Source organism: Halobellus inordinatus (assembly GCF_024498335.1).
Classification (GTDB): domain Archaea; phylum Halobacteriota; class Halobacteria; order Halobacteriales; family Haloferacaceae; genus Haloquadratum; species Haloquadratum inordinatus.
Genome location: NZ_CP101825.1, coordinates 2,073,774 through 2,298,965, shown reverse-complemented (window position 1 = coordinate 2,298,965; position 225,192 = coordinate 2,073,774). Strand labels below are relative to the sequence as shown.

Here is a 225,192-nt window from a genome sequence, read left to right as displayed (position 1 = left end):
CTTCGGTGCCGTCCGAGCGGAACTTGATCAGCGCGTCGCACTCCCACTCCGTGCAGCTCCCGAACGACGGCGAGAACTTCTCGGGGTCCGGCGTCGCGATCGTGCAGAGGAACTCGTCGCCGCAGGCCGGGCACTCGACTTCGACCTGCTCGTTGAACAGCATCTCGATCACGCCCTCGCAGCGCTCCTCGCGTCGCCGCCGCGTCTTCACGCCGTTGTCTGTCGCCAGTTCCGCGCTCATCGCGCGTCACCTCCGAACGCGTCCAGGCCCTGCTGAGGCGTCTCGATCGCTTCGACGCCACGCATTCGCTCGAAGACGACCGTCTCGCTTTTCGGGAGGAATTCGTCGGTAGAGACGTCGTCGTGGCGTTGCTCGAAGCGCCACGCTTTCTCTGAGTAGTTTTCGATCCGACCGACTGCCAGGTGGTCGGCGGATTCGACAGTCGCGATGTCCTTCTCAGAGAGGAGCCACTCTGGAATCCAGACGATGTTGTTCCAAGACTGCTCGGAGACGAGTGTCGCGACGCGCTGTTTCTCGACCTCCGAGAGCTTATTGACAGCGTCGATTGCCTCATAGCTACCGACCGGGATCCTGGCTTTACTCATCGTGCGTCACCTCCGGCGTCGACGCCTGCGAGACGCGTTTTGATGAACCCGACTGTCTCCGGTGCTCGCTCTCTCGCGCAGTCTTCACAGAGATTCCCGTGGCCGGCCAGCAGGTACGCTGACTCGGTCGTACACCCGTCGGCGTCGCACTCGGGCGCTTCCCCGCCGTCGGTCGCGAACCGCTCCAGCGACTCGTTCTCGGACGCTTTCTGGTTCGCGTCGAGCTCCTGCCAGCACTCCTCGCAGAAGAACGGTCTGTCCATCGGGTCGGTATCGAAGATCGTTCCGTACTTCCGACCCGCCTGGTCGAAGACCGGCGCGTGCCGTCCCGTCTGGGGTGCCAGTTCCACGCCACAGTGCGGACACGTGTCGACGCCCCGTGACGAGTCGAAGCCGTCCTCGGCGTCGTAGTCGCTCGGGAGCGGCTGGCCGCCGTCGGTCTCGACGTCCTTGTAGCGCGCTTTCGCTGCCGCGTAGTCGGCGTCGAGGAGGTCGTTCTCTTTGGCGTAGACGCGGTTGTAGTCCGAGCAGCGCTGACAGCAGACGAACTCGATGCCGTCGTCACAGATCACCCGGTACTCTGCCTGGTTGTCGCAGTCATAGTCACAGACTTCGTCGGTGTCGTCGGCGAGCCGTTTGGCCGCCATCGCTTCCGGCGCTCCAGCTTCGATCCACTCGCGGTACTCGTCGCTTTTCCCTTCCAGCCAGCCGCCGTCGGACTCGATCCCCTCGCCGCGGTCGACGTCGTCCCCGACGTTCTCCAAGTGTGGGTCGATGTCGATCCGGGGATAGTCCGTCTGTCCCGGTTCCCCGTCGACGTTGCTTCGCTCGGGGTATAGCATCCACCACGATCCATCTGGGTCGTAGTCGACCTCGGTATCCATCTCGACTGTCTCGCCGGCGCTCGACCGTTCGTGCGTCCACTCCGTGACGTGAACCCTCAGTCGGAGCTTTTCGCCACCCGGGAAATCCAGCACCAGATCACCGTCCTCAGTCCCCAGCGTCGCCGCTTTGAGCGCCGCCGCGACCGTCGTCACCGAATTCATCGCTCTTCACCCCCGTCCGTCACCGGTTCTGCCGAATCCAGTCGTGCGAACTCCTCGTCGACGTCTTCGGCATCCGGCCCGGTCTCGCGATCTCCCGTGTCGCGGCCGCCGTCGGACGCCACCCGGTCTGGGATGATGATCGCGACGTGGTCTCGTCCCGTGTGGACACCCAGGTAGCCGCGCTGTCGCAGCGGCTCGATGACCGTCCGGATCGTGTCTTCTTTCGGCGTCTTCGTCGCCTCCGCGATCGCCGACTTCGCCGAAGCCAGCCCGATCCGGCTGTCTCTCCCGTAGCGCTTGCAGAGTGCGCGGTACCCGTCTCGAAGGTCCGTCGGGAGGTCCGTCCCCGTTCCCGTCGTTGCGTCTGTGTCGGTGTCGGCGGCGTAGGTTGCCCGGATCGCGTGCCGGACCGCCTCCGCCATCGACCCGTGTTCGTCTTCGGCCGCTTCGAGCGCTTCCAGCAGACTGTCGTCTTCGATCGAGGCTTTCGCGACGCGTCCGCTCATCGTGCCACCTCCGTCTCGCCGCCCTTCGCGTGCGTGGGCGTGCCCGCCCCCATCGCGCGCCGACTCCGATGGGCGCGCAGACATGCCGTGCGCATACAGGAAGCGCTCCGTCCGGCAGGGAGGGGGGTGTCGTACGGTTTTGCTGATTTGGGCTCTGATGGCTCAGAAGCCACGGTTTCGTTAGAATCGGTGTCGTACGACGGCGTTTGATTCCGTACGGAACAGTTGAAACACTTGAACCGTGGTGTCCTCATCGGCGAACACCTCCGTCGGCCATCGCGTCTTCGACGTGGGCGTCGGCCGCCGCGACCTCGACGTCGTCGCGATCGAAGACCTCGATCGTGGTTCCGTCGTCAGCTTTGTCGTTGAGAACGAGTGCTTTGCGGATCGTGCAGAGATGGGCGCACGGCTCGTCGGCGTCGCGGTACTTCCGTGCCGGGCACTGCTCGCCCGTCTCACGAACCTTGCACTCGCCGCTGAGTGCGCCGTGATCGCGGTGCAGTGAGACTTCGTGAACGTCGTCGCTGTCTGGGAGTGTGACGAGCCACGTGTCCCACGAGAGCCGCTCGATCAGTGCGGCTTCAGGATCGGCGCGTTTCCAGCTGGCCGAGCCACTGTCGCGTTTTGCTGCGAAGTCGAGCGGCGTCACGCTGACGCACCCCCGAGACTAACGGCTAATTCAACTGTTACCCGAACTTCTTGGAGAAATCGGCCATGGGACCGCTGAGAGTCGAACTCAGGTCCTACCGACCCCATCGGCAGAGGATACCACTACCCCACGGTCCCAGGGTGCATTCGTTCAGAGACTGCTGTCACCGTTAAGTCCTTCGTTTCCTCGCGCCGGAAGACAGTCGCTCACACGTGACGGTCGCGCGCTATCGAAGACCCGACAGCTGCTCCGAGTGCTTAAACGAGTACCCGTTCGAGCGAGACGACCTCGCCCATATCTGCGTCGGGATCGCCGACGAGTCGTCCGAGACACACCGCTGCGTCGTCGGGGGTGAAGCACGCCACGAGCGTCCCGTCGTCGGAAGCCGCTGTGGCGTCGTCGACGTCGACGATTCCGGGGGCATAGACCGGTGCGCCCTCGGCAATCTGTTCGGCGGCCGAGAACGCGACGGTGAGTCGTGGGAGGTGCGTCAGTGCTCGTTCGGCCGGGCTGACGACGTCGCGGAGCGGTTCCTCGTCGCCCTCCTCGGCAAAGACGAGCGCGTCCGTCAGGTCGGCCGTCGAAACGAGACCTCTGTCGTCGAAGGGATCGGTTCCGGTCCGCCGGAGATGACCCATATGTGCGCCGGTCCCCGCCGCCAGCCCGAGGTCGTGACAGAGCTTTCGAATGTACGTCCCGCTCTCACAACGGATGCGGGTCAGGGCTTGCCTGTCTTTCACTTCGAGCAGTTCGAGGTCGTAGATCTCCCGAGAGCGGAGGCGACGCGCGACGGCGCTCTTGCGCGGGGGCTTCTGATAGATCTCGCCCTCGAACTCCGCGAGTACGGCGTCGAGGTCCGCGGGTGCCGGACCGTGGAGTTCCAAGACTGCGACGTACTCTTTGGCGCCTTCGAGAAACACCTGTGCCAGCCGCGTCGCGTCGCCGAGCAGGATGGGGAGACAGCCCGTCACCTTTGGGTCGAGCGTTCCGGCGTGTGCGGCGCGGTCGACGCCCGTCAGGTCGCGGGCCCACGCGGACACCTGATGCGCCGACGGGCCGGGTGGCTTGTCGAGATTTACGACGCCAAACGACAGCAGTTCGTCGACGGAGCGTTCGTCAGGGGGTCCGCGGAGTGATGTCATTGTCGAAGGGTCGGATTAGAAGTCGTAGCTGACGCCCTCGACGGGGTACTTTCCTTCGTCTGCAGTTGGATCGTACGCCTCGACTGCCGCCGTCAGGATGTCGGGGACGTCCTCCTCGCTCCAGCGGGCCGTGTTCAGCGCGACGTCGTAGATGGAGAGATCGGAGATGTCGATGCTGTAGTACTCCCGGTACCGGAGCGCCTCGCTTTCCTCGCGTTCGCGGGTCTCTGCGAGTGCAGTCTCTGCGGACTTGTCTTCGCGTTCGGCGATCCGTGCGGCTCGGACTTCGATCGGCGCGTCGAGCCACAGCCGGAGGTCGGCGGCGTCGCCCGCGAGCCAGCCGGCGAGCCGCGATTCCAGCAGGACGTCGTCGCGTTCGAGTGCGACGGTTCGCAGCCGACGGTCGAGGTCGCGGTCGATCTGATCGTCGTCTTCGGCGAGCCGATTGAACTCCACGGCGGTCATCCCGCGCTCGGCTGCGAGTTCGCGGAAGATATCGCCGCCGCTCACGTGCTCGAGGTCGAACGCCTCCGCGAGAGCCGTGACGGTAGTACTCTTGCCGGCCCCCGGGGGGCCAGAGACGGTCAACAACATACTCTTGCTGGGGGAAGGCGGGTAAAAGAGGTTGTCTTTACGGCCGACGCCGTGTGAGGGCAGACGTGTCGTGTCCGCTCAGGAGGTCGTCGGCGAGATGTCGATGTTCAGGCTCTTGCGGATGATCTGCGTGAAGCCCATCGAGCAGAGGAAGTACCAGACAATCCACGCCTGGATCGGACCGATCACGGATTCGGTCCACGCGACCTGTCCGCGGAGCGGGAGCACCAGCGGGTCGAGTGGAACGTGTGCGGTCGCGTTCTGGCCGACGCCGATCGCCCAGTACATCCAGAGGAACACCGGGATCGTGAGGAACATAATCCACACCATCGGCCGGAACTGCTCTTTGAACATCCCGAGCTGATCGCCCATCGCGTCCATCTGCTCTTCCTGGATCGCGTCGAGGGCGGCGTCGTCGCCGGCTTCCTTCGCTTCCTTCCGGCGTTCCTGGATGTCTTTCATCCGCTCTTGGTAGGCGGACATCTTGTCCATATCCATCAGGTTCGCCTGCAGCAGCGTCGAGTACAGCCCCGTCGCCAGCGCGAGGATCATCACGACGGCGTAGAAGGGAAGCATCTCTCCGAGCGGTCCGAGCGCGACGTCCATCGTCGTGCCGATGACGTCCCGGAGGGGCTTCCAGGAGTAGCCGACGAAGAGCCCGAGCGTGACGACGGCCGCGCCCTTGTCGTAGGTCGACCACGACGACTCGTCGTCGGAGTCCGACGTCGACGCGCTACTGGCGGACCCGCTGGTGGTCGTGCTCGAAGCGGGTTCCAGACCCTCCCGGGTAGCTTCGGCGTCGGCCAGTCGGAACCCCTCCTCGCCTTCGACGAGGATCTCTTTCTCGATGAGGCGGCCCCACTGGCCGGACGTGAGGTCGCCCTTCACGTCGAGCCACCGGACCTCGCCGTCGTCGGCCTGATCGAGGACCGTCTCGACGGCCTCGCGCATCCCGTCGTCCTTGGAGACGAGGGTGCGAACCTTCGATTCGATTCGTGGCATCTACCCGCAGATAACCCCCCATCGGTTATGAAGCTTTTACTCTCTGCGTGTCAGCACGCGTCACTCGGCAGGTCAGCCCACGCCTCGTAGATCGCCAAGAAATAACTGGAACCGTCGCGGCGGCCGCTCACTTCTGGCGGTCGTTACTCGTCGACGACGTCGACGATCGACTCGAAGACCTCGTCCGGCGTGCCCTCGCCGTCCACCTCGACGAGGACGCCCTCGTCACGGTAGTGCTCGACGACGGGGGCCGTGTTCTCCTCGTAGACGCGGAGGCGCTCGCGGACCGTCTCCTCGGTGTCGTCGTCGCGCTGTTCGAGTTCGGCGCCGCACTCGTCGCAGACGCCCGATTCCTCCGGCGGTTCGAACTCGACGTGGTAGCTCGCGCCACACTCCGGGCAGACGCGGCGGCCGGTCAGCCGGTCGACCAGTTCCTCGGTATCGACCGAGAGGTAGACGACGGCGTCGAGGTCGGTCATCTCCGAGAGGACCTCGGCCTGTTCGAGGTTCCGCGGGTAGCCGTCGAGGACGTAGCCGTCGGCGCTCGTGAGCGCTTCCTCGACGATGGCGTTGACGACCTCGTCGGGGACGAGTTCGCCGGCGTCCATATACTCGCCCGGCGTGTCGTACTCCGTGTCCATATCGCTGATGTCCATCTGCTTGTTGGAACGGAGCGCGTCGCCGGTCGTCACGTGTTCGAGGTCGAACTCGGCGGCGAGACGTTTCGACTGTGTTCCCTTTCCGGCGCCCGGCGGGCCCAGAAGCAGGATGTGCTTGCCCATATCGCACCAGTCTGCGTCCGCCCGTATAACGTTGAAGAAACGCGTCTGTCGACCGTGTACAATATTGTGTCGTGTGTTAATATACATCACGTCTCTCGGTTCGAGCAACCTTTTCAGGACCGCCCGAGAGGAGCCCGTATGAGCAGATTCGACGCCGACGACCCGACGGAGCGACGTAAACTGTTCGCCGACGCCATCGCGGCCCACCGCGAGCGGGCGAGCGCCTTCCTGACCCTCGAAGCCGACCACGACGCCGACGTCGACGGGGAGGACTCCCCGGCTCCGTGGGTCCAGTTCGCCGAGAGCACGTTCAACCTCGACGTCGACGACGCGGAGTTAGAGCGGCTGAACGACTTGGTCGACGACTTCCCCGAGTTCCGAGTCGAGCAGTTGGAGTCCCCAGAAGAAGCCGAGGGGACGAACGTTCGCATCACTGCGCGCTCGGACGCCAATCGGCTGGCGGCGTTCGCCGATCAGGTGTTCGTGGACGTGTACGACCGTGCTGAGGATTACCGCGCGTGGGTGACTGCGATTTGAACAGTTGTGCGACCCGAAGTGGGAACCACTATACCCGATGGCGCCATACGAATCCCGTATGATTGCACTCCGGAACGACACCTCCTCTCGGTCGGCGACGCGTCTCGTTCAGCCATCAGTTCGCACCCCGCTGGCCGTCGACGGACGCAACGAACGCGGCGGACGACGAGCGGTCGACACACCCAGCCGATGAGTGAGGTCGATCCGCTGTTCGCCCGGCCCCTTGTCCCCGTCTCGAACGATGCCGACGCGGCGCGAACGGCCGCGGCGGTCTTTCCGTACCTCGCAGCCGTCGACGGGCGGGCTACGGTCGTTCACGTGATCGAGAAAGCCGGCGGTGCTCCGGATAAAGCTCCACTCGAACAGCGCGAGGAGTTGGCCGAGGAACTCTTCGCGGACGTTCGCGAGGCGGCGGCCGACGCCGGGGTCGACGTCGAGACCGAACTCCTCTACGGCACCGACGTCGCGGAGACGATCCTCGACGCCGCACGTGAGACCGACGCGACCGCGATCGTCTTCGCCCACCGCGGCGGGCGAGCGTGGTGGAACCTCTTCAGCGGCGACGTCCGTGAGACGCTCACCACCGAAAGCGACGTCCCGGTTGTCGTCTTCCCGGAAGGCGTCGAGGACGCGGAGACGCCCGGCGATGACGACGACGCAGAGACGTCCGACGAATCGTCCGATCCCGACGGGGGTGACGCAGCGTGAGCCACTCGTACTCCTCTCGTCTCACGGTTCCCTCACACGGAGGTGATGCAGCGTGAGCCACTCGTACTCCTCTCGTCTCACTATCCCATCACACGGAGGTGATGGTGCGTGAGCCAAGAGGAGGAACTCGCCAAAGACCTCGGCCCCCTCGCCGCGCTGACGATCGGCGTCGGGACGATGATCGGGGCCGGTATCTTCGTGCTGCCGGGCGACGCTATCCTGCGGGCAGGCTCGTTCGCCTCGGTCGCCTTCATTCTCGGCGGCGTGATCGCGATGTTCACGGCACTCTCCGCCAGCGAACTCGGCACAGCGATGCCCCGCTCTGGTGGCGCGTACTACTACGTCAACCACGCTCTCGGGCCGTTACTCGGGTCGGTCGCCGGCTGGGCGAACTGGCTCGGACTCGCCTTCGCCAGCGCGTTCTATATGGTCGGGTTCGGGCGCTACATCTCCCGGATCTTCGGCGTCAGCGGGACGATCGGGATCGGTCCGATCGGGCTCAACATCGTGACGATCGCCGCGCTCGTCGGCGGCGCGTTCTTCGTCTTTATCAACTACGTGGGCGCGAAAGAGACGGGGCGGTTACAGAACGTCATCGTCGTCCTCCTGGTCGCCATTCTCGCCGTGTTCACGTTACTGGGGACGTTCCGGGCCGATCCCGCAAATCTCCCCGCGCCCAGTACCGTCGGTGAGACGCTCGGCACGACGGGGTTCATCTTCGTGTCGTACCTCGGGTTCGTCCAGATCACGAGCGTCGCCGAGGAGATCAAAGATCCCGGGCGGAACCTCCCGCGGGCGGTCATCGGAAGCGTCGTGCTCGTCACGGTGGTCTACGCGCTGGTCCTCGTCGTGATGAGCGCCGCCGTCCCCCAGGGGTTCATCGCGGATCTCGTCACTGATCTCGCGCCGGGGGAGACACAGCCGATCGCCGTCGTCGAGGTCGGCCGACAGATCCAGGGCGCCCTGATGGGTGGGGCGCTCCTCTTCGGCGGCCTCCTCGCGACGGCCTCCAGCGCGAACGCCTCGATCCTCGCGTCCTCGCGGATCAACTTCGCGATGGGTCGCGACCGCATCGTCACGCCCGCGCTGAACGAGATCCACCCCCGCTTCGGGACGCCGTACCGATCGATCGGGATCACGGGCGGGCTCATCCTCGTGTTCATCCTCCTGGGCGACATCAATCTGCTCTCCGGGGCCGCGTCCGGACTGCACCTCATCATTTATGGGCTGTTGAACGTCGCGCTGGTCGCGATGCGCTACGTGGATCCCGAAGACTACCAGCCCGACTTCACGGTCCCGCTGTTCCCCATCTTGCCGATTCTGGGGACAGTGTTCTCCTTCGCGCTACTGGCGTACGTCGAATCCGACGCCAGATTGCTGTCCTTCGTCATCGCCGCCGCGGCCATCGTCTGGTACCTCGTGTACGCTCGCGGCAGGACCACGAAGCAGGGTATCCTCGGCGAGTACGTCCTCCAGCGCTCGGAGTCGATGCCGGATGCAGCCGTCTCGGCCGCCACGTCAGTCCAACCCGACGGCGGCAACTACCGCGTTCTGGTCCCGCTCGCGAACCCCGAGCACGAGACGGACCTCATCACCCTCGCGAGCGCGCTCGCGAAGCAGCGGGACGGCACGGTCGTCGCCGTCCACATCGAACAGGTGCCGGATCAGACCGCACTCGAATCCGCGCGAGAGAAGTGGGACTTCTCGGCGTCACACCAACTCCTCGATCAAGCACGCGAGGACGCAGAGACGTTCGACGTCCCTGTCGAGACCCACACCGTGCTCTCCCACCAGAGCTTCGAGGGAATCTTCGACGCCGCGAAGACCTACGACGCGGATCTGACCGTGATGGGCTGGGGTCCGGACTCCCACGGCGCGCCGGGTCGCGCCGAGAGCGCCATCGACGAACTCGCGTCGTCGCTCCCGTGTGACTTCCTCGTGATGAAGGATCGCGGCTTCGACCCCTCGGAGATCCTGCTCCCGACCGCTGGCGGCCCGGACTCGGAGCTCTCGGCGGGCATCGCGAACGCGCTACAGCAAGAGTACGGATCCGAGGTGTCGCTCCTCCACGTCGCGGACGACAAAGCCGAGGGCGAGGCCTTCCTCGAAGCGTGGGCCGACGAAAACAACCTCGCCGACGCGACGCTGATCGTCGAGACCGGCGACGTCGAGGAAGCGATCGAACGCCACGCCGCCAACGCGTCGATGCTCGTCGTCGGCGCGACGGAGCGCGGTCTCCTCTCGCGACTCGTCCGTGGCACGCTCGTCCTCGACGTCATCGAAGAGGTCGAGTGCTCGGTGCTGCTCGCCGAGCGTGCACGCGACCGGTCGCTGTGGCAGCGGCTCTTCGGCGACGGATCCTGATACTGTCGGACAGCCGTTCACGAATCATCTGGCACCCACGGGGTGCCGATACTTCTCACATATAGTAGCATTTGCAACTGATTGCGCATCCGATCACACGACGGCGTACGATCGGATGAGTGATGACTTGCAAATGCTACTATAGTTCTGTCCGGCAGTGTGAAAAACGATCGACAGCTGTCAGCGATCAGGCTTCGTTCGAGCCGACGAACGTCTCTGCGCCCTCGTAGAACCAGTAGCCGTTCTCGCGCATCGCGCGACCGACGGCCTTGTGGAACGAGACGAAGTCGTCGAACTCCGCTTGGTCGACGTGCTCGAAGATGTCAGCGACGGAGACGACGCGCTCGTAGTCGAGTCGAACGGGGTCGTCGCCGTACTCCGCGACGAACTCCTCGCGGGACAGCGGGAAGTCCTCGTCCTCGTCGACCTTCTTTGCGATCACCGCGTGGCCGTACTTGCGTCGTCCCTCAGATCCCTGCTCGCCGTCGGGGTCGTGTGGCCAGTCCATACCCGCGTGTTGGGAGGCCACGGCAAAGCCGTTACGCATCTGTCGGCGCGCGGGCGATGGCGACGAGGCCACGAGAGACGCACCGCTCGCGGTGGTCGGTGGTGTCGTGTGCGGGAGGATATGCGGTGGGACTGGGATTCGAACCCAGGAGGCATAACGCCACCTGCTTTCAAGGCAGGCGCAATAGGCCGCTCTGCCATCCCACCGCAGGTGGTCGTTTCTGACGGCGCGTCTAAGAGTTGTCGGTCGCGGCCGACGGCCCGCGGACGCGAGAGACCGAGGCGCGGGCGCGGCCTACTCCCGCACGAGCGTTAGGTCGCCGTCTGCCGCGTCGTCCGCGACAACCGAGAGTCCCGCGTCGACGACGAACTCCGCAGTGTGCTCGGGGACGACGCGCTCGGCCTGCCAGCGTGCGCGGATCGACGAGACCAGCGTGGCGAGATCCGACCCGGTCCGGACCGTCGGCTGCATCTGCATAAAGCCGACGCCGCGGTCGGCGTCGTTCGCGCTGGCGACGAGCGTCTCCAGTTCCGGCGCGGTGAACGCGCCCTCGAAGTCGATCGGGGCTTTGAACCCCGCGAAGTAGACGCGCCCGTCGGTCGACGGTCCGAGGACGACCTCGTTAGTGCGGAGCTTCATCGCCGCCGAATCCACCGTCGAGCGGAGTAAGAACGGCGCGTCACCGCGGACGACGGCGGCCGACTGGACGCCCTCCTCGCGGAGGAGGTGTGTGATCGTATTCCCCGCACGCGCGGAGAAATTCGAGCCGACCTGCACCTCGAAGCGCGCCTCCTCGGGGTCGTCGAGAACGTCCGTCGCGATCGCACGCAGCGCGTCCTCGGCCGACTCGTCGGGATCGACGGAGGCGTCCGGGAGGTCGTCGTCCGGACGGTAGTTCACGAGGAGTTCGCCTCCGGAGCGCTCGACAGCACGGAGCGTATCGCGGAGCATCGCCTCCGAGAGCTCTGCGGCCTCCGACTCCGAGAGTGGGCTCGTCTCTGCGAGCCTCGGTAGTGCGAGTCCCGGGCGCGGCGGATCGGCCAAGACGGCGACGACGGTCATACCTTCCTCTCGGCGGTCGGCGCTCTTCAACCCGACGTTCCCGCATCCGACTCGGCACGGCCGCTCACTCTGCGCTTGCGTCAGCGACTTAGCGTCCGCGGAAGGGGCTTATCGCCCGCCTCAGCAACTCAGCGGCCGCGACGGCCCTTCGTCTGCCGATAGTCCCGCGAGAAGACGTTGTCGAGGAGATGCTCGACGAACGCCTCGGTCTGGGCGTCGGTCTGGGCCTGGAGCGGGAGCATCGGAACGAGTTCGAAGCCGCGCCCGCGGATCGTTGTCGCGTGCGCGTCCTCGACGTCGACGTCGCCGGGACTGTTCGTCGTGTAGTCGGTCGCCAGCGCGTCGAGCGTCCGCTGGCCGATCGGGACGATGATCTCGGGGTTGATCATCCGGATTTCGGCGTTGAGGTACGGCTCACACGTCCGGACCTCCTCGTCGGTCGGCGGGCGCTCGGGGTGCCGACAGCGCGTGAGATACGTCACGAAGGCGTTCTGGAGATCCGGCTCGTCGGCGTCGGGGGCCGAGCGCGCGAAGCCCAGTTCGCCCAGAATCGACTGGAGGCGCTCGCCGGGGGCATCGCCCGTGAAGGGCACGCCGGTCCGATCGGCGCCGGCGTGCGGCCGTTCGGCGACGAAGAGGAACTCCCCGCCGACGTCGCCGTAGCCGTGCACGACGTTGGTCCGGGCGTCACAGAGGCCGGCGCAGTTCCGGCAGTCGGCGTCCATACTGAAAGGATTCTCGAGCGAGTCCTGTTCGGCGTCCACACCGGGTGTCGGTCCCCCGCAGTCAAAAGATGTCGCATCCGGGGAGGGAAAGAGCCACGAGTGAGCGCTTCGGCGCGGGCTTACTGCCGCGTCGCGGCGTCGCGCCGGCGAACCACGCCGACCATATCCGCCACGTTCTCGGTCATCAGCCGGAAGGCGTCGGCTGTCTCCCCGTCTTCTAAGACGACCGGGTCGCCGCCATCGCCGCCGGTTCGGACCGACGGGTCCAGTGGGAGCGCACCCAGGAAGGGCAGATCGTTCTCGGCGGCGAAGGCCTCGCCGCCGCCCGCGCCGAAGATGTCGTGACTCGATCCGCAGTCCGGACACCGGAACGACGACATGTTCTCGACGATCCCCAGGACGTTCGTGTCGTGTTTGCCGAACATCTCCAGTCCCTTGCGTGCGTCGTCGACCGCGACGTCTTGCGGCGTCGTGACGATCACCGCGCCCGTGAGCGGCAGCGTCTGGAGGACGGTCAGTTGCGTGTCGCCGGTGCCCGGCGGGAGGTCGAGCACCAGATAGTCAAGTTCGCCCCACTGGACGTCCTCGACGAGTTGGGTGAGGAGCTGATGCACCATCGGGCCGCGCCAGATGACGGGGTCGTCCTCGCCGACGAGGAAGGCCATCGACATCAGTTTCATCCCGTACTTCTCGGGTGGGACGATCGTCTGGTCGTCTGCGGCCTGCGGGGCCTCGTCGGCGGCGACCATCCGGGGCACGTTCGGGCCGTAGACGTCGGCGTCGAACAGGCCGACGCGCGCGCCGAGTTTCGAGAGCCCGGCCGCGAGATTGACCGCGACGGTCGACTTCCCGACGCCGCCCTTCCCCGAGGCGACCGCGATCACGTTCGTCACGTCGGGGAGTACGTCCTCTTCGGGATCGACTTCCGAGGGGACGCTCGCTGTGAGGTCCACGTCGTACTCGGTGTCCGAAAGTTCGTCCCGGACGTCGTTCGCGATCTGCGTCTCGGTCGGCGAGAAGGGCGCGCCGAGCGCGAGCGAGATTCGAACGGAGTTGGCGTCGTCGTCGACGTCGACGGCGTTGACGAGACCGAGCGAGACGATGTCGTCGCCGAGATCTGGATCCGAGACCGCGCGGAGGCGTTCGCGGACGGCTTCGACGTTCATACAGCGCAGTCGGGGGGAACGGCCGATAAGGGTTTTGACCAGGGAGGTAACGGATCTGGGTAATATCGGCCCAAAATGTAAATATAAATGATTACGTAGCGGTCCAGAGCGGCGGCGAATTTATCAGCATCCCCACGAAGACACTGACGATGCTCGAAGACGACTTCGGGCGCGAGGTGTCCGGCGTTCGCGTCTCCCTGACCGACCGATGCAACTTCGATTGCGTCTACTGTCACAACGAGGGGCTCGGCGACACTCGTGGCCCAATGGACCCACAGGACGACGAGATGAGCGCCGACGACGTCGTGCGTTTTCTGGAAGTCGTCTCGGAGTTCGGCGTCCGGAAGGTAAAGTTCACCGGCGGAGAGCCGATGCTCAGAGGGGACCTCGAAGAGATCATCGAACGCACGCCCGACTCGATGGAAGTCTCGTTGACGACGAACGGAACCTTCCTCCCGGGTCGTGCCGAGGACCTCCGGGACGCCGGCCTCGAACGGGTCAACGTCTCACAGGACGCGCTCGACCCCGAGGCGTTCGCCGAGATCACGCAGTCCGGCGCGTACGAGAGAGTCATCGAAGGTGTCGAAGCCGCGCTCGAAGCCGGACTCGACCCGGTGAAACTGAATATGGTCGTCTTCGAACACACGGCCGGCTACGTCGAAGGGATGGTCGACCACGTCGCGGAGAACCCCGGACTCCAACTCCAACTCATCGAGTATATGCCGGAGTTGACCGGCCACCCCGAGTGGAACATCGACATCCAGCGCGTCCACAATTGGCTCGCAGAGACGGCCGATCGGGTCGAGACCCGCGAGATGCACAATCGCCGGCGGTACTACGTCGGGGAGGGAATGGTCGAGATCGTCGATCCCGTCGAGAACCCGAACTTCTGTGCGAACTGTCACCGCGTACGCGTCACGCACGAAGGGTATCTGAAGGGCTGTCTGAACCGCAACGACGATCTGCGCTCGATGGGCGAGATGACACGCGAGGAGATCCGCGAGACCTTCCGCGAGACCGTCGCCAACCGCGTCCCCTACTACGGCGAGTACATGATCAAAGAAGACGGCGAGTGGGTCGTCAACGACGAGTACATCGACGCGCCGGTCTCCCACTCCTGACCTGTCGGACATACCTGCAGAAGAATCGTCCCAGTAGTAGTGACTGCTCAGTGCCGACGCATACCGACCGGCCCGGCTTTCGTGGCGGTTGTGCGCGTCGGTGAACATTCTAAACAATATTAATGGGTCGCCGCCACGTATCGGGAGATATGACCACGCCCGAGATCGCCCTCTTCGACGCATCCGTGGGCGACACTGCGGCCGAGCGGAACTTCCGGCGCGCGCTCGACGCAGACGTGACGGTCTTCAAAGTGAGCGAGAGCGAGTTCCCCGAGTGGCCCGGTGCCGACGGCTCGTGGCCCTACGACGCCGTCGTCGTGTCGGGGTCGCAGACGGCCGTCTACGACCGCGAATCGTGGATGGACACCCTCGTCGAACTGGTCCGTGACCTGCACGAACTCGGCGTCCCGATGCTCGGCGTCTGTTGGGGCCACCAGTTGCTCGCCGACGCGCTCGGCGGGTGCGTCGCCGAGATGGACGAGTACGAACTCGGCTATCGCCGCATCGAGCGCTACGACGACTCGCCGCTTTTCACGGGGCTGCCCGGCGAGTTTCTCGCCTTCGAGTCGCACTCCGACGAGGTGCTGCAGCTCCCCCCCGGCGCGATCGAACTCGCCGGCAACGAGCAGTCCTGCCAGGCGTTCTCGCTGGGACCGACGTTCGGCGTTCAGTTCCACCCCGAGTACGACCTCGAAACGGCGCGTGAGGTCGCAGAAAACAAGCGCGGTGACGTCTCCGACGCGACGGTCGAGGCGGTCCTCGCGGATATCACGCCCAATCGACACGCCGAGACGGAAGCCGTGACACAGCTCTTTGACAACTTCCTGGCTGTGGTCGAACGGGTGACCGGACAGCAAATCCCTGCCGTCGACGATTAGGTCGTCGACCGACTCGGGATGCCGCATTTCTCTCCGAATAGGAAGCAGCGACCGTCAGTTGGAGATACGACGGGTCAAAGAGCAGACAGCGTCAGCGACGAACGGGTCAGAGAACAGATAGCGGCAGCAATCGAGCAGCGGGTGATTCGCTCAGCGGTCGATTACACCGATTCTGGGTCTTCGAGGAACGCGTCGATAGCGTCGCCGCCCTGGAAGCCGCTGGCCAGCCTCCCGACGATTTCGCCGTCCTCGAAGAGGACGAGCGTCGGCGCGCTCTGGATCTGGAAGCGCTCGATGAGCACTGGATCGTCACGCGGGTTCACCACGCCGACGGCGAGGTCGTCGTGCGCGCGGGCGACGTTGCCGATCACGGGCTCGATGCTCGCACACAGCGCACAGCCCTCGGTGTAGAACTCGACGAGCACACGGTCGTGCTCGGCGACGAGGGCGTCGAGGTCGGCTTCGCCGTCGAGGCGTACGGGTCGTCCAGGTGTCGAATCGGCTGCGGGGGCGTCGGTGCTCACAGGTGTGAAATGGTCGTCCACGGATATATAATGCCGGCAGCCTGACCGACCCCGCGCACACCCGGTACGGAATCTCGTACCACACCGGCGTGACAGAGCGGGAGCCGCACTTGAGAACGACCTCGGCGTGTGGGTCCGTCGCCGGTGGCACCAGTCCCGACGCGCCGCTCGAAGCGGGCTGCGATCCGTGGCCGTCGGGCGGTCGCCGTCGGCCACTTTTCGACTGCGACGAGGCCGTGTGGAGCGGTCTCACTCCAGTGCCCTATCGTGATGTTTAAGTAGTGACCACGACTTGTTCCGACTGCGATACGCTGTAGGGAGGTCCGCTCCCGAGTCCGAGAGGGCGACAGTACCAGACCGAGTGTGTTGCGGTAGCCAAGCCTGGCCCAAGGCGCAGGGTTGCTAACTCTGTGGCGTAATGCCTCCGGGGTTCGAATCCCCGCCGCAACGCTCACCAGACTTTCCAAAAAGTCATGAGTGCAGAAGAACCACAGGACGACGCTCCCGAGGAGGAGGAAGACCTCCGATACTTCGTCCGGATCGGACAAACCGATCTCGACGGGACGAAGACGGTAGAGCGGAGTCTCACCGACATGAAAGGTATCGGCAAGCGCACGGCGCGCATCGTTGCCGAGGCCGCAGACGTAGACCGACACGCGACGTTCGGTCTGCTCGAGGACGACGAGATCGACGCAGTCGTCGACGCCGTCGAGAACTTCGACGAGCACATCCCCGAGTGGATGGCCAACCGCCGAAGCGACTTCTTCAGCGGGGAGACCACCCACGTCACCGGCTCGGACCTCGAAGAAAAGCGCCGCCACGACATCAACCGGATGAAGATGATCAACTCCTACAAGGGCGTCCGACACCAGCGCGGACAGAAGGTCCGCGGACAGCGGACGAAGTCCACTGGACGTACCGAGGGGACGATCGGCGTCAACGTCGAGGCGATCAAAGAGGAGGCGGCCGAGGAGGCCGCCGAAGGCGGCGAGGAAGAGTAAACGATGGCGACCGGAAACAACACCAAGCGTTACGAGACGCCGAATCACCCCTACCAGGGCGAGCGCATCGCTCAGGAGGGCGATCTTCTCGGACGCTACGGCCTGAAGAACAAAGAGGAGCTCTGGCGAGCCCAATCGGAGCTCCGTAACTACCGACGAGAGGCACGACGCCTCATCGGCGAGGCCCAGGGCGACCTGGAGGAAGCCGAGGCGGCCGGCGCGGAGTTCCTCACTCGGCTCCGCCGCTACGGTATCCTCTCGGAGGACGACGACATCAGTCGCGTCCTCGGACTCGACGTCACCGACATTCTCGAACGCCGACTCCAGACTGTCGCGTACCGCAAGGGCCTCGCGAGCACGCCCAAGCAGGCGCGTCAGTTCATCGTCCACGGCCACGTTGTCGTCGGCGACGCCCGCGTCTCCCGTCCCTCGAAGAAGGTCGAGGTCGCGGAAGAGGACGGCATCGAGTTCGACGAGACGAGTCCGCTCGCGGACGATCTACACCCCGAGCGCGCAGAGGGGCAGGAGTAATCCATGAGCGAATCCGAGACAACCCGAGACAAGTGGGGTATCGCCCACGTCCACGCGTCGTTCAACAACACGCTCATCACGGTGACGGATCTGACCGGCGCCGAGACGATCGTGAAGTCGTCCGGCGGTGCCGTGGTGAAGCAGAACCGCGACGAGGCGTCGCCGTACGCCGCGATGCAGATGGCGGAGTCCGTCGCAGAAGAGATCAAAGCAGCCGGCATCGAGGGCCTGCACGTTCGCGTCCGTGGCCCGGGCGGGAACGGCAACAAGAGCCCCGGCCCCGGCGCGCAGGCGACGATCCGCGCGCTGGCCCGTGCTGGTCTCGAAATCGGCCGCATCGAGGACGTCACACCGATCCCGCACGACGGGACTCGAGCGCCGAAAAACAGCCGTCTCTAAGGATTAACAGATGACGAACGATTTCGAGGTCGAGTTCATCGAACGCGGCGACCGGAAGGCCCGGTTCCTCGTCCGCGGCGTGTCGCCAGCCGTCGCTAACGGCATCCGCCGAGCGATGGTCGCCGACGTGCCGACGTTCAGCATCGACACCGTCCGGTTCGTCGAGAACTCGTCGGTGATGTTCGACGAGATGATCGGCCTCCGACTGGGGCTCGTGCCGCTGACGACGCCCCTCGACGACTTCGAGGAGGGTGACGTCGTCACCCTCTCGCTGGACGTTCAGGGACCGGCGACGGCGTACTCGGGCGACCTCGTGTCGGCCGACGACCTCGTGCAGCCGGCCGACCAGAACGTCCCCATCGTCGAGCTGAAAGAGGACCAACACCTCGAATTCGAGGCCGACGCGGTCCTCGACAGCGGGAAGGCGCACGCCAAACACCAAGGCGGCGTCTCCGTCGGCTACCGACACCTCCAGCGCGTGGAGGCCGTCGGCGACGCCGGCGAGTTCGAGTCGCAGGAGCCCAACATCCTGCGGGGCGTGATCGAGGAGGCGGCCGCGGAACACGCCGCAGACGAGAGCGCCGAAGACGGCGATCTCGTCGCCACCGACACGTTCGACAACGACCTCACGAACCGGTATCCGGGGAAGGAGATCGAAGTCCACGACGTGCCCGAGGCGTTCGTCTTCCACGTGGAGACGGACGGGTCGTTCACCGTCGAGGAACTGGTCCTGCGGGCCGCCGAATCGCTCGGCGACCGCGCAGCCGAACTCGAAGAGAAGGTAGCGATATAGTACGATGTCTGTCCCTTCACTCATCACCCGACGCTCGCCCGCCGCGTCGCCGAATCCGGCGACGCGTACCCTGAGCGCCGCGAACGGCGCGGTCGCACGCGGTCGCGGACGGCGTCGCCAGATCGAAAGGAGTTTGAAGGGGCATGCAGTAGAACGGAGTGCGAGCAGGGATAGCCAAGTCTGGCCAACGGCGCAGCGTTCAGGGCGCTGTCCCATAGGGGTCCGCAGGTTCAAATCCTGCTCCCTGCACTCCGTTTTCTCTCACTCTCAGGAGGTAGACAATGAGTAAGACGAATCCGAGACTCAACAGTCTCATCGCCGAGCTGAAGGCGGTCTCTCGCGAGTCCGGTGCCAATGTCTGGCAGGACGTCGCGGACCGTCTGGAGAAGCCGCGGCGCACCCACGCGGAGGTCAACCTCGGGCGTATCGAACGATACGCGCGAGAAGACGAGACCGTCGTCGTCCCCGGCAAAGTGCTGGGGAGTGGTGCGCTGCAGAAGAACGTTACAGTTGCGGCGGTCGACTTCTCGTCGTCCGCTCGAAAGAAGATCGAACAGGTCGGGGACACGGTGGCGCTCGAACGCATCATCGAAGAGAACCCCGACGGCAGCAACGTACGGGTGATTCGATGAGCCTCGCCGAATTCGACGCCGACGTCGTCGTCGACGCGCGAAACTGCATCGTCGGCCGTGTCGCCAGCGAGGTCGCTCAGAAGGCCCTCTCCGGCGAGTCGGTCGCCATCGTCAACGCCGAGGACGCCGTCATCACGGGGTCCGAGGACGACGTGATGAGCACCTACCGCAAGCGCGCCAACGTCGGTTCCGACCGCGGCCCGCACTACCCGACGCGCCCGGACGGTATGTTCAAGCGCTCGGTTCGCGGGATGCTCCCGTACAAAGAACAGCGAGGCCGAGAAGCGCTCTCGAACGTCCGCGTCTACGTGGGCAACCCGTTCGACGAGGACGGCGAGGCGCTCGACGGCACCACGCTGGATCGACTCTCGAACATCAAGTTCCTCTCGCTCGGAGAGATTTCCGAGAACCTGGGTGCGAAAGTCACATGGTAACGAATACCTCTGGCAAGAAGAAGACGGCCATCGCCCGCGCAACCGTGCGCGACGGCGAGGGTCGCGTCCGAATCGACTCCCAGCCGGTCGAGCTCGTCGAGCCGGAGATGGCCCGCCTGAAGATGCTGGAGCCGTTCCGCATCGCCGGCGAGGATCTCCGATCGCAGGTCGACATCGACGTCAGCGTCTCCGGCGGCGGCTTCGCCGGGCAGGCTGACGCCGCGCGGACGGCCATCGCCCGCGGGCTAGTGCAGCATCTCAACGACGCGGAGCTTCGCGACGCGTACATGGACTTCGACCGCTCGCTCCTCGTCAACGACGTGCGCCAGTCCGAGCCCAAGAAGTGGGGCGGACCGGGTGCACGAGCGCGCTATCAGAAGTCCTACCGCTGAGGTGATCCAACTATGATGATACCCGTCCGGTGTTTCACCTGCGGCAACGTCGTCGGCGAACACTGGGACGAGTTCAAGGAGCGTGCCCGCGAGGGCGACGAGGATCCGGCGAAGGTCCTCGACGACCTCGGGGTAGAACGACACTGCTGTCGGCGGATGATGGTCTCGCACAAAGACCTCGTCGACGTCGTCGCACCCTACCAATGAGCGGACGCACCCAGTACAACCGATACGAGAAGGCCCGCATCCTCGGCGCGCGAGCGCTGCAGGTGTCCTACGGCGCACCGGTACTCGTCGACACCGACCAGTCCGAACCGATCCTGGTCGCCGCCGAAGAGTACGACGCCGGCGTGCTGCCGTTCACGGTAAACCGCGAGGGCAACTGAAATGACGCTCATCACGAGTATTGCGCTCCGGCGCGTTCTCGACTCCCGCGGCAACCCGACGGTCGAGGCGGACGTGCTGACCGAATCCGGCGGGTTCGGCCGTGCAGCGGCCCCAAGCGGGGCGAGCACGGGCGAGTACGAGGCGATCGAACTGGAGCCCGCAGAGGCCATCGCGGCGGCGCGAGAACACGCGATCCCGCGTCTCGTCGGGACGGTCCACGCCGGCAACCAGCGCGACGTCGACGCCGCACTCCACGCCGCAGACGGCACGGAGAACTTCTCGCAGATCGGTGCCAACAGCGCCGTCGCCATCTCGATGGCGGCCGCGAAGGCTGGCGCCGACGTGCTCGGTGCTCCGCTGTACCAGCATCTGGGTGGGACGTTCCGCGGTGCGTCGTTCCCGACGCCGCTCGGCAACGTCGTCGGCGGCGGCGAGCACGCCAAGGAAGCGACGTACATCCAGGAGTTCCTCGCCGCGCCGGTCGGCGCGCCGAGCATCTCCGAGGCCGTCTTCGCGAACGCCGCCGTGCACGCGCGCATCTCCGAGATCCTCGACGACCGCGGGGTTCCCGCGGCGAAGGGCGACGAGGGCGCGTGGGCACCGGCGATCTCGGACGCCGAGGCGTTCGAGGTCGTCGATCAGGCCGTCTCCGAGACGGCAGACGAACTCGGCTTCGAGATCAAGTTCGGCCTGGATATGGCCGCCGCTGAACTCTACGACGCCGACGAGGATAGCTACGTCTACGGTGACGACGTCAAATCGACCGCCGAACAGGTCGACTACGTCGCCGAGATGGTCGAGGAGTACGACCTCGTCTACGTCGAGGACCCCCTCGACGAGGACGACTACGAGGGCTTCGCAGACCTCACCGAACGCGTCGGCGACCAGACGCTCATCTGCGGCGACGACCTCTTCGTGACGAACGTCGAGCGCCTGCAGGCGGGTATCGACGCCGACGCCGCCAACTCGATCCTCATCAAGCCGAACCAGATCGGATCGCTGTCGGACGCCTTCGACGCGATCGAACTGGCGACCGAGAACGGGTACGAGACGGTCGTCTCCCACCGCTCGGGCGAGACCGAGGACACGACGATCGCACACCTCGCCGTCGCCACCGACGCCGGCTTCATCAAGACCGGCACGGTGCAGGGCGAGCGAACTGCCAAACTCAACGAACTCATCCGCATCGCGGACGACGCAGTATGACAGAGAACGACAACGACGCGGTCGAAGTCGTCGACGACGAGACGGACGCGGACGAAGCCGCAGACGACGTCGAGACGACCGAGGCCGACGCCGAGACGGCCGAAACGGTCGCCGAGGCTGCCGAAGACGAGGTCGCCGACGAGAGCGCGGCCGACGAGGCTGCCGAGGCCGAAGCACCCGAAGAAGAGGACGCGGCACCCACGTTCGACGAGGACGTGATGCCCGACGAGGAGGCCGACCTCCTCATCCCCGTCGAGGACTACCTCTCCGCGGGGGTCCACATCGGGACCCAACAGAAGACCGAGGATATGGAGCGGTTCATCCACCGCGTCCGCGACGACGGGCTGTACGTCTTAGACGTCAGCCGGACCGACTCGCGGATTCGGACGGCCGCAGACTTCCTCGCGAACTACGACGCCGAGCAGATCCTGGTCACGAGTTCGCGCCAGTACGGCCGCTTCCCGGCGACGAAGTTCGCCGACGCGGTCGGCGCGCGCGCCCGGACCGGCCGATTCATCCCGGGGACGCTGACGAACCCCGACTACGACGGCTACATCGAACCGGACGTCCTCGTCGTCACCGACCCGATCGGCGACGCCCAGGCCGTCAAGGAGGCCATCACGGTCGGCATCCCGGTCATCGCAATGTGTGACTCGAACAACCAGACGAGCAACGTCGACCTCGTCGTGCCGACGAACAACAAGGGTCGACGCGCGCTGTCGGTCGTCTACTGGCTGCTGGCCAACGAGACGCTCGACCGCCGTGGAAGCGACACCGTCTACGCCCTCGAAGACTTCGAGGCCGAGATCTAACGCGGCTTTCCGACGCTCGATCGCCTTTTCTCGTCGCACGGCTGACGACAGATAGCGGCCGCGCCGCCGAGCTCGCACCGTGGCAATAGTTATTCGTGTGACACGCATACACACACGTATGCCGACGCTACTTCACCAGCTCACCGTCGAAGACCTCGCGGCGGCGATCGACGCCGGTGACGATCTCACCATCGTCGACACGCGCCAACCCGAGAGTTTCGAGGCGTGGCACGTCCCGGACGCGGTGAACGTCCCGTATCATCCGATCGATGGGCTCGGCGACGGTCTCGACTGGGACGACGTCGACGCGATCGCCGGCAGCGGTCCGGTCGCCGTGATCTGCGCGAGGGGGCTCACCTCGACGTCGTTCGGGTTCGAACTGTCGGACCGCGGTCACGACGACGTCTCCGTCGTCAAGGGTGGGATGGAGGACTGGAGCAAACTCTACGACGTCGTCGACGTCGACACGGACAGCGACCTGTTCCTCGCGCAGGTACAACGGCGTGCGAAGGGCTGTCTCGGCTACGTCGTCGGCGACCACGACGCGGGTGAGGCGATCGTCGTCGACGCCACCCGCCAGGATCACGAGTTCGAACTCGTCGCGGCCGACGCGGGGCTGACGATCACGGGCGTCGTGGACACGCACGTCCACGCGGATCACATCTCCGGAGGGCGCGCGCTCGCCGAGCGGCTCTCGGTCCCCTATTACCTGAGCGCGGCGGCGACCGAGCGCGACGTGGCCTACGAGTACGAGCCGATCGCGGACGGCGACACCCTCGCCGTCGGCGACGTCGACGCGGATATCATCGCCGCACCGGGCCACACGACCGAACAGATGAACCTCGTCGTCGACGAGCAGTATCTCCTCTCGGCTGACGCGCTGTTCGTCGAATCCGTGGGGCGGACGGAGTTGGAGTTCGGCGAGGGCGGCGCGGCGCACGGCGCGGAACTCCTCTACGAGACGTTACACGAGACGTACGCACCGCTCTCGGACGACGTCGTCGTCCTCCCCGGCCACGTCTCCGTCGACGCCGAGGGGCGCTTCGGGGTCGGCCGGCCGGGCGAACTCGTCGCGGCGACACTCGGCGAACTCCGCGAGGGACTGGAACTCTTCCGACTCGAGAAGTCGGCGTTCGTCGATCGCGTCACCGACCGAACGACCGAGAAGCCGCCGAACTACGAGACCGTCATCGACGTGAATCGCGGGCGGCGCGACCTCGACGAAGACGAAGCGACCGGGGTCGAACTCGGCCCCAACAACTGCGCCGTGTAGTGGCTCCCACGACCCGGAGACCTGCCCGTCCGTGAACAAGGGTTTTGCGGGCTGGCCCCCACGAGTGTGTATGGACCTCTATCGGAGCGTTCGGGCGATCGCGGGCGCGTCCGGCGGCGGTAGCGATCGAACGATCGACTGGGCGGCGGTCGCGACGGCTGCGAAGGGGGCTGCCGACGCGGGTGATCTCGACTTGACGCCCGCGGACCGCGAAGGCTACGCGGCAGACGTCCGCGACGCCCGCGAGCGACTGCGAGCGGTCGGTGGCCTCACCTTCGACGTGCCCGACTCGATCGAAGTCCAGAATCGCCACCACTGGATCGACGCGAACGTCTCGACGTTCAGCCGAGTGATGCACCCCCTCGAATCGGACGTTCGCGTCGCCTTCCCGAACGCGACGCGCGTGATAAACACCGGGTCGATGTCGTTCGTGCTCGCGTTCCTCGCCTCCCACGTCCTCGGACAGTACGATCCGCTCCTCTTGGCCGACCGCGATGGACACGGGCGTGACGACGCCGGAAACGGCGACCACGGCCTCTACTTCGTCCACCCGAACATCGTCGCGGCCGCCGCGGAACTCGACGTCGACTACCCCCGTTTCCGCCGCTGGATCGCCTTCCACGAAGTCGCTCACGCCGCGGAGTTCGGTGCCGCCCCGTGGCTGTCGGAGTATCTCGAATCTCGGATGGAAGACGGCTTAGAGACGCTCGCCAGCGGCGGTCTCGACAGCGAAGCGTTCCACGACCTCAACGTCGCGATGACCGCCGTCGAGGGCTACGCGGAGATGCTGATGGACCGCGCGTTCGACGCCGAGTACGAGGACTTGCGCGCGAAACTCGACGCGCGGCGTCGCGGTGGCGGTCCGCTGGCACGGCTGGCCCGTCGGCTACTCGGTCTCGGGCTGAAGCGCCGACAGTACGAGCGCGGCGCGCGCTTCTTCGAGACGATCGCCGATCGTCGGAGCGTCGCGGCCGCCGCGGCCGTCTGGGAGCGTCCGCAGAACCTCCCGACTAACGCAGAGCTCGACAACCCGGCCGAGTGGCTGGCTCGCGTCGAGCCGTAGCACGGCGAGACCGCCCGGGAGCAACCGTCATACTCTTTCTGTCGGGGGCTGTACGGTCGCGTATGCGCGTCAGAGACTGGCAGGATATCCTCGCGGACGTGACCGACGCTGACGTCGACCCCGACGGGTGGCGGGCCGTCGCCGGCGATCGGCGCGGCGGACTCGGAGAGGATCTCTTTCTCGGCCACCCGGACGCCGGCGTGTACGCGCTGAAGACGTACACGAAGAATCCGACCGAACTCCGGGGCGTCGGGAGCCGCGTCGCCCGGCGGATCGACGACGACCTCGAACCCCTCCTTCCGAATCGAAAGCGCGACGAGGGCGGTCGCTTCGCCGTCCAGTCGCCGCCCGAGGACGAAGACCACGCCAAGTCGATGGCGAAGCACCTCGAAGAGACGGTCAAAGTCCACGCAGAGGCGCCGACGACGCCAGAGGACTTCTTCACGGATATGATGGACGCACTCGACAGCCCGGCGTTCGGCCCGATGGACTACGAGTTCGACGGCCGACCGGACCGCCTCGACGACCTCACAGACGAGTTCGCCGACGCCGACGAGTTGCTCTCGAACGATCTCGACGACCTCGTCGAGGAGGACGGCGTCGGCCGCGGGTTCCAGTGAGCCGTCTTCCCGCGGACCCACGCGCAGTCTGTGCATCTTCCGGTAGACGCCAGCCGATGGGAACTCAGATGGAGGGATCCTGAGTGGTCGGGCCAAGTATGACAGACGAGGAGCGCGACCTCGCGAGCCAGCGACTCAAGATCGGCTTTATCGCGCTCGTCGCGTTCTCGGGGGCACTCATCGCCATCCAGGCCGGCGGATCGCTCACACTCGTCGCCGCAGGTTTCGTTTCCGGTCTCGTGCTCGGAGCCGTCCTCCTGTGGTTCCTGATCCGCTGGTGGGCGGAGTTCCTCCCGGCGCCGGACCGCGGTCGGCGGTAAGGTCCAGTCGACAGCGAGAGCGGGGGATAGTGAGACCGGGCCGACGATGGAATCCGACCGACCGATAGCGTCTTACCGCCCGACCCGCAGGTAGGCTACGTGAAGCTGCGCGGCCGCATCGTCGACGTTGGCGACGAACGCGAGGTAGATACGACCTACGGAACGCGCTCGCTCGCGGAGGTGACGGTCCGTCCCGACGGCGACGCGCTCGGTGCTGCGCCGGTGCTGGATGAGACCGACGTGGACGCCGACGCGGCGACAGTCCAACTCACCCTCTGGGGCAAGTGGACGCACACCGTCGAGCACGCCGAGGCCGGGATGGAACTTCTCGCGACGGGGGTAGAGGAGTCGGAGTATCAGGGCGAGACGACCTACTCGACCACCGGGGAGTCCTACGTCGTCCTCGAACCGGGCTTCCTCGTCGACGTGACCGACGTGCGCTCGTGGGTGCAGTGCCCGCGGATGTACTATCTGAACAAGCTCTCGGGAATCCCGCTCAACTACCCGGTGGTCAAGGGGACGATCGTCCACGAGGTGTTCGGCGACCTGCTCCGGGACCGCGACCTCGACACGGCGATCGAGGACCGAGTCCACGAAGCCGGCCTGGAACTGGGACTGCTCGGTCACGACGCCGAGGAGGTCCGCGACGAGGTGCGTCGCAACGCGGCCGCGATCGAGGGGTGGCTCGCCCAGGGCACGCTCACCGAGGAGGACAAGTGGCGCTCTGAGTACACTCTCATCTCGCCGACGTTCGGGATCAAGGGCCGCACCGACGCGCTCCGCCGCGGGATGCCCGTCGAACTCAAGACCGGCAAGAACACGAAGCGAGAGCCGCGCTTCCACGACAAGATTCAGGCGGCCGCCTACGCGCTCGTCCTCTCCGAGCGCGGCGTGCCCGCCGATACGGGGACACTGCTCTACACCAAAAACACCGCCTTAGAGCGCAACGAGGAGACGGGTGACCTCTCGCCGGCCAAGGACTTCTCGATCGGCACCGGCCTCCTGCAGTTCGTCGTCCGGACGCGAAACGAGATAGCCGCGATGGAGTACGACGCCGACGTCCCGACCGGCTACGAGGCCGACGCGAAGTGCGAGTACTGCTTCGAGCGCGACACCTGTATGGTCGTCTCGGGACGCCTCGACCAGGAGTCGAAGGCCGGCCAGGTCGGCAACGCGGTCCCCACGGAGGAACGGGAGTACTTCGATCGGTTCTACGAGGCCATCGAGGCCGAGCGCCGGGAGGTCCACGCCGAATACCGGAAGCTCTGGGAGCAGTCCGCCGACGAGCGAGCCGACGACGACCGAGCGCTGATCGACCTCGAACCCGCGGGGCGAACGGAACTCGACGACGGCCGGTGGGAACTCCGCGCGAGAAAGCCCGGCGACGCCGTCTCGAAACTCCGCGCCGGCGACGTCGCGCTCGCGAGCGACGGCGACCCCGTCGACGGACACGCCGAGCTCTGTCGGATCCGCGAGTTGGGCGAGGAGGTCGTGATCACCGCAGACGAACCGCTCGACGTCCGTCGACTCGACGTCTATCCCTCCGAGATCGGCGTCGACCGGATGCTCACCGCGCTCCACGATTTCATTCTGAAGGGCGACCCCGACCGAAAGGACGCCGTGTTCGGCCGTCGCGACCCGGCGTTCGCCGACCGAGCGGCCGAGACGTACGTCGACAACAACGACGCACAGAACCGCGCGGTGCGGCTGGCGGTCAACGCTGAAGACTTCGCGCTCGTCCACGGCCCGCCGGGGACGGGCAAGACCTACACGATCGCACAGATCGTCCGCGCGCTGGTCGACCGCGGCGACAGGGTGTTGCTGTCTGCGTTCACGAACCGCGCGGTCGACAACGCGCTCGAAGCGGTGCGCGACCAGGGCGTCGCGGACGTCGTCCGCGTCGGGACCGAGAACGGCGTCCGCGAGGATATGATGGACGTGCGGCTCGAACGCGGCGGAGAGCCCAACGAGCGCGCCGCGGCGCTCCGCGAGGCGCCGGTCGTCGCCGCCACGACGGCCACCTGCGGTTCGCGCGTGATGCGCGAGCAGTCCTTCGACGTCGCGCTCGTCGACGAGGCCTCGCAGTTGACCGAGCCCGGAACGCTCGCGGCGGTCTCGCTGGCCGACCGGTTCGTCCTCGTCGGCGACCACGAGCAGCTCCCACCGGTCGTCCAGGCCGAAAACGACCTCCAGACGTCGCTGTTCGAGCGGCTGATCGAGTCCCATCCAGACGCCTCGGTTTTGCTCGATCGCCAGTATCGGATGTCCCAGCGCATCCAGGCGTTCTCCTCGACGGAGTTCTACGACGGCGCGCTCCGCCCGGCGAACGGTGCCGTCGCGGCCCAGCGCCTCTCGGATCTCGGCATCGACGAGGCGTCGCTGCCAGCGGCACTCCGAGATCCCGTCGCCTTCGTCGATCCCGACGGCGAGCGCGTCGGCAACACGAACCCCGTGGAGGCGGATCGGGTGGCCGAGATCGTCGACGCGTACGTCGCCGCCGGCGTCGATCCCGACGACATCGGCGTCATTGCCCCGTTCCGCGCGCAGGTCGCCGAGGTCGCCCGCCGCACGGACGTGACTGTCGACACGGTCGACCGCTTTCAGGGCTCCTCGAAGGAAGTCATCGTGGTGTCGTTCGTCGCCACCGGCGCGCTCGACGGGCCCATCTTCGAGGACTTCCGCCGCACCAACGTCGCGCTCACGCGGGCGAAGAAGGCGCTCGCGCTCGTCGGCGACGCCGAGGCCCTCTCCTCGAACGCGTTCTACGAGCGACTCCTCCAGTGGGCCCGGCGCTGAGCGCGACGGGAAGCAGAGCCAGACGTTCGCGACTCACGTTGCGGTGCTGCGTGCTCCCGTGCGCTGGGATCGCCAGTCCACGAGGTCGTCGCACTGTCCAATAGTATAATCCGACTCCTCGCGTAGGCGTGGGCGTGCCACTGCTACAGTTCGATACGACGGTGTCCGCGACCGACGCGGAGAAAGAAGCGTTCACCGACGCGGTGACGGAACTCTACGCCGACGAGATGGCGACGACGACGGGTCACGTCGCCGTGGTGATCCGCGAGCATCCTGATGCGAACCTCTCGCTCGGCCGCGCGGTCGATGGGCCGTGTTGCTTCTTGAGTGCTGACATCCGCGAGGGTCGATCCTTCGAACGCCGTCGTTCGTTCGCGCTCGCGGTGATGGGTCTGATAGCGGACACGTGGTCGGTCCCCGAGGAGAATCTGAAGGTATCCTTCACCGAGCACGAAGGCGAGGATCTGATGGGCGTCGACCGCGTCGGCGGCGAGTGGTCGGCCGACGAAGAATCGAATCAGGCGTAGGACGCGGACGCGGGTTCGACGCTGCTTTTCGCGCTCACCAGAGCACGACTGGCCAGACGAACCGGAACAGAAGCCAGATCAGCCCGGTGAGGACGGCCGTCATCACGAGGTTCAGGATGACGCCCGCTTTCATCATATGCCGCTGTTCGATGTAGCCTGAACCGAAGACGATGGCGTTCGGCGGCGTCGCGACCGGGAGCGCGAACGCGAAACTCGCGGCGACCGCGCCCGACACGGCGAGGAACACCGCGGCCGACACCTCGGCGAGACCGAGCGTAGCGGCGAAGACGCTCCCGATACTGATGAGGATCGGGATGATGATCGTCGCCGTCGCCGTGTTCGAGGTCATCTCCGTGAGGAAGATGACGAGCAGGACGACCACGCCGACCACGACGACGATCGGCGCGCCCGTCAGCGAACTGAAGACGGTGTCTGCGATCCAGTTAGTCGCGCCCGTCGCGGCCAGCGCGTCGGCGAGTGCGATCCCGCCACCGAACAGGAGGATCGTCCCCCAGTCGATGTCGACCAGTTCGTCCCACTCCATCGTGTCTGCAAGCACGAGCGCCGGAATCGCCGCCAGCCCGACCATCACGTAGTAGAGGATGCCCTGGTGGCCTTCGACGCCGAAGACGGTCATCCCGCCGCCGCCGAAGATCGTCGTCGCCCAGACCGAGGGCAGGAACGGGCCGACGAGATCGCCCAGGCCGCCGAGCACCCACAGCCCCGCCGTCGCGGTGAAGATGTACGCGACGCGCTTGCCGCGCGTACTGAGTGCACCCTCCTCTTCGAGGTATTTCGCCGCCTCCTCGCGCGCGGACTCGACGTTCGAGACTTCCGGCGGGTAGATTTGGTACGTCAGAATGTACCACACGAGCGGAAGCGTGACGAAGACGATCGGCAGGCCGATCAGCAGCCACTGTGCGAACCCGATCTCGTATCCCAGAATCTCGTTGAGCTGGGCGGCCAAAATAGCGTTCGGAGGCGTCCCGATGAGCGTGCCGACCCCGCCGACGCTGGCGGCGTAAGCGGTGCCGAGCAGCATCGAGATCTGGAGGTTGGTGAACGAATCTGCCACTCCGACAGTCCCGGTGCTTCCGTCGGTGGCGACGTCGGCGTCGATGTCGGCGCTGGGGTCGGCAGCCGCGGCAGCGACGTCCTCGCGGCCCAGGACCTGCGTGAGAACCCCGAGCGCGATCGGCGTCATCATCGCCGTCGTCGCCGTGTTCGAGACCCACATCGAGAGGAAGGCAGTCGCGAGCATCACGGCCGCGACGAGGCGCCGCGGCGACGAGCCCATCTTCGACATCATCCACAGCGCGATGCGCCGGTCGATGTCGTACTTCTGCAGCGCGTTCGCCAGCATGAATCCCGCGATGAACAGGAAGATGAGGTGATCGGCGAACCCGACGAGCGCGGTGTCGAGGTCGTCGTACACGCCTAGCGCCGTCAGGACGAACGGAATCGACACCGCCGTCACCGCCAGCGGGAGCGTTCCGGTCACCCACAGGAAACCGGCGAAGAACATCGTCGCCACCGCGTACTGCCCCCTTATCGAGAGCCCTTCCGGCGAGGGCGCGGCCGCAATCACGGCCGTGCCGAGGATCGCGACCGCGAACAGTATCAGTCGCTTCTGTGTTTGCGAGTTACCCAGCTGTATCATTGATACGCGGCTCTAGCGAAACTGAATCATTAATATTTTCGAAAGCGACGAGCGAGCGATTACCCCGTCTCGGCCGCGTGTACTGCCCCCGTGTCCGATCAAAAGTGCGTCGCGACCGCCTCGATCTGATCGTCGTCGAGTTCGACCGCATAGAGGTCGAAAAGCTCCTGCTTACGAGGTTGAGAGAGCGCTCGCGTTCCTGATTCGAGCATCGAGACGTGCGCCTGGAGGATGTCGTCGACTTCCTGTTCCACCGTCCGCTGTTCGTAGCCTGCGGCGACGCGGAGGAGTCGCCAGGCCTGCGGCGAGAGGTCGGCTACGTCGACGGACGGCGTAGTGGCCATCGTCGATAGTTGTCGGTCGAACCGCCTAAACAGTCACGAACGACTGCAACGACTCCCGTTCACAGCGGGTCTGCCAGTTCAGTCGGGGCTGGAGGGCTCTCCACCGTCCGATGCGCGCGCCACGTTCCCGTCGATTTCTTCGAGGACTCGCGCGTGGAACTCCTGTAACGCCGCACTCTCGTCTTCGGCGAGGACGACGTCGCTCGCCAGCAGCGTCGCGAGACCGAACGCGCGAGGAGTCGGCGAGTCGACCTGCGTCGTGACCACGTCGACGTCGCCCGCGCGGACCGCGTTCAGCACGTCTTCTATCGCGGCGACGTTCAGTTTGTCCTCGATTAGCTCCCGATACGTCTCGTCTATCACCGCGAAGTCGTCGAGGTCGTCGGCGAAAGAGAGCAGCATCTCAGCGGAGACCTGCTGTTCGGCCGCGGACTTCTCGTAGCCCTTGTAGCGCTTCAGAATCATCAGCGCGCGGGTGGCGTCGATGCGGAAGTAGCGCTTCAGTAAGTCCGTGCCGTCGAGCGACGCGCGGAGTTCCGAACGGACCGCCTCGGGGTCGAGGTCGCGCAGGATCGCGCCGACGTCCACCTTCCGATTCAGCGGCATCGACAGCGAGAAGCCGTTGTCGGCGACGGCGATCTGGACGTTCGCGTTCGAGCGGCGGGCACACTGGGCGGCGACGAGTCGCGAGAGGCCGTCGTTGAACCGCCGGCCGTACGTCGAGTGGACGTAGAAGTGCCGCCGGTAGGTCTCGCGGTCGAGTTCCTCCTCGACGACGAGACGCTCGTCGGTGGCGACGCTCTTTGCCCCGGCGTAGCGGCGCTGCTCGTCGAAGAGGCGCGCGATGGCGCGGACGGCGTTCTCGTCGACCGGGAAGCCCCGGAGCCACTCCCGGGCGGCGGGCCGTCCGCCGGCGGAGAGGCGATCGAGCAGGTCCCGCTGGAAGGCGGCGATCTCCCGACCGAGATCGTACGAGAGCGGGAGGCGTTCGGAGAACCACGAAGGGACCGTCGCGCGTGCGTTCGTCCGATCGACGTACACCTTCGAGCCGCGGCGGTAGCGATAGGCGAACCGATCGCCGCCGAGGACGAACACGTCGCCTTTCTCCAACGTATCGAGGTAGTTCTCGTCGAGCGTGCCGACCCACTCCTCGCTCTGTCTGGTCAAGACTTCGCAGGTGAACGAGTCCGGGATCGTTCCGATGTTGGTCATATAGATGACGCGCGCCATCCGCCCGCGCTTGCCGAGGAGGTGCTCGCCCACGTCGAACTCCTCGTAGTGGTGCTCGCCCGACGGCGGGTCGTTGGTGTCGCGCCAGACCTTCGCGTAGACGTTCTTGTCTTCGAGTCCCTCGTAGTCCGCGGTCAGATAGCGAAGCAACTGCTCCCAGTCCGCCTCGGCGTAGTTTCGATAGGGATACGCTCTGCGGAGGGTCGCTAGGACTTCCTGCTCGGGCCGGACGGCGTTGATCGCCATCCCGTAGACGTGCTGAGCGGCGACGTCCTGGGCCTTCTCGGGGACGAACACCCGATCGACGAATCCGTCTTCGGCCTTCTGCAGCATCACCGCGCACTCGACGAGTTCGTCGCGGTCGAGTGCGATCACGCGCCCCTCGACAGTCTCGCCGAGGCTGTGGCCCGCGCGGCCGACCCGCTGGAGCAGCGAGGCGACGGACTTCGGCGAGCCGACCTGTACGACCAAATCGAGGTGTGGCATATCGATCCCGAGTTCGAGGCTCGTCGAGGTGGTCACGACGTCGAGTGAGCCGTCTTTCAGCCCTTCCTCGACCGCCTGGCGACGCTCTTTCGAGAGACTGCCGTGGTGACAGCCCGAGTTGGCGTCGTCGTAGCCATCGTAACGCTCCCGGAGGTTTTCGAGGACGCGCTCTGCGCCCGAACGGGTGTTCGTGAACACCAGGGTGTTCCGATGCGAGCGGATCAGTTCGTCGAGGCGGTCGTAGAACCCCGATTGAACGTCCGAACGCGGCGTGTGGATCAGGTCGTCGGTCGGACACTCCAACTGGAGGTCGAAGTCGCGGACGAACCGCGTGTCGACGATCTCGTGTTCGCGGGGGTCGCCGTCGGCGTCGCGGCCGACGAGGAACTCCGCCATCGTCGACAACGGTTCGACCGTCGCCGAACAGCCGATGCGAGTCGGCGACGTCTCGACTAGATTTTCGAGGCGCTCTAAGGAGACCGAAAGATGCGTCCCGCGCTTGTTCTCCGCGAGGCTGTGAATCTCGTCGACGACGACGTACTCGACGGATCGGAGCTTCTCGCGGAACTTCGGCGCGTTGAGCAGGATCGCGAGCGTCTCCGGCGTCGTGTTGAGGATGTGTGGGGTCTCATCCAGCATCCGCTGCCGTGCCGCGGAGTCGGTGTCGCCGTGACGGATCGCGTGCCGCACTTCGACGTCAGTCCCGCGCTCGTCCATCCGATCGCGGATTCCCTCCAGCGGAACGGTCAGATTGCGGTGGATGTCGTTCGCGAGTGACTTCAGCGGCGAGATATAGAGGCAGTAGACGGCGTTGTCGAGGCCGTCCTCGCGCTCGCGTCCCCGCCGGAACAGATCGTTCAGGATCGCCGTGAACGACGCGAGCGTCTTGCCCGATCCGGTCGGCGCACAGACGAGCGCGTTCGTCCCCGCGTCGACCAGCGGGATCGCCTCGCGCTGTGGTGGCGTGAAGAACCCGCCGTTCTGTTGGACGTAGCGGCCGAACTGATCGACCCACCACTCCCGTACTGCAGGTTCCAGCCGATCGAGGACGTCGCTGTCGGCGATGTCGACGGAGTCGGGATCGAAATCGTAGGGGTCGGCGCTCCCCAGATCTCCGTCGTCTGCGGCGCCGTTGCCCGCCCCGCTGTCGGCGTTCCCTGCGCCGCCGCTCGCCGCGTCTGCAGCCGCCGATCGGAGCAGTTCACGCCCGCTCTGTACCATCGTCCGTAGGTTGGGGCCCAGGAGTAAGTGGGTTCTGCCCGAACCGGGTGGTAGAACCCCGACCGGGACTCGACGTGGGTTTATAACCGATCACGGGCCCAGCGACCCCGTGACGTAGGAACTGTCCCGCGTCGGGCAGCGGTCGTTCGGCACGTCGACGCGGGAGTTCACCCTCTGTGCCGACTGTTTGCCACCGGAAGTTCGAGACGGACCCGTCCCGAACGACTATCCGGTCGCCCGTCGTAGCCCCGGCGATGCGTCTCACCTTCCTCGGAACCGGAAGCGCGATGCCCGTCCCCGACCGGGTGCAGACGGGGCTCCTCCTCGAATCAGGTGACCGCTCGCTGCTCGTCGACTGCGGGAGCGGCGTCCTCCACCGACTCGCGGGCACGGACGTAGGGTACGAAGGCGTCTCGTCGGTGCTTCTCACCCACCACCACCTCGATCACGTCGCGGACCTCCTCCCGCTGTTGAAGGCGCGCTGGCTGGCGGGAGAGGAGTACCTCGAAGTCGTCGGTCCCGCGGGGACGAAATCGCTCGTCGACGGCCTCCTCGACGTTCACGACTACCTCCAGGATCGGGTCGATCTGAGCGTCCGTGAGGTCGGGCCGACCGAGTTCTCGGTCGCCGGCTTCGACGTCTCGGCGACGGAGATGGTGCACTCGCTGGACTGCCTCGCGTATCGGTTCTCGGCGAGCGACGGCGAGAGCGACAGATCGTCCGGCGTATCGAGAGACGTCGTCTTCTCCGGCGACGGCGAGGCGGCGTCTAGCCTCGCGAACTTCGCCGACGGCGCGGCCGTTCTCGCTCACGACTGTTCGTTCCCGGACGACGTGGACGTCTCGAATCACCCGACGCCGTCGCAACTCGGCGAGGTGCTGGCGGGCCACGACATCGGCCGCGTGTACCTGACCCACCTCTATCCACACACCGAAGGCCGCCACGAGGAGATGCTGGCCTCGATCGAGTCACAGTACGACGGCGACGTGCGCTTCGCTCGCGACGGGCTACGCGTCGAGGTGTGATACTGTCGGACGGAAGTTCGTGAACTATGTTGGCACCCACGGGGTGCCGATACGCTTCACATTGTTCTGTCCGACAGTATGAGCACCGGCCGTCACCGCACCACGCAGAAGACCTTTTGCGTGGCTCCGGCGACGGACTCGTATGCGTCGCCGCCAGGCCCTCGCTGCGCTCGGGACGCTCTCTGTCGGTTCGATCGCCGGCTGTCTCGATCGTTCGTCGTTCCCGTTCGGTTCCGAAGGGAATCCTCACCCGCGTCGCGTTTCTATCGCCCATATCGGTACACTCCCGGACGACGTCGCCTTCGCGATCGACGCCGAACTGCCGACGCCGACCGTCACCGATCGACATCCGGCGACGCTCGTTCTCACCGCCCGAAATCTCGGCGCGAAACGCGCACTCAGCGTCGGCGTCGACGGTTGCCGTCCGTTCAACCGATCTCGCGGCCGAAGCGAGAACGGCGGGCTGTGGCTCTACGGCGCTCGCGACGAACCGGAACCGCGCGTCGATGGTCGCTGGGAGTACGATCCCGACGGTCCGATCGGCTACCCCGCCTACGGCTGTGCGCGGCGCGTCTGGGCGGCCGGCGAGTCGCAGACGTACGTCTACTCGGTCTGGGACGACCCCGTAACCGAGGGCTACTACGAGCCAGGAACGTACCGCTGGACGCACTCGGTGTCGACAGCGCCTCCGGAGTCCGAGATGGACGCGGAGCCGACTGTCCAGGCGACGTGGGGGCTAGAACTCCGCGTCCAAGAGGCGTAGTGCGGTTCCTCAGCCGCCTGTGTTGAGTTGGGAGTCGTCGAGTTCCGAGACGGCGATCAGAAGTCGTCCGTCGTCGAGTGCAGTCACAATCTTCGACTCGGTGAACGTGCTCCCGTCCGAGCGAAGACCGCGACTGCGGCCGCTCCACCCGCCGCCACGGCGGACCACCGGCAGGACGTGGGTGCGGATGTGTTCGACCTCCTCGTCGGGGTGCAGTTCCGTCCAGTGCTTGCCCTCGACGTCGTCGGAATCGTAGCCGTAGAACGACGCGTAGGTGTCGTCGGCCTCCTCGAAGTGTTCGTCCGTCCCGACGACCCCGACGCCGTCGAGTTCGGTCTGGGCCTCCGGGTCGAACTGTCCCCCGCCCTCGACGGCGTGTTCGACGCGCCGGATCAACATCGTGTACTGGTCGGTGCCCATCCCTTTCTGAAGGTAGTCCGTGAGGCCCGCTCGCACGACCTCTGCGGCGACGTCGTTCGTCTCCTCGCCGGAGAACAGGAGTAGCGGGAGTTCGGGACGACTCTCGCGAACGGATTCGAGGAACGTGATCCCGTTCATCTCGGGCATATTGTAGTCGCTGATCACGCAGTCGACGTCCGAATCGGCCGACCGAATCCGATCGAGTGCGGCCGTCGGCGACGTCTCCGTCGAGACACTGCAGTCGACGTCAGTCGAGTCGCCTTCGAGATAGGTCTTCACCAGCGCGACCAGATCTGGGTCGTCGTCGACGTAGAGAATCGAGAGGAGCACGGCTGGAAGTCACGTACGTTAGAGGGGTCAGAGAAAAAAATGGATTTCGGCCGAACGGGTCGCCGGTGGGGTTCGACGTTTCGTCCGCGCGACAACAGTTTACTCGCTCCACGCGGAAGGGGAACGTATGAACGACGTCATCTCCGGACTCGAAGGCGAACTTCGGTCCAACGGAATCAGCGTCGAGTCGGTCGACCCGACCGGCGAGACGGTCGAATTGGTCTATCTCACGGCGTTTCCAGACGTGTCGGTGAACCACCAGGAGATGGGCCGTGCGCTTCGGACGTTCATCGAGGCCGCCGAACACGACGACTGGGAGCCCACGCGCGTCGAGGCGACGGTCCTCCGACACGACGACGACGTCCAGGGGACCTGGTATGCCGAGGCCGAGTGGTTTCGGCAGTACATAGACTACGACATCAGCGGCGAGGCGTTCTCCGAACGCGTCATCGACACCCTCGCGGAGGGCGAACAGTGACCCGTCCCGGCGCGAACAGCGAGTGGAACGACGCAGAGCCCGACCAGCGCGCGCGTCGAAACCGGCCGTCGAGATACGAGTTCTCGACGGTCAGGATGACGTTCCACAGCGGTGACGAGCGCTGCGTCGGGCGGCTGTACCGCCCCGACCGACCCGCGGATCCGGCGCTCGTCGTGATGACCGGCGGCCTCGTCGGCGCGAGCGCGTTCGGGCTCGACCGCTACGCCGAACGGCTCGCCGCGGCCGGCTACGCCGTCTTCCACTTCGACGTTCGACACGCCGGCGACAGCGACGGCGAGCCGCGGAATCTCCTCTCGCCCGCGCGTCAGCGCGCCGACTGGGAAGCAGCGCTCGCCGGACTGCGCGGCCGCGGCGACGTCGCCACCGATCGAATCGTCCTCTGGGGGACGGATCTCTCCGGCGGCGCAGTGCTCGACGTCGCGGCCGACGACCCGCGGATCGAAGCCGTCGTCTCCCAGACGCCGATTCTCTCCGGTCGGGCGTTCCTCCGTGCCCGAGGGATCGGATTCCTCGCCAGAGGGACGCTCGCGGGCGTCCGGGACCGAGTCCAATCACTCCTCGTCGGTCCCCACACCGTTCCGGTCGTCGACGACGGCAGCAGCGACGATGGGAACCTCGCACTCGTCGCCACGCCGAGCGCCTATCGCGGCTACCGCGACCTCGTCGGCGACGGCGAGTGGGAGAACGAGACGCCTGCACGCTCGGTCCTCTCGCTCGCGCGGCACACCGGCGGCGAAGACCGCGATAGACTCGCCTGCCCGGTGCTCTTCCTCGGCGGCGAGCGCGACGACGTCGTCCCGGTCGAGGAGATCGAAGCGGCCGCCGAGGACGTGGCGGACGCGACCCTCCTGCGACTCCCGGTCGGGCACTTCGGTCTCTACGACGGGGACGGCTTCGAGCAGGCTGTCGGCCACGGCCTGGCGTTCCTCGATGCCGTGGTGGATGACTGATCCGCCGGGTCGTTTGCAGCACGTCGCGTCACTGGCCTCGCCGCAACCGTCTTTTAGCTCCCGAACGCAGTTGCCCGAATGAGCGCCACGCGAACGGTCGAACTCGACGGCCACATTATCGACTCGGGGACGCTACAGCGCACGTTCGGCATCGTGATGGATCTCGGCGGCTCCTTCGAGATCGAGACGTTCGACGTCGGACGACACAAAGACGAGACTTCCTACTGTCGGATGAGCGTCAGTGCCGACGACGCCGACACGCTCCAGGAGATCCTCCACGAACTCCACCAGAACGGCGCGAACCTCACCGACCCGGTCGACGCACACGTCACGCCCGCACCGAAAGACCAGGTCGTCCCCAAGGGCTTTTATTCGACGACCAACCACCCGACTGAGATCCGCTACGACGGAGAGTGGGTGCCGGTCGAGAACATCGAGATGGATTGCGCCATCGTCGTCGAGGAGGGCGACGAGGGCGACCCCGTCAGAGCCGAGACGAAGGTACTGAACGCGATCCGCGAGGGCGACCTCGTCGTCACCGACGAGGCGGGGATTCGCGTGAAGCCCCCGGACCGACCGCGCGACGGCTCCGGCCCGTTCGGGTTTATGCAGGGCGGCGTCTCCGCGGAGCGCCCCTCCGAGTCGTTGATCGACGACGTCGCCGAGGCGCTCGTCGCGACGAAAGAGCGGGGCGAATCCGTGCTCGTCGTGGCCGGACCGGCAGTGATCCACGCCGGCGGCGGCGACGAACTCGCGCGCCTCGTGCGGGAGGGATACGTCGATATGCTCTCGGCGGGCAACGGCTTCGCGACGCACGACATCGAGCGCGGCCTCTACGGGACGTCGCTGGGGATGGATATGGAGACGATGGAGCACCCCCGGAAGGGCCACAAACACCACATCTACACGATCAGCGAGGTCATCCGCGCCGGCGGAATCGGACCCGCCGTCGAGGAGGGACTCATCGAGGAGGGTGTGATGTACGAGTGCGTCGAAAACGACGTGCCGTACGTGCTCGCTGGGTCGATTCGCGACGACGGACCCCTCCCGGATACGATCACGGACGCCATCGAGGCGCAGAACGCGATCCGCGAGCAGGCCAGAGAGGCCGATCTGGTGCTGTTGCTCTCGACGCTTCTGCACTCGGTCGCCGTCGGTAACTGCCTCCCCTCGACGACCCGCGTCGTCTGCGTCGACATCAATCCGGCGACGGTGACGCAGTTGCTCGACCGCGGGAGTTCCCAGGCCATCGGGATGGTGACAGACATCGGGACGTTCATCCCGATGCTCGCCGAGGCAGTTCTCGACGCGGAGCGAGACGGCGAGATTGAGGATTCGGAGAGCGAAAGCAACGCCGAAAAGTGAATCGAGAGCGAGACGGGAACTTCCCCGCTGGCGTCGACTGTGCTTATAGGGATTATCGTACGTCTCCATAGATTCCTCGCCGGACCATACGGCGAGAATTTCCGAACAGTTACGATAAGCCCCCTTACTCGACGTCGACGAGCGGGACGACCGCCATCGGTCGGTTCGAGTGCAGCATAATCTGCTGTGCAGTGCTGCCGAAGACCACTTTCGCGGTCGGGTTGCGCCTCCGGATGCCGATGACGATCTCGTCGGCGTCGATCTCTTCGGCGTGTTCGAGGACGTCCTCGTGGGGTTCGTTGCCGCGGACGAACTGGTGGGACTCGACGGTCGTGATCGTGTCGAGTCGCGAGGAGACGACGTTCAGCGCCTCCTCGCCGTCGCGGACGTCGTCGGTGTCGGTCGCGCTGCCACCGGGCAGGGAGTTGACCGCGTGTACTTCGTCGCTCCCCGACACCCGATCGAGAAGGTAATCGCAGAGTTTCGCGCTCGTGTCGACGTGGTTGGTTGCGAGTACGTACGTCGTCATACATTCCAGAGGCGCGGGCAGAGACCAAAAAGCCACCTCCGATCGCGAGAATTTCCACCTGTCGGGGGAGATCGGACGCGCCAGCGCGGCAGGGACGCGTCGCCGTCGCTGCAGCGTGCTGTGCAGTCACACGGCACACAGTATATATGTCGGTGCTGCGACGTTACGGACGAGCGATGGATTGGCACAGCCGCTCCGGCGACGAGGTGTGTGAGGAGTTAGAGACGACGTCTGCCGGACTGGCACCCGGGGAGGCCGCCGAGCGCCTCGCCGACGTCGGACCGAACGAGATCACCGGCGATCACGGTCGGGGCGCGCTCCGAATCTTCCTCGCGCAGTTTTCGAGCGCGCTCATCTGGGTGTTGCTCGTCGCGGCGATCCTCTCGTTCGCGATCGGCCACGTCGTCGACGCCGTTCTCATCGGGATCATTCTCCTCTTGAACGGGATCTTCGGCTTCGTCCAGGAGTACCGCGCCGAGCAGAGTCTGGAGGCCCTCCGGGAGATGGCGGCCCCGGACGTCCGCGTCCGACGTGACGGACGCGAGGAGCGGATCGAAGCGACGGACCTCGTTCCGGGCGACGTCGTGCTCGTCTCCCAGGGTGACGTCGTTCCCGCCGACGCCCGATTACTGGAAGCCCACAACCTCGAAGTCGACGAGGCGGCGCTGACGGGCGAGAGCGTTCCCGTCGGCAAAGACGCCGATCCGGTCGACGCCGAGACGCCGCTCGCCGAGCGCGAAAGTATGCTCTACAAGGGGACGAACGTCACCCGCGGCCGTGCCGTTGCCGTCGTCGTCGAGACGGGAATGGAGACGGAGATGGGCGAGATTGCGACGGCGCTAATCGGAGCCGAAGACCCCCAGACCCCCCTGCAGCGCGACCTCGACCGCCTCGCCAAGCGGTTGGGAATCGGCGTCGTGGGGTTGTCGGCGCTGATTGTTCCGTTGCTCGTCTTCCAGGGGCGTGGGCTCGTCCAGGCGGGGCTAACTGCCGTCTCGCTGGCGGTGGCGGCCATCCCCGAGGGACTGCCGGCCGTCGTGACCCTGACGCTCGCGCTCGGGGTGCGGAAGATGGCCGGCGAGAACGCGCTCGTCCGCACGCTACCGGCCGTCGAGGCGCTCGGGGCCGTCGACGTCGTCTGCACGGACAAGACCGGGACGCTGACCGAGGGCGAGATGCGCGTCCGGGCCGCGTGGGTCCTCGACGAGGAGTTCGAGGTCGGCGCACCGACCGCTGACGACGCCGCGGACGCGACCAACTCCGACGCCACGGTGCACGAGGAGCGTCTCGAACGACTGCTGGAGATCGGCGCACTCTGCAACGACGCGACGATCGACGACGGCGACCCGACAGAGCGCGCCCTCGTCGCCGCCGCGACCGCCCAGGGGTTGGACGTCGACAGCCGACGCAGCGAACGTCCCCGCCGCGACGAAGTGCCGTTCACCTCCGAGCGCAGGCGGATGGCGACCATCCACGACGATGCCGTCTACGTCAAAGGCGCGCCCACGGAGATCCTCGGGCGGTCGACGCGCGTCCTCGGTCCGGACGGCCCCGTCGAGATGGACGAGGAGACGAAAGCGCGGGTCGAAGCGCAGATCGACGCGTTCGCCGAGCAGGCGCTCCGCGTCCTCGGGTTCGCGTACAAAGACCGCGACGACGACGGCGGACCCGAATCGAACCTCGTGTTCGTCGGCCTGCAGGGGCTGATCGACCCGCCGCGCGAGGAAGTCAAATCAGCGATCGCCGACACTCACCGCGCCGGAATCGACGTGAAGATGATCACCGGCGACAACGCGTTGACCGCGCGCGCTATCGCTTCACAGGTCGGTATCGAGTCGGACGTCCTGACTGGTCAGGAGGTCGAGGCCCTCGACGACGACACCCTGCGCGAGCGCGTCGAGGAGGTGGACGTGTTCGCCCGGGCCGAACCGACGCACAAGGTCCGCATACTCGACGCGTTGCAGTCGAACGGCCACGCGGTCGCGATGACGGGCGACGGCGTCAACGACGCCCCCGCGCTCAAGAACGCCGACGTCGGCATCGCGATGGGGGTCCGCGGCACCGACGTCGCCAAACAGGCCAGCGACATCATCCTCCTGGACGACAACTACGCGACGATCCGTAACGCGATCCGGCGCGGGCGGATGATCTTCGACAACATCTGGAAGTTTGTCGCGTATCTGCTGAGTGCGAACGCCGCCGAGGTCGCGGTCGTCTTCATCGGCTCACTGTTTGGCTATCTCGTCCTCCCGGCGGTCCAACTGCTCTGGATCAATCTCCTCACCGATGGGCTGCCGGCGCTCGCACTCGGCACCGACCCCGCTGGCGACGTGATGGAGCGCCAGCCCCGAGAGCGAGTGGTCGGGATCATCGACGCCGATATGCGAGGCTTCATCGCCGGGGCCGGGCTGACGGCGACAGTCCTGCTACTCGGGCTGTTGTTCTACACGCTCGACGGCGCGCCGTCGGTCACGCCCTATGCGATGACGATGGTCTTCACCGGCTTCGTCGGCTTCGAGTTCGTGAAGTTGTACGTGGTCCGGTGGGCGCGCGGGACGCCCGTCCTCACGAACCGCTGGCTCGCCGGTGCGGTCGCCACGTCGCTCGCGCTCCAGTTGGCGGTGCTGTACACGCCGCTGAACGACTACTTCGGGACCGTCCCGCTCAGCCTCGCGGACTGGGGGCTGCTGGGGGTCGTATTCGTCCTCGGCGCGCCGCTTCTCGTCCTGGTCGGGTGGCTGACGCGACGTCACGACATAGAGCACCATATGGCGTCGAAGTCGGACTCAGCGCCGGAGTCGGGGGCGGAGGATACGGAGCCGGACTCGACAGAGTCTGCGTGAGGCAACCCGGCCTCACTCAGCCGGGCAGAAACAGATTGATCACTGCGACCACGAGGCCCGCGAGCGCCATTCGGATCGCCGAAACGTACCAGCGCTGCCCCGAGATCGAACTCATATACGCCCCGAAGACGCCCAGGATCCCGATCCCGAGCGCGACCCCGGCCACGCCGGCTTCTGCCATCGAGAGCATCGTCCCCTCGACGGTGAACGGGACGAGCGGGATCAAGACCCCGATGAGCGGACCGAGACCGCTGGCTGCGGCGTGAACGACGCGTGCACCCCGCTGTTCGCGCTGGACGCGCGTGTCGTCGAGGTCGGTCAGCATCGCCCGCTCGATGCGTTTGATCTTGGCGGTCGTCTCGGCGCGCTCGATCTCCCAGACGCTCCAGATCGCCGAGGTTCCCAACCCCACCGCAGCGCCGAGGCCGATCTTGATGACGGTGAGGCCGTCGGGAATCCCAGAGAGGACCGCGCCGACGATGACGCCGATGCTCGTCAGGGTCCCGTCGAAGCCGTTCGAGACGAAGTACCGTCGCGCGATCGAGAGGACGTCCTCTCGCCCGAGCAGTTCCCGAAGGAGGCGGCGTGTCGATGACACGTCGAGTCAGTCGTCCTGTAACGTCCGCCGCTCTTCGACGACGTACTCGCCGTAGGCGGCCTGGTCGATCGAGTGGACGGTGCCGCCGAAACTCTCGATCGCGTCCTCGATCGCGTCGTACTCGAGGCTCGTCCCCTCCGCGGTTATTTTGACGTTCTGCACCTCCTGATCGAGTTCGATGAGCGACGTGGACACGCCGTCGACGCTCTCGACGGCCGCGATTCGTTCCGTGAACTCCAGCATCGACGGGTCGTGTGGTTTCAGAATGTCGAGGGCGACGCGTCGAAGGTCTACCATCAGGCTACATCTCGGTAGCGACTTTCTTAATACCGCCGGACGACCCGTGACACCACTGCACACACTCAAGTTGATCCCGACCGAAATTTCCTCTATGGACCCAGCGCGATTTCTCTTCGTCTCGGCCGATGCTGCCCTGGTCACGGACCTCGCGTGGCAGACCCACCGAGAGGGCCACGAGGTGAAGTACTACATCGAGGCCGAAGCGGACCGCGAGATCGGCGACGGCTTCGTCCCCAAAACCGACGACTGGCGCGCCGAAGTCGAGTGGGCCGACGTGATCGTCTTCGACGACATCTGGGTCGGCTCCGACGTCGGCACCGGCGAGCTCGCGCAGGAACTTCGCGCGGACGGCCACGCCGTGATTGGCGGGACGCCGAATACGGACCGCCTCGAAGCGGACCGCGGGTACGCGATGGACATCCTGGAAGAACACGGCGTAAACACCGTCGAACACCACGTCTTCTACGATTTCGACGCGGCCATTCAACACGTGCAAAAGAATCCGGCCGCATACGTCATCAAGCCGCTCGGCGAAGTCCAGAACGTGAAGCGGCTCTTGTACGTCGGCAGTGAAGACGACGGCAGCGACGTCGTCGACGTCCTCCGCGCGTACAAGCAGGCGTGGGGCCACCGGATGAAGGGCTTCCAACTCCAGCGGAAGGTCGAGGGCGTCGAGGTCGCCGTCTGCGGCTTCTTCGACGGCGAGCGGTTCGTCGACCGCGTGAACTTCAATTTCGAGCACAAGAAGCTGTTTCCGGGCAACATCGGCCCCTCGACCGGCGAGATGGGGACCTCGATGTTCTGGAGCGAACGGAACGAACTGTTCGAGGAGACGCTCGGGAAGCTGGAAGGCTGGCTCGCAGGCGAGGGTTACGTCGGGAGCATCGACCTCAACTGCATCGTCAACGAGAGTGGGATCTTCCCCCTCGAGTTCACGCCGCGGTTCGGCTATCCGACGATCGCGCTCCAAGAGGAGTCTTTCGAGTCACCCACCGGACAGTTCTTCGCGGCTCTCGCTCGCGGGAACGACCCCGACCTCGTGACGCACCGGGGATTCCAGGTCGGCGTCCGCGTCGTGTTGCCCCCGTTCCCGTTCGATGACCGGAAAACCTACGACGAGAGTTCGCGCAACGCCGCGATCGTCTTCGACACCCCGGATCGACGCGGCATCCATCTCGAAGACACGAAGCGGGTCGACGACCAGTGGCGCGCCGCCGGCGAGAGCGGGATGCCACTCGTCGTGACTGGGAAAGGCGAAACGATGCAGGCCGCCCGCGAGCAGTGCTACGGACGCGTCGACGACATCGTGATCCCGAACTGCTACTACCGCGACGACATCGGCGAGCGGTGGATCGACGGCGACGGCGACCGCCTCCAGGCGTGGGGCTATCTCGGGCCGCAGAACTATAGGGGTTATCGTACGTCTCCATAGATGTCTCGCCGGACGGTACGGCGAGAATCTCCGAACAGTGACGATAATCCCTATAACGCGGGAGTTTAGATCGGCGTCGACGCGCGCCTCACTCCCCGCGCGGGAAGTTCTCGATCGTGTCCGCGCGGAAGGCGTCCTCGTCGAACTCGTAGTCCGCCTCGAAGAAGTCGAGGATCGTCTTCGTGTCGCGCATCGCGTTCTTCAGACTGGTCGACGCGCCAGGCGAGGGCGTGATGTTGAAGACGATGTCGTCGCCGACGATCTTCGCCTCGCCCATGTCCAGCGATTTCGCGCTCGTGTCGACGATCTGCGGGCGGACGCCGCCGTAGCCCTTCGCGCGCTCGATGTCGTCGAGTTCGACGCTCGGGACGACCTTCTGGACCTCGGGGAGGAACGACCGCGCGCCGACCTCCGGCACGTCGTACAGCAGGTTCGTGAGGACGTACGGGAGCAGGATCCGGTCGGCGAGGATGTTGGCGTAGCTGAGGAACGACGCTGCGTTCAGCCCGAACACGTCGAGGAAGTCACTGACGGTCGAGAGCCGTCCGCGTTCGAGCGCGGGCACGAGCTTCGCAGTCGGCCCGAAGCGCGTGATGCTGTCGTCGTGTACGTCCGCGTCGCCGTGAACCGCCGCGAACGGCAGTTTCTTCATCTGCAGCGTGTAGACCTTGCCGTTCAGGAGGCTGTCGTCGGCGAGGAAGAAGCTCCCGGCGACCGGCAGGAGCGCCATATCCTCGCCGTAGCCGAGTTCCTTCGCGATCTGGAGGCTGTGCGAGCCGGCGGCGACGACCGCGACGTCGCAGTCGAACGGTCCCTGCGGCGTCGTGAGCGTGTAGCCCTCGGTGTTCTTCGTGACGTCTTCGACTTTCGTGCCCGTGAACACGTCCACGTTCGACTCCTCGCGGGCGAGTTCGACGAAGGACTTCGCGGTCTCGCCGTAGTCGACGACGTAGCCGTCGGGCGTCTGCAGCGCGAGCATATCCACGCCGGGGTCGCGCCCTTCGACGACCTTCGGTTCGATCTCTGCGATCTCGTCGCGACCGATCGGCTGCAGCTTCGGGTACAGGTCGCCGAAGCCGTCCTCGTGGTAGCGCTGTTCGAGCTTTTCGACTTCCTCGTCGCCGACCCCGAGGACCATCTTGCTGCGCTTTGCGTGCATCTCGCGGTCGGGATCGTGATTCTCCAGGTAGCCCGCGAGCAGTTCTGCGCCCGTCTTGACACCTTCGGCCTTCTCTAAGGTGTAGTTCGTCTCGATGTCGCCGAAGTGCAGCGTCTGGGAGTTGTTCGTGTGATGGGAGTTGATCGCCGCGATCTCCGGTTCCTTCTCGATCAGCGCGATCGAGTCGATGTCGGTGAACTTTGCAGTCGTGTAGAGAAGCGATGCCCCGCTGATGCCGCCGCCGACGATTACGAGGTCGTATTTTCCAGACATAGTACTGTCCTGTGGGTGAGTCTACCTCGGTGACTGCACTCCAGCGGGATAACTCCATATTTTCGAATCGGCTTTTAGACGATTGACGAAGGCGATTTCGACGGAATTGGGCGTCGACGGCGCGCAGTCGTCGTCCCGGTCGCTGGAGACCCTCCGACGTACCGAATCCACGGATCCGCGGTGCGTACAGGTCGGTCCCATCAGCACGCGGCCACCGACTCGGGCTCAGGCGGATGAGCAGCCGGTGGAAAACTCGAATTTCGCGCCGCCGGAGTCGCTTTCGTCGATCGTTACCGTCCATCCGTGCGCGTCGGCGATCTCCTCGACGATTGCGAGCCCAAATCCTGTGCCGTCGTCTTCGGTAGTGTACCCCTCGGTGAGTACCCGGTGACGCTCTGCCTGGGGGATCCCTGGTCCATCGTCTTCGACGGTGAAGCCGCCGTCTATCGACGCAACACGGATGGCGACGTCGTCGCCGCCGTGATCGACGGCGTTCGTGAAGAGGTTCTCGAACAGCTGCTGCAGTCGGCCGGGATCGGCTTCGATCGCGTCTGCGCCGTCGACGTGGAGCGTCGCGTCCGCCGTGGCTGAGTTGGTCCACGCCCGCCGCGCGACCTGGGTCAGGTCGATTTCACGCACCTCGTCGATGGCTTCGCCCTGCCGCGCGAGCGTGAGCAGGTCCTCGGTCAGTTCGTCCATCCGTCGGAGCGCTTCGTCGACGCGGTCGAACGCGGCCTCGTCGCCCTCGCGCGCCAGTTCGAGATAGCCGTCGGCGACGTTCAGCGGATTACGGAGGTCGTGTGAGACGATGCTCGTGAACGTCTCCAGCCGCTCGTTCTGCTCTTCGAGCCGGCATTCCCGCTCTGCACGCTCCATCGCGGCGGCGACGTTCGCCCCGAGGATCTTCGCCAGCGAGTACTCCGACTCCTCGAACGCACCGGGCTGCCGCGCGGCGATCAACAGCACGCCCAGGTCGTCGAGCGGGACGATGAGTTCGCTCCGAAGCGTCGAGTCCTCGTTGTACGCCTCCTCCGACGCCGCGAGATCTCTGACGTATCGCGGTGTGCCGCTCTCGAACACGTTCCAGGCGATCGCATCGCCCGGGCCGAACGTCGGGGGAGTGCCGAGGACCTCGGCCACCTGTTGAGAGTATGCGACCGGACGCAGTTCCCCGTAGTCCTCGTCGTAGAGGTGGATCCCGGTGAAATCGAGGTCCAAAATCTCGGTCGCGGCGTCGACGGCAGCGTCTGCGATCCCCTCGACGGAGCCGGCTGTCACCAGTTCACGCGTCGCCTCGTGGAGCGCGGTCGTACGCCGTTCGTGGCGGTGCTCGGAAGTGATGTCGGTGTACACGGCGTACCCGTCAGTGTCCGCGGAGGCCGCCTCGAACGGAATGGCCTGGAGGCGGAAGACGCGGACTTCACCCGATGCCGTCAGCCGGAACAGCTCCTCGATCTCGAACCGCTCGCCGCGTTGCGCTCGTGAGCTGATCGCGCTGGCTCGCTGCTCGTCTCCCGGCGGGACGACGACGTCGTCGAGCGATTTCCCTTCGACTGACCCGGGAGTGTACCCGAACACCTCCTGGAACGCCGGATTGACCGCGCGGACGACGGGAGTGTCGTCGACGAACTCGACTTCGGCGATGCATTCCGAGCTATTGTCGAAGAGCGCCGAGATCTTGTCGTGTTCGACTTCGAGTTCTTCCTCGCGTCGGCGGCGCTGGCCGTCGTAGACGCCGACACCGAGGCCAGCGACCGCGCCCATCGCGACGACGTGGCTGAATACAATGTGCGGTTTGATCTCGCCTTGGACGACCTGGAAGAGATACACCCACAGCGTGATCGCGAGCATCACGAGCGCGCCCAGGAAACTCCACGTCGTGGTCCGCGCGACGAACGCCGTCTGCACGTCCGTCCGTCTCGCAAGAGTCACCCCCGCGGCGACGAGAATCAGGTCCAGTCCGATCGGCGCGGCGTTCTCCAGAAGGGTGAGATAGAGCGGGTCGGCCTGCAGCGCGTAGTCCTCGTAGACGTCGAAGAGCGTCACGGACGCGAAGACGAGTCCGAGAAACGCGATGCTCGCCCCACTCGCTGTCTGCTTCCACCGACCGATCATCATCTACGTCGACCAACACAAAGCGGTGTCAAAACGTTTTGGTGCGGCGATTGGACGACTGTTCGGTAGTGAGGGGGATCTTGAGTGATCGGCACCGAGTAGTGCCTTGAGTGAGAGCGTCTCACGCGCGCTCTTTGCTTCGTGTGGTTCTTCACCGGCGGGCGGGATGTTAGGATATGGGCTTCGGAAGCTACGACGAATCCGAGCAGCAAGAGCAGACGACCGACGAGGACGACGACAGCGAAGCGGTCAACGTCCACGAGCACGACCACGACGGCGACGTCAACGTCGAGTCCGACGTCGACACGGACGCGCTCGTCGACCGACTCGGCGAGATGCGCGACGACTGATACGGATTGTCGGAAGTCCGAGAGATCCTCGCCGAACGGTACGGCGAGAAACTCTGCACAGTTCCGACCACTATGAGAGGCGCTTCTAGGACTCCTCCGCCGCCTCGGGCGCGCCGTCGAGGATCGTGACCCCCGAGGACGCGCCGATCCGTTCCGCACCGGCGTCGAGCATCGCCATCGCGTCTTCGTAGGAGCCGATGCCGCCGCTGGCTTTGACCGGCAGGTACTCCGCCATCAGTTCGACATCTGCGACAGTGGCCCCGCCGTCGGCGAACCCCGTCGAGGTCTTGACGAAGTCGGCACCGGCCTCGACTGCCGCCTCGCAGGCGCGGCGTTTCTCGTCGTCGGTCAAGAGCGCCGTCTCCAGGATGACCTTCACCGGGATCGGAACGGCGGCGACGACCTCGGCGATGTCCGCCGCGACGCGCTCGTCGTCCCCCGCTTTCAACCGCCCGACGTTGAGAACCATATCCAGTTCGTCCGCGCCGGTCTGCCAGGCGTCGACGGCCTCGCCGTGTTTTGCGGCCGTCGAGTGCTGTCCGTGCGGGAAGCCGACGACGGTCGCGAGCGTGACGTCCGGCGCGTACGCGACCGCTTCAGCGACGTAGCACGGCGGGATACACGCGTTCATTCCGTGTTCGATGGCCTCGTCGAGCACGCGCTCGACGTCGTCGACCGTCGTCGTCGGCCCCAGGACCGTGTGATCGATGCGGGCGGCGAGTTCTGATTCGTCCATATCCGTGCTCTCGACCCCGAGCGAAAAAAGCGAGTGGGTCGGCAGGGTTCACGAGCAGTGAGTGCGACGCGGTCTCGGTATCAGTTGACGGTCCAGCCCGTCCCGTCGTGATAGACGAGTCCGCGCTCGGAGAGCCGATCGAGCGCGGTCTCGACCCGCTCGGGGCTGGCGTTGAGTTCGCGGGCGACCTCGCGGGCGCTCCGCGTCTCGCGGGCGATGGCGGCAAGCACTTCGGCGTAGAATCGGCTGTCGGCCTCCGCGCCGATCTGCTCTGTCAACTGATCGAGGACGTCGGTCACGCGCCCGTGCACCCACCGCTGCGCCAGCGAGAGTTCGCTCTCGACGTCTTCGAGATACGCGTACCGGCGTGCGAGCGAGGCGACGTCGTCGTCGCTGTCGACACCGCCCGCGTCGCTGCCGCGCCGCCGGATTTCGTCGAGGTCCCGCGGCGCGTCTGCGCCGCTCTCGATCGGCCCATTGGCTGCCTGCTCCCGGTCGTCGTCGCCGTCGCGCTCGCGTTCCTCGCTCGGTTCACAGCCCGTCTGCTCGCCCGGGATGTCGAGTGAGATGTGTTGACAGCGGCCACGCATGTCGAGACTCCGGCTGGCCGGATAGGCGCTCTTCGCACCGAAACGATACGGCGAGACGCTCACCTCCAATCGGAGGTTCCGCGCGATGTGGAAGTACTTCCGCCGCTGGTCGTCGGTGCGGCTTTCGACGAGGCCGGCCTCTTCGAGCCGTCGCAGATGATCGATGACGGCCTTCGGGCTGACCCCCAGGTACTCGCTGATCTCGGTGACGTAACAGGGTTTGTGCGAGAGGAGCCGGAGGATGCGCCGCCGGTTCTCGTTCCCGAGGAGATCTAGGAGTACCGCAGAGTCCATAACCGAAGGTAAATCTCGGAGACGTAAGACGCTGACGCATTTTCGGGTACGGTGGACGCTCGCCCGCTTTTTCCCGGTCAGCGCGAGTCGTTGCGGTCGAACGTCCAGGCGGCGTACCCGACGACGAGAAACGAGAGCGCGACGGTGATTCCCGCCAAGAGAGCGCCCGCATCGTATCGCAGCGGCGGGTAGAAGCCGAACCCGTAGTCGAAGGCGTCGTTGACGAGGAGCAAGACGAGCGCCGCCGCCAGCGCCTCCCGAGAGGTCTTACCGTAGTACGGGATCACCGCCGCCTGCAAGAGGAAGAACAGGTGCGTGATGAGGATGCCCCAGTACTCCCACAGCAGGGCGGGGGTGAAGCCGAAGTAGAGATCCGGCCGGAGGTTGAGCGCGACGGCCGTCCAGAGCCCGTACTTCACGAGCCAGACGAACGCGAGCGTGTGCACGACCGTCAACAGTCGGTTCGACGGCGCCTCCGAGAGCCGGCGTCCGAGGTTGGGAAGCAGCGTCGCGACCGAGAGCGTCGCGAGCGCGAGCGCCGTCGGTGAGTCGCCGAACAGCGGGTACAGGAGCGAACTGAGGTCTGCGAGCGAGGGGTCCGAGTGGACGTAGAAACTGACCCCCAGGAGGAACGCGGCCCCGTCGACGACGAGGAGCCACCCGAGGCTCGCGCCGTTGCCGAGATAGTACGCCACCCAGCGCTCGGGGAACGGGCGGCGAAGCCGCGCCCGCCAGCCGCGTTTCGCTCCGGATTCCTCGTGCCGACCAGCCATCGAGTCCACCGACGGGGGGGAACCGAAAGAAGGTGTCGCGTCCGTGCGCACGCTGTGGTGCTCCAGCCATCTCGACGGCGCGGCGAAACGAAGCCTATTCACCGCGGCCTCGCCTCACCCCGCGTATGCAGGCAGCGCTCGTCATCCTCGACGGCTGGGGCCTCGGGGATCACGACCGGCGGGACGCGGTGAAAGCGGCATCGACGCCGAACTTCGACCGGTTCGCCGACGCCGGTGCGTACGGAACGCTCGACGTGTCCGGGCGGCGCGTCGGCCTCCCCGAAGGGCAGATGGGCAACAGCGAGGTCGGACACCTCAACATCGGCGCCGGACGGGTCGTCAAGCAGGCGTACACGCGCATCGAGGACGCCATCGCCGACGGCTCGTTTCGGACGAACGAGGCAATCGTCTCGGCTTTCGACCACGTCGCAGAGACGGGCGGCCGCGTGCACTTTATGGGACTGCTCAGCGACGGCGGCGTCCACTCCGAACAGGGCCACCTCCACGCGCTGATCGAACTCGCCGCCGACCGCGGCGTCGACGCCGTCACCCACGCGTTCACCGACGGGCGCGACACCGACCCCTACGGCGGCGAGGACTACCTCGCGACGCTCGAAGCGGTCGTCGACGACAACGGCACCGGCGACGTCGCCACCGTCTCCGGGCGGTACTACGCGATGGACCGCGACCAGAACTGGGAGCGGACCAAACGCGCCTACGACGCCATCGTCCACCGCGAGGCCGACCACGAGGCGACCACGGGCGTCGAGGCGGTCCGCGGGTCCTACGACCGCGGCGACACCGACGAGTTCGTCGAACCGACGCTCGTCGAGGGCGGCCCCGCGCTCGAAGACGACGACGCCGTCTTGTTCTTCAACTTCCGGCCGGACCGCGCCCGCCAGCTCGTTCGCCTCCTCGCCGACATCGACCCCGAGTGGCCCTTCGAGACCCACCCGCCGAAGACGCGAGTCGTCACGATGACCGAGTACGACGAGACGTTCGACCTCCCGGTCGCGTTCCCACCCGAGGAGCCGACGGACACGCTCGGCCAGACCCTCGCGGCGGCCGGGAAGACGCAACTCCGCCTCGCCGAATCGGAGAAGTACGCCCACGTCACGTACTTCCTGAACGGCGGCCGCGAGGTCGAGTTCGACGGCGAGATCCGCCGCATCGTCGAGAGCCCCGACGTGCCCACGTACGACCTCCAGCCGGAGATGAGCGCCGCCGAAGTGACCGACACCGCGATCGACCTCATCGACTCGGCGGACCCGGACGCGATGGTGCTCAACTACGCGAACCCCGATATGGTCGGCCACACGGGCGACTTCGAGGCGGCCGTCGAGGCCGTCGAAGCCGTCGACGAACAGCTCGGGCGGCTCGTCGCCGCAATCGAGGAAGCGGGTGGGCACGCGCTCATCACCGCCGACCACGGTAACGCCGACGATATGGGGACGCCCGAGGAACCCCACACCGCACACACGACGAACCCGGTGCCGTTCATCTACATCTCGCCCGACGGCGACGACGGCGGGCGGCGGGTCCGGAGCGGCGGGTCGCTCTGCGACATCGCACCCACGATGCTCGAACTGATGGCCATCGCGAAACCGGCGGCGATGACTGGCGAGTCGCTGCTGGAGTGAAGTGCCGTCGTCGCTTCGGTCGCTAGGATTCGATTTCGACCCGATAATCGCGCGCTTCTCGCGAAAGGTCGCGGCTAACTAATACGGATCTCGTCGCACTCTGCGTACCGCCCACGAGGGATTCGGCGGCTAACAGTCACAGCGCCGCCCTCGAACTGAGGTCCCTGGATGCGTCACCTCGCCACTCCCCTCGCTGTCGCGATTGTCGTGGTCGTCCTCTATCAGCGGATTCTGGATTCGGCGTACCTGGAGTTCGGCACGATGCCCCGGTACCCGACCCGCGGCCACCTCCCGTCGCCGCGCGCGATCAGCCGACGGGCGCTCGCAAATGCCGTTCCAGCGGCGACGTCGGTGGCGGCCGTCGTGCTCGTTTTCACCGCTCCGTTCCGGGTGTGGGTCTGGGGCGTCGTGGGCTTGCTCGCGGTGACTGTCGCGCTCTCGCCGGTCCTCGCGGTCTTCCACTACGACGTCCGTCCGCTCACACCGGCGGAGGCCGAGACGGTACAGACGGTCATTCCGGCCCTGGACTGTGAGGTGCTTGCCGTCACGGGAACTCGGAACGGCCCCGTGAACGGCTACGCGATCGGCGGTCCGTTTCGGGACGTCGTCGGCGTCAGCGAGTTCGCGCTGGCGACGCTTCCGCCCGCGCAGTTGGCCGCACTGCTCGCACACGAGGCGTGCCACCACCGCGAGCGTCACGTGCTCGTCCGCGGCGGCGTCAGCGTCGTGGTCCTCGCCGTCGGCGCAGCGGTCACGACGACGCTGTTCGACGCGCTCGTTCCGCTCTCGACGCTCAGTCTCCTCGTCACGATCGCCGTCGAGCGCGTCGCCGCCTACGGCGCGATGCGGTGGCTGGAGTACCGCGCCGATGCGGCCGCCGTACAGCACACGTCGGCACACGCGGTCGCCTCTCTCCTGACGTCGCTCGGCGCGACGACCGACGTCGACCAGCCTGAGGGGTCGTGGCTCCTGCAACTGTTCTCGACACATCCCGCGTACGCCGATCGGATCGCCCGCTTCGGGCAGTGACTCGCCGCCAGAACGCCGAGGTTGCTGGCAACACCGAAAGACTACGGTGTCAGATATTCAACTAACTGTATGGCGAAACGAGTATCGGTCTTTCTCGCTGGCCTCGTCGTGGGCCTGCTGATTGCGGGCAGTGCCGTGTACGTCACGGCACTTCCGCAGTCGTCGGTCGCCGTTCCGTCGATGACGACGACGACGGCGACTGGCTGTGCCGACGCCGACGCGCCGCGGGCGTGGGTCGGTCAGACAGCGACATCCGAGTACCGGAGCGTCGTGTTCCAGAACTACACTTTCACGCACGACGATCCCGACCTCGAAATTCGTGCGAATCTGAGCGAGACCGCAGACGGCCGCTGGGTGCTCGCGTTCACGACGCGCCCGGAGACACCGAGCAAGCCCGCCGACCCCGACTGCGTCCCCCAGACGACGATGAGTTCGTCCGTCGCGCTCCCGCCTGACTACGAGACGCTCGCCGTTCGACTCGATGGCGAGACGATCACGACTGTTCGGAACTCCGAGAGACCGCAGTTCTACTATCTGAACGAGACGGCGTCGTGACCGCCTGCGAAACGCTGTCGCTCCGAATTACTGTCGAAATACGAGGGGAGGGATTTGAACCACGGTCGCAGCGAAGCTGCTCCCTGATTCAAACCCCTCCGTGGTGATCGAACCGTTCGCTGAGGCTCACGGATTCGAGTGCGAGGGGAGGGATTTGAACCCACGGACTCCTACGAGAGCGGATCTTGAGTCCGCCGCCTTTTCCAGACTCGGCCACCCTCGCGCAGTCTCCGATATTGTTTCCCGGAGGTTTAACCCTCCGATTTTTCGCCGACTCACCTCGCGGGCGAACGGCGCGTATCCCGGCCGGCGTTACGCGAACCGTTCGCGGACTCGTGAGGGAACTTCGAGTGCGACCGCAGCGGCGATGGCGGGGGCGAGAACCGCGAGGACGACGAGTGCGACCCCGCCACCGACGACCGCCAGCGCGAGCAGCGCGAGCAGGAGGACCGGCGCGGCGACGACGACGAGTCCGCGTGCGACCACGTCGGCGACGCCCGCCGCGTAGTCCGCGAGCGCGCCCGGAATCTCCCGGACGCCGGGTTCCTTCGACATATCCGACCCGACGCGGGCCGGGATCAAAGAACTGTCCCCATCGCGTCGCGGGGCGACGCCAACTCGTCCGGTCCCTACCAGTCGATGACTTCGCGGTCGCGCCAGAACAGGCCGGCCGGCGACTCCGGCCGGAAGCGAGAGAGCCACGTCGGGGTCTCTGCGCCCTTCTCGATCGAGCGGTCGGCGTCCTCGCCGCCCATCTCGGTCTGCACCCAGCCCGGACAGACCGAGTTCGCGAGCAGTCCTTGGTCGGCGTACTCGCCGTGGAGGTAGGCGGTGAGGCCGTTGAGTCCCGTCTTCGAGACGCGGTAGGCGGGCGAGCCGCCGGACTGTCCCTCGCCGAGCGCGCCCATCCCCGAGGAGAGGTTGACGACGCGACCGCCGTCGGTCTGCAACAGCAGCGGCACCATATGCTTGCAGACGAGCATCGGGCCGCGGAGGTTCGTCGCCAGCGTGCGGTCGATCGTCTTCACCGACTCGGAGACGATGTCGGAATCGAACTCCGCGACGCCGGCGTTGTTGACGACGATGTCCAGCCGACCCGCCGACTGGAAGATCTCGTCGGCCGCGTCGGAGATTTCGCCCTCCTGGGTGACGTCGACGAGGAGGTGCTCCCACTCGTCGGGGACATCGTGGGTGATAGAGCGCGTCGCGGCGAAGACCGTCGCGCCGAGATCGTGGAGGTTCGCGGCGATCTGACGGCCGAGACCGCGGTTGGCCCCGGTGACGAGCGCGACCTGTCCGTCGAGCGAGTCGTACAGTTCCGGCTCCGGTGGGTCCTCGGTCATCGTCGGAGGAACGCGTCGGGCGTAAAAGGGAATTCCGTCTCGGCCGCCGCAGGTGCCGGCTACTCCTCGAAGTCGCGACGCATCGCGATCTCGAACCACGGACACAGGCGCAGTTGCCGGTACCACTGCGGGTGGTCGTGGAGGTGTTCGTAGTCAACCCACAGCAGGCCCGCGATCTCGTCCTCGTCGGGGTCCAGGCTGGTGTCGTCGAGCGTCACCTTCAGGACCGAACAGACCTCCCACTCCAGGCCGGCGTTCTCGTAGTAGCGCTTGTACTCGAATTTGTCCGTCACGCGGAGGTCGCTGTACTGATCCGGCGTGATGCCGAGTTCCTCTTCGAGTCGCTGCGCGGTCGCGTCGACCTGGGACTGTCCCTCGACCGGGTGCGAGGCCACGGTGCCGTCCCAGTGCGTGTCCCAGAGCCGCTTTCCGGGCGCGCGCTGGCCGAGCAGGATGCGGCCGTCGCCGTCGAAGACGAGGCAGGTGAACGCCCGGTGACGGATGCCGTCGCCGGTGTGGGCGTCGAGTCGGTTGACGAGGCCTGTCCGGTTGTCGTCGCTGTCGACGGCGATTACGTCCTGCATAGCGTTCTCGTGGAGGTCGGCCCCGCCGCTCTCGCCGCTCTCGGCGGTCGCGGCGGCGTCGTCGCGCTGATCTGCACTCATACTCGTCTCGTCGGCGAGGGGGAACAAGGAGTCTTCGATGCGTCCCGGTGGCTCGGTGTCGAACGCCACGCCGACGCAGCGTACCGGGGACCTCAGCCCTCCTCACCGTCGAACCGCGGTACGTCCGCGTCTGCGGGGAGTCGCTCGCGCCACCCCGTCGCGTCGTCGAGCGCGGCGAACGCCTCGCGTTCGGGGCGTCCCCCGCAGCGCTCGACCGTCTCGGCGAAGTAGCGGAGCCGTGCGAGCAGTTCGTCGGTGTCGTAGGCGGGGACATCGAGTCGGGACGTCGCGACCGTCGCCTCGATCACGGCCCCGAAGCCGCGATTGATCGTTGGGACCGTCGTCTCGACGACCGCGGACTCGATGGGTGTGAGTTCCCATCGCTCCCAGCGTGTCCCACCCGACTCGCCGGCGTCGACCTGCCTGGCCTCGATGTCGACCCAGGCGTGCGCGTCCGGGAGTACGGGGTCGTCCTCCTCGCGAATCGTCACCGCCGCCTCGACGAACGTCCGCGGGTCAGAGACGAACTGCACCACGCCGCCGCCCTGCCGGTGGAAGTTCCGGCGCGTCCGGGTGTTGCCCCACGTCGTCGCCGTCACTGGGGCCGGAGCCTCGTCGCCGCCGCTCTCGTCGGGCGCGTGCAGTCCGAGCGCGGCGACGTTCCAGCGGTCGTTCGGACCGAGCGTCGTCACCACCGATTCAGTGACGCCGCGGAGGTCGACCGGCCACTCGTCGCCGTCGGCGGCGGTGCCCGCACCGTTCGGGTCGCTGCTCTCGCCGCTCACACCTCGACCCCCCATTCGAGCGCGACGAACGTCGCCGCAGTGAGCAGGTCGGCGGTGGTGCCCGGATTGATCCCGGCCGCGACGAATTCCTCGTCGAGTTCGGCGACGGCGTCGGGATCGCCGCGGGCGTCCGCCGCGCGCCGCATCACGTCCGCGGCGACCTCGGGGCCGTGCTTCGTCCGCACGAGCGTGTCCTCGTCGCGGGCGAGCCGGTCGACGAACGCCCGCGAGATGCGGTCGGTGATCGGCCCGTCGTCGTCGCGGATCGCCGCGGCGGTCGCGAAGGTCCGCTCGAATCCCGTCGTCCACTCTCTCGCGTTGCCGTCGCCCTCGCTCTGCGCCATCACGTCGTAGAGCGTCAGCCCGCGATCGCGCAGCGCCGGGATCGCGTCCGCGCCGCGACGCGCGTCCAGATCGGCCAGGTCCTCCGGCGGATCGCCGACCGCGACGTCGACGTGCTCGAACGCGCGGTAGAAGTCCGCCGCGTCGGCGACAGTCGTCGATTCGACGACGTCCATGGCTCCCTCTGGTGAGAGCGACTGCTCTTCGGCCGCCGCGCGGACGAGCGGGGCGAGCAGGAGGAGACAACCGAACTGCGTGTTGCCGCCGGACTGCTCGCTCATCCCCGCGACCGCGCGCTCGAAGGCGACGCCGACCGGCGCGCCGGCGGCCGCGCGCCGAAGGCCAGCACCCGATCCGACCGCACCCGCGAGGAAGTGTTCGATCCGGAGCTCTGCGAGGTCGTGGTCGCGGTCGACGTTCCCCGGCTTGGGTGCGGACCCGACGTCGAGCAGCAGCGCGAGTTGGGCGTTCTCGGCCGGACCACGCCGGCTGCCGTCCGCCCCAGTGACGCGATGATCGTTCACTGTGCGTCGACCTCCTCGTGCGATCCGGGGGTCGTCCCGCTGCTCTGGGCGGCGTCCGTCTGCTCGCCGCGATCCGTTTCGGCGAACCACCCCTCGACCGCGCGACGGACGCGACGACGGACTCGGGCGTCGGTGCTCGGCCGGCCGATGCTCACCGCGTCGGCGCCGTAGTGGAGATACTCGCGGACGCTCTCGCGGTCCCGAACCTCGTTGTTGGCGACGACGAACAGGTCCGGTGCCGCGTCGACGACGTCGGCGACGACGGATTCGGTGTCCATCGCGTCGACGTGGACCGCATTCGCACCGGCGGCGTCGGTTTCCTGTGCAATCTCGACGAGGTCGACGCCGGAAACCTCTGTTCGGACCTTCACACTCACCGCCGCGCCGGCGTCGCTCGCGACATCGACGTAGTCACACAGGCGACCGGTGTCGCGGAGCAGTGACTCCCCGCAGCCGACCTCGCACATCTCGGTCTGTCGGCAGTGGGCGTTGATTTCGAGGATCGCATCGTGTTCGGCGCAGATTCGCGCCGCGTCCGCGATCGGCTCCAGCGTCGCACTCCTGACGTTTACACCCGGACGGATCGGCACCTCAGAGAGCGCGTCGAGTTGGTCCTCGACGAATACGAGCGGGTCGTCGGGGAGAAACTCCTCGCGGTCGCGCGCGACCAGTTTGCGGGCCGCCTCGCGGGTCGCCTCGTCGAGCGCGACGCCGCCGAGGAACGCCGCGCCGGCGTGGTCGCTCCCCGCGCGTGCCCAGGCGGCGTCGGCCTCCCCGCTGAGGCTCGCGAGCGCGACGCGCGGTTCGAACATCAGGCGACCTCCGCGAGCGCCGTCGCTGCGGCGCGAGCGACGCGCTCGGCATCGTCCGGGCCGTCGATCCGCGTGTCCGTCCGCACGACCGGCCGGTCGAGGTCGGTTCCGTCCGCCTCGTCGAGGACGAACGCGTCGGCGAAGGGATACGCGGCGGCGACGCCCGCCGTCGAGGGCTCGCGGCCGACCCCCGCCATCAACTCCGCGGCGGGCCCCGAGAAGACCTCGTCTTCGACGAACGGCGAGACGGCGACGACGGGCGTCGACGCCAGTGCGTCGGCGAATTCCACCATCGCCAGCATCGGCCCGAGGCTCGTCACGGGGTTCGACGGCCCGACGACGACCGGCTCCGAGAGCGCTTCGCGCACGTCGGACGTTGGCGTCGCAGACGACGCGCCGCGGAACTCGACGTCCGTCACCGCAGGCTCCGCGCGCCGGTGTACCCAGTACTCCTGGAAGTGCATCGGCCCCTCCTCGGTGTGGACGATCGTCGCGACCGGGTCGTCGCTCATCGGCAGCAGTTCGACGTCGAGACCGAAGGCGTCCGCGAGCGTTCCCGTGACCTCGGTGAGCGAGTGCCCCTCGTCGAGCAGCGAAGTCCGGGTGATATGGACCGCGCGGTCGCGGTCGCCGATCTCCATAAACTCGGCGACGCCCGAGAAGCGCCGCCAGCGGGCGATGTCGCGGCCGGCGGTCTGCGCGTCGTCGTCCAGGTAGCGCGGCCCCTCGTCGAATCCGGCCGCGTCGGCCAGCCGATGGAGTTCCTCGTGCGTCGCGGTCGTGTCGTCGGCGATCCCCCACCACGTCTCGGTGTCGAGGACGCCGCCGCCGTGAAAGAGCACGGTGTCGACGTCCGGGCAGACGAGGTGCCCCCCGAGTTCGACGTCGTCGCCGGTGTTCGCGACGACAGTCGTCTCCGCAGGATCGAACACCGGCTCCGCGCCGTCGAGAAGCTTCGGCGTGCCCGTTCCGCCGGCGAGAAACGTGACCATATCGGGCCAAGGTGGTCAGACCGTTTGAACGTTCCTTCACCGGCAGCGGTCCCTGTGCGCCCGGCATTCGAGGAGCGCCGCCGGACTGAGACCGGTCAGTCGAGGGCTGTCCGGGCGGGGGCTATTTGCAGCCGGCTCGCGCAGGTCGGGTATGAACGCGATCAAGGACAGCGTCCACGACTACATCTCGCTCGGTCCCGTCGCGCGCGACCTCCTCGATACGCCACTGCTGCAGCGCCTCCGCCACGTCAAACAGCTCTCGACGGTTCGACTCGTCTATCCCTCCGCGAACCACACCCGCCTCGAACACTCGCTGGGCGTCTATCACCTCGCCGACCGCGCGCTCGACCACCTCAGCATCGACGGTACGCGGGCGCGACACGTCCGCGCGGCCGCGTTGCTACACGACGTCGGGCACGGCCCGTACGGCCACCAGACGGAGGACGTCATCCGGCGACGAACCGGGGCGGACCACGACGAAATCGGGTGGCTGCTGGAGGATACTGACGCGGCGGCGGTCCTCTGCGGGCACGACCTCGATCCCGCGCGTGTCGCCGCTCTCGTCCGCGGCGAGGGCGAACTCGGACAGCTCGTGTCGGGCGAGTTGGACGTCGACCGGATGGACTACCTCGTCCGCGACGCCCACCACACCGGCGTCCCCTACGGCACGATCGACGTGGGGCGACTCGTCCGAGAACTTCGCTACCGCGACGGACAGCTCGTTCTCGCGGCGGGGAACGTCCAAACGGCCGAGTCGCTGCTGCTCGCCCGCGCGCTGATGAACGGGACGGTGTACCGACACCACGTCTCCCGCATCGCGGGCGCGATGCTCGAACGCGCCTCGATCCGACTGCTCGACAGCGAGGGCGACGCGTCAAACTCGACCGGGCCACGGGGCGATGTCGACGTCGAGACCTTCCGCCGGATGGCCGACCACGACCTGCTGGTCGCACTCCGGGGGACGACGCCCGATCTCGCCCGCCGGATCGAGTACCGTGACCTCTACAAGCGGGCCGTTTGGGAGCCGCTCGGGCGCGTTCCCGCGGACGTCGTCGGGATGGGACACGAGGCGTCCCGCGAGGCGGCCGCCGAGATTGCCGACCGCGCCGGCGTCGACCGGGACCACGTCCTGCTGGACGTGCCGCCGCGACCACGGTTCAAGGAGTCCCGCTCGCGCGTCGTCGTCGGCGGGGCCGTGCAACGACTCTCGGAGGCCTCCGAACTCGTCGGCGCGCTTCGGGCCGCCGAACGCGCACAGTGGCGGCTCGGCGTCTACGCGCCCGGCGACGCAGTCGACGACGTCGAGACCGCAGCGACGGCCGTTCTCGGCCTCGCCGAGTGACAGGGAAAACTGTTTCAGGAATCGTCCGCGTTCGACGCGTCGGACGCGGACGCAGAAACGCCGCGCTACTCCGCCTGCTCGCCGACGAGCCCCTCGACTAGTTCGTCGGCGACGACCTCGGCCGACAGGAGCGCGGGATCGATAGCGAGGTCGGTCTGACCGCGCGCGAACTCCGGCAGGGAGTCGGTGGCGTAGGTCACGACCTTGATGTCCGGGTTCGCCTCCTTCGCGACCGGGATGGCCGACGCGTCGTCCATATCCGTCAGGACGAGCGTGTCGGCGTCGTCGAGACCGGCCGCAGAGAGCGACTCGCGGTTCGCGATGCCCTCAACGCGGACGACCTCCGCTCCGAGCGCTTCGAGCGCGTCTCCGAGTCCGTCGACGTCGGGGCCGGCGACCAGGATCATCACTCGTACTCGATGGTCGCGGGCGGTTTGTGCGTCACGTCGTAGACGACGCGGGCGACGTTCTCGTTCTCGCCGGTGATCCGCGATTGGATGCGCTGAAGCGTCTCCCAGGGGAGTTCCTGTGCCCGCGCGGTCATTCCGTCACGGGACTCGACCGAGCGTACCGAGACGATCCAACCGTGGACGCGATTGTCGCCCTTGACGCCGGTCCCCTTGCCGATGACGGCCGCGAAGGCCTGCCAGGGATCGTGCTCTTCGGTCTCTTCTTCGACGATGTGACACGCCTCGCGGGCGACCTCCACCTTCTCGCGGGTGACCTCGCCGACGACGCGGATCGCGAGCCCCGGACCGGGGAACGGCATCCGCTCGGAGATGATCTCCTCTAAGTCGAGCGCGCGAGCGACCTCGCGAACCTCGTCTTTGTACAGTTCGCGGACGGGTTCGACGATGCCCTCGAAGTCGACGACGTCCGGGAGCCCCCCGACGTTGTGGTGGGATTTGATGTTGCCTTCCGACTCGATCCGGTCGGGGTAGATCGTCCCCTGAACGAGGTAGTCGGCGTCGGCGTCTTTCGCCTCGCGCTCGAACTCCCGGATGAACTGCTCGCCGATGGCGTGGCGCTTCTCCTCGGGGTCGGTGATGCCCGCGAGCGCGTCGAGGAATCGGTCCTGCGCCTCGACGACGCGGAGCGAGTCCATATACGAGAACGTCTCGCGGATCTGTTCGGTCTCCTCTTTCCGCATCAGCCCGGTGTCCACGTAGACAGACGTGAGCTGATCGCCGATAGCACGGTACGTCAGCGCCGCGGCGACCGAGGAGTCGACGCCCCCCGAAAGCGCGATGATGGCGTTTTCGTCGCCGACCTGTTCTGAAATCTCTTCGACCGCTTCGTCGATGAATGAATCAACGTCGACCATTAGGCTTGTACCTCAGTTTCGTCAGTCAGTTCGCGCGCGTCCAGTTCGCCGGTGACCGCGTCGAGAAAGCCCACGAACGGCGGGCTGGCTCGGTCCGGTCGCGACCGGAACTCGGGGTGGAACTGCGTCCCGAGGAAGAACGGGTGATCGGTTCGTTCGAGGATCTCCATCCGGTTGTTGGCCCGCCCGGAGAAATCGAGCGCGCCTTCTTCGAGCCGCTCGATGTACTCGGGATTGACTTCGTAGCGGTGCCGATGCCGCTCGGTACAGACCGTGTCGCCGTAGACGTTCGCGGCGAGCGAGCCGGTCTCGATCTGCGTGTCGTGTGCGCCGAGCCGCATCGTGCCGCCCATCTCGTCGACCTCGTACTGCTCGGGCAGGATGTCGATGACGGGGTGTTCGGTGTCGGGGTCGAGCTCCGCGGAGTGGGCGTCTGCGAGGCCCAGGACGTTCCGCGCGTGTTCGACGACCGCCATCTGGAAGCCGAGACAGAGCCCCAGGAAGGGCACGTCGTTCTCGCGGCAGTACTCGATAGCTTTCAGTTTGCCCTCGGTCCCGCGGGAGCCGAAGCCGCCGGGGACGACGACGCCGTCGGCCCCTTTGAGCCGATCCTCGTGGTGATCGAGCATCTCGTCGGAGTCGACCCACAGGACGTTCACTTCTGTCCGGCGCTCGATGCCCGCGTGCTTCAGCGCCTCGTGGACGGACATATAGGCGTCCTCGAGGTCGTACTTGCCGACCAGGGCGATGTCGACCTCGTCGGTCCGTTCGCGGGTGACGAGTTCGCGCCAGCGGTTGTCGCGCTCGGCCGGCGGCAGCGCCTCGGTGTCGAGGTCGAGCCGTTCCATCACGTACTGATCGAGGCCCTCCTCTTCGACCATCAGCGGGACGTGATAGACGTCCTCGACGTCGGAGTTCGAGAAGACGGCCTCCGTCGGAACGTCACAGAACAGCGCGATCTTCTCTTTCGTCTCGGGGTCGAGTTCGTTCTCACAGCGACCGACGAGGATGTCGGGCTGGAGCCCGATCGAGCGGAGTTCCTTGACGGAGTGCTGGGTCGGCTTCGTCTTCTGTTCGCCGTTCTTCGAGTAGGGGACGAGCGTGACGTGGGTAAAGAGGATATCCTCGTCGTCTTCCTCGTGGGCGAACTGCCGCAGCGCTTCGAGATACGGCATCCCCTCGATGTCGCCGACGGTGCCGCCGACCTCGACGATGCAGACGTCGGTGCCCTCGGCGGCCTCGCGGATGCGCCGTTTGATGTCGTCGGTGATATGTGGGATGATCTGGACGGTCTTGCCCAGGTAATCGCCCGCGCGCTCCTTCTCGATGACGTGCTGGTAGGTCTTGCCCGTCGTGATGTTGTGATCCGAGGTCATATCGACCCCGAGGAAGCGCTCGTAGTTCCCCAAGTCGAGGTCGACCTCGCCGCCGTCTTTCAGAACGTACACTTCGCCGTGCTGGTAGGGGTTCATCGTCCCCGCGTCGACGTTGAGATACGGGTCGATCTTGACCGCCGTCACGTCGAAGCCGGCGTTCGAGAGCAGACGGCCGGTGCTGGCCGCGGTGATACCTTTGCCCAGTCCGGACATCACCCCGCCGGTCACGAAAATGAACTTCCGACCCAGCGTGGGGTCGTACCCGGTGTCGGGTTCCTTCGGCATACCGAGTGTGCGCGAGGCCGCATCAAAACCGTTTCGGAGCGACCGATCCCCTGCGAGCGACCCACACGCATAGTTGTCCGAATCTTCCCGTCTCACCCATCCTGCAGCGCGTTACTCCGCCGCGGTCGACTCCTCTCCGACGACCTCGTCACCGTTCAGATCGACCCGCTCGACGCCGGGCACTTCGAGGACGAGATCCGGCCCGAACGCCGAGGCCGGCGTCTGATAGCCCGTCGGTGCCTCGCCGTCGAGCACTTTTTCGGCGACCAACAGTGCCGTCCGGACGGTCATTCGGTACGTGTCGGGCGTGCGGAGGCGCGAGACGACGCGGTCGTCGTCGGACCTGGCTTCGCCCCAGATGTGCGCTTCGCCCGCGGAGCGGGCCGCTTCGTCGGGGCCCTCGACGTACCGGTCGACGAGCCACGAGAGGGCGCGCTGTACCTGGTCGGCGTCGAGCACGCCGCCGGCGTACCGCGAGAGCGAGAATGCCCGGCGTGCGTTCTTCGGGAGCGAGAGGTACACGTCGATGTTCGGAATCTCAGTCGAGTGATACGCCGTCGAGAGATCGCCCCACGGGATCGAGATCGCCCGGCGCAGCCCCTCGCCGAAGTCGACGACGCGGGTCCGCGCGCCGATCTGTTCGAAGCGGAGGTCGCCGTCGCGTCGGACCGCTCCGCCGGACCCGATGTCCGACAGCATCGTCTTCAGCGTCCCCGGCGAGACGCCGCCCTCGGATTCGAGCGCGAGCGAGAGGTGAGTCGCGTCGGGCAGGCGACGGTGGAGATGCGTCGCGAGGCAGTCCGTCGGGACGACGTCGAAGCCGACTCCCGGCAGAAGCGTCACGCCGGCGGCCTCGGCGTCGCCGCCGCGGCGGTGGATCCGCTCGAAGACCTGCAGTTCGCCGGTGATGTCGAGGTAGTCGGTCTCGGTCTCGATACAGGCGTCGACCATCGGATCGGCCGTCTGGTCGAACGGCCCCGCGCAGTTGAGGACGACGTCGACGTTACCGAGGTGGTCGGCGGCGTCTTCGACCGCGAACGGTCGTGCTTGGAGGCTGTGCGCGGTGGCGATGCCGCGCGTCTTCGTGCGGTCGCGGCCGGCGACCAGCGGTTCGTAGCCGTGTTCTACGGCTCGTTCGACGACGAGACGACCGGTGTATCCGTAGGCACCGTAGACGAGGAGTCGGGGAGAGTCGGAGCGGGACATACGGCCACGTTGGTGCGGAACTGACAAAGGAACACCGGCGTCAGTGGATCGACACCTGCTCCGGGCACCGAAACTGTCGAGAGCCTAGTATTCGAAAGTCGAGTATGGACTTCCCGGCGCTCGGACTCGGAACGTACAAGCTGACTGACCCCGAGACGTGCCCGGCCGCCGTCGCGACAGCCCTCGATCTCGGGTACGACCACGTCGACACCGCCCAGGGGTACGGCAACGAGGCGCTCGTCGGAGAGGGTCTCGCGCGCGCCGACCGCGGCGCCGACGAGGTGCTCGTGGCGACGAAGCTCGATACGGACAACCTCGGGTACGGCGACGTAATCGAGACGGCGCGCGCGAGCGCCGCGCGCCTCGGCGTGGACACGATCGATCTCCTGTACGTCCACTGGCCCGCGGCGGGCTACGATCCCGACGAGACGCTGCCGGCGCTCGACGCGCTCGTCGACGAGGGCGTCGTCGACCGCGTGGGAGTGAGCAACTTCGGCCCCGACCAACTGGAGACGGCGATCGAGCGCCTCGACGCCCCGCTCGCGGCGCACCAAGTCGAGATGCATCCGCTGCTCCCCCAGCGGGAACTCCACGAATTCGCGGTCGAACACGAGCACCGGCTCGTCGCGTACTCGCCGATCGTCCGCGGGCGGGTCGCGGACGTGCCGACGATCGTCGACGTCGCCGAGAAACACGACGCGACGCCGGCGCAGGTGTCGCTCGCGTGGCTACTGGCGAAGGAAAACGTCACGCCGATCCCGAAGTCGGCCACGCGGGCGCACATCCGCGAGAACTACGGGGCGCTCGACCTCGGATTGGAGGCGGAAGACGTCGCCGCGATCGACGGTATCGACCGCCGCCACCGCGTCGTCGACGCTCCCGATGCGCCCTGGAATCAGCCGTAGCCGTCTCATCATCCCGGCGGGGAGGGACGACGACTCTCTCGAACGAGCGTTTATATACGAAGCCGGGACCATCCCCGCCGTGACGTAGGACGCACCCCGCGTCGGGCAGCGGTCGTTCGGCACGTCGACGCGGGAGTCAGCCCGAGTCATCGGGTGTCGCTGTGCCGACTGTTCGCCCAGATCCCCTTCGGAGGCGGAGTGTCTCAGCGGATCTGACCCGCAGTCTACCCCGTGTTCTTCATTCCTGCCGCGATGCCCTTCACCGTCAGCCGGAGCGTCTGCTCCTCGTCGTCAGTTCGGTGCGTCTGTGCGAGCAGATGCGTCTGCAGGAGGTTCAGTGGGTCGACGTAGGGGTTCCGGCGTCGCAGGCTCTCGTCGAGCCACTCACGCTTGAGCAGCGCCTCCCGGTCGGTAACGTCGAGTACGGCGGTGCGCGCGCGCTCGTACTCCGCCTGGAGGTGCGGGAAGAACTCCTCGCGGAGGTCCGGGTCCGCGAGCTCGGCGTAGTGCTCTGCGATGTCGAAGTCGGTCCGTGCGAGCGCCAGCGACGCGTTGTCGAGCGTCGTCCGGAAGAACGGCCACTCCTCGTACATCTCTTGGAGAACGCCGAGATCGCCGCCCTCGTCGAGATACGTTCGGATCCCCGCGCCGAGTGCGTACCAGCCGGTGATGATGCAGCGCGACTGCGTCCAGGAGAACACCCACGGGATCGCCCGCAGGTCCTCGACGGTGCGTTCGCCAGATCGCGACGCGGGCCGGGAGCCGAGATTCAGGTCCTCGATGACGCCGATCGGCGTCGCCTGCCCGAAGTACGAGACGAAGCCGTCGGATTCGAGCAGGTCGCGATACTGCTTTCGGGCCGTCGTCGCCATCTCGTCCATCGCGTCGACCCACTCCTCGCTGACGTCCTCTTCGGGCTCGCAGATCGCCTGGTACCGCGAGCGAACCTGCGCGTTCAGCATCTGTTCGAGGTTCCGCTCGGCGATCTGTGGGTTCGCGTACTTCTCGGCGATGGCCTCGCCCTGCTCGGTAAACTTAATCTGTCCGGTGACTGTCTCGTTGGGGAGCGCCAGCATCGCCTCGTTCATCGGCCCGCCGCCGCGCGAGATCGACCCGCCGCGCCCGTGGAACAGTCGCATCTTCACGTCGAAGTCGTCACAGATGTTCGCGAGGCGACGCTGGTTCTTGTAGAGGTCCCAGTTCGCGGCCAGGAACCCGTTCTCCTTGTTGGAGTCGGAGTAGCCGAGCATAATCTCCTGGACGTCGTTACGGGCGTCGAGCGCCTTCGCGTAAGCCGCGTTCTCGAAGAGCGTCCCCATAATCCGGCGCGCGCCGTTGAGCGCCGACTCCGTCTCCAAGAGCGGCACGATGTCGAGTCCGCAGTGGTCCGGGAGTGAAACGACACCTGCCTGGTCGGCGAGGAAGAGCACCTCCAGCACGTGACTCGGTTCCTCGGTCATCGAGATGCAGTACGTGTCGATGGCGCTGACGCCGAACTCGCGTTGCCACTCGCCGAGCATCTCGAAGCGTCGCAGGACGCGTTCGGCCGTCTCGGAGACGTCGCCGGGTTCGTCGAGATCGAGGATCGGTTCGTCCTGGAGAATCGCCTCGGTCAGTACCTCGATCCGCCCGTCTTCGTCGCGGCCGTAGTAGTCGATGCCCTCGTGTTCGAGTGCCTCGTGGACTGCTTCGGTGTGGTTCTCCTGATGATCGCGGAGGTCCAGACTCGCGAGCGTGAATCCGAAGGTATCGACCTGCCGCATCAGCGGTTCGACGTACTCGTCGGCGACGACATCCGCGCCCGTCGATCGGAGACTACGGTCGATGACTTCGAGGTCGTCGAGGAACGCCGCCTCGTCGCCGTAGCCGTCCGGCCGGACGTCCTCGATGCGACGGAGGCGCTCGCGCATCAGCTTCAGTTTCTGACGGTACGGTTCGCCCGGGTAGCGCTCTTTCGCCTCGTCGGCGACGCCCGGCAGCCGCGAGCGATCGGCCTTCAGCGAGCGTTCCAGTTCGGCGCCGATGTCGATGCGGCGACCGTCTTGACTCAACACGCCCGAGAGACGCTTGAGAGACTGGCTGTACTTTTCGAGCACCACCGATCGCTGCCGTTCGAGCGTGTCGGTCGTCACTTCGGGCGTGACGAATGGGTTGCCGTCGCGATCCGAACCCGCCCACGACCGGAACTCGAAGAGTTTGGGAACGTCGACCTCCGGATACTCGTCTGCGAGAAGATCCTCGAACTCGGCGTAGACTTCGCCGACGACGTCGAAGAGGATAGATTCCAGATACCACTGAACGTTCCGCGCTTCGTCCTGTGGTTCGGGGCGGCGCTCGCGGACCTGCGACGTCTGCCAGAGGCTCGTGACCTCGGCGTCGATCTTCCGCCACAGCTGATCGTGTTCGCGGTCCGTCACGCGCCGTTCGTCGAGTTCCTCTAGCCGGCTCGCGATCGATCGAAGTTTCGCCTTCACCGTCTTTCGGCGGGCCTCGGTCGGATGTGCGGTAAACGTCGGCTCGATGAGAACGTCGTCGAGCACCTGCTGGACGGTTTCGGCGTCGGCATCGGCTTCGATGAGCGTCTCGACAGTCGCGACGAGTCCGTCTTCGAGGTTGTCCGCCTGGGACGCCTCACGGACGACGCGTGCGCGTTCGCGCTCCTCTGCGAGATTGATGAGTTCGAAGTACGTCGTAAACGCGCGGGCGACGACGCTTTCGCCCTCCGGCGAGAGGCCGTCGAGGAGTCGATCGAGTTCCGCCCGGGACTCCCGTTCGCCCTTCCGGTACGAGATGGCGGCGGTCCGAATGTCTTCGACGGTCTCGAACGATCCTCGTGACGTCTGCTCGGCCAATACGTCGCCCAAGAGCGCTCCAAGCTCACGGACGTCCTGATTTACGTCCCTACTGTGTAATCCCATACCGTGGGATATTCTGTCGTCCGAGTAAAAAACCACCGAGTTGTCGAGAAATTTCCATTCTGTGTTTCGGGTCGAACGCCCTTTCAGATCTGGATCGAAATCCGTGATATTATCTAAGCGACCGTCGGGAGTTCCAGCGACGAGAGACGGACCGGGGGTTTCGTCATCCTTTTTACCGGCGGGACGAACACTCGGGTATGAGCGAGCGCGACAAGTACCCGGCGGACTCGGGTCGCCGCCGATTCGTCAAAGGTGTCGTGGGGGGCGCGGCACTCGCCGGCGTCGGCGCGACGGGTGCGGCCGCAATCAATTCTGCGACGCAGTCGCCCGGCGCGGGCGGCGGTTCGACGCAGGCGTACGCTATCGAGAACACCGCGGGTCCGGCGCCGCGCGGAATGCCACAGATCCCCGTCGAGATCGACGACGAGGGGTACCTCAAGGGCGTCTGGCCCGAGGTCAAGACCGAACAACAAGGAGGGATCTCGGTCCAGATCGCCGAGACGGAGGACTACAAGGGCTCGGGCGTGGCCTACACGTCGGAGTGGTTCCAGTACTGCGGCGTCGAATCCTACGCCGGAATCGAGCCCGGTTACGACTCGGACAACTACTTCCGCGTCGGCTCGAACCCCGGCTACGACTGGCAGAGCGAGACGTACTCCGAAGGCGACAAACTCCACGTCGACGACTTCTCCGACTACAGAGAATGGTCCAACGACGTCGGTGATCCGGGCCTCGGGAAACCGGCGACCGGTCGGTGGCGCTCGGAGGACGCCGAGGACGTCATTCCGATCCAGGTCATCAAGTCCGAACAGGTCGAACAGATGGCCCAGAACGACCCCTGGATCGAAGCCTCGACGGAGGAGGGCTTCATCGCGTGGCTCAACAAGTGCACGCACTTCTGTTGCGTCCCGAAGTACAAGAGCGAGGGCTCGGCGAAGTTCAACGCGGAAAACGACGTCTACTGCCAGTGCCACCAGTCGGTCTACGACCCGTACAGCCTGGTACAGACGCTCTTTACCGCCCGTCCGCGCCCGACCGAGTAACGTCGCAGTCTCGGCGCCGGACCGGCCTGGATCCACAACCGATCCACTTTCTCACACCGATAGCAGTCGTAGATACGTCATTTTCGGACACATTCATGTAGGTAGCCCTCACAGAGTGAGGTAGTATGAGTGGGGGCGGGAGTGAGCCGGAGGCCGACAGCGCGGAGCTTGCCGCATCTGAGATTCACGACGTGCTCCGAAACGATCGGCGGCGGCTCGTACTCGAACAGTTACGGGCGGGTGATGGTACCGAGACGGTCTCCGATCTCTCCGAGCACATCGGTGGCATCGAGGCCGACGAGTCGCCACCGCCGCGGAACGTCCGACAGAGCGTGTACGTTTCGCTGCATCAAACGCACCTTCCGAAGCTCGACAAACTCGGGATCGTCGAGTACGACCCCGACGCGAAGACCGTCTCGCTGGCCGACAACGCGGCAGACGTCGGCGTCTATATGGAGGTCGTCCCACAGTACGGCATCTCGTGGGCGGAGTACTACCTGGGACTCGGGCTGCTCGGCGCGCTCTCACAGGTCGCGGCGATGATCGGCGTCCCGGTCGTGCGTGCGCTCAGCCCGGCGCTCATTGGGTTGTTGCTTTCCGGCGTCGTCGTCCTCTCCGCACTCTATCAACTCCTCACGCAGCGCAGTTCCCTGTGGCACCGGCTCAGCGGTAACTGACCGGACGCAGCGTACACTGCGGGTGGCTGTGGCCGTCACGCTCAGGTACGTGCCGCTCCCTCTCGACAGTGATGCCCGACACGGCCATCGTGTGGTTCCGCCGGGACCTGCGAACGCACGACAACGAAGCGCTCGCCGCCGCTGCCGCGGCAGACCGAGCCCTCTCAGTCTACTGTGTCGACCCGCGGACGCACGGGATGCAGCCGTACGGTGGCGCCGACTCCTTCCGCTACGAGAAACTGGGGGCGCGGCGAGTGCGCTTCCGGCGCGAATCTCTCGACGCCCTGCGCGACCGACTGCGCGAGCTCGGCTCGGACCTCCTCGTGCGTCGTGGTCGTCCCGAAGTCGTGCTTCCCAATCTCGCTGACGCCGTGGACGCCGACGTCGTGACGTTCCACGACCTCCCAGGACCGGACGAGCGAGCGGTTCGTACAGCGGTGACGGCAGCACTGCGCGAGCGTGGAGTCACGCCGCGTCGGTTCTGGGGGCGGACGCTCCATCATATCGCCGACCTCCCGACGCCGTACACCGCGATCAGCGACACCTACACGAAGTTCCGGAAGTCGGTCGAGGCCGACGCGGCTGTCCGAGAGACGTATCCGCGCCCGTCGCTGCCGCCGGTCCCAGGCGGCGACGACACCGGCGTCGACGCTGACGCGATTCGCCCCGGTTCGATCCCGGGCGTCGGCGTCGCGGGCAATTCGCCTGGATCGCCGGACGCGGAACCCGGGGCCGGCGAGGGCGCCGACGAAATCGACGAGCGCACGGTCCACCCCTTTCTGGGCGGCGAAGACGCGGCACTCGACCGCCTGAGGTCGTACATCTGGGAGGGCGACCACCTCCGCGAGTACCGCGAGACGCGAAACGGACTCGTCGGTCCCGACTACTCCTCGAAGTTCTCGCCGTGGCTCAACGAGGGCTGTCTCTCGCCGCGGCGCGTCTACGAGGAGGTCAAGCGCTACGAGCGCGAGCGAGTCTCGAACGACTCGACGTACTGGCTGCTCTTCGAACTCCGCTGGCGGGACTTCTTTCAGTTCCAACTCGCAAAGTACGGCGCGCAGTTCTTCGCCCCCGGCGGTCTCAGACGCCGCGACGACGTCAACTGGCGATGGGACGAACAGGAGTTCGAACGGTGGCGAACCGGGCAGACGGGTATTCCCTTCGTCGACGCGAACGTGCGCGAACTGAACGCGACCGGATATCTGTCGAACCGCGGACGACAAAACGTCGCGTCCTTCCTCGTGAACGACCTCACAATCGACTGGCGACGCGGCGCGGCGTACTTCGAGACCCAACTCCTCGATTACGATCCGGCCTCGAACTACGGCAACTGGGCGTACATCGCGGGCGTCGGCAACGACTCCCGGCAGCGGGCGTTCGACGTGCTCGCGCAGGCCCACCAGTACGACCCCAAAGCCGAGTACGTCACGCGCTGGATTCCCGAACTCGACGGGCTAGTCCCACAGAAGGCTCACGAACCGTGGACGCTGTCGGAATCAGAACAGGCGAGATACGGGGTCGAACTCGGTGTCGACTACCCGCGCCCGATGATCGATCCTACGACGTCGGGCGAGAATCCCGTTTAGGGCCACGCTCGGTCGCGAAGCCGCCAGGAGGCGGTCACGAGGGCCGTCACGAGGACGAACGCGATCAGCGAGAGCCGGGGGATCGTCAACAGGCCGTCCAGCATCGGATAGAGGATCGACGAACAGCCGCCACCGACCGAACAGGTCCCACCGACGCTGGGTCGGACCTGGAGGACCACGTGGTACGTCGCGACGCCGAGGCCGAGCAGCGAGAGCGGCAGCACGGTGCGAGCGACGCCCGGGCGGTCTTCAAGCGTCGCGACGCCCAGAACGACAACGAGCGGATACAACAGGATGCGCTGGTACCAGCAGAGCTCGCAGGGGACCAGCCCCAGCCCGAGGCTGAAATACAGGCTTCCGGCGGTGCCGATACCCGCGACGAGCGTCGCGAGTCCGAGCAACGGTCGCGTGCGCGACGTCATCGTCCCCGTTGAGACACCCCGGCCGCTTGAACGAATCGATGAGTGATATCTAATGGCAGGGGAACGTACCTGACAACTGACGAAACAGTTCGGATTGCTTCCGACCCTGGACCGAATCACGTCGGCGCGTCACTGCGGGAAGAAAGACTTATCATCGTTTCCCGACCGCAAACATCGTGAGGATAGTTATCAATGGGTATCGCCGAGACATACACACGCGGACGTCAGTTCGCGGTGGCACGGCCCGGTTCCGTTCTCTTGGCGCTCGTCGGGATCATCCTGTTGTACGACCTGTTCTCCGGTCTCGCGACCGGACAGACGTCGTTCAGCAGCGTCGGCTCGCTCGTCTGGGACGGGCTGATGCGCGGGCTGGTGATCGGTCTCGCGGGCATCGGGCTCTCTATGACGTACAGTATTCTGAACTTCGCGAACTTCGCGCACGGTGACTTCATCACCGCGGGCGCGTTCTCCGGGTGGGCGACGACGTACCTCGTCGCCGGCCTCGGTCGGGCCGACGTGGGGGCGCTGTTGCTCGTCGGCGCGGGCGGGTCCGTCTTCGGCGGGACGCTCGGCATCGGCGTCACCGGGACGCCGCTGGCCGTCGTCGCCGGCGCGCTCGTCGCCGGCGTCGCCACCGTCGTCCTCGCGCTGGGCATCGATCGGCTCGTCTTCAAGCCCATCCGCGACGAGGACGGCATCACGCTTCTCATCACGAGCGTCGGCGTCGCGTTCGCGCTGCGGTATCTGATGCAGTTCGTCTTCGGATCGAGCGTCCGCGGCACGACGTCACAGCCGCCGTCGATCTCGCTGTACTTCGTCGACGGGGCCGTCCGCATCAACGCCCACGACATCGCGCTCGTCGTCGTCGCCGGGGGGCTGATGCTCGCCGTGCACCTGCTCTTACAGATGACGAAACTCGGGAAGGCGATGCGGGCGATGGCGGACAACGAGGATCTCGCCCAGATCACGGGCATCCCGACCGAGCGCGTCGTGCGCTCGGTGTGGGTCATCGGCGGCGGCCTCACCGGCGTCGCCGGCTATATGTTCATCCTCTGGAAGGGCACACTCGGCTTCAACGACGGGTGGCTCCTCTTGCTCCTCATCTTCGCCGCGGTCATCCTCGGCGGCATCGGCTCGATCTACGGCGCCATCGTCGGCGGCCTCGCGATCGGGCTGACAGCGTCGGTGTCGGTCATCTGGATCCCGTCGGCGTTCGCCCGCGCGGCGGCGTTCGCCGTGATGATCGTCCTGCTGCTCGTGAAACCTGAGGGCATCTTCTCCGGGAGGTCGACAGCATGAGCGTCCGCGACGACGTCTCCGCGCGGTTACCGGGTGGCGACGCCGGGCTAATCGTGGCTGTTCTCCTGGTTATCTACGCCGCGTACGTCCTGATCGGCGTCGGCCTCGGCTACTCGCTGCGCGGCCAACTCAACACCATCGCGGTCCTCACGTTCTACATCGGCGTCTTCGCGATGCTCGCGCTCGCGCTCAACCTCCACTGGGGGTACACCGGGCTGTTCAACATCGGTATCGTCGGCTTCATGGCCGTCGGTATCTACGTGATGGCGCTGGTCTCGAAACCGCTGTATGAATCTGGCGGCGCGGCGCAGGTCGGTGGGCTCGGACTGCCGCTCATCGTCGGCATCATCGCCGGGATGGTCGCGGCGGCGCTTCTCGGGCTGGTGATCGCGCTCCCGGCACTCCGGTTGCGGGCGGACTATCTCGCCATCGTGACGATCGCGATGTCCGAAATCGTCCGTTTCTCGTTCCTCTCGGGCGAACTCCAGCAGTTCCAACTGTTCGGCGAGCGCGTCGGCTTCGGCGGCGGATCGGGGCTCATCCTCGATTTCACCGACCCGCTGGAGGCGTTCTTCGGCTTCTTCGGCCTCTGGGACGCGTATCTGGGCTTCGTCGACTCGTTCGAGGTGCTCGTTCCCAACAACCCGAAGCCCGTCGTCGACGGCCTCGTCTACGGCGTGGTGCTGCTCTTCTTCGTCGCGGCGTTCTACTGGCTGCTCAAGCGCACGGGCGAATCGCCGTTCGGCCGCGTCCTCAAGGCAATCCGTGAAGACGAGGACGTTGCGAACTCGCTCGGGAAGAACACGAACCGGTTCAAAATTAAGGCGTTTATGCTGGGCTGTGCGCTGATGGGCCTGGCGGGCATCCTCTGGCTGATGACGAGCGGTGCCGTCACGCCGAACTTCTTCCGGCCGCGGATCACGTTCTTCGTATGGATCGCGCTGATCATCGGCGGCGCGGGGTCGAACACGGGAAGCGTTCTCGGCGGCGCGGTCTTCGCCGCGCTGCTCTATCAGGGGCCGCGGTACCTGAAGAACCTCGTCGACACCGTCCTGCCGAACGCGGACGCGCCGTCGGGATTCGGCCCGGCGATCGCGCCGCTCATCTCGAATTTCGATCCGGCACCGCTGTTCTTCTACACGATCGACAGCATCCGACAACTCCAACTCGTGTTCATGGGACTCGTGCTCATCTGGCTGATGCACAACCGACCGGAGGGAATGCTCGGCTACCGCAAGGAGACGGCCGCCGGCATCCCGCTGACCGCGGCGCGTGCGCGCGGAACAGCGGAGACCGACGGCGGCGAATCCGGAGGTGGTTCCGATGAGTGAGGCGGCCGACGCGGGCGACGGCGACGAACCGGGTGTCGAATCCGGAGCCACGTCAGGCGCCGGCGCTGTCGGCGACGCGCCGACGGAACTGGATCTCGGCTCCGGCGGCCCGAGCGTCAGCGAGGAGTACCCGCTGCAGGTGGACAGTCTGCGGAAGTCCTTCGGCGGGATCACCGCCGTCGACGACGCGTCCTTCCAGGTCGAGCGCGGGAGCCTCACCGGACTGATCGGCCCGAACGGCGCCGGGAAATCGACGACGTTCAACCTCATCACGGGGATGCTCCAGCCGGACTCCGGAACCGTGACGTTCGACGGCGAGGACATCACCGGGGAGAAGCCCCACGCCATCGCGAACAGGGGGCTCGTCCGGACGTTCCAGATCGCCCGCGAACTGCAGGAGATGACGGTGCTCGAGAATATGATGCTGGCACCGAAGTACCAGCGCGGCGAGGCGCTGTGGCGGTCGGTGACGCCGGGGTTCCGCGGCGACGTCATCGAGCAGGAGTCCGAGTTGCTCGACCGCGTCTGGAACGTACTCGAGTTCTTCGAGATCGACCACATCGCCGAGGAGTACGCCGGGAACCTCTCGGGCGGCCAACGGAAACTCCTGGAGATGGCGCGGGCGCTGCTCACCGACCCGGATATGCTGCTGCTCGATGAGCCGTTCGCCGGCGTCAATCCGTCGCTGGAGCGGCGACTCCTCGATCACATTCACGAACTCCGCGAGCAGGGGTACACGTTCCTGCTCGTCGAACACGATATGGACCTGATTATGGAGAACTGCGAACGCGTCATCGTCCTCCACCAGGGCCGGGTCCTGACGGAGGGCACGCCCGCAGAGATACAGGCGAACGAAGAGGTCATCGAGGCCTACCTCGGAGGGAACGTATGAGCGCAGACACTACTGGGGGAGCCGACGGCGACGGCGCCGCGGTCTCCCGTGAGACGATTCCGGAGCGCGGAGACCAGTCCTTACTCGAAGTTCGGGATCTCGACGCCGGCTACGGCGATCTCCAGATCCTGACCGACGTCGATATGGACGTCGCCGACGGCGAGTACGTCACCATCGTCGGTCCGAACGGGGCCGGCAAGTCGACGGTGATGAAGTCCGTCTTCGGGCTCACGACCCATATGGGCGGGACCGTGACCTTCGAGGACGAGGACATCACGGGCCTCCGTCCGGAGGAGATCATCCACGAGGGAATCGGCTACGTCCCGCAGAACCACAACGTCTTCGCGTCGCTGACGGTTCGCGAGAACCTGGAGATGGGCGCGTACATCCTCGACGAGGTGCCACAGGACGCCCTCGACGCCGTTTTCGATCGGTTCCCGATCCTCGAGGAGCGGCAGACCCAGAAGGCGGGCACGATGTCCGGCGGCCAACAGCAGATGCTCGCGATGGGCCGCGCGCTGATGCTCGATCCCTCGCTGCTCTTACTCGACGAACCTTCTGCGGGCCTCGCGCCCGACCTCGTCGACGATATGTTCGACCGCATCGACGCGATCAACGACGACGGGACGGCGATCCTGATGGTCGAGCAGAACGCCAAGGAGGCGCTGCGGCGCTGTGACCGCGGCTACGTCCTCGCGAACGGCCAGAATCGGTATATGGACGACGGCGACGTGCTGCTGAACGACGAGCAGGTCCGTCAGGACTTCCTCGGCGGATAATACGGCCGTCGCACCTTCTTTTCGATCCCACGGACTGCGGTAGACAGTGCCAGGTACCGACCTCAGACGACAGCAGATGGTGCCGGGTAGCGATCGCTCGCGGCGCTACTCGATTGTCGCCGTCGAAAAAATTCGGAATCGATCGAACGGGCCGCTCTAGCTGTCCGGTCCCGACAGCGCCGTCTCGATGACGGAGGAGTACGAGGACTCGCCTTTGTTGAAGGCGACCTTGTGGTAGACCTCGCCGCCGAACTGCTCGGTGAAGACGTTGCTGAAGCGGTCCGAGAGCTGCTGACCGTAGTCGTTGTTGACGTACAGCGTCGAGACGGAACTGACGCCGAGCCGTTCGGACATCACCTGCGCCATCACGCGGCCCTGCAGGAAGTCCGAGGGCGCCGTCCGGAAGATGTAGTCGTCGTCGTCGAGGTTCGACACCGACAGCGCGGTGGACGACGGCGAACAGCCGACGATCTCGTTCGGGATGAACACCTGCTGTGAGACGGGGACGTTGACGCCCGAGGACGCCGACCCGCAGACGCTCGGCACGCCGGCGCTCGCGAGCGTCTCGGCGGCCGAGGTACCGGCGCTCGGTGACGTCTGGGTGTCCTCGATCTGCGCGTTGACCGACAGACCGGCGGGGTTGGCCTCGTTGATCTGCTTCACGGGGATCTGTGCCGCCTGGATCATCGGCTGTCCGACGGAGGCGAGGTCACCGGTCTCGGGGAGCAAGATTCCGACGGACATCTCGCGGTCGCTGCCGCCCGGTCCGCTGTCGGCGGAAGGACCGGCGCCGTCTGGGTTCTCGCCCTCGAAGTTCTGGACTTCGACCTGGCTCGTCCCGCCGTCGGCGAACTCCCAGATGGAGTAGGCTGCGGACGCCGGGTCGCCGTCTTCGTTGAAGTTCGTCGCCGACGACGCGCCCTGATAGTTTACGTCTTCGCCGTTTGCGGCCGCCTCGACGCCCTCGACGAGGTTCTCGGGCGTGACGGTCATCCCGTCCGGGTTCGCGATCCGGCGCATCTGATCGCGGATCGCGGTTCCGTCGTTCGCGCCGGCAGCGGCGTTCGCGAGGAGCTGAATCGCGACGGAGTCGTACGTCTGCGAGGTGAACACGCCGGGCGAGGAGCCGTACTCGTCCTGGAACAGCGTGTTGAACGCCTCCTGGTTCGGCCCGCCAGCGGCCGGGGCCGTCCCGGTGACGTTCGCCATCTCGTTCCCGACCTGGCCCGGCATCGCACCGTCGCGGAGGCCGTCGGGAACGAGAATCTCCTCGCTGCCGTCAGATTGGCTGTAGTAGTCACGGAACAGCTGAATCCCACTTTCGGGGTACCCGATGACGACGAGGCCTTCCGGGCCGCCGCTGCCGCCGCCACCGCCGCCGGTCGTTGTGGTTTCGCCGCCACCGTCTCCGCTTTCGGTACCCCCACCGTCGCCGCCGCCATCTCCGGGGCTTCCAATACAGCCTGCGAGTCCAGTTGCACCGATTGCACCAGCCGCACCGACGCGCTTCATAAAGTCGCGCCGTACGATATCACGTGCCATATCCCTCGGAAGGGGACTCCTCCGTATAAATGTATCCGTTACAATACTGTGCGTTCGGGTATATGCACTATACAATGACAATAATTCACGTGGTGAGATCCGCCCGTACCCGGTGTCTGCTATTCCCGGCCAGGACGAGCGTGGGGTCGTACTGATCGACTCCTGATGTTTTAGGGAGGCGTGTCAGTGATTGTCCAATCTCGTCCGGTCGGATTTGTTCACTTGTCCCAAAGACGCACCAGCAGACCTCCAAATCGCCACGCTCAAGCGCTCGGGGACCCGCCCATCAAGAGATGACCATCCCCTCGTTCGTCATCGGGATCGCGGGCGGCACCGGCGCGGGGAAGACGACCGTCGCGCGCCTCATCACCGAGAACGTCGGCGACGACGTCACGCGGATCCCGCTGGACAACTACTACGAGGATCTGAGCCACCTCGACTTCGAGGAGCGTGAGGACGTCAACTACGACCACCCGTCGGCGTTCGAGTGGGAACTGATCCGCGAGCAGGTATCGACGCTCCTGGAAGGACAGCCCATCGAGATGCCGACCTACGACTTCGAGACCCACAACCGGACCGACGATCCCGAGACGGTCGAACCGACGGACGTCATCATCGTCGAGGGGATCTTCGCGCTCTACGACGAGGAGATCAACGAGATGCTCGATCTCCGCTTGTACGTCGAGACCGACGCCGACGTCCGAATCCTTCGCCGTATCCAACGCGACGTGATCGACCGCGGGCGCGATCTGGAGGGCGTCATCGATCAGTACCTCTCGACGGTCAAGCCGATGCACGAACAGTTCGTCGAGCCCACGAAGCGGCACGCCGACCTCATCGTCCCGGAGGGAGCGAACACGGTTGCAGTGAACCTCCTCGAAGAGAAGATCCGCGCCGAAGCCGGCGGCAGTACACCGCGGGAGTGGGAGCGTGACTCCGTCGAAGAGGCGCTCGTCGACCAGATCTCGGTCGACCCCGACCAGTGACCGCGCTCGAAACGCGGCTCCGGCGAGCGAGTGACGCAACGCACTGGCTGCACCACGAAGAGCCGGATCGGGTGCTGGCCGAACTCACGCGGCAGTTTCGCACGGCCCCCTAACTCCGATCTCCGGTTCCACCCGGCGATCACTTCGGTGTCGCAGTTGGCTCCATCGCCGCCCCTCGGACTATATATATCTTAAGAGTACACTTAGCGAGATACTTATACGGACCCGGGAAAAGGTCAGGTGACGCGAGGTCGTCGCGCCGGCGGGATGAGCTCCGTTGGATTCGCGCTCGCGTCCCTTCGTGAGCCGGTCGGTCGGGGGGACGACCCCCTGCGGCCGACTGTCGAAACAACGTCGTGAGCGACTGGTCCCCGCTGACGATCGGGCGACAGCGCCACGTTCAAATCGCCCCGGAGAGACCGTCGAATATGGCGGATCTCGGCAAAGTCGATCGCTCGTTCTTCGACGAGTACGTCTTCCCGCGTCTCGGCGCCGACCGCGACGACGTGGCGCTCGGCCCGACGCACGGCGTCGACTTCGGCGTGCTAGATCTCGACGGTACGGCCGTCGCTATCGCGACCGATCCCGTCTCCGTCCTTCCGGGCCTCGGATTCGAGCGCGCCGGGCGGTTCGCGCTCGATTTCGTCCTCGCTGACGTCGCCGTCTCCGGACTCGCTCCCTCTCATCTCGCCATCTCGTTCACGCTCCCGCCCGATTTCGACGACGAGTCGTTCGCGACGCTGTGGGAGTCGATGCACCGAGAGGCCGCGGACCTCGGCGTCTCGATCGTCACCGGCCACACCGCCCGCTACAGCGGCTGTTCGTTTCCGTGGGTCGGCGGCGCGACGGCGCTCGGCGTCGGCGATCACGACGACCTGATCCGCCCGGACGGCGCACGCGTCGGCGACGACGTGCTCGTGACGAAGGGTCCCGGCGTGGAGGCCACGGGGCTCCTCACGTCGCTGTTCCCCGAGCAGTTCGACCTCGACGCGGCGACGCTGGCGGCCGCGCAGTCCCGCCTCGACGACGCGTCCTGCGTCCGCGACGCGATGACGGCGGCCGCGGTAGGCGGCGTCAACGCGATGCACGACGCGACCGAGTGCGGACTCTTCGGCGCGTTCGTCGAGGTCGCAGACGGTGCTGGCGTCCGATTCGATCTCTCCACGGACGAGATCCCCCTTTTGCCGGGCGTCCGCGAGACCGCCGACGCGCTCGGGATCGATCCGTGGAAGGCGACCACCGGCGGGACGCTCGTGCTGACGGTCCATCCCGATCGCACTGCGGACGTCGTCGGCGCGCTGGAGTCAGAGGGAACGCCGGTCGGCGTCGCTGGAACGGTCGAATCGGGGACGGGCGTCGCGGTCGACGGTGCGGAGATTTCACATCCCGACGTCGATCCCTCGTGGGCGGCCTTCGAGGAGTTGGCGCGGGCGAGCGACGTGGAAGACAGCACGTGACTGCCGTCGTCCGCTCACTCTAGCCGCTCGGCGTACTCGCGGTCCAGTCTATCTGCCGCCGGACGCTCACCGTCGAGTTCGATCCGCCACCCCTCCAGGACTGTCGGGTCGTCGAGTGCGTCGCCCAGCGTCCCTCGGACGTCGTGGACGTTGACGCCGTAGTAGTCGTCGGGGACACCTCGGAGGTACTGCAGCGCGGTGCGGAACAGCGAGCGCATTCCGTCGTCGTCCTCGAAATCAAAGTGCTTGTACGCGCCGGCGGCGACCTGGACCATTCCGTGGAGAAACGCGCTTTCGGTCGTCCCCGAACCGTAGTTGTACCACTCCACCTCGAAGCAGTCGTGCGACTCGTGGAAGGCCCCCGAGTTGTAGAGTCGGACCCCGTGGATCGTCGCCCGGCGAAGCGTCCCGTGCTCCCACCCGTTCGACGCGGCCCGCGTCGGATCCCAACCGGTCGGCGTACCGGTCGTCGGCGGCCCCACTGTGTCGTCGCGGGTGTGGTCTGTCACGTTCGCTGCTTCGGTCCCCACAAACAAAGAGATTTGACTCTCCGTCACTTGACGAGAATCAATGCGAATCTACGAACTCGGGGAGGGGACACCCGAGGTCGCCGTCGTCGGATCGGTCCACGGGGACGAACCCTGCGGGGAGCGGGCGATCGAACGCTTCGTCGCGTCCGATCCGGACGTCGAGCGGCCGGTAAAGCTCATCGTCGCCAACGAGGAGGCGCTTGCGGCCGACGTCCGCTACCTCGACGAGGACCTCAACCGGGCGTTCCCGGGCGATCCGAACGCGACGACGCACGAAGGCCGACTCGCGCACGATCTCGTGCGCGAACTCCGGGGAAAGACTGTCCTCTCGCTGCACTCGACGCAGTCGTACGCCGAGCCGTTCGCACTCGTCGACGAGGTCGGCGCGGTGTCGCGGGCGATCTGTCCGCACCTCCCGATAGAGTACCTCGTCGAGACGGGCTCGTTCGCGGGCGGTCGGCTCATCGATCACGCACACACGATCGAGGTCGAGACCGGGCTACAGGGAACCGAGGAGGCTGCGACGAACGCCTACTGGCTCGTTCGCGCGTTCCTGTCGGCGACGGGTGTGCTGCCCGCACCGATCGAAGGCGACGTCGAACCGCCGCTGTCGCTACACCGGCGGGAGGAAGACGAGGTGACGGTCTTCCGCCTGCTCGATCAGATTCCGAAGGACCCCGCCGAAGACTACCGAGTCTTCGTCGACAACTTCCAGCGCGTCGCGCCGGGTGACCCCGTCGCCGCCGCCGATGGAGAGTCCTACAGCGCAGACAGCGAGTTCTACCCGGTGCTCCTCTCGGCGTACGGCTACGAGGACGTGTTCGGTTACGCGGCCGATCGGCTAGGCACGCTCGCGTGAGGAGAATATCCGGAGCAACCGGGTGTCGAACGGTGGTGCGAGACGAGTGCTCCGACTACGATTCCGGCGGGGCGAGTTCGACGAGCGTCAGCTCTCGGTCGAGATAACAGAACTCGTGGGGCGGGTCACCACGGACCTCGTCGATCCGGTACTCCGTCTCGAAGTCCGCACCGTCCGGTACGCAGTACTCGTGGCTCGGACACTCCGTGTGGGGGCACGGGCCGGGGAGCGTCACCTTGCTGCCGGCGTAGGCTCCCTTCGAGGCGACGTTGGCCGTAATCGAGGCTGGCTCGACTTCGACGGCGCGAACGCCGGTATCGTGGACGGCGCAATCGAGGAGTTGTCCGTTCTCGCGAACGTCCGTCACCTCGTAGCGGACGCCTTCGGTGAGGTTCAGACACTGCTGTCGGTAGGGACAGCCCTCGCACGCCGACGACTCGCCCTCGTAGACGAACTCCGTCCCCGGAGACGCGAGCCGGTCGCCGATGAGCGTGACCTGGGACATCTACGTCCGACTATTCGTCGCGCGCGGTTAAGCGTGTGTGTCCGGCGGAACGGAAGCGGCCGAGAGTCGCGACTGTGGTGGGTCGAGTCCAGCGATCAGCCTGACACGACCGCGACGCGTCGCTGTGGGCTTGCGAACAGTCGGCACCGACAACCGGTCCCACGCCGACGTGCCGAACGACCGCGGCCCGACGCGGGACGAACGTCATCTCACACGCCCGCTGGCGTCGGATTGGTATAAGAACCTGCGGAGGCGTCGGCTCGCTCGGCGGGAGTCGGCTCACTCAGTCCGTCGTGCGCCCGTCCCTGTGAGCCCGCGATCCGCGAGCGCGTCGAGACGGATTTCGCTGCCGTCGATCGGCACGCCCGCGTACTCGTCGTCGTCGAGGAGGAGCGCCCCGTCGAGGTCCGCGTAGTCGAGCAGCGGCGCGAGGTGACAGGCGGCCGCGATGGCGGCGTTCGTCTCGATCATACAGCCGAGCATCACCTCCAGCCCGTGCGCGCGAGCGGCGGCGATCATCCGCCGCGCTTCCGGGAGTCCGCCGCACTTCATCAGTTTCAGATTCACGATGTCCGTTCGGTCGGCGACCGCCGGGACGTCCGGGAGCGTCACGCAGGACTCGTCGGCCGCGATCGGGAGCGCGGAACGCTCGTAGACGAACCGCAGACCCTCGGGATCGCTCGCCGGAACCGGCTGCTCGACGAACTCGACGCCGTAGGCGGCGAGTCGGTCGGTCATCCGGACCGCCTCACGCGGTGTCCACGCCTCGTTCGCGTCGACGCGGATCCGCGCTTCGGGCGCTTCCTCGCGGACGGCGGCGACGATCTCCTCGTCGCGGTCGGTACCGAGTTTTATTTTCAGCACGTCGTAGCCGTCGTCCACGGCGGCCCGCGTCTTCTCGCGCATTCGGTCGGTCTCGTCGAGTCCGATCGTGAACGACGTTTTCGGTGCCTGATCGGGGTCGAGACCCCACTGCCGGTACAGCGGCACGCCGAGGCGCTTCGCGGCGAGGTCGTGCAGCGCGACGTCGACCGCCGTACGCGCCGCCGGGTTGTCCTCGACGACGCCGCGGAGTTCCCGTTCGATCGCCGCGACCGCGTGCGGGTCGTCGACGGACTCGACGACCGCGAGCAGGTCGGGCAGGACCGCCTCGACGGTTGCGGCCGTCTCCCCGTAGTGGGCTGAGGGTGCGGCGGCACCGACTCCCGTGGTCCCGTCGTCGTCGGTGATCCGGACGACGACGTTCTCCGCGGTGGTCTGGGTGCCGCGCGAGATCGTGAACGCGTCCGCGAGCGGGAGCGTAACGCGCTCGAACACCGTCGAGAGCATCGCTCACTCCGCTCCGAGGATCGCATCGAGGACCGCGTCGGCGTCGAACCGGACGACGTCGGTCGCCGGCTGACCGAGCTCCTCGGCGTAGGCGTCGACGGCGGCCTGTGCCTCCGCGTCGTCTTCGATGTCCGAGGTGTTCAGCGCGCCGGCGACGACCTCGCCCTCGTGGACGGGTGCGGCGAGGTTCTCGTAGAGGTCGACGTATTCGTCGAGCGAGGGCAGCGAGAACGACTCGTACCCGTGGATCGCCTCGCGACCCGCCGAGTGGCAGAGGACCATCGAGTCGGGCATCGAGCCGTGCAGGATGCCGCAGGTGACCGCGGAGTACGCCGGGTGGACGATGCTTCCTTGGCCTTCGACGAACAGCACGTCGTAGTCGTCGCCGACTTCCAGCAGCATCTCCTCGACGGCGCCCGCGGTGAAGTCCGAGACGACGCGGTCGATGGGGTTGCCCCAGCCGGCGATCATAATGCCCGTCTGGCCCGTCGGGATGAATCCGGCGTCGACGCCGCGCTCGCGGGCGGCCTCGACGAGTTCGAGCGCGACCGTCATCTTCCCGACCGAGCAGTCCGTCCCGACCGTCAGCACGACCTCGGCGTCGATGTCGGCGCTCCGGCCGCCGGCGACGGTCAGGTCCTCTTTCGGCTTGCGCACGTCGCGGAGGGCGACGTCGTGCTCGGCGGCGAGGTCGGCGAACTCCTCGTCTTCGGAGAGGAAGTAGTGGAGGCCGGCGACGATGTCACAGCCTCGTTCGATCGCGGTACGCACGTCGGGCCGCCAGGAGTCGTCGAAGTCGCCACCGATCGGGGAGATGCCGATCAGGAGCGTGTCCGCCTCGGGCGCGTCAGCCATCGAGGAGACGATCGGCACCTCGGGCAGGTCGCGCCGGTGGTCTGTCGTGACCGTTCCGGCGCGGTCACGGTCGAGGACGGCGACGACGTCGTAATCGGCGTATTTGAGGACGCCCGTGGCCGTCTTCGCCCGCTCGGGGAACTTCTCGTGTGCGAGGACGACGACCCGTTCGGGGTCGTCGCTGTCTGAGCCTGCGGTCATACCTGAATCGAGGCCGACTGCGGTTTTAATCCTCGTGGTTTGGCCACTCTTCATAGATTATCGTAACTGTTCGGAGATTCTCGCCGTACCGTCCGGCGAGAAATCCATAGTAGCGTTTGCAAGTCTTCACGCACCGAATCGCACGCAGTCGTGCGATTGGCTGTGTAATCAGTTGCAAACGCTACTATATGAGGACTTGCGACAACCTCTATCAGAGCAGCGACAGCCGGACCGTCCAGAACTCTCGAACCGCTCGCTGGAGCGCCTCGCCGGGGGCGCCACTGGCGTCGACGGCAGCCGTCCGGTCGGCGAGGTCGGTGAACTGTCCCAGCACCGTCTGTTCGCCGAGTACGACCAGATCGGCATCGTCTGGAAGCCCGATCGAACCGTCGCGCACGTCCGAATCAAGATGCGTCTCGATAGCTTCGCGCGCCCGATCGAGATGGTCGTCGACCTGCTGGTCGCGCCGTCGCTCGAAGCGTGCTTGCGAGAACCCGCCCTTCGAGTGCGATCCCATCACGTCGGACTCAATGTCGTCGACGAGCGTCACGGCGTCGCCGTCGTAGATCCCGAGCGCGAACAGATCCGAGCGCACGAGGGCGACCCACGTCGGTGCGGCGGGAGCGAACCACGACCGATCGAGCCTGAACTCGGAATCCCACGCGGCGAACGGCGCGGGCGGCGTCGGCGGTTCGAGCGCGGCAGCGACGAGGCCGGCGTCGTCGACGCAGACGAGACAGGGCGCGGCGCGACGAACCAGGGCCGCACGCTCGCCGAGCGCGTCCGAAACGGCCTCGGGGACCTCCTCGTCGACCATCGCGGTCAGTGCGCCTTCGGGGGCTGTCTCGAAAGACGCGAGTCGCGAGAGGATCTCGTCCCGGCGCTCGCCGCGGAGGGCCTCGCTACCGCGGAAGTCGACGTCGACCGTCTCGTCGCCCGAGAGCCGTTCGACCCGCTCTTCGAGCCCTTCGATCCGGTCTTCGAGTCGGTTGACTTCCGCCTCGGCCTCCTGTCGCTTCCGGGCGGCCTCCGATCGGCGCTCCTCTTCGGCCTCGGCGCGGCGTTCGAGGTGGCGTTTTTCCTCCTCTAGTTCCTCGATCCGGGCTTTGAGCTCTGCGCGGCCGAGCAACTCGTCGAGCATACCACGACGCGCGACCCCGGGCCACTTATACTGTCGGTTCTCGGAGACGACCCTCGATCGCTCAGGTCGGCAGGCGCTCCAGTTCTCGTTCAGACTGCGGGACACACCGGAGCAACGACCAAAAATCAGCGCTGTCGGGGGGTCGCTACCGGCCCGACCTCACGCCACGGCTTCGTCGTCGCCGAAACGATAGCCCGAGTACCGGAGGAGTTCGGCCGCGCGGTCGGGTCGCGCCAGCAACACGTCGCGTTCGGCCGGGAGGTCGGCGTCAGTGACCGATTCGGGGACGGCGAGCGTTCCCGAGGGGACCTCGTCGTCGCCGAGGACTGGGATGTGGCCACGATCGAGTTTCATCACGAGCGGCGCGTCGGTGCGGAAGAGCCCCTCGTCGCCGTAGAGGTGCTCGTTTACCCGCTCGTGATCCGCCCGCTGGATCGCGGGGACGTCCCGATCTGACGGCTCGACGTACAGTCGCCCCAGGTAGTAGCTCGTGGAGAACGTTTCGAACATCTGTGCGAGATGTTCTCACACACACATACTGATAAGTCTTTCTGGAAACCTACAAGTCGAAGCGCATTCAGTGGATATCGTCGAAAAACCGCGTCACTCGCCGGACGTTCACTCGTTTTTCGTCGCGGCCGTCATCGCCCAGACTGCCGTGAGACCCAGCGCGGCCGCGGGAACGAGCGGGAGCACGAGCAACGAAGCGATGTAGGGAATGCCGATCGCAGAGAGGATTCCCGGGCGGATGTAGATGATACCGGGGACGACGAGCGTGCAGACGACGAGGACGCCGACGAGCACCCAACCGCGCATCCCGAAGCCATCGGGCTCCGCCTCGGTGTCGGCCGAGGCTCCGCTGGCTGCCGTCTCCTCGCCACCCGGCCGATGGACGTATCCCTCGTCGTCAGAGCTCACTGTCCGGAATTACGACCACTTTGCCAAAGCCCTCACGGTTCTCGATCATTTCGTGAGCGCGCGCGGACTCGCTCATCGGCAGGGTCGCGCGGATCCGCGGTTCGAGGACACCCTCCCAGACGAGTTCGAGCGCTTCCTCGGCCTGTTCGGGCGTCGCCATCGTCGAGCCGATCACCTCCAGTTGGTTCCAGAAGATCCGGTTCAGCGCGGCGTCCGGATTCGGCCCCGTCGTCGCCCCACAGGTGACGAATCGGCCCCCTTTCCGGAGGCTCTTCAGCGAGTCGTCGTAGGTGGCCTCACCGATATGATCGACCACGACGTCGACGCCGCGGCCGTCCGTCAGGTCGTGGACGTCGCGGGCGAAGTCCGACTCCTCGTAGTTGATGCCGTGGTCCGCCCCGCAGTCGGCCGCATACTCGAGTTTCTCCTCGGAGGAGGCGGTCGCGAACACCTCACAGCCGGCATAGTCGGCGATCTGGACCGCGGCGTGGCCGACGCCGCCGGACGCACCGTGGACCAGCACGCGTTCGCCCGCCCGGAGCTCGGCTCGGTGGATCAGCATCCGCCAGGCGGTCTGGAAAACGAGGGACGCCGACCCGGCAACCTCCCAGTCGACGTGGTCGGGAACCGGAACCAGATTCGCAGCCGGCACCGCGGCGTACTCGGCGTGGACACCGCGGCTGTGTTCACCGATGATGTGGAAGTCGGGCGCGAGCGTCGGATCGTCCCGCCGCGGGAACTCGGAGCCGCTGCCTTCGGCGTCGTCGCCGGCGACGCCCGCGATGAGAGCGACGTGATCTCCCGGCTCGAAGCGCGTCACGTCCGTGCCGACTTCCGCGACGACGCCGGCCATATCGCTCCCGGGAATGTGCGGGAAGGAGAGATCGATCCCGGGGAGTCCGCGTCGCGTCCAGATGTCGAGGTGGTTCAGCGCGGCGGCTTTCACGTCGACGAGCACCTCGTCGCGGCCGACTTCTGGGTCGGGCAACTCGTCGTATTCGATGACGTCGCGGTCGCCGTGCCCGGTCAGTTGGACGGCTTTCATACCTGCCCTCTCACCCGCGGTGTACAAAAGCCCAGCCACGAGGACCTGCTGTGGTGGTCCGACCAGGATGGCTCGGCCACGGCGTCCTCTCTGCGACCCGTTCCGTTGAAGTAGTTCAACCAACTACGGATTCGACAACGAATGAGCGAGGACTTCTACGACGTACTCGGTGTCTCCCGGGACGCCACCGAGGACGAGATCACGCAGGCCTACCGGAAGAAGGCCGCAGAGTATCACCCCGACGTCTCCGAGGAGCCGGACGCCGAGGAGAAGTTCAAGAAGGTCAAGAAGGCCAAAGAGGTCCTCACCGACGACGAGAAGCGCCAGATGTACGACCAACTGGGTCACGAGCGCTTCGAACAGGCTGAAAAGCGCGGGGGCGTCGGCGGCGGCGCGGGCGGGGCCGGCGGTCGCGGCCAAGGCAATCCGTTCGGCGGGATGGGCGGCGGCGGCCAAGGCAACCCCTTCGAGGACATCTTCAGCCAGTTCTTCGGGGGCGGCCGCGGTCAGGGGCAGGGCCGACAGCGCAACCGCCCGCGACAGGGCCAGAACCTCCGCACGCAGGTCACGCTCGACCTCGAGGAGGTCTACGAGGGCGTCGAAAAGCAGTTCACGATCACCCGCCCCGAGACCTGTTCGGAATGTAACGGGCGCGGTCACCCGGAGGATGCCGAGGTGAACACCTGTCCGGAGTGTAACGGCCGCGGCCAGACCACGACCGTCCGCGACACGCCGCTGGGCCGCGTGCAGCAGACGCAGACGTGCCCGCGCTGTGAGGGCTCGGGCGAAACCTACAGCGAGACCTGTTCGACCTGTGGTGGCGACGGCGTCACGCGCGAGGAGGCGACGCTCTCGGTCGACATCCCGGCTGGCATCCGCGACGGCCAGACGCTCCGGATGGAAGGCGAGGGCGCGCCCGGCGAGAACGGCGGTCCGAACGGCGACCTGCTCATCGACGTCGCCGTCCGCGAACACGACGACTTCGAGCGCGAAGGCGACGACCTCTATCACCGCCTTCCGATCTCGTTCCCGAAGGCCGTCTTCGGCGGGACGGTCGAGGTCCCGACCGTGGGCGGCACGACCGACCTCGACGTTCCGGACGGCACCCAGAGCGGCGAGGAGTTCCGGATCCGCGGCGAGGGGATGCCGCATCTCCGAGGTCGGGGCCACGGCGACCTCTACGTGCAGGTGCAGGTCGTGACGCCCGAGGAACTCAACGAAGAGCAGAAAGAGGCACTCGAAGCCTTCGCCGAGGCCGGCGGCGAGGACATCGACGTCAACGAGGGCTTCTTCGAGAAGATCAAGAATTCGTTCTAATCTACCTTTTTCCACGGTGGGTTTCCTCGCGGCGCTTCGCGCCGCTGCGGGAACCCACCGCGCAAAAACCTAGAGGGAAAAAGCCGCGAGGCGAGCGCCCGCTCGCCTCGCGGTACTGACACGGGAAGACCGCCTCCGCGCCGCGACCGCTACTGCTCGGCTACTGCGACCGCCACCGCACCGCTACCGCTCCGTGACTGCTCTCGCTACTCCTTGTCGTCGTCGACGACGTAGGCCTGAAGTCGTCGACGGTGCCGACCCGCGGCGCGTCGAAGACGAGCCAGACGTGCGTGTTATCGGCCAGAGCGACACCACAATGCCCTAAACGGGTGGGACCCGGCAGTTGTCCATACTGTCGGCTGGGCTCACCACGGCCCTCACTTTCACGTGTCTCTCGGCCGAACACTCTCTGTATGTCATACACGAAAGCGAGCTACGAAGACGGCGAGGAGAAAGCCCCCAGAATGTACTTCCTCCGGGACGAACTCGACTGCGAGAACCTCGGGTTCACGGTCGTCGACGTCGACGCCGACTGGAGCGGTATGGAACACGACCACGCCGACGGCGCCCACGAGGAAGTGTACTACCTCGTCGACGGCGCGGGCAGCATCACCATCGACGGCGACGACGTGTCGCTTTCCCCCGGCGACGCCGTCCGCGTCGCGCCGACGTCGAGTCGCCAACTCCACGCCGACGAATCGAGCACGTTCGTCGTGGCCGGCGCGCCCTGAGTGCCTGCGCGGGGGCGGCCGACGCCGTTTTGCACCCCGGCGACGACCCACAGGTATGAACGCCGACTCGGACGCAGACTCCGACGCCGATGCCGAGTTCCCATCGCCGTGCGTGGATCCCGACACCGTCGGCGACCTCGTCGCTCGCGAGCGCCGGACTTCGGGGCTCGCGCTCCGGGCCGACGAGCCCGGTCGCACGTACAGCTACTACGATTTCATCACGACCTCTTATAAGGCCGGGAACGTCCTCCGCTACCTCGGCGTCCGCGAGGGCGACGAGGTTCTCGTGGTGCCGGAGGCGCTTCCCGAGTCAGTGCTCACGTTCTTCGGCGCGGCCCAGTTGGGTGCAGTGACGCGCTTCGCCGACGACATCGGCGAGACCGTCCCGCGGGCGGTCGTCGCACCCGCAGAGCGCGAGGACGACTTCGACCTGCCGCCGGGGCACCGCCTCGCGGTCTACGGGGATAAGCCGACAGCCCCCTCGACGACTCACTGGGAGACCGAGGTCTGGAGCGAGAACCCCGCGGTCCACCCCGCGACGGTCACGCCGGACGACCCACTGCTCGCGGCTGCCGGCCGGACCTACTCGCACGCGGAGGCGCTCGCCGCTGCGTCGGACACCGTCGCCGACGCCGACCTCCAGCCCGGGACAGAAGTGTTCGTACAGGGGCGGCTCGGGGACCCAGGAGTCGTCGCTGCCGGTCTCCTGGCTCCGATTATGGCGGGAGCGACGATCGTCTTTCCCGACCCATCTGAGACGCCGAAGAGAGCCACCGCTGAGCCGGAAGGCGACGACGCAAGTGTCGTGACCGAGACCGGGCAGCCCGGCGGTTCGGCGCTTTCGTCCGAGTGACCCGACGGAAGACGTATTATCGTTCCGACACGATATGTTCGTATGCTCCTCAGAGCCGCTGCACTCGCGCTCGGTATCGCCGAACTGCTCGCACCCCGTCGAATCACCGATCTCTGGGTGGGTCTCGCTACGAGGGGCGAGGCCGAAGCGAAATCGTGGGTGTACACCGCCGCTCGGATCGAAGGCGCATTGCTCGTCCTGTGGGCGCTGAAGGGCCTCACGTCGGGGGCGTCAGACACAGACACGCCATCGGACTCGTAGCGACGGCGACCGAGCGGGACCACAAAATATTCTTTTGGGATTCTAATTATATCTAATTACAGGATGGTCGACGCCGTTCCGCAGGAGGCTCCGACGCGATTCGACTACGTGCTCGGTGGGATGGGTGTCAGTCTCGCCTGCGGCGGCGTCGTCGGCATCGTCTCGGCGGTCCCGCTCGCCGCCGCGAGCAGTGTGGCGTCCGTGATCGCGACGCTCCTGTTACTGCTCGGCACGGCCGGTCAGTACTGACCGGAAACCGAGGACTCCTTGTGCGGGCGCGTATCCAGACGTGATATGAGCCTCGAAGTAGCGGTCGCCGTCCCGTTCAAACAACAGGGGACGACGCGACTGGGCGAGGGGGAGTTCGTCGTCGCGCTCTCGTTAGATCGGAGTTGGTTCTCGCCGGATCAGGCAAAGCGGCTCATCGACGTGGCGGCAGGTCGCGGGCTGCTCGCGCGCGAAGACGGCGAGGTCGTCGCGCAGTTCGAGCCCGCGGACGTGGTCGTCCCCGAGGACTACGAGCCCGATCAGTCGATCCTCCGCGAGCAGTCGGCCTTCGAGCGCATCCTCGACGCTCTCGTCGCCGCCGGCTACGACAAACAGGACGTCGTCGCGGAGGTGAACGACCGTCAGCGGCGACTCGGCATCTCGGTCGAGGCCGCGGCGGCGCTGTACGCCCGCGAACAGGACGTCGATGCGGGCGACGCGATCGAGACCGCGAAAGCAGATCTCGGTGAGTAAGCAGATCTCCGCGAGTAGTTCGAAAGAACGCTGTCGGCGAACGGAGCCCTCTTTTCGCCGCGCGTCGAACGCGCCAGTATGGTCGAGGAGCGACTGACAGACGGGCGTCGCATCGCGCAGTTTCTTGCCTCCGAGGTCACCGGGCACGAGGACGACCTGCGGTCGCTCTCGGTCACGGACGCCGACCCCGACGTCGAGCCGACGCCGGACGGCGCGTTTGCCTACGCAATCGAACGAGAGGATAGTAGCGACGGCAGCGACGGTGACGGCGACGACGGCAGCGACGGTGACGCCGATAGCACTCGCGTCGCATCGGTGTTCGTCCAGCCCGAACGCGTTCGCGTGGAGTTCGAAACTGCCGTCGACGCCGTCGCCGACACGGCCCGCGAGGAGGGGCTTCGCGTCCGGCCGAAGGCGGTCGAACCACCGCGGACGCTCGTGTTCGTCGAGGACGGCGCGCAGGTCAAGTGGTTGCTCCCGGCGCTCCGGGCGGTCGCGTCGTCGTCGGAGTAGGAGCTTCGCTGCGGACGTCGCGTGTCAGAGTTCGTCGAGAAGATCCGGCAGCCGCGTCACGAGGTCCTCTCTCGGCAGGTGGACGGCCGCGCGCGGCGACGGCTCCGGCCCGCCCTCGTAGAGCACCTGGATCGGCGTGAGTCCGGCGTCGGCCGCGCCCGCGATGTCGGCTTCGACGTCGTCGCCGACGTACGCCGTCTCCGCTGCGTCGGTTCCGAGAGCGTCGAGGAGCGCCGCGAAGGCGGCCGGGTCGGGCTTTCCCGCGTCGAGTTCGCCGGTCACCAGCGCGGCGTCGAAGGTGTCGGTCCAGCCCAGGATCCCCAGTTTGTCGCGCTGGGCCACGCGCGGACCGTTCGTGAGAAGGCCGACCCGGTACTCCTCGCGTAGGCGGCCGAGAAACGCCTCGGTACCCGGCAGTGGAACGAGCGCGTCGGCGATTTCCCGCCGATACGCGCTCGCGACCGCTTCCGGGTCCGTGTCAGTCTCGTGGTCGGCGAGGAGATCCGCGAAGATCGGCGTGCGGGTCTCGCCGGTGAGGTTCCGCGCGTGCGCCTCCAGATACGCCTCGCGAGAGAGCGGCGGTGCACCGGCGATGTCGGCGGCGTCCCCGAGGATCGTCGCCCGGTCCCGTGTCGGGACGGCGAGCGTCTCGTCGAGGTCGAACCCCACCGCGGAGATTGTCACAGACGCCGGTAAGTCCCCGAGACGTATTGCCTTTTCTCACGGCGACGACGGGGGCTTTTTCTCGCTCTGTCGCCACGACACGGACGTGACACTCGACCCCGTCCACGTCGACAGCATCGCGGACCTCGCGGCGTACCTCGCACGCCACGTGGACGACGCAGACCACGTCGACGTCGCGGCGCGGATCTGGGAGGGCTTTCTCGACCCCCTCTACGGCCCCAACGGGCGCGTCGTCGTCGAACCAGTAGACGAAAAGCGACTGCGCGCCGTCGACGCCGAAGACGTCGCGCTCGCGTCTGCTCCGTTCGAGACGGTCCACGGCCTCGATTCGGGGACGATCAACCCCACGACGTTCAAGAACGGACTCGTCGTCGACCTCGCACAGGCCGCGATGGCGTCGGTCCCCTCGGATCTGGAGCTTCACCGCCACCGGAGTATGGTCGCGGCGGCCCACGTCAACGACGATACGGTCCCGCTGGACGAACCCTGGCGGAAAGTCGACGAGGGGTACTGCCGGTGGCGCGTGATGCAGGTCCCGAAGGTCAACCGCTACGCCGAGGGGATCGTCCACGCGCTCGCGCTCTATCTCGCTGAGAGTTCCCACGCGCTGGAACACGCCGAGACCGTCTCCGACCTCCTGATCCTCGACGGCCCGCTGTACCCCGTCGAACTGCTCAACTGGCGCGAGCGCGACGCCGAACTCAGAGCCCTCTCAGAGGAACTGGAACCGCGTTCGGTCGTCGAGAACTACGTCCGGCTGGTCGAGTCGTTCGTCGAGCGCGACGTGCCGATCTGCGGCTTCGTCAAGAATCCGGCCTCGAAGCGGATCGTCGGCACGCTCCGGGAGGGCGACCGAGAGATCGACGTTCCGTGGACCGACGACGCCGCGTTCTTCACCAAACTACTCGAACGGCGCGACGACGACACGTCGGTTCCCGAGCGGGAGGGGACTCACGGTCCCGAGGGCCGCCGGACGGACGAACTGACGTTCACGAACTGGTTCGTCTCTCGCGGCGGCGTCGACGCCACCGTCGCGGCGGACGGCGACGCGTACGGAGTCGAGCGGAAACTCGACCCACAGCTCTACGAGACGTGTTTCTTCGTCGTCTACGAGCCCCAGACCGACGTGCTCTACCGCGTCGAGACGCCCTACGCGTTCGCCCGCGACGATGACATCCGCGAGGCGATCACCCGGCAGATTCTCGGCGACGTCGCGGCCCGTCGAGGCCCGCCGGAGGCGGTCGCGAAAGCCGACGAACTCGCCCGTATCAGCGCCAGAGAGAAGTCCTCGCTCAGACGAAAGTTCTCGGAGACGCTCGACAGCGACGAGGTCAAGCGCTACGACGAGGTTCGGTGGGGCGATCTGGAGTAACAGAAAAAGAAAGCGGAACGTCGGGACCGAACGTAGTGACTCGGGGCCGACTACGGATGTTCAGCGCCCGGTTCTTCTTTGATGACTTCGATCTCGACGTCGGACTCGGCCACGCCGACGCGGGCGAACTGCGTCCGGACGTGGTCTTTGGCCGCCTCGATCGCCCGCTCGCGCGTCTCGAAGCCGCGGGGCATCGGCGACTCGAACGCGACGTTGATCGTCTCGCCGTCGATAGTCGTCTCCGAGCCGCCGCTTTCGACCTCGTAGAACTCGTCGCAGACCCAGACGTACGGCGCGTCCTCGTCGGGCGCTCCCTTGTAGGAAGGGGCGCGCTCGCCGCGCTCGAAGATAGTCCCGGTCAGGTTGGTCCCGCCGGCGTGGCCGCGTATGAGAAGCATACCAGACCTTCGGTCCCGGCGGGGAAAAGGGGCCCGACAGACGAACCAGTGACCGTCGACCGGGGGGACGCGCTTCCGACCGACGTTCGCCCGGCGGGCGAGGTGTTTTAATCGTCGCCGGCGCAGTCACGAGACATATGGTGGATCTCGGCGACTTCGAGCCCGGTTCGGACGAGAGCGCTTCCGGGCAAGCGGATAGCAACCGATCGACCGCGGGGGACGCCGCGCCGTCGACGAGCGAGGAGACGGACGCGGAAGCGACGTCGGCGGATCGCACGCCGTCGAGCGCGGCCGGGTCAGACGATTCAACTGGCGACGTCGCGTTCGAGCGCTACGACGCCGCCCCGGCGGGACAGGACCGCGGAATCGGGGCCATCGCGGTCTCCCAAGGCCTCCGCGTCGCCGAGGACGGCGACGACACGTCGCTGCGAGCGTACGTGACGACCGGGAACCGCGACACTGTCCGTCTCGGGAAGTATCTGCTCGTTCCCTATCCGGACGACGAACTGCTGTTCTCTCGTATTACGGCCCTGGAGTACGCCCAGGAGTTCCAGACCGACGACGCCACCGAGATCCACGCGCGGCGAGCGATGCGCCGCGACGAGTTCGAGGAACGCGACTACAAATTCGTCGCCTCGTTGGACCCGCTCGCGGTCCTGTTCGAAGACGAGAGCGGCGGCGAGAGCGAGGCCGGCGAGAGCGACGGCGACCTCAAACGCCGGATGGTCGACCGCGTGCCGAAGCCGGGCGCCGTCGTCGCCGAGGCGACCGATCCCGACCAGATCAAGACGGGGCTGAAAATCCCCGGCGACGGCATCTTCCTCGGCCATCTCTCGGTGGGGGGCGAGAAGGTGCGGACCGCGGCACAGCCGCCGACGATCGACTACCGGCTCAGAGACGACTACGACCACGGAGACCCCCTCGTCTTCAGACACACGCTGGTCGCCGGCGGCACCGGATCCGGGAAGACGCACGCCACGAAGAACGTTCTGCGCCAACTGCTCGCCGAGGACCGGACCTACGAGATGGACGACGGCCGGTCCGCCCGGCTCGCGGTCGTCCAGTTCGACCCCCAGGACGAGTACGCGCAGATGCACGACGACAACCCCGCGATGGACGACGCGACCGCCCGGCGCTACGAGCGCGAGAGCATCGTCCACGGCGGCCACGACGACACGCTGGCGCTCGTCCCGAAAGAGGACGGCGTCCCCTACGGCGGCGACAACCACCGTGCAGAGCAGTTGGAGTTCACGATCCCGTTCTCGATGGCGCGCGACCGCCCCTGGCTCGTCGCGGGCAGCAGCCTCAACGAGAATCAGTACCCCGCGCTCAAACACCTCCTCGAACGGTTCTTCCGCGAGTACGGAAACAGCGGCACGTACGCGGAGTTCCTGACGTTCCTCGACGACCCCGCCCTGCGCGAGCAGCTCGACGAGTCCGGCCGGGTTCACGAATCGACGTTCGACGCGGTCAAGCGTCGCGTTCACGGCGTGCCGAACGGCGTCTTCGATCAGTCCGCGCGGCCGATCACCGAGTTGGATCACCAGCTCGTCCGCCCCGGCGGACTGACGGTCGTCCCGACGTATCACCTCTCGACCAGCCGCGCGAAGGAACTGTTCGTCCTCGCCGTCTCCAGTATGCTGATCGACGACAAGCTCTCGAACGCGCCGGATTCGAACCGGATCAAAGAGACACCCTTGCTGCTCGGAATGGACGAGGCCCACAACTTCCTCGCCGACGCCGACACCGTCCAGGCGCGGAAGGTGATCTCGAAGTTCACCGAGGCCGCCAAACAGGGTCGCAAAGAGCGGCTCGGCCTGTTCTTGGTCACACAGGACCCACAGGACGTCGCCGAATCCGTATTCAAGCAGATCAACACCCGACTCGTGCTCAACCTCGGCGACGAGGACGCGATCAAGAGCGTCAACATCCCGCCGGAACTCGAAGACAAGGTCCCGTATATGGAGAAGGGACAGGCCGTCGTCTACTCCCCGGACAACTCCGAGCCGGTCGAACTCGTGGGGCTGCCGGTCTGTCTCACCCGCCACGGCGAGTGAGCGCCGGCAAAAGCGGTCGCGAGCCGCCAGAGGCCGTTTTATATACCCTGGGAATCTACCCGCAGTTATGCCGAGGCACGTGCTCGTCCCCCTCGACGGGTCGCCGCAGTCGCGCCACGCACTCCGCTTCGTCGTCGACGAGTGGAGCGACGCCCACGTGACGTTGCTACACGTCATCAATCCCGTGCAGGCTGGCTACAGCGCCGGCGTCCTCCCCAGCGGCTCTGAGGAGTGGTATCAGGAGGCGAAGGCGGACGCTGGAGAGATTCTCGCGGAGGGACGGGAACTCCTCACGGCGGACGGCGTGGAAGCTGAAACGACTGGCGACATCGAGACACAGATCGAGGTCGGCCGTCCGGCGGCGACGATCGTTGAGACGGCGCGCGACCTCGGCGTCGACCACGTCGTCGTCGGGAGTCACGGTCGACGCGGCGTCTCGCGGCTGGTGCTCGGCAGCGTCGCCGAACACGTCGCCCGCCGGTCGCCGGTGCCGGTGACGATCGTCCGCTAGAGAAGAAGACGGAAAGAGAGCAAGCGCGCTACTGGAAGCCGATCCGGCCGTCGCGGCGCTCGCCGAGACCTTCGCGGCCGCCACCCTTGAACTGGTCCTGCATCTGTTCGTAGTACTCCATCAGGTCGTCGGTGATCGTCGGCCGGACGGACTCCATCGCCTTGCGGAAGTGCCGCATCTCGATCTCCTCGGCGTCGCCGTCCTCGCGGAGCGCCTCGATCGCGGCCTCGCGGCCGATCGTTTCGAGGTCGGAGCCGACGTAGCCGTCGGTGATCTCGGCGATCTCGCGCAGGCTCACGTCGGGCGCGAGCGGGGAGTTTCGGGTGTGGATCTTGAGGATCTGCTCACGGCCCTCCTCGTCGGGCTGGCCGATGAGGACCAAGCGGTCGAACCGCCCCGAGCGGATGAGCGCGGGGTCGATCATATCCGGCCGGTTGGTCGCGCCGATGACCATCACGTTGCCGTTCTCTTCGAGGCCGTCGAGTTCGGTCAGGAGCTGATTGACGACCCGTTCGGAGACGTTGTTTCCGGTCTCCCCGCCGCGGCTGGGCGCGAGGCTGTCCAGCTCGTCGAAGAAGATGATCGTCGGGCTGACCTGCCGGGCCTTCCGGAACGTCTGGCGGATGGCCTTCTCGGACTCGCCGACCCACTTCGAGAGCAGTTGCGGGCCGCGGACCGAGATGAAGTTCGCGTTCGTCTCGTTGGCGACCGCCTTCGCGATGAGCGTCTTGCCGGTCCCGGGCGGGCCGTAGAGCAGGACGCCCTTCGGCGGGTCGATGCCCATCCGCTCGAATCTGTCTTCGGACGTCAGGGGCCACTCGACGCTCTCTTTGACCGTCTGCTTCGGATCTTCGAGCCCACCGACGTCGTCCCACGAGACTTTCGGGAGTTCGACGAGGACTTCGCGCATCGCCGAGGGTTCGACGTCCGCGAGCGCGCCCTGGAAATCCTGGCGCTTGACGATCATCCGGTCGATGAGGCTCGGCGGGATGTCCTCCTCGTCGAGGTCGATCTCGGGGAGGTAGCGCCGAAGCGCCTTCATCGCCGCCTCCTTCGTCAGCGACTCGATGTCGGCGCCGACGAAGCCGTGCGTCTCGTCGGCGAGGTGGTCGAGCGAGACGTCGTCCGACAGCGGCATCCCGCGAGTGTGGATCTGGAGGATCTCCTTCCGGCCGACCTCGTCGGGGACGCCGATCTCGATCTCGCGGTCGAACCGGCCCGGACGACGGAGCGCCGGGTCGACGCTGTCGACGCGGTTCGTCGCCGCGATGACGATGACCTGGCCGCGGGTTTCGAGGCCGTCCATCATCGTCAGGAGTTGGGCGACGACGCGGCGCTCGACCTCGCCGGTCACGTCCTCACGCTTGGGCGCGATCGAGTCGAGCTCGTCGATGAAGATGATCGAGGGCGACTCCTCGGTTGCGTCCTCGAAGATCTCGCGTAACTGCTGTTCGGACTCGCCGTAGTACTTCGAGATGATCTCCGGCCCCGCGATAGAGAAGAAACTGGCGGAGGTCTCGTTGGCGACGGCCTTCGCCAGCAGCGTCTTGCCGGTCCCCGGCGGCCCGTGGAGCAGCACCCCCTGCGGCGGCTCGATCCCCAGCTTTTTGAAGATCTGCGGGTGCTTCATCGGGAGTTCGACCATCTCCCGCACGCGCTGGATCTCACTTTGGAGGCCGCCGATGTCCTCGTAGGTGATCCCGCCGCCGGTCTTCTCGAAGCCCGAGATGGGCTCTTCGCGGAGTTCGACTTCCGTGTCTTCGGTCACGAGACAGACGCCGTCAGGCTCGGTTTCGACGGCGATGAGCGGGATCGCCTGCCCCGGCGACCGCATAAACGGATGATTCGTCGACGACATCACGGGCACGATGTCGCGCTCGACGACCGGCCGCTTGAGGATCTGCCGTTTGACCATCCCGGCCGCGTCGGAGCCGAACTGCACGCTCGCCTCCTCGGGCGGCGCGAGGACGAGCTTGTCGGCTTTCGTCTCCTCGGCTTTTCGGATCGTCACGCGCTCGCCGATGCTGACGTCGGCGTTCTGCCGCGTGAAGCCGTCGATACGGACCGTGTCGGTGTTCCAGTCCTGCCGGTCCGCGCGCCACACCTTCGCCGCAGTGGTCTCGGCGCCCTCGATTTCGATGATGTCGCCCGGAGAGAGCTTGAGATGGAGCAGCGTGTCCGGGTCGAGACGGGCGATGCCGCGGCCCGAGTCGTTCGGGTACGCCTTCGCCACTTCGAGTTGAACTTCGTTCATGATTGGGTCGCGGGGATACGTCCCGCCAGTCGGTCACGGCTCCGGTTAAGTCCTTCCCTGATACCTCCAGTACGGGGACCGAACCCGTCCCGTGACACTCTATGACAATGTTGGCTTCGGGGGTACAAATCCTTACCGACCGCGGCATCGATGCGTGGATCTTTGCCGCCGCACAGCGAGGGGTCGAGTATGCGTACACTCGCCTTCGACGGCCGGATGGGAGCCAGCGGCGATATGCTGCTCGCAGCGCTGCTGGCGGCCGGTGCGGACCCCGACGTTCTCGCTCCTGTCGAGGACGCGCTCGGCATTCGGTACGACATCGACACCGTCGACAAAAACGGGATCGCCGCGACGCGGGTCCGGGTGTTACTCGACGAGGACGAGACGGCGTCCGACGATCACGGTCACGATCACGACCAAAGTGAGGACGGTCACGACCACGGCGCTCACAACCACGACCACTCCCATAGCCACACACACGAACATTCTCACGACGAGAGTCACGGCCATTCCCACGACCACTCGACTGAGACCCCTGCCGAGGGCCACGGGCCGCACCGAACCTACGCCGAGGTCGTCGAACTCGTCGAGGCGATGGGGCTCCCCGCGAGCGTCGAGGCGGACGCGACGGCCATCTTCCGCCGACTCGGGGAAGCCGAGGCCACGGTCCACGACACCAATCTCGAAGACACCCACTTCCACGAGGTCGGCGCAGACGACGCCATCGCGGACGTCGTCGGCGTCGCGCTCCTGCTCGACGACCTCGACGTCGAGCGCGTGGTCACGACGCCGCTCTCGACGGGCGATGGGACGCAGGGGATGGCCCACGGCGAATATCCGATCCCCGCGCCCGCCGTCGTCGAGATCGCGGCCGACGCCGACTGGTCGCTCCGCGGCGGCCCAGTCGACGCGGAACTGCTGACGCCCACGGGCGCGGCGATTCTCGCGCATATCGCGGAGGGCGTCGACACGCTGCCGACGCTGGACGTCGACGCCGCGGGCTACGGCGCGGGCGGGTACGACTTCCCTGACCGGCCGAACGTCCTCCGTGCGATCGTCGGCGACGGCGGCGAACGGCTCGTCCACGACGAGATCACCGTCTTAGAGACGAACCTCGACGACGTCGCGCCCGAACTGCTCGGGAGCCTCCAGGAGACGCTGCAGGAAGCCGGCGCACGCGACGTGAGCATCCTGCCGGCGACGATGAAGAAGTCGCGGCCGGGCCATCTGGTAAAAGTGATCGTCAAGCCCGAGGACGCCGAGCGCGTCGCTCACCGCCTCGCAGTCGAGACCGGAACGCTCGGAGTTCGCGAGCACGGGGCCGGACACCGCTGGGTCGCATCCCGCGAGTTCCGCACGGCGACGCTGGACGTCGACGGCGAACGCTACGAGGTCGCCGTCAAGGTCGCGGCCGACGCGGACGGCGAGATCTACGACTACAGCGCGGAGTACGACGACGCGCTCGCGGTCACCGAGGCGACCGACCTCCCCGTCCGCGAGGTGATGCGGCGCGCCGAGGACGCCGTCCGGGACGCGGAGTAACCGGCTCGGCCTCAATTACTGTCGCTGCGTGGCTGCTCTCGCGATTTTTCGTCTTCGATCTCGTTCTCGTCCTCGTCCCCGTCGTCTGCGTCGCGCTCGCGGTGCGTCGCGAGCGCCTCGCTGACTGTAAGTTCGCCGGCGGCGACGCGCCGAGCGAGCCCTTCGTCGATCGTTCGCCCGTCGGCAGACTGCTGGCGCGAGCGGTCCTTGATGCGCTGGAGTTCGCCCGCTGTCGGTTCGATCTCTCTTGACTCCCGCTCCTCGCCCGAGAGCCGCGCGATGTTGACCGCGGCGAGGACGTCGCCCATCCCGCGCGCGCCGGTCCCGAGATACGGCGTCGTACCGGTCTCGTCGACGAGTTCGACGGTCACGTCGTCGAGGTCGTTGATCAACTGCGAGCCCTGGAGCCGCGCGCCGTCGCCGACGCGGACGAGCGGGTCGGGCGCGTCGCCGATCTCCCGCCGAATGGTCTCGACAGCGTCAGCGAGTGGAACTTGGAACGCGGAGACGACCGTGTCGCCGTGGAGCACGGCAATTCCCGGGCGCGTTCCGGGATCGACCCCGACGATCGTTCGGCCGCCGCCCCCACGGAGAATCGAAACCGCCTCTTCGACCGCGCGACGGGCCTCCTCGGGCGTCGCGATCACCGAGTCGACGCCTGCCGGGAGCGTGAGATCGTCGTCGGGTGCCCGGATCACCACCCGAGCGCGCTCGGGAAGCGCTTCGCTCGGCGTCTGGGTGGTGAAGGTCACCCCGCGATCCCGCAGTTCGTCGACGACGTCGTGATAGAGTTCGAAGTCGTCGGTGGCGACGACGATCACTGCGCGGTTTTTCGGCGTCTCGGTATAAAAGGTGTCGTGCCTGCGAGGGCTGGCCGGCGCGGTGCGACGGGTCGTTGGATCGGGCGGCACTGCAGAGCGCGGGACCGGGGAGTTTTTCGCCGAAGCCGCCCGAGACTCCGGCGTGTCCGACGCACTCACCACGGGGTGCCGAGCGCTCGACGATCTGCTGGGGGGCGGCCTCGAGCGCGGCACCGTCACGCAACTCTACGGCCCGCCGGCCGCGGGGAAGACAAACGTCGCGCTCTCTGCAGCCGTCAACGCCGCGGCCGACGGCGGAACGGCCGTCTATATCGACACCGAGGGGCTCTCGGTCGATCGTTTCCGACAGCTCGCGGAGGCCGCGTCCGACGAGGGGCAAACGGTCGAAGACGTCACCTCCCGGCTCATCGTCTCGGAGGCCCACGACTTCGAAGAGCAGGAGGAAGCCGTCCGCGACGCCGAGGGGTTCGCCGAGCGCGCGGAGTTGATCGTCCTCGACAGCGCCACCGGCTTTTACCGGCTCGAGCGGACCGGCGACGGCGACGCCGGCGAATCGCTCCGCCGCGTCGCCCGACAGGTGACGCATCTGCTCTCGCTGGCGCGAAAGCACGACCTCGCGGTGGCCATCACGAATCAGGTGTTCACCGACCCCGACAGCGACCGTACGAGGGCGCTCGGGGGTCACACGCTGGAACACTGGACGGGCGCAGTCGTGCGACTCGAACGGTTCCGCGGCGGGAATCGCCGAGCGACGCTGGAAAAGCATCGCGCGAAGCCCGCCGGCGAGTCTGCGACCTTCGAGATCACCGGCGACGGCCTGTCGGCTGTCGAACTGTAGGCAGTCGAAAAAGGCGGCGAGAGCCGGCTACAGTTCGCCGAGCTTCCGGATGAGCTGTCCGCGGTACTTCTCGTCGGCGTTGAGGCCCTTCATCTCTAAGACGTTGCGTTCGAGCTTGTCGAGTGCGACGTGGAAGGCGTGCTCTGCGCCGTAGCCCTCACCGCTGCCGGCGACCTGTCCGTGGCTGGTCCGCAGGCGGATCTGACACTGGATGAGCGGCGTGCCGCGGAGCTTCTCTTTGTGCTCGTGGAAGCGGACGTGCGCGTGGAAGACCTGCATCTGCTGGTACTTGTCGACCACGGTGGTGATCGACTCGACGATCTCCTGACGGGAGAGCGTCTCCAGCAGGCTGACGTTCGTGATCTGGACGTCCATACTCTCTTCTTCGGTGAAGGTGAGCGCCCGGAGGACGTCCGTCTTCGTGACGATCCCCTGGATCAGCTGGTCGTCCGCGGTCACGACGAGCCCGGAGATGTCGTTTTCGAACATCCGTTCGACCGCCTCGTCGACGCTCTCTGCGGGCGTCGTCGTGACGACCGGCGAGGACATCAGGTCGTACACGGGCAGATCGAGCATCCGGTCGAGATCGCCGCGCCGGTCGCCGCGACCCTGTCGGCTGTCGTCGCGGACGACGAACTCGACGAGGTCGTGGGTGGTCACGATACCGGCGAGTTTGCCGGAGTCCTCGTCGACGACGGGGAGTCGCGAGATTCCGTGCTCCCGGAGTTTGTTGATCGCCTGTCCCACGTGGGACTTCTCGCCGACGCTGACGACGTCCTCGGTGTAGATGTCGTCGACGCTGATCGCATCGAGGCTGTCGATGACGGCTTCGAGGATCGCGTCGCTGGCGACGATGCCGTAGAGCTTCTCGCCCTCGAAGACGGGCGCGACCTTGACGTCGCCTTCGACGAGCATCCGTGCGACTTCCCGGACGTCCTCGTGGCGGTCGATGCGGGGCGCGGACTTCATAACGACGGAGGCCTTCGTATCGTCTTCCATCCGGGAACGTACGAGCTGTTTTTCGCCGATCACGCCGACGTAGTCGCCATCCTCCGTGACGACAATTCCGCGGGGGTTTTCCCGCTCGAAGATGGCACGAATCTTCCCTAAGCGCTTGCCGACGTCGACCTCGACGAAATCAGGAGTGGCAATATCAGTAATATCCATAGTCGGAGTAGCCTCCAGTTGGTCGTACGCCGGCTGCTGTCTTGAAACTTCGTCCCGTTCTCAGCGGACTGGTAGCAGCGACACCCGAAATAGCTCGACTGCCCGCGGTTTCGAGTCCCGACGACATCGCCGTGACCGATTCGACCGTCTCGCTCGATCCGATCAGCCTCAGTCGTCCGCCCGCGCGTTGTCGAACTGCTCTGCGGGCAGTCGGAGCTCGGCGAGGCCGGGTAGCCGCTCGATGTTGAAGACGACTTTCAGATCGTCGGTGACCGGTTCGCCGATACACGAGAGGCGGATCCCCTGTTCTTTCATCTCGTCAGTCAGGACGGTGCTCACCGGCATCTCGAGTTCGCCCTCGACGACGGCGACAGCGCAGTTCGCGCACGCGCCGCCCCGGCAGGCGTAGGGCCACGAGAAGCCGTACCGTTCGGCGGCTTCCAGTAGGGTCTCTTGGGGTTCGACGACGAGCAGGCCGTGGCTGTCGATACCGAGGTCGGCCGCTTCGGCCTTCTCGAAGAGGTCCTCGTCGGTCAGCTCCCAGCCCTGCGATTCGACGACCTCGTAATCCAGGTACTCGACGGTCGGACCGAGTTCCTCGTCTTCGTCGTCTTCTTCCTCCTCCGCACCGGAGGCTCCGGGCTGCGTCCCCGACGCGCCGGATTCCCGTTCGCGGTCGGCCGCACCTGCCCCACCCGACTGGGCAGTATCGGCGTGTCCGTTTTCCAGGTGCGCATCGAACATGGACGGGTCTCGACCGGCAGTAATGTGTTCGTACGCGCGCCGGACGCGTTTGAACTCCGCGAGCGACCCCCCGTGGTCGGGATGGGCGTCTTTGACTCGCCGGCGATACGCCCTGACGACCTCGTCCTCGTCGGCGTCGGCGTCGATTCCAAGTACGTCGTACGGCGACTCCACGCGCACGCCTTAGGAGATGACGGGGTTAAGTCCTCTCCTCGATGCCACGCGCTGAAAACGATGCTCGGTGACCCGGGTCACCCGCGAGACGGTCTGCCCGGGGTCACCGATGTCGGCGCGCGAGGAGCGCGGCAGCCACCACGGCAACGACGCCGGCGGCGGGCCCGAACCCGGGCGCGGACTGCTCCGTCGATGCCGGTGCCGTCGTCGCTGTCGACGTCGGCTGAGATTGAGTGGTCTCTGCCGGTCCGACCGCCGACGACGCAGCGGGGGTGACTGTCGGCGTGTTTGCCGACTCTTCGGCGGCCGAGACGCCGCTCCCATCACGGGGCTCGGTTCCGATCGCGAACACCGAGAACCCGGGTGTCTCTGCCTCGTACGTGCCGTTCCCGATGTGCGTGGTGTTCAGTCGCTGCCACGCGCCGTCGCGGTGCCGGTAGAGCCGTACCTGCTCGGGAGCGGTTCCGGCCGGCAGCGACGCGTTGGACACGGAGACGCGCAGCGTCGCGTTGCTGATCTGGTCGTCCGACACGCCGGTCGCGTCCGCGTGGAAGTAGCCGACGGGATCCCCGTCGGTCAGTTCGGGTGCCTCCGCCGTCGTCCGCGTCGGGGGCGTCACCGATATTCGCAGGCTCTCCGTGTCGCTGGCCGGGGTGATACGTACCTCCGTCACCGTGCCGACGTCCGACCGCGTTCGATTGCCGAACGCCGCGCCGACGGTCTCACCGGACTTGGCGTTCCGGACGCTGAGTTCGGCACCGCCATCGGTTTCAGTGAGGTTCGAGGTCGTCTTCGGCGTCGGAGTCGGGGTCGGTGCAGGCGCCGGAGCGGGCGCGCCACCGCCACCACCACCACTGCCGCCGCTACTACCACCGCTGCTTCCGCTGTCCCCGCTGCCAGGCACCGACAGGGCGTTGGTCGACGCGGTCTTCGCGTTTCCAACTGCGTCGGTCGCGGTCACCGCGACCGCGTACGAATCGCCCGATCCGATCGCAGCGCCGTCGACGGTGAAGTTGCCGGTGTAGGTATCGTCGGCGTCCGCATCGCGCAGGTCGATCGTCCCGCCACCAAAGGCCGAGGCGTCGACCTCGACCGAAGCGACGCTGCCGCCGTCTGTGACGGTCGCCGCGACCCGGACGCGGTCGCCGTCGGCCACCGTCCCGTCGCCGTCCGTCTGGTCACTGATCGTCGGGTTTCGCACCGCCGGCGGCGTCGCGTCCGGCGCGACTTCGACGTCACCCGCCGAGTAGTGGATCGGGACTTCGAGTCGGATGCCCTCGGCCGTCACTGTGCTCGACGCTGGCTCCGCCGTCGTCCCGATCGCTGAGACCTCGATGTTCGCCGGATCGGAGACGCCCCAGTCGTCGAGCACGGCCGTCGGGAGGAATGCGGTGAAGAATCCCTGGTTCTGCCCGCCGTCGACGTTGTAGTGCGGAGCGGCGACGTAGAGACGCAGTCCGCCGGTAGTTTCGTCGTACTCCGGCGCTCCGAACGATTGCGCGTCGGTCGTCAGCATCGCGCCCGCGAATCTGTCGCGCCGCCCGGGATCGAAGGATCCCAGATCGGAGACTGCCATATCGACCGACGCGTTCGCGCTGACGTCTGCGCGGTCGGTCTCCGACCAGGGGTCGTTCGTCCCGTCGAGCTGTGATTGGTTGTACTGCACGTCGGCGGGGGCAGTCGTGACGTTGATCGCTGTCGTGTTCGCGTCCAGGGCGGTAGTGTCCCACGTCGCGTTTCGGCCCGCACCGAGGAGGAGACGCGGGGTCCAGTCGGTCACGGTGACGTTGATCGCGAGCCGCGTGTCCGAGGCGACGCCGATGTCCGAGAGGTCCGTGCGGTTGACGAGGTCTGAACCCGATTTATCCCGGAGTTGCATCTGGAGCAGTCCGTCGGGTCCCTGCGTGAGGTATACTCGCGACGTGAGGTTGTCGCTGTCCGGTTCGGGGCCGCTCAGATGCTCGACCGTAACGTCTTCTACGACGAGTTGGACGCTCGCGCTCTGTCCGCTCGCGCCGTTGTTCCCTGCCGAGTCGTTGGCCGCGACGAGCGTGGCGCGGTAGCGACCCGCCTCTTTGAGACCGGTTACGTTGGAGTAGAATCCGTCTTCACTGCCGAAATCGGCCTCGGTCAACGTCTGGACTGTCGTTCCAGTCGCGACGTCGGTGATCCGAACTTCGACATCGGAGAGCGTCTCGCTCGCGCTGAACGTCGTGTACAGGGTCCGCGTATCGATGACTCGGACCGAGAATCCGGAGATGCTCGGCGTCGTGCGATCGCTGACGTTGAGTTGGAGTTCGTTCGTGTCCGTCGCGTTGCTGTTGCCGGCGTAGTCGACTGCGGTTATCGGAATCGCGTAGCTTCCGTTTGACGACGTCTCGTCGGCGTCGACCGCGAAGGTCGCGTTGTAGACCGCATCGCCGTCAGCGTCGGTGAGCGTGACCGTTCCAGCCCCGAAGGCAGAGGCGTCGGCGGTCACGCGGTCCACCCCGCTTTCGGCGTCGGTCGCTGTCGCGTTGATCGTCACCGACTCGAGTGCGGTCACCGCTCCGTCGCCGTCCGACAGGTCGACCGCTGTCGCGTCAGTGATCGACGGCGGTTCCGCGTCGGTCAACTGGAGCGTGTTAGTCTGGACCGTGTCGTTGTTCTCGGCAACGTCGTACGCCATGATCGGAACGGTGTACTCCGCGCCATAGGCGTCCGGCGGCGCGTCGACAGTGAACGTCGCGTTGTACTCTGCATCCCCGTCGGAGTCGGTGAGTGCGATCGTCCCCGCGCCGAACGCCGAGACGTTCGCCGTGACGTTCTTCACGCCGCTGTCGTCGTCCGTCACGGTGGCGTTGACGGTCACCGTATCGCCTTCGACGACGACCCCGTCGCTGTCTGTCGCGTCGACGGCAGCGGTGTTCGTGAGCGACGGCGGCGTGGTCTCTGAATAGCTGACCGATCCGACTGCTGCAGCGGCATCGACCAGGCCCGACCCGGCGCCGTTATCGGGTTCAGTTCCGGGAACGGCGCTCTCGTTCGCGGTCGTTTCGAGCACCGAGATCGTCTCGCTCGGGCTCAGCGAATCGTTTTTATCCGCCAACAGCGCGATGACGCCGCCGGCGTGGGGCGCCGACGCGGACGTTCCGAAGAAGCGATCGGGTTCGTAAGCGTCCGTCGAGACCCCATCAGGTGCGACGATATCGGGCTTGATTCGGCCGTCGAGCGTCGGTCCGCGTGAGGAGAAGGCTTCGACCTCGTCGGTGTCGTACCGCGTTGCGCCGACGGTCAGCACTGCGTCCGTCGTCGGATTGGTCACGCTCCGGGCAGCCGTGGACGGCGTGAGCGACTGTCTGTCGCCGCTGAACAGCGTGAAATTGACTGGTTCCGTCGCCGCGTTTTCGCGCTTGATGGCGAGGTAATAGGTCCCGGTTGCGCCGGTTCCTAAACCGATCGCCTCTGTCGGCTCACCAGTGTATGTCGTGTTCTGAACGTTATTAGACACTACGGCCGGGTTGTCGGGATAATCGCTCTTACTATCGTACAGGTAGAGGTCGTAGTTCTGATCGCTCTGCTTCCAATCGTCCCACTGCAGCCACACGCTCCCGCTGCCACTGCTTTCGACGGTCAGCAGCTCCCGGTCGCTCGTGAAGTTCAGCCAGTCGTCGCCGTCACCGTCCTGCCAACTCCCGTGCCAGTGGTTTCCGTTTGCCGCGTTGCCGGAGGAGACGCTCCAGACGGTTCCGTTTGCCGCGGACTGCTCGAACTCCTCGTTGAACGCCCCGCTGCCGTCCAGCGGCCCCACGTTGTACCACGACAGCGACATCACAGCCACGTCGACGGACGTGTCCTCGCGGATGTAGTCCATCGCGTCGGAGAGGCCCACGCCAGATTCGACGTCGATCAACACCAGCGAGACGTTCGGTGCGGTGTCGACGACGACCTCCGAGACCGCAGTCCCGTGTGCGTCCGAGGTATTCGTGAAGTCCCCTCCAGGATTGTACACGTCGGCGACGTTGTCGCTGATCTCCGGATTCGTCGCGTTGAACTCCATATCGACCACGGCGACAGTGACGTTGTCGCCGTAGTGGCCTGCAGTGTACGCGCCGGAGGTGTTCATCGTTGCGAGCCCTTCGCTCACGACGCTCCCGCGGTCGACGGTGGCCGTCGTCGGACGGTTGGGTCGGCGGATGCGTTCGACGGCAGGCGTGTTCGCGACGGCTGTCAGCGCCGACCGTGGGAGGCGCGCTTGTACGAGATTTCCGTGTCTGAGTGCGACGGCCCCGGCGTTGCCGCGAACGCGATCGGCGACGGCGTCCCCGTTCCCCGCCGCTGCTTCGACGACGACGTCGACCATCTCCCCGCTCTGTGCCGTTCCGCTCTGTGCGTCAGTCGTGAGCGATGGTCCGGACGACGACGTGGCGGTCTGATCGTCGAGGAGTCCGGATTCGATTTTGACCTCCGGTGGGGTCGCGTTCGCGTCGTCGTTCGAGGCAGTCGCACTCTGATCTGTGGGCGTTCCAATGCCGGGGGCAGACAGCGAGCTACTGTCGCTAGCTGCCGTATTCCTCGCACCACCGGCCCCGACCGCAGGGACCGCACCCGCCACAATCAGGACGGTGACCGTCGCGAGGACGAGAAGGGTTTTTCGGTCCATCTTACGTCGGCTGTGGCTCCTTCGGCGGTCGGACCGCAGAGACGTTCTCGTGTCGCGAGAGGCCGACGAGTTGGTCGACTGCGACGTAGCCTTGGACGAGTTGGCCTTGCCGCAGTTCGACGCGCACGTCGTACCCCTCCGGAAGCGATGCACTCGGAGTCAACTCGACCACGACCTGGACCGATCCATTGTCGTAGGCCAGACCGGCTTTTGACGCGTATTCGGATCGGTTATCCGCAGTCACAACCCCGTACAACCGCTGATCGAGGTTCGGCGGGTGCGACGGTTGGGTGGTCGTCGCTGTCCCGGTCCGCGTGTGCTCCAGCGCCGGCGTCTCAGCCGTCTGTGAAGATCCGGCACAGCCGGCGAATACTATCAGGAAAACGATAATTACGCTATATGGCTTGAACATCGGTGCGACGGTAGATGTATCCTACTTTGAGGTTCCCGGTATGAGCGTTGTGACTCGGCGCCGTCGCTCCGAACTGATTTATGAGTACGGTGGGATTACCCTCGGTATGCCTCTTTCAGCGTCAGCATATCACTCCCTCTTCGAGGCCGACCCGGACGGCCTCGTGCTTCTCGACTCGCCGGCGGGCGTCATTCGCGAGTGCAACCAACAGTTCTGCGATGTCGTGGGCCGGCAACGAGACGACCTCGTCGGTCGGGCGTTTTCGACGCTCACGTCGTCCGACCGAGACGTCGCCTCGGCTCTCGCAGGCGACAACACTGGCGCTGATACCCTCGTCGTTCGACTGACGACCGGCGTCGGCGACGTGGCCCCCGTCGAACTGCGTACGTCGACTGTAGAGATGGACGACGGCGACGACGCGGGTGAGTTCGTACTCGCTCGGGTGAGAAGAGTTTCATCCGTCACCCACGAACCCGAACTCGAACGAAAATCGAAGGTCGTCGACGAAGCTCCGATCGGGATCACGATCAGCGATCCCGACCAGGAAGACAACCCGCTGATCTACGCGAACGAGACATTTCAGGACCTCACCGGCTACGCCACCGAAGAAATTGTCGGCCGCAACTGCCGATTCCTGCAGGGCGAGAAGACCGATCCGGACGCTGTCGCGGCGATGCGCGAGGCGATCGACGCCGAGGAGCCCGTCACAGTCGAACTCTGCAACTACCGCAAAGACGGCTCCGAGTTCTACAACCGGATCACGGTCGCCCCGCTGTACGACGACGCGGGCGCGCTCGCCAACTACGTCGGCTTCCAGTACGACGTCACCGAACGCGAACAGTACAGACAGAAGCTCGAACTCTCCCACAATATGCTGAAGACCGTCCCCAGCGGCGTCTTCCGAACCGATCCGACGCCGGACGGCACGTTCGAGTACGTCAACCCCGCGCTCGTGTCGCTCTTAGAGGCCACCTCGGCCGACCAACTCCGCGGGCGGCGCGTGGCGGAGTTCTACGTGGACCCTACAGCGCGCAGTGACTTGATGGAGGCGCTACGGAACACCGACGGTGACCAGGTCAGACGCGAGGTGCAACTCGAAACGCTCGACGGCGCGACGAAGGACGTGATCGTCACGGCGTCGCTGTCGGAAGACGCGGCGGGCAACGAACACGTCCACAAGGTGGTTCAAGACATTGCCGAGCGCAAGGAACGCGAGCAGGCGCTCGAACGCTACGAACGACTCGTCACGAACCTCCCGGTCGGCGTCTATCAGCACACACCCGGCCCCGACGACGAGTTCACGCTCCTGAACGACGCGATGGTCGACATTTTCGACGCCGACTCGAAAGCTCACCTGCGCGAGCAACACGTGCGCGATCTCTACGTCGACCCGAGCGAGTACAGCGAGTTCGCCGATCGCCTGCTCGATCAGGGATTCGTCCAGGACGAGGAGTTCGAACTGGAAACCCTCGCGGGCGAGACGATCTGGGGGGCGGTCACCGCGATCGCCAGAGAGGTCGGCGGTGAGACAGTCATCGACGGCGTCGTGCAGGACATCACCGAGCGCAAACGGTTCCAACAGCGGCTCAAAGAACAGCGGGACAACCTCGACGTGCTGAACCAGATGCTCCGCCACGACATCCGAAACGACCTGCAGTTAGTCACGGCGTACGCCGACTTCCTCACCGACCACGTCGACGACGAGGGCCGAGAGCACATCGAGACGATTCAGGAGGGAGCGATGCACGCGGTAGAACTGACACGAACCGCGCGGAGCATCGCAGACGTGATGCTCACGACCGACGAGGAGCGCCAGCAGGTCGACCTCGCAAACGCGCTCGAAACCGAACTCGACGACGTTCGTTCGACGTACTCGGAGGCGGTGATCACCGTCTCGGGGACGGTTCCCTCGGTGGCGGTGTGGGCAAACGAGATGCTGGGCTCGGTCTTCCGGAACCTGTTGACGAACGCCGTCCAGCACAACGACACGGAGATCCCCAAAGTGGACGTGTCGACGTCAGAGCGCGAGGAGACCGTCGCCGTCCGAATCGCCGACAACGGGCCGGGCGTGCCCGACAGTCAGAAAGACACGATCTTCGGACGTGGCGAGAAAGGACTCGAAAGCGAAGGGACCGGAATGGGACTGTATCTCGTCAAGACGCTGGTCGAAATGTACGGCGGCGATGTCGCCATCGAAGACAAGACAGCAGGAGACGCCGGCGACGACGCGGACGGAGCCGTCTTTGTGGTCGAACTTCCGAAAGTGGGCTAATCGCGCAGTCGCGCGGCGTCACTCTTTGGCGATCATCACTTCGCTCGCTTTGATCACGGCCGACACCTCGTCGCCTTCCGCGAGGTCCAACCGGTCTGCGGACCCGCGCGTGATCGTCGAGGTGACTGTCTGACCGTCGCCGAGTTCGACCACCACCTCCGCCGTGATCTCGTCTTTCTTGATCGCGGTCACGGTTCCAGCCAGATCGTTGCGGGCACTGAGTCCCATACACAAGTGTTGGTGTTCTGAAATTAAATAGCTGCTGGCGGCGCTTGCGACTCCGACGTGTCGCATCGCGGCGGCCGTTACAGTTTTTCTCTCCGCCCGCGCTCGCCCTCGAGCGAGACTCACCGCTGATATTTGGAGCGCAAAAGATACAACGCGAATCGGCGAAAACGGGGGTATGGACGGGCTCGGCGAAGAAGCCGACGGTCGATCGGAGTTCGATTTTTCCCGGGAGACCGACGCATCCCACCAGATCGAACTCTACGACCTCATCCTCGACATCTCGACGAGTCTGATGAGCGCCGAGCCCGACGAGTTGGAGACGAAACTGCGATGGGGGCTCGAAAGCGTCGGGAGACACATCGGTGCCGACCGTGGCTACGTCTTCCAGGCTCAGAACGGCGGCTTCGAGAGGACGACCGAGTGGGCCGACGAGGGCGTCGTTCCGTGGAGCGCCCAGCGGCTCGACCTCGAGGAGTTCGAGTGGCTGCACCGTCGGCTCGACCGCTTCGACAACACGGTCGTTCGGACGAGCGAGCTCCCACGGGGCACTCACCTCTGCGAGTTGCTGTCGAGCGAGGGCGTCGCGTCGGCCGTTTTTCTGCCGATGGTCGACAACTGGTCGCTCGAAGGGTTCGTCGGATTCGACGTCGTCGAGCCCCACCGCCAGTGGGACGACACGGAGGTGAACCTTCTGCGGACGGTCGCCGATATGATCACGCACTCGCTGGGTCGCGTGCGGCGCGAGCAGACGCTCGAAGCCCAGAACGAGCGGCTGGAGACGTTCGCGGGCGTCATCTCCCACGATCTCCGGAACCCACTCAACGTCGTGACCGGGTCCCTGCGCCTCGCACAAAGGGACCTGGACTCGCCGCACGTCGACCGAGCGGCCCGCGCGGCCGACCGGATGGAGGACCTCATCGAGCAGGTGCTGATGCTAGCCACACAGGGACAAGACATCAGCGACCCCCGCCCTGTCCGGCTCGAATCGGTCGTCGAGAGCGCGTGGGATACGATCGACACCCGAGCGGCCGAACTACGGATCGAAGACGGACTCGGCACCGTCGACGGCGACCCAGACCGGCTTCGCGAAGCCTTCGGGAACCTCTTTCGCAACGCGGTCGAACACGGCGGCGACGACGTCCGCGTCCGGGTCGGACCGTGCGCGGAGGGGTTCTACGTCGCAGACGACGGCCCCGGGATTCCGGAGGATGCGCGCGAGTCCGTGTTCGACCGGGGATACACGACTGGCGGGACCGGACTCGGACTGGCGATCGTCCGGACCATCGTCGAGGCGCACGGCTGGTCGATCCGGGTCCGCGAAAGTGCCGACGGCGGCGCCCGGTTTGAAATCACCGGCGTCGGTTGCGGAAGGGCCTCGGACTGATACTGTCGGACAGCAGTCCGTGAATCGTGTTGGCCCCGGCGGGGTGCCGATACGCTTCACATCGTTCTGTCCGACAGTATGAGGTGCCGGTCTTCGATTCAGACGCTCGGCCGGGAGCGAGGCCCCGGTAACTGTCGCGGGGTGCGTTGCGAACGCGCTCCGTCTCGCCTGTGTCTGACTGGGAGTGTCTTTTTGTATTGCACCGTTGATAGTTACTCCTACAGTAGCGTTTGCAACGAAGTGCGCGGCCGATCGCACGACTGCGTGCATTCGGGTGCGTGCGGAGGTAAACGCAACGATAGCTACCTCGAGGGAGATCAGATGCGGGTCATCATCGTCGGAGCCGGTGAAGTCGGCTCCAACATCGCGGCCAGCCTCGCCGGGGACCACGACGTCATCGTCATCGACGTCGACCCCGAAAAGGTGGAGGAACTCACGTACACGAGTGACATCCTGGCGATAGAGGGTGACGGGACCTCGTTGGAGACACTCGAAGACGCTGGTCTCCGTGAGTCGGAGATGCTCATTGCCAGCACAGACGTCGACGAGACGAACCTCGTCACCTGCGGGACGGCGAAGACCGCAAGCGACGTCTTCACCATCGCTCGTGTACGAAGTGCGAACTTTCTCGACACGTGGGCGCAGTCGGACGGCGCATTCGGGGTCGACTTTATGGTGTCGACGGACCTGTTGACGGCGAACGACATCGTGCGTGTGGTGGGAGTTCCGGCCGCGGTCGACGTCGAGTTGTTCGCGGGTGGGCTCGTCCAGATGGCCGAATTCGAGGTCGCCGAGGACAGCAACATTGCCGGCCGCACTGTCGAAGAGGCGGACCAATTCGAGGCGCTGACGTTCGCTGCGTTGGTGCAGGGTGGCGAAGTCGTGATCGCTCGGGGGAAAACGCGGATCGAGGCCGGAAACAGAGTCATCGTCATCGGTAGCCTGGCGAGCGTCCACGCGTTTTCCAGAACCGTCGCACCGACGGCAACGCCTGACGACGCCCGTGACATTGTCATCGTCGGCGGAAGCAACATCGGATATCACACAGCCAAACTCCTGGAGGAGCGAGGGATCGAACCGCGCCTGATCGAGCAGGATTCAGAGCGGGGTCGTCAACTCGCGGAGGGCCTGCCGAAGACGATCGTATTGGAACACGACGCGACGAACGTGGAGTTCCTCACTGGCGAGCGCGTCGACCGAGCAGATGCCGTCATTGCGGTGACCGACAGCGACGAGAAGAATCTCCTCGTCTCGCTGCTCGCGAAGAACATCGGCGCTCGACGAACAGTCGCCGTGGTCGAGCAGGGCGATTACGCGAGTCTCTTCGAGGCGGTCGGCATCGACGCCGCGATCAACCCACGCAAGGCCACGGCGGAGGAGATCGTCCGATTCACCCGGGAAGGACAAATAGAGAACCTCTCGCTCATAGAGGACCGTCAGGCTGAGGTGCTAGAGATCGAAGTAGACACCGAAAGCGCCCTCGCTGGACGGCCGATCCGCGAGAGCGTTCGTGCGCTCCCCGAGGGGGTCGTTATCGGGGCAATCGCCCGCGACCACGACCTCGTCGTCCCCCGCGGGGATACGGTGATCGAGACCGGAGATCACGTGGTTCTTTTCGTGTCTGCAGACACGCTCACTGCTGTGATGAACGCGATATGAGGACCCGAGTCAACTGGCGCGTCAGCTGCCGACTGGTCGGGACCATTCTCAAATGGTTGTGGGTCCCGCTCGTCTTCCCGCTCGGACTCGCCCTCTACGACGGCACGGCGCTACTGCCGTTCGCCCTGCCGATGGTCGGCACCGTAGTCGTTGGCGTCGGACTCGAACAACTGACCGAAGACCGGGAGCTCCAGACGCGAGAGGCGTTTCTGATGGTTTCGCTGACGTGGTTGAGCATTGCACTGGTCGGCGCAGTTCCATTCGTCCTCGCCGATTCTGGTGTGATTGCAGCGCCCGTGGACGCGCTCTTCGAGAGTATGAGCGGCATCACGACGACGGGAGCGACGGTCATCGTCGATTTCGACCGCCACACGCGAGCGATACTGCTGTGGCGGGCCGTCCTCCAATGGATCGGCGGACTCGGGATTCTCGTGTTGGCGACGGCAGTGCTTTCTCAGCTCTCTGTCGGTGGGGCACAGCTTATGGAGACCGAAACGCAGACACAGGACGTCAACAAGCTCACGCCCCGGATTTCAGAGACGGCCACCCTGCTTTGGAAAATCTACCTCGGACTGACTAGTCTTCAAGTAGCAGTCCTCTATGGGCTCCATCTGCTGGGATACGCTCCGAATATGACGCTGTATGATGCCGTGGCGCACGCCTTCACGACGATTTCGACGAGCGGTTTTTCACCACGCGGGGAGAGCCTCGCTGCATTCTCGCCCGCCGTCCAGTGGGCGATCATCCCGTTTATGGCGACCGGTGCGACGAGCTTTATGTTGATTTACTTCGTCCTCAGGGGGGACTACGAGCGGCTCAGACGAAGCGACGAATTTCGGTTCTACGTTGGGATCTTGGCGCTGCTCGCGCTCGGTGTCGGGACTGTGCTGTCCATCGACGGCTCGCCGTACACGAGTGTCGAGGCAATCGCTCGGCACTCTCTGTTCCAGGTCGTCTCGATCGTGACGACGACTGGCTATGCGAGTACGGACTTCAATCTCTGGTCGTCGGGAGCAAAGCATCTCCTGTTCGTCGGGATGTTTATCGGCGGGATGGCCGGCAGTACGACCTGCTCGATCAAGACGCTTCGCTGGCTGGTCGTCGTGAAGGCGTTTCGCCGGGATCTGTTCACGGCCTCGAATCCGAACGCGATCCGGCCGGTTCGCCTCAGTGGAAACGTCGTCGACGAGGGGACGATCCGAGACATCTACGCGTACACCCTCGTCAGCCTCGTGTTCTTCATCGTCGCCACGATTATCGTCGTCGTGGACGCCTCGCGAGTACAGTTGAACGTCTCCGAGTTCGAGGCGATGAGCGCGGCCGCGGCCACGTTTTTCAACGTCGGGCCAGCCTTCGGGATCGCTGGGCCGCTCGAAAGTTACGAGCCGTTTCCGGACTCGACGAAACTCCTGATGACGTTCCTGATGTGGATTGGACGAATCGAGATCATCCCGGTACTGGTGCTCCTGACGCCGTCGTACTGGCGATCGTGAGGGTGGCGGCGGCAGGCGGCTCTATAGTAGCATTTGCACGTCTTCACTCATCCAATCAGGCACTGTCGTGTGATCGGGTGCGCAACCAGTTGCAAGCGCTACTCTAGCTCGGACTCTGCTGGAATGGTTGTGTGCCGTACTCACGGCTTAGGAGGATCGTAGAGCACCTCGCGGGGACTATCTTTCACCACTGCGAAACTGAATCACCTGTCAGAACAAGCGTTCGAACTGACCGTCAGATGCCCCTCAAAACAGGAGGAGGTCGGGTTATCGGTTTGCAATAGCCACCGCTATTGCTTCCAGTTCTGGATGGCCGTGATATCGAACGACGTCACTACTCTTGTCGTAGTCAAGATAACCGATTTCTGCCAGTTGGGGAAATAGTGAGTGGTGTAACTGTATGGAAACCTCGTGTCTTCCTCCGTGGGCCTGCTGTGCAATCTCATCTATAACGTTAGAGAGTGCTGCGGTGTCTGACGATGAGTTTCGGAAATACGAGAGGAGAGGGCGACAGTGCTGAGAAGCACAAATAGTGAGTAGCTCGTTTGTCTGGACGGTCTGCCGTGAGTGTTGGTCTTCCATTGTTATGACTCCCTGGTTACAACACACGTATGAATTAAGTATGCGAACCTGTGGCGACCCACAGGAATGGACGGCAGAACGCCGTCAACGGTCCGTCTACTGCGTGGAAGAGCAGACGCACACTGTGTACTATCGGTTGCTGTGCTTGCTAGGAGGGACAGCAGACGGATAAGGGTAGGGGAGAGCCACTTTAGTTGAATTCAGCTCCTTCTTTTCGAAGGGAAGACTCCCTGTACTGATACTGTCGGACAGAACGATGTGAAGCGTATCGGCACCCTGCCGGGGCCAATATGGTTCACGAACTGCTGTCCGACAGTATCAGAGTCCGGACCCACCGTCGACCGGGACGGTCGCCCCGTTGACGAAACTCGCGTGCTGGCTGGACAGGAAGGTGACCACCTTCCCCAGGTCGAGCGGCTGCCCCGGCGACTCGTAGGGACAGTCCGCGAGCACAGCGTCCCACGCCGACGTGAGGTCGGCGAACTCGCCGGCATCGACCCGTCGGGCGAGCAACTCCTCTAAGTCTGCGGTCTCGTGGGGGCCCGGTACGACTGCGTTCACGCGGATGTCGGGCGCGAACGCCGTGGCCTGGCTCTCGACGAGTCCCTGGACTGCGCGCCCGTATGCGGTCGCCACCGACAGTTCCTCGGCGAGTGCCGGAATGGCGGGATTGGCAACGTTGACGACCGTCCCCTGATCGGAGGCTTCGAGGTGCGCGGCAGACTCACGGATGGCCCAGACGACGCTCATAAACAGCCGGTCGAACCCGCGGAACCAGTCCTCGTTGGAGACGTCGAGAAACCGCTCGGGTTCGAGTGGCCGCGGTCCCGTCACGAGGTGGTCGATGCCACCATACTGGTCGACGGTCTCCTCGACGAGTGCCCCCAGATGGTCAGGGTCGCGCACGTCGAGTTCGAGACCGAAAATCTCGCCCTCGCCGAGAGCGTGGAGCCTGTCGCTGGCGTACGCGAGGTCGTCCAGATTCGGCGCGGCGAGGGCGACCTTCGCCCCCTGGCGCGAGAACGCTTCCGCACAGGCGTGCCCGAGGCCGGTCGCACTCCCGGTGACCAGCGCTACGTTGCCTTCTAATCCGAGGTCGATGTCCATATCTGACGCTCGGATACCAGTCCTAAAAGGTTCGTGCCAAGCGATGCACTTCTTTTCAAGCCGGAATGCGGCCAGCTACGTATTCGAAAGGCCGAGTCCGTCTGTGAGTGCTGAACTCGGAACACTTCGGCGTATCCGAAGAAAGAACGGTATAGCTCTATAGTAGCGTTTGCAACTGATTACGCAGCCAATCGCACGACTGCGTACGATTCGGTGAGTGAAGACGTGCAAACGCTCTAAATTGGTTTGGCCTATTTCACATTGCCAGTCCCCGTTACGGTCTCAGATAACATCACCATACCGAAAATAGTGTTTGAATTTCCAGTATTTATGATAATTCGAACACTGTTGGTACACTCAATAACTATACTCTGATGCTACTTTTTTCTGGAAGCTATGCAGGGCTTGATTCACAGAGGCCGCCGAACGACACGTACAGGAGGCCATACTATTACGGGAACGAGAGCCATCCCGCACGCACTGGCCTCGACCACGGAGGCTAACAGTTCCCTCGGACCGGTGGGGCTGGTGCAGGAGTGCTTTCGATGACCAATCCCGGCTCGGACTCCGACGGTGCTGGTGGGGCGTGGCTGACTCGCCGCCAAGCGCTCGCGGCTATCGGGGGGACCGGCCTCCTCGGTGCGTCCGGTGTCCTGGTGACACAGGCTCAGACAGAGACACCTACCGACTCGCCGCCGCCGGACGGACCTGATGGAGGTACCGCAGGTCCGCCGGTAGATCGACCGCGACAGGTCCTCGTGGGGGTTACGGGGGCTATCGACCGCCCGGACGAGGTCGTCGCCGACCTGCTCCCGCCGACGGCGAGAGTCGTCAACTTCAACGAGACAATTCACTATGTGACGGTCGAGTTCGGCGACGACACGCCGCGGCGAGACGAAAATCAGTTCATACGAACGGTCCAGGAGGATTCGCGGGTGAAGTACGTCGAACGGAATGGTGTGATGGAGGCGTATCTCGTACCCGACGATCCCCTGTTCGCCGACCAGTACGGCCCTCAGATGATCAACGCGCCCGAGGCCTGGGACACTACGCTCGGGAGCTCGGATGTCACGGTGGCCATCGTTGACTCCGGCATCCAGCACGATCACGAGGACCTTGCGGCCAACTTCGCGGATGAACCGGGACGAGACTTCGTCGACGACGACGCCGACCCCTCCCCAAACGTGCCGGAGTTTGACGTTCACGGCACCCATGTCGCCGGTATCGCGGCAGCAGGCATCAACAACGCCGTGGGCGTGGCGGGCGCTACGACCGCGACGCTGATCGGTGCCCGCGTGCTCGGAGACGACGGCCGCGGGACGTTTGCGGATATCGCTGACGGCATCGTCTGGGCCGCAGACCAGGACGCGGACGTGATCAATCTCTCGCTGGGCAGTATCGGCCGTTCGCGGACCGTGAAGAACGCCGTCGCCTACGCCTACCGGGCAAGGGACTCCCTCGTCGTCGCCGCCGCCGGGAACGAGGGCCGCGAGGGGGTGGGATACCCGGCGGCTCACCAGGAGACTCTGGCGGTGTCGGCGCTGGACGAGACGGGGCGCCTGGCGTGGTTCTCCAGCCACGGGGACCGGGTATCGATTTCGGCACCTGGGGCCGGCGTCCTCTCGACCGTGCCCACCGAGAGCGGTTTCTACGGGGAACTCTCTGGCACATCGATGGCCTCGCCATTCGTCGCCGGGGTCGCCGCACTGACCAAGGCCCAGTACGACATCTCGGCGGAAACGCTTCGAGAACACCTTCGGGCGACCGCGACGGACACCGGTGCCCCGACGGAGTTCCAAGGCGCCGGGCGTGTCGACGCAGCGCAAGCCGTGGGCCAAGAGCCTGGTGAGGTCGGGTGTACGCTCGCTGGGTCGACTTCCGGGGAAGGGAGTCTTGTCGACCAGCAAGCACAGTGCTGGCGCCACACCTGGCTCACGGACTCACCGTGTCGGGTGGTCGTTGACCTCGATGGGGACCCCGGAACGGACTTCGACCTCTACATAAACCTCGCCCGCGAGTTGTGCCCGTTCCCGGGGAACGCCGATCGGTCCTCGGTCACTCTCGACAGCCAGGAACGCATCGTAGTGGACAATCCAGACAACTCCTTGCCTTTGTTGGCGACCGTCGTGGCCTACCACGGCACCGGGAACTACGAGATATCTTTCGCCGAGTTCACAGGCACCCTGGCGCCCCCACCGGATACGCCCACCCCCTCGACGCCGACGGAATCGCCATCCTCGCCAACTGAAACAACCGTGACGCCGACGGAATCGCCGTCCTCGCCAACTGAAACAACCGTGACGCCGACGGAATCGCCGTCCTCACCGACTGAAACAACCGTGACGCCGACAGAGACGAACACGGAAACAGAGGCGCCAACTTCGTCACCGTCGCCGGCGTTGATCCAGACCTTTACTCCAGAATCGTACCGCTAAATGCCCGTCGACAGTCTTGACCGGTTATAACAGCGAGCGTCTGAAACGAAACACCATTTTTCACTCCACTTCAGGAGGGGTGATCCCACCGACAGTGATGTTGATTGCAATGTGGGCGTCGGCCGCCGCAGCCTCGACGTCGTCGCGATCGAAGACCTCGATCGTCGTGCCGTCGTCGGCTTTGTCGTTGAGGACGAGTGCTTTGCGGATCGTGCAGAGATGTGCGCACAGTTCGTCGGCGTCGCGGTACTTCCGCGCCGGGCACTGTTCGCCCGTCTCGCAGACCTTACACTCGCGCTGAGTACGCCGTGGTCGCGATGCAGTGAGACTTCGTGAACGTCGTCGCTGTCTGGGAGCGTAACGAGCCACGTGTCCCAGAGGGCCGCTCGATCAGTGCCGCTTCAGGGTCGGCTCGCGTCCAGCTGGCCGAGCCACTGTCGCGTTTTGCTGCGAAGTCCAGCGGCGTCACGGCCGACACCTCCCTTTATTACGTGCAGGGCACTCATTGCCCTCTTCGAAGCGGCCGCCACAGAAGCCGCAAGCCGGCCTTAATGACCCTGTATCTGCTGGTTCTGACGAATCAGCGTCGCTGCTCAACGGACTCACCCCCCTTCGAGATGGGTTGTTATAAAGAAGTGGCTCCGTGTGTTGATTCTACTTAAGAACGAGTGGGTTGGGGCAGATTTGAACTGCCGGCCTCCTCCATGTCAAGGAGGTGTCATAACCAGACTAGACCACCAACCCGCCTGGCTTTCGCGTTCTACCGCGCTCGTCTGAACGCATTACGTCGTTTCCCGGGGACATAATTGAAGGTTTCGTTTCGGGGATGCCAGACGCAGTCGTTCGGTTTCAGCGTTGACACGCCACCACGGCTCGGTTACCGTCGGAAGCACGACTGCTGGCGGCCCATAGGCGATAGCCGCGATCGGTGACTGACCGAGTGCTCCGACAGTCTTATACCGATGAACGAAGTTGTTCACTACAACACGATCTCGTACATCGGTGACCACGATGACACTCCAAACCTACATCGAACGCGCGACCGAGGGCGACGACCTGACACAGAACGAGGCTCGTGAGGCGGCACGGGCAGTCTTCGAAGACGCCACGGAGGCCCAGATCGGGGCGTTGCTGGCGGCGCTCAGAGGGAAAGGCGAAACAGAGACCGAGATCGCCGGCTTCGCAGAGGGGATGCGCGATGCGGCCCGGACGATCGACCCGGATCGTGGCCCACTCGTCGACACGTGCGGGACCGGCGGCGACGACTACGACACGATCAACGTCTCGACGACCAGCGCAATCGTCGCTGCGGGTGCTGGCGCGGCCGTCGCAAAGCACGGCAACTACTCCGTCTCCTCCTCGTCGGGGAGCGCAGACGTCTTAGAGGTCGCCGGTGCCGACGTCGAGGCCGAACCGCCGGCCGTCGAGTCGGCAATCGAGCGCGACGGAATCGGCTTTATGCTCGCACCGGTGTTCCACCCGGCGATGAAAGCGGTCATCGGCCCGCGCAAGGAACTCGGGATGCGGACGATATTCAACGTCCTCGGACCGCTGACGAACCCCGCCGGGGCAGACGCCCAGGTCGTCGGCGTCTACGACCCTGACCTCGTCCCCGTGCTCGCGCGGGCGCTCTCACATCTGTCGGTCGACAGGGCGCTCGTCGTCCACGGTTCCGGAATGGACGAGATCGCGCTGCACGACGAGACGGTCGTTGCGGAGGTCGACGGCGACCAGATCGAGGAGTACACGCTCACGCCCGAATCCATCGGCCTCGAATCCGCCCCGATCGAGGCCGTCGCCGGGGGCACACCCGAGGAGAACGCTGCGGACCTTCGCGGCATCGTGACTGGTGACGTCACCGGCCCGAAGCGTGACATCATCCTCGCGAACGCCGGTGCGGCGATCTACGTCGCCGGACTCGCCGACAGCATCGAAGACGGCGTTGAAGCGGCGGCGAACGCGATCGACGAGGGTGACGCGACCTCGACCTTCGAGACGCTCTGTGAGCCGATCGACGCCGCGGTGGAGCGCTGAGTAGATGGTCCGGGTGAAAATCTGCGGGATCACGAGCGAGACCGACCTCCGCTCCGTCGAGCGAGCGGGCGCGGACGCCGTCGGCGCAATCGCCGACGTGCCCGTCGAGACTCCACGAGAGGTGTCGCTCGGCGACGCCGAAGCGCTCTTCGCGGCCGCACCGCCGTTTCTCACGACGACGCTCGTCACGATGCCGGAGACCGTCGACGGCGCGATCGAGACGGCGACGCGCGTCGCTCCCGACGTCCTCCAACTTCACGGCGGGTTCGACGCCGACGATCTGCGGGCGATCCGCGAGGCCATCTCGTCTGACGTGGTCGCCGTCGTCGACGCCGAGGACCCGGATCGGGCGCGGGCGGTCGCGCCGGCCGTCGACGCGGTGCTCGTCGACTCGATCGACGACGACGGCGCCGGCGGGACCGGCGAGACCCACGACTGGGTCGCGACCGCCGACGTCGCCGCGACGCTCGACGCGCCGGTGATCCTCGCGGGCGGCCTGACGCCCGAGAACGTCGCCGAGGCGGTCGAGACCGTTCAGCCGTACGCGGTCGATGTCGCAAGCGGCGTCGAGCGCGTCGGCGGGAGTAAAGACCACGACGCCGTCCGCTCGTTCGTCGCGAGCGCGACCGACGCCGCGACGCACCCCGACGACGGCGAGCGGGTGCAGGCAGAGGGGGTGTCGTCGTGAGCGACACCCGAACGGACGGCCAGTCGCGAAACGACGCGAGCGTAACGCTCTCGCAGTCCCGCGAGTCCTTCGTCGCGGACGTCGCGGCCGCAACGGAATCCGAGACCGACGACGGCGAGACGCGTCCCGTCGTCGCCCACGTGACTGCCGAGATGCCGAACGTGACACCGCTGACCGCGTACGCGACGCTCGCCGACCGAAGCGAGTACGGATTCCTCCTAGAGAGTGCCGAGAAGACGCCGTCGAGCGATCCGGCGGGCGCGTTCGCGCCGGATCACGCCACGACGGATCGCCACGCCCGGTTCTCGTTCGTCGGCTACGACCCCGACGCCGTCATCACCGTCGACCCGGACGGGACCGAGATCGAACGGCTGGGCGGACGCGCGGCGCAGTACGTCGAGGCTGGCGGATTCGACGCCGACGACGCCGAAGCGGGGAGCGAAGAGATGGACGTGCTCGACCGCCTTCGGGCGTCGTTCCCGGATCTGCCGCGCGTCGGCTTCCCCGACGAGGAACGCCAACAACTCCGCGGCGGCCTCGTCGGCTTTCTGGCGTACGAGGCCGTCTACGACCTCTGGCTCTCGGAGGTCGGCGTCGAGCGCCCCGAGACCGACACGCCGGACGCGCAGTTCGTCCTCACCTCGAAGACCCTCTCGTTCGATCACGCAGAGTCGTCCGTCTCGCTCGTCCTCACGCCGATCGTCGCGCCCGACGAGGACCCGGAAGCGGTCTACGACGACATCGTCGCCGAGGCGGAAGACGTCGCGGCGACGCTCGCTGACGCCAGCCAGCCCGAGACCGGCGGCTTCGTCCGGACCGGCGGATCTGCCGGGCCGAAAGCCGAATACGAGGCGGCCGTCCGCGATACCAAAGAACACGTCCTCGACGGCGACATCTACCAGGGAGTCATCTCACGAACCCGCGAACTCCGCGGCGAGGTCGACCCGGTCGGCCTCTACGAGGCACTCCGGGAGATCAACCCCTCGCCGTATATGTATCTGCTCCGTCACGACGACCGCCACATCGTCGGCGCGAGCCCCGAGACGCTGGTCTCCGTCCGGGGGGATCGTGTCGTCTCGAATCCCATCGCGGGCACGTGCCCGCGCGGAACGAGTCCTGTCGAGGACCGACGACTCGCCGGCGAGATGCTCGCCGACGGGAAAGAACGCTCCGAGCACACGATGCTCGTCGACCTCGCGCGGAACGACGTGCGCCGCGTCGCCGAACCCGGCAGCGTCCGCGTCGAGGAGTTTATGAACGTGCTGAAGTACAGCCACGTCCAGCACATCGAATCGACTGTGACGGGGACGCTCGCGGGGACGGACAGTCGAAACAGCGAGTACCCGAGCGGGGCCGATGCCTTCGACGCCACGCGGGCGACATTCCCGGCGGGGACGCTGACCGGCGCGCCGAAGGTCCGCGCGATGGAGATCGTCGACGACCTCGAACTGGAACCCAGAGGCGTCTACGGCGGCGGCGTCGGCTACTACTCGTGGTCCGGCGACGCCGACTTCGCGATCGTCATTCGGACGGCGACCGTCGACCGCGAGGGCGACGAAGACGTCATCTCCGTCCGCGCGGGCGCGGGTATCGTCGCCGACAGCGACCCGGAGGCCGAGTACGAGGAGACAGAACAGAAGATGAGCGGCGTCCTCTCGGCGGTCGAGCGAATCGAGACCGACTCGGCGTCAGGCTCTGCCGCCGGAGCGGCCGCCCCAGGAGAGGAGGTGCAGCGATGACGCTTCGACTGCTCGTCGTCGACAACTTCGATTCGTTCACGTACAATCTCGTGGAGTACTTCTCCGAACAGCGGGTCGACGGCGAACCCGTCGACGTGATCGTCCGCAAGAACACCGCCGATATCGACGACCTCCGCGGGCTCGATCCCGACGCGATCGTCATCAGTCCCGGGCCGGGACACCCGAAGAACGAGCGCGACGTGGGCGTCACCACCGAGGTCCTGACGTCGCTCTCGCAGACGATCCCGACGCTCGGCGTCTGTCTCGGTCTCGAAGCGGCCGTCCACGCCTACGGCGGCGAGATCGGTCACGCGCCCGAGCCGATTCACGGGAAGGCCTACCCGGTCGACCACGACGGTCGCGGCGTCTTCGCGGGGCTCGCACAGGGCTTCCAGGCCGGCCGCTACCACTCGCTGGTGGCGACGACCGTCCCCGAGGAGTTCGAGGTGTCCGCGACGACAGCGCACGAGATCACGGACAGCGGTACAGACGATAATGCGGACGACGATGCTGACGGCGAGACCACCACGACGGACCTCGTGATGGGCGTCCGCCACCGCGAGTACCCCATCGAGGCGGTGCAGTTCCACCCCGAATCGGTCCTCACGGGAGTCGGTCACGACGTCGTGCGGAACTTCTTAGACGAGTGCGTCTTCCCCCGGCAGGCCGACGAGGCCCCGACGGTCTGATCGGGGGCCACAGACAGCGAGCGGGCGTCGCGGCAGAACTACAGGACGTTGATGCCGAAGAAAGAGAGCACCAGCAGCGCTCCCACGACTAGCGCGGCGATCGTGACGAGTCGCCACGCGATCTTCAGCGCGATGCGGCCGACAATGATCACGACTGCGATCGCGACGACGACGGCGAGCGCCTGACCGAGCGGTTGCGCCAGCAGGCCACCGAGTTGGAGGGGAGCGATCGACGCGGGTGTGAACACCATACCCCATCGTATCACCAGACGGGGGAATAAGTCTGTGGGGGAGTGCGACGGTTGAAGCTGACGATACCGTCCGGACTGTGGCGAATTGGTACGGAGTCTGATACACTCGACGCTAAGAAGCATTTATACGAGATTCAGTCGGTTGGGGGCTCGCAGTCGGCCGTCCCCCACGGGGGCGGGCTCAGGGCGTGCGACGCCCCCTCGGTTCCGCTGGATAATCGACTGACAGCGCTCGACTCGCAGATTCGTATTTTCACTTCCACTTCGGTCTGCTAACCTTCATACCCCCTCCGCGCATACGATTCCTCGTCACGTCGAACGCGTGGCGCAGCCGGTCAGGGTGTAGGTATAAAATATGATATTTATCACGGTAGAGTCCGGATACCGAAGCCTTAACCGACCTGCCACACTCACAAGTCATCGTTACAAATGCCCAGAACTGAGTCAGTCACCCGATTCGAGATCGCCCGGTGCAACCGCACAGGGCAGGAGGTACAGTAGATGAGCGACCAGTCCGTGAACGCAGGCGAGCTCGAACTGCCCGTCAAGCGTACCGACGGCGACTCGCTCGAAGAGCGGCTCACTGCCAACGCTTACCACAACATTCTGCCGGCGCGCTACCTCCGCAAGGACGCCAACGGCGACCCTATCGAGTCCCAAGAAGATCTCTTCCCGCGCGTCGCGAAGAACGTCGCGCTCGCGGAGGCCGTCTTCGAGGCCGAGCGCCGCGACGTCGACGTTACGGTCACGCCCGACCAGTTGAAGCCCGACCACCCGCGCCGCGACGAACTCGCCGCGGAAGTGTTCGGCAAGGGCGTCGACGCCGACTCCGACGCCGAGACGTCGCTGTCGGTCTACAACGCCAACAAGTTCGCCTACGACACTGTCGTCCCCGAACTCCCCGAGGAGATCAAGGCGGCCGTCGAGACGAAGCGCGAGGAGTTCGAAGAACTGATGGAAGATCTCTCCTTCATGCCGAACTCGCCGACGCTGATGAACGCCGGCGACGAACTCCAGCAGCTCTCGGCGTGTTTCGTCGACTCTCCCGACGACGACATCGACGACATCCATCAGACAGCCAAAGAGGCCGCGCAGGTCTTCCAGAGCGGCGGCGGGATGGGCTATGCCTTCTGGCGGCTCCGCCCCTACGGCGACCCGGTCGGCTCGACCGGCGGCATCGCCTCCGGCCCGATCACGTTTATGCGGACGTACGACCAGCTCTGTGAGACGATCGCGCAGGGCGGCGCGCGACGCGGCGCGCAGATGGGCGTTATGCGGGTCAGCCACCCCGACGTCATCCAGTTCATTCACGCGAAGAACAAGGACGTCTCGCTGGCGCACACGCTGCGACTGAACGACCCCGACGACTTCACCCACAACTCCTTCGCCGACGCGCTCGACGAAGCGCGCGAACTCATCGACGAGGAGGGACGCGTCCCGAAGCACCTCCGGAACGCAGTCGAGGGCCACCTCTCGAACTTCAACATCTCCGTCGGCATCACCGACGACTTCATGGACGCGCTGTTCGAGGGCGAGGAGTTCACGTTCACCAACCCGCGGACGGGTGAACCGCACATCGCCACGGCCGAGACGAAGGAACTGTACGATATGTTCGGCCTGGGCGAGCACGTAGAGGTCGGCGAGGAGCTCTCCGTGCCCGCAGAGAAACTGTGGGACCACATCGTCGACGGCGCCCACGAGAACGGCGAGCCGGGCGTCATCTACCTCGAACGCGTGAACAAACTCCACTCGTTCGACGTCGAGGAGCACCCGGACCACCGCATCCTGGCGACGAACCCCTGCGGCGAGCAGCCGCTGGAGGAGTACGAGGCCTGTAACCTCGGCCACATCAATCTCTCGACGCTCGTCGACTTCGACGCCCCCGACTGGCGCGCCTGGTACGATGCCCACGGCGACGAGTACGACGAGTTCGAAGACGCCGTCGACGCGTTCCTCGAAACCGCCATCGACTGGGAGGAGTTCGACTACCGCATCGACCGCGGGACGCACTTCCTAGAGAACGTCGTCACGATGTCGGACTTCCCCGTTCCGGAGATCGAAGAGAAGGTCCGGGATATGCGGAAGATCGGGCTCGGCGTGATGGGGCTGGCACAGCTGTACATTCAGCTCGGCATCCAGTACGGCACCGAGGCGGGCAACGAGGTCGCTCGCCAACTGATGACCCACATCAACCACGAGTCCAAGTGGACCAGCCACGAACTCGCGAAGGACCGCGGCACCTTCGCCGACTGGGAGGACTCGAAGTACGCCGACCCGACCGAGTATCGCGACTGGTTCGAGCACTACGTCGGCCTCGACGCCGACGAGTGGGAAGACGGCTTCCCGATCCGGAACCACAACACGACCACGGTGGCCCCGACCGGCACCACCTCGATGGTCGGCAACACGACGGGCGGGATCGAGCCGATCTACAACGTCGCCTACTACAAGAACGTCTCCGACGACGTGCAGGGCGACGAGATGCTCGTCGAGTTCGACGACTACTTCCTCCGGACGCTGGAGGCCAACGACATCGACGTCGACGCCGTCAAGCAGGAGGCCCAGACCCAGATGGCCGAAAACGAGTTCGACGGCGTCTCCTCGCTGTCGACGGTTCCGGACGCGATTTCGGAACTGTTCGTCGTCACCGGCGACCTCTCTGGCAAGCAGCACGCCGCCGTGCAGTGTGCGACCCAGGAAGGCGTCGACTCCGCCATCTCGAAGACCTGTAACTTCCCGAACTCCGCCAGCAAAGAGGATATGGACGAGGTCTACCGCTACATCTACCGCAACGGCGGGAAGGGCGTGACCGTCTACCGCGACGGCACGCGCTCGAAGCAAGTCCTCACCACGCGCGCGCAGAACACTGACTTCGCCGACGAGAGCGAGGCCGCGGAGACGCTCGTCGAGCAGATCGAAGACGTCTTCGGCGGCATCGACGGCTTCCTCGAGAACGACGAGGTCCAGGCGGCGCTCGACCGGGAGGTCGAACGGCTGCTGTCGGCCGCCGACGGCGAGACCGACCTCGGCAAGAAGCGCCCGCGCCCCGACGTCCTCCACGGCGTCACCCAGCGCATCGACACGGGCTACGGAAAGCTCTACGTCAACATCAACGAGGACGACCAGGGCAAGCCCTTCGAGCTCTTCGCGAACATCGGCAACTCCGGCGGCTTCACCGCCTCCTTCACCGAGGCGCTCGCGAAGACCGTCTCGACGGCGCTGCGTTCGGGCGTCGACCCGAGCGAGATCGCGAGCGAACTGCAGGGCATCCGCAGCCCGAAGGTCGCCTGGGACAAAGGCGAACAGATCAACTCCATCCCGGACGCGATCGGCACGGCGATGCGACGCTACCTCGACGGCGAGATCGACAAGGGCTACCCCCAGCAGCAGAACCTGACAGAGGTCTCAGAGCAGACCGAAAACGCGAGCGTCTCGCCGGGTCGTGAGACCGACGGCGGCGCGGCAGTGGACGTCGAGGACGTCGACGTCGGCGACAGCGTGGACCTCGCGGGCGGCTCCGGACCCGCTGGCGACTCTGATGCGACCGACGACCTGCTCGCGGCCGGCGAGAGCCCCGAGTGCCCCGAGTGTGGCAGTATGTCGCTGTACTACTCCGAAGGCTGCAAGACCTGCGAGGCCTGCGGCTGGTCGGAGTGCTGATACGGTCGGACATATAGTAGCGTTTGCAAGTCTTCACGCGCCTGATCGCCCGACAGCGTGTGATCGGGTGCGCAATCAGTTGTAAACGCTACTATAGCTACGAGAAGATGCTCGGCACCCCTGGGGTGCCGCACTGCTTCACAGAAAAAATCAAGGCGGATGCCCCGAGGCTTGACCGCGGGGAGGAAGCCGACAACCGAGGACACAAACCACGCTACAAAGGCAGGCCGACTTCCAACTAATAAATAACCACAGCCAAATATGTGAAACACAGTGGAATACCGTCGCACCGCCGTCATCAAACTCGACATTCCTGAAGGAGCCGACCTGCTCCTCCGCGAGACTGTCGAGCAGTTCAAACACTGCGCCAACACCGCAAGCGAGTGGTGCTGGCACGGGCGTCGCCAGATTCCAGAGGAATCTGGCTGCCAACCAGAAACATCTCGCGTATCTGGTGACGACGACGGATACCACGTCACATCCAAAGCCAAAGCCGAACGCGCTCTGTACGACCAACTCCGCGACGAAACCGACCTCACCGCCAACCTCGTCCAGAAAGGCATTCGTCGGGCTGTTGAAGCAGTCAAAAGTGGAGTCGAACGCCTCAAGCGTGGAGAGACCACGTCACGACCCCACTTCTCAGCGGACAGCGCGGTGTACGACAAGCGCAGTGCGACGTTCCACCGCGACCACGTATCCCTCTCCACCGTAGACGGGCGCGTTGAGTGCGACTACATCCTCCCCGACAACTCGGAGAACCCCCCGAGGAAGTACGTCTCCGACGAGGACTTTGAGTTCAGGATGGCGCACTTGCAGCACCGCGACGGAGACTGGTACTTGCACGCCTCGATGAGAAAGGTCGAAGCAGACGACGAACCTGAATCCGAGTCCAAGCACAGAACAGTCCTTGGTGTGGATTTGGGCGTCAACAACATCGCCGTCGCTTCGACCGGGCGGCTCTGGTCGGCAGACGAGTTTAACCACTGGCGTCGAGAGTACGAGAAACGTCGTGGGTCGCTTCAACAGTGTGGCTCTCGCCACGCTCACGAGAACATCGAATCAGTGGGTCGCAAAGAGACGGGGCGTTTCGAGATATTCCTACACTCGGTGGCAAACGAACTCATCGAGGAGGCCGTCGAACACGACTGCTCACACATCGTGTTCGAGGACTTGACCCATATTCGGGAGAACATCTTGAAGGCGACGTGGCAACACGTCTGGGCCTTTCGACGCCTCTACGAGTACGTTGAGTACAAGGCCGAGGAGTACGGCGTGGAGGTCGTGCAGGTTGACCCTCGGAACACTTCCAAGCGGTGTTCGACGTGTGGGTTTACCCACAGCGACAATCGGTCTGGTGAAGCGTTCTGTTGTCAGAAGTGCGGGTACGAGAACCACGCTGACTACAACGCTTCGAAGAACATCGGTTTGCAGTATCTCCGTCGTCGGCAAAACGCAAACGACGGAGGCGCACCCGTAGATGTGCGCTTGAATCGCGGGACGCTGAACGTGAACGGCGAATATTCACCTACTGCTCTCAGCAGTTAGAACGGGAGTCCACGCGAAAGCCTCGGGGCTTGACCCCGAGGTAATTTACGGACGTATTCGGCAGTATGAACCAGTCGGCTGATTGATTCGGTCGGCTGACCGCAGCCTCTTTCGCGCTCGGGTTCCGCGCCGGCGCGACGTGCGACAACGCGAATCTTCTTGTCGACTGCGACCCCCGACTGTGACGTGAGCGACGCGAACGAACCGACTTCGGCCAGCGGACAGAGCGACGCGCCCGTCGAGGACGCCCCCGCGGACGGCGTCGAAACGCCGCCAGGTCGCCCCTGTCCGATCTGCGAGCGACCGATGGCACATCGCCACTGCAAGTACGTCTGTCCGGAGCACGGAGTCGTCTACGACTGTAGCGATACATTCTGGTAATCTGATACCGTGATTTCGGAACCGTCGAAAACGGGTATATGAGTCTATTGGCCGTTTTTTTTGCTTCGAGTTCGATTTGGTTTCAAATCGGCACGAAGCGTTATATGAAGCCAGTCCGTAATATGAACGACAGATGCGTGGTCGGACGGCACGACGACGGGACGCCCTGAAACGTGGTACCTAACGATGGTCAAACAAGAACAGATCCGACAGAGCAAGGAAATCCAGCGGCGAACCGGGAAGACCTTCCACCTCGCGACTCGGGTCCTCCCCGAGCGCGTCCGACACGAGACGTACGTGTTGTACGCGTTCTTCCGGGTCGCAGACGAAGTCGTCGACGCCGTCGACACCGCTCCGCCGGAGGAGCAGCGACGGCGACTCGAAGAGTTGCGGCGGCAGGCGCTCGGAGAGGAGGACGCAGACGACCCCGTGTTGACCGCGTTCGCAGAACTCCGCGAGACACACAACATCCCCGCGTCCGACGTCGACGTCTTCATCGACGCGATGCTCTCGGACATCGACACCGACCGCTACGAGACGTACGAGGAACTGGAGGCGTACATGGACGGCTCTGCGGCCGCCGTCGGTCGGATGATGACCCAGATTATGGAGACGCCGCAGGCCGAGCAGGCCCTCCCGCACGCCACGGCGCTCGGTGAGGCGTTCCAGTTGTCGAACTTCCTCCGCGACGTCCGCGAGGACGTCGTCGAGCGCGACCGGATCTACCTTCCCCAGGAGACGCTCCGAAAACACGGCGTCACCGAAGAACAGATACTGAACTTCGAGTTCGACGAGAACTTCCAGGCCGCGATGCGCGAAGAACTACAGCGAGCGGAAGCCCTCTACCGCGAGGGCGTCGAGGGGATCAAGTATCTCCCCGAGGACTGCCAGTTCGCCGTCCTCCTGGCCGCGGTCCTCTACGCCGACCACCACCACGAGATTCGCACTCGCGACTGCGACGTCCTCTCGACGACGCCGTCGCTGTCGACGTCCAGAAAGCTGTACTTACTGGCGAAGACGCGCCTGTACTGGGCGCTCGAACGCGACCCGGTCGCGGTGTTCCGCCGCGTCAGCGTCGTGCCGTACCCCGACGAGAGCGAGACGACGCGGGATTCGGGCCATTCGGGGCCGTCGCCGGGCCGGACGACCGGTTCGGGTGCGTCAAGATGGACGGGCGGGCGAGTCTCGGGATGGCTCCGCAGTTTCACGCGGAGCGAATAGGGGCGTTCAGTCCGTCCGATTCGTTCTCATTGGGATTATCGTACGTCCGCATAGATGTCTCGCCGGACGGTACGGTGAGAATCTCCGAACAGTTACGATAATCCCTATCAGCGCTTCGACGTCGACTCCTGTTTTTGCGTCGACTCCTGGCTCCGCGTCGACGTCTGACTCTGGATCCACGGCAGACCGCGGGTCGGCACGTCGAACCGGTCGGCCCGGAGGAGGCCGAGTCCGAACAGCGCCGCCAGCGCGACCGGGATCCAGTTCCCGAACCACGCGTTGATGCCGCCCCAGAGGATGACAAAGGAGACGAGGTCGTCGAGCAGAAATTCGCAGTCTTCCAGTCGCGCGCGCAGCGCGTGACGGTCGTACCCCCAGTCGAGCGCGACGACAGCGACTGTCGCCGAGAGGACCCACCCGGCGTAGTTCGACAGCGGGACGCCGTAGAACGCCCCGCCGTTCGGGTACACCCAGAAACCGAGCGCGACAGCGCCAGGATCGAGGACGAGATCCATCGTGAGGACGGCCGCGATCACGGCGAGGAGACGCGTCGCCGCGTGGGCGGCGCGGTCGCCCAGCAAGAGGAGACAGAGGAGATACGAGTTCATCACAAGCGGGATGAAGAAGATGGGCAGGCCGAGGGGCACGCCCGCGACGACCGGCCCGAGGTCGACGCCGTAGAAGAACTCGCCGTAGGGGAGGCCGGTCTGGACCCCAACGAACTCGATGACGTAGGCGTACAGCGTCAGCGCGCCGACGCCGACGGCCGCCCGACGGTCAGTGATCGAGAGGACGCCGACGACGAGCGGCGAGCGCATCACGGCCGTGCCGATGAAGATCAACAGCCCGTTGAACGCCAGCGGCGCGGGCAGGAGTCCCTCGGCGCTCGCGAGGAGGAGCACGATCCCGTTCAGCGGGAAGAACACCGAGATCGTAAAGCGGTTCTCGCGCACGAGACGCTCCAGCCGCGACTCCCACTCCGCACGCGTCTGCGGCAGTTGCTCCGTGAGCGTCGCGAGCGACGAGCGAGCGTCCGGATCAGGCATTGACGAGCCTCCAGAGCGCCCCGAGCGTCAGCAGCGTCCCGACGGCCGTGTTGAGCATCGGATACCACCAGTACGCGCGGTCGACGTCGACGTCAGACCGGTAGACTGCGAGGATCAAGAGGGGGTACGCCCCGAGCAAGAGGCCGATCCGGACGTCGACGAGGCCGAAGACGACCGCCGCGGCGAGCCAACAGCAGAGGCAGTACGCGAAGGTGCGCCGCTCGCCGAGAAACGTCGCCGTCGTCCGGATCCCGGCCTCCCTGTCGGGGTCGATGTCGGGGATGGCCGAGAAGGTGTGCATCCCCATCGCCCAGAGCCACGCGCCCGCGACCGCGGCGAGCGGCGGATGTGCGCCCGCGACAGCGGCGTACGCGGCCGCACCCGGAAGGACGTACAGACCGTTCGAGACCGAATCGAGAAACGGCGTCGTCTTGAATCGCAGCGGCGGCGCGGAGTACTGAAAGCCGAGGAGGAAGAACCCGGCGAGATACGGCCACGCCCGCGGGGACGTGAGGAGGAACGTCACCGCCCCCAGAAGCGTCGAGAGCGCGATGACAGCTGCGACGGCCGAGTCGCCGCTCCACCGGGCCTCCCGCTCGTCCTTCTTCGGGTTCGCGACGTCGACGTCGACGTCGAAGACGTCGTTGACGCCGTAGAGGAAGACGTTCGCCGGGAGCAGGAAGTACGCGAAGAGGCCGACGCTCACCGCCGTGAACAGGTCGCCAGTCGTGTCGGCTCCGAACGCGACGCCGACGACGACGGGGCCGGCGAGGTAGAACCAAAAGCGCGGACGCGACAGCGTCAGCAGATACCGCAGGCGGCCAGACATCCTCAGCCCGCCCGTTCGGCCATCGCCTCGGCTGTGAGCTCGCCGCTGATTAGACACATCGGCACGCCGATGCCGGGCGTCGTGAACGATCCCGTGAAGAAGAGCCCGTCGACCGCCTCGGAGTGGTGCGGCGGGCGGAACAGCGCGGTCTGCCGAAGCGTGTGAGCGAGGCCGAGGGCGGTTCCTTTCGTGCTGTTGTAGCGGTTCGTGAAGTCGTTCACACAGAAGGACTTCTCGAAGACGATCCGGTCTCGGAGGGCGACGCCGGTGTTTGCCTCGATGTCGTCCAACACGAGATCGCGGAACTCCGCGCGCATCTCGGGGGTGTCTTCGAGTCCCGCGGCGATCGGGACGAGTGCGAACAGGTTCGAGTGTCCCTCGGGCGCGACGGTGTCGTCGGTCTCGGAGGGGACACAGAGGTAATAGGCGGGGTCTTCGGGCCACGCCGGGTCGTCGAAGATGCGCTCGAAGTGCTCGTCCCAGTCGGTCGGGAGCACGAGCGTGTGGTGTTCGAGCGGGTCGACGTCGCCCTCGACGCCGAGATAGAGCAGGAACGCCGAGGGGGCGTACGTCCGCGACTCCCAGTAGTCCTCGTCGTACTGCCGTTTTTCCGGCGGGAGAAGCTCCATCTCGGTGTGCCGGTAGTCGGCGTCGCTGACGACGTAGTCGGCGTAGAACTCCCGGCCGTCCTCGGTCCGGGTGACGAACGCGCCCTCGCGGCCACGGATCTCTGCGACCGGGCTGTCGGTGTGGAAGTCGACGCCGAGTTCCTCGCCGAGCGCGACGATACCGTCGACGACGCCCCCGAGTCCGTTCTCGGGGTAGTAGACGCCCATATTGAAATCGACGTGGCTCATCAGATTGTAGAGCGCCGGCGTGTTGTTCGGCGCGCCGCCGAGGAACACCAGCGTGTACTGCATAATCTGCTGGAGTTTGGGGTGATCGAAGTACTTCTCGACGTGATCCTGCATCGAGCCGATGAGCGAGAGGCCGCGGGCATTCTTGAAGACGTTCCAGTCGATGAAGTCCCGGAGCGAGGAGCGATCCTCGTAGACGAAGTGCTCCATCCCGACCTCGTAGTTCTTCTTCGACTTCTGGAGGTACTCGTCGAAGCGGTCGCCCGCGCCGGGTTCGTAGGACTCGAACGTCTGTCGGTTCTGTTCGAGGTCCGGCACCATATCGACGCGGTCGCCGTCTTTGAAGAAGATCCGGTAGTGCGGGTCGAGCCGCGTGAGATCGTAGTAATCGGCGGGCTCGTGATCGAAGTGCTCGAAGAAGCGCTCGAACACGTCCGGCATCAGATACCACGACGGCCCCATATCGAAGCGAAAGCCGTCGACTTCCAGGCGGCTCGCGCGGCCACCGAGTTGCCCGTTCTTCTCCAGTAGCGTCACGTCGGCACCGGCACCGGCCAGATAGCAAGCGGTCGAGAGGCCGCCAAATCCGCCCCCGACGACGACGACGTCCGCGCCGTCGAGTGAGCGGAGCTCCGAGAGGGAGTCCATAGGGTCGACTTAGAGCGTGGAAAGTATAAATCGAATGACCGTGTGACGCCGTCGTCGCGCGTTTGTCGCGGGTCGCGTGGCGAGACCGTCGCCAAGCGGCGAGTATCTTTACCTGCGATCGGCGCCACATCGATATATGGACCTCACCGACGCGACAGTTCTCGTCACCGGTGCCAGTCGCGGCATCGGACGCGCGTTGCTCGCGGCGTTCGCCGCGGAGGGAGCGGCGGTCGTCGGGTGTGCGCGCGACGCCGACGCGCTCGACGACGCTATCGCCGACGCGAGAGAGGCGGCCAGTACGGCCAGCGAGAACGGGTCGGCCAGTACCGCCACCGTCGAAGGCGTCCGTGCCGACGTTCGCGAGGAGTCCGACATCGCACACCTCGTCGACGTCGCGGACGACACCGGCGGACGAGACGGCATCGACGTGGTCGTCGCCAACGCGGGCGTCAAACACGCCGCGTCCGGCGAGGCACCGATCCACGAGGAGCCGTACGACCGCTTCGACGACACCATCCGAACGAATCTCCGCGGCGTCTTCGCCACGGCGAAGGAAGCGCTCGATCAAATGTCGAGCGAGGGGCGGTTCCTCGTCCCGTCGGGGGCTATCGCCGTCGACTACGACCCCGGAATGGGTGCGTATGCCGTCTCCAAGGGCGCAGTCGAGTCGTTAGTCCGGCAGTTGGCCGTCGACGTCGAGCAGACCGCGACGATCGTCGACCCCGGCCTCGTCGACACCGACCTGAGCGCGCCGGGTGGCCGTGACCCCACCGAGGTCGCCCAGATGTTCGTCTGGGCCGCGACCGAGGCGACGCCGGCGGAGATCGACGGCGAGCGCGTCGATCTGAAGACCTGGATGCGGGCAACTCGCTCGCGATAGCGTTCTGCGCTCGATCGCCAGTCACCGATTCTGCGAGTCGAACCGTACACCCAGTCCCATTTTATTAAATACGTTTTCTATGTTATCAACGTGAGTGTTATTAACCAAAACGGTCGGATTCATATTATGGGACGATTCTCTCGGGTGGGGCTTCTGGCGACGCTCGTGCTCGCCGCGCTGTCTGTACTGGCTGTCGCGGTCGGCACGACGGGGAGCGGAAAGCTCGTCGGCATCTCCTGGGTCGCGTTCTTCGCGATGGCGCTTGCGGCACCGCTGGGCGTGCGGACGAAAGACGGCAGTGCGGGCGTGCTCGTGTGGGGCTACGGGCTCGCCGCGGGCGCGATGGTGACGAGCGCCGCAGTGTTCCTGGTGCCGCAGGCGATCGGACAACACCCACAGTGGGGTGGTTTCGGCGTCGCGTTCGGCCTGCTGGCCGGGTTCGGGTCGCACACGATCGGGCACCGACTGGCGCATATGGATCTCCCGATGGACCGGACCGTCGCAGAACTGACCGCCCACGCCTTCTCGGCCGGCGCGATCATCGGGATCATCTACGGAAATATGCCGGAACTCGGCCCGCTGCTCGGCCTGTCGATCGTCTCGCACAAGGGGCCTGCCGGCTACGCGGCCGCCAGACGGCTCGTGAGCGCCGACCGCGACGCCTCGGTGTTGCTGCTTCCCGCGACGGGCGTCGGTATCGCCGGTATCGCCTCCTCGATGATCGCGCTTCCCGCCGCCGGTGCGATCCGCGGCCTCGTCTTCGGATTCGCCGCCGGCGTCTTCCTCCACGTCGCGATGGACTTCCTCCCGCGGTGTGAGATCGGCAGCGAGATCCACGACCTGCTGTCGGTCACGGGCGACGCACACGCGCTCCTGGACCGCCTCCGAATCCACGCGGTCGCCTCCACGTCGCTCGGCGGTCTCGCCGTGCTTCTCGCGTGGCTCGTGATCGCCTGAGCGTCGCGCTTTCCTGCTGATTCGGCTCGCGCGTCGGGCCGTCCCGCCAGCCATCCGCACCGGTACTTAAAAACCGGACGCTTGCAATTGTTGTGAGCGTATGCGTACCGAGACGACGCGGGTGCCGATCGCCGCCGGGCGTCGGCAGGGCCGTTCGGGCGGCGACCCGCGACGACGTCAGTTGCGCGCAGGATCGAATCGACCCCCGCCGACGCAGCGGTGGCGACCGAACGGACGCAGACGACGAGGCAATGAGTAGTCACAAAGAGCGGTCACCCGAGGCCCAACTCGGTCTGCTCGACGCCACGATGATCGGGATGGGTGCGATGATCGGCGCAGGCATCTTCGTCCTGACCGGGCTGGCAGCCGAAATCGCGGGACCGGCCGCACTCCTCGTCTTCATCCTCAACGGCGTCGTCACGGCATTCACGGGACTCTCGTACGCCGAACTGGCGAGTGCGATCCCGAAGAGCGGCGGCGGCTACGCGTTCGTCAAGGAGACGTTCAAATCGCTCCCGTCGTTCCTGATGGGGTGGATGCTCTGGTTCGCGTATATGATCGCGGGCGCCCTGTACGCGCTCGGGTTCGCGCCCAACTTCCTGGAACTGCTGCACGTGTACGGTATCGTCCCGCCGCCGGGTGAGGTCGGGGCACTCGCCCTCCCAGTCATCGATATGGCTCTCCCGATCGGCTTCGTGCTGGCGTTCACGGCAGTCGTCCTGTTCGTAGTGCTTAACGCCGTCTCGACGGCCGCCAGCGGGAGCGTCGAGACGATCTTCACCGCGACGAAGGTCACGATACTCGTCGTCTTCGTCGCGTTCGGCGCGACCTCGCCGATGTTTTCGGGAGCGGAGTTTCAGCCGCTCTTTCCGGAGGCTGGGGGCGCGTTCGCCATCCTGCCGGCGATGGGGCTGACGTTCATCGCCTTCGAGGGGTACGACCTCATCACGACCGTCACCGAGGAAGTCAAAAACCCCAGAGAGAACATCCCCAAAGCGATCTTCCTCAGCCTGGCCGCGACCGTGCTAGTCTATATGGCCGTGGTCGCGGTCGCGATCGGAACGCTCGGTGCGCAAGGGCTCGCTGAAGCCGGCGAGGCAGGCATCGCCGCAGCGGCGACGGAGTTTATGCCGACCGGCCTGCCGATCATCAAAAACGGCGGCGCGATCATCGTCTTCGGGGCCGTGTTCTCGACGCTGACGGCGCTGAACGCGGTCGTGATCGCCTCCTCGCGAGTCGCGTTCTCGATGGGTCGCGAGGGGCAACTGCTGCCGTCCTTCGGACAGTTGCACCACCGGTACGGGACGCCGTTCGTCGCCATCGTCGCGAGTGCGGTGGTGATGCTCGCGTCCGTCGCGCTGCCGACCAAGAGCGCCGGCAATATGTCTAGTCTGTTCTTCCTGCTCTCGTTCGTCGTCGTCAACGGGGCCGTGATCAAACTACGACGGGAACGCCCCGATATGAATCGCCCCTACGAACTCCCCTACTACCCGATCCCGCCACTGTTGGGGATCGGATTGAATCTGATCCTGACCGGGGTTCTGGTGGTTTATCTCGTCCGGACCGATCCGCTCGCGCTGCTTCTCAGCGTGGGCTGGATCGTGCTCGGCGCTATCGCGTACTACGGACTCAAGTGGTATCGAGCGCGTCAGGAGGCTGACGCCGAGCGATCGCCGATTGCGGAGCCGACTACGGAGGACGACTAACTATGACAAGCAAACGTAACATCGTCATCGCGGGCGGCGGGCGCGTCGGGTTCCAGACCGCAAAGTTGCTCGCTAACCGCGATCACGACGTATCGATCATCGAACCGGACCAGACTGTCGTCGACGCCATCGCCGACGAGTGGGTGGCGACGGTCATTCGAGGCGATGCGACCGATCCCGACATCCTCGCGCAGGCGGACCTTTCGGAGGCCGACGCCATCGCCGCACTCACCGGCGACTCGGGACTCAACCTCGCCATCTGTATGGTGGCCCAAGAGCTCGCACCAGAGGTCCGAACAGTGACGCGCATCGAGGACGCCTCGGGCGAGGCCTACCTGCAGTTCGTCGACGCCGTCGTCTTCCCCGAACACGCCGGCGCGCGGACGGCCGCCAACGAGATCATCGGGAGCGACGTGCAGACGCTCGCCGACGTGACTGGCTCGCTCGACGTGATGCAGATCCGCGTCGAGGAGGGCGCGCCGGCCGCCGGCAAGACGTTGTCCGAAGTCCGCTTCCCCGCGGGGACGCTCGTGGTCTCCGGCGACGAAGGTGAGCGCATCGCCCGCCCGGACACGACGCTTGAACCCGGCAAGCGCTACGTCGTCGCCGTCGAACCCGACGTCGTCGACGAAGTGATGAATCTCCTGCGCGGATAGCGGCGGGAGTCTCTGCGGGCCGCAGTCAGGACTCGCAGATTCGGGCAAAATTGGGTGATCGATCGGATCCCGCGTGGGATCCGACGGACTGTGTCTGTATCTGCCCGGGAACTGACTGTACACTCGGTTGCTAACCAAATTCTGTACTAATCAGATATTCGTATAATTGCCCCCGGAATTTTGAAAACGAATACAGAAGTGTTATCCGTATACCGGCCATTCGTCTATTTGCAATGGCAAACGGTACGGTTGACTTCTTCAACGACACGGGCGGTTACGGTTTCATCGAGACAGAGGACGCTGACGAGGACGTGTTCTTCCACATGGAAGACGTCGGCGGCGAGGATCTCACCGAAGGTACGGAAATCGAATTCGAGATCGAACAGGCCCCCAAGGGCCCCCGCGCGACGAACGTCGTCCGCGTCTAATCCGGTTCTAGCTGTCGCCGTCCAGCGGTAACGAGGGCGACGCACGATCCGCGATTTTCCGAAGAACTACACCCGATAGCTCCAGTGCTGGAGTGACCGACTGAAAGACGTTCGAGCCGCTGGCTCGGCAGTCGAGACCGACGCCTCACAGAAATGACGGCAAGTAGTCACGACAACCGATAGTATATTGGCGTTCTAACCAGTCGGTGCCGACGATGAGCGTAAGTGTCTCAAACACGATTCAGGGGATGGCCAACCGAGCGAACCCGGTCTTCGGGGCGGGGGCCGTCGTCGTCCCGCTCGCGGTCTTCGTCGCGGCGGTACTGTTCGGAACGACACAGCAGTTGACGTACGTTCACGTGATGGCGGGCGTGCTCTGGACGGGCATCGACCTGTTTATGGCGATGATCCTCGGTCCCGTTTTGGGGGGTCTCGACATCGACACCCGGGCGGCGGTCTTCCAGCGATTCACGCCGAAGATGACGTTCCTGATGCCGACGCTCGCGTTCACGACGATCGTCGGCGGGATGGTTCTGGCGGGCGAGATGGGACTGCTCCCCGGTCTCGCCGCGTGGGGCGGCATCTTCTCTATCGCCGCGATGGGGCCGGCGCTGTTGGCCATCGGCTCTCAGTTTGACGCCTTCACCGACTGGCGCTGGCTGGCGCTCTTCGTCGTCATCGTCGGCGGCGGCGCCGCCTCCCTGGTAGCGAACCTCGGGACGTTCGCGATGCCGAGTACGGCGATTCTGGCCGCGCTGGCCATCGTCAGCGTGCTCACGATCCTCGGGTTCGGCGTGATCCTCCCCGGTGAAGCGCGGATGTACTTAGAGATGACCTCCGAAAATCCGAACGCCGACCTCATCGGCGCCATCGGAATGCGGAACGCGAAGCTGGCCGGGATTCAGGGTGTTCTCCAACTCAGCATCGTCGCCGTGATGGTGTACATCCGCTGGGGCGGATTCGGGTTCTGATTCGGGCGGTCATAGGGACTATCGTAAGTCTCCATAGATTTCTCGCCGGACGATACGGCGAGAATCTCCGAACGGTTACGATAATCCCTATCAGTCCGCCGCGGCCGCAGGCGGCGTCGTGTCCGACGTATTTTCCGACGCGTTCGCGCGAACGCGCACGTAGCGCTGTCCGACCATCCCGTCGAGCAGGCTGTCGACCGGGGCTCGGTCGTCTCTGAGCACGGGCACGTCGTCGGTCGGTTCGTCCCGCCGGTAGGAGGCGAGTTCGGGCGCGAGATCGACGCCGATGTCACGGCGCTCGTTCCGTGCCTGGAGCTCCTCGCGCGTGACGAGTGAGTCCGACTTGGTCGCCACCATCTCGATGTTCTGGACGACCGGACCGCCCGCGGTCGGGAAACTGTAGACGTGCGGGAAGACTTGCTGCATCGTCTTGTACTCAGCGCGGTAGAACTCTGAGGCCGGACCGCTGGGCGCGGAGATGAGGTTCGCGAGGAGGACGCCGTCCTCGTCGAGTCGGTCCGACGCGAGGCGCATAAACTCGACCGTCGTCAGTTGAAACGGCACCGAGTCCTTCCGGTAGGCGTCGAGGACGATCAGGTCGTAGGTGCGGTTCGTTTCTTCGAGGAACTGCCGGCCACCGCCGGTGTGGACGTTCATCCGCGGCGAGTCGGGGATGCCGAAGTACCGATCGGCGGCGTCGACGACGGCAGGATCCAGTTCGACGACATCGACGGTCACGTTCGGATACGTCTCGTGAAAGATCCGCGGGCCCGTGAACCCGCCGCCGCCGACGAACAGCACGCGGTCAACGTCGTCGGTGAGCAAAAGCGGCGCGTGGAAGTACCGGGTGTAATCGAAGACGTGTCGCGTCGGGTCGTCGAGGTCCATCGCGCTGTGGGGTTGGCCGTCGAGATAGAGCGTCCGCGTGTCGCCGCGGTCGACGACGCGGAGTTCCTGATAGGGGGTCTGGGTGCTGTAGACGGCGTCGCCGGCGACGCTCGGACCGACGCCACCGGTCGCGGCCGCCGCGACGAGTGCGAGCGCGACGACCCCGACGCGGAGGCCGGACGTGCCAGTGAGTCCGGGCGCGGCGACGACGACCGCGGCGACGACGGCCGAGAGTCCCAACACGAGGCCGATCTGCGGCACCGAGAGCAGCGGCACGAGGAGATACGTCGTCGCGAACGCGCCGACGATGCTCCCGACGGTACCGACGGCGTAGACGTGGCCCGCGGTCGCGCCGACGTCGCCGCCTGCCAGTTCCGCGGCGTAGGGGCTCACGTATCCCAAGAGATACGTCGGCGGTCCGAAGAGGAGCGTGATCGCCGGGAGCGACGCGAACTCGCTGGGAAGCGGGAGGACGCCGGTGGACCGGACGACGAGGTCGCCGAGCAAGACCACGCCGGCGACGTAGAGTGCCGTCACGAGGAAGACGGCGACCAGCCGCGAGTGAGAGGCGTTCGTCGCCGCGCGCTTCCCGCCGCGGTGGTAGCCCAGACTGAGCGCCGCGAGGAAGACGCCGATGATCCCACCCCAGGTGTAGATGCTGTTGCCGAACTCGGGCGCGAGGATCCGCCCCGCCAGAATCTCCAGCCCCATACTCGTCACGCCGGAGACGAAGACGGCCGTTTCGGGCCGCGTCGGCAGTCGCTCTGGGTATAACCGCGATTCCATCACCTCTATGAATGGACGGGGGCGCCTTCAACGCCGCGGCTGTTCCCGTCTCGGGGCTCACTCGGGCCGCCCCGAGCGCACCGGGGCAACGGCAGCCCGAACCCCACAATAGTTCCGGTTCGTGCGGAACGAGAAAGGAGGATATAGGGTGCCGCAGATGATACCTCCGATAGAGCCATATGTTCGAGCGAATCTTGCTGCCGACGGACGGGACTGAGTCGATGGACGCGGTCGTCGAGACCGCAGCCGACATCGCCGGGCGACGCGACGCCGAGGTGTACATTCTCTACGTCATCGACGACCGCGCGTTCCTGACGCTCCAAGACGATATGAAGACCGACGTGCTCGTGGAGTTAGAAGGCGAAGGCGAGGCGGCGACCGACCGCGCGGCGACCCGGCTCCACGAGGCGGGGATCGAGGTCACGACCGCGATCCGGCAGGGCGACCCCGCCGACGAGATTCTGGCGTACGCCGACGAAGTCGACGCGGATCTCATCACGATGGGCACCCGCCGCGGCGACTACACGAACAATCTGATGGGAAGCGTCTCCCAGAATGTCGTCGCGCGGTCGGCGGTCCCCGTCCTGACGACGAACCTCGCCGCCGACGAGTGATACTGTCGGACAGAACTCTGTGAAGCGTATCGGCATCCCGTAGGTGCCAATATCATTCACGCACTGCTGTCCGACAGTATGGACCCTCGCGCCGCGGGTTACTCCTCGGGGTCGAAATCGAGTGCGGCCGAGTTGATGCAGTAACGCTTGCCGGTCGGCTCCGGGCCGTCCTCGAAGACGTGCCCCAGGTGGCCGCCGCAGTTGCGACACAGCACCTCGACGCGACGCATCCCGTGTCGCGTGTCCGTTCGCGTCTCGATCGCGCCCTCGGCGGCTTCGAAGAACGCCGGCCAGCCAGAGCCGGAGTGATACTTGGTCTCGCTATCGAAGAGGGCGGCGCCACAGCCAGCACAGCGGTACGTCCCGTCGTCGTCGCGGTCGAGATACTCGCCGCTGAATTTCGGTTCGGTCCCGCGCTCGCGCAGAATCTCGTACTCTTCGTCCGTGAGACGGTCGCGCCACTCGGCGTCCGATTCCGGGAGGTCGTCGGTTGCGTCGTTCGCCATACCAACGGTTGGGACCCGAGCGTCAAGAACTTCGCCCCGTGGACGCCCGGCGGCCTTCCCCGCGATCACTCCTCGTCGCGTCGGAGAAGCGAGGGGAATTTGAGCCGTTCGAGATCGCCCGCGTCGAAGCCGTCGAGCAGGGGCGGCCGATCGACCGCGTCGGGAATCTCCGCCGGGCGGTCCTCGACCGTCAGCGACTCCGGCGGCGGCGACGGCGACTCCGCGCTCTCGATGAGCGCCTCCCAGGTGTCCTCGTCGGACTCGTGGTGTGGGCGGACGTCCTGCACCTGGCGTTTTCCTTCCTCGAAGGCCAGATCGAGGACGCTCCGCTCGTAGGCGTTCGACGCGAGCGCCCGGATCCGCTCGCGCTCCTCGGCGTTCCGGTAGCCGAGTTCCGCGGCGATGCCGAGTGCGTACGTTCGACGGATGGCCCCCTCTCCCGAGAGCGTCTCCCAGTCGGTGTCGAAGGCGCGTTCGTACATCTCAAAAGTCCACTCGTTTCGTGGGGTCGACCACGATCCCCTCGTCGGTGAACCGCAGCGATCGGATGTCGCAGTCGATGTCTGTACCGCGCATCTTTACCACCTGGATTCCCCGTGTCATTCCTGTCGCTTCGAGGTAGTTGTGGAAGAAGATGACGCCGTGCGCGAGGTAGTGTTCGTCGGAGTACGCGCTCGGGTCGGTCATCTCGGAGATGAGAAGCGTCGTCGCTTCACAGTCTTTGAGTGCCGTCAGAAAGCGCGTCATCTCCTCGTCGCCGTCGGCGAAGAAGAGCTCTAAGAGCATCGTCGAGTCGATGACGAGTCGGTCGACGTCCCGGGAGTTGACGAAGGCGACGATCTTGTCCGTCAGGCTCTGGACGCTCGAAGGATTCCCGCTCTGAGAGAACTGATTGAGGAGCCGCTTGCCCTGCTTGCTCGCCATATTGACGAACCGGAACTGCTCGGAGGCCGTGAGCGTCTCGAAGCCGAACTCGAAGTTCGACATATCGTCGACGAGTTCCTCGCGGGACTCGTGCATCGTGACGTACAGACTGTTCTCCCCGTTTCTCAGCCCCTCGGCGACGAACTGGGCGGTGAACGTCGTCTTGCCACTTCCCGGTGGTCCGGAGAGGACGTACAACCGGCCCGGGAGAAACCCGCCCTGAATCAGGTGATCGAAGCCGCTGACCCCACTCGGTATCCGCATATGTTGGCCTCTATGGACTCCCGTATAACGGTTCCGGGGCGATTTTCAGAGCGTATAATCCTGGTCGTCGCAATCGCCCGTTTCCGCTGCTGTAACCGCCTCCTACCGCCGGTCGGCCGGGGTCACGCGTCCTCGTCGACTGAGAGTCCTCCTCTCGCCGGTCCGTCCGGCGCGAGCGGCACGCCGCCGACGTCGTGAAGATCCCACAGCGAGTCGAGTTCGTACGTCGGTTCCGTCCCGAGGAGCGTCTCCGCGCGGTGTTCACGGCGAATGAACGCCGAATCGACGCCCGCCCGGTGCGCCGCTTCGAGGTCGCTCTCGCTGTCGCCGATAAACAGCGCTGCCTCGGCGTCGAGGTCGTCGAGCGCGCGCTCCAGATAGTACGGCGCGGGCTTCTTGCGACGGAGGCTCTCGACCGTCGGTTCGCGGCCGTATGCCGTCTCGAACAGCGCTCCGAGGTCGTGATACTCGAGGATCGAGTCGATCGTGGCCTGCTGGTTCGTGCTCACGATCCCGCGCGGGGTGTCGATCGCCGCGAGCGCATCGACGTCGGCGTAGGTGTCTTTCTCGCCGCGCCGCATCGACTGGATCTGCGCCTCGCTCGCCGTCCGGTCGCGCGCCGTCCAGAAGCCGTCGGGATCGAGATCGTAGGCCCGACACACCGTCTCTACGGTTTCCGGGGAGACGCCGTAGGAGATCGCATCTACGTGTTCGGGGTCGGGATCCTCGACGCCGACGGCCGCGAATGCGTCGCGCGCCGCCGCAGTGAGCAGATCGAGAGTGACGGGTTCGACTATCGTAGCGTTTGCAACTGATTACACAGCCAATCGCACGACTGCGTGCGATTCGGTGCGTGAAGACTTGCAAACGCTACTATAGGACGCCGTCGTTGTCGAAGATGATCGCGTCGTACTCCATACGATCATCGGGGGCGGCCGCAGTCAAGTAGTTACGGACCGCTCTCGATCACCAGTGGCTCGGGTCGGCCCGAACGGTAAAGCCCGTTCCCTCCGTGGAGCCACTGTGACTGATCGAGTGGATTCTTCGGCCGATTCGCCCACGCGACTCGGTATCGTCGGTGCGGGCGCAGCGGGCGCTGGCGCGGCGTACGCCCTCCGCGACGCCGATGTCGACGTGACCATCGTCGAGAAGAGCGGCGGCGTCTGCGGGCGGGCGGCGACCCGCCGCAAGAACGGCTGTCGGTACGATCACGGCGCGAACTACGTCACGGAAGCCGACGAACGGACCGCCGCGTTACTCCCGGAACTCGGGACAGAGGGCCTCGTCGAGATCGACGAGCCGGTCTGGACGTTCGATGCCGCGGGCGAGATTACTGCGGGCGACCGGGAGTCGACGAAGTGGACGTGGACCGAGGGGATCACGCAGTTGGCGAAGCGCCTGCTCGCGGCGACCGACGCGACCGTCCACCGGCGGACCCGGACCGCCGAGGTCGCTCGCGAGGAGGGCAAGCGCGTTGACGACGATGCCGCGAGCTGGACGCTCACCGACACCGACGGCGACCGGTACGGCCCGTTCGATGCGCTCCTCCTGACACCACCGGCCCCACAGACCGCCGACCTGCTGCGCGCGACCGACTGGGACGACGACCGGCTCGATTCGCTCGTCGATGCCGTCAGCGCCGTCCCCTACCGGACGGTTCGAACGCTCGTCTTTCACTATCCGTTTCGTGACTCCTACCCGTGGTACGGGCTGGTGAACCCCGACAAGGAACACGCGATCGGCTGGCTGTCGCGCGAGGAGTGCAAGGAAGGCCACGTCCCCGACGGGGAGAGCCTGCTGATCGTCCAGATGGGGCCCGAGTGGTCGACCACCCACTACGACGATCCGCTCTCGGACGTCGAACCGGGGGTCGCAGACCGCGTCGCGACGCTGCTCGACGACGATCGCTACGCCGACCCCGACTGGGTCGACGACCAGGGGTGGCGCTACGCGCTTCCGGACGCGAGTCTCGACGCCGACGCCGTTCGTCTCACCGAAGACGCCGGACTCTACGTCGCTGGAGACTGGGTCGCCGGCGAGGGCCGCGTTCCACGGGCGCTCTGGAACGGCTACGACGTGGGCGAGCGAATCGGGTCAGACACACCGTAAGCGGACCCATCCGAATCACACGCTCGGCTTACTGCTCGCGTGCAGACAGGCTTTACTGCGGGGGGAGCGAACAGGCACCTGTGTCGCTCACCGTCAGAATCGACCCGCACGTCCACTCGGAAGCCTCGTACGACGGGGCAGATCCATCAGAGCTGCTGTTAGAACAGGCAGCCGAGATCGGTCTCGACGCCGTCGTCGTTACCGACCACGACGTCATCCACGAATCCGTACGCGCGGCGGAACTCGCGCCGATGTACGGGCTCGTCGGGATCCCCGGTGTCGAAGTGTCGACCGCGGACGGCCACCTGCTCGCGCTCGGCGTCGAGGAGATGCCGCCGCGCCGCGCGCCGATGGCCGAGACAGTGGCGTGGGTCCGCGAGCGAGACGGGGTCGCGATCGTCCCGCACCCCTTCCAGCGGAGTCGGCACGGCGTCCGGAAGCGGCGGCTCCGCGGCGTCGACCCCGACGCCATCGAGGTGTTCAACTCCTGGGCGTTCACCGGGTGGAAGAACCGGCGTGCACGCCGCTACGCGGACGCGTACGGCTATCCGGGCGTCGCCGGCAGCGACGCGCACAAGGTCGGGTACGTCGGCCGCGCGTACACCGAAATCGAACTCGAAGATGTCGACCGCGCGGAACTGACGACTGACGTCGTACTCGATGCGATCCGCGACGGCGCAACCGGCGTCGAGGGCCGGCGGACGCCGATGCCGACCTCCGCGCGCCACTACGCCGGGGCCGGCGTTCGAAAGAGCAGTTTCTACGCCAAGTATGGTGCCTACCGGAGCGGATCGCTCGCGAAGACGGGCGTGCTCGGGGCCGCGCGGATGCTCTACCGCGTCTCGCCGCTCTCGCGGTAGGCGACTGACAGTGGGCTAGTCGATCCGGGCTGCAACCTAGCCTTCTCGCTGCGCTTTTCCCCGGGCGACAGCCGCTACTCGTCGTCGGCGCTCACGAGTTCGTCGTAGCGCGCGCCGGTCTGTTTCAGCGTCTCCGTCGAGTAGAGACGCTCGTGCTCGAACGGGAGGTGCTCGCTCGCGAGTTCGTCGATCTTCGCGTCGACGACGTCGCCTTCCCGGCCGTGGATCATCGTGAAGAGGTTGTACTCCCAGTCCTGTTCGGGGCGTCGCGGGCGGTGATAACAGAGCGTGACGAACGGGAGTTCGCCGACGGCCTCGCCCCGCTCGTCGAGTTCGTCGTCGGGGACGTTCCAGACGACCATACAGTTCGAATCGAAGCCGGTGACGACGTGGTTGACGACGCAGCCGATCCGTTTGATACACCCGTCCTCCAGCAGCCGCTCGATCGCCTCGACGACCGCGTCGACGTCGGCGTCGATGGCGTCTGCGACGTCGCGGTACGGTGTCGCCGAGAGCGGAAAGCCGTCCTGAATCTCGACTAGGAGGTCCGCCTCCAGTTTCGAGAGTCCGCCGACGGCCTCCTCGGAGATCCGCGTCGCCGACGCGTCCGTCGATGCAACGCTCTCGCGGGCGAAGGCGTCGTCGTTGACGACGGGGAACTCCAGGTCGATGTAGTAGTCCGTGAGCATCGGGAGGTTCAGCACCGCACAGCCCGTCCGCTCTTCGATCTCCTCTAAGATCGCGTCGCGCTTCTCTCGGGAGGCGGCGGTGACGACGAACCACATATTCCACTCGTGCTCGCGGCGGTAGTTGTGATTCACCTGCCGGTAGCCGTTGATCACCTCGGCGACCTCGTCGAACCTGTCCTCGGGTGCGGAGACGGCTGCAAGCGTCGAACTGCCGATGACGGGGGGGTTCAGAACGGCTCCGAACCGCCGAAAGATGCCTCGCTCGCGGAGGTCTCGGACCCGATCGAGGGCCTCGGTCTCGCCGATACCGAGTGCGTCGCCGACGACGCGGAACGGCCGCTCGACGACGGGAAAGCCGCTCTGGTACTCGTCGACGAGCGCGGCGTCCACGTCGTCGAGGTCGGCGCGCCAGTCGTCTTCCAGTGCGCTCATTGGGGACGCTTCGGCCCGCACGAACGTACCAATTTCGGCCTCCGTCGGGTGGGTCGCACTGACCGCTCGCACCCGCTGCGTGAGAACCGAACGGTCCACTTTTGATGCTCGCATTCCAACGGGAACGTATGGCAAAAGCGTCGGAAACCGCCGAATTCGGGGAGTGGCCGTTGAAACGACTGATGACCGAAGTCGTCGGCACGGGCGTCAAATCCGCCGAGGATATGACGCGCGAGCAGGCGACCGAGGCGATGCAGCGGATCCTCGCCGGCGAACCCGACCACACGACGCTCGGCGCGTTCTGGCTCGCGAACCGCTGGAAGCACAACAACGCGGAGGAACTCGCCGCCTACGCGGACGTAATCGCGGCGGACGTCGTCTACGCCGAACCCGACGCCGACCCGGTCGACTGCGGCGCGAACTACGACGGCAAGGGCGACACCGCCATCCTCGGTGCCGCCGCTGGCATCGTCGCCGCCGGCGCGGGCACGCCCGTCGTCGCCCACTCGGGCGACCGGGTGCCGACACAGAAGCAGGACGCCTACAAGCACGTCCTCGACGAACTCGGCGTCCGTACCGAACTCGTTCCCAACGAGAGCGCCGAGATGGTCGACGAGACCGGCTTCGGTTTCTACTACCAGCCCGAGTTCGCCCCGCGCGTCCACGCGCTGTGGGAGCGCCGCGACCAGATGGGCGTCCGCACGTTCGTCAACACCGTCGAGACGATCGCGAACCCCGCGAAGACCGACGTCCACCTCGGCTCGTTCTACCACCTCGCGTTCGCGAAGAAGATCACGGACACCTTCGAGCAGATGGAGTCTCAGAGCCCCCACCGCGTCGTGATGTTCCAGGGGATGGAGGGCTACGACGACATCCGGCCGGGTTACACGAAGGTCGGCGAGTGGACCGACGGCGAGTTCCGCGACTACGAGATCGAGACGCCGAAGTACGGGATGGACTTCGAGTACGAGGACCTCGAAGTCGACCCCGACGACGTCGCCGGCGACTCTGCTCGGTTGACCGAGGAGATCCTCGCGGGCGAGCGCGAGGACCACTTCGCGGACGCCGTCGCGCTCAACGCCGCGTTCCGAATCTACGCCCGCGAAGACGCCGAGACGCTCGATGAGGGCCTGGAGATGGCCCGCGAGAGCATCGACTCGGGCGCGGCGGAAGCCGTCCTCGAAGATCTCCGCGCGTTCTGAGCGCAGTTTGGGCGTCGGTTCCCCTTTCGACAGTCGGCAGTTCACTTCTCGACCGCCGACAGGTGTTTTTCTCGCACGCGCGTTGTTTCCGATATGGCCGCCGAGACGACTGCCGAGGCACGCATCCGCGAGTACTACGAGGCCCTGCGGAACGGAGAGCCGCTGTACCCATTCTTCGCAGACTGCCCCGACGTCGTGAAGTTCGGGATTACCGAGCGGTTGACCGGATACGAGGAAATCGAAGCGGGACTTCGCGAGCAGACGGCGACGACCGCAGACTGGACCGCCGAGAGCCGGAACCTCCGGGTCGTCGAACGCGACGATCACGCGTGGTTCTCCGACGACGTGCGGATGGCGTGGCACGACGTCGCGGCGGACCGCGAGTACGACTTCGACAGTCGGTGGAGCGGGACGCTCGAACGGGAGGGGAACGAGTGGCTGTTCGTCGGGATGCACGTGAGCGCGGTCCCCGGCGGGCCGCTCGCGGAGTGACGTCTTCCCGGATCAGACTGAGAGGACACCGTTTTGTATCAGTCGCTCCTCTCGTGGGTATGGTCGACGACTCCGAACTGGAGAACCCCGAGAACCCGGTCGTGACGCTGCACACAACGACGGGCGACATCACGCTCGAACTGTTCGAGCAGCGCGCGCCCCGTACGGTCGAGAACTTCCTCGGTCTCGCGACCGGCGAGAAGGAGTGGAGCGACCCCGAGACGGGCGAGACTCGCACGGACTCCCTCTACGAGGGAACGATCTTCCATCGGATCATCGACGGCTTCATGATCCAGGGCGGCGACCCCGAAGGAACGGGCCGCGGCGGCCCCGGCTACACCTTCGACGACGAGTTCCACGAGGACCTGAACCACGACGGCGCGGGCGTCCTCTCGATGGCCAACCGCGGCCCGAACACGAACGGCTCGCAGTTCTTCATCACGCTCGACGCCCAGCCGCATCTCGACGGCCGCCACGCGGTCTTCGGCCACGTCGTCGAGGGAATGGACGTCGTCGAGGAGATCGGTAACGTCCCGACCGATAGCAACGACAAGCCCGTCAAAGACATCGAAATCGAATCGATCGACGTCGAGTAATCCGATCTGCTCCGGTCCGCTCCTTACGATACATTTCTTCTTTCGGCCGCGTGCGCGGTGGCCACTCCTGAGCCGGCGGTCCGTCCCAACGGGGTCGTTCCCCGATTTTCCGCGTGTGCGACCGCGCTCGCGGCAGTATCTCGACCGTTTCACTTTCACCCCGCTGCCGAACCCTTCTTAACCGTTCGTTGGGTACGACAGTCCACAGAATGACCTCGTTTCAGTCGACGCTCGGCGAGGAGGAAGGAGGCGGGATCGCCGAGGAGCTGGCGGAAGGCCAGCGCGCGATCTCGATCGCCGAGTTCTTCGAGAAGAACAAACATATGCTCGGCTTCGACTCGGGCGCGAGAGGGCTCGTCACCGCCGTCAAGGAGGCGGTCGACAACGCCCTCGACGCCACCGAGGAAGCCGGCATCAAGCCCGACATCTCGATCGAAATCCGCGAATCCGGCGACTACTACACTCTGATCGTCGAGGACAACGGACCGGGTATCACGCGCGAACAGATCCCGAAAGTCTTCGGGAAACTGCTCTACGGGTCGCGCTTCCACGCCCGCGAACAGTCACGCGGACAGCAGGGAATCGGAATCTCCGCGGCGGTGCTGTACTCGCAGTTGACCTCCGGGAAGCCGGCGAAGATCACCTCTCGCACCCAGCGCTCCGAAACCGCCCAGTACTTCGAGCTCATCATCGACACCGACACCAACGAGCCCGAGATCCAGGTCGACGAGGAACGCGCACCGGGCGAGTCTGACCTCTCACCGACGCACGGCACGCGCATCGAGATGGAGATGGAGGCGAATATGCGGGCGCGCCAGCAGCTCCACGACTACGTGAAGCACACGGCCGTCGTCAACCCCCACGCGCGGCTCGTCCTCAACGAGCCCGGACTGGACGAACCGCGGCACTACGAGCGCGTCGAGGGCGCGGATCTGCCGGCCGAGACGGAGGAGATCCGTCCGCACCCCCACGGCGTCGAACTCGGGACGCTGATCAAGATGCTCGGCGCGACCGAGTCGTACTCGGTGTCGGGCTTCCTACAGGAGGAGTTCACCCGTGTCGGTGCGAAGACGGCCGAAAAAGTGCTGAACAACTTCCGGGATCGGCACTTCGGTCGCGAGATGGGCTGGGCCGCGCCGCGGGACCCCGAGACGTCGCTCGAAGACGCGATCGACGACGCCGTCGCCAACAAGGGCGCGGAGGCGACCGCGACGTTCGCCGCACGCGTCGCCGACACGCTCACCTCGCGCGAGCGGACGACGCACGCAGAGCTCACGGACATCGTCGACACCGTCGCCGACGACGTCGGTGAGGAGTTCGGGGCGACGTTCGGGAGCACAGTCCGAGAGAACGCCGTCGAGGCCGCGTGGGACGTCCTCACCTCGGACCTCGAAGCCGACCTCTATCCGCTCGTCGACGACGCCACGAGCACCCGGAAAGACGACGCGACCGTCTCCGGGCTGGCCGATCGGCTGGCCGACAAATTCGACAGTGGCGGCGACCCCCGCCACCGCGCCACGTACGCAGAACTCCGCGACTACGTCGACCGCTCGGCGGATCGGCTGGTCTCCGAGGACGTCTCGTTCGGCGACACCGCCCGCGAGAACGTCGTCGATGTCGTCTGGACCGCGATGCGTACCGTCCCCGACGAGGTTCCGAAAGTGCGAGCGATCGCCGACGACCGCGACGTCGCCTCCGAGTTGTTGGAGGCGATGCGTGAGACCGACATCCTCGCACCGCCGACGAACTGCCTCTCGCCGATCACGGCCGAACTCGTCGAGGCGGGCCTGAAAAAGGAGTTCGACGCCGACTTCTACGCGGCGGCGACCCGCGATGCAGAGGTCCACGGCGGCGACCCCTTCATCGTCGAAGCCGGCATCGCCTACGGCGGAGAGCTCCAGGACGGAACGGTCGACCTGCTCCGCTTCGCGAACCGCGTCCCGCTGGTCTACCAGCGCGGGGCGTGTGCGACGACCGACGTAGTGAAGACCATCGGCTGGCGCAACTACGGACTCGACCAGCCCGGCGGCTCCGGGATGCCGAACGGCCCGGCGGTGATTATGATCCACGTCGCTTCGACGAACGTGCCGTTCACGAGTGAGTCGAAAGACGCCATCGCGAACATCCCCGAGATCGAAGACGAGATCGAACTCGCCATCAGAGAGGCCGCCCGCGACCTCAAATCCTACCTCAACAAGCGGCGCTCGATGCAGAAACGCCGGAAGAAACAGGACGTTCTCGGACGGATTCTGCCCGAGATGGCCGACAAGCTCTCGGAGGTCACGGGCCGGCCGCGGCCGAACATCGACGGCGCGCTCGCCCGGATTATGAACAACGTGAGCGTCGAGCGCGAGGTCGACGGCGACACCGTCACGCTCGTCGTCGAGAACCACTCCGACCGGACCGAAGAACCGGAGATCACCGACATCCTTTCCGCGGAGCCGTCGGACCTCCCCGAGGACGCCAGCGTCGTCGACCTCGACGGCGAGTGGTTCGTCTCCTGGGAGCCATCGGTGCCGGCGGGCGAGTCGGTCGAACTGACATACACGGTTTCGGGAGACGCGTCGTTCGACGTCGACGTCGACGGCGTCGAGAACGAGAAACTGACGATCAACGCCTAAGCTACTATGAGCACGAAACAGGACGACGAACTCGCACAGGAACGCCTCGTCGACCTCGCCGCGGAGTTCTACGACCAGTTCGCGGCGGGCGAGGTACCGCATATGGACATCCCCACGCGGACGAAATCGAACATCGTCTTCGACGAGGACTCGAACGTGTGGGTCTACGGCGACCGAACGTCGACCCGCACGGCCAACAGCGTCCGCGGCGCCCGGAAATTGCTGAAGGCGTCGTATACGATCGAGTTCCTCGTCAATCAGTTAGAGGAGGATCGCTCCTCGACGCTGCGTGAGCTGTACTACCTCTCTGAGTCGTGGGACAACGAGGAGGCCCAGTTCAAGAGCCAAGACGAGTCGAACCAACTGGTCGAAGACCTCGAAATCGTCTCGGAAGTCACCCGCGAGGACTTCCATATGCGGCCCGAGGAGTCGGGGGCGACCCTTATGGGGCCGCTGGAGCTTCGAGAGCAGACCCGCCGCGGCGAGCGCGAGATCCACTGTCAGAAGGACGTCGGCGAGGGCGGCTATCAGATCCCGAACAACCCCGACACGATCGACTTCCTCGATCACGACATCGACTTCGTTCTCTGTGTGGAGACCGGTGGGATGCGCGACCGCCTCGTGGAGAACGGCTTCGACGATGAGTACAACTGCCTGGTCGTCCACTTGAAGGGCCAGCCCGCGCGAGCGACGCGTCGGATCACGAAGCGACTCCACGACGAACTCGACCTGCCGGTCGTGGTGTTCACAGACGGCGACCCGTGGTCCTACCGGATCTACGGCTCGGTCGCCTACGGCTCGATCAAGTCCGCGCACCTCTCGGAGTACCTCGCGACGCCGGAGGCGCGGTTCGTGGGAATCCAACCGGAGGACATCGTCGAGTACGACCTCCCGACCGATCCGCTGGCAGACTCCGACATCAACGCCCTCGAATCCGAACTGGAGGACCCGCGCTTCCAGAGCGACTACTGGACCGAGCAGATCGAACTGCAGCTCGACCTCGAAAAGAAGGCCGAACAGCAGGCGCTCGCCGCTCGCGGGCTCGATTTCGTCACCGAGACGTACCTTCCCGAGCGCCTCTCGTCGATGGGCGTGCTGTAAGATCGGCCACACTCGCGTTCTCGGTCGATCGAACTCCTGCGTGACCGAGTTCGGGATCTGAGGTGTAAAATATCGAAAGCGATATTCGAGCGGTTGTCTTTTTATGTCCCGACGCGATGGAGCAACGTATGAGTACCACCAAGCGAGGCATCACGATGGCCGAACTCACGGATTCTGCGCCGGTGGTCACGTACGCCCGCGACGGTGACGAAAACTTCGTCGACGCCATCGTCTCGGCATTCGCGACGACGCCGCTCGACGTCGACCTCTCGGGACGCGATCCGCTCTACGAGTGGATCGACCTCGATGCCCTCGACGCGCTGTTCGAATCGGCCCGTGACGACGTGGCGTTGTCGACAATCATCTGGGACCACCCGGTCGTGATCACAGTCGACGATATCGAAGTCTACGAGGCCGACGGAACCGCCGAGTAGCCAGTTTTCATAGGGATTCTCGTAACTGTTCGGAGATTCTCGCCGTATCGTCCGGCGAGAAATCTATGAGGACTTACGATAGATAACCCCTATCACATCCTGCCGGATCCTCCGGAACGAGCTCTGACCTCCGTGAGCGGCGTCTATCCCGGCGCCGTTATGGACGCGCTGTACCCAGCCAGCGAGAAGTCACAGACCTTTTTATTCTATTACTATATGGTACTACCCGATAATGACATTCGATGTAGAACGCACTCAGACCGAACTATCCCTCCAGACGTATCTCGTCACCCAGGGAGACCGGGCCGCTGGCCGGTCTACGGTCGAAGTCGTCGACGCCGCTATCGAAGGGGGCATCGACGTCGTGCAACTCCGCGAAAAGCACGCGAGCGCTCGCCAGCGCTACGAATTGGGTCAGGCGGTCCGCGAGCGAACTCGCGACGCAGGCGTGCCGTTCCTCGTGAACGACCGCGTTGATCTGGCCGCTGCCCTCGACGCCGACGGAGTCCACCTCGGCGACGACGACCTCCCGGTTGCGGCCGCCCGCGACGTTCTCGGTTCGGCGGCCATCGTCGGCCGGTCCGTCTCGACGCCCGCCGCGGCGCGCGACGCCGAGCAGGCCGGTGCGGACTACCTGGGCGTCGGTGCCGTCTACGGGACCGATACGAAAGACGTCGACGACGCCAGCGCAGAGATCGGAACCGAAACCGTCGCGGCGATCGCCGACGCGGTCGACGTTCCGGTCGTCGGGATCGGGGGAATCACGCCCGAAAACGCCGCCCCGGTGGTCGAAGCGGGTGCTGCGGGCGTCGCGGTCGTCTCCGCGATCACGGCCGCCGCCGACCCCGAGGCGGCCACCCGGCAGTTGCGCCAGCGCGTCCGGTCGGTCGCCGAGTCCCCGGAGGTGCAGCAGCGATGAGCGAGGCCGTCGGTCCCAAAGAGGCGCTCGCCGCAGTCGAGGCGGCGACGCCGTTGGTCAACGCGATCACGAACGACGTGACCGTGAACGCGGTCGCGAACGTCATCCTCCACTGGGGCGGCCTGCCGGTGATGTCCGACGACGTCCGGGAAGTCGAGGAGATGGTCGCCGCCTCCCAGGCGTGCCTGCTCAATATGGGCACCGTCAGCGAGGCCGGCGAGGAGGCGATGGTGACTGCTGGACGCGCCGCGGCAGCGCACGGGGCCGCCCTCGTCGTCGACCCCGTCGGTGCCGGCGCGACGCCGACCCGCTCGCGCGTTGCCGAGCGCTTGACGACCGAGCTCGCAGCCGACGTGATCAAGGGGAATCGCGGCGAGATCGCCGCCCTCGCGGGCGAGCACAGCGACGTTCGCGGCGTCGAATCCACCGGCGAACACGCGGACATCGCCGAGACCGCGATAGCGTGTGCGCGCCAGACGGACGCGGTCGTCGTCGCCTCGGGAAAGACGGACGTCGTGGCCTCCGAGGAGGCGGCGTTCGAGGTCGACGTCGGCCACTCGCTGATGGGCGAGGTCGTCGGGACCGGCTGTCTCCTCGGCGGCACGCTCGCCGCGTTCTGCGGCGCGGTCGACGATCCACTGTCGGCGGCGCTGGCTGGCACCGTCGCGTTCGGTCTCGCCGGTGAAGCGGCGGCCGCAGGCGAGTACGGCGACTACGCGGGGCCAGCGAGTTACGAGATCGCATTCCTAGATGCCATAGCTGGACTCGATCCGACGTCACTCTCGAATGCAAAGGACCGCATCGCGCGCGTGCCCACCGCAAAGGCGTATTACGAATGACCCGAGCAGATCCGCAGCGGCCTCCCTACGCACTCACGATCGCGTCGAGCGATTCCAGCGGCGGGGCGGGCCTTCAGGCCGATTTGAAGACGCTGACGCGACTCGGCGTGTACGGCGGTTCCGTCGTCGTCGCCGTCACCGCCCAGCACACGCAGGGCGTCGAATCGACCCACGTCCTCCCTCCCGAGGACGTCCGCGCGCAGTTCGACGCCGTCGCGGGCGACGTCGACGTCGACGCAGTGAAACTCGGGATGCTCGCGATCGCGGACGCCGTCAGAACGGTTGATCAGTGCCTCGCGGACTACGACGGCCCCGTCGTGATCGACCCAGTGATGGTCGCGACCGCCGGCGATCGACTCCTCGCTGCAGACGCCGTGGACGCCTACACCGAGTTGTTCGCTCGCGCGACCCTCGTCACGCCGAACGCCGACGAAACCGAGGCGCTCACCGGAATCTGGCCGGATGCACCCGAGTCGCGGGCGTCCGCCGCCGCGCAGTTCTTCCAGTGGGGGGCCGACGCCGTGCTGTTCAAAGGCGGGCACGTGAGCGAGGCGGCGGACGGACACGCCGACGAGAGCGACGGAGACGGTGCTATCGTCCGCGACGTCCTCTACACCGAGGCAGACTCGGGAGCGGGCGACCGCCTCCCGACGGCGACGTTCGAGCACGAGCGGGTCGAGAACGCACAAACTCACGGATCGGGCTGCACACTCGCGAGTGCGATCACGGCGCGGTTGGCTCACGGCGATGCGCTCGTCGACGCCGTCGAACAGGGTGTCGCGTTCACTCGCGCCGCCATCGAGCGATCGGCAGCCATCGGCGGATCGGGGAGCGTGAACCACCTCGCGCCGAGCGGAGCGCGGAGTAGTATCGAGGGCGACCGCGACGACGCTTCTCAGCGCGACTAGCGACCAGCTGAGGGCCGCCCACCGCGACGGCTGTTCGTCTGCTGTGTGACGACTGTCCGTCGGCCGCGCGACTACTGTTCGTCTACCGCGCGATTACTGCTCGTCGGCCAGTCGCTCCACGCGATCGAGGCTGTCGGCGTCGGCCGGCGACTTGTCCTCGCGGACGCCGACGAACCGCGGGAATCGGAGGGCGTAGCCCGACGAGTAGGTCGGTGACTGCTGTATCTCCTCGTAGCCGACCTCGAAGACGACCGCTGGCTCGACCGAGACTGTCTGGCCGTCCTCGTGTTCGATGTGCGGCGTCAGCCGTTCGGTCAGGGATTCGAGTTCCTCGTCGGTGATCCCGGTCGCGACTTTCCCGAGTGTGACGTAGGCGTCGCCGCCGGCAGTTCCGTCGTCGGCTCGGTCGTCTGCACCGTCCGCCCGCGCCGACAGCAGAAACGTCCCCAGGAGGTTCGCCCGGCGGCCTTCGCCCCACTCCGCGCCGGTGACGACAAGATCCAGCGTCTCCACGTCGGGCTTGCGCTTCAGCCAGTTCCGGCCGCGCTTGCCCGGCGCGTACGTCGACTGGGGATCTTTCAGCATAATCCCCTCGTGGCCCGCGTCGAGGGCCGCTTCCTCGACCGTCGCGACCTCGTCGGGGTCGGCCGCGACGCTGATGTCGGAGACGGCGTCGGTGTCGCCGAGCAGTTCCGCGAGTCGATCGTGGCGCTCGACCAGCGGCGCGTCGAGCAGGTCGCCGCCGTCGGCGTGCAGACAGTCGAACGCGCGCAGTTCGACGCGGACCTCCTCGCGCATCTGCTCGACGTCGTACTTCCGGCGGAAGCGCCGCAGTACCTCCTGAAAGGGGAGCGGTGAGCCGTCGTCGTCGACCGCGACCACTTCGCCGTCGAGGACGACCGGCACGTCGATCGCCGACTCGACGAACTCGACGACCTCCGGGAGCGGGTCGGTCACGTCGTCCATATTCCGCGAGAAGAGCGCGGTCGTCTCTCCGTCGTAGTGGACCTGGACCCGTGCGCCGTCGAACTTGGTCTCGACGACCGCCTCGCCCCACTCGTCGATCGCCTCGGTGGCGCTGCCGGCCTGCGCGAGCATCGCCTGCACCGGGCGACCGACTTCGAGGCCGACGTCGTCGAGGCCCTCGCGGCCCGACTCGCGAGCGACGCGTGCGACCATCCCGTAGTCGTTCGAGACTTGCAGGGCGTGCTCGACGGCGACGACGGGGTCGTCCGTATCGTCGCCGTCGACGCGCGCGCTGTCGGGGGTGCCGCTCTCGGCGGGAGGGCCTGCGCCATCCGGGTCGTCCGGGTCCGCGTCTGTGTCTCCGTCGGCATCCACCTGTTCGTCCGCGTCTATATCGGCGTTTGCGTCCACGTCCCCGTCCGCGTTTGTGTCCTCTACGTCGATATCGAGGAACGCCTCGGCGATGGCGTCCCGGACTGTTCCTTCGCCGACGCCGATCCGCATCTCGCCGAGGACCAACCGGGCAAGGAACTTCGCCTCGGAGGCGGAGGCCCGGTTGAACAGCCCGAACAGCGTATCGAGTCGCCGGCGCTCGCTGCCCTCGCCGATCGTCGCCGCGATCTCGCGGAGTTGCTCGTCGACTTCTGCGACGGTCAACTCGTCCGGCCCGCTACCGGAAAACGCGCTGAGACCGCGCTGGCCGCCGAACTCGTAGGTCGCCGCGACCGCGCCGATCTCACCGACGTCAGCGAGTTTCGCCTCGACGTCGTCGGCGTCGACGTTCTGCCCCGCGGCGCGAGCGATCGCTTCGTGGAGGAGTGCCGGACCGATATCGAGCGTCGTCGCGTCCCAGGCGGGGAACACCCGACCCTGGAGGAAGCGGACGACCACCGGGAGGTCCGTGCCGGCGTCGCCGAGGAGGTCACAAACGTGGTCGACTGTCGCTAGATCCCCCGGCTCGTCTTCGATTTCGGCAGCGCGTGCGGCGAACTCGGCGAACTGCATCGGGCGAGCGTAGCCGCCACGCCGACAAGAGTCCGCCGACTCGGGACGAAAATTTCGGCGCCGGTTCTCGCTGGAAGCCACGGGTTTGAAGCCGTCCGCCCGCCCAGGGTGGGCTATGACTGAGGACTTGGCGGCGTCGGTTCGGGACGCGCTCGCCGTCGACCCCGAGGAGTTCGAGGCGCAGGCGCGGACGGACGCCGAAGTGGTGAAGTCCGAACTCAGGGAGGGCACCTTCGACAACCACCAGTCGATCGTGGGCTTGGAGTACGAGTTCTACGCCGTCGCCGACGGCCGGTGGGCGGCCTCCGACGACGCCGACGTCTACGCGCTGATGCGCGTGCCGCGTCGGCTGCTCGAACTCATCGGCTTCGAGAAGGAACTCGGCCTCCACAACGCCGAGATGACGACCAGTCCGCAGCCCCTGAACCCCGACGGCCTCCGTGCGCAGGAATCGGAAGTCCGTGCGCGACTGGGCGCGGCGCTCGACTGTACCGGGGCAGAGGGAATTCGCCTCGTGAGCGACGGACTGTGGACGATCCCGCCGGCCGGCGAGACGGCCCGGGAGTACCTCACCGACAGCGTCGAGGCCGACGGCATCCGGATCGCGACGAATATGAGCGGCTCGGTCCGGTATCACGCGATGGCGAACGGCCCGGCGTCGCCCGAGCAGCTGACGATCGATGCGCCCAACGTCACGCTCTCGGCCGACACCGTGATGCCGGAGTCACTCATCACCTCGATCCAGCCGCACTACCAGGTCGCACACGCCGCCGACCTCCCGACGTACTTCAACTACGGGCTCCGGATCGCCGGACCGCTCCTCGCGCTCGGCGTCAACTCCCCGTTCTTCCCGCCGGACCTCTACGACGACGTCGGCGCGCAGAAGATCCTCGCCGACGGCTACGCCGAACACCGAATCCTCGTGTTCGAATCCGTCCTCAACACGGAGGACGTGAAGAAAGTGTGCTTCCCGGAGGACCTCGATACCGTCGAGCAGGCGGTCGACCGAGTCGCGAGCGACGCGACGATGGTCCCGATGCCCGTCCCCGAAGGGAATCGCTTCGACGACGAGTTCGCCACGCTCCGTCGCAAGCACGGCACCTACTGGCGCTGGGTCCGCCCAGTCTTCGACGGCGCGTCGCGGTCTTCGGCGAACGCGCGCATCGAGTTCCGACCGATCGCAGCACAGCCGACCGTCCGCGACTCGATCGCGTTCCAGGCGACGTTCGCCGGACTGATGGAGAGTCTCCCGCGACGTCGCCACCCCGCGACGGATCAGCCGTGGTCGACCGCCAGGGAGAACTTCTATGCGGCGATGCGGGACGGGCTCGACAGCGGCCAGCGGTGGATCTGTAACGACGGCGTCGAGACGATGGACCCCGAGACGGTCTACGACGACATCTTCGCACACGCGGTCGACGGGCTCACCGCTGCTGGCTGCTCGGAAGCGGAGGCCGAGAAGTACGTCGACCCCCTCCGTGCGCGCGTCGAACACGAGACGACGCCGGCCGATTGGAAGGTCGACCGGGTCAGAGAGTACCTCGCCGACGGCGACTCATTCGCCGACGCCGTCGCGGAGATGCAGCGCGACTACGTGCGGAAGCAGCGGGAGACACTGCTGGACGGGTCGTTCGCGGACTGGTTGTAGGAGAAGCGAGACGGGTCGAAGATCGATCGGGGCGAGTCCCGAACGCTCGGCCTTACAGGACCTCGTCGAAGTCCTTGTGCTGGGTGATGTCGACGCCGTCCTCGGTGACGACACAGACGTTGATCCCGTTACCGGACGCGAGGTCGCGCTCGACGGCGCTCTGGATTGCGCGCGCGGCGACGGACTTGGCCTCCTCGATCGAGAGGTCCTCGTTGTACTCCTGTTCGAGGACACCGAGGGCGTACTGACTACCCGAGCCCGTGACGGTGTACTCCTCTTCGAGAATCGACCCGGCGGGGTCGATGCTGTAGATGTGGGGTCCTTCCTCGTCGACGCCGCCGAGGATCGGCTGGACGATGAAGAACGCGCCCGAGCGGAGGAAGTTCCCGAGGAGCGTCGAGAGCGCCTGCATACTCATATCCTCGCCGCGTCGGGACTCGTAGAGTCGCACCTCTGCGCGGATCGAACTGATGAGCGACTGTGCGGCCGAGACGGAGCCCGCGATCGTCAGCGCGCCTCTCGGGTGGATCTCCTCGACCTTCTGGACGTTCTTCGAGGAGACCATCCGACCGAGGCTGGCGCGCATATCCGTCGCGAGGACGACGCCCTCGGACGTTTTCAGACCGACGGTCGTCGTCCCCGTCTTGGTCTCTTTGTCGCCCATCTGTTCGGCTCGTTGTTCGGCGTTGGAGAACTCGCCGAGTTCCGGCGAGAAGACGTCGGAGTGCTCACCGTTCAGCGGATCGAGACGCCCCGAAACGTCATCACTCGTAGGAGTACGCATTACCCGGTGTTGTCGCCCACCGCTGATAAATGCCACCCTTCCCACTGCTGTTGCCAGTATCGACCGCGGCGACGACACATCGGCAGGTGTCTCTGAACGCTGTGTCGATCGTCGTTTCCGTCCGCGTGACACCGTCAACCAAGCTATAGTAGCATTTGCGACTGATTGCTCATCTGATCGCACGACAGCGGACGATCCGATGAGTGAAGACTTGCGAATGCTACTATAGTCATTGCGAGAACTGCGTCGCGTTGTCACTCAGAACCGTTCTGGACGCCCAAAATCTCGATTCGTCTAGCGGCTCTGGCCGCGACCTTCGGCGCGCTCGTAGGTCCGCTCGGCGGACTCGATAAGTGGTCGGACGGGTAGGGTGAGCCCCAGCCGCCGCGCGAACAGCGCGATCGGCATCGCCAGGATGCCGAAGAGGAGCGTCGTCTGATACAGCAGGAAGGCCGCGCCCCGGTGCAGGTCTGTCATCATCGCCTTAGCGTGCTGGCGGCGACGGTGGTATATAAATCTTCCTCGTCGCCGGAGAGATAGACGTCCACGCTGTCGTGCGATTCAAGCCGACTTTGCGACACCACAAGAACAGTTGTCCGAAGCCGGGGTCACGTCGTACGAACGCGGTCATCCGCACTGTTCGTCGGCATAAGTTATGCGCAGTATTGTCGTCGCGTACGCGCCCAACGCCGGATCGAATCGGTGACAACCACTCGCACTGGCGCGTGCGAACCACAAGACACGAAACCCCGCAGTGCGTCCTCAGCGTATGAGCAACTATCTCGTCGCGATGGAGGCCGCGTGGCTGGTCCGCGACGTCGATGACATCGACGACGCCATCGGCGTCGCGGTCAGCGAGGCCGGGAAGCGACTCAACGACAAAGACAAAGAGTACGTCGAGGTCGAAGTCGGGGCGACGCCGTGTCCGGCTTGTGGCGAACCATTCGACTCCGCGTTCATTGCAGCGAACACTGCGCTCGTCGGGCTACTACTCGAGATCGACGTGTTCAACGCCGACAGCGAGGAACACGCGTCGCGTATCGCCAAGAGCGAAGTCGGCGGCGCGCTCCGTGACGTCCCGCTCTCGGTCATCGACGTCATCGAGACCGAAGCCGACGAGGACGACCGCGACGACCGCTAACCCGGTCCGGACCGTCCGCTGGCCTACTTGGGGTCCCCGGCGACGACCCCGAAACACTTTCGTATAACCTCGGGTAATTAGTACTATGGAACTTCCGACCCCGCAGGACCTGCGCCAGCGTCGCACGGAGTTGGACCTGACGCAGAGCACCCTCGCCGAGATGGCAAGCGTCTCCCAGCCGCTCATCGCGCGGATCGAGGGCGGCGACGTCGATCCGCGGCTCTCGACGCTCCGTCGGATCGTGAACGCGCTCGAAGAGGCCGAAGGCAGCGTCGTCCGCGCGGACGACCTGATGAACGAGGACGTGACGAGCGTTGCGCCCGACGACTCGGTCCACTTCGCACGCGACGTGATGCTCGACGAGGGCTTCTCACAGTTGCCCGTCATCCGCGATGGCCGCCCCGTCGGCATCATCTCGAACAGCGACATCCGGCACGCACAGGAGAACGACGACGTCGGGACGCTCCCCGTCGCCGACGTGATGCGCGAGTCGGTCACGACAGTCGAGCGTTCGGCGACCCTCGAGGAGATCGACGCCGCGCTCGATCACCACTCGGCTGTTCTCGTCGTCGAGAGCGGCGAAACGATCGGCATCGTGACTGAGGCCGACGTCGCGGCCCGCGTGTAGACTGTCGCCGTTTCGGTTTTCTGCTGCGCCGCCGTCGCTAGCGCCGACGAACTATCATCGGGACCTCACCCGCCGGCTGGGTCGTCATCTGCGGCGAAAGCGACAGTGATCCGTCCCCGACGCGCTCGAATCGGAACCGCCGGAGGAGTTCCGCCAGCGCGACTCGCGCTTCGACGCGCGCGAAGGTCGCACCGAGACACCGCCGCGGCCCCGCACCGAACGGGAGGTACGCGTCCGCCGAGCGGTCCCGGTCGCGCCACCGCGTCGGATCGAACGTCGTCGGGTCGTCCCAGAAACGCTCGTCGTGATGCATCGCGAAGACTGAAACGAGCACTTCGGCGCCTTCGGGGACGACGTCGTCATCAAACCTCACAGGGCGCTTCGTTTCTCGCGGGAGCGCGTGGACCGGCGGATACAGGCGGAGGCTCTCGTCGACGACGCGCGCAAGCGTCGGGAGGTCGTCGAGGTGTTCCCACCGGACCGGCTCCTCACCGAGAACGTCCGCGAGTTCGGTTTCCACGCGCCGATACGTCTCGGGGTTCTCTGCGAGACAGTACAGCGTGAACGTCAGCGCGAGCGCGGTCGTCTCGTGGCCCGCGAAGACGAGGCCGATCAATTGATCGATAGCAGCGTCCGTCTCGCGGGGGTAGCTGTCGGTGTCGTCCCCACTGCCAGCACCAAGCGCCGTCGCGAGCGTCGCCACCAGGTCGACGCCTTCCGCTCGGTCGTCTGTGTCCGTTCTGTCGGCGTTCTCCAGCAGCGAATACACCTCCTCGCGGAGCGTCGCCTTGGCTGCGTCGAAGCGACGCCGAGCAGGTGTCGGCAGCCAGTCGGGGAGCATCCACGTCGCGGGTTCGAAGTAGGCGTTCAGATCGTCTGCGGCCGCCCGCAAACCGTCGCGGTCAGCGCCCGCGTCGATGCCGAGAAGCGTCGTCGCGAGGATGTCGAACGTCAGCCCTTGCATCTCGGACAGAAGCGCGATCTCCTGGCCGTCGGTCCACGAGTCGGCGCGGCGGACGACTTGCTCGCGCATCGTCGGGAGGAACGACTGAATCCGCGATGCGAAGAAGAACGGATCGAGAAAGTCACGCTGCTCGCGCCAGTCGTCGCCCTCGACGGCGATGACGCTGTTACCGAACGCGAGCGGGAAGTCGTCGGTCTTCGCGAACGCGTCGCGGTCGGTCACGAGGACGCGCTCTGCGTAGTCCGGATGCGCGAGGACGTAGCGGTCCCCGACGGGGAGGTCGATGCGGAATGCGTCGCCGACCTCCTCGACGGCGTCGACGGTGAAGTCGAACGGATCCCGCGCGAACCCGACGGCGTTGCCGAGGAGCGGGACGCCCGCCGGTGCGGGCGGGCGGCGTTCGTCACCGACACCGCCCCGCGGCTTCTCTGACGGATCGCCGCTGGAATCACTCATTGTCCGGATAGATAGTGGAATCGAGTCGCGATCAGAGTTCGAGACCGCGGATCGAGACGCCCTCGCCCTCCTCGACGCGGCCGATCACGCGTCCGTCGGTGGCGTCGGCGAGCGCTTCGGCGTCCTCGGGTGCGAGCGCGCAGACGAAGCCCGTGCCCATATTGAACGTCCGGTGCATCTCCTCGTCGGAGACGTTGCCCTCCGACTGGACGAACTCGAATACCGGCTGGGGGTCGAAGGCGTCCTCGACGACGTAGCGGTAGTCGCCCATCCGTTCGAGGTTCGTCCACCCGCCGCCGGTGACGTGTGCGGCGGCGCGGACGTCGTGTTCGCGCATCGGATCGAGGAGGTGCGTGTAGATCCGGGTCGGTTCCAGCAGCGCCTCCCCGAGCGTGTCGTAGTCGCCGAACGGGCAGGCGTCAGTGTACTCGTGGTCGCGCGTGACGGCCGTCCGGGCGAGCGTGAGGCCGTTCGAGTGGATGCCCGAGGACCGGAAGCCGACGAGTGCGTCGCCCGGATCCGCTTCGCCGGGGAAGATGGCGTCCTTCGCGGCGAGGCCGGCGCAGGTCCCCGCGAGGTCGAGGCCACGGATGACTTCTGGCATCACGGCCGTCTCGCCGCCGACGAGTTCGAGGGCTGCCTCGTCGGCACCGGCCCGGAGGCCCTCGCCGACCTGCTCGGCGAACGTCTCGTCGGGGTCGTCGACTGCGAGGTAGTCGACGAACGCTACCGGGCGCACGCCGGCCGCGACGAGGTCGTTTGCGTTCATCGCGATGCAGTCGATACCGACCGTCGAGTAGTCCGAGAGCGCTTCCGCGACGAGCAGTTTCGTCCCGACGCCGTCGGTGGCGAGCGCGAGGTAGCGGTCGCCGATGTCGAGCAGTCCGGCGTAGTCGCCCTCGCTCTCGCCGACCGCGCCGATCAGCGCCGCCGTCGCGGCCTCGCTCGCTTCGATGTCGACGCCCGCCTCGGCGTACGTCAGTTTCTCGTCGTCAGATTCGGGCTCCGCGTTCCCATCCGGGTCCGCCCTCGCGTCGTCGTCAGTCATATCCGAATGCCCGCGTCGGGGCAAGAAAATACGTCCGGTCTCCGGGCGGGCCAGCACTTGACGAGAAGGAGTCCACCCGACGTCCTCGTCACTGCGATACCGACACCCGCGGTCGCGGGAGTAGCTACTTGGAGATACGTTCGCATATCAGAGAATGAACGGTCTAAGCGCTTCTGGATGGCTCATAAAACGTCCCTGAAACGTCCTCGAACCCCGGTAAACGGTCACGAAACGACTGAACGCTCGTCGCGTTATATGTGGGTGCCAGTTCTACGAGGAAGTGAGGAAACACAGATGTCCAGTGTCCCCCACTCTCTCGAAGCGACCCTCGCGCGCGACGCCCTCCGTCGCGGTCTCAGTGTCGTCGGTGCAGCTACTCGCGCTGGCCTCCGCAGCACGGCGGCGGCGAGCTTCTGGGCTGCCATCGTACTGCCGTTCACGTACCTCCCGCTCATCTTCGGCGGCCTGACCGGTGGCGAAGCCCTCCTCTTCGCCGGTCTGGTCGCTCTCAACGTGCTCGCGTTCGTACTCGGGCACGGACACGAGCCAGCGTCGAGCGCCGAGTGACTGTCGGACGCTGCCGCCGGGTCAGAACCCGAATCCGACCACGAACGCGCCGATCGTCAACAACAGCGAGGGCACGAAGAACCCCGCGAAGACGGTGTTACTCCAGCTCAGCACGGTCTTCCCGTCGAGCGGGCCGAACGGGAGCATATTGAACGTCGCCAAGAAGAGATTGATCGTGAGTCCGCGCGACCCCGCGAGTGCGAGGAAGTCGGAGCCGACGAGCACGCCGAGGAAGAACACCGGCAGGAAGACGACGGCGAGAAGGGCGTTCGTTACGGGGCCGGCGATCGCGATGAGGCCGTGCTCGCGGGCGGTCAGTCGACCGCGGTGATAGACCGCGCCGGGAGCCGCGAAGATGAAGCCGGCGAGCGAGCTGACGACGGCGAGAAAGAGCATTCCGTAGTCCGCGCGAAACTCTGCGACCTGGCCGAAACGGACGGCGACGACTTTGTGGGCGATTTCGTGGAGGAGAAAGCCGACGCCAGCAGTCAGGAGGCTGAGCAGGATGGGGGCGACGACGCCGCCCTGTAGAATGCCGGTGACTGCGCGCTGGCCACCACCGGCGAAGAAGATGGCGAAGGCGACGCCGAGGGCAATCCACGCCAGCGCCAGATCTTGCAGCTCTTTGGAGCTGAAGGAAATTCGAGACGTGTTCATTCCGACTGGGCGTACGGGGCGTGGGGTGTTGGCCCTTGTGGGTTGCAGTGAACGGGCTGAAATATGGACGACCCCCAAAGGCGATCCGCGCAAGCGGACCCACAGGACGTCACGTCACCCAATCGCGTTCCAGAGGATCTCCCAGCCGTTCTTCGCGCCCTCGAAGAGCAGTTGGGTCACGCCCGCTGCACCCCCGAGATCGAGCGCGAACAGCGGGAGCAGGTACGCGACGAACAGCGCGGAGGCGACGATGCTGCCGATGTTCGTCGCCGCGACGACGACGATGAGGCGGAACAGCGGCACGGCGAACATCTCGTTCATCAGATCCGGGATCGGTTTCTCCTCGTCGGCGAGCAGTTCGTTGAGCGTGCCGATGTCGGAGATGTTCACGGGGTCGTGCTGGAGTTCGATGTAGCCCGTGAACCACCCCGGCGCGAGGAAGGGGTTGATCGACGTCATCCACGCGACTGCGCCGCCGACGAGCGAGGACGACCACCGCGCGCCCGCCGCCTTCGCGAGCCCTGCTGCGAAGAGACCGTTGACGAGGAACCACGTGCCGAACAGTCGCAAGAGCGTGTCGTTGCCGGCCGACGAGAGCGCCAGTAGCGCGAAGAAGCCGACCACGACGAGCGAGATGCCCGTCCCGACGACTTTCGCCCAGGGGACGCCGCCGCCGTCCGTTCCAGTCAGCGACGACATCGGCGGGAGTTCCTCGGGGTGGTCGAGGTAGCGTTCGATCCCCTCGCGGTGGCCCGCGCCGACGACGGCGACGACGTCCGCGCCGGACTGCCGGAGCGCGACCAGTTTGTGCGCGATGAACGCGTCGCGCTCGTCGATGAGCGCTGCCGCCCCACCGGGAGAGAACTGCCGGAACTCCTCCATCATCGCGCTCACGACGTCGGTGTCGGTCATCTCGGACATATCGAACTCCTCGACGTCTTCGACCTCTCCGTAGCCGAACGTCGAGGCGAACTGCCCGAGCACGCCGCCGACGAGGAGGCCGCCGACGATGCCGACCGCCATACTGCCGACGACGCGCACGACGAACGAACCCAGGAGATCGACAGCGGGTGCGGCGAGACCGAAGCCGACGCCGCCGATGCCGCCGATTGCGACGCCCGCGGCCAGCGCTGCGACGAGACGATCCTCGGCGGAGAGAAGCGACGCGCCGAACGTCCAGATCGCGGCCGCGACGCCGACTGCAAGGATCACGCCGCCGGTGACGCGCGAGAGCAACGGGAGTCCGATGCCGACGCTCCCACCGAAGATCGCCACCAGCGGGCCGAAGATCACACCGAGGGCGACGCCCGCGGCGAGGCCGACGCCGCGGCTGTCGCCGATTCCGAAGGCGAGTCCGCCCACCATACGGAGTTTCTCGACGATCCCCATCTGCGACCAGAAGCGTTGCATCGTCTCGTTGATGTCGCGGTCGACGAGCGCGACGTCGATTCCGTGTTCTTCGGCGGTGTCGACCGCCGAGAGCATATCTGCACCGGGCGTCACGTCGAACTCCTCGCCCAGGCGCGCCTGCACGTACGACAGCATCCAGTAGGCGATGAACTGAAACACCGTGTTGCCGCGGAGCAGGTCCCCGGGCTCGATGTCGTCGGGCTCTCCGCCCTTCATCTGCCGGTATCGTCCCTCGTCGAGTTCGACGGCGACGACGTCGGGGCGTTCCGCCTCGATCGTCTCTTCCACCTCGCGGACGCTCTCCTCGGAGACGTGCGCAGTACCGACGACGCGGACGCGACCCTTCTCGGCCGCTTCCTGACTCATTGGTCTTTCTACCGCACCGTGGTTTTTACCCCTGTCGGAGATTCGACCGCGGTTCGACGGCGCGCGATACGACGCAGTGACCAGCCGTGGTCCCAGTGAGCAGCCGTGATCCCCAGTGAGCCGCCGTGATCCCCAGGAGCAACCGTAACCCCTCCTCAGCACCCGTACGGACTCACTACCTTAGTGTGAACCCGACGAACTAGCGGTGATGTACGACACCATTCTGGTCCCGACCGACGGGAGCGACGGGATGGCGCGCGTGGCCGAACACGCGATCCACCTCGCGCGGTTGAGCGAGGCGACGCTGCACGTCCTCCACGTCGTCGACACCTCGGCTGTTCCACTCGACGCGCACAGCCAGTCCGTCCAAGAAGGGGTAGAGGAAGCCGGGCGAACCTCCGTCGCGGAGATCCACGACCGCGCGGCGGACGTCGGTATCTACGCGATCACCGCGGTCCAGTATGGGACGCCGCATCAGGAGATTCTCGCGTACGCCGACGAGAACGACGTCGACCTCGTCGTCCTCGGCACACACGGGCGTACGGGGCTCCCGCACGTCCTGCTCGGCAGCGTTGCGGAACGAGTCGTTCAGCACTCCGAGGTACCGGTCCTCACGGTTCGGACGTCGCCCGCAGAGAAATGAGCAGTGCGCTCGGCACGACTCAAAATCACCCATAGAAGCCGAACTGCTCGCTTCGCTCGCAGATTCGAATGCGGGGGATGGGATTTGAACCACGGTCACAACGAAGTTGTTCCCTGATTCAACTCCCACCGTAAACGAGCGGTCCTCGCTGACGCTCGGACACGCAGTGCGGGGGATGGGATTTGAACCCACGAACCCCTACGGGAGCGGATCTTAAGTCCGCCGCCTTTGGCCTAGCTCAGCCACCCCCGCGCAAGCGGCCATTCCGCGGACGGCCGGTTAGTGGTTTCGCTTCGCCTGTCGGGCGGAACGCACGTCGTCGCTCGCCTACCAGTCGACGCTGAGCGTCCCGTCGCCGTGCGGATCCGGTGCGATCTCCTCGTCAGTCCGCCGGTCGACGACGTGGATGACGCCTTTGTCTTTCTTCCCGGGGCAGACCTCCGCAGCGCGGATGTTCTCTTCGAGTTCGTCCTCGCCGATGAAGTACGATTTCGGATTTGCGAGACCGGATTTGATGTCCATCTCCCAGTTGTCGGCGACCTCCGCACAGCGGCCGGCCCCGATGCATTTGTTCCCCTCGAAGATGATCTTGTAGGGCTTCTCGGAGATCGGCGGGGCGTTCGACTCGTCGCCGACGTCGCTGGGCTTCAGCGGCTCGTCCTCGGCGTCGCTCATACCCGCTCGTAGCCGCGCGGTCGCCTTTGCGCTGTCGGTTCACCGAGGTCGGCACGTGGTCCCATACTGTCGGACAGCAGTTCGTGAACTATGTTGGCACCCACGGGGTGCCGATACGCTTCACACAGTTCTGTCCGACAGTATCAGCCCCAGTAGGACGCCCTTACTGGCCGCCGTGTTGCGCTTGATCGAACGATCTGTGAAACTGCTCTCCCGAGGCGTGGTATCATACGTAGTTTCGCGCCCGCGCGTGCGAGGGTTTAAGAATGGAGGTAGCTTAACGAAGACACGTTCAATGTCACGCGATACTGAGTACGGGGCCGGGCAGATTCAGGTCCTCGAAGGCTTAGAAGCCGTCAGGAAGCGCCCGGCGATGTACATCGGGTCGACGGACTCGCGAGGGTTACATCACCTCGTCTACGAGGTCGTCGACAACGCGATCGACGAAGCGCTCGCGGGGTACTGCGACCACATCGAAGTCACGCTCCACGACGACGGCTCGGTGTCGGTCTCCGACAACGGCCGGGGCGTCCCGGTCGACACCCACGAGCAGTACGATCGCCCCGCTGTCGAGGTTATTATGACTGTCCTCCACGCCGGCGGGAAGTTCGACAACAAATCCTACCAGGTCTCCGGCGGGCTCCACGGCGTCGGCGTCTCCGTCGTCAACGCGCTGTCGAGCCGCCTCGAAGTCGAGATCAAGCGCGACGGCGCGCTCTGGCGAGACAGCTTCGACCACGGCGAACCCGAGGCGGGCGCCTTCGAGCGCGTCCGCGACCTCGACGAGGACGAAGAGACGGGCACGACCGTTCGTTTCTGGCCCGACGAGGAGATCTTCGAGACGGTCGACTTCGAGTTTTCGACGCTCGAAAACCGACTTCGCGAACTCGCCTTCCTCAACTCCGGCGTCGAGATCCGACTCGTCGAAGAACCCGGTGCCGTCGGCGACGAAGACGACGAGACCGTCCCCGAGGGGCGCTCACGCGAGTTTTGCTACGAGGGCGGCATCCGCGAGTTCGTCCGCTATCTCGACGAGACGAAGACCGTCCTCCACGACGACGTCATCTACTACACCGACACCGAGGACGACATCGAGGTCGAAGTGGCGTTGCAGGCAACAGAGGAACTGCAGGGCTCGATTCACGCCTTCGCAAACAACATCAACACCCGCGAGGGCGGGACCCACCTCACTGGCTTCAAAACGGCGCTGACCCGCGTCGTCAACGACTACGCCAGCGAGCACGACTTGCTGGACGACCTCGACTCCCTGAAGGGCGAGGACGTCCGCGAGGGACTGACCGCAGTCATCTCCGTCAAACACCCCGATCCGCAGTTCGAGGGACAGACGAAGACGAAACTCGGCAACAGCGAAGTGCGCGGGATCACCGAATCCGTCACCCACGAGAAACTGGGGACGTACTTCGAGGAGCATCCCGACACTGCCACAGCGATCGTCAGCAAGGCGGTCGAGGCCGCGAAGGCCCGCAAGGCCGCGAAGCAGGCCGAAGAACTCACCCGCCGGAAATCCGCGCTGGAGTCGACGTCGCTGCCGGGTAAACTCGCGGACTGTCAGAGCCGCGATCCCGCCGAGTCCGAGCTGTTCGTCGTCGAGGGCGACTCCGCGGGCGGTAGCGCAAAGCAGGGTCGCGACCGCCGCTTCCAGGCTATCCTCCCGATCAAAGGGAAGATCCTGAACGTCGAGAAACACCGGCTCGACCGCGTGCTGGAGAACGACGAAGTGCGAGCGCTCATCACCGCGATCGGCGCGGGTGTCGGTGAGGAGTTCGACATCGAGGACGTCCGCTACGAGCGGATCATCCTGATGACGGACGCCGACGTCGACGGCGCACACATCCGGACGCTGCTTCTGACGCTGTTGTATCGCCATATGCGGCCGCTCGTCGAAGCGGGCTACGTCTACGCGGCCAAGCCGCCGTTGTACCGCGTCCGCTACCGCGGGGAGACCTACGACGCGATGACGGAGGCCGAACGCGACCGCATCATCGAAGAGAAGTGCAACGGCAACCCCACGCAGGTCCAGCGGTTCAAGGGCCTCGGTGAAATGAACCCCGATCAGCTCTGGGATACGACGATGAACCCCGAGAACCGGGTTCTCAAGCAGATCACCGTAGAGGACGCCGCTGCGGCGGACAAGATGTTTTCCGTGCTGATGGGCGACGCCGTCGAACCGCGCAAGCAGTTCATCAAAGACCGAGCGACCGAAGCCGAATGGGTGGACATATAGATGAGTTCTGACGCACCAGAGGCCTTCGATCCCGGGGCGGGAATCGCCGCGGAGGTCGAGACCGCACGGATCGAACAGGAGATGGAACAGTCTTACATCGACTACGCGATGTCGGTCATCGCGGGGCGGGCACTCCCGGACGTCCGGGACGGCCTCAAACCCGTCCACCGGCGCATCCTCTATGCGATGCACGAGTCGGGCATCACCGCCCGCTCCTCGCACCGGAAGTCGTCCTCGATCGTCGGCGAGACGATGGGTGATTACCACCCGCACGGCGACTCGGCGATCTACGACACGCTCGCACGGATGGCGCAGGACTTCTCGATGCGCTACCCGCTCGTCGACGGTCAGGGGAACTTCGGCTCCGTCGACGGCGACCCGCCGGCGGCGATGCGGTACACGGAGGCGCGGATGGCTCCCATCGCCGAGGAACTCCTCGACGACATCGAGATGGACACCGTCGACTTCCAGTCGAACTACGACGACCGGCTACAGGAGCCCGAGGTCCTGCCCTCGGCGTTCCCGAACCTCCTGGTCAACGGTTCTTCGGGGATCGCAGTCGGGATGTCGACGAACATCCCACCGCACAACCTGGGTGAGGTGATCGACGCGACGACTCACCTCATCGAGAACCCCGACGCCACCGTCGAGGATCTGATGGAGTACGTCAAGGGACCGGACTTCCCGACCGGCGCGAACATCGTCGGCCGCAACGCGATCCACAAGGCGTACAAGACGGGTCGCGGTCGGGTCCGCGTCCGTGCCGAGTTCGAGGTCCAAGACGACCGGATCGTCATCACCGAACTCCCGTATCAGGAGAACAAAGCGCGGCTCGTCGAACGCATCGCCGACGACGTCAACGAAGGGAAGATCGAGGGCATCCGCGATCTGCGCGACGAGTCCGACCGCGACGGCATCCGCGTCGTCGTCGAGCTCAAGCGCGGTGCCAACGCCGAGATCGTCAAAAACCAACTGCTGGAACACCACCTCGAATCGACGTTCGGCGTCATCAACCTCGCGCTCGTCGACGGCCAACCAAAGGTCCTCACGCTGAAAGAGACGCTCGCAGAGTACGTCGAGCACCGGCGCGACGTCGTCCGTCGCCGTTCGGCGTACGAACTCGACGAGCGGAAAGAGCGCGCCCACATTCTCGAAGGCCGACTGCAAGCTCTAGAGAACGTCGACGACGTCGTTTCCGTCATCCGAAACTCCGAGAGCCGTGACGACGCGAAAGCCGCACTGCGCGGCGAGCACGTCGTCGAGGCGGACGGCGAGCCGCTGCCGTCTTTCGACTTCTCGGAAGCGCAGGCCGATCACATCGTCGCGATGCAGCTCGGGTCGCTCACTGCGATGGAAGCCGACGAGATCGAATCCGAGTACGAGGAGGTCCAAGAACGGATCGAGCGCCTCGAAACGATCCTCGAGGACCCCGACGAACTCGACGCCGTCGTCACAGACGAACTGGCGAAGATCAAAGACGAATACGACGACGACCGGCGGACGTCGATCATCGAAGACACCGGCACGGTCACACACGAGGACCTCATCGCCGAGGAGGACGTCGTGGTCGTCGTCACCGAGGACGACTACATCAAGCGGATGCCGCTGGACAGCTTCCGCGCCCAGCACCGCGGCGGGAAGGGGATCATCGGCACCGAATTGAAGGAAGGCGACCGGGTCTCCTCGGTGTACGTCGCGAGCACTCACGATTATCTGCTGTACTTCACCAACCACGGACAGGTCTATCAGCTGAAGACCTATCAGGTTCCGGAGATGTCACGCACCGCCCGCGGGAAGTCTGCCGTCAATCTGCTCGATCTCGACGACGGCGAGGAGATCACCGCCGTCGTCAACACCGCCGAGATCGAATCCGAGGAGGAGAAGTACCTCACGATGGCGACCCGGAACGGGTACGTCAAGCGGACGAGCGTCGAAAAGTTCCAGAACATCCGTTCGACGGGGATCATCGCGACGAAACTCGACGACGAGGACGCCCTCGCCGACGTCGAAGTCACCGACGGGAGTCGGGACCTGATCCTCGCGAGTCGCGACGGAATGGCGATCCGCTTCGCCGAGGACGAAGTCCGGTCGATGGGCCGCTCGGCCCGCGGCGTCCGCGGGATCGACCTGGAGGGCGGCGACGAGGTCGCCGCGCTGGCGGCCGTCGAACCTGACCGCCACGAGTGGGTCCTCACCGTCACCGAGAACGGCTACGGCAAGCGGACCGACGTCGGACAGTACCGCCGACAGTCCCGGAACGGGAAGGGCCTCATCGACATCAAGACGAACGACCGCAACGGCCGCGTCTGTGAGTTAGAGACGGTCGGCCCCGGCGACCACCTGTTCGTGATGAGCGGTGACGGGCAGATCCTCCGGACGCCCGTCGAAGACGTCTCCATCGTGGGCCGAAACACGATGGGCGTCATCGTGATGGATCTCGCCGCCGGCGACGCCGTCGCGAGCGTCGACGTGCACTTCGCGGCGGGTGCGGAGGACGAACTCGAAGACGAAGCCGAGGCTGAAGTCGACGCCGTCGCTGACGCCGATACCGAAGCGAAATAACGGCGTTCAGGGCGAGCGGTCATCTCGCCGACGGTTCACCGGAAATCCGGTGTGCGGTGACGTCGCATAGAGCGTCAGAGGATCTGTTTTCCGAGCGCGCTCGCCGCCAACTCGACCGCGAGCGACGCCGTTTCGTTGCGTTCGTCGAGGATCGGATTGATCTCGACGAGTTCGATCGAGCGGAGGCAGTCGCGGTCGGCGACCGCTTCGAGCGCCGAGTGGGCTTCGCGGTACGTGACGCCGCCGCGAACGGGGGTCCCGACGCCCGGTGCTTCACGGGGATCGAGCCAGTCGAGATCGAGGCTCACGTGGAGACCGTCTGTTCCAGTGGTGGCCACGTCGAGCGCATCGTCGACGACGTTCGTGATCCCCCGTTCGTCGATGTCGGACATCGTGAAGGTGGTCACGTCGGTCTCTGCGATCGCTTTGCGTTCGCGCTCGTCGACGTCGCGAAGCCCGACGATCGCGACGTTTTCGGGGCGCAGTCCGCTCGCGTTGGCCCACGCGACGTCGGCGAACTCGCCGATGCCGAGGACGGCCGCCAGCGGCATCCCGTGGACGTTCCCCGACGGCGACGTCTCCGGGGTGTTGCAGTCGCCGTGGGCGTCGAACCACACGACACCGATCTCGGCGTCGCGCGCCGACCCGGTCACAGAGCCGATCGCGACCGAGTGGTCGCCGCCGAGTACGAGCGGTACCTCGCCGTCCGCGAGTGACCCCTCGACGCGATCCGCGAGACTCGTCACGACTTCGCGAGTTTCGCGGAGAAACTTCGCTCGTCCGGAGGGGAGCGTCTCGGCGTCCGGGTCGCGTTCTTCGGCGTGCGGCGCGAGGACGTCGCCGTCGTCGACAGCCTCGACTCCCGTGCGTTCCAGTTCTTCGGCGAGTCCGGCGTACCTGATCGCCGAGGGCCCCATATCTACGCCCCGTCGGTTCGCGCCGTAGTCCGTCGGCGCGCCGATGATACGTACGGTCGTCATACGTCGACCGTAGGCGTCGCTGCCACCTTACGCCTGGCGTTGCTATCCTGATCCTCGCTTACTCCAGATACGGTTCACAGACGCGGGAGACGCCCTCCTCGAAGGAGATTTCGGGCTCCCAGCCGGTCGCCTCGCGCATCTTCGTGCTGTCTGCCATCGTGTCGTGGACGTAGACGTCGAGTGGGTTCTCGACGTACTCGGGGTCGACGTCGGTGCCGAGTACGTCGTTTATCATCTCGATCATCGTGTTGAAGGTGTAGCTCTCGCCGGTGCCGAGGTTGTAGACGCCCTGGAGTTCGTGCTCGGCCGCGAGTTCGATCCCGCGGACGATGTCGTCGACGTGGGTGAAATCCCGCGTCTGGGAACCGTCGCCGAACACTTTCGGCCGTTCGCCGTTCGCGATCTTCTCGGCGAACTGCGCGACCGTGTTGGCGTACTCGCCTTTGTGTTCCTCGGCGCCGCCGTAGCCCTGATAGACGGAGAAAAAGCGCAGGCCCGCCAGCGTCATCTCGTAGTGGTGGTGGAAGTACTCGCCGTACTTCTCGCGAGCGAGCTTCGAGGCCTCATAGCAGGTGCGCGCCTCGACCGGGAGGTCTTCGGGAGAGGGCTCGGTCCGCGAGCCGTAGATCGACGACGTAGAGGCGTAGACGACGGTCTCACAGCCGTCTTCGCGGGCCTGCTCGACGGCGTTGACGAAGCCCTCGACGTTCACGCGGGTCGCCTCGCGCTTGTGTTCTTCGGCCATCGTGTACGAGGAGTACGCCGCGAGGTGGAACAACACGTCCACGCCCTCGGTGGGCAGGTCGTCGTCGAGGACGCTCGCGTCGACGAACTCGACCCCGTCGTCGAGATTCTCGGGCGTCCCGAGGTGGAGATCGTCGACGGCGACGACGTCGTTCCGCTCGGCCAGGTGGTTCGCGAGATTCGAGCCGATGAATCCGGCACCCCCAGTCACGAGGATCCGTTGATCTTCCATACCGATCACACGAACGAGGATTCACAAAGCCGTACCGGATCGGTCAGTGGGAGACCCACTGCTGATAGGGTGGCTCCGAGCGAGCAGAAAAACGTGACGAACGCGCCTGAATCGGAAGAAAATCGGGAGACTGTTTCACACTGTATCCATCCATCCACCGGATTTAAGACCGTATGCGGCGAACGATTGGATATGTCATCGATTGAGCTGACGTCCAGTCAGAAAACTATCCTGACCGCACTCATCAACCTTCACCGCGAGAGCGAAGACGCGGTAAAGGGCGAGGACATCGCCGCTGAAGTCGACCGCAACCCCGGGACGATCCGAAACCAGATGCAGAGCCTCAAAGCCCTCCAGCTCGTCGAAGGCGTACCTGGCCCGAAAGGTGGCTACAAGCCGACGGCGAACGCCTACGAAGCGCTCGACGTGAACCAGATGGACGAGCCGGCGTTCGTCCCGCTGTTCCACGACGGCGAGGAAGTCGAGAACGTCAACGTCGACGAGATCGACCTCTCGTCGGTCCACCACCCGGAACTGTGCCGCGCGGAGATCCACGTTCAGGGTTCGGTCCGTGACTTCCACGAAGGCGACGACGTGACTGTCGGTCCGACACCGCTCTCGAAACTCGTGATCGAGGGCGTCGTCGACGGCAAGGACGACACGGGCAACATCCTCATCCTCCGCATCAAGGATATGCGCGCGCCCGTCGGCGAAGCGTCGCACTGAGAGTACGTCACGGCTGCGACTCCGTCGGCTCTCTCCAATTCTGAGCAACCCTCTCGGTTCCTCGTTCTTCGCTGTGTTCCACCGAACAGCGCCGCTGCTCGCGAGCAGCGACGAAGCGAGAGCACGAGGAGAAAAACGGACGGGTGAGGTGGAATCCCGTCCCCGGTCAAGAGAGAGTCTCTGCAGCCGTTCTCACATACTGTCCCACGCGTCGATCGCGTGGCGCGGCGAGGCGACGTCGGCGATCCAGCGTGCGGCGATCGCCTTCTTGAGGTTTCGCGCGGCCGGTCCGCCGAAGACGCTCACCGGGAAACTCCCGAGAACGGGAAGTTTGACGTCGTGAGCGACGGCGTCGTCGCCGACGGAGACGACCGTCCCCTTGTCGTCGTGACGCCACGTCTTGAGCGGCTTGCCGGCGACGGCGCGAGCGACGTTCTCGCCGGCGACGTCGGCGGCCTGCCAGGCGGCCTGCGCCGTCGGCGGCGCGACGGAGTCGGGACCCTGCTCGACGAGTGCGGTGTCGCCGAGCGCGAAGACGCGCTCGTCCGAGGTCTGGAAGTCGGCGTCGGCGAAGACGCGGTGGGAGCGCTCGTCCTGGTCGAGGTCGACGCCGTGGACTTCCTCGTGGCCGGTGATGCCGCCGGTCCAGATCAGCGTGTCGTAGGCGAGTTCTTCGGGCTCTTCGTCCTCGCCGCCGCCGAGGTAGGCGAACTCGTCGTCGACCTTCGAGATGAAGTCGCCGGTGAGGATCTCGATGTCGAGATCCTCCAGTCGCTTGCGGAGCGCACCCTGGAGTTCCGGGTCGTTGCCCGGGAAGACCTCGTCGAGGCCCTCGACGAGCGTGACGTCGATCGGGGCGCGGTGTTCGTCGCGGTACTCGGCGATCTCGCCGGCCGTCTGGATGCCCGAGAGGCCGGCCCCGCCGACGATGATCTCCGCGGGGTCGTCGCGGGAGGCTTCCTCTGCGGCCTGCTTTACGTCCGCGTGGATCGACCGGGCGTCGTCGAGGCTCTTCAGTTCGTGGGCGTGCTCTTTGAGCCCCTCGATGCCGAAGAAGGCGGTGCTCGATCCGATCGCGAGCAGGAGGTAGTCGTATTCGATCTCTTCGTCTTCGAGTTCGACGACGCGCTCGTCGACGTCGACGTCGGTGACGTGGCCCTTGACGAACTCCGTCGAGGGCGATTTGATGTCGTCGATCGGGATCGCGATCTTCGATTCGACGCTTGGATCGCGGATACAGCGGTGGACCTCGTGCAGGACGAGGTGATAATCGTGCTCCGAGATCCACGTGAGGTCTGTCCCCGGATCGAGTTCTTCTTCGAGACGCGCGACGGCACCAGCACCCGCGTAGCCGGAACCGACGACGACGACCTGCGTACTCATAGACGTTTCTGCGGCGGCATCGGATAAAGGAACTGCGGAATGCGGCTCGGGTTCACGTGGGAGGCAGCGTCGCTCACTCGATGGAAAGCCCCGGGTGCCAGTGGTCGACGCCGGCCTCGCGCTTCGCCTCGTCCATCTTCGCGAGCAGGTGTACGGCCAGGCTCGCGGTTTCCGCCGCGCGGGATTCGCCTTCCGCTCGGAACTCGCCCGTGACGCGGTTCGCGTAGACGGAGCAGACAGCCCCCGCACGGAGCCCGTAGACGTTCGCGACGGTGAGAAGCGCAGCGGCCTCCATCTCGATGTTCTTCACGTTCGCCTCCTGGAGTTCCTTCACCAACGTCTCCGAGCCGGCCGCGCGGAACCCCTCGAAGCCGGGGCGACCCTGTCCCGCATAGAAGGAATCGGCGCTCATCGTCAGCCCGACGTGGTAGTCGTGGCCCAACCGCTCGGCGGCGGCGACGAGCGCGGCGACGACTTCGTGGTCCGCGACGGCCGGGTAGTCCTCGCGGACGTACTCCTTCGAGGTGCCTTCCTGACGGACGGCACCGGAGGTGATGACGAGGTCGCCGACCGCCATCTCGGGCTGGATGGCCCCGCAGGACCCGACACGAATGAAGGTGTCTGCCCCGACGCGAGCGAGCTCTTCGATGGCAATCGCGGCGGAGGGACTGCCGATGCCCGTCGACGTGACTGAGATCGGCGTCTCCCCGTAGGTCCCGGTGGCCGTGCGGTACTCGCGGTGACTGGCTCGCTCCTCGTAGTCGTCCCACAGCGCGGTGATCTTGTCGACGCGCTCGGGGTTGCCCGGGAGGAGGACGCTGTCTGCGACGTCGTCGGGGCCGACGGCGACGTGATACTGGACCTCGTCGTTCGGGTCTTCGCTGTCGCTCATAGGTACTCTCCCGGGCGCATCGAAAATATACTGTCGGCTGGGTTCGGGAAAAGCCCGCTACTGATCGGTGTCGCCGCTGCTGTCGTCGGCGTCGTCGTGCTGACTCTCTCCCTCCCGCTGCTCCGCGGCCGCAGAGAGCGTCTCCAGCGAGATCGTGTTCGGCAGGAGTTCCCCGAGCGTGTACGTCGACGTGTCGTCGCCGCCCTCGTCGCAGACGACTTCGAGGTCCGCGTCGGCGAACTCCGCGAGCGTCTGGCGACACATCCCACACGGCGTCACGCCGTCGCGGGCGCCGGAGGAGACCGCGATCCGGTCGAACTCTCGGTGGCCGTCTCGGACCGCCGACGCGATCGCGACTTCCTCGGCGTGGAGGCTGTTCGAGTAGTTCGCGTTCTCGATGTTGCAGCCGACGTACACGGTGCCGTCGGCCGTTCTGAGCGCCGCGCCGACCCGATACTCCGAGTACGGGACGTAGGCGTCTGCGAGCGCGTCGCGAGCGCGTTCGACGAGGTCGTCTGTCATCGCCCGGCGGTTCGTCCGGGGGGCGTTTGTACGTTGTCGTCCCCGGGAGAACGTCCGCGAGGGCCGTCAGCGGTCGACACGTCAAAGGGCAAGTGAAAAGCCACTCCCGGCCGTAGCGAGCGTGTGCACTCGGATACAGACACTGACGCCGAGGGAGGCGGCGACGCGCCCGACTCGGACGTCGAGACGGCGGACGCCGGGACGCCCGGACTCGGCCGACGAATTATGCTGGTGCTGGGCGCGACGATCGTCGCGATTTCGGGCGGCGTCGGTCTGCTCGTTGGCGGTAACGGCGCGGAGTCGGCCTCCGAGGCGGCCGTTCTGGGCACCTCGGTGACGATTCCGCTGACGCCCGGCGCGGTCGCACTCTACGGGATCGTAGTCTCGACGCTCGTCCTCGCAGTCCTGTTCGGCCTGGTCGAACTCGCCTCCCGTGCGGAGGCCGACGCCGGGGATCCAGACGCTCAGCGCTAAGCGCCGCATCGAGGACCATCTCTGACGAGCGGCCTCTACGTGCGAGAGACAGCGCGGCGCTTTTGTCGCTGCAGTCCCGACAGCGCAGTATGGCTTCAACCACGTCGGCCGACGACCGCGCGGACGCCGCGGCGACCGACGAGGAGTTCGATCCGAACGCGCCGCTCCAATCGGAGACCGGGAACAGAAACCGCAAGCGGGCAGCGCTCGCCGTCGCGCCGTTTCTCGCGATCGGACTCGGCAACGTCGTCTTGCTCCTCGGCTGGGGGATCGAGCCGCTGTGGGCGTTCGCGCTCCTCCCGCCGATCCTCTTCTGTACGGTCCTGGCGTACCTCGTTTTCAGTACCGACTTCCTCGACGGTCGGACCTAAAACGAGGCCGATCACCCGCCGCGTCAGCGAGACTGACCTCAGCTGCCGGTATCGTACTTGTAGGTCGCTTCCTCGGGGTCGATCCCGAAGTCCTCGGCTGTCTCCTCGACGGGGACTTCACCGTCTTCGGGTTCGTCTGCCGGAGCGGCGTTCTTGAACCGCTCGCGGTACTCCTCGGGGACCGTGAAGTCATCCGCGTGCACGCGCATCGCGATGACCTCGTCGCCGCGCTCTGCTCTGACCGTTTCGAGCCGGGACGCGACGGGCTCGGGAAGGTCGCCGGATTCTAGCGGCTCGAAGCCGAACGGCGTGAAGTACGACGGCTGGCGTGTGAACGTGTAAACCGCCTCGTAGCCCTCGTCGCCCGCCTCGGCGACGAGTCGCTCGATGACGTGCGCGGCGACGCCCTGCTGTCGCCACGGCGGGAGCGTGTAGACGAACGCGAGTTCACAGAAGTTGCCGGCCTCCGTCTTGTGGACGCGAATGCGTCCGAAGCCGGCCTTACGAGAGGACTCCTCGTCGAGCGCGATCACGTAGTCCCGGGAGCGAAACGCGGGATCGTCGATTTCGGCCTCCTCGATCCTGTCGAGTAGCCAGACCTCGTCGCGATTTTTGGCGTCCCGGACGTACATACTCGGTGATACGACACCGGGATGCAAGTGTATTGCGGAGCCGTCTGTCGAACCACGGCGCACAGGCAACACCTTTGTATCGGTCTGCGTTCTACGAGCGCACGATGGCTCGTCTCTTGCCCTCCCAGTCCGAGCCCGACGTCGACGCCTCGCCGCGCGTCGTCGGACTCGACGACGACGATGCCGACGACCTGCTGTCGGCGCTCTCCTCGGGGACCGCACGGCAGATTCTCTCGGCGCTTCACGAGGAGCCGACCAACCCCGCCGCCCTCGCGGATGCGGTCGATACGTCCCTGCAGAACGTCCAGTATCACATCCAGCGGCTCGAAGACGCTGGCGCCGTAGAAGTCGTCGACACGGCGTACTCGGAGAAAGGCCGCGAGATGAACGTATACGCGCCCGCAGACCGCCCGCTCGTGGTCGTCGCGGCCGACGGCGAGGAAACCGCCGGCCTCTCGGCGGCGCTCAAGCGACTGCTCGGCGGCGTCGCAGTCGTCGGGCTCGTGAGCATCCTCGCGCAGGTCGCGATCGAAGGCCTCCCGTTCGGCGCGCAAACCGGCGGGGCCGACGGCGGCGTGTCCGTCCAGACGACTGAATCGACCCGGATCGCGACCGAGACGGCCGCCAGTTCGGGGTTCCCGCCAGGACTACTCGTGTTTCTCGGCGGTCTCACGGTCCTCCTCGCGTGGTTCGCGGTCTGGTTCGTCCGCCAGCGATAGCGGCACGACGGCGCGGCTCGCACCGTCGGTCCCCTTCCCCGAAGAATCTTCTCCCGTAAGTATTCGTACCCTGACCCACAAGAGGCAGGTATGAATCACCCGGGCGAGGTCGAGGGTATCGCCGTCGGCGTCGACGCGGACGGCGACAACATCCCCGCGGTCGTGGTCGCGGCGCGGTCCGAGCTGTTGCCGATCGTCGTCACGGCCGATCAGGCCCGGGCGATCCAACTCGCGATCGCCGGCGAGTCCTTCGAGCGACCGCTCACACACGACCTTCTGGTGGAGATGCTCACCGAGTTCGGCGGCGCGATCGACAAGGTCCGCATCGACGACATCGCCGACGGCACCTTCTACGCGAAGATCGACGCCGAGCGGTACGACAACGGCGAGCCCCAGCGGTTCGTCTTCGATGCGCGTCCCAGCGACGCGGTCGCGCTCGCGGTCCGCGTCGACTGTCCGATCGAAGTGTCCGACGCCGTCCTCGACGAAGCCGGACAGCCACCGGATCGGTTCGACTTCGGCGAGGGACGCGACGAGGACGTCTCCGACGAGCCCGACGACTTCGACGATTTCGACGATCTTGACGACTTCGGCGGGGGGCGCTGATACGGTCAGCCAACTGTGTAGATCGATTCCTCACTCGGTGTAGCAACATACGCCACAGATTCGTATCCGACAGTGGGAGTGCTACCCGGGCCGTCTACTGGGCATCGGCCTGTCCGCGTACCCTTATCCCGACAGAACTCGAAGGCCCCGCTATGACCCTCTCCGTCGAGACTCCTCCGGTGCCCGAACTCGAAGACACCGTCGATCCAAACGAGTACGAGGACGCAGACGTCGTCGGCGACACCGACTACCGGCGCGCGGACCTCGAAGAACTCCTCCGCGACGGCGCGTGGGTGGACGCCTTCGAGCAGTGGTCTGCCGAGACCGACGTGACCGCCGACGAGTGGGCGATCGTCCTCGACCTCGAGATGCTCTCGCACTTCGACTTCTTCTGGGACGACTTCGCCGACCGCGTGGGGTATCACGCCCCCGGGCTCCCCGAGGACTGGAAAGAACGCGAACTGCACCCCGAGATCACCTCCTGGAAGACGGTCTCAAGCATCAATGCCGGCCTGACCGAACTCGGACAGACCGTCTGTGAGGTGCTGAAAGACGACTACATCACCTGGGAATCGGAGTACGAAGCGCCCGACGATCTGCCTGATTTCTAAAACCCACCTTTTTCCACGGTGGGTTTCCTCGCGGCGCGTCGCGCCGCTGCGGGAACCCACCACGCAAAAACCGGGAGGGAAAAAGGCCGCTCGGCCCGCGTTGCTCGCCTCGCGGTGCAAATCGGTGTGACGACCGCAGAGCGACGCGAGCAGTAGTCCATCGCCCATCGGATCGAGCCAGTTCAGTCACGCTCGGACCCACGGAAATATATTTGTGGCCCCGGGAGGTCCGTCCGTGAACCGCAGAGCCCTCCTCTCGGCGACCGCGTCGGCCGCCGCCCTGTCGATGACCGCTCTCTCGGGATGCACTGGAGCGGTGCGCCGAGAAATGAGTGACCGCGTCGTAATGGACATCGCCACGATGGTCTTTCACCCCGCGTCGGAACCGTGGGCCACCGACGGCCTCTCGGCGTCCGGGGACGCGACCCGCCACGCCGCGCTCTTCACCGGGAAGCTATCAGACGTGTCAGCGATCTTTACAGATCAGTATCCGACGAACGAACGCACGTTCGACAACAAACTGCGAAACACCGACTACTCCTCGAACTTCATCCTGCTCTACGAGGTGCGGATGTCGCGGGCGGAGGCCTACCAAGTCGCCCCGACCATCCTGTACGATGATCTCGGCTGGACCGGCTGGCGGACGGTGACAGCGCCGATGGCGCGAGCGTCACGGGACCCCTCAGAACTCGATCTGTCGCCGGAAACCGAGGACGTGATCGCGACGACAGTCGTCCGGTACAGCGCCGAGGCGACGCCCCGGCGGGTCCGCCTCCCCGTCTACGACGAGGAGACCGGCGCGCTACGTTCCGAGATGACGGTCCGAGCCGAGTCGTAACGCTCGGTCGCCGCCCGCTCGGAGAACGGACCGTACGCCGCGGTTCCACGGATTTCATATACATTCGCTGGTACTCCCTCTGTATGGACGAAGTCGACGACCAGTACACGCCCGCGGAGGTCGAATCCGCGGTCGGGGAGTACTGGGACGACACCGACGCTTACGAGGCGACGAAGGAGGCCCACGCCGACGACCCCGCCTTCTTCTTCGTCGACGGCCCGCCGTACACCTCCGGCCAGATGCACCTCGGCACGGCCTGGAACAAGACGCTGAAGGACGCCATCATCCGTTACAAGCGGATGACCGGCCACCGCGTCACCGACCGCCCGGGCTACGATATGCACGGGCTCCCGATCGAGGTGAAAGTCGAGGAGGAACTCGGCTTCGAGACCAAACGCGACATCGAGGAGTACGGCATCGAGTCGTTCATCGAGGAGTGCAAGGACTTCGCCGAGCGGAACCGCGCGGCGATGGACGAGGACTTCCAGTCGATCGGCGTCTGGATGGACTGGGACGACCCCTACGAGACCATCTCGCCCGAGTATATGGAAGCCGCCTGGTGGGCGTTCCAGCAGGTCGACGAACGCGGCCTCGTCGAGCAGGGCAAGCGCTCGGTCAACTACTGTCCGCGGTGTCAGACCGCCATCGCGGCCAACGAGGTCGAGTACGACGAGATCACCTCCCCGTCGATCTACGTGAAATTCCCGCTGCAGGATCGAGAAGGGAGCCTCGTCATCTGGACGACGACGCCGTGGACCATCCCGGCGAACACCTTCGTCGCCGTCGACGGCGAGATGACCTACCAGGCCGTCCGCGCCGAGAAGGACGGCGAGGAGGAAGTCCTCTACGTCGCGGAACCCTGCGTCGAGGACGTCCTGAAACAGGGTCGCTACGAGGACTACGAGGTCGTCGACGAGTACGAGGGCGAGGATCTGGTCGGCTGGACTTACGACAACCCCCTCGAGTCGCACCTGAACGAGTACGCCGACTTCGAGGGCGCAGGCCAGGTCTACACGGCCGACTACGTCGAAGCCGACCGCACGGGCCTCGTCCACTCCGCGCCCGGACACGGGCAGGAGGACTTCGCTCGCGGGCAGGAACTCGGCCTCGACGTGTACGTCCCCGTCGACGGTCGCGGCGAGTTCACCGAGCAGGCCGGCGACTACGCCGGCACCTTCGTCCGCGACGCCAACGACCAGATCGTCGACGACCTCGAGGCGTCGGGCGCGCTGCTCGCCTCGGGCACGCACGACCACCGGTACGGTCACTGCTGGCGGTGTGACACGGACATCATCTTCCTCGCGACCGACCAGTGGTTCATCACCGTCACCGACATCAAAGACGAACTGCTCGAGAACATCGACGACTCCGAGTGGTACCCGCAGTGGGCGCGCGACAACCGCTTCCGCGACTTCGTCGCCGACGCGCCGGACTGGAACATCTCCCGGCAGCGCTACTGGGGAATTCCACTCCCGATCTGGCAGGCCGACGACGGCGAGTGGATCGTCGTGGGCACGCGCGAGGAGCTCGCCGAGCGCGCGGACCAGGACATCGACCCCGACGAGATCGACCTCCATCGGCCGTCGGTCGATCCGCTGACGATCACCGAGGACGGGAAGACCTACGAGCGCGTGCCGGACGTCTTCGACGTCTGGATCGACTCCTCGGTCGCGACGTGGGGAACCATCGACTACCCGAGCGAGACCGAGGCCTACGAGGAACTGTGGCCCGCCGACTTCATCGTCGAGGCCCACGACCAGACCCGCGGGTGGTTCTGGTCCCAGCTCGGAATGGGCACCGCCGCGGTCGGCGAAGCGCCCTACGAGCAGGTGATGATGCACGGCTTCGTCAACGACGAGGACGGCCGCAAGATGTCGAAGTCGCTGGGCAACATCGTCACGCCCGAGGAGGCGATCGAACGCGCCGGCCGCGACCCGCTGCGGGCGTACCTCCTCAGTCACGACCAGCAGGGCGTCGATCTCTCCTTCGAGTGGAACGGACTGGGCGAGATGCAGTCGACGCTCAACATCTTCTGGAACGTCTTCCGCTTCCCGCTGCCGTATATGGACCTCGACGGCTACGACCCCGCCGAGGCCGACCTCGACGACGGCGACCTCACCGTCGTCGACGAGTGGGTGCTCTCGCGCCTGCAGTCCGTCGAAGCCGAGGCCGCCGAGGCCTGGGAGAACTTCGAGGTCAGCGACGCGCTCAACGCGGTGCTCGACTTCCTGACCGAGGACGTCTCGCGCTTCTACGTGAAGGCGATCCGCGAGCGGATGTGGGAGGAAGAAGACTCCGCCTCCAAGCGCGGCGCGTACGCCACGCTCGCGACCGTCCTCGACGAGACGATCCGCCTCCTCGCGCCCTTCACGCCGTATCTGGCAGAGCAGATGTACCAGCACCTCGACGGCGAGGCGACGAGCGTCCACGCGCTGTCGTACCCGACCGCCGACGGGACGCTGCGCGACCCCGAACTCGAACGGCAGATGGCGGTCCTCCGCGACGTCGAGGAGGCGGCCGCGAACGCGCGCCAGCAGGGCGGCCGAAAGCTCCGCTGGCCCGTCCAGCGGGTCGTCGTCGCCACCGAGGACGACGCCGTCGCCGACGCCGTCGAATCGCTCTCAGACCTCCTCGCCGAACGCGTCAACGCTCGATCGATCGACGTCGTCTCGGAGTTCGACGAACTCGTCGAGCGCGCTGATCCCCAGATGGGCGTCATCGGACCGGCGTTCGGCGCAGACGCCCAGAAGGTGATGGAAGCCGTGCAGGGCAAGACGCGCGCCGAGGTCGAAGCCGGCGTCGACGTCGACGGCGAGACCTACGACCTCACCGACGAGATGGTCGAGTACGAGGCCGAACCGCCGGCGCACATCTCAGGAGCCGCGTTCGACGACGGCACCGTCTACGTCGACACCGAACTCACCGACGAGATCGAGGCCGAGGGCTACGCTCGCGACGTGGTCCGGCGGATTCAGGAGATGCGCAAGCAGCTCGAACTGGACGTCGACGCCGAGATCGACACGTACGTCGACGTCGCCGACGACCGCATCGCCGAGTTCGTCGACCGCCACCGCGACGTGGTCGCCGAGGAGACGCGGACCCGGGAGTTCGTCGACGGCGAGGAACTGGCGGCCGACGGCGACTGGGCGCTCGTCGAGGAGTGGGACGTCGAAGGTGTGACCGTCACGATCGGCGTCGAACCGGTCGGCGCGTAACAGACGAGCGAAACGGGAGCGGCCGCGTAGGGCGAGACGCGTTCGCGCCCCGCACGCGACCCCTCAACAGAGCGCTTCTTCGAGCAGTTGCAGCGGGTGTTTGATGTCGTAGCCCGTGCCGTGCTCCATCTGCATCGAACACGTCGGACACTCGGTCATCCCCACCTCTCCCGTCGCATCGCGCATATGTTCGAACATCTCCTCGCCGATCTTCATCGACGTCTCGTACTTCTCTTCCTTCCAGCCGTAGGTGCCAGAGATCCCAGAGCAGGAGTCGCCGACGTCCTCGATCAGGACGCCGTCGAGATCGCGGAACAGTTCGACCGCCTGGCGGTCGAGGCCCTGATTGCGCGCGTGACACGGCGCGTGGTACGCGAGCGCCTGGTCGTCGACACTCGCGTCGTCGAGTGCGCCCCGTACGTCCTCGTGAATCCGGAGGTATTCGAGCGCCTCGTAGGTGTTTGCCGCGACTTCCTCGATGCCCGATAGCTCGAACAGTTCGGGATACTCCTGCCGCAGCGACATCGAACACGACGTACAGGAGGCGACAACGTCGTAGCCCGCTTCGAGGAGGTCTGAGAATTCGCCGACGTTCACTTTGGCGGCGCGTTCGGCGTCGTCGAGCATCCCGTTGGCGAACATCGGCGTGCCGGAGCAGCGCTGGCGCGGGACGACGACCTCGTAGCCGAACGACTCGAAGACGCGAACGAGCGCCTTCGCCACTTCCGGGGTGTTGTAGTTCGAGTAACAGCCGTGGAAGTACGCGATGCGCTTTTCCTCGCTCTCGACGTTCGCGCCGCCGCGCTCGTGCCACCACTCGCGGAAGGTTTGGGACGCGAACGCCGGGAAGTCGCGTTCGGAGGGGATGCCGAGGACTTTCTCGTTGATCTTCTGGACGAGGGAGTTGCCCATCACGAGGTTGGTGAGCCGCGGGACCTTGCTTCCGAGTCGCGCGAGGGTGCCGTAGTTCGCGAGGATGCGGTTCCGGACGTACTCCCGCGAGAGTTTGTCCATCTGTTCGTCGACGTACTCCCCGCGGGCGGTGTTGTGCATCTGTGAGAGCGGCACGCCCGACGGGCAGGCGTCGTCACAGCGCATACAGTTCGAACAGGATATAATCGAGTCGTCGATCTCGCCGCCCTCCTTGCGCTTGAGCCGCCACTGCTCGGGCCCCTGGAATTTCGGGCCGGGGAAGTCGTCGTCGACTTCGGCGACGGGACAAGCGGTGTCGCAGACCGAGCACTTGTAGCAGTTGTCCGCGCCCGGGCGGAGGTCCATCGTCTCGTCTCCGTCGAAGACCGAGACCGGATCGAAGTCCGTTTCGTGTTCTCGTGTCGGGTCGGTTGGCTCTGTCGTGGCTGGGGGTTCTGCGTCGCTCATACTATCTGCGCTCCGTATCGTTCATCGCGTCGCCTCCTCGCCCGCCCGTCGGCCGGCGTACGCGCCCGTCGCGAGCGAGACGCCGGCCGCGGACTTCTCGCGGGCGACATCCGCGCCACCGAGAACGCCACCGGCGGCTCGGAGGTTCTCGAAATGCGGTTCCGCCGCGTCGTCCGTCGGCCGGAGGTCGTCGTCGGGGACGACGCCGAAGCGCGCGAAGGCGTGGTCGCCGAACGCGTCGTCTTCGGACCAAGCGTAGCGGTCCGACGGGTGCGGGACGTGACAGTCGAAGATCGGTTCCGTGACCGACTCGCGGTCCGAGTCGATACCCTTGCCGACGAGGCCGCCAGTGGCCAAGACGACCTCCGCGGCGTGGTACGGGACGTTTTGGCCGCGGCGGTCGACGGTGACGGATTCGAGTCGGCCGTCGGCCGCTTCGTAGCCGACCGCGGGGTTTCCAGCGGAGATTCGAACGCCCGCGTCGTCGAGCGCGTCGAACAGGAGATCTTCGAGTTGCATCCCGAGGAGGCTCGGCGGCCCCGTCGGGATCTCGAAGACGGCCGCGCCGAGCCGATCCGCCAGTTCGTCGCGGACGGCCGCGGCGTGGTCGTCGCCGAGCATCGCCGGGAACCCGACTCGGTTGTAGTCGAGGTCGGTCTCGGCGTCGGCAATCGAATCGGCGAGACGCTTCCGAGCGTGGTCCTCGTCGGCGTCGAGTGCCTTCGCGAGGCGGGTCGTTCGCGCGTCGTCGCGGAACTCGATCGGGAATCGGACGGTCACGCCGTCGACTTCGAAGGGCACGCCGGTCGCCGCGAGATGGTCCGCGGCCACTGGCGCGTCGAAGTCGGTCAGCCCTGCAAAGCCTACGAGAAGCGTGTCCGCAGCCGCGCTCGCGAGGCCGGGTGCGACCGACTCCGGGTAGCGCGCAGTCGGCTTGATCGTCCCGCCGTGGGTGAGAACGAGGGCGTTGCGGTCGGTGTGACCGCCCGCGTAGACGTCGCCCGCGACGTCGTCGAAGAACCGCAGTCCATCGCGGATCGACTCCGCGCCCACGACCCGGTAGGGATGGTCGTCGGGGAGGCGCTCGATGGCTTCGAAGGGGTCCGCGATGGGGCCGTCACCGCCGACGGCACCGAGTACGTCGACGAGGCCGCTAGCCTGTCGCAGCGTGCTCTTCTTGTGCGAGAGGAGACGGACCTCCGCACCGGTTTCCGCGGCCGCGAGCGCCGCCGTCGTGCCCGCGATGCCGCCGCCGACGACGATAACGTCCTCACGAATCGGCATCGGCTGCTCCTTCGCCCGCGTTGGTTTCGTCCGTGGTGCCACCGTCGGCGACGGCGTCCTCCGACTGCTGGCCGTCCCCGGCCGCCGCCCCGCCGTCCGGGCCGGCGTCGAACGCCGTGAAGTCGACCGGGTCGTCCGTCTTTGCCGGGTCGCCGTCGCGGTTCATCGTCGTCACGTGCAGCAGGTGTTTCAGCATCGCCTGTGAGAGCTGTTCACCCCACAGCGCGTGGCGTTCACCCTTCCAGCGCTCCTGATAGAGGTCATCGAGCGCTTTCCGGGCGACGGATTCGTCGTACTCCGGCGACAGTTCGTTCGCCATCCGATGACAGCAGAACGCCCCCTGGCAGTTCCCCATCGACGCGCGGGTGCGGAGCCGCACGGCGTTGAGCTCGGATCCGGCGTCGTCGATGGCGTCGTTGATCTCCGCGCGCGTGACGGCCTCGCACTCACACACCGTGGGGTTGGGGCCGTCCCACTCGCCGAGCACTTCGTCCGTCCGCGACCCGAGCCGCTGGGCGCTCCGCTTTCCGATCGGCGATCGGAGGCCGAACTCGTCCATCCACTCCCGGAGGACAGAGAAGTCCTCAGACCCCGGAAGCGGCTCTTCGGCCGTGTGACACTCGGCGTCGACGCCGAGTTTCTCGCAGACGTGGTCGGAAATCTGCTCGGCCATCATCCGGTACGTCGTGAGTTTCCCGCCGACGATGGAGGCCATCCCGGGCAGCCCATCGCGCTCGTCGTGATCGAGCAGGAAGAAATCCCGCGTGATGTCTGTCGGGTCCTCGCTGCCGACCTCGGGCGGTTCGTAGAGCGGGCGGACGCCCCAGAACGAGCGGATTGTCCGCGCCTCGTCGAGGATCGGCACGAGTTCAGAGAGCGTGTCGATCATCAGGTCCACTTCCCACCCCTCCTCGGGGTAGTCCTCGGGGTCTTCGACCTCCTCGTCGGTCGTTCCGAGGATACACGTCGTCTCGTGCGGAACGACGATGTCGGCGTCGCCTTTCGGTCGACAGCGGTTGATGACCGTGTCGACCTGCCGGACGTTCATAATGGTCATCACGCCTTTCGAGGGGCGGACCGCGACTTCGACGCCGGCCATCTCGCCGATCTGCCCGGCCCACGCGCCCGTGGCGTTGACGACGTAGTCGGCGTACAGTTTCTCGGTTTCGCCCGGATGGCCGTGGACGTACTTGCCGGACCCGGCGGCGTGTTCGACTTCCACGCCGACGACTTCGCCGTCCTCGACGAGTACGTCGGTCACTTCGCTGTGGGTTTCGACGCGTGCACCGTGTTCGACAGCGTCGGCGGCGTTGGCGACGCAGAGTCGGAACGGGTCGATCGCTCCGTCGGGGACGCGGATCGCGCGCTCGATGTCCTCGGCCAGGTACGGCTCGATCTCGCGGGCTTCCGCCGCGGAGAGCACTTCGGCTGGAATCCCGCACTCGCGACAGCCGTCGAGTTTCTGCTCGAAGTACTCGTCGGCGTCTTCGGGGCGCTGGACGAACAGGCCACCAGTCATCTCGACGCAGTGGCTCGCGATCCGGCGCAAGACGCGATTTTCCTGGATGCACTCCTCCGCAGACGCCTGATCGGAGACGGCGTAGCGGCCGCCGCTGTGGAGCAGGCCGTGCATCCGCCCGGTCGTCCCGTGGGTGAGATTCCCCTTCTCGACGAGCGTGACGTCGACGCCGCGCATCGCGAGGTCGCGCGCGATGCCGCAACCCGTCGACCCCCCGCCGATCACGAGGACGCGAGAGCTTTTACTCATTTCACAGTTCTATCTTGGAGGGCATCTACTTTAGGGTAGTGTCTGAGCGTTCCCACGTGCGTCGACTGGCACCGAACGAGCGGTGCTCATTTTGCTCGTCGCCCCCAAACCGCGGTAATGACTACCGATACGCCGCCACTGGCTCTCGACATCGACGGGACGCTCACAGACAGCGCAGGAAGTCTCGATCCGCGCGTCTTCGAGTACCTCCCGGTATGGGACGCGCCTGTCGTCCTCGCGACGGGGAAGGCGTTTCCCTACCCGGTAAGCCTCTGTCACTACCTCGGCCTCGATCTGACCGTGATCGCCGAGAACGGCGGCGTCGTCCTCGCGGACAACGCGGTCTCATACCAAGGCGATCGGGAGCGCGCACAGGCCGCCGCCGCCGAGTTCGTCGAGCGCGGTGGCGACCTCGGCTGGGGTGCGTTCGACGCCGTCAACGAGTGGCGCCGAACGGAGATCGCGATAGACCTCTCGGCCGACGAGGAACTCCTCCGGGAGACAGCCGCGGCGTTCGACCTCGAAGTCGTCGACACCGGCTACGCCTACCACCTCAAGACGCCGGGCGTCGAGAAGGGAACGGGGCTGAAGGCCGTCGCGGAGACGCTCGGCCGCGATCCGACCGAGTTCGTCGCCATCGGCGACAGCGAAAACGACGTCTCGACGTTCGAAGTCGCCGGCCGGTCGTACGCCGTCGCGAACGCCGACGAGGCCGCCAAAAACGCGGCGGACGTCGTCGTCGAGGAATCGTACTTCGACGGCACGGCGTCGATTCTCGAATCGCTCGCGTCGACGTGATGACGACCGTGAATCGAGGGCTCAGGCTTCCGCAGCGCTGGATTCGTCCTCGAACGGCACGAACCTCCCGTTGATGTCCCACTCGTGGATACAGTAGGGACTACCGATGGCCTGCGGATTGCCGTCGTCGTCGACGGCGAGACGCCACGAACCGACGTCGTCGTCCCAGATCTCCGTACGGCCGCAGCGCTCACACGTTCGTTCGGTCGGAGTTACGAGTGTCAGTGACATATCCCTGGGTCTGCGCGCGACCCTGTTAATCTTGTCTGCTACGGCAGCGTGGGGACGTTCCGGATCCGGTGCGGTAGTCCCTACAAGTTACTGCGATATCGAAGCATCTGCCGGCGAACACACCTTTAGGTCCGCTCCACGTCTGTATCAGATATGGGATTCCACACGTTCGACGCCGAACGGGCGGAGGCACTGGAAAGACCGGACCGCTATCGGTTCTGTTCGCGCGAGGAACTGCTCGCCGCACTCGACCCCTCGCCGGGCGATGTCGTCGCGGACGTCGGCAGCGGAACGGGCTTTTTCACCGACGAGATCGCCCCGTTCGTCGAGAAGGTCTACGCCATCGACGTGCAACCGGAGATGCACGATCACTATCAGGAGAAGGGCGCGCCCGACAACGTCGAATTCGTCACGGCCGAAGCGTCCTCGATTCCGCTCGACGACGACGAACTCGACGCCGCGTTTTCGACGATGACGTTCCACGAGTTCGCCAGCGACGAGGCGCTCGAAGAACTCGCACGCGTGATTCGCCCGGGCGGTCGCGTGATCACCCTCGACTGGTCGAAGACGGGCGCAGGCGAAGATGGCCCACCGGTGAGCGAACGCTTCGGTCTCGCCGACGCCGTCGAGTACTTCGAGAGTTCCGGCTTCCGAACCGTCGATGCCACGTCGAGAATTGAAACATTCCTCCACTCAGGGAAGAAATAGCGCCCAGATATTTCACGTCTGTCCGATATATTATTTGATTATAACTCTATAGAAGTCATTCTTGCCATATCAGGACAACAGTTATCCGTGCGTGTGATTCTGTAACAGGTATGGTGATATACAACGGACGCGTCGACCCATACCACCCCGACAAGAGTCGATACGAGTGCCGAGCGTGTGGTTCTCGCGTCGATAGCGGCGGTGTCTGTGAGAAGTGTGGGAGCAAATCGCTGGTGAACATCGCGGTCCCACGGGAGTGATCGACTGGACAGGACCCTGACGACGGCGACGCCGAACGGTTGGTGTCACGTGTTTGGTCGAGCGACATCACACGCCATCGGCTCGCCGTTTCTCCCATAGTCGAGTGGTAACCTCCCCCCGACCGCGCGGACGCCCCGAGGTGGCCGGATCGAATCGGGCTCGCGTATCCGCGATCGACCGCCGACGCGGTCGGGGATCCTGTGTCTTGCTGTCGTCAGTCACGATCCGGCCCCACTTTCGTTCGCTCTTCGTGGTCTCTCCGAGCGTCGGCTGCGGTCAGATACCGCCGTCGATGTCGGCGATGCCAGTGTAGTGCTCCAAGAGCACCACGAGAACCGCGCCGACCACTGCCGCCGCCACGAACGCCGCGACCGCGGTCGGTGTCCAGGTGCGGCCGAGTTCGGTTAGCTGCTCGCCCGTGCGGACGACCGGCGCACGGAGCGCGCCGACGATCAGCGCGACGAGGAACGCGAGCGTGGCAGTTCGGGCGCGGTTCAAGGCCCATCGAACGGCGTGTGCGACGGTGAACAGGCCGACGAACGCACCCGCGATGAAGGCGACGACGACGACGCCGTGCTCTCGCAGCGGCGCGAGAGGCCCGCCGGTCACTGTCGCGAGCAGCGCGTCGACGAACGCCGAGAGCGTCCCCGTCATATACTCGTACTGTCCGAGGATGACGAGCAACAGCGACCCCGAGATGCCCGGGAGGATCATCGCGCTGACTGCGATCGCGCCGGCGAGGACGGTCACGGGGAGTCCATCACCGAGCGTCGCGGCCGCTCGCCCGGAGACGACGAACGCGAAGACGAACCCGGCGACGGCGGCCGCCGCACGGGCCGGTGTGTCGACGGCGACCTCGGAGAAGAGCACCCACGCGGAGGCGGCGATCAGACCGAAGAAGAACCCGAAGGTGAGTACGGGCATCGTTTCGATTCCGGTGTGGACGATGCGGGTGACGGTCACGATCGCAGTGGCGATTCCGGCTCCGAGTACGAGCAAGAATCCGGCGTCGACCGCGCGGAGAGCGTCGGCGGCGTCGTTGCGATAGCCGGGGAGGATCCCGAGGAGGACGGCACGGATCCGCGCGAGCGAGACAGCGGTGATCGCAGCGATCAGCCGCTCGTAGATGCCGGTCACGAGTGCAATCGTCCCGCCGGAGACACCTGGGACGGCGTCCGCAGCCCCCATACAGACGCCTTTCAGGTAGACGACGAGCCAAGACGACGTCGCGACCTGGTGTGACGTCTCTGCGGGACTCCGAGACGTCTCGGTACCTCCGCGTGACGTCCCCACATCGGACGTTTCGCTCGCCGCGCGCGACCCGTCTCGCTCTTTCGACATAGCGCACCCTTCGGTGGCCCCCTACTCCGGGCTTTCGCTTCGGCCCGTAGGCGGCGCGGAGCGAGATCGCGACCGTAGACGCGAAAATTGAAACCGACGGCCGCTGTCCCCACAGATATGCGAATCAGCATCGTCGGCAGCGGCTACGTCGGGACGACGATCGCGGCGTGTTTCGCCGAGGTCGGTCACGACGTGGTCAACGTCGACATCGACGAGGAGATCGTCGCGTCGCTCAACGACGGCGACGCCCCGATTCACGAGCCGGGGCTCGACGACCTCGTCGCCGCACACGCCGGCGACGGCCTGCGCGCGACGACCGACTACGCGGCAGTCCGCGACACCGACGTGACCTTTCTCGCGCTCCCGACGCCCTCCGAGGAAGATGGCCACATCGACCTCTCGATTATGGAGGCCGGTGCGCGCTCGCTCGGCGCGGCCCTCGCCGAGAAGGACGACCACCACGTCGTGGTCACCAAGAGCACGGTCGTGCCGACGACCACCGAAGAGGTGATCGCGCCGATCCTCGCCGAGGAGTCGGGGAAGACGCTCGGTGACGATCTCGACATCGGGATGAATCCCGAGTTCCTGCGCGAGGGCAGCGCTGTCGAGGACTTCCTCTCGCCCGATAAGGTCGTCCTTGGCTCGGAGACCGACCGCGCAGCGGAGACGCTCCGCGGCGTGTTCGACCCGCTCGTCGCGCAGGCCGGCGACCCGCCAGTCGTCGAGACGGGCGTCGCCGAGGCGGAGATGATCAAGTACGCCAACAACGGCTTTCTGGCGGCGAAGATCTCCCTGGCGAACGACATCGCGAACATCTGTAAGGAGTACGGCATCGACTCCGAGGAGGTGCTCTCGGCGATCGGCCTCGATCACCGGATCGGCGCGGCGTTCCTCGGCGCGGGCGTCGGCTGGGGTGGGAGTTGCTTCCCCAAAGACGTCGCAGCGATCATCGCCGCCGCTCGCGACGTCGGATACGACCCGGCGATGCTCGAAGCCGCCGTCGAGGTGAACGATCGCCAGCCCGTTCGATTGCTCGATCTCCTCGGAGACCACGTCGATCCCGACGGCGCGCGCGTGGCGGTGCTGGGTCTCGCGTTCAAACCCGGCACCGACGACATTCGGAATTCGAGAGCGATCCCGCTGGTCGACGCACTACTGGATGCGAACGCCGAGGTCGTCGGCTACGATCCCGTCGCGACCGAGAACTTCCGGGAACGCTACCCCGAGATCGAGTACGCCGGGTCGCCGGCGGACGCGCTCGACGGAGCAGACGCGGCGCTCGTCGTCACCGACTGGCCCGAGTTCGCCGACCTCGACGAGGCGTTCGACGCGATGGCGACGCCAGTCGTCGTCGACGGTCGTCGGATCATTACGCGCCGCGACGGCATCGTCTACGAGTCGCTGGTGTAGACGGTTGCTGGTGTAAAGTGGCGAACAGTCGGCACCCGCTGGGGAGTCACTCTACGCTCGCGTCGACGTGCCGAACGACCGCTGCCCGACGCGAGGCGAAGGTCAGATCACGGCGGGGGTGGCCCCGGCATCGGATATAAACCCTCGCGGCGGGCGGTGTCGCAGGAACGTCGCCGCTCGCGGTGATGGAGCAGAGAACGCGACCCGACGGACGGAAACCTACTTGCCGTCGTCGCCCGTCTCGTCGATATGCTCTCGCTAGCGCTCGCTGGCAAGCCCAACGCGGGCAAGTCTACTTTCTATCGGGCGGCGACGATGGCCGACGTCGACGTCGGCAACTACCCGTTCACGACGATCGATCCCAACCGTGGCGTGACCCACGCTCGGACGCGCTGTCCCTGTCTCGACCGCGAGGAGCGCTGTGGCAACTGCGAGGACGGCGTCCGCTACGTCCCCGTGGAACTGCTCGACGTCGCCGGACTCGTCCCCGGGGCGCACGAGGGGCGCGGCCTCGGCAATCAGTTCCTCGACGCCCTGACCGACGCCGACGCCATCCTGGCCGTCCTCGACGCGGCCGGCGGCACCGACGCCGAGGGCGAACCGGTCGAGATCGGGACGTACGACCCCGTCGAGGAAGCTGACTTCGTCGAGGCCGAACTCGAACAGTGGCTCGCGGGGATCATCGAACGCAACTGGGAGACTGTGGTCCGCAAGTCCCGGTCGCCGGACTTCGACATCGACGAGGCGCTCACGGAGATGCTGACGGGATTCGGCGCGACCGAGTACGACGTGGCCGCGTCGCTGCGGGCGCTCGAGTACCCTGACGACCCACAGCAGTGGACCGACGAGGACCGCGAGCGACTCGCACGCGACGTCCGCGAGCGGACGAAGCCGATCGTTCTCGTCGCCAACAAGGCCGACGTCGCACCGCCGGAGAACGTCGAACGCCTCCGCGAGGAGGACAAGCCCGTAATCCCATCGACCGCCGACGGCGAGCTGGCGCTCCGGACGGCAGCGGAGTCGGGGGTGGTCAGCTATCATCCCGGCGACGACGACTTCCGGGTCGTCGGCGACGTCTCCGACGCCCAACGAGAGGGCCTCGAAACGATCCGCGAGGTGATGTCCGAACACGGCGGCACCGGCGTCCAGCAGGCGATCAACACCGCCGTCTACGACGTCCTCGATATGGTGACCGCCTACCCCGTCGAAAACGAGACGAAGTGGACCGACGGGACCGGCGAGACGCTCCCCGACGCGTTCTTGCTCCCCCGCGGGTCGACGCCGAAGGACCTCGCGTACGCGGTTCACACCGACATCGGCGAGGGGTACTTGCACGCGGTCGACGCGCGCTCGAAGCGCCGAATCGCCGAGGACTACGAGCTCGAAGAGGGCGACGTCATAAAGATCGTCAGCACGGCGTCGTAGCTGTCAGGAGGCGTCGCAGTATTGCGTTGGTGTGCCAGTAGGTAAGCGGTTCACAGAGTGCGCGGCCCAGGCGGCGCGCTCGGCCTTTTTGATCCAGATTTTAGACGACGGCGTCGTAGGCCTCGGCCATCACGTCGAGCGCCTCGCGCAGGTCGTCCTCGTCGGTCGCATACGAGAGTCGCGCGTAGCCGCGGCCGTGCTCGCCGAACGCCTCGCCGGGCACGACGATGACGTCGCGGTCGAGACACGCCTCGACGAAGCCCTCGGGCACCTCGGGCATACAGTAGAACGCGCCGCCGGGCGTCGGCACGTCGAGACCGATGTCGGTGAGGCCGTCGACGACGAGGTCGCGTCGCCGTCGGAACGACTCGGTCATCTCGTCGACCTGCTCCTGGGGTCCGGTGAGGGCCGCTTCGGCGGCGAACTGCGACGGCGCGGCGGCACAGGCCTGCGCGTACTGGTGGACTCGGAGCATCCGTTCGATCCGGTCGGACGAGGCGGTGACCCAGCCGAGCCGCCAGCCGGTCATCGAGTAGAGCTTCGAGGCCGAGTTGACGACGACGACGTTGTCGCTCTCGGCGAACTCGATGGGCGAGCGGAACTCGCCGTCGAAGACGGTGTACTCGTAGACCTCGTCAGAGATGCAGAGCACGTCGTGCTCGTCGGCGATGCGGGCGAACTCGCGGACGTCTTCGGGCGGCGAGACCGCACCGGTCGGGTTGCCGGGGCTGTTGACGACGAACGCGACGGTATCCTCGGTGATGGCGTCCTCGACGGCCGCGGGGTCGAGCGTCAGGTCGTCGCGCAGCGGCACGGGGACGGGTGTGCCGCCGGTGAGTCGGGTGAGCGCGTCGTAGGAGACGAAGCCCGGGTCCGGAATGAGGACTTCGTCGCCGGCGTCGACGTGGGCCTCCAGGGCGATGTGGAGCGCCTCCGACCCGCCGGCGGTGGCGATCACGTCGCTGGGGTCGACGTCGACGCCCTGATCGCGCGCGTGCTTGTCGGCGATGGCCTCGCGGAGCGGGCGCATCCCCTTGTTCTCGGTGTAGCCGTCGGCCTCGCCGTTTCGGATGGCTTCGGCGGCCGCCTCGCGAGCGTGCTCCGGCGCGGAGAAGTCCGGCTGTCCTAATCCGAGGTTGATCGCGTCTTCGCTCGCGGCCTCGAACACCTCGCGGATTCCACTGATCGATACCTGCTCGACTCGGTCCGAAAAGTGAGTCATACTCTCTGGCGCGTCGGCCACCGGGTTAGGTCTTGCTTCCTCGGCCGGGAGTTCCACTCAATCGGGAACGGCCCCAGCCTGTTACCGGCAGAATAGTCTGGTATCTCGGACGCCACCCGTTTCGCTCTGCCGTCACGGACGAGGCGGCTGCGACGACCGAATCCGCCGAAATCGGTCTTTTCGAGCGTCGAGCGTGGGTGCGAGGTTCGCCGCGTACACGCTTCAATTATACGTAGGGCGCTAGGAACAGATAGATGACGACCGATCCGACGAACGAGCGATCGACGGTCTCGCGACGGCGCTTCCTGCAGACGACCGCTGCCGCTTCGGCGGCGGGACTCGCGAGTGTCGCCGGGTGTGCGGGCGGGACCGGCGGCGGAAGCGGCCTCGACGAAATCCGCGTCGCGTATATGCCAATCTACCCCGATATGCAGTACTTCGTGATGCACGAGGAGGGGTACACCGACGAACTGTCTGCGACAGTCTCCGGTGAGGTGTTCTCCGACGGGCCGAGCATCGTTCAGGCGTCCGCTACTGGCGACTTCGACGTGATGATGTTCGGCGTCGTGCCGGCGATGATAGTGATGGACAAGGGCATCCCCGCGAAGATCACCGCCGCGAACATCCAGAACGCGATGCAGATCCTGGCGCACGACGACTTCGCAGCCACCTGGGAGGCTGCTGACTCGGGCGCTGAGGCCTTCGCACGCTTCGAGGAAGAGCAGGGGCGAAAGTTCACCTTCGGGACGTTCCCCCCGGGCTCGGTTCCGGACATCCTGCTCCGCTACTGGCTCGCCGAGGTCGTCGGTGTCGATCCCGAGAACGACGTGAACATCACGGCCCTCGGCGGCGCGGGACCGGTCCGACAGGCGCTTCTCGCCGGCGAGATCGACGGCACCTCGATTATGGAGCCGGTGCCGACGGTCGCCGAGATCCGGGATGCGCCGTATCAGTCGATCGCGTGGGCGGGCGACTTTATGCCCGGCCAGCCCGCGGCGGTCACGCTGATGCACGACCGCCTCCGCGAGGACAACCCCGAGCAGGCGGCGGCGTTCGTCGAGCAGCACCAGCGTGCGACGACGTTCGCCACGGAGAACCCCGACGCGGCCGCCCAGCACGCCAGCACCGTCATCGGCGAGTCGTCGCTGCCGGTCGAAACCGCGCGGCAGGCGATGGACTCGCCCGCCTCCGACTTCGTCACGGACCCGCACAAGATCGCCGAGGGCGCGCAGATCTTCTCGGAGTACGCCGCCGAACTCGGGAAGACCAGCGAGACGCTCTCGAACGACCAACTGTTCGACTTCGGGGTGTACGACTCCCTATGAGCCTCGAAGCGGGAACCGGTGCGGCGTCGGACCCGGCTGCGGCCCCAGAGGAGGCCGCCGAGGCGGACTCGTTCGGTGATCTCTCGGAGTTCGACGTGTCGAGCCTCGCCTACGGCGCGGTCGGGACGACCGTCTTCCTCGCGGTCTGGCAGGCGGCCGCGCTCGCTGTCGGGCGAACGTATCTGCTCCCCTCGCCGGTCGAGGTCGCGACCGCGTTCGTCGTCGAACTGACTGCTCCGACGACGTTCACGGTCCCGTTCGTCGGCGCGTCGCTGCCGGCGACGCGACTCACCGCGAATCTGCTCCAGAGCCTGTTGCACTATCTCCCCGGCCTCGTCGTCGGGAGCGTCCTCGGCATCGCGCTCGGCGTCGGAATGGGCTGGAGCGGCCGACTCGACGACGCGCTCACGCCCGTCACGCGGTTCCTGCGACCGATCCCGCCGCTGGCGTGGATCGTCTTCGCCATCGTCTGGATCGGTATCGGCCACGGCGGCGCGGCGTTCATCGTCGGCATCGGCGCGTTCTGGATCAACTTCTACAACGCCTACGCCGGCGTCGAGGGCGTCTCGACGCACCTCCGGGAGGTCGCCGCGAGCCTCGGCGTCGACGACGATCTGACGATGATCCGCAAGGTGGTCTTGCCCGCCGCGACGCCGTCGATCGCGACCGGCATTCGGACGAGTATCGGGCAGTGCTGGATGATCGTCGTCGCCGCCGAACTGTTCGGCGCGCCGGGCGTCGGGTTCCAGATCATCAACGCGGCGCAGAACCTCGCGACCGACGTGAGCGTGGCGTATATGGCCGTCATCAGCCTGGTGTTCCTCGTGAGCGACGGGGCGTTCCGCCGGGTCGAACGGAGGGTGTTGGCGTGGCGGGACTGAGCGAGCCATCCGCGTCGGAACCGCGTTCCGACGACGCGAAAGTCGTCGTCGACGGGGTAGGGAAGGTCTACGAGTCCGAGCGCCAACGCGTCCGGGCGCTCTCGGGCGTGGACTTCACCGTCGACGACGGGGAGTTCGTCTGCCTGGTCGGCCCCTCGGGCTGTGGGAAGACGACGCTCTTTCGGACGATCGCCGGCCTCGAAGCGGCCACGGACGGCGAAATCAGACTCGACGGCGACCCCGTCACCGGGCCGGGAACTGACCGCGGGATGGTCTTCCAGGAGTACGGGCTGTTCCCGTGGCGGACCGTCCGCGAGAACGTCGCGTTCGGCCTCGAAGAGCAGGACGTTCCCGAACCCGAACGGAGCAGCCGCGTCGAGGAGATGCTCGGGCTCGTCGGCCTCGCGGAGTTCGCCGACGCCTACCCGAAGGAACTCTCCGGCGGGATGAAACAGCGCGTCGGCATCGCCCGCGCGCTCGCGGTCGACCCCGAGATCCTGCTCGCCGACGAGCCGTTCGGCAGCGTCGACGCCCAGACCCGGGATATGCTCCACGAGGAACTGCTGCGGATCTGGTCAGAGACCGAGAAGACGGTGCTGTTCGTGACGCACGACGTCGAGGAGGCGGTGAAGCTCTCGGATCGCGTGGTCGTGATGGCTGCCGATCCGGGTCGAGTGAGCGAGATCGTCGACGTCGATCTCGACCGCCCGCGCGAACGGACCGAGCCCGCGTTCGCGGACTACGTCGACCGGATCCGGACGCTGATCGGGGAGTGAGAGGCGGTACGCGGCCGATCGGCTATTGGTTTTTGCCGAGCGGCTATTGATTTTCGTGCGCGTCGCGGAGCTCCTCGACGTGCGTCATCACGACCGAGAGCGTCGCGTCGGCGTCGACGTAGCCACGGTCGTAGTCTTCGTGCGCCGAGTCGACGTCGCGGAGGAACTGCGCGACGGTTTCGTCGAGCGGTTCGGCCTGTTCTGTTTCGTTTTCCTCGACATCGCTGGAGTCGTCGGTCATACCGGGTTCTCTCGCGTCGACGGTGAAAAGCGCGCCGTCCCGGTGCGGACGGACCGGCCGCGGCTGTCTCGGAACGACCGGACACCACAGCCGCGGCCGACAGTATATATACGATCACGACGGACCAACGAGCGTGATCACGCTGCGGTTCGAGGACGGCACGATCCGAGTGTCGGGACTCGAGGAGTCGGATCGGGCCGTCGAGTCGCTGCCGGGTGTCGCGTGGGACGAGCGCGGACTTGTCGCTCGTGCGCCCGCCTATCGGTACGCAGAGCTTCGCACAGCTCTCCGCGAGCGCGACGTGGCGTTCGAAGATCAGGTGCTCCCGGACGAACGGCTGTCGCTGTCGCACTCGTACGATCTCCGGCCGTACCAGACCGAGGCGGTCGACGCCTGGCGCGCGAACGACGAGCGGGGCGTCGTCGAACTCCCGACCGGCGCCGGCAAGACGGTACTCGCGGTCGACGCCATCGCCGCGCTCGGCGTCCCGACGCTCGTGGTCGTGCCGACGATCGACCTCCTCGACCAGTGGCGACGCGAACTCGAAACGGAGTTCGACGTTCCGGTCGGGCAGTTCGGCGGCGGCGAACAAAAACGAGAGGCGATCACGGTCTCGACGTACGACTCGGCGTATCTCCGGGCCGAAGACGTCGGTGGCGACTTCGGATTCGTCGTCTTCGACGAAGTCCACCACCTCGGGGGCGAGGGCTACCGCGACGCCGCGCGCCTGCTTGCCGCACCCGCACGGCTCGGCCTGACGGCGACGTTCGAGCGGCCCGACGGCGCCCACGAAGTCATCTCGGACATGGTCGGTCCGAAGGTGTACGAGGCGTCAGTCGACGACCTCGCGGGCGAACACCTCGCGGACTACGAGGTCCGGCGGATCGAAGTCGCGCTCAGTTCGGCCGAACGCGACGCCTACGACGAGGCACAGGGCACGTTCGTCGACTACCTGAAACGCTCGAACCTCTCGCTGCGGAGCGGCTCGGACTACCGAAAGCTCGTGATGCGCTCGGGCACCGACCCGAAGGCTCGCGAGGCGCTCCTCGCGAAGCAACGCGCGCGCCGGATTATGATGAACGCCGACGCGAAAGTCGACACGCTGGGGCGGCTCCTCGATCGCCACCGCGACGACCGGGTCATCGTCTTCACCGCACACACCGATCTCGTCTATCGGCTCTCCGAGCGGTATCTCCTTCCAGCGATCACGAGCGAGACCGGCACGAAAGAGCGGCGCGAGATACTCGAACGCTTCCGCGACGGCACGTACTCGCGGGTCGTGACGGCGAACGTTCTCGACGAGGGCGTCGACGTTCCCGACGCGAACGTGGCCGTCGTCCTCGCCGGCTCAGGTTCCGAACGGGAGTTCACCCAGCGGCTCGGGCGGGTCCTCCGCCCCAAGCGCGACGGCGGACGCGCGCTGCTCTACGAGGTCGTGAGCGAGGAGACCGCCGAAGAACGGGTCGCAGACAGGCGGCGATAGGGCCGAGCGGTGTCTTCCGACGCGCAGCCCTACGCAAGCGTGACGTTGAGGTCGCCGTTACTCGTGAACTCGTCGTAGGCGACGTCGAATGTGACCGCCCACTCCGCGGTCCCATCGGCGGCGACAGTGACAGAGGTCTCTCGCTCGAAGTCGTCGCCAGCGACGCGGACCGTGACGACGACGGTGGCCGTCCGCTGGGCACCGCTGCGGTTCTCGACCGTCCCGAAGACCCGGAGCGCGTCGTCGTCGGTCGCCTCGAAGTCGAACGTCCCGATCGTGAGATCGGGGCGAGCGGGCGTCTGTCGAGGCTGATCGGCGGGCGCGTCGGGGGCGTGACGCGGTCCCGTCGCCCTCGGCGGGGCACCGAGACAGCCGCCGAGGACCGTCGCGACCAACCCCGCACCGGTTCGGAGGACGGTTCGTCGCTTCATCGTCCGCTCAAGGCTCGGCCGCGCGTATGAGTCTTCTCCTCCAGTGCTTCGGGGCGGCGCACAGCCGAGAGACTGTACGGGACGATGCCACTGCCGTGAGACTGCACGGGGCGATGGCCGCAGCGGCACGCTCTTGTCCCGCCGTCTCGAACCCCTCGGCGTGCTGCGAAAGGACCTCCTCCGGGTCTCCCGGGCCGGCGGCGGCTATCACCCGCAGTTCGCGGGCCGGAGCGACCGCCCGCTCGCGGCCCGAGTCATCGGCGTTTTCCAGGGCCACGTCGGACAGCCGCGACACGCCCTCGACGAGGCGCTCGACGACCTCGAACGCGACGCCGACGACTTCAAGCTCGTCCGGGGGTTCGTCGCGCTGCTCGAACGCGAGGCGACGTTCGAGACGCGCGCACCGCTGCCACCCGAGCGCGTCCGCCGCGTCGTCTTCGAGGCCGCCGAGGACGCCGGCGCGGTCGTGAGCGACGACGACCGACAGGCGGCGCTGGCCGAGGCCGCAGACAGGCTCGGGACCGGTATCGAAGCCATCGAGCACTCGCTGTACGCCGACCGCGACGTCAACGAGGTGCTCGCGGGGTTCGACCCGCGCTGGAGTCCCGATCAGCTCGTCGAGCAGTACAACCTCTCGCTGGCGCAGACCGCGCTGTTCGACGCGACCGAGGTCCGGATCCGAAGTTCCGATCCGAAGCGACTCGTCTCGGCCGTCAAACGACTCGGTCTGCTGTACGAGATCCGGCGCAGGAACGTAGACGACAGTGACGGAGCCGGCCAGCCGATCGCCGAGCGCGAACTCGTCGTGACGGGGCCGGACGCGCTCTTCCGTCGCACGCGGCGCTACGGGACCGCGTTCGCGCGCCTGTTGCGGAGCGTCGCGACCGCCGCCGAGTGGTCGCTCGCGGCGACGATCGACGACCGCGGGACGGAGCGCGAGCTACGGCTCGGTCCTGAAGACGTCTCGGTTCCGGAGGTCGAACCGGTCGCCGAGCCAACCTACGACAGCGGCGTCGAAGCCGACTTCGCCGCCCGCTTTTCGAACCTGGATCTCGACTGGGAACTCTCCCGAGAGCCCGAACCGCTCGCGGCGGGCGCGCGGGCGATGATCCCCGACTTCGCGTTCGAGTACCGGCCGGGCGGCGACGGCGGATCCGCGAGCCCGTCGCTGCGGGTCTTCTTCGAGGTGATGGGCTTTTGGACGCCCGAGTACGTCGAGAAGAAACTTGACCAGTTCGGGAGCGTCGCCGACGACGTCGAACTCCTCGTGGCGGTCGACGAGTCGCTCGGCGTCGGCGAGGAGATCGAAGCCCTCGACCACCGCGTGGTCACGTTCTCCGGGCGCGTGCGCGTCAAAGACGTGGTCGACGCGCTCGGAGAGTACGAGTCCGACCTCGTCGCGGCGGCCGCGGCGGAACTGCCCGACGAACTCGTTCCCGACGACGACGTGATCGACCTCGACGCGCTGGCAGCGGAGCGCGGTGTGAGCGTCGACGCGCTCGATTCGGTCTCGTTCCCGGAACACGAGCGCGTGGGTCGGACACTGATCCGTCCCGACGTGTTGGAGGCACTCGACGCGGAGATCAGCGTGGGGATGTCGCTCGCGGACGCGGAATCAGTCCTGGAGGCCCGCGGCGTCGACGACGCATCCGCAGTCCTCGCGCGACTCGGCTACCGAGTCGCGTGGGAGGGACTCGGCGGCGGGACGATCGAGGAAAAGTAGTTTCGGGGTGGGGTCGCAGTAGCTTGGCTCGCCTATCCTGTGACTACCCGTCTCGCCTATTCGAGGTCCTCGCGCCGTCCTTTCGGGACGGTCGAGCGGAGTTCGCCGTGGAGATACAGGCCGACGCCGATCGGCTCGACGTCGCCGGCGATCTCGTGGGCGGCGACGACGTAGCCCCAGTCGCCGTCCCAGCGGGGGAGTTCCTGGTCGTCGCCGCGGGCGAAGCAGGCGGCCTCGTCGCCGTCGAGGACGACGACGTTCTCCGTAGCGTCGCGACAGAAGCGCTGGACGGCGTTCGTCGAGGGCTTCCAGTGTTCCTGACGCGCCCGCAGGATCCGCAGGCCGAGTCCCTCGACCGCGATCGGTGAGACCACGTCGGCCGCGAACGCCCAGATTTTGCCGTTGCCCTTCTCCCAGAAGGTGTGTCCGTCCCACGTCTCCGGCGGGACGCCGAAGCGTTGATCCCACCACTGAACGACCTCCTCGCGGGTGGGTCGGCCGGGAACGACGCGCTCGTCGGCCGTCGCCGGCAGCCGATCGAACTGCTGGCCGTCGTTCTCCGGCGGGTCGGCGTTGGAGTCGGCGTCGGTCACGCCGTCACCTCCAGTTTGGCGCAGAAGAACCCACCCGTGTCGTTGCGGTGCGGGTAGACTCGGTGCGCCAGTTCGACCGACGGGTCGTACGTCTCGCCGTCCCACTCCGTGACGCCGGGGTCCGTCTCGAACCCGTCCGGGGCGTCCCACTCGCGCATCTCACAGTCGCCCTCGTCGAGGACGTGATCCAGCACGGCCTCGTTCTCCTCGGGCGCGAACGTACAGGTGGAGTAGACGACGGTGCCGCCGGGTTTCGTCGCCTGGATCGCGCGGCGGAGGATCCCCTTCTGGATCCCCGCGACGCTCTCGACGTGGGTCATCGACCAGCGGTCCAGCGCGTCGGGGTTCTTCCGGATGGTGCCCTCACACGAGCAGGGGGCGTCCACGAGCGCCTTGTCGAACGCCTCGATGCGCTTTGCGTCGTCGGTGCGGTCGCCGAACGGCTTGAACGAGAAGTTTCGAGCGTCCTGATTGGTCACGACGAGGTTCGTGATGCCCAGTCGTTCGGCGTTGTGTCGGAGCGCCGAGAGCCGTCCGAGGTTGTTGTCGTTGCCGACGAGGACGCCTTCGTCGTCCATCAGATCCGCGAGTTGGGTCGTCTTGCTCCCCGGGGCCGCCGCGGCATCCCAGACGACTTCGCCGGGTTGTGGATCGAGTGCGAGCGCGGGCAGCGCCGAGACTTCCTCTTGGCCGTGGAGCCAGCCGTGAAAGTACGGCCAGGACGTACCGGGGCCGCGCTCGTCGAGACGAAGCACGCCGGGGTGCCAGTCGGTCGCCTCGTAGGCGACGCCCTCGGCGTCGAGCGCCTCGCGAGCGCGCTCGATCGACGCTTTCAGCGTATTGACGCGGACGACCGAGGGCAGCGGCCGTTCACACGCCGCGCGGAACGCGTCGAAGTCCTCGACGAGCGACGCGTACCGCTCGAGTGGTTGCATACCTTCCTCATCTGCCCGCGCTCGCTTGTGGGTGTCGGTTCAATCCGCGGCGCGGGCAAGTGCGATTATTCATATCACTTATATTTTGGTCGTCGTTCTCGACGTGCTGTGTCGTCGAATTACATTTATTGCTCAACTGATAGGGACTATCGTAAGTCCGCATAGATTTCTCGCCGGACGGTACGGCGAGAATCTCCGAACAGTTACGATAATCCCTATGAGACGACTGTGGACTATGAACGACGAAACAGTTGCAAAAGTCCGCAGGCGGTGGAATGTGCGATCGAAGACACTGACGACCGGGAAGTCCGCTTCGCGCTGCGGCAGGCCGCGCAGTTGCTTCTCGCCGTCGAGGAACGCGCCGACGAGTCGGGACCGCCACAGACAGCAGGGCTGGTGTGACTCTCCTCGTCCGTCTCGTCACAGAGCGTTGATGAAAGCGATTACTACTGCCGTCTGACGTCGCAGTCGCAATCTCCCAGCGGTTTTACCACCGGCCGGGTCGTCTGGGGGAGTATGGCTCGGATCTCCGTGCTCACAGACGACGTGTCGCTGTCGGAACCGTCGATGGTGGAGGGCTTCCCCGGGGTCGGACTCGTCGGGAAGATCGCTGCCGACCACCTCGTCGAGGAGTTCGAGATGACGCACTACGCCAACGTCTACTGCGACGGTATCCCCGAAGTCGCCGTCTATCGCGAGAACGACGCCGAACTCCAGCCACCTGTCCGCATCTACGCCGACGAGGACCGCGATCTGCTGGTTCTCCAGAGCGACGTCCCCGTTCGCCCGGACGCCGCGGGCGAACTCGCCGACTGTCTCGCGAGCTGGTTCGAGGAGCTCTCGGTGACGCCGCTGTATCTCTCGGGGATCCCCCGCGAGAAGGAAGGGACCGTGCCGTCGCTCTACGGCCTCGGGACGGGCGAGGGAGTCGACATCGTGGCCGACGTCGGGATCGAAGCCCCCCACGAGACCGGCCTCGTCTCCGGACCGACGGGCGTCCTCCTGAGCAACGCCGTCGAGTCGGGGCGGACGGCAGTCGGGCTCGTCGTCGAGTCGGATCCGCGGTTCCCCGACCCAGAGGCCGCGCGCGTGCTGATCAAGGAGGGGATCGAGCCACTCACCGGGCTCGACGTTCCCGTCGACGACCTCGTCGAGCGTGCAGAGCAGATACGGCAGGCAAAAGACCGGCTCGCAAAGCGGATGCAGGAGGCCGGCGAGGAGAGCACGCAGGCGCGCCCGATCGGAATGTACCAGTAGCGGCCGGCCGTTCTGCGCCGCGGTCTGCGCGCTGGGACGACACCTTTCTACACGTTTAAGGCTCGCCGACTACTCCCTCCGGGTATGAGCGACGAGTCCCCCGAGAGTCGTGCGGCCGCGTCCGACGCCGAGAACGCCGAGGCAGAACACGAATCCGTCGACACGGACGCTGCCGCAGCGAACGGCGAAGTCGACCCCGACAGCGGGGCCGCCGGGGCCGCGGCCGACGAGGAGATTCCTGACGTCGCCTCGCGCGTCGCCGACTACGACGACGACCTCGCCGACGAGGTCGCGGCGCTGGAGTCGCGGGTCGCCGAGGCCGAGTCCGACCTCGAAGCGAAAGCCGAGCGAGTCGAGGAGCTCGAAAGCGCGCTGAAGCGCGCGAAGGCGGACTTCAAGAACTACAAGAAGCGCGCGAAAAAGCGCGAAGACGAGATTCGAGAGCGCGCGACCGAGGACTTCGTCGGTCGCGTCGTCAGCGTTCGCGACAACCTCGTCCGCGCGCTCGACCAGGACGAGGACGCCGACATCCGGCCGGGTATCGAATCGACGCTGGAGGAGTTCGATCGCATCCTCGAAGACGAGAACGTGACGACGATCGATCCCGAACCCGGCGAGGCAGTCGATCCGATGCGCCACGAAGTGATGATGCGCGTCGACGACGAACAGCCCGAAGGGACGGTCGTCGACGTCTACCAGCCGGGCTACGAGATGGCTGGATCGGTCCTCCGTGAGGCACAGGTCACCGTGAGCACCGGCGAAAGCGACTCCTAACCCCGTTCTGTCGCGGTCCGTCGCTTATCATCCAGTCGCCAGATAGCGGCGGCCGACCCGCCAGATGAGGCCGGCGACGACGAGGACCGGCAGCGCGAACGCGATCAGGTACGGCAGCGCGAACGCGAAGCCGACGACGAGCGCGCGGGCGACGATGACGACGCCGTCGACCGACTGCATAAACGCCGATAGCACGGGCGTATCGTACCAGCGGTCGGGTGCGACGCGATTCGGCGTCGGGCGAGGTTCTTCGAGCCGAACGGTCAGCGTCGAGTACGCGACCTGTCGCTGGAGGTTCTGCTGTCGCGCTTCCAGGCGTTCGATCTCACCCTGCACGTCCGAGAGTTCGCGCTGGACGGCGAGGACGTCCTCGGTGTCGTTCGCCTGCTGGTAGAGTTCCCGGAGGCGGTCGCGCTCGGCGCGGAGATTTTCGAGGCGGGCCTCGATGTCGACGAGTTGGTCGGTCACGTCGCGGGAGTTCACTTCGACGGACTGCACCTCGCCGAGTCCCTGGGCGTCCGCGACGAGGGCGTCGAACTCCTCGCTCGGCACGCGGAGCACCATCTCGCCGCGGATCCACGTCTCGTTGCCGATCTGTCTGCGGTCCTGCCGGGTGTCGCTGACGTAGCCGCCGTAGCCCTCGACGGTCGTAGTGAGGTTCGACTGCGCGGCCCCGAAGTCGTCGACTTCGACGGCGACGGTGCCCGTGCGGATTATCGCGCGGTCGGTCGGCATCGCGACGTCATCCGACGCGCCGCTGCCAGCCTCCTCTGGCGCTTGGGTCGCTGCGGGCGTGCCCGTCGCCCGCGCGCCCGTGTCGGCTGCGATCTCCGTCGCCTGTTCGACCCCTCCGCCCGCGCCGCCGTCGCCGCCGCCGGTCGACGCGCCGCACCCGGCGAGGGCGACGAGTCCGACGATCGCGAGCGCCGCGAGTGTGCGTCTCGATACCATTTCGAGTTCGAGTACGACAGACCGACGGAAAGGCGCGCCGGTGGCACAAAGGGGTGTTTGAGTTTCGAGCGGTGGGTCAGAATGGTGGGTTACGAAGGACTGCGCAAAAGCGGTGTTCGGGTGGGAGATACGGCCCAAACGGCGCGCGCCCGGCTATTCGGCGTCGCGAGAGCCGTCCGAGCGTATCAGTCGCATATCGCCGGACGCACGAATCGTCCCGTCGACGTCGCCGCCGTCGTGGAGTTCGAGATCCGAGCAGGAGACGTCACCGAGGACGCGAGCGCCGTCGGCGATCGTGACGGTGCCGTCGCGGGTCGTCACGTCGCCGTGGACGCGCGTTCCCTCGCCGACGGTGATGTCCCCGCGGGCGCGCAGGCTCCCGAAGATGTTGTTGTCTTCCCCGACCGTGATCGTCTCCGCGCGGACGTTGCCGTGGAGTCGGCACTCGTCTCCGATCGTCGCCGGCGTCGACGCCTGCCAGGCGTCGTCGGAGACGGTCGAACCGCGCGGGATCACGAGCGGATCGTCTTCGCTGTCGCCGGAGAGCGCGTCCGCGAGTTCGTCGGCCGCCTCGTTCTCACCGAGACGGAGGAGTTGCGACAGGACGACGAAGTAGAAGACCAGTGTCGGGACCGGATTCCGGATGACGATCCAGCCGTTGGCCTCGAACCCTTCCTCGATGTCGACGTCGTCGCCGATGTCCAGGTCGCCGGAGACCATCAGCCGGCCGCTGACGTGGACGCGTTCGCCGAGGTAGGCGTCCTCGCCGACGAGGACGTTGCCGGCGACGTCACACCAGACGTCGAGGCGACAGTCGCCCTCGGCCTCGATGTCGCCGCCGAAAGTGACGCGCTCGCCCGCGAGGACGTTCCGCCCTCTGACGCCGAACTCGACGGTGCTCTGCCCGCCGACCACGATGTCCCCGTCGGTAACGAGATCGTGCTCCTCGACGGTCGTGCCGTCTGGGATCTCTAGCGCGTCGAACGGGTCCTGACCGAGTGCCACACTCCGCATCAACACACCCGGCATAATAAACGGCGCGTCAGACGATCGTCCGACGAGCGGCCGTCTTCTCTCCGCCGGACTGATGGGCTTTTACTCCGGGACCGACTACGGGGAGCTATGACTGTACTCTCGTTCGATGAGGAGGGCGTCGACGTCGTCTACGAAGGGACCGAATTCCGCCTGGAGAAAGAGCTGATCGAGGAGGCGACCGAGAAGTCCTACCCCGACGTGACGGACCACGAAGTGCTGCAGATCGTCGAGGAGAGTCCCTCTCTGAGCGGCGAGCCGCGACGGATCGCCGACATTCTCCGGTCAGCGTAGGTCCGTCGACTCCCTCGCGACCGCGACGCGACCGCTCCGCCGCCTCGTTCTCACCCGAATCGTTCTTCGAGCGCCACCTTCACGATCGACTTCGCGATGGCCGCGCCGCCGCCGAACGGGTCGAGTTTGGTCTCGCCGGCGCGCTCGCGGTACGGGATCGGCTCCTCGCGGATCTCGTAGCCGCGCATCAGCGGTCGCATCAGCAGTTCCGCAGAGAGCCCCGTGTTCTCGGTCCACTCGATCTCGTGGAGGAGTTCGCGCCGGTACGCCCGCATCCCGGTCGTGGTGTCGTGGACGCGTTCGCCCATCAGTACCGACGCGAGAACCGCGAACGCGGCGTTACCGAGCCGGTTGAGACCGGGCATCGCGTCGGCGCCGTAGTACAGGCGGTCGCCGGAGACGACGTCGTAGCCCTCGTTGATCAGGTCCAGAAACTGCGGGAGCCGTTCCATCGGGTAGGTGTCGTCGCAGTCGGTCGTGACGACGACCGGACGCTCAGGCGTGAGAACCGCCTCGCGAACGGCGTAGCCGTACCCCATCGGCGGCTGTTCGATCACGGTCGCGCCGTGCTCCCGGGCGATTTCGGGCGTTCGGTCGCTCGAACTGTCGACGCAGACGACTTCTGCGCGACCGTCGGTGATCTTCTCGATGTCCGACAGCACCGTGTCGATCGCTTCCTCCTCGTTGTAGGTGCCCATCACGACCGCGAGATCGTCGAAGGTGTACTCGCTCATTACCGGTCGTATCAGTCCGGAGTATTTGTACTTTTAGGTTCGCCAAAAACATCATCTGAGAGCGAGAACGGAGAGCTACGCGAGCGGGTCCGGGATTCCGGGTGATTCGTCCGCAACAGCCCCGAGCAAATCGTCGTGCAGACGGCGGGCGACGACGTCGGCGAGGTTCTGGAGGTTCTCGGTGTCGTCGCGGTTGTACGAGACGAGCGTGTCGAGGGCGTCGTCGTCGCCGTCGCGTTCGTACTGGTACCACAGGCGGACTGCATCGCGGCCCGAGAGGTCCGGACGGTCCCGATCGATCCCGATCTGTTTTTCGATGGATTTCAAGCCGCCCGTCAGGTCGATGCGGCGGCAAGAGTACATCAGGTCGAGATGGGGCGCGTCGACCGAGAGCTCGAAGTTGTCTTCGAGGAAGGGGACGTCGAACTGCTTGCCGTTAAACGAGACGACGAGCGGGGCGTCGCGGAACTGCTCGCGAAGCGCCGCGGCTGTCAGGTCCTCGCCGCGGACGAACGTCGTCGTCTCACCGCCCTGCGTGAACGAGACGGTGGTGACGTTCTCCCGACCGGAGTCGAGGCCGGTGGTCTCGATGTCGAAAAAGAGCGCGTCGTCGCGGAAATTCTCGTAGAACCGCCAGGTCTCACCGGAGGGGAACTGCTCGCCGAAGTAGCGCACGTCGCCGTCGTCGAGTCGTTCCAGGGCCTCCGCGACGAACGACTCCACTCGTTCGCCCGTCTTCTCGCCGAGCGGCGCGCGTGCGGGGTCGAACTCCTCCCAGGTGAGGATGCCGGACTCCCACAGCGAGCGCTCGCGCTTCGCGCCGACTCCGCTCGCGGGGACGAAACTGTTCTCGATACGCATACTCGGGTGAGAGAGCGGCGGCCGCCTAAACCCTTCGAGGGCCGGCGGCCGGTGCGCTAGTGGGAAAGCAGAAACGGCGACGACACGGCCGGGGTCGTTTTGAGGGCTCGCACCCATCGACGCGTATGTGCGGTCGTTACACGCTCTTTACCCCCGCCGAAGAACTGGCGTCGCGCTTCGACGCGACGTTCGAGGAGCCACCGGAGCCGCGGTACAACTGCGCGCCCGGGCAGTCCCTGCCGGTCCTCACGAACGACGACCGGGATCGCTTTCGGCGGTTCAAATGGGGGCTGGTCCCCTCGTGGGCCGACGACGAGGGCATCGGTAACGACCTGATCAACGCGCGCGCGGAGACGCTCGCAGAGAAACCCAGTTTCGAGGCGGCCTACGAGCGTCGTCGGTGTCTCGTCCCCGCCGACGGGTTCTACGAGTGGGTGGAGGAGGGTGACGCAAAGCAGCCCTACCGGGTCGCATTCGCCGACGACCGGCCGTTCGCGATGGCGGGGCTGTGGGAGCGCTGGGAGCCGTCACACACCCTGACCGGATTGGGCGATTTCGGCGGCGGGAGCAGCGCCGAGTCCGACGGCGACGACGCCGTCGAATCATTCACTATCGTCACGACCGAGCCGAACGACGTCGTCGCCGACCTCCATCACCGGATGGCTGTCGTGCTCGACCCCGACGAGGAGGCGACGTGGCTCCACGGCGACGTCGAGGAAGCGGCCGAACTCCTCGATCCGTCTCCGGGCGACGAGTGGGAGGCGTATCCGGTCTCGACGCGCGTGAACAGTCCCGCGAACGACGCCCCAGCGCTGATCGAGCCGGTCTGAGAAACACAGAACGTAGAGAGCGTGGAGGGCCGCCGTCGATGACGGCAGAGTCAGCAGGGACGTAGGCGGTCAGTACACGAGTTCGCCGGAGATGAACTGCTGAGTGCGGTCGTCTGTCGGGTTCTCGAAGATCGTCTCAGTGGGGCCGATCTCGGTGAATCCGTCGCCGAGCAACACCCCGACCCGATCGGCGATGCGTTCGGCCTGGTGCATATCGTGGGTCGCGACGACGACGCCGATGCCGCGGTCGCGGGCTTCCAGAACCGCCTCCTCGATCACACCCGTGTTCCGAGGATCGAGATCCGAAGTCGGCTCGTCGAGGAGGAGATACGACGGGTCGTACGCTAACGCCCGTGCGAAGGAAACGCGCTGAGCTTCCCCACCCGAAAGCGAGCGGGCCTGCTGATCGAGTTTGTCGCTCAGGCCCACCACGTCGAGGGATCGCGTCACCGCCTTCGGCGTTCCGTTCGAGCCGACGATTGACCACAGCGTGTCGCGAAGCCGATCGTCCCAGGGCTGACGCACTCGGAGTCCGTACTCCACGTTTCGGGCCACGCTGGCGTCGAACAGACTCGCTTCCTGGAACACCGTCCCGACCCGGCGTCGGAGCTGCAGTCGTTCGTCTTCGCCGGCCGACCATACCGACTGGCCGTCCAGTTCGACTGTTCCCTCAGTCGGTCTGTTGAACAGCGCCAAGATACGGAGCAGTGTCGTCTTACCGACGCCCGACGGGCCGATAACCGCGACGACTTCGCCCGGGTCGACCGAGAGCGTGACGTCTTCGACGACGGTCTCCTCGCCGTATGCTTGCGAAACGTTCGAGAGCCTGATCATTGGTTCACCGATCCCTCGTCGCCGAATCGAACGACGACAGCGTTCACTGTCAAGACGAGCGCCAGGAGGACCGCGCCGAGGACCATCGCGGTGTCGTACTGGCCTTGGCGGGCTTCGAGTTGGATCGCGGTCGTCAGTGTTCTGGTCTGGGAGATGCCGCTCGCGCTCGTGATGTTGCCGCCGACGATGAGAACGGACCCGACCTCGCTGATCGCCCGCCCGAAGCCCGCGAGAATAGCCGTTGCGATCCCGTATCGGGCCTCTTTGATCACGACGAGCGCGACGTCGAGACGCGTGCCGCCCAGTGCGCGGGCGGCGTCGCGGACGTTCTCGCTCACGCCAGTGATGGCCGCGAGGCTGATCGCCGTGATCGGCGGCGTCGCGAGCACGAACTGCGAGATAATCATCGCCTCCTTGGTGAATATCAGTTCGAGCGAGCCGAGCGGTCCCTGATTGGAGACAATAAAGAGAACCAACAACCCGACGACGACGCTCGGAAAGCCCATCCCGGTGTTGATGACCGACTTGACGAACTGCTTGCCCGTGAAGTCGGTGAAACCCATCACGATGGCGACAGGGATGCTAAAGAGCGTACTCAACGCCACCGCAATCCCGCTCACGTACAGCGAGACGTAGATGATGCTCCGAACGTATCCCTCCCGGAAGGGAAAGTCGACGAGCGCCGGAGATAGTAGAGCCGGTTCGAGCGACACGCTCACTCGTCGGACGAGTTGCTACTCCAGCCTTCCGGAACGTACTGTTGGAAGTCGGGGTCTTCGGAGATGGCCTCCGGGAAGAACAGTTGCTCTCCGTTCATCGTGTATTCGGAGATCGCGTTCTGGGCACCGGGACTGGTGATCCATCCGATGTAGGCCATCGCGAGGTCGTAGTTTGCATTGTCGTGAACGCCGGGGTTCACTGCCATAATACCGTAGGGGTTCGAGAGGATCTCCGGCCCGCCCTCGATCGGTCCCTGCACGAGGATGGTAAGGTCGATCTCCGAACGCTGTGAGATGAAGGTCCCACGGTCCGAGAGCGTGTAAGCGCCCTGCTGATTAGCGACGTTCAGCGCCTCGCCCATTCCGGTCCCCGTCTCCTGATACCAGTCGCCACCGGGATCGGTGCCAGCGGCGTCCCAGAGATTGAGCTCTTTCGTGTGCGTCCCGGAGTTGTCCCCGCGGGAGACGAACGCCGCCTCCGCCTCGGCGATCGTCGTGAGCGCGTCGGTCGCCGAGCCCATTCCCTGGATCCCCGCCGGGTCGCTCTCGGGGCCGACGATGACGAAGTCGTTGAACATCAGGTCTCGTCGGTTGATCCCGTATCCGTTGCGCATAAATTCGTCTTCGAGGCCCCGTGCGTGGACCATCACCACGTCGGAGTCGCCGTTACGGGCCGACTCCAGCGCCGCGCCGGTCCCCTGGGCGACCGCGTCCACGGTCACATCGTACATCTCCTCGAAGTCGGTATGGATCGCGTCCAAGAGTCCCGTGTCGTATGTGCTCGTCGTCGTCGTCAACGTGAGCGTTTCACCGGATACGCCTGCTTGTGCCTGCTGGCTCTGTTCACCGCCGGTGACCTGTGAACAACCGGCGAGCCCGGTGGTTCCCACAACGGCGCCAAGCTTGAGGAACGATCGTCGAGAGGTCGCCCCACTGAGCCGAGATCGTCTTCCATCGTCCGCGGTCGAACGTTGTTCCGACATAGATACAACCATCGTTCTCTCAGGGGAGACATAACGCTTTTGCTCGCTAACACGTACCGAACGGTATGGACGTCCGTCCTTCGTTCGACACGTACATCGGCAGCGACGGGGTGACGCTCGACTCACGCGACGTCGCCCTGTTGCGGGCGATCGATCGGGAAGGGTCGCTCAACAACGCTGCCGATTCTCTGGGGCGGTCGTACGCGCACGCCCAGCGTCGCATCGTCGAACTCGAAGAGGCGTTCGGGTCGCTCGCCGAACGACGGCGGGGCGGTTCAGGAGGCGGTGGGAGTGAACTCACGGACACGGCCAGAGAACTGCTCGCCGCCTTCGAACGCACGCGGACGGGTTTCGAGGGCGTCGCCGACATCGCCGAGACCGTCCTCGCGGGGACTATCGTCGAGCGCGAGGGCGAATTAGTGACTGTCGAAACCGACGCCGGCAACGTGCGGGCGCTCGTCCCCGAGGGCGACGGCGACGTGCAACTGTCGCTGCGCGCGGACGCGGTGACGCTGACCGATCCCGAGGACACGCCGGTTCCCGAGCACACGAGCGCTCGGAATCGGTTTCTCGGGACCGTCGAGAGTATCGAATCCGGAGAACGCATCGCTCGCATCGCGATCGACATCGGTGCCGACGAACCGCTTTTGGCGCTCGTCACCGAGGACAGCCGCGCGAAACTCGGGCTCGAACCCGGCAGCGACGTGGTCGCCTCGTTCAAGGCGACTGCGACGCGCGGTATCTCGACGTAGTTGCAGACTGACTGGTCTTGGTTGCTCAGACTGAGCCATTTCTCTACTACGATATAACTAGAAGTGGTTACCTTCTGTTCATCCCGAAACTATCGGTAGGGTCGGTGAGTTCGTTCGAACGGACTTCGGTGACTCATCTTCTATCGTATCTGTCATTTTGAGTGCTGAGAAGAACGGTCGGATAAACGACTTCCGTAGTTCCTCTCGCACCACAATAGCATACCCAGACGTTATATCTCCCGAGGGGCTCTGTCGAAGTGATGGACGTCTTCGCCCGGGGCCAGTACAGTAATCGGCTCGATTTCTCCCGAAACGAACTCACGGGAGCGTTAGGAGATTCGGTTACTGTTCTCCCGGTCGTCGTCGCCGCCGCGGCGCTCACGGACCTCTCGCTTTCACGGCTCCTGCTCGGCTTTGCGGTCTTTCAGGTCGTCTGGGGGCTCCACTACGGGCTCCCGATCTCGGTCGAGCCGATGAAGGCGCTCGCGGCCCTCGTCATCGCCGGTTCGCTGACGACGTCTGAACTGGCGTTCGCCGGGCTCCTCGCCGGGGGCATCCTCCTCGCTGTCGGCGCGACTGGGACGCTCGCGCGAATCGAACGGTACGTCGGCCAGCCAGTGATTCGTGGCGTCCAGTTGGCCGTCGGGCTCGTGCTCCTCGAAACGGGAGTCCGGTTGAGCCTCGACGGCGTCTGGTACGCGCTCCTCGCACTCGCCGTCGTCGGGATCAGCGTCGCGATCGGTCAGCGACGGGCGAGCACGCTGGCCGTACTCGCGGTGGGCATCGGCATCGGACTGGGACAGACCGGGCTCCCGGACCCGCACCTTCCGACCGCGGCGCTCGCCCTGCCGAGTACGGCGGGGCTCTCGTCGGATTCGATCGGCGCGACTGTCGCGCAGTTGGCGATGACCGTCGGCAACGCGGCCGTCGCGACGTCGCTTCTGCTCTCGGATTACTACGACGCGGACGTCTCTGCGGACGACCTCGCGAGCAGTATGGGCGCGATGAACCTCCTCGCGGTACCGCTGGGTGCGATGCCGATGTGTCACGGTAGCGGTGGCGTCGCGGGCAAGTACGCCTTCGGCGCGCGGACGGCGGGGGCAAATCTCATCCTCGGGATCCTCTACGCGCTGGCGGCCGTCGTCGCCGTGGGCGCGATCGCGGCGTTCCCCCTGGCGATGCTCGGGGTCGTCCTCGCGGTGATCGCCGTCGAGCTCGGCCGTGCTGGCCTCGAAACCGACTCGCTCTCGCTCACGGTCGGCATCGGCGTCCTCGGCGTCGTGACGAACGTCGGCGTCGCGTTCGTAGTCGGGATTGCGGCGTATCTGCTGCGCAAGCGGTTCCGCGACGACTGATACTATCGGACAGAAATTCGTGAATGATGTTGACACCCACGGGCGCCGGTGATTTTCACATCATTCTGTCCGACAGTATGAAGCCGGCTGTACGAGCGATAGCCCCTCACCGAACGGAACCGCTATACTCGCTGAGCGAGTATTTTGTCTCAGTGTCGTCCGCCAGTTCGCGTCTCGATTTTCTCGGGGACACGTGCGAAGAACCAATCTGTTTGCGCCTCCCGTCTGCAGTAAGAGCGGTTTCGCCGACCGTACGCGATCGATGCGCAAGCGTGCGACGGTGCGCCGCCGAACGGCGTTGGTGAGACGATGAGCGGAGGTCCCGGAGCGAACCGTGCAGTGAACGTCACGGACGGCCCTCTGATCAAGCCGCTTTTCGTCCTCTCACTGCCGATCGTCCTCACCAATCTGCTGCAGGTGGCGTACAACCTCGCAGACACGTTCTGGGTCGGACGGCTCGGACAGGACGCGGTCAGTGCGCTCTCGTTTTCGTGGGCGATCGTGTTTCTCATCATCACGCTCGCGGCGGGCTTCACGGTCGCCGGGACGGTGCTGGTCGCACAGAACAAGGGCGCGGGCAACCTGGACCGCATCAACGCAGTCGCCGGACAAACTATCGCGTTCGTGATCGGCCTCTCTATCGTGTTCTCGATCATCGGCTACGCGCTGGCGCCCTGGTTGCTCCAGTTGATCGGTGCAACGCGCGGGACCGAGGTGTTCGCGCTCTCGGTCACGTACACGCGGACGATGTTTCTCGGGATTCCGTTCGTCTTCGGGTTCTTCATCTTTCAGTCGCTGCTGCAGGGTTGGGGTGACACGCGGACCCCGCTGTATCTGATGCTCCTCGGCGTCGTGCTCAACGTCGTCATCGACCCGTTTCTCATCCTCGGGTTCCAGAACAACCTCCTGTTCGAGGTCGCCGGCCTCACTACGCTTCAGGCGGACCTCTACAGCGCGACGGGCTTCGCCGGGTACGGCGTTCAGGGTGCCGCGATCGCTACCATCGCTTCACGGGGCGTCGGAGCCGTGATCGCGATCGGGCTGTTGCTCTCGGGCCGCGTCGGCATCCACCTCACGCTGAGGGACTTCGTGCCGACGCGCGAGACGGTGAGCAAGATCTTCCGCATCGGCGCGCCCGCGAGCATCGAGATGAGTACGCAGTCGCTGGGTGTGACAGTCGTCACGGCGCTCGTCGCGCTCGCAGGCGCTGAGGCCGTCGCCGCCTTCGGGATCGGAACCCGGGTCACCTCCCTCGTCGTGCTCCCCGCGCTCGGCCTCGCACGCGGGACAGAGACGGTCGTCGGACAGAACCTGGGGGCGAAGCAGCCCGACCGGGCGAAGCGGGCCGTCTTCGCGAGCGCCGGGATCACTGCTGGCGTGCTCGTCGGGGTCTCTGTGCTCGTCTACCTCAATGCCGCCGCGATCGTCGGCATCTTCATCACTGGTGCGGAGGCCGCCGCCGTCGTCGCTGCAGGCGCGGAGTACCTCCGGATCGTCGGCGTGACGTACGTCTTCCTCGGCGTGTTCTACGTCGTCCAAGGTGCCTACCGTGGAAGTGGAAGCACTCGACTGGCGATGATCTTCGGCATCGTCGGGCTCATCCTGCTTCGCATCCCGCCGGCGTACGCCCTTTTGGCCTGGTTCGATATGGGTGCTACAGGCGTCTGGTACGGCATCGCCGTGGCGAACGTCCTGATGGTGCTGCTCTCGGGTGCGTACTTCCTTCGTGGGACGTGGACTGACGGCGTCGTCGACCGCGGACAGCCGAGACGCGACATCCCAGCAGACGACGATTAGCTGATCTAGCAGACGACCATAACCGATCTGCCGGAGGCGTCGACAAGTGAAAGTTGAGACTACAGAGGGTTTAGCGGGGCTACGATGCGTGAATTTGACCGATTCGATCTGTGTAAACTGCTCTAGATGGCTCTCCAAGCGGCTATTCCTGTCACACACTCAATCATATGGGCAAATTTTCGAGACTTCCAGCAGCGTAGCCACTCAGCGGCACGCTAACCCGAATAGAGTTCCTCACTACCCGATTCCAGTTTCCTTCTTCAGCAGCGTCAGCGTGTTGCCCGCTGTAATCACCGGTGAGTGCTCATACTCGCCAGTCAACTCGGCTTGGACGAGTAGATCAGCAGGAACGCCCTGAAGAGTTGTGACATCTCGTATCGAGTCGGACCGGAGTACTGGTCGTGGGGACTGAACTCCGCGTAGGACAGTGGATACTGACAGACGAACCCCTCGACCGAGTCGTGGGCGTTGTGCTCGTACCAGACTCCCGAGACGGTCCGGAAATCCTCAGTGAGCGCCGGTAGTGAACTCTGGTCGTACAGTGGCGTCGAGTCGTAGGCTGGCCAGTCGAGATACTGTGTTGTAGCTATCGAACGGAAGACATCGCGCCGAGAGATGGCAGTCGGTGCCATCGGGGACACGTCTGCCGTTCCCGGCCAATGATTTGCCGTTCTCTGCGACGCTCACGAGATGCTTAAGT

224 protein-coding genes and 7 tRNA genes (2 of these 231 running past the window's edge) are annotated in these 225,192 nt (G+C 65.9%); 123 read left to right on the top strand and 108 right to left on the bottom strand.

Annotated elements, in window-relative coordinates; genetic code table 11:
* The 10 genes from NO362_RS11675 to NO362_RS11630 all read right to left on the bottom strand — a co-directional run.
* A protein-coding gene (locus NO362_RS11675; protein WP_256545386.1) for a hypothetical protein crosses the window boundary here: on the bottom strand, window positions 1-241 show its 5' portion. Its footprint begins 62 nt before the window's first position; the window shows 241 of its 303 coding nt (coding positions 1-241); it begins with the start codon at window positions 239-241; its stop codon lies beyond the left edge, outside the window.
* Window positions 238-606 (bottom strand): hypothetical protein, encoded by a 369-nt coding sequence (locus NO362_RS11670; RefSeq protein WP_256545385.1) that lies wholly within the window; start codon window positions 604-606, stop codon window positions 238-240. The genes NO362_RS11675 and NO362_RS11670 overlap by 4 nt, the downstream gene beginning before the upstream one ends.
* Entirely contained in the window at window positions 603-1,652 is a 1,050-nt protein-coding gene (locus NO362_RS11665) for a hypothetical protein (RefSeq protein WP_256545384.1), read from the bottom strand. Before NO362_RS11665 ends, NO362_RS11670 begins: the two co-directional genes overlap by 4 nt.
* Window positions 1,649-2,158: a hypothetical protein gene (locus NO362_RS11660; protein WP_256545383.1), complete on the bottom strand. Its 510-nt coding sequence runs from the start codon at window positions 2,156-2,158 to the stop codon at window positions 1,649-1,651. Before NO362_RS11660 ends, NO362_RS11665 begins: the two co-directional genes overlap by 4 nt.
* A 250-nt stretch (window positions 2,159-2,408) precedes the next feature.
* A complete protein-coding gene (locus NO362_RS11655) occupies window positions 2,409-2,807 on the bottom strand; it encodes a hypothetical protein (RefSeq protein ID WP_256545382.1) in 399 nt (132 codons plus the stop codon).
* 66 nt (window positions 2,808-2,873) lie between these two features.
* Window positions 2,874-2,944: transfer RNA gene (locus NO362_RS11650), tRNA-Pro, on the bottom strand.
* A gap of 120 nt (window positions 2,945-3,064) precedes the next feature.
* Complete coding sequence (locus NO362_RS11645; RefSeq protein ID WP_256545381.1) at window positions 3,065-3,949, bottom strand: RNA-guided pseudouridylation complex pseudouridine synthase subunit Cbf5; 885 nt, start codon at window positions 3,947-3,949, stop codon at window positions 3,065-3,067.
* Window positions 3,950-3,964: 15 nt separating this feature from the next.
* Complete coding sequence (gene cmk, locus NO362_RS11640; protein WP_256545380.1) at window positions 3,965-4,543, bottom strand: (d)CMP kinase; 579 nt, start codon at window positions 4,541-4,543, stop codon at window positions 3,965-3,967.
* Between the two features lie 78 nt (window positions 4,544-4,621).
* Complete coding sequence (locus NO362_RS11635; protein ID WP_256545379.1) at window positions 4,622-5,545, bottom strand: DUF106 domain-containing protein; 924 nt, start codon at window positions 5,543-5,545, stop codon at window positions 4,622-4,624.
* Between the two features lie 143 nt (window positions 5,546-5,688).
* Window positions 5,689-6,327 carry an adenylate kinase gene (locus NO362_RS11630; RefSeq protein ID WP_256289627.1) on the bottom strand — a complete coding sequence of 213 codons (639 nt, stop codon included), beginning with the start codon at window positions 6,325-6,327 and terminating at the stop codon, window positions 5,689-5,691.
* A 138-nt stretch (window positions 6,328-6,465) separates the two neighbouring features.
* Here NO362_RS11630 and NO362_RS11625 point away from each other — a divergent pair, with 138 nt between their 5' ends.
* From NO362_RS11625 to NO362_RS11615, 3 genes are all read left to right on the top strand, one after another.
* Complete coding sequence (locus NO362_RS11625; protein ID WP_256289626.1) at window positions 6,466-6,864, top strand: DUF7975 family protein; 399 nt, start codon at window positions 6,466-6,468, stop codon at window positions 6,862-6,864.
* A gap of 189 nt (window positions 6,865-7,053) precedes the next feature.
* Window positions 7,054-7,572 carry a universal stress protein gene (locus NO362_RS11620; protein WP_256545378.1) on the top strand — a complete coding sequence of 173 codons (519 nt, stop codon included), beginning with the start codon at window positions 7,054-7,056 and terminating at the stop codon, window positions 7,570-7,572.
* 108 nt (window positions 7,573-7,680) lie between these two features.
* Entirely contained in the window at window positions 7,681-9,936 is a 2,256-nt protein-coding gene (locus NO362_RS11615) for an amino acid permease (RefSeq protein WP_256545377.1), read from the top strand.
* A 187-nt stretch (window positions 9,937-10,123) separates the two neighbouring features.
* Here NO362_RS11615 and NO362_RS11610 read toward each other — a convergent pair whose 3' ends face one another.
* The 5 genes from NO362_RS11610 to NO362_RS11590 form a co-directional block, all read right to left on the bottom strand.
* Window positions 10,124-10,444 (bottom strand): DUF5785 family protein, encoded by a 321-nt coding sequence (locus tag NO362_RS11610; RefSeq protein WP_256545376.1) that lies wholly within the window; start codon window positions 10,442-10,444, stop codon window positions 10,124-10,126.
* A 123-nt stretch (window positions 10,445-10,567) separates the two neighbouring features.
* A tRNA-Ser gene (locus NO362_RS11605) sits at window positions 10,568-10,650 on the bottom strand.
* 88 nt (window positions 10,651-10,738) lie between these two features.
* Complete coding sequence (locus tag NO362_RS11600; protein WP_256545375.1) at window positions 10,739-11,506, bottom strand: TIGR04282 family arsenosugar biosynthesis glycosyltransferase; 768 nt, start codon at window positions 11,504-11,506, stop codon at window positions 10,739-10,741.
* A gap of 128 nt (window positions 11,507-11,634) precedes the next feature.
* On the bottom strand, window positions 11,635-12,270 hold the full coding sequence (locus tag NO362_RS11595; RefSeq protein WP_439331153.1) for a uracil-DNA glycosylase: 636 nt from the start codon (window positions 12,268-12,270) through the stop codon (window positions 11,635-11,637).
* Between the two features lie 80 nt (window positions 12,271-12,350).
* Entirely contained in the window at window positions 12,351-13,397 is a 1,047-nt protein-coding gene (locus NO362_RS11590) for an Mrp/NBP35 family ATP-binding protein (RefSeq protein WP_256545374.1), read from the bottom strand.
* 149 nt (window positions 13,398-13,546) lie between these two features.
* Between NO362_RS11590 and moaA the strand changes: the two genes are divergently transcribed.
* Complete coding sequence (gene moaA / locus NO362_RS11585; RefSeq protein WP_256545373.1) at window positions 13,547-14,518, top strand: GTP 3',8-cyclase MoaA; 972 nt, start codon at window positions 13,547-13,549, stop codon at window positions 14,516-14,518.
* A 149-nt stretch (window positions 14,519-14,667) separates the two neighbouring features.
* Window positions 14,668-15,396 carry a type 1 glutamine amidotransferase gene (locus tag NO362_RS11580; RefSeq protein WP_256545372.1) on the top strand — a complete coding sequence of 243 codons (729 nt, stop codon included), beginning with the start codon at window positions 14,668-14,670 and terminating at the stop codon, window positions 15,394-15,396.
* Window positions 15,397-15,557: 161 nt separating this feature from the next.
* Here NO362_RS11580 and NO362_RS11575 read toward each other — a convergent pair whose 3' ends face one another.
* Window positions 15,558-15,920 carry a thioredoxin family protein gene (locus tag NO362_RS11575; RefSeq protein ID WP_256545371.1) on the bottom strand — a complete coding sequence of 121 codons (363 nt, stop codon included), beginning with the start codon at window positions 15,918-15,920 and terminating at the stop codon, window positions 15,558-15,560.
* 365 nt (window positions 15,921-16,285) lie between these two features.
* Here NO362_RS11575 and NO362_RS11570 point away from each other — a divergent pair.
* The 19 genes from NO362_RS11570 (at window position 16,286) to NO362_RS11480 (ending at window position 29,106) form a co-directional block, all read left to right on the top strand.
* Window positions 16,286-16,370, top strand: a tRNA-Ser gene (locus tag NO362_RS11570).
* Window positions 16,371-16,393: 23 nt separating this feature from the next.
* Window positions 16,394-16,921, top strand: coding sequence for a 30S ribosomal protein S13 (locus NO362_RS11565; protein ID WP_256545370.1), 528 nt, complete (start codon window positions 16,394-16,396; stop codon window positions 16,919-16,921).
* Window positions 16,922-16,924: 3 nt separating this feature from the next.
* The gene (locus NO362_RS11560; protein WP_256545369.1) at window positions 16,925-17,452 is read left to right on the top strand and encodes a 30S ribosomal protein S4; all 528 of its coding nucleotides are present in this window, start codon (window positions 16,925-16,927) and stop codon (window positions 17,450-17,452) included.
* 3 nt (window positions 17,453-17,455) lie between these two features.
* Entirely contained in the window at window positions 17,456-17,851 is a 396-nt protein-coding gene (locus tag NO362_RS11555; protein ID WP_121559362.1) for a 30S ribosomal protein S11, read from the top strand.
* Between the two features lie 10 nt (window positions 17,852-17,861).
* Window positions 17,862-18,644 (top strand): DNA-directed RNA polymerase subunit D, encoded by a 783-nt coding sequence (locus NO362_RS11550; protein WP_256545368.1) that lies wholly within the window; start codon window positions 17,862-17,864, stop codon window positions 18,642-18,644.
* A gap of 164 nt (window positions 18,645-18,808) precedes the next feature.
* Window positions 18,809-18,893, top strand: a tRNA-Leu gene (locus NO362_RS11545).
* Between the two features lie 32 nt (window positions 18,894-18,925).
* Window positions 18,926-19,276, top strand: coding sequence for a 50S ribosomal protein L18e (locus NO362_RS11540; RefSeq protein WP_121569325.1), 351 nt, complete (start codon window positions 18,926-18,928; stop codon window positions 19,274-19,276).
* Window positions 19,273-19,710 (top strand): 50S ribosomal protein L13, encoded by a 438-nt coding sequence (locus NO362_RS11535; protein WP_256545367.1) that lies wholly within the window; start codon window positions 19,273-19,275, stop codon window positions 19,708-19,710. The genes NO362_RS11540 and NO362_RS11535 overlap by 4 nt, the downstream gene beginning before the upstream one ends.
* Complete coding sequence (locus tag NO362_RS11530; protein WP_121569323.1) at window positions 19,704-20,102, top strand: 30S ribosomal protein S9; 399 nt, start codon at window positions 19,704-19,706, stop codon at window positions 20,100-20,102. The genes NO362_RS11535 and NO362_RS11530 overlap by 7 nt, the downstream gene beginning before the upstream one ends.
* Window positions 20,103-20,114: 12 nt before the next feature.
* A complete protein-coding gene (locus tag NO362_RS11525; protein WP_256289615.1) occupies window positions 20,115-20,309 on the top strand; it encodes a DNA-directed RNA polymerase subunit N in 195 nt (64 codons plus the stop codon).
* A complete protein-coding gene (locus tag NO362_RS11520) occupies window positions 20,306-20,488 on the top strand; it encodes a DNA-directed RNA polymerase subunit K (protein WP_121559356.1) in 183 nt (60 codons plus the stop codon). Before NO362_RS11525 ends, NO362_RS11520 begins: the two co-directional genes overlap by 4 nt.
* A 1-nt stretch (window position 20,489) precedes the next feature.
* On the top strand, window positions 20,490-21,695 hold the full coding sequence (eno, locus tag NO362_RS11515; protein WP_256545366.1) for a phosphopyruvate hydratase: 1,206 nt from the start codon (window positions 20,490-20,492) through the stop codon (window positions 21,693-21,695).
* Window positions 21,692-22,507, top strand: coding sequence for a 30S ribosomal protein S2 (gene rpsB, locus NO362_RS11510; protein WP_256545365.1), 816 nt, complete (start codon window positions 21,692-21,694; stop codon window positions 22,505-22,507). Before eno ends, rpsB begins: the two co-directional genes overlap by 4 nt.
* A gap of 118 nt (window positions 22,508-22,625) precedes the next feature.
* Window positions 22,626-23,780: an MBL fold metallo-hydrolase gene (locus NO362_RS11505; RefSeq protein ID WP_256545364.1), complete on the top strand. Its 1,155-nt coding sequence runs from the start codon at window positions 22,626-22,628 to the stop codon at window positions 23,778-23,780.
* A gap of 70 nt (window positions 23,781-23,850) precedes the next feature.
* A complete protein-coding gene (locus tag NO362_RS11500; RefSeq protein WP_256289612.1) occupies window positions 23,851-24,843 on the top strand; it encodes a zinc-dependent metalloprotease in 993 nt (330 codons plus the stop codon).
* Window positions 24,844-24,905: 62 nt separating this feature from the next.
* Complete coding sequence (locus NO362_RS11495) at window positions 24,906-25,463, top strand: hypothetical protein (RefSeq protein WP_256289611.1); 558 nt, start codon at window positions 24,906-24,908, stop codon at window positions 25,461-25,463.
* A 98-nt stretch (window positions 25,464-25,561) separates the two neighbouring features.
* On the top strand, window positions 25,562-25,783 hold the full coding sequence (locus NO362_RS11490; RefSeq protein ID WP_439331152.1) for a DUF8527 family protein: 222 nt from the start codon (window positions 25,562-25,564) through the stop codon (window positions 25,781-25,783).
* A 99-nt stretch (window positions 25,784-25,882) separates the two neighbouring features.
* The gene (locus tag NO362_RS11485; RefSeq protein WP_256545362.1) at window positions 25,883-28,579 is read left to right on the top strand and encodes an AAA domain-containing protein; all 2,697 of its coding nucleotides are present in this window, start codon (window positions 25,883-25,885) and stop codon (window positions 28,577-28,579) included.
* 134 nt (window positions 28,580-28,713) lie between these two features.
* Window positions 28,714-29,106 (top strand): tautomerase family protein, encoded by a 393-nt coding sequence (locus NO362_RS11480; protein WP_256545361.1) that lies wholly within the window; start codon window positions 28,714-28,716, stop codon window positions 29,104-29,106.
* Window positions 29,107-29,140: 34 nt separating this feature from the next.
* Here NO362_RS11480 and NO362_RS11475 read toward each other — a convergent pair whose 3' ends face one another.
* The 3 genes from NO362_RS11475 to NO362_RS11465 all read right to left on the bottom strand — a co-directional run bounded on the left by NO362_RS11475 (window position 29,141) and on the right by NO362_RS11465 (window position 34,047).
* Window positions 29,141-30,766, bottom strand: a complete 1,626-nt coding sequence (locus NO362_RS11475; RefSeq protein ID WP_256545360.1) for an SLC13 family permease — start codon at window positions 30,764-30,766, stop codon at window positions 29,141-29,143.
* 98 nt (window positions 30,767-30,864) lie between these two features.
* On the bottom strand, window positions 30,865-31,110 hold the full coding sequence (locus NO362_RS11470) for a DUF8599 family protein (protein ID WP_256545359.1): 246 nt from the start codon (window positions 31,108-31,110) through the stop codon (window positions 30,865-30,867).
* Between the two features lie 78 nt (window positions 31,111-31,188).
* The gene (locus NO362_RS11465) at window positions 31,189-34,047 is read right to left on the bottom strand and encodes an ATP-dependent helicase (RefSeq protein ID WP_256545358.1); all 2,859 of its coding nucleotides are present in this window, start codon (window positions 34,045-34,047) and stop codon (window positions 31,189-31,191) included.
* A 254-nt stretch (window positions 34,048-34,301) separates the two neighbouring features.
* On the opposite strand from NO362_RS11465, the gene NO362_RS11460 reads away from it, so the two are divergent.
* Together NO362_RS11460 and NO362_RS11455 are read left to right on the top strand one after the other, a co-directional pair.
* Entirely contained in the window at window positions 34,302-35,072 is a 771-nt protein-coding gene (locus NO362_RS11460; protein WP_256545357.1) for an MBL fold metallo-hydrolase, read from the top strand.
* 142 nt (window positions 35,073-35,214) lie between these two features.
* Window positions 35,215-35,835, top strand: coding sequence for a hypothetical protein (locus NO362_RS11455; protein WP_256545356.1), 621 nt, complete (start codon window positions 35,215-35,217; stop codon window positions 35,833-35,835).
* A gap of 9 nt (window positions 35,836-35,844) precedes the next feature.
* On the opposite strand, the gene NO362_RS11450 is transcribed toward NO362_RS11455, so the two are convergent.
* Window positions 35,845-36,585 (bottom strand): response regulator, encoded by a 741-nt coding sequence (locus tag NO362_RS11450; RefSeq protein WP_256545355.1) that lies wholly within the window; start codon window positions 36,583-36,585, stop codon window positions 35,845-35,847.
* Window positions 36,586-36,712: 127 nt separating this feature from the next.
* Between NO362_RS11450 and NO362_RS11445 the strand changes: the two genes are divergently transcribed.
* From NO362_RS11445 to NO362_RS11435, 3 genes are all read left to right on the top strand, one after another.
* On the top strand, window positions 36,713-37,063 hold the full coding sequence (locus tag NO362_RS11445; RefSeq protein WP_256545354.1) for a DUF8159 domain-containing protein: 351 nt from the start codon (window positions 36,713-36,715) through the stop codon (window positions 37,061-37,063).
* A complete protein-coding gene (locus NO362_RS11440) occupies window positions 37,060-38,034 on the top strand; it encodes a serine aminopeptidase domain-containing protein (RefSeq protein ID WP_256545353.1) in 975 nt (324 codons plus the stop codon). The genes NO362_RS11445 and NO362_RS11440 overlap by 4 nt, the downstream gene beginning before the upstream one ends.
* A 78-nt stretch (window positions 38,035-38,112) precedes the next feature.
* The gene (locus tag NO362_RS11435; RefSeq protein WP_256545352.1) at window positions 38,113-39,399 is read left to right on the top strand and encodes an ornithine cyclodeaminase, nickel-pincer nucleotide-dependent; all 1,287 of its coding nucleotides are present in this window, start codon (window positions 38,113-38,115) and stop codon (window positions 39,397-39,399) included.
* A gap of 124 nt (window positions 39,400-39,523) precedes the next feature.
* Here NO362_RS11435 and NO362_RS11430 read toward each other — a convergent pair whose 3' ends face one another.
* A complete protein-coding gene (locus tag NO362_RS11430) occupies window positions 39,524-39,928 on the bottom strand; it encodes a universal stress protein (RefSeq protein ID WP_121569308.1) in 405 nt (134 codons plus the stop codon).
* A gap of 176 nt (window positions 39,929-40,104) precedes the next feature.
* Here NO362_RS11430 and NO362_RS11425 point away from each other — a divergent pair, with 176 nt between their 5' ends.
* Window positions 40,105-42,771 carry a cation-translocating P-type ATPase gene (locus tag NO362_RS11425; RefSeq protein WP_256545351.1) on the top strand — a complete coding sequence of 889 codons (2,667 nt, stop codon included), beginning with the start codon at window positions 40,105-40,107 and terminating at the stop codon, window positions 42,769-42,771.
* Window positions 42,772-42,787: 16 nt separating this feature from the next.
* Here NO362_RS11425 and NO362_RS11420 read toward each other — a convergent pair whose 3' ends face one another.
* Both NO362_RS11420 and NO362_RS11415 read right to left on the bottom strand, forming a co-directional pair.
* The gene (locus tag NO362_RS11420; RefSeq protein WP_256545350.1) at window positions 42,788-43,369 is read right to left on the bottom strand and encodes a VIT1/CCC1 transporter family protein; all 582 of its coding nucleotides are present in this window, start codon (window positions 43,367-43,369) and stop codon (window positions 42,788-42,790) included.
* 6 nt (window positions 43,370-43,375) lie between these two features.
* Complete coding sequence (locus NO362_RS11415) at window positions 43,376-43,666, bottom strand: DUF211 domain-containing protein (RefSeq protein WP_256545349.1); 291 nt, start codon at window positions 43,664-43,666, stop codon at window positions 43,376-43,378.
* Window positions 43,667-43,760: 94 nt separating this feature from the next.
* Between NO362_RS11415 and NO362_RS11410 the strand changes: the two genes are divergently transcribed.
* The gene (locus NO362_RS11410; RefSeq protein WP_256545348.1) at window positions 43,761-45,101 is read left to right on the top strand and encodes a phosphoribosylamine--glycine ligase; all 1,341 of its coding nucleotides are present in this window, start codon (window positions 43,761-43,763) and stop codon (window positions 45,099-45,101) included.
* An 88-nt stretch (window positions 45,102-45,189) separates the two neighbouring features.
* On the opposite strand, the gene NO362_RS11405 is transcribed toward NO362_RS11410, so the two are convergent.
* Window positions 45,190-46,533, bottom strand: coding sequence for an FAD-dependent oxidoreductase (locus tag NO362_RS11405; RefSeq protein WP_256289593.1), 1,344 nt, complete (start codon window positions 46,531-46,533; stop codon window positions 45,190-45,192).
* A gap of 225 nt (window positions 46,534-46,758) precedes the next feature.
* Entirely contained in the window at window positions 46,759-48,651 is a 1,893-nt protein-coding gene (locus NO362_RS11400; protein ID WP_256545347.1) for an ATP-binding protein, read from the bottom strand.
* Between the two features lie 173 nt (window positions 48,652-48,824).
* Here NO362_RS11400 and NO362_RS11395 point away from each other — a divergent pair, with 173 nt between their 5' ends.
* Window positions 48,825-48,998, top strand: coding sequence for a DUF5786 family protein (locus tag NO362_RS11395; RefSeq protein WP_121569301.1), 174 nt, complete (start codon window positions 48,825-48,827; stop codon window positions 48,996-48,998).
* An 85-nt stretch (window positions 48,999-49,083) separates the two neighbouring features.
* Here the strand turns inward: NO362_RS11395 and deoC are convergent, their stop codons facing one another.
* From deoC to NO362_RS11380, 3 genes are all read right to left on the bottom strand, one after another.
* Window positions 49,084-49,734, bottom strand: a complete 651-nt coding sequence (gene deoC, locus NO362_RS11390) for a deoxyribose-phosphate aldolase (protein ID WP_256545346.1) — start codon at window positions 49,732-49,734, stop codon at window positions 49,084-49,086.
* Between the two features lie 80 nt (window positions 49,735-49,814).
* A complete protein-coding gene (locus NO362_RS11385; protein ID WP_256545345.1) occupies window positions 49,815-50,618 on the bottom strand; it encodes an ArsR/SmtB family transcription factor in 804 nt (267 codons plus the stop codon).
* 77 nt (window positions 50,619-50,695) lie between these two features.
* On the bottom strand, window positions 50,696-51,391 hold the full coding sequence (locus NO362_RS11380; RefSeq protein WP_256545344.1) for a DUF1405 domain-containing protein: 696 nt from the start codon (window positions 51,389-51,391) through the stop codon (window positions 50,696-50,698).
* A 125-nt stretch (window positions 51,392-51,516) separates the two neighbouring features.
* On the opposite strand from NO362_RS11380, the gene gpmI reads away from it, so the two are divergent.
* The 3 genes from gpmI (at window position 51,517) to NO362_RS11365 (ending at window position 54,615) form a co-directional block, all read left to right on the top strand.
* Entirely contained in the window at window positions 51,517-53,031 is a 1,515-nt protein-coding gene (gene gpmI / locus NO362_RS11375) for a 2,3-bisphosphoglycerate-independent phosphoglycerate mutase (protein ID WP_256545343.1), read from the top strand.
* A 168-nt stretch (window positions 53,032-53,199) separates the two neighbouring features.
* A complete protein-coding gene (locus tag NO362_RS11370) occupies window positions 53,200-54,060 on the top strand; it encodes a M48 family metalloprotease (protein WP_256545342.1) in 861 nt (286 codons plus the stop codon).
* A gap of 69 nt (window positions 54,061-54,129) precedes the next feature.
* Entirely contained in the window at window positions 54,130-54,615 is a 486-nt protein-coding gene (locus NO362_RS11365) for a hypothetical protein (RefSeq protein WP_256545341.1), read from the top strand.
* A 139-nt stretch (window positions 54,616-54,754) separates the two neighbouring features.
* Here the strand turns inward: NO362_RS11365 and NO362_RS11360 are convergent.
* The 8 genes from NO362_RS11360 to cofD form a co-directional block, all read right to left on the bottom strand.
* Window positions 54,755-54,838 (bottom strand) — tRNA-Leu (locus NO362_RS11360).
* Between the two features lie 89 nt (window positions 54,839-54,927).
* Window positions 54,928-55,170, bottom strand: coding sequence for a hypothetical protein (locus tag NO362_RS11355; protein WP_256545340.1), 243 nt, complete (start codon window positions 55,168-55,170; stop codon window positions 54,928-54,930).
* Between the two features lie 74 nt (window positions 55,171-55,244).
* Complete coding sequence (locus tag NO362_RS11350) at window positions 55,245-55,958, bottom strand: SDR family NAD(P)-dependent oxidoreductase (protein ID WP_256545339.1); 714 nt, start codon at window positions 55,956-55,958, stop codon at window positions 55,245-55,247.
* Window positions 55,959-56,017: 59 nt separating this feature from the next.
* The gene (locus NO362_RS11345; RefSeq protein ID WP_256546637.1) at window positions 56,018-56,542 is read right to left on the bottom strand and encodes an NUDIX hydrolase; all 525 of its coding nucleotides are present in this window, start codon (window positions 56,540-56,542) and stop codon (window positions 56,018-56,020) included.
* A 173-nt stretch (window positions 56,543-56,715) separates the two neighbouring features.
* A complete protein-coding gene (locus NO362_RS11340) occupies window positions 56,716-57,423 on the bottom strand; it encodes a DUF447 domain-containing protein (protein WP_439331151.1) in 708 nt (235 codons plus the stop codon).
* Window positions 57,405-58,274, bottom strand: coding sequence for a triphosphoribosyl-dephospho-CoA synthase (locus NO362_RS11335; RefSeq protein ID WP_256545337.1), 870 nt, complete (start codon window positions 58,272-58,274; stop codon window positions 57,405-57,407). The genes NO362_RS11340 and NO362_RS11335 overlap by 19 nt, the downstream gene beginning before the upstream one ends.
* Window positions 58,271-59,086 (bottom strand): tRNA-dihydrouridine synthase, encoded by an 816-nt coding sequence (locus NO362_RS11330; protein ID WP_256545336.1) that lies wholly within the window; start codon window positions 59,084-59,086, stop codon window positions 58,271-58,273. Before NO362_RS11330 ends, NO362_RS11335 begins: the two co-directional genes overlap by 4 nt.
* Window positions 59,086-60,078 (bottom strand): 2-phospho-L-lactate transferase, encoded by a 993-nt coding sequence (gene cofD, locus NO362_RS11325; RefSeq protein WP_256545335.1) that lies wholly within the window; start codon window positions 60,076-60,078, stop codon window positions 59,086-59,088. Before cofD ends, NO362_RS11330 begins: the two co-directional genes overlap by 1 nt.
* Window positions 60,079-60,229: 151 nt before the next feature.
* Here cofD and NO362_RS11320 point away from each other — a divergent pair, with 151 nt between their 5' ends.
* Window positions 60,230-61,420, top strand: coding sequence for an HD domain-containing protein (locus NO362_RS11320; protein ID WP_256545334.1), 1,191 nt, complete (start codon window positions 60,230-60,232; stop codon window positions 61,418-61,420).
* A gap of 65 nt (window positions 61,421-61,485) precedes the next feature.
* Here NO362_RS11320 and NO362_RS11315 read toward each other — a convergent pair whose 3' ends face one another.
* The 4 genes from NO362_RS11315 to NO362_RS11300 all read right to left on the bottom strand — a co-directional run bounded on the left by NO362_RS11315 (window position 61,486) and on the right by NO362_RS11300 (window position 65,611).
* Complete coding sequence (locus NO362_RS11315) at window positions 61,486-61,827, bottom strand: DUF7126 family protein (RefSeq protein ID WP_256545333.1); 342 nt, start codon at window positions 61,825-61,827, stop codon at window positions 61,486-61,488.
* Window positions 61,827-62,744, bottom strand: coding sequence for a glutamine-hydrolyzing GMP synthase (gene guaA / locus NO362_RS11310; protein ID WP_121569288.1), 918 nt, complete (start codon window positions 62,742-62,744; stop codon window positions 61,827-61,829). Before guaA ends, NO362_RS11315 begins: the two co-directional genes overlap by 1 nt.
* Complete coding sequence (pyrG, locus tag NO362_RS11305; RefSeq protein WP_256545332.1) at window positions 62,744-64,405, bottom strand: CTP synthase; 1,662 nt, start codon at window positions 64,403-64,405, stop codon at window positions 62,744-62,746. The genes guaA and pyrG overlap by 1 nt, the downstream gene beginning before the upstream one ends.
* Window positions 64,406-64,516: 111 nt before the next feature.
* A complete protein-coding gene (locus NO362_RS11300) occupies window positions 64,517-65,611 on the bottom strand; it encodes a saccharopine dehydrogenase family protein (RefSeq protein ID WP_256545331.1) in 1,095 nt (364 codons plus the stop codon).
* A gap of 104 nt (window positions 65,612-65,715) precedes the next feature.
* Between NO362_RS11300 and NO362_RS11295 the strand changes: the two genes are divergently transcribed.
* Entirely contained in the window at window positions 65,716-66,516 is an 801-nt protein-coding gene (locus NO362_RS11295; protein WP_256545330.1) for an aldo/keto reductase, read from the top strand.
* Window positions 66,517-66,740: 224 nt separating this feature from the next.
* Here NO362_RS11295 and ppc read toward each other — a convergent pair whose 3' ends face one another.
* On the bottom strand, window positions 66,741-69,434 hold the full coding sequence (gene ppc / locus NO362_RS11290; protein ID WP_256545329.1) for a phosphoenolpyruvate carboxylase: 2,694 nt from the start codon (window positions 69,432-69,434) through the stop codon (window positions 66,741-66,743).
* A gap of 197 nt (window positions 69,435-69,631) precedes the next feature.
* Between ppc and NO362_RS11285 the strand changes: the two genes are divergently transcribed.
* The 3 genes from NO362_RS11285 to NO362_RS11275 all read left to right on the top strand — a co-directional run bounded on the left by NO362_RS11285 (window position 69,632) and on the right by NO362_RS11275 (window position 72,740).
* Complete coding sequence (locus NO362_RS11285) at window positions 69,632-70,477, top strand: Rieske 2Fe-2S domain-containing protein (RefSeq protein WP_256289573.1); 846 nt, start codon at window positions 69,632-69,634, stop codon at window positions 70,475-70,477.
* Between the two features lie 125 nt (window positions 70,478-70,602).
* Window positions 70,603-71,154: a DUF7344 domain-containing protein gene (locus tag NO362_RS11280; RefSeq protein ID WP_256545328.1), complete on the top strand. Its 552-nt coding sequence runs from the start codon at window positions 70,603-70,605 to the stop codon at window positions 71,152-71,154.
* 68 nt (window positions 71,155-71,222) lie between these two features.
* A complete protein-coding gene (locus NO362_RS11275; protein WP_256545327.1) occupies window positions 71,223-72,740 on the top strand; it encodes a DASH family cryptochrome in 1,518 nt (505 codons plus the stop codon).
* Here the strand turns inward: NO362_RS11275 and NO362_RS11270 are convergent.
* Complete coding sequence (locus NO362_RS11270) at window positions 72,737-73,162, bottom strand: disulfide bond formation protein B (RefSeq protein WP_256545326.1); 426 nt, start codon at window positions 73,160-73,162, stop codon at window positions 72,737-72,739. The two genes, NO362_RS11275 and NO362_RS11270, sit on opposite strands and share 4 nt — an antisense overlap.
* 360 nt (window positions 73,163-73,522) lie before the next feature.
* Between NO362_RS11270 and NO362_RS11265 the strand changes: the two genes are divergently transcribed.
* The 4 genes from NO362_RS11265 to NO362_RS11250 are packed head-to-tail and all read left to right on the top strand — an operon-like array spanning window position 73,523 to window position 77,463.
* Entirely contained in the window at window positions 73,523-74,461 is a 939-nt protein-coding gene (locus tag NO362_RS11265; protein WP_256546636.1) for a branched-chain amino acid ABC transporter permease, read from the top strand.
* A complete protein-coding gene (locus NO362_RS11260) occupies window positions 74,458-75,792 on the top strand; it encodes a branched-chain amino acid ABC transporter permease (protein ID WP_256545325.1) in 1,335 nt (444 codons plus the stop codon). The genes NO362_RS11265 and NO362_RS11260 overlap by 4 nt, the downstream gene beginning before the upstream one ends.
* Window positions 75,785-76,684: an ABC transporter ATP-binding protein gene (locus NO362_RS11255; RefSeq protein WP_256545324.1), complete on the top strand. Its 900-nt coding sequence runs from the start codon at window positions 75,785-75,787 to the stop codon at window positions 76,682-76,684. Before NO362_RS11260 ends, NO362_RS11255 begins: the two co-directional genes overlap by 8 nt.
* Entirely contained in the window at window positions 76,681-77,463 is a 783-nt protein-coding gene (locus tag NO362_RS11250) for an ABC transporter ATP-binding protein (protein WP_256289567.1), read from the top strand. Before NO362_RS11255 ends, NO362_RS11250 begins: the two co-directional genes overlap by 4 nt.
* Before the next feature lie 156 nt (window positions 77,464-77,619).
* Here the strand turns inward: NO362_RS11250 and NO362_RS11245 are convergent, their stop codons facing one another.
* Window positions 77,620-79,005 (bottom strand): ABC transporter substrate-binding protein, encoded by a 1,386-nt coding sequence (locus tag NO362_RS11245; protein WP_256545323.1) that lies wholly within the window; start codon window positions 79,003-79,005, stop codon window positions 77,620-77,622.
* A 293-nt stretch (window positions 79,006-79,298) separates the two neighbouring features.
* On the opposite strand from NO362_RS11245, the gene udk reads away from it, so the two are divergent.
* Together udk and NO362_RS11235 are read left to right on the top strand one after the other, a co-directional pair.
* A complete protein-coding gene (gene udk, locus NO362_RS11240; protein ID WP_256545322.1) occupies window positions 79,299-79,991 on the top strand; it encodes a uridine kinase in 693 nt (230 codons plus the stop codon).
* A 428-nt stretch (window positions 79,992-80,419) separates the two neighbouring features.
* A complete protein-coding gene (locus tag NO362_RS11235) occupies window positions 80,420-81,448 on the top strand; it encodes an AIR synthase family protein (RefSeq protein ID WP_256545321.1) in 1,029 nt (342 codons plus the stop codon).
* A gap of 14 nt (window positions 81,449-81,462) precedes the next feature.
* Here the strand turns inward: NO362_RS11235 and NO362_RS11230 are convergent, their stop codons facing one another.
* Window positions 81,463-81,957 carry a DUF309 domain-containing protein gene (locus NO362_RS11230; RefSeq protein ID WP_256289563.1) on the bottom strand — a complete coding sequence of 165 codons (495 nt, stop codon included), beginning with the start codon at window positions 81,955-81,957 and terminating at the stop codon, window positions 81,463-81,465.
* Between the two features lie 61 nt (window positions 81,958-82,018).
* Here NO362_RS11230 and NO362_RS11225 point away from each other — a divergent pair, with 61 nt between their 5' ends.
* On the top strand, window positions 82,019-82,837 hold the full coding sequence (locus NO362_RS11225) for a M14 family metallopeptidase (RefSeq protein WP_256545320.1): 819 nt from the start codon (window positions 82,019-82,021) through the stop codon (window positions 82,835-82,837).
* Window positions 82,838-82,892: 55 nt separating this feature from the next.
* Here the strand turns inward: NO362_RS11225 and NO362_RS11220 are convergent, their stop codons facing one another.
* The 7 genes from NO362_RS11220 to NO362_RS11190 form a co-directional block, all read right to left on the bottom strand.
* Entirely contained in the window at window positions 82,893-83,342 is a 450-nt protein-coding gene (locus NO362_RS11220) for a UPF0179 family protein (RefSeq protein ID WP_256289561.1), read from the bottom strand.
* A gap of 279 nt (window positions 83,343-83,621) precedes the next feature.
* A complete protein-coding gene (locus NO362_RS11215; protein WP_256545319.1) occupies window positions 83,622-84,671 on the bottom strand; it encodes a dipeptide epimerase in 1,050 nt (349 codons plus the stop codon).
* Window positions 84,672-84,674: 3 nt separating this feature from the next.
* Window positions 84,675-85,727, bottom strand: a complete 1,053-nt coding sequence (locus NO362_RS11210; RefSeq protein ID WP_256545318.1) for an N-acetyltransferase DgcN family protein — start codon at window positions 85,725-85,727, stop codon at window positions 84,675-84,677.
* 211 nt (window positions 85,728-85,938) lie between these two features.
* Window positions 85,939-86,868 (bottom strand): Vms1/Ankzf1 family peptidyl-tRNA hydrolase, encoded by a 930-nt coding sequence (locus tag NO362_RS11205; protein WP_256545317.1) that lies wholly within the window; start codon window positions 86,866-86,868, stop codon window positions 85,939-85,941.
* Between the two features lie 159 nt (window positions 86,869-87,027).
* Window positions 87,028-87,378, bottom strand: coding sequence for a DUF5802 family protein (locus NO362_RS11200; protein ID WP_121569268.1), 351 nt, complete (start codon window positions 87,376-87,378; stop codon window positions 87,028-87,030).
* Window positions 87,379-87,486: 108 nt separating this feature from the next.
* A complete protein-coding gene (locus NO362_RS11195; RefSeq protein ID WP_256289557.1) occupies window positions 87,487-87,786 on the bottom strand; it encodes a DUF7977 family protein in 300 nt (99 codons plus the stop codon).
* Window positions 87,776-88,831, bottom strand: coding sequence for a zinc-binding dehydrogenase (locus tag NO362_RS11190; RefSeq protein WP_256545316.1), 1,056 nt, complete (start codon window positions 88,829-88,831; stop codon window positions 87,776-87,778). The genes NO362_RS11195 and NO362_RS11190 overlap by 11 nt, the downstream gene beginning before the upstream one ends.
* A gap of 141 nt (window positions 88,832-88,972) precedes the next feature.
* Between NO362_RS11190 and dnaJ the strand changes: the two genes are divergently transcribed.
* The 7 genes from dnaJ to NO362_RS11155 all read left to right on the top strand — a co-directional run bounded on the left by dnaJ (window position 88,973) and on the right by NO362_RS11155 (window position 93,247).
* A complete protein-coding gene (gene dnaJ / locus NO362_RS11185; RefSeq protein WP_256289555.1) occupies window positions 88,973-90,148 on the top strand; it encodes a molecular chaperone DnaJ in 1,176 nt (391 codons plus the stop codon).
* Window positions 90,149-90,561: 413 nt separating this feature from the next.
* On the top strand, window positions 90,562-90,879 hold the full coding sequence (locus NO362_RS11180; protein WP_256545314.1) for a cupin domain-containing protein: 318 nt from the start codon (window positions 90,562-90,564) through the stop codon (window positions 90,877-90,879).
* Between the two features lie 55 nt (window positions 90,880-90,934).
* Complete coding sequence (locus tag NO362_RS11175) at window positions 90,935-91,732, top strand: acyl-CoA synthetase family protein (protein WP_256545313.1); 798 nt, start codon at window positions 90,935-90,937, stop codon at window positions 91,730-91,732.
* A 42-nt stretch (window positions 91,733-91,774) separates the two neighbouring features.
* Complete coding sequence (locus tag NO362_RS11170; RefSeq protein ID WP_256289552.1) at window positions 91,775-91,993, top strand: hypothetical protein; 219 nt, start codon at window positions 91,775-91,777, stop codon at window positions 91,991-91,993.
* Window positions 91,994-92,056: 63 nt separating this feature from the next.
* Window positions 92,057-92,242, top strand: coding sequence for a DUF8015 family protein (locus NO362_RS11165; protein ID WP_256289551.1), 186 nt, complete (start codon window positions 92,057-92,059; stop codon window positions 92,240-92,242).
* 45 nt (window positions 92,243-92,287) lie between these two features.
* The gene (locus tag NO362_RS11160; protein ID WP_256289550.1) at window positions 92,288-92,734 is read left to right on the top strand and encodes a DUF2240 family protein; all 447 of its coding nucleotides are present in this window, start codon (window positions 92,288-92,290) and stop codon (window positions 92,732-92,734) included.
* Window positions 92,735-92,812: 78 nt separating this feature from the next.
* Window positions 92,813-93,247: a DUF7993 family protein gene (locus tag NO362_RS11155; RefSeq protein ID WP_256545312.1), complete on the top strand. Its 435-nt coding sequence runs from the start codon at window positions 92,813-92,815 to the stop codon at window positions 93,245-93,247.
* A gap of 24 nt (window positions 93,248-93,271) precedes the next feature.
* Here NO362_RS11155 and NO362_RS11150 read toward each other — a convergent pair whose 3' ends face one another.
* A complete protein-coding gene (locus tag NO362_RS11150) occupies window positions 93,272-93,931 on the bottom strand; it encodes an HAD family hydrolase (RefSeq protein WP_256545311.1) in 660 nt (219 codons plus the stop codon).
* 85 nt (window positions 93,932-94,016) lie between these two features.
* Between NO362_RS11150 and NO362_RS11145 the strand changes: the two genes are divergently transcribed.
* Window positions 94,017-95,303 (top strand): DNA double-strand break repair nuclease NurA, encoded by a 1,287-nt coding sequence (locus NO362_RS11145; protein WP_256545310.1) that lies wholly within the window; start codon window positions 94,017-94,019, stop codon window positions 95,301-95,303.
* Window positions 95,304-95,353: 50 nt separating this feature from the next.
* On the opposite strand, the gene NO362_RS11140 is transcribed toward NO362_RS11145, so the two are convergent.
* Window positions 95,354-95,701: a DUF7113 family protein gene (locus tag NO362_RS11140; protein WP_121569257.1), complete on the bottom strand. Its 348-nt coding sequence runs from the start codon at window positions 95,699-95,701 to the stop codon at window positions 95,354-95,356.
* Between the two features lie 137 nt (window positions 95,702-95,838).
* On the opposite strand from NO362_RS11140, the gene NO362_RS11135 reads away from it, so the two are divergent.
* Together NO362_RS11135 and NO362_RS11130 are read left to right on the top strand one after the other, a co-directional pair.
* A complete protein-coding gene (locus NO362_RS11135; RefSeq protein ID WP_256545309.1) occupies window positions 95,839-97,758 on the top strand; it encodes an ATP-binding protein in 1,920 nt (639 codons plus the stop codon).
* A 67-nt stretch (window positions 97,759-97,825) separates the two neighbouring features.
* A complete protein-coding gene (locus NO362_RS11130) occupies window positions 97,826-98,269 on the top strand; it encodes a universal stress protein (RefSeq protein ID WP_256545308.1) in 444 nt (147 codons plus the stop codon).
* Between the two features lie 28 nt (window positions 98,270-98,297).
* Here the strand turns inward: NO362_RS11130 and NO362_RS11125 are convergent, their stop codons facing one another.
* On the bottom strand, window positions 98,298-100,523 hold the full coding sequence (locus NO362_RS11125) for a CDC48 family AAA ATPase (protein WP_121569254.1): 2,226 nt from the start codon (window positions 100,521-100,523) through the stop codon (window positions 98,298-98,300).
* Between the two features lie 189 nt (window positions 100,524-100,712).
* On the opposite strand from NO362_RS11125, the gene larC reads away from it, so the two are divergent.
* A complete protein-coding gene (larC, locus tag NO362_RS11120) occupies window positions 100,713-102,065 on the top strand; it encodes a nickel pincer cofactor biosynthesis protein LarC (protein WP_256545307.1) in 1,353 nt (450 codons plus the stop codon).
* Between the two features lie 11 nt (window positions 102,066-102,076).
* Here the strand turns inward: larC and NO362_RS11115 are convergent, their stop codons facing one another.
* Window positions 102,077-102,886: a hypothetical protein gene (locus tag NO362_RS11115; protein ID WP_256545306.1), complete on the bottom strand. Its 810-nt coding sequence runs from the start codon at window positions 102,884-102,886 to the stop codon at window positions 102,077-102,079.
* Window positions 102,887-103,028: 142 nt separating this feature from the next.
* Here NO362_RS11115 and radB point away from each other — a divergent pair, with 142 nt between their 5' ends.
* Entirely contained in the window at window positions 103,029-103,724 is a 696-nt protein-coding gene (gene radB, locus NO362_RS11110; protein WP_256546635.1) for a DNA repair and recombination protein RadB, read from the top strand.
* 27 nt (window positions 103,725-103,751) lie between these two features.
* On the opposite strand, the gene NO362_RS11105 is transcribed toward radB, so the two are convergent.
* The 4 genes from NO362_RS11105 to NO362_RS11090 form a co-directional block, all read right to left on the bottom strand.
* Window positions 103,752-104,891 (bottom strand): CBS domain-containing protein, encoded by a 1,140-nt coding sequence (locus tag NO362_RS11105; RefSeq protein WP_256545305.1) that lies wholly within the window; start codon window positions 104,889-104,891, stop codon window positions 103,752-103,754.
* Between the two features lie 168 nt (window positions 104,892-105,059).
* Window positions 105,060-105,809 carry a ferredoxin Fer gene (gene fer, locus NO362_RS11100; protein ID WP_256545304.1) on the bottom strand — a complete coding sequence of 250 codons (750 nt, stop codon included), beginning with the start codon at window positions 105,807-105,809 and terminating at the stop codon, window positions 105,060-105,062.
* Between the two features lie 103 nt (window positions 105,810-105,912).
* Window positions 105,913-110,451: a S8 family serine peptidase gene (locus tag NO362_RS11095; RefSeq protein WP_256545303.1), complete on the bottom strand. Its 4,539-nt coding sequence runs from the start codon at window positions 110,449-110,451 to the stop codon at window positions 105,913-105,915.
* A 1-nt stretch (window position 110,452) separates the two neighbouring features.
* Window positions 110,453-110,863 (bottom strand): hypothetical protein, encoded by a 411-nt coding sequence (locus NO362_RS11090; RefSeq protein WP_256545302.1) that lies wholly within the window; start codon window positions 110,861-110,863, stop codon window positions 110,453-110,455.
* Between the two features lie 106 nt (window positions 110,864-110,969).
* Here NO362_RS11090 and NO362_RS11085 point away from each other — a divergent pair, with 106 nt between their 5' ends.
* On the top strand, window positions 110,970-113,135 hold the full coding sequence (locus tag NO362_RS11085; RefSeq protein ID WP_256545301.1) for a PAS domain-containing protein: 2,166 nt from the start codon (window positions 110,970-110,972) through the stop codon (window positions 113,133-113,135).
* Between the two features lie 18 nt (window positions 113,136-113,153).
* On the opposite strand, the gene NO362_RS11080 is transcribed toward NO362_RS11085, so the two are convergent.
* Entirely contained in the window at window positions 113,154-113,363 is a 210-nt protein-coding gene (locus tag NO362_RS11080; protein ID WP_121569245.1) for a TOBE domain-containing protein, read from the bottom strand.
* Between the two features lie 175 nt (window positions 113,364-113,538).
* Between NO362_RS11080 and NO362_RS11075 the strand changes: the two genes are divergently transcribed.
* From NO362_RS11075 to NO362_RS11065, 3 genes are all read left to right on the top strand, one after another.
* A complete protein-coding gene (locus tag NO362_RS11075; RefSeq protein ID WP_256545299.1) occupies window positions 113,539-114,747 on the top strand; it encodes a GAF domain-containing sensor histidine kinase in 1,209 nt (402 codons plus the stop codon).
* A gap of 321 nt (window positions 114,748-115,068) precedes the next feature.
* Entirely contained in the window at window positions 115,069-116,406 is a 1,338-nt protein-coding gene (gene trkA, locus NO362_RS11070) for a Trk system potassium transporter TrkA (protein ID WP_256545298.1), read from the top strand.
* Window positions 116,403-117,899 carry a TrkH family potassium uptake protein gene (locus NO362_RS11065; protein ID WP_256545297.1) on the top strand — a complete coding sequence of 499 codons (1,497 nt, stop codon included), beginning with the start codon at window positions 116,403-116,405 and terminating at the stop codon, window positions 117,897-117,899. The genes trkA and NO362_RS11065 overlap by 4 nt, the downstream gene beginning before the upstream one ends.
* A gap of 267 nt (window positions 117,900-118,166) precedes the next feature.
* Here NO362_RS11065 and NO362_RS11060 read toward each other — a convergent pair whose 3' ends face one another.
* On the bottom strand, window positions 118,167-118,481 hold the full coding sequence (locus NO362_RS11060; RefSeq protein ID WP_256545296.1) for a DUF7344 domain-containing protein: 315 nt from the start codon (window positions 118,479-118,481) through the stop codon (window positions 118,167-118,169).
* A gap of 318 nt (window positions 118,482-118,799) precedes the next feature.
* Complete coding sequence (locus tag NO362_RS11055) at window positions 118,800-119,588, bottom strand: SDR family NAD(P)-dependent oxidoreductase (protein WP_256545295.1); 789 nt, start codon at window positions 119,586-119,588, stop codon at window positions 118,800-118,802.
* Window positions 119,589-120,133: 545 nt separating this feature from the next.
* Between NO362_RS11055 and NO362_RS11050 the strand changes: the two genes are divergently transcribed.
* Window positions 120,134-122,023 (top strand): S8 family peptidase, encoded by a 1,890-nt coding sequence (locus tag NO362_RS11050; protein ID WP_256545294.1) that lies wholly within the window; start codon window positions 120,134-120,136, stop codon window positions 122,021-122,023.
* A gap of 60 nt (window positions 122,024-122,083) precedes the next feature.
* Here NO362_RS11050 and NO362_RS11045 read toward each other — a convergent pair whose 3' ends face one another.
* Complete coding sequence (locus tag NO362_RS11045) at window positions 122,084-122,392, bottom strand: hypothetical protein (RefSeq protein ID WP_256545293.1); 309 nt, start codon at window positions 122,390-122,392, stop codon at window positions 122,084-122,086.
* Window positions 122,393-122,692: 300 nt separating this feature from the next.
* Window positions 122,693-122,767: transfer RNA gene (locus NO362_RS11040), tRNA-Val, on the bottom strand.
* Between the two features lie 267 nt (window positions 122,768-123,034).
* Here NO362_RS11040 and trpD point away from each other — a divergent pair.
* The 4 genes from trpD to trpG are packed head-to-tail and all read left to right on the top strand — an operon-like array spanning window position 123,035 to window position 127,173.
* A complete protein-coding gene (trpD, locus tag NO362_RS11035; protein WP_256545292.1) occupies window positions 123,035-124,057 on the top strand; it encodes an anthranilate phosphoribosyltransferase in 1,023 nt (340 codons plus the stop codon).
* Window positions 124,058-124,061: 4 nt separating this feature from the next.
* On the top strand, window positions 124,062-124,745 hold the full coding sequence (locus NO362_RS11030; protein WP_256545291.1) for a phosphoribosylanthranilate isomerase: 684 nt from the start codon (window positions 124,062-124,064) through the stop codon (window positions 124,743-124,745).
* Window positions 124,742-126,484: an anthranilate synthase component I gene (gene trpE / locus NO362_RS11025; RefSeq protein WP_256545290.1), complete on the top strand. Its 1,743-nt coding sequence runs from the start codon at window positions 124,742-124,744 to the stop codon at window positions 126,482-126,484. Before NO362_RS11030 ends, trpE begins: the two co-directional genes overlap by 4 nt.
* Window positions 126,481-127,173, top strand: coding sequence for an anthranilate synthase component II (trpG, locus tag NO362_RS11020; protein ID WP_256545289.1), 693 nt, complete (start codon window positions 126,481-126,483; stop codon window positions 127,171-127,173). Before trpE ends, trpG begins: the two co-directional genes overlap by 4 nt.
* Window positions 127,174-127,211: 38 nt before the next feature.
* On the opposite strand, the gene NO362_RS11015 is transcribed toward trpG, so the two are convergent.
* Window positions 127,212-127,424: a DUF8029 family protein gene (locus NO362_RS11015; RefSeq protein ID WP_256545288.1), complete on the bottom strand. Its 213-nt coding sequence runs from the start codon at window positions 127,422-127,424 to the stop codon at window positions 127,212-127,214.
* A 501-nt stretch (window positions 127,425-127,925) separates the two neighbouring features.
* On the opposite strand from NO362_RS11015, the gene NO362_RS11010 reads away from it, so the two are divergent.
* From NO362_RS11010 to NO362_RS10995, 4 genes are all read left to right on the top strand, one after another.
* Entirely contained in the window at window positions 127,926-131,084 is a 3,159-nt protein-coding gene (locus NO362_RS11010; RefSeq protein ID WP_256545287.1) for an adenosylcobalamin-dependent ribonucleoside-diphosphate reductase, read from the top strand.
* A gap of 273 nt (window positions 131,085-131,357) precedes the next feature.
* Window positions 131,358-132,629, top strand: coding sequence for an RNA-guided endonuclease InsQ/TnpB family protein (locus tag NO362_RS11005; RefSeq protein ID WP_256545286.1), 1,272 nt, complete (start codon window positions 131,358-131,360; stop codon window positions 132,627-132,629).
* A gap of 291 nt (window positions 132,630-132,920) precedes the next feature.
* Window positions 132,921-133,010: an HVO_2523 family zinc finger protein gene (locus NO362_RS14660; protein ID WP_439331172.1), complete on the top strand. Its 90-nt coding sequence runs from the start codon at window positions 132,921-132,923 to the stop codon at window positions 133,008-133,010.
* A gap of 186 nt (window positions 133,011-133,196) precedes the next feature.
* The gene (locus tag NO362_RS10995) at window positions 133,197-134,231 is read left to right on the top strand and encodes a phytoene/squalene synthase family protein (RefSeq protein ID WP_256545284.1); all 1,035 of its coding nucleotides are present in this window, start codon (window positions 133,197-133,199) and stop codon (window positions 134,229-134,231) included.
* Window positions 134,232-134,338: 107 nt separating this feature from the next.
* On the opposite strand, the gene cruF is transcribed toward NO362_RS10995, so the two are convergent.
* The 3 genes from cruF to crtID are packed head-to-tail and all read right to left on the bottom strand — an operon-like array spanning window position 134,339 to window position 137,611.
* Window positions 134,339-135,277: a bisanhydrobacterioruberin hydratase gene (gene cruF, locus NO362_RS10990; protein ID WP_256545283.1), complete on the bottom strand. Its 939-nt coding sequence runs from the start codon at window positions 135,275-135,277 to the stop codon at window positions 134,339-134,341.
* Window positions 135,270-136,106 (bottom strand): prenyltransferase, encoded by an 837-nt coding sequence (locus NO362_RS10985; RefSeq protein WP_256545282.1) that lies wholly within the window; start codon window positions 136,104-136,106, stop codon window positions 135,270-135,272. Before NO362_RS10985 ends, cruF begins: the two co-directional genes overlap by 8 nt.
* 2 nt (window positions 136,107-136,108) lie before the next feature.
* Window positions 136,109-137,611 carry a bifunctional phytoene desaturase/3,4-desaturase gene (gene crtID, locus NO362_RS10980; protein ID WP_256545281.1) on the bottom strand — a complete coding sequence of 501 codons (1,503 nt, stop codon included), beginning with the start codon at window positions 137,609-137,611 and terminating at the stop codon, window positions 136,109-136,111.
* Between the two features lie 136 nt (window positions 137,612-137,747).
* Between crtID and NO362_RS10975 the strand changes: the two genes are divergently transcribed.
* The 6 genes from NO362_RS10975 (at window position 137,748) to NO362_RS10950 (ending at window position 143,209) form a co-directional block, all read left to right on the top strand.
* The gene (locus NO362_RS10975; RefSeq protein WP_256545280.1) at window positions 137,748-138,491 is read left to right on the top strand and encodes an SDR family NAD(P)-dependent oxidoreductase; all 744 of its coding nucleotides are present in this window, start codon (window positions 137,748-137,750) and stop codon (window positions 138,489-138,491) included.
* 126 nt (window positions 138,492-138,617) lie between these two features.
* Window positions 138,618-139,448 (top strand): ZIP family metal transporter, encoded by an 831-nt coding sequence (locus NO362_RS10970; RefSeq protein ID WP_256545279.1) that lies wholly within the window; start codon window positions 138,618-138,620, stop codon window positions 139,446-139,448.
* Between the two features lie 251 nt (window positions 139,449-139,699).
* Window positions 139,700-141,154 carry an APC family permease gene (locus tag NO362_RS10965; RefSeq protein WP_256545278.1) on the top strand — a complete coding sequence of 485 codons (1,455 nt, stop codon included), beginning with the start codon at window positions 139,700-139,702 and terminating at the stop codon, window positions 141,152-141,154.
* A gap of 2 nt (window positions 141,155-141,156) precedes the next feature.
* A complete protein-coding gene (locus NO362_RS10960; RefSeq protein ID WP_256289897.1) occupies window positions 141,157-141,810 on the top strand; it encodes a potassium channel family protein in 654 nt (217 codons plus the stop codon).
* 233 nt (window positions 141,811-142,043) lie between these two features.
* On the top strand, window positions 142,044-142,238 hold the full coding sequence (locus tag NO362_RS10955; protein ID WP_049987241.1) for a cold-shock protein: 195 nt from the start codon (window positions 142,044-142,046) through the stop codon (window positions 142,236-142,238).
* Window positions 142,239-142,453: 215 nt separating this feature from the next.
* Window positions 142,454-143,209 (top strand): hypothetical protein, encoded by a 756-nt coding sequence (locus tag NO362_RS10950; protein WP_256545276.1) that lies wholly within the window; start codon window positions 142,454-142,456, stop codon window positions 143,207-143,209.
* A gap of 90 nt (window positions 143,210-143,299) precedes the next feature.
* Here NO362_RS10950 and NO362_RS10945 read toward each other — a convergent pair whose 3' ends face one another.
* The gene (locus tag NO362_RS10945) at window positions 143,300-144,883 is read right to left on the bottom strand and encodes a spermidine synthase (RefSeq protein ID WP_256545275.1); all 1,584 of its coding nucleotides are present in this window, start codon (window positions 144,881-144,883) and stop codon (window positions 143,300-143,302) included.
* Between the two features lie 179 nt (window positions 144,884-145,062).
* Between NO362_RS10945 and NO362_RS10940 the strand changes: the two genes are divergently transcribed.
* Window positions 145,063-145,497 carry a universal stress protein gene (locus NO362_RS10940; RefSeq protein ID WP_256289894.1) on the top strand — a complete coding sequence of 145 codons (435 nt, stop codon included), beginning with the start codon at window positions 145,063-145,065 and terminating at the stop codon, window positions 145,495-145,497.
* A 98-nt stretch (window positions 145,498-145,595) separates the two neighbouring features.
* Here the strand turns inward: NO362_RS10940 and msrB are convergent, their stop codons facing one another.
* The 4 genes from msrB to NO362_RS10920 form a co-directional block, all read right to left on the bottom strand.
* Window positions 145,596-146,003: a peptide-methionine (R)-S-oxide reductase MsrB gene (gene msrB, locus NO362_RS10935; protein ID WP_256545274.1), complete on the bottom strand. Its 408-nt coding sequence runs from the start codon at window positions 146,001-146,003 to the stop codon at window positions 145,596-145,598.
* A 65-nt stretch (window positions 146,004-146,068) separates the two neighbouring features.
* Window positions 146,069-146,485: a DUF8057 family protein gene (locus NO362_RS10930; protein ID WP_256545273.1), complete on the bottom strand. Its 417-nt coding sequence runs from the start codon at window positions 146,483-146,485 to the stop codon at window positions 146,069-146,071.
* A 1-nt stretch (window position 146,486) separates the two neighbouring features.
* Window positions 146,487-147,191: an RAD55 family ATPase gene (locus NO362_RS10925; RefSeq protein ID WP_121570437.1), complete on the bottom strand. Its 705-nt coding sequence runs from the start codon at window positions 147,189-147,191 to the stop codon at window positions 146,487-146,489.
* 122 nt (window positions 147,192-147,313) lie between these two features.
* Window positions 147,314-147,964, bottom strand: coding sequence for an HAD family hydrolase (locus NO362_RS10920; RefSeq protein WP_256546634.1), 651 nt, complete (start codon window positions 147,962-147,964; stop codon window positions 147,314-147,316).
* 250 nt (window positions 147,965-148,214) lie between these two features.
* On the opposite strand from NO362_RS10920, the gene NO362_RS10915 reads away from it, so the two are divergent.
* The gene (locus NO362_RS10915) at window positions 148,215-149,300 is read left to right on the top strand and encodes an NAD(P)/FAD-dependent oxidoreductase (RefSeq protein ID WP_256545272.1); all 1,086 of its coding nucleotides are present in this window, start codon (window positions 148,215-148,217) and stop codon (window positions 149,298-149,300) included.
* An 80-nt stretch (window positions 149,301-149,380) separates the two neighbouring features.
* On the top strand, window positions 149,381-150,160 hold the full coding sequence (locus tag NO362_RS10910) for a CehA/McbA family metallohydrolase (RefSeq protein WP_256545269.1): 780 nt from the start codon (window positions 149,381-149,383) through the stop codon (window positions 150,158-150,160).
* A 74-nt stretch (window positions 150,161-150,234) separates the two neighbouring features.
* Here NO362_RS10910 and ahbB read toward each other — a convergent pair whose 3' ends face one another.
* The gene (gene ahbB, locus NO362_RS10905; protein ID WP_256289886.1) at window positions 150,235-151,281 is read right to left on the bottom strand and encodes a siroheme decarboxylase subunit beta; all 1,047 of its coding nucleotides are present in this window, start codon (window positions 151,279-151,281) and stop codon (window positions 150,235-150,237) included.
* Window positions 151,282-151,409: 128 nt separating this feature from the next.
* On the opposite strand from ahbB, the gene NO362_RS10900 reads away from it, so the two are divergent.
* From NO362_RS10900 to thiD, 9 genes are all read left to right on the top strand, one after another.
* Complete coding sequence (locus tag NO362_RS10900) at window positions 151,410-152,483, top strand: anthranilate phosphoribosyltransferase (RefSeq protein WP_256545267.1); 1,074 nt, start codon at window positions 151,410-151,412, stop codon at window positions 152,481-152,483.
* Between the two features lie 93 nt (window positions 152,484-152,576).
* The gene (locus NO362_RS10895; RefSeq protein WP_256545266.1) at window positions 152,577-152,975 is read left to right on the top strand and encodes a nuclear transport factor 2 family protein; all 399 of its coding nucleotides are present in this window, start codon (window positions 152,577-152,579) and stop codon (window positions 152,973-152,975) included.
* A 59-nt stretch (window positions 152,976-153,034) separates the two neighbouring features.
* A complete protein-coding gene (locus NO362_RS10890) occupies window positions 153,035-153,571 on the top strand; it encodes a peptidylprolyl isomerase (RefSeq protein WP_256545265.1) in 537 nt (178 codons plus the stop codon).
* Between the two features lie 209 nt (window positions 153,572-153,780).
* A complete protein-coding gene (locus NO362_RS10885; protein WP_256545264.1) occupies window positions 153,781-156,192 on the top strand; it encodes a DNA topoisomerase VI subunit B in 2,412 nt (803 codons plus the stop codon).
* Between the two features lie 6 nt (window positions 156,193-156,198).
* Window positions 156,199-157,293 carry a DNA topoisomerase IV subunit A gene (locus tag NO362_RS10880; protein WP_256289881.1) on the top strand — a complete coding sequence of 365 codons (1,095 nt, stop codon included), beginning with the start codon at window positions 156,199-156,201 and terminating at the stop codon, window positions 157,291-157,293.
* Window positions 157,294-157,421: 128 nt separating this feature from the next.
* On the top strand, window positions 157,422-157,727 hold the full coding sequence (locus tag NO362_RS10875) for a HalOD1 output domain-containing protein (RefSeq protein ID WP_256545263.1): 306 nt from the start codon (window positions 157,422-157,424) through the stop codon (window positions 157,725-157,727).
* Window positions 157,728-157,959: 232 nt separating this feature from the next.
* Window positions 157,960-158,646, top strand: coding sequence for a thiamine phosphate synthase (thiE, locus tag NO362_RS10870; protein WP_256545261.1), 687 nt, complete (start codon window positions 157,960-157,962; stop codon window positions 158,644-158,646).
* A complete protein-coding gene (thiM, locus tag NO362_RS10865) occupies window positions 158,643-159,485 on the top strand; it encodes a hydroxyethylthiazole kinase (RefSeq protein ID WP_256545260.1) in 843 nt (280 codons plus the stop codon). The genes thiE and thiM overlap by 4 nt, the downstream gene beginning before the upstream one ends.
* A complete protein-coding gene (thiD, locus tag NO362_RS10860; RefSeq protein WP_256545259.1) occupies window positions 159,482-160,393 on the top strand; it encodes a bifunctional hydroxymethylpyrimidine kinase/phosphomethylpyrimidine kinase in 912 nt (303 codons plus the stop codon). Before thiM ends, thiD begins: the two co-directional genes overlap by 4 nt.
* 93 nt (window positions 160,394-160,486) lie before the next feature.
* Here thiD and ligA read toward each other — a convergent pair whose 3' ends face one another.
* Window positions 160,487-162,364 carry an ATP-dependent DNA ligase LigA gene (ligA, locus tag NO362_RS10855; protein ID WP_256545258.1) on the bottom strand — a complete coding sequence of 626 codons (1,878 nt, stop codon included), beginning with the start codon at window positions 162,362-162,364 and terminating at the stop codon, window positions 160,487-160,489.
* Between the two features lie 115 nt (window positions 162,365-162,479).
* On the opposite strand from ligA, the gene NO362_RS10850 reads away from it, so the two are divergent.
* Window positions 162,480-164,012 (top strand): glutamate-cysteine ligase family protein, encoded by a 1,533-nt coding sequence (locus NO362_RS10850; protein WP_256545257.1) that lies wholly within the window; start codon window positions 162,480-162,482, stop codon window positions 164,010-164,012.
* Between the two features lie 52 nt (window positions 164,013-164,064).
* Here NO362_RS10850 and psmB read toward each other — a convergent pair whose 3' ends face one another.
* Both psmB and NO362_RS10840 read right to left on the bottom strand, forming a co-directional pair.
* Entirely contained in the window at window positions 164,065-164,796 is a 732-nt protein-coding gene (gene psmB, locus NO362_RS10845) for an archaeal proteasome endopeptidase complex subunit beta (protein WP_256545256.1), read from the bottom strand.
* 294 nt (window positions 164,797-165,090) lie between these two features.
* Window positions 165,091-165,276, bottom strand: a complete 186-nt coding sequence (locus tag NO362_RS10840) for a hypothetical protein (RefSeq protein WP_256545255.1) — start codon at window positions 165,274-165,276, stop codon at window positions 165,091-165,093.
* 289 nt (window positions 165,277-165,565) lie between these two features.
* On the opposite strand from NO362_RS10840, the gene NO362_RS10835 reads away from it, so the two are divergent.
* Window positions 165,566-165,937 (top strand): DUF555 domain-containing protein, encoded by a 372-nt coding sequence (locus NO362_RS10835; RefSeq protein ID WP_256545254.1) that lies wholly within the window; start codon window positions 165,566-165,568, stop codon window positions 165,935-165,937.
* 85 nt (window positions 165,938-166,022) lie between these two features.
* Window positions 166,023-166,565 carry a CBS domain-containing protein gene (locus NO362_RS10830; RefSeq protein WP_121570421.1) on the top strand — a complete coding sequence of 181 codons (543 nt, stop codon included), beginning with the start codon at window positions 166,023-166,025 and terminating at the stop codon, window positions 166,563-166,565.
* Between the two features lie 37 nt (window positions 166,566-166,602).
* Here NO362_RS10830 and NO362_RS10825 read toward each other — a convergent pair whose 3' ends face one another.
* Together NO362_RS10825 and purM are read right to left on the bottom strand one after the other, a co-directional pair.
* Window positions 166,603-167,985 carry a cytochrome P450 gene (locus NO362_RS10825; protein WP_256545253.1) on the bottom strand — a complete coding sequence of 461 codons (1,383 nt, stop codon included), beginning with the start codon at window positions 167,983-167,985 and terminating at the stop codon, window positions 166,603-166,605.
* A 31-nt stretch (window positions 167,986-168,016) separates the two neighbouring features.
* On the bottom strand, window positions 168,017-169,033 hold the full coding sequence (gene purM, locus NO362_RS10820; RefSeq protein WP_256545252.1) for a phosphoribosylformylglycinamidine cyclo-ligase: 1,017 nt from the start codon (window positions 169,031-169,033) through the stop codon (window positions 168,017-168,019).
* 294 nt (window positions 169,034-169,327) lie between these two features.
* Between purM and NO362_RS10815 the strand changes: the two genes are divergently transcribed.
* A complete protein-coding gene (locus NO362_RS10815; RefSeq protein ID WP_256545251.1) occupies window positions 169,328-169,600 on the top strand; it encodes a DUF8028 family protein in 273 nt (90 codons plus the stop codon).
* 21 nt (window positions 169,601-169,621) lie between these two features.
* On the opposite strand, the gene NO362_RS10810 is transcribed toward NO362_RS10815, so the two are convergent.
* Together NO362_RS10810 and NO362_RS10805 are read right to left on the bottom strand one after the other, a co-directional pair.
* Window positions 169,622-170,257 (bottom strand): zinc metalloprotease, encoded by a 636-nt coding sequence (locus NO362_RS10810; protein ID WP_256545250.1) that lies wholly within the window; start codon window positions 170,255-170,257, stop codon window positions 169,622-169,624.
* A 114-nt stretch (window positions 170,258-170,371) separates the two neighbouring features.
* Window positions 170,372-172,033 (bottom strand): TraB/GumN family protein, encoded by a 1,662-nt coding sequence (locus NO362_RS10805; protein ID WP_256545249.1) that lies wholly within the window; start codon window positions 172,031-172,033, stop codon window positions 170,372-170,374.
* A gap of 208 nt (window positions 172,034-172,241) precedes the next feature.
* Here NO362_RS10805 and NO362_RS10800 point away from each other — a divergent pair, with 208 nt between their 5' ends.
* Window positions 172,242-172,676 (top strand): universal stress protein, encoded by a 435-nt coding sequence (locus NO362_RS10800; protein WP_256545248.1) that lies wholly within the window; start codon window positions 172,242-172,244, stop codon window positions 172,674-172,676.
* A gap of 167 nt (window positions 172,677-172,843) precedes the next feature.
* On the opposite strand, the gene NO362_RS10795 is transcribed toward NO362_RS10800, so the two are convergent.
* Window positions 172,844-172,928: transfer RNA gene (locus tag NO362_RS10795), tRNA-Leu, on the bottom strand.
* A gap of 75 nt (window positions 172,929-173,003) precedes the next feature.
* Entirely contained in the window at window positions 173,004-173,351 is a 348-nt protein-coding gene (locus tag NO362_RS10790) for a ferredoxin (RefSeq protein WP_121570413.1), read from the bottom strand.
* A gap of 295 nt (window positions 173,352-173,646) precedes the next feature.
* On the opposite strand from NO362_RS10790, the gene gyrB reads away from it, so the two are divergent.
* Window positions 173,647-175,596, top strand: coding sequence for a DNA topoisomerase (ATP-hydrolyzing) subunit B (gene gyrB, locus NO362_RS10785; RefSeq protein WP_256289864.1), 1,950 nt, complete (start codon window positions 173,647-173,649; stop codon window positions 175,594-175,596).
* Window positions 175,597-178,158 carry a DNA gyrase subunit A gene (gyrA, locus tag NO362_RS10780; RefSeq protein ID WP_256545247.1) on the top strand — a complete coding sequence of 854 codons (2,562 nt, stop codon included), beginning with the start codon at window positions 175,597-175,599 and terminating at the stop codon, window positions 178,156-178,158.
* A gap of 74 nt (window positions 178,159-178,232) precedes the next feature.
* Here the strand turns inward: gyrA and rocF are convergent, their stop codons facing one another.
* Together rocF and NO362_RS10770 are read right to left on the bottom strand one after the other, a co-directional pair.
* Window positions 178,233-179,138, bottom strand: coding sequence for an arginase (gene rocF, locus NO362_RS10775; protein WP_256545246.1), 906 nt, complete (start codon window positions 179,136-179,138; stop codon window positions 178,233-178,235).
* A gap of 58 nt (window positions 179,139-179,196) precedes the next feature.
* Complete coding sequence (locus NO362_RS10770) at window positions 179,197-180,114, bottom strand: NAD-dependent epimerase/dehydratase family protein (RefSeq protein WP_256545245.1); 918 nt, start codon at window positions 180,112-180,114, stop codon at window positions 179,197-179,199.
* A 192-nt stretch (window positions 180,115-180,306) separates the two neighbouring features.
* Here NO362_RS10770 and NO362_RS10765 point away from each other — a divergent pair, with 192 nt between their 5' ends.
* The gene (locus tag NO362_RS10765) at window positions 180,307-180,840 is read left to right on the top strand and encodes an Rrf2 family transcriptional regulator (RefSeq protein WP_121570408.1); all 534 of its coding nucleotides are present in this window, start codon (window positions 180,307-180,309) and stop codon (window positions 180,838-180,840) included.
* A gap of 192 nt (window positions 180,841-181,032) precedes the next feature.
* Here the strand turns inward: NO362_RS10765 and NO362_RS10760 are convergent, their stop codons facing one another.
* The 3 genes from NO362_RS10760 to cdd all read right to left on the bottom strand — a co-directional run bounded on the left by NO362_RS10760 (window position 181,033) and on the right by cdd (window position 183,637).
* Window positions 181,033-182,223: an NAD(P)/FAD-dependent oxidoreductase gene (locus tag NO362_RS10760; RefSeq protein ID WP_256545244.1), complete on the bottom strand. Its 1,191-nt coding sequence runs from the start codon at window positions 182,221-182,223 to the stop codon at window positions 181,033-181,035.
* A gap of 73 nt (window positions 182,224-182,296) precedes the next feature.
* Complete coding sequence (locus NO362_RS10755) at window positions 182,297-183,115, bottom strand: nucleoside phosphorylase (protein ID WP_256545243.1); 819 nt, start codon at window positions 183,113-183,115, stop codon at window positions 182,297-182,299.
* Between the two features lie 57 nt (window positions 183,116-183,172).
* Window positions 183,173-183,637: a cytidine deaminase gene (gene cdd / locus NO362_RS10750; protein ID WP_256545242.1), complete on the bottom strand. Its 465-nt coding sequence runs from the start codon at window positions 183,635-183,637 to the stop codon at window positions 183,173-183,175.
* Window positions 183,638-183,760: 123 nt separating this feature from the next.
* Between cdd and NO362_RS10745 the strand changes: the two genes are divergently transcribed.
* Window positions 183,761-184,111, top strand: a complete 351-nt coding sequence (locus tag NO362_RS10745; protein WP_256289856.1) for a DUF7520 family protein — start codon at window positions 183,761-183,763, stop codon at window positions 184,109-184,111.
* 89 nt (window positions 184,112-184,200) lie between these two features.
* Window positions 184,201-184,482 carry a DUF8142 family protein gene (locus tag NO362_RS10740; RefSeq protein ID WP_256289855.1) on the top strand — a complete coding sequence of 94 codons (282 nt, stop codon included), beginning with the start codon at window positions 184,201-184,203 and terminating at the stop codon, window positions 184,480-184,482.
* Window positions 184,483-184,520: 38 nt separating this feature from the next.
* Here the strand turns inward: NO362_RS10740 and NO362_RS10735 are convergent, their stop codons facing one another.
* Window positions 184,521-185,114: a GNAT family N-acetyltransferase gene (locus NO362_RS10735; protein WP_256289854.1), complete on the bottom strand. Its 594-nt coding sequence runs from the start codon at window positions 185,112-185,114 to the stop codon at window positions 184,521-184,523.
* Between the two features lie 104 nt (window positions 185,115-185,218).
* Between NO362_RS10735 and NO362_RS10730 the strand changes: the two genes are divergently transcribed.
* The 5 genes from NO362_RS10730 (at window position 185,219) to ileS (ending at window position 191,103) form a co-directional block, all read left to right on the top strand.
* Window positions 185,219-185,833, top strand: a complete 615-nt coding sequence (locus tag NO362_RS10730; protein WP_256545241.1) for an ArsR/SmtB family transcription factor — start codon at window positions 185,219-185,221, stop codon at window positions 185,831-185,833.
* A gap of 90 nt (window positions 185,834-185,923) precedes the next feature.
* Complete coding sequence (locus tag NO362_RS10725) at window positions 185,924-186,439, top strand: bifunctional nuclease family protein (RefSeq protein ID WP_256545240.1); 516 nt, start codon at window positions 185,924-185,926, stop codon at window positions 186,437-186,439.
* Window positions 186,440-186,591: 152 nt separating this feature from the next.
* Window positions 186,592-187,050, top strand: a complete 459-nt coding sequence (locus NO362_RS10720) for a DUF7992 family protein (RefSeq protein WP_256545239.1) — start codon at window positions 186,592-186,594, stop codon at window positions 187,048-187,050.
* 235 nt (window positions 187,051-187,285) lie between these two features.
* Entirely contained in the window at window positions 187,286-187,888 is a 603-nt protein-coding gene (locus tag NO362_RS10715; RefSeq protein ID WP_256545238.1) for a hypothetical protein, read from the top strand.
* Window positions 187,889-187,971: 83 nt separating this feature from the next.
* Complete coding sequence (gene ileS / locus NO362_RS10710; protein WP_256545237.1) at window positions 187,972-191,103, top strand: isoleucine--tRNA ligase; 3,132 nt, start codon at window positions 187,972-187,974, stop codon at window positions 191,101-191,103.
* Window positions 191,104-191,166: 63 nt separating this feature from the next.
* Here ileS and NO362_RS10705 read toward each other — a convergent pair whose 3' ends face one another.
* From NO362_RS10705 to glpA, 3 genes are read right to left on the bottom strand one after another with little or no spacing between them, the layout of a single operon-like run.
* Entirely contained in the window at window positions 191,167-192,483 is a 1,317-nt protein-coding gene (locus NO362_RS10705; protein ID WP_256545236.1) for an anaerobic glycerol-3-phosphate dehydrogenase subunit C, read from the bottom strand.
* 21 nt (window positions 192,484-192,504) lie between these two features.
* Window positions 192,505-193,767 carry a glycerol-3-phosphate dehydrogenase subunit GlpB gene (gene glpB / locus NO362_RS10700; protein ID WP_256545235.1) on the bottom strand — a complete coding sequence of 421 codons (1,263 nt, stop codon included), beginning with the start codon at window positions 193,765-193,767 and terminating at the stop codon, window positions 192,505-192,507.
* Window positions 193,754-195,535, bottom strand: coding sequence for an anaerobic glycerol-3-phosphate dehydrogenase subunit GlpA (gene glpA / locus NO362_RS10695; RefSeq protein WP_256545234.1), 1,782 nt, complete (start codon window positions 195,533-195,535; stop codon window positions 193,754-193,756). Before glpA ends, glpB begins: the two co-directional genes overlap by 14 nt.
* 117 nt (window positions 195,536-195,652) lie before the next feature.
* On the opposite strand from glpA, the gene NO362_RS10690 reads away from it, so the two are divergent.
* The gene (locus NO362_RS10690; RefSeq protein WP_256545233.1) at window positions 195,653-196,333 is read left to right on the top strand and encodes a phosphoglycolate phosphatase; all 681 of its coding nucleotides are present in this window, start codon (window positions 195,653-195,655) and stop codon (window positions 196,331-196,333) included.
* Between the two features lie 21 nt (window positions 196,334-196,354).
* Here NO362_RS10690 and NO362_RS10685 read toward each other — a convergent pair whose 3' ends face one another.
* Window positions 196,355-196,564, bottom strand: a complete 210-nt coding sequence (locus tag NO362_RS10685) for an HEWD family protein (RefSeq protein ID WP_121570394.1) — start codon at window positions 196,562-196,564, stop codon at window positions 196,355-196,357.
* A 153-nt stretch (window positions 196,565-196,717) separates the two neighbouring features.
* Between NO362_RS10685 and NO362_RS10680 the strand changes: the two genes are divergently transcribed.
* Together NO362_RS10680 and NO362_RS10675 are read left to right on the top strand one after the other, a co-directional pair.
* Window positions 196,718-197,272: a class I SAM-dependent methyltransferase gene (locus NO362_RS10680; RefSeq protein WP_256545232.1), complete on the top strand. Its 555-nt coding sequence runs from the start codon at window positions 196,718-196,720 to the stop codon at window positions 197,270-197,272.
* 110 nt (window positions 197,273-197,382) lie between these two features.
* A complete protein-coding gene (locus tag NO362_RS10675; RefSeq protein WP_121570392.1) occupies window positions 197,383-197,532 on the top strand; it encodes a rubrerythrin-like domain-containing protein in 150 nt (49 codons plus the stop codon).
* Window positions 197,533-197,809: 277 nt separating this feature from the next.
* On the opposite strand, the gene NO362_RS10670 is transcribed toward NO362_RS10675, so the two are convergent.
* Window positions 197,810-198,721 (bottom strand): DUF368 domain-containing protein, encoded by a 912-nt coding sequence (locus tag NO362_RS10670; RefSeq protein ID WP_256546633.1) that lies wholly within the window; start codon window positions 198,719-198,721, stop codon window positions 197,810-197,812.
* 270 nt (window positions 198,722-198,991) lie between these two features.
* On the opposite strand from NO362_RS10670, the gene aglM reads away from it, so the two are divergent.
* The gene (gene aglM, locus NO362_RS10665; RefSeq protein WP_256545231.1) at window positions 198,992-200,284 is read left to right on the top strand and encodes a UDP-glucose 6-dehydrogenase AglM; all 1,293 of its coding nucleotides are present in this window, start codon (window positions 198,992-198,994) and stop codon (window positions 200,282-200,284) included.
* Window positions 200,285-200,533: 249 nt separating this feature from the next.
* On the top strand, window positions 200,534-201,709 hold the full coding sequence (locus tag NO362_RS10660; protein ID WP_256545230.1) for a redox-regulated ATPase YchF: 1,176 nt from the start codon (window positions 200,534-200,536) through the stop codon (window positions 201,707-201,709).
* Window positions 201,710-201,809: 100 nt separating this feature from the next.
* Here NO362_RS10660 and NO362_RS10655 read toward each other — a convergent pair whose 3' ends face one another.
* Window positions 201,810-202,931: a pyridoxal phosphate-dependent aminotransferase gene (locus NO362_RS10655; RefSeq protein WP_256545229.1), complete on the bottom strand. Its 1,122-nt coding sequence runs from the start codon at window positions 202,929-202,931 to the stop codon at window positions 201,810-201,812.
* Window positions 202,932-203,185: 254 nt separating this feature from the next.
* Here NO362_RS10655 and NO362_RS10650 point away from each other — a divergent pair, with 254 nt between their 5' ends.
* Genes NO362_RS10650 through NO362_RS10640 form a run of 3 tightly spaced genes read left to right on the top strand, consistent with a single transcriptional unit; the run spans window position 203,186 to window position 205,913 of the window.
* Window positions 203,186-204,256, top strand: a complete 1,071-nt coding sequence (locus NO362_RS10650; RefSeq protein WP_256545228.1) for an ABC transporter substrate-binding protein — start codon at window positions 203,186-203,188, stop codon at window positions 204,254-204,256.
* On the top strand, window positions 204,253-205,137 hold the full coding sequence (locus tag NO362_RS10645; protein ID WP_256545227.1) for an ABC transporter permease: 885 nt from the start codon (window positions 204,253-204,255) through the stop codon (window positions 205,135-205,137). Before NO362_RS10650 ends, NO362_RS10645 begins: the two co-directional genes overlap by 4 nt.
* On the top strand, window positions 205,134-205,913 hold the full coding sequence (locus NO362_RS10640; protein WP_256546632.1) for an ABC transporter ATP-binding protein: 780 nt from the start codon (window positions 205,134-205,136) through the stop codon (window positions 205,911-205,913). The genes NO362_RS10645 and NO362_RS10640 overlap by 4 nt, the downstream gene beginning before the upstream one ends.
* 43 nt (window positions 205,914-205,956) lie before the next feature.
* Here the strand turns inward: NO362_RS10640 and NO362_RS10635 are convergent, their stop codons facing one another.
* A complete protein-coding gene (locus tag NO362_RS10635) occupies window positions 205,957-206,154 on the bottom strand; it encodes a hypothetical protein (RefSeq protein ID WP_256545226.1) in 198 nt (65 codons plus the stop codon).
* Between the two features lie 133 nt (window positions 206,155-206,287).
* On the opposite strand from NO362_RS10635, the gene NO362_RS10630 reads away from it, so the two are divergent.
* On the top strand, window positions 206,288-207,637 hold the full coding sequence (locus NO362_RS10630; protein WP_256545225.1) for a DEAD/DEAH box helicase: 1,350 nt from the start codon (window positions 206,288-206,290) through the stop codon (window positions 207,635-207,637).
* Between the two features lie 29 nt (window positions 207,638-207,666).
* On the opposite strand, the gene NO362_RS10625 is transcribed toward NO362_RS10630, so the two are convergent.
* A complete protein-coding gene (locus NO362_RS10625) occupies window positions 207,667-208,068 on the bottom strand; it encodes a transcriptional initiation protein Tat (RefSeq protein WP_256545224.1) in 402 nt (133 codons plus the stop codon).
* A 160-nt stretch (window positions 208,069-208,228) separates the two neighbouring features.
* Here NO362_RS10625 and NO362_RS10620 point away from each other — a divergent pair, with 160 nt between their 5' ends.
* Entirely contained in the window at window positions 208,229-209,791 is a 1,563-nt protein-coding gene (locus tag NO362_RS10620) for a DUF790 family protein (protein WP_256545223.1), read from the top strand.
* Between the two features lie 56 nt (window positions 209,792-209,847).
* Here the strand turns inward: NO362_RS10620 and NO362_RS10615 are convergent, their stop codons facing one another.
* Both NO362_RS10615 and NO362_RS10610 read right to left on the bottom strand, forming a co-directional pair.
* Window positions 209,848-210,384 (bottom strand): DUF7122 family protein, encoded by a 537-nt coding sequence (locus NO362_RS10615; RefSeq protein WP_256289834.1) that lies wholly within the window; start codon window positions 210,382-210,384, stop codon window positions 209,848-209,850.
* Entirely contained in the window at window positions 210,381-211,319 is a 939-nt protein-coding gene (locus NO362_RS10610; protein WP_256545221.1) for an RsmB/NOP family class I SAM-dependent RNA methyltransferase, read from the bottom strand. Before NO362_RS10610 ends, NO362_RS10615 begins: the two co-directional genes overlap by 4 nt.
* Before the next feature lie 270 nt (window positions 211,320-211,589).
* On the opposite strand from NO362_RS10610, the gene NO362_RS10605 reads away from it, so the two are divergent.
* The 3 genes from NO362_RS10605 to NO362_RS10595 all read left to right on the top strand — a co-directional run bounded on the left by NO362_RS10605 (window position 211,590) and on the right by NO362_RS10595 (window position 213,350).
* The gene (locus tag NO362_RS10605) at window positions 211,590-211,721 is read left to right on the top strand and encodes a hypothetical protein (protein ID WP_256545220.1); all 132 of its coding nucleotides are present in this window, start codon (window positions 211,590-211,592) and stop codon (window positions 211,719-211,721) included.
* Between the two features lie 114 nt (window positions 211,722-211,835).
* Window positions 211,836-212,576 (top strand): proteasome assembly chaperone family protein, encoded by a 741-nt coding sequence (locus tag NO362_RS10600; protein ID WP_256545219.1) that lies wholly within the window; start codon window positions 211,836-211,838, stop codon window positions 212,574-212,576.
* An 84-nt stretch (window positions 212,577-212,660) separates the two neighbouring features.
* Window positions 212,661-213,350 carry a nucleotide exchange factor GrpE gene (locus NO362_RS10595; protein ID WP_256545218.1) on the top strand — a complete coding sequence of 230 codons (690 nt, stop codon included), beginning with the start codon at window positions 212,661-212,663 and terminating at the stop codon, window positions 213,348-213,350.
* A 27-nt stretch (window positions 213,351-213,377) separates the two neighbouring features.
* Here the strand turns inward: NO362_RS10595 and NO362_RS10590 are convergent, their stop codons facing one another.
* Together NO362_RS10590 and NO362_RS10585 are read right to left on the bottom strand one after the other, a co-directional pair.
* Window positions 213,378-214,301: a DUF4349 domain-containing protein gene (locus NO362_RS10590; protein WP_256545215.1), complete on the bottom strand. Its 924-nt coding sequence runs from the start codon at window positions 214,299-214,301 to the stop codon at window positions 213,378-213,380.
* Window positions 214,302-214,454: 153 nt separating this feature from the next.
* Window positions 214,455-215,306, bottom strand: coding sequence for a polymer-forming cytoskeletal protein (locus NO362_RS10585; RefSeq protein ID WP_121570471.1), 852 nt, complete (start codon window positions 215,304-215,306; stop codon window positions 214,455-214,457).
* A 117-nt stretch (window positions 215,307-215,423) separates the two neighbouring features.
* Here NO362_RS10585 and NO362_RS10580 point away from each other — a divergent pair, with 117 nt between their 5' ends.
* Entirely contained in the window at window positions 215,424-215,627 is a 204-nt protein-coding gene (locus tag NO362_RS10580; RefSeq protein WP_256289827.1) for a DUF5800 family protein, read from the top strand.
* Between the two features lie 50 nt (window positions 215,628-215,677).
* Here the strand turns inward: NO362_RS10580 and NO362_RS10575 are convergent, their stop codons facing one another.
* Entirely contained in the window at window positions 215,678-216,361 is a 684-nt protein-coding gene (locus NO362_RS10575; protein ID WP_256545214.1) for a dolichyl-phosphate hexose transferase, read from the bottom strand.
* 75 nt (window positions 216,362-216,436) lie between these two features.
* Window positions 216,437-217,222: a ribonuclease H-like domain-containing protein gene (locus NO362_RS10570; RefSeq protein ID WP_256545213.1), complete on the bottom strand. Its 786-nt coding sequence runs from the start codon at window positions 217,220-217,222 to the stop codon at window positions 216,437-216,439.
* Between the two features lie 125 nt (window positions 217,223-217,347).
* Here NO362_RS10570 and NO362_RS10565 point away from each other — a divergent pair, with 125 nt between their 5' ends.
* Window positions 217,348-218,052, top strand: a complete 705-nt coding sequence (locus NO362_RS10565; protein ID WP_256545212.1) for an SOS response-associated peptidase — start codon at window positions 217,348-217,350, stop codon at window positions 218,050-218,052.
* Between the two features lie 69 nt (window positions 218,053-218,121).
* Here the strand turns inward: NO362_RS10565 and NO362_RS10560 are convergent, their stop codons facing one another.
* The 3 genes from NO362_RS10560 to NO362_RS10550 are packed head-to-tail and all read right to left on the bottom strand — an operon-like array spanning window position 218,122 to window position 220,495.
* Window positions 218,122-218,886, bottom strand: coding sequence for an amino acid ABC transporter ATP-binding protein (locus NO362_RS10560; RefSeq protein ID WP_256545210.1), 765 nt, complete (start codon window positions 218,884-218,886; stop codon window positions 218,122-218,124).
* Window positions 218,883-219,605, bottom strand: a complete 723-nt coding sequence (locus NO362_RS10555) for an ABC transporter permease (RefSeq protein WP_256545209.1) — start codon at window positions 219,603-219,605, stop codon at window positions 218,883-218,885. Before NO362_RS10555 ends, NO362_RS10560 begins: the two co-directional genes overlap by 4 nt.
* Entirely contained in the window at window positions 219,602-220,495 is an 894-nt protein-coding gene (locus NO362_RS10550) for an ABC transporter substrate-binding protein (protein WP_256545208.1), read from the bottom strand. The genes NO362_RS10555 and NO362_RS10550 overlap by 4 nt, the downstream gene beginning before the upstream one ends.
* Window positions 220,496-220,653: 158 nt before the next feature.
* Between NO362_RS10550 and NO362_RS10545 the strand changes: the two genes are divergently transcribed.
* The 3 genes from NO362_RS10545 to NO362_RS10535 all read left to right on the top strand — a co-directional run bounded on the left by NO362_RS10545 (window position 220,654) and on the right by NO362_RS10535 (window position 224,492).
* Complete coding sequence (locus tag NO362_RS10545; protein ID WP_256545206.1) at window positions 220,654-221,340, top strand: TOBE domain-containing protein; 687 nt, start codon at window positions 220,654-220,656, stop codon at window positions 221,338-221,340.
* Window positions 221,341-221,600: 260 nt separating this feature from the next.
* A complete protein-coding gene (locus NO362_RS10540) occupies window positions 221,601-222,695 on the top strand; it encodes a putative sulfate/molybdate transporter (RefSeq protein ID WP_256545205.1) in 1,095 nt (364 codons plus the stop codon).
* Between the two features lie 309 nt (window positions 222,696-223,004).
* The gene (locus NO362_RS10535) at window positions 223,005-224,492 is read left to right on the top strand and encodes an MATE family efflux transporter (protein WP_256545204.1); all 1,488 of its coding nucleotides are present in this window, start codon (window positions 223,005-223,007) and stop codon (window positions 224,490-224,492) included.
* Between the two features lie 317 nt (window positions 224,493-224,809).
* On the opposite strand, the gene NO362_RS10530 is transcribed toward NO362_RS10535, so the two are convergent.
* Entirely contained in the window at window positions 224,810-225,124 is a 315-nt protein-coding gene (locus tag NO362_RS10530) for a hypothetical protein (RefSeq protein ID WP_256545203.1), read from the bottom strand.
* A 62-nt stretch (window positions 225,125-225,186) separates the two neighbouring features.
* A protein-coding gene (locus tag NO362_RS10525) for a TrmB family transcriptional regulator (protein ID WP_256545201.1) crosses the window boundary here: on the bottom strand, window positions 225,187-225,192 show its 3' end. Its footprint extends 825 nt past the window's final position; only the last 6 of its 831 coding nucleotides appear in the window; the start codon falls outside the window, past its right edge; it ends in the stop codon at window positions 225,187-225,189.

Bases quoted from the DNA above. Each gene is read 5' to 3' on its own strand.
- eno (WP_256545366.1), top strand. From the start codon at position 20,490: ATGACGCTCATCACGAGTATTGCGCTCCGGCGCGTTCTCGACTCCCGC.
- NO362_RS11170 (WP_256289552.1), top strand. From the start codon at position 91,775: ATGCTCCTCAGAGCCGCTGCACTCGCGCTCGGTATCGCCGAACTGCTC.
- NO362_RS10570 (WP_256545213.1), bottom strand. From the start codon at position 217,222: ATGCGTATCGAGAACAGTTTCGTCCCCGCGAGCGGAGTCGGCGCGAAG.
- NO362_RS11365 (WP_256545341.1), top strand. From the start codon at position 54,130: ATGGCGAAACGAGTATCGGTCTTTCTCGCTGGCCTCGTCGTGGGCCTG.
- NO362_RS10690 (WP_256545233.1), top strand. From the start codon at position 195,653: ATGACTACCGATACGCCGCCACTGGCTCTCGACATCGACGGGACGCTC.
- NO362_RS10575 (WP_256545214.1), bottom strand. From the start codon at position 216,361: ATGAGCGAGTACACCTTCGACGATCTCGCGGTCGTGATGGGCACCTAC.
- NO362_RS10560 (WP_256545210.1), bottom strand. From the start codon at position 218,886: ATGATCAGGCTCTCGAACGTTTCGCAAGCATACGGCGAGGAGACCGTC.
- NO362_RS10675 (WP_121570392.1), top strand. From the start codon at position 197,383: ATGGTGATATACAACGGACGCGTCGACCCATACCACCCCGACAAGAGT.
- NO362_RS11215 (WP_256545319.1), bottom strand. From the start codon at position 84,671: ATGCTCTCGACGGTGTTCGAGCGCGTTACGCTCCCGCTCGCGGACGCG.
- larC (WP_256545307.1), top strand. From the start codon at position 100,713: ATGCGTACACTCGCCTTCGACGGCCGGATGGGAGCCAGCGGCGATATG.
- NO362_RS10975 (WP_256545280.1), top strand. From the start codon at position 137,748: ATGGACCTCACCGACGCGACAGTTCTCGTCACCGGTGCCAGTCGCGGC.
- NO362_RS11065 (WP_256545297.1), top strand. From the start codon at position 116,403: ATGAGGACCCGAGTCAACTGGCGCGTCAGCTGCCGACTGGTCGGGACC.
- NO362_RS10720 (WP_256545239.1), top strand. From the start codon at position 186,592: ATGACCCTCTCCGTCGAGACTCCTCCGGTGCCCGAACTCGAAGACACC.
- ppc (WP_256545329.1), bottom strand. From the start codon at position 69,434: ATGGGATTACACAGTAGGGACGTAAATCAGGACGTCCGTGAGCTTGGA.
- NO362_RS11315 (WP_256545333.1), bottom strand. From the start codon at position 61,827: ATGATCCTGGTCGCCGGCCCCGACGTCGACGGACTCGGAGACGCGCTC.
- NO362_RS11265 (WP_256546636.1), top strand. From the start codon at position 73,523: ATGCGCGGGCTGGTGATCGGTCTCGCGGGCATCGGGCTCTCTATGACG.
- NO362_RS11380 (WP_256545344.1), bottom strand. From the start codon at position 51,391: ATGGCTGGTCGGCACGAGGAATCCGGAGCGAAACGCGGCTGGCGGGCG.
- NO362_RS10850 (WP_256545257.1), top strand. From the start codon at position 162,480: ATGACTGAGGACTTGGCGGCGTCGGTTCGGGACGCGCTCGCCGTCGAC.
- NO362_RS11610 (WP_256545376.1), bottom strand. From the start codon at position 10,444: ATGGACTGGCCACACGACCCCGACGGCGAGCAGGGATCTGAGGGACGA.
- gpmI (WP_256545343.1), top strand. From the start codon at position 51,517: ATGCAGGCAGCGCTCGTCATCCTCGACGGCTGGGGCCTCGGGGATCAC.
- NO362_RS11295 (WP_256545330.1), top strand. From the start codon at position 65,716: ATGGACTTCCCGGCGCTCGGACTCGGAACGTACAAGCTGACTGACCCC.
- NO362_RS11445 (WP_256545354.1), top strand. From the start codon at position 36,713: ATGAACGACGTCATCTCCGGACTCGAAGGCGAACTTCGGTCCAACGGA.
- crtID (WP_256545281.1), bottom strand. From the start codon at position 137,611: ATGGACTCCCTCTCGGAGCTCCGCTCACTCGACGGCGCGGACGTCGTC.
- NO362_RS10930 (WP_256545273.1), bottom strand. From the start codon at position 146,485: ATGTACGAACGCGCCTTCGACACCGACTGGGAGACGCTCTCGGGAGAG.
- NO362_RS10760 (WP_256545244.1), bottom strand. From the start codon at position 182,223: ATGAGTACGCAGGTCGTCGTCGTCGGTTCCGGCTACGCGGGTGCTGGT.
- NO362_RS11560 (WP_256545369.1), top strand. From the start codon at position 16,925: ATGGCGACCGGAAACAACACCAAGCGTTACGAGACGCCGAATCACCCC.
- NO362_RS11385 (WP_256545345.1), bottom strand. From the start codon at position 50,618: ATGGACTCTGCGGTACTCCTAGATCTCCTCGGGAACGAGAACCGGCGG.
- NO362_RS11235 (WP_256545321.1), top strand. From the start codon at position 80,420: ATGGCGGATCTCGGCAAAGTCGATCGCTCGTTCTTCGACGAGTACGTC.
- NO362_RS11125 (WP_121569254.1), bottom strand. From the start codon at position 100,523: ATGAACGAAGTTCAACTCGAAGTGGCGAAGGCGTACCCGAACGACTCG.
- NO362_RS11665 (WP_256545384.1), bottom strand. From the start codon at position 1,652: ATGAATTCGGTGACGACGGTCGCGGCGGCGCTCAAAGCGGCGACGCTG.
- NO362_RS11490 (WP_439331152.1), top strand. From the start codon at position 25,562: ATGACAGACGAGGAGCGCGACCTCGCGAGCCAGCGACTCAAGATCGGC.
- NO362_RS11520 (WP_121559356.1), top strand. From the start codon at position 20,306: ATGAGCGGACGCACCCAGTACAACCGATACGAGAAGGCCCGCATCCTC.
- thiD (WP_256545259.1), top strand. From the start codon at position 159,482: ATGACCCGAGCAGATCCGCAGCGGCCTCCCTACGCACTCACGATCGCG.
- NO362_RS11155 (WP_256545312.1), top strand. From the start codon at position 92,813: ATGGTCGAGGAGCGACTGACAGACGGGCGTCGCATCGCGCAGTTTCTT.
- NO362_RS11580 (WP_256545372.1), top strand. From the start codon at position 14,668: ATGACCACGCCCGAGATCGCCCTCTTCGACGCATCCGTGGGCGACACT.
- NO362_RS10685 (WP_121570394.1), bottom strand. From the start codon at position 196,564: ATGTCACTGACACTCGTAACTCCGACCGAACGAACGTGTGAGCGCTGC.
- aglM (WP_256545231.1), top strand. From the start codon at position 198,992: ATGCGAATCAGCATCGTCGGCAGCGGCTACGTCGGGACGACGATCGCG.
- NO362_RS10880 (WP_256289881.1), top strand. From the start codon at position 156,199: ATGAGCACGAAACAGGACGACGAACTCGCACAGGAACGCCTCGTCGAC.
- cruF (WP_256545283.1), bottom strand. From the start codon at position 135,277: ATGCCTGATCCGGACGCTCGCTCGTCGCTCGCGACGCTCACGGAGCAA.
- rocF (WP_256545246.1), bottom strand. From the start codon at position 179,138: ATGACGACCGTACGTATCATCGGCGCGCCGACGGACTACGGCGCGAAC.
- NO362_RS11635 (WP_256545379.1), bottom strand. From the start codon at position 5,545: ATGCCACGAATCGAATCGAAGGTTCGCACCCTCGTCTCCAAGGACGAC.
- NO362_RS10670 (WP_256546633.1), bottom strand. From the start codon at position 198,721: ATGGGGGCTGCGGACGCCGTCCCAGGTGTCTCCGGCGGGACGATTGCA.
- trpD (WP_256545292.1), top strand. From the start codon at position 123,035: ATGACACTCCAAACCTACATCGAACGCGCGACCGAGGGCGACGACCTG.
- NO362_RS11425 (WP_256545351.1), top strand. From the start codon at position 40,105: ATGGATTGGCACAGCCGCTCCGGCGACGAGGTGTGTGAGGAGTTAGAG.
- NO362_RS10840 (WP_256545255.1), bottom strand. From the start codon at position 165,276: ATGATGACAGACCTGCACCGGGGCGCGGCCTTCCTGCTGTATCAGACG.
- ligA (WP_256545258.1), bottom strand. From the start codon at position 162,364: ATGCAGTTCGCCGAGTTCGCCGCACGCGCTGCCGAAATCGAAGACGAG.
- NO362_RS11590 (WP_256545374.1), bottom strand. From the start codon at position 13,397: ATGAACGTCGAAGCCGTCCGCGAACGCCTCCGCGCGGTCTCGGATCCA.
- NO362_RS11350 (WP_256545339.1), bottom strand. From the start codon at position 55,958: ATGACCGAGGACCCACCGGAGCCGGAACTGTACGACTCGCTCGACGGA.
- NO362_RS11085 (WP_256545301.1), top strand. From the start codon at position 110,970: ATGCCTCTTTCAGCGTCAGCATATCACTCCCTCTTCGAGGCCGACCCG.
- purM (WP_256545252.1), bottom strand. From the start codon at position 169,033: ATGACTGACGACGACGCGAGGGCGGACCCGGATGGGAACGCGGAGCCC.
- NO362_RS11530 (WP_121569323.1), top strand. From the start codon at position 19,704: ATGGTAACGAATACCTCTGGCAAGAAGAAGACGGCCATCGCCCGCGCA.
- ileS (WP_256545237.1), top strand. From the start codon at position 187,972: ATGGACGAAGTCGACGACCAGTACACGCCCGCGGAGGTCGAATCCGCG.
- NO362_RS10830 (WP_121570421.1), top strand. From the start codon at position 166,023: ATGGAACTTCCGACCCCGCAGGACCTGCGCCAGCGTCGCACGGAGTTG.
- NO362_RS11620 (WP_256545378.1), top strand. From the start codon at position 7,054: ATGAGTGAGGTCGATCCGCTGTTCGCCCGGCCCCTTGTCCCCGTCTCG.
- NO362_RS11550 (WP_256545368.1), top strand. From the start codon at position 17,862: ATGACGAACGATTTCGAGGTCGAGTTCATCGAACGCGGCGACCGGAAG.
- NO362_RS11540 (WP_121569325.1), top strand. From the start codon at position 18,926: ATGAGTAAGACGAATCCGAGACTCAACAGTCTCATCGCCGAGCTGAAG.
- NO362_RS10680 (WP_256545232.1), top strand. From the start codon at position 196,718: ATGGGATTCCACACGTTCGACGCCGAACGGGCGGAGGCACTGGAAAGA.
- NO362_RS11225 (WP_256545320.1), top strand. From the start codon at position 82,019: ATGCGAATCTACGAACTCGGGGAGGGGACACCCGAGGTCGCCGTCGTC.
- NO362_RS10805 (WP_256545249.1), bottom strand. From the start codon at position 172,033: ATGAGTCAGGAAGCGGCCGAGAAGGGTCGCGTCCGCGTCGTCGGTACT.
- NO362_RS10660 (WP_256545230.1), top strand. From the start codon at position 200,534: ATGCTCTCGCTAGCGCTCGCTGGCAAGCCCAACGCGGGCAAGTCTACT.
- NO362_RS11555 (WP_121559362.1), top strand. From the start codon at position 17,456: ATGAGCGAATCCGAGACAACCCGAGACAAGTGGGGTATCGCCCACGTC.
- thiE (WP_256545261.1), top strand. From the start codon at position 157,960: ATGACATTCGATGTAGAACGCACTCAGACCGAACTATCCCTCCAGACG.
- NO362_RS11200 (WP_121569268.1), bottom strand. From the start codon at position 87,378: ATGTTCGAAACGTTCTCCACGAGCTACTACCTGGGGCGACTGTACGTC.
- NO362_RS11645 (WP_256545381.1), bottom strand. From the start codon at position 3,949: ATGACATCACTCCGCGGACCCCCTGACGAACGCTCCGTCGACGAACTG.
- NO362_RS10895 (WP_256545266.1), top strand. From the start codon at position 152,577: ATGGCCGCCGAGACGACTGCCGAGGCACGCATCCGCGAGTACTACGAG.
- NO362_RS10985 (WP_256545282.1), bottom strand. From the start codon at position 136,106: ATGTCTGGCCGCCTGCGGTATCTGCTGACGCTGTCGCGTCCGCGCTTT.
- NO362_RS10565 (WP_256545212.1), top strand. From the start codon at position 217,348: ATGTGCGGTCGTTACACGCTCTTTACCCCCGCCGAAGAACTGGCGTCG.
- NO362_RS11625 (WP_256289626.1), top strand. From the start codon at position 6,466: ATGAGCAGATTCGACGCCGACGACCCGACGGAGCGACGTAAACTGTTC.
- NO362_RS11505 (WP_256545364.1), top strand. From the start codon at position 22,626: ATGCCGACGCTACTTCACCAGCTCACCGTCGAAGACCTCGCGGCGGCG.
- NO362_RS11340 (WP_439331151.1), bottom strand. From the start codon at position 57,423: ATGGGGGGTCGAGGTGTGAGCGGCGAGAGCAGCGACCCGAACGGTGCG.
- NO362_RS10790 (WP_121570413.1), bottom strand. From the start codon at position 173,351: ATGAGCGACGCCGAGGACGAGCCGCTGAAGCCCAGCGACGTCGGCGAC.
- NO362_RS11395 (WP_121569301.1), top strand. From the start codon at position 48,825: ATGGGCTTCGGAAGCTACGACGAATCCGAGCAGCAAGAGCAGACGACC.
- NO362_RS11565 (WP_256545370.1), top strand. From the start codon at position 16,394: ATGAGTGCAGAAGAACCACAGGACGACGCTCCCGAGGAGGAGGAAGAC.
- NO362_RS11475 (WP_256545360.1), bottom strand. From the start codon at position 30,766: ATGATACAGCTGGGTAACTCGCAAACACAGAAGCGACTGATACTGTTC.
- gyrB (WP_256289864.1), top strand. From the start codon at position 173,647: ATGTCACGCGATACTGAGTACGGGGCCGGGCAGATTCAGGTCCTCGAA.
- NO362_RS10815 (WP_256545251.1), top strand. From the start codon at position 169,328: ATGTCCAGTGTCCCCCACTCTCTCGAAGCGACCCTCGCGCGCGACGCC.
- NO362_RS10580 (WP_256289827.1), top strand. From the start codon at position 215,424: ATGACTGTACTCTCGTTCGATGAGGAGGGCGTCGACGTCGTCTACGAA.
- cdd (WP_256545242.1), bottom strand. From the start codon at position 183,637: ATGACAGACGACCTCGTCGAACGCGCTCGCGACGCGCTCGCAGACGCC.
- NO362_RS10900 (WP_256545267.1), top strand. From the start codon at position 151,410: ATGGCAAAAGCGTCGGAAACCGCCGAATTCGGGGAGTGGCCGTTGAAA.
- NO362_RS10755 (WP_256545243.1), bottom strand. From the start codon at position 183,115: ATGAGCGACAGCGAAGACCCGAACGACGAGGTCCAGTATCACGTCGCC.
- NO362_RS11245 (WP_256545323.1), bottom strand. From the start codon at position 79,005: ATGGCACGTGATATCGTACGGCGCGACTTTATGAAGCGCGTCGGTGCG.
- msrB (WP_256545274.1), bottom strand. From the start codon at position 146,003: ATGGCGAACGACGCAACCGACGACCTCCCGGAATCGGACGCCGAGTGG.
- NO362_RS10590 (WP_256545215.1), bottom strand. From the start codon at position 214,301: ATGGTATCGAGACGCACACTCGCGGCGCTCGCGATCGTCGGACTCGTC.
- NO362_RS11670 (WP_256545385.1), bottom strand. From the start codon at position 606: ATGAGTAAAGCCAGGATCCCGGTCGGTAGCTATGAGGCAATCGACGCT.
- NO362_RS10995 (WP_256545284.1), top strand. From the start codon at position 133,197: ATGGTCAAACAAGAACAGATCCGACAGAGCAAGGAAATCCAGCGGCGA.
- NO362_RS11410 (WP_256545348.1), top strand. From the start codon at position 43,761: ATGGACCCAGCGCGATTTCTCTTCGTCTCGGCCGATGCTGCCCTGGTC.
- NO362_RS11430 (WP_121569308.1), bottom strand. From the start codon at position 39,928: ATGACGACGTACGTACTCGCAACCAACCACGTCGACACGAGCGCGAAA.
- NO362_RS10635 (WP_256545226.1), bottom strand. From the start codon at position 206,154: ATGACCGACGACTCCAGCGATGTCGAGGAAAACGAAACAGAACAGGCC.
- NO362_RS10545 (WP_256545206.1), top strand. From the start codon at position 220,654: ATGGACGTCCGTCCTTCGTTCGACACGTACATCGGCAGCGACGGGGTG.
- NO362_RS11255 (WP_256545324.1), top strand. From the start codon at position 75,785: ATGAGTGAGGCGGCCGACGCGGGCGACGGCGACGAACCGGGTGTCGAA.
- NO362_RS10705 (WP_256545236.1), bottom strand. From the start codon at position 192,483: ATGAGCGACGCAGAACCCCCAGCCACGACAGAGCCAACCGACCCGACA.
- NO362_RS11355 (WP_256545340.1), bottom strand. From the start codon at position 55,170: ATGTCGAAGGAACCCGGCGTCCGGGAGATTCCGGGCGCGCTCGCGGAC.
- NO362_RS11165 (WP_256289551.1), top strand. From the start codon at position 92,057: ATGGTCGACGCCGTTCCGCAGGAGGCTCCGACGCGATTCGACTACGTG.
- NO362_RS11090 (WP_256545302.1), bottom strand. From the start codon at position 110,863: ATGTTCAAGCCATATAGCGTAATTATCGTTTTCCTGATAGTATTCGCC.
- trkA (WP_256545298.1), top strand. From the start codon at position 115,069: ATGCGGGTCATCATCGTCGGAGCCGGTGAAGTCGGCTCCAACATCGCG.
- pyrG (WP_256545332.1), bottom strand. From the start codon at position 64,405: ATGCCGAAGGAACCCGACACCGGGTACGACCCCACGCTGGGTCGGAAG.
- NO362_RS11415 (WP_256545349.1), bottom strand. From the start codon at position 43,666: ATGGTAGACCTTCGACGCGTCGCCCTCGACATTCTGAAACCACACGAC.
- NO362_RS10960 (WP_256289897.1), top strand. From the start codon at position 141,157: ATGACAAGCAAACGTAACATCGTCATCGCGGGCGGCGGGCGCGTCGGG.
- NO362_RS11055 (WP_256545295.1), bottom strand. From the start codon at position 119,588: ATGGACATCGACCTCGGATTAGAAGGCAACGTAGCGCTGGTCACCGGG.
- NO362_RS11130 (WP_256545308.1), top strand. From the start codon at position 97,826: ATGCCGAGGCACGTGCTCGTCCCCCTCGACGGGTCGCCGCAGTCGCGC.
- NO362_RS10735 (WP_256289854.1), bottom strand. From the start codon at position 185,114: ATGTACGTCCGGGACGCCAAAAATCGCGACGAGGTCTGGCTACTCGAC.
- NO362_RS11250 (WP_256289567.1), top strand. From the start codon at position 76,681: ATGAGCGCAGACACTACTGGGGGAGCCGACGGCGACGGCGCCGCGGTC.
- NO362_RS11435 (WP_256545352.1), top strand. From the start codon at position 38,113: ATGAGCGCCACGCGAACGGTCGAACTCGACGGCCACATTATCGACTCG.
- NO362_RS11345 (WP_256546637.1), bottom strand. From the start codon at position 56,542: ATGCAGGACGTAATCGCCGTCGACAGCGACGACAACCGGACAGGCCTC.
- NO362_RS10890 (WP_256545265.1), top strand. From the start codon at position 153,035: ATGGTCGACGACTCCGAACTGGAGAACCCCGAGAACCCGGTCGTGACG.
- NO362_RS11160 (WP_256289550.1), top strand. From the start codon at position 92,288: ATGAGCCTCGAAGTAGCGGTCGCCGTCCCGTTCAAACAACAGGGGACG.
- NO362_RS11400 (WP_256545347.1), bottom strand. From the start codon at position 48,651: ATGATGATCGGTCGGTGGAAGCAGACAGCGAGTGGGGCGAGCATCGCG.
- NO362_RS11280 (WP_256545328.1), top strand. From the start codon at position 70,603: ATGAGTGGGGGCGGGAGTGAGCCGGAGGCCGACAGCGCGGAGCTTGCC.
- NO362_RS10600 (WP_256545219.1), top strand. From the start codon at position 211,836: ATGGCTCGGATCTCCGTGCTCACAGACGACGTGTCGCTGTCGGAACCG.
- rpsB (WP_256545365.1), top strand. From the start codon at position 21,692: ATGACAGAGAACGACAACGACGCGGTCGAAGTCGTCGACGACGAGACG.
- NO362_RS11500 (WP_256289612.1), top strand. From the start codon at position 23,851: ATGGACCTCTATCGGAGCGTTCGGGCGATCGCGGGCGCGTCCGGCGGC.
- NO362_RS11190 (WP_256545316.1), bottom strand. From the start codon at position 88,831: ATGAAAGCCGTCCAACTGACCGGGCACGGCGACCGCGACGTCATCGAA.
- NO362_RS11455 (WP_256545356.1), top strand. From the start codon at position 35,215: ATGCGTCGCCGCCAGGCCCTCGCTGCGCTCGGGACGCTCTCTGTCGGT.
- guaA (WP_121569288.1), bottom strand. From the start codon at position 62,744: ATGGTCGACGTTGATTCATTCATCGACGAAGCGGTCGAAGAGATTTCA.
- NO362_RS11405 (WP_256289593.1), bottom strand. From the start codon at position 46,533: ATGTCTGGAAAATACGACCTCGTAATCGTCGGCGGCGGCATCAGCGGG.
- NO362_RS11370 (WP_256545342.1), top strand. From the start codon at position 53,200: ATGCGTCACCTCGCCACTCCCCTCGCTGTCGCGATTGTCGTGGTCGTC.
- NO362_RS11175 (WP_256545313.1), top strand. From the start codon at position 90,935: ATGAACGCCGACTCGGACGCAGACTCCGACGCCGATGCCGAGTTCCCA.
- NO362_RS10835 (WP_256545254.1), top strand. From the start codon at position 165,566: ATGAGCAACTATCTCGTCGCGATGGAGGCCGCGTGGCTGGTCCGCGAC.
- NO362_RS10645 (WP_256545227.1), top strand. From the start codon at position 204,253: ATGAGCCTCGAAGCGGGAACCGGTGCGGCGTCGGACCCGGCTGCGGCC.
- NO362_RS11330 (WP_256545336.1), bottom strand. From the start codon at position 59,086: ATGTTCGAACCGCGCGTCGCGCTCGCGAGCCTCAGCGGGGAGGCCGAC.
- NO362_RS11525 (WP_256289615.1), top strand. From the start codon at position 20,115: ATGATGATACCCGTCCGGTGTTTCACCTGCGGCAACGTCGTCGGCGAA.
- NO362_RS10950 (WP_256545276.1), top strand. From the start codon at position 142,454: ATGAGCGTAAGTGTCTCAAACACGATTCAGGGGATGGCCAACCGAGCG.
- NO362_RS11300 (WP_256545331.1), bottom strand. From the start codon at position 65,611: ATGTCCCGCTCCGACTCTCCCCGACTCCTCGTCTACGGTGCCTACGGA.
- NO362_RS10540 (WP_256545205.1), top strand. From the start codon at position 221,601: ATGGACGTCTTCGCCCGGGGCCAGTACAGTAATCGGCTCGATTTCTCC.
- udk (WP_256545322.1), top strand. From the start codon at position 79,299: ATGACCATCCCCTCGTTCGTCATCGGGATCGCGGGCGGCACCGGCGCG.
- NO362_RS11320 (WP_256545334.1), top strand. From the start codon at position 60,230: ATGAACGCGATCAAGGACAGCGTCCACGACTACATCTCGCTCGGTCCC.
- NO362_RS11495 (WP_256289611.1), top strand. From the start codon at position 24,906: ATGCGCGTCAGAGACTGGCAGGATATCCTCGCGGACGTGACCGACGCT.
- NO362_RS11220 (WP_256289561.1), bottom strand. From the start codon at position 83,342: ATGTCCCAGGTCACGCTCATCGGCGACCGGCTCGCGTCTCCGGGGACG.
- moaA (WP_256545373.1), top strand. From the start codon at position 13,547: ATGCTCGAAGACGACTTCGGGCGCGAGGTGTCCGGCGTTCGCGTCTCC.
- NO362_RS11600 (WP_256545375.1), bottom strand. From the start codon at position 11,506: ATGACCGTCGTCGCCGTCTTGGCCGATCCGCCGCGCCCGGGACTCGCA.
- ahbB (WP_256289886.1), bottom strand. From the start codon at position 151,281: ATGAGCGCACTGGAAGACGACTGGCGCGCCGACCTCGACGACGTGGAC.
- psmB (WP_256545256.1), bottom strand. From the start codon at position 164,796: ATGCGTACTCCTACGAGTGATGACGTTTCGGGGCGTCTCGATCCGCTG.
- NO362_RS11030 (WP_256545291.1), top strand. From the start codon at position 124,062: ATGGTCCGGGTGAAAATCTGCGGGATCACGAGCGAGACCGACCTCCGC.
- NO362_RS11260 (WP_256545325.1), top strand. From the start codon at position 74,458: ATGAGCGTCCGCGACGACGTCTCCGCGCGGTTACCGGGTGGCGACGCC.
- NO362_RS10725 (WP_256545240.1), top strand. From the start codon at position 185,924: ATGAATCACCCGGGCGAGGTCGAGGGTATCGCCGTCGGCGTCGACGCG.
- NO362_RS10610 (WP_256545221.1), bottom strand. From the start codon at position 211,319: ATGCAACCACTCGAGCGGTACGCGTCGCTCGTCGAGGACTTCGACGCG.
- NO362_RS10740 (WP_256289855.1), top strand. From the start codon at position 184,201: ATGGCTTCAACCACGTCGGCCGACGACCGCGCGGACGCCGCGGCGACC.
- NO362_RS10770 (WP_256545245.1), bottom strand. From the start codon at position 180,114: ATGGAAGATCAACGGATCCTCGTGACTGGGGGTGCCGGATTCATCGGC.
- NO362_RS11460 (WP_256545357.1), top strand. From the start codon at position 34,302: ATGCGTCTCACCTTCCTCGGAACCGGAAGCGCGATGCCCGTCCCCGAC.
- NO362_RS11270 (WP_256545326.1), bottom strand. From the start codon at position 73,162: ATGACGTCGCGCACGCGACCGTTGCTCGGACTCGCGACGCTCGTCGCG.
- NO362_RS11630 (WP_256289627.1), bottom strand. From the start codon at position 6,327: ATGGGCAAGCACATCCTGCTTCTGGGCCCGCCGGGCGCCGGAAAGGGA.
- NO362_RS10945 (WP_256545275.1), bottom strand. From the start codon at position 144,883: ATGGAATCGCGGTTATACCCAGAGCGACTGCCGACGCGGCCCGAAACG.
- NO362_RS11015 (WP_256545288.1), bottom strand. From the start codon at position 127,424: ATGGTGTTCACACCCGCGTCGATCGCTCCCCTCCAACTCGGTGGCCTG.
- NO362_RS11135 (WP_256545309.1), top strand. From the start codon at position 95,839: ATGGTGGATCTCGGCGACTTCGAGCCCGGTTCGGACGAGAGCGCTTCC.
- NO362_RS10925 (WP_121570437.1), bottom strand. From the start codon at position 147,191: ATGCGGATACCGAGTGGGGTCAGCGGCTTCGATCACCTGATTCAGGGC.
- NO362_RS10650 (WP_256545228.1), top strand. From the start codon at position 203,186: ATGACGACCGATCCGACGAACGAGCGATCGACGGTCTCGCGACGGCGC.
- NO362_RS10655 (WP_256545229.1), bottom strand. From the start codon at position 202,931: ATGACTCACTTTTCGGACCGAGTCGAGCAGGTATCGATCAGTGGAATC.
- NO362_RS11660 (WP_256545383.1), bottom strand. From the start codon at position 2,158: ATGAGCGGACGCGTCGCGAAAGCCTCGATCGAAGACGACAGTCTGCTG.
- NO362_RS10625 (WP_256545224.1), bottom strand. From the start codon at position 208,068: ATGAAGCGACGAACCGTCCTCCGAACCGGTGCGGGGTTGGTCGCGACG.
- NO362_RS10730 (WP_256545241.1), top strand. From the start codon at position 185,219: ATGGCTCGTCTCTTGCCCTCCCAGTCCGAGCCCGACGTCGACGCCTCG.
- NO362_RS10940 (WP_256289894.1), top strand. From the start codon at position 145,063: ATGTTCGAGCGAATCTTGCTGCCGACGGACGGGACTGAGTCGATGGAC.
- NO362_RS11180 (WP_256545314.1), top strand. From the start codon at position 90,562: ATGTCATACACGAAAGCGAGCTACGAAGACGGCGAGGAGAAAGCCCCC.
- NO362_RS10800 (WP_256545248.1), top strand. From the start codon at position 172,242: ATGTACGACACCATTCTGGTCCCGACCGACGGGAGCGACGGGATGGCG.
- gyrA (WP_256545247.1), top strand. From the start codon at position 175,597: ATGAGTTCTGACGCACCAGAGGCCTTCGATCCCGGGGCGGGAATCGCC.
- NO362_RS11470 (WP_256545359.1), bottom strand. From the start codon at position 31,110: ATGGCCACTACGCCGTCCGTCGACGTAGCCGACCTCTCGCCGCAGGCC.
- NO362_RS10535 (WP_256545204.1), top strand. From the start codon at position 223,005: ATGAGCGGAGGTCCCGGAGCGAACCGTGCAGTGAACGTCACGGACGGC.
- NO362_RS11105 (WP_256545305.1), bottom strand. From the start codon at position 104,891: ATGGATATTACTGATATTGCCACTCCTGATTTCGTCGAGGTCGACGTC.
- NO362_RS11140 (WP_121569257.1), bottom strand. From the start codon at position 95,701: ATGCTTCTCATACGCGGCCACGCCGGCGGGACCAACCTGACCGGGACT.
- NO362_RS11205 (WP_256545317.1), bottom strand. From the start codon at position 86,868: ATGCTCGACGAGTTGCTCGGCCGCGCAGAGCTCAAAGCCCGGATCGAG.
- NO362_RS10810 (WP_256545250.1), bottom strand. From the start codon at position 170,257: ATGAACACGTCTCGAATTTCCTTCAGCTCCAAAGAGCTGCAAGATCTG.
- cmk (WP_256545380.1), bottom strand. From the start codon at position 4,543: ATGTTGTTGACCGTCTCTGGCCCCCCGGGGGCCGGCAAGAGTACTACC.
- NO362_RS11060 (WP_256545296.1), bottom strand. From the start codon at position 118,481: ATGGAAGACCAACACTCACGGCAGACCGTCCAGACAAACGAGCTACTC.
- glpB (WP_256545235.1), bottom strand. From the start codon at position 193,767: ATGCCGATTCGTGAGGACGTTATCGTCGTCGGCGGCGGCATCGCGGGC.
- thiM (WP_256545260.1), top strand. From the start codon at position 158,643: ATGAGCGAGGCCGTCGGTCCCAAAGAGGCGCTCGCCGCAGTCGAGGCG.
- NO362_RS10955 (WP_049987241.1), top strand. From the start codon at position 142,044: ATGGCAAACGGTACGGTTGACTTCTTCAACGACACGGGCGGTTACGGT.
- NO362_RS10825 (WP_256545253.1), bottom strand. From the start codon at position 167,985: ATGAGTGATTCCAGCGGCGATCCGTCAGAGAAGCCGCGGGGCGGTGTC.
- NO362_RS10965 (WP_256545278.1), top strand. From the start codon at position 139,700: ATGAGTAGTCACAAAGAGCGGTCACCCGAGGCCCAACTCGGTCTGCTC.
- NO362_RS11095 (WP_256545303.1), bottom strand. From the start codon at position 110,451: ATGGACCGAAAAACCCTTCTCGTCCTCGCGACGGTCACCGTCCTGATT.
- trpG (WP_256545289.1), top strand. From the start codon at position 126,481: ATGACGCTTCGACTGCTCGTCGTCGACAACTTCGATTCGTTCACGTAC.
- NO362_RS11535 (WP_256545367.1), top strand. From the start codon at position 19,273: ATGAGCCTCGCCGAATTCGACGCCGACGTCGTCGTCGACGCGCGAAAC.
- NO362_RS10595 (WP_256545218.1), top strand. From the start codon at position 212,661: ATGAGCGACGAGTCCCCCGAGAGTCGTGCGGCCGCGTCCGACGCCGAG.
- NO362_RS11210 (WP_256545318.1), bottom strand. From the start codon at position 85,727: ATGACCGCAGGCTCAGACAGCGACGACCCCGAACGGGTCGTCGTCCTC.
- NO362_RS10530 (WP_256545203.1), bottom strand. From the start codon at position 225,124: ATGGCACCGACTGCCATCTCTCGGCGCGATGTCTTCCGTTCGATAGCT.
- glpA (WP_256545234.1), bottom strand. From the start codon at position 195,535: ATGAGTAAAAGCTCTCGCGTCCTCGTGATCGGCGGGGGGTCGACGGGT.
- NO362_RS11080 (WP_121569245.1), bottom strand. From the start codon at position 113,363: ATGGGACTCAGTGCCCGCAACGATCTGGCTGGAACCGTGACCGCGATC.
- cofD (WP_256545335.1), bottom strand. From the start codon at position 60,078: ATGGTCACGTTTCTCGCCGGCGGAACGGGCACGCCGAAGCTTCTCGAC.
- NO362_RS11075 (WP_256545299.1), top strand. From the start codon at position 113,539: ATGGACGGGCTCGGCGAAGAAGCCGACGGTCGATCGGAGTTCGATTTT.
- NO362_RS10875 (WP_256545263.1), top strand. From the start codon at position 157,422: ATGAGTACCACCAAGCGAGGCATCACGATGGCCGAACTCACGGATTCT.
- NO362_RS11465 (WP_256545358.1), bottom strand. From the start codon at position 34,047: ATGGTACAGAGCGGGCGTGAACTGCTCCGATCGGCGGCTGCAGACGCG.
- NO362_RS10885 (WP_256545264.1), top strand. From the start codon at position 153,781: ATGACCTCGTTTCAGTCGACGCTCGGCGAGGAGGAAGGAGGCGGGATC.
- NO362_RS11050 (WP_256545294.1), top strand. From the start codon at position 120,134: ATGACCAATCCCGGCTCGGACTCCGACGGTGCTGGTGGGGCGTGGCTG.
- NO362_RS10970 (WP_256545279.1), top strand. From the start codon at position 138,618: ATGGGACGATTCTCTCGGGTGGGGCTTCTGGCGACGCTCGTGCTCGCC.
- deoC (WP_256545346.1), bottom strand. From the start codon at position 49,734: ATGGACGAATCAGAACTCGCCGCCCGCATCGATCACACGGTCCTGGGG.
- dnaJ (WP_256289555.1), top strand. From the start codon at position 88,973: ATGAGCGAGGACTTCTACGACGTACTCGGTGTCTCCCGGGACGCCACC.
- NO362_RS11285 (WP_256289573.1), top strand. From the start codon at position 69,632: ATGAGCGAGCGCGACAAGTACCCGGCGGACTCGGGTCGCCGCCGATTC.
- NO362_RS11010 (WP_256545287.1), top strand. From the start codon at position 127,926: ATGAGCGACCAGTCCGTGAACGCAGGCGAGCTCGAACTGCCCGTCAAG.
- NO362_RS10765 (WP_121570408.1), top strand. From the start codon at position 180,307: ATGTCATCGATTGAGCTGACGTCCAGTCAGAAAACTATCCTGACCGCA.